This is a genomic window from Streptomyces sp. NPDC093591 (assembly GCF_044764885.1).
Lineage (GTDB): Bacteria > Actinomycetota > Actinomycetes > Streptomycetales > Streptomycetaceae > Streptomyces.
In genome coordinates, this window is sequence record NZ_JBIWIY010000015.1 from 1 (window position 1) to 226887 (window position 226887).

Below are 226887 nucleotides of genomic sequence, written 5' to 3' on the forward strand. Positions count from 1 at the left end.
ACGCCCGGTTACATTCCGAACCCGGAAGCTAAGCCTTACAGCGCCGATGGTACTGCAGGGGGGACCCTGTGGGAGAGTAGGACGCCGCCGAACAAATTTTGAGAAAGCCCCCGGCCGGGGATACCGGCACGGGGGCTTTCTGCATTTCAGGGTCGATTAGGGTCTGGGTATGCGCTATGACCTCGTTATCTTCGACAACGACGGTGTGCTCGTCGACAGCGAGCCCATTTCCAACAGGCTCCTCGCCGGCTATCTCACCGAGCTCGGGCATCCGACCTCGTACGAGGAGTCCCTGCGCGACTACATGGGCTCCGCCATGCACCGCGTACACGATCTGGTGGAGGAGCGGACCGGGCGGCGGTTGCCGGAGGACTTCGACGATGTCTTTCATGGGCGGGTTTTCGCGGCCTTCGAGCGGGAGTTGGAGCAGGTGGCCGGGGCCGTCGGGGTGCTGGAGAAGTTGGCTGCGGATGGGGTGCCGTACTGTGTCGCATCCTCCGGGAGTCATGAGCGGATTCGTGTGGGGCATCGGAAGACCGGGCTGGATCGGTGGTTCGACGGCGGGCGGATTTTCAGTTCGCAGGATGTGGGGCGGGGGAAACCTGCGCCGGATCTTTTTCTGTATGCCGCCGAGCGGATGGGGGTCGTACCGGCTCGGTGTGTGGTGATCGAGGACAGTCCGTTGGGGGTACAGGCGGCTGTTGCTGCCGGGATGGATGTGTACGGCTTCACCGCGATGACGCCGGCCGAGAGGCTGGTTGGGGCTACTCAACTCTTCTCCGACATGGGGGAGTTGGTTGACCTGCTGGCCTGACATTTCCACGACGTGGCAGTGCCGGTCGGGTCGTACTACCTGTTCAAGAACGGGTTCGGTATGGGCACGCTCGCCGCGTTGGGGTGGACAGCGGGGTTAGCAATGTGATCGGGATCGGGTTCCTCGTCAGCGGGGTCCTGGCGGCCGGGCCGATGGTGGCCATGCCAGCCAGGGAGGTACGCGGCGAGGGCACGGACCGGTCGGGCCGTCGGCTCTGTTCCCGTGGCTGTGGGGGGCGTTGCGGGGGGCGAGCAGTGAAGCTGAGAAGAATTCATCTTTGGCTGGATCTACCCACCAGTACGCCTGGGCCCTACGCTCGCCGCCATGACTGATGTGCTGCGGCGCGGTAGGGCCTCGTTGGCGTTCAGCTTCTTCGCTCAGGGTGTTGCCTTTGCGCTGCTCGTGACCCGGATCCCGGCCATCCAGGACCGGTACGGGGTCTCCGACGCGCTGCTGCCCGCTTTCCTCGCCGCAGTCCCGATCCTGGCCGGCGTCGGGAGCGTGACGACCGAGCGGCTGGTGAAGCGGGTACCGCCCAGCCGGCTGCTGAGGTGGTCCCAGCCCGTCGTGCTCCTGGCGCTGCTCGGGGTCGGGGCGGGGCAGCGGATGGTCGAACTGGGACTCGCGCTCGCGGCGTTCGGGCTGGCCGTGGGTGTGCTGGATGCCTCGATGAACATGCTCGGGGTGAGCCTGCAGCGGTCGTACGGGCGCAGCATCATGCTCAGCTTTCATGCGGTGTACAGCCTGGGCGGGATTGTGGGGGCCTCGCTGGCCTGGGTGGGCGCGCACTGGGATCTGGCGCTGGTCGTGTCGTATCTGCCGGTTGTCGTGGTGTTGTTGCCGGCCGCGTTGGTGGGGAGTCGGTGGTACGTCGACGGGGGGTCCGTGGTCGTACGTGTGGAGGGTGAGGGTGAGGCCGCGGGGAGGGCCGTCGCCTTCAAGGCGCTGTTGCCGCTGTGTCTGGTGATGACCTTCGCGTACATCGGGGACTCGACCGTCTCCAACTGGAGTGCGAAGTATCTGCAGGACGTGCTCGGGAGTTCCGAGCAGTTGGCGACCGTGCCGTACAACGTCTACATGGTGACCACGCTGTTGGGGCGGGCCATCGGGGACTTCGGGGTGCGGAAGTTCGGGGCTGTCGCCGTGGTACGGGCGGGGGCGCTGGTGGCGGCCGTGGGGTTCGCGGTGGTGGCCGGGGCGCCCGGGGCATGGGTCGGGATGCTGGGGTTCACGCTGCTCGGGCTCGGGCTGTGTGTGCTGGTGCCGCAGACGTTCGCGGCGGCCGGACGGCACGCTGCTGAGACGGGCGGGCCGGGGGCTTCGGATGCGGCCGTTGCGCGGCTCAATGTGTTCAATTACGTGGGGTTTTTGATCGGTTCGCCCTTGGTGGGGGCGCTGGGTGATGCCTGGAACTATCGCGGGGCCATGCTTGTGCCGATGGTGTTGGTGCTGGTGACGCTTGTGTACGCCCGGTCGTTCGCCGCTCAACCGGACCGATACGGTGACGGGCATGAGCGGCCGCGCACAGCTGATGTGGGACGAGGCAGTAACGGGCTATGACTTCGGTCGGGACCATCCGATGGACCCGGTCCGGCTTGCCCTGACCAGGAGGCTCGTCGATGCCTTCGGGCTGGACAAGGACGTGGACGTCGTATCGGCGCAGCCTGCGGGGGAGTCGACGTTGCGGCTGGTCCATCGGCAGGACTACATCGAGGCCGTGAAGGCTGCCTCGGTGGATCCCGGGGCGGCTGATCAGTCGTACGGGATCGGGACGATGGATGATCCTGCGTTCGTGGGGATGCACGAGGTGTCTGCGCTCATCGCGGGGCAGTCGGTGGGGGCTGCGGAGGCCGTGTGGCGGGGGGAGGCGCTGCATGCGGTGAACTTCGCGGGTGGGTTGCATCACGCGATGCCGGGGGGTGCGTCGGGGTTCTGTATCTACAACGACGCCTCGCTGGCCATTGCCCGGCTGCTGGAGCTGGGGGCCGAGCGGGTCGCGTACATCGATGTGGATGTGCATCACGGGGATGGGGTGCAGGCCGCCTTCTGGGAGGATCCGCGGGTGCTGACGGTCTCGCTGCATGAGCATCCTCGTACGTTGTTCCCGCAGACGGGGTGGCCGGAGGAGACCGGGGGTGGGTCCGCGGAGGGTACGGCCGTGAATGTGGCGTTGCCGGCCGGGACCGGGGACGCGGGGTGGCTGCGGGCGTTCCATGCCGTGGTGCCGGAGGTGATCGCTGACTTTCGGCCGCAGGTGTTGGTGACGCAGCACGGGGCCGATACGCACTTCGAGGATCCGCTGGCGCACCTTGCCGTTTCGCTGGATGCGCAGCGGGCTGTGCAGGTGGCCTGTCATGACCTCGCGCACGAGTACGCCGATGGGAAGTGGGTCGCCCTGGGTGGGGGCGGGTATGCCGTGGTGGAGGTTGTGCCGCGGTCGTGGACGCATCTGGTGGGGATCGTGGCGGGGCGGGCGATTGAGCCCGAGGCGATGATTCCGGAAGGGTGGCGGCAGGAGGTGTTTGCGCGGACTCGGCAGTTGGGGCCCGCGCGGATGACCGATGGGCGGTGGCCTGTGGCTTGGGCTGGTTGGGACGCGGGGTATGACCCTGCGGACCGGCTGGATCAGGCTGTGTTGGCGACTCGGCGGGCTGTGTTTCCGTTGCGGGGGATGTTGGCGTAGGTGGGGGCGGTGGTGTTTCGCCCCCGCCGCCCCTACCCGTCCCATCCTGAAGGGGCTCCGCCCCTTCGACCCCGCCAGGGGGCTGCCGCCCCCTGGACCCCCGCTTCGGCCCTTCGGGCCTCGTCCTCAAACGCCGGACGGGCTGAAATGGCTCGGCGCCAAGATGTGAGGCCCTCTGCGGGTGGGTGGGGGCTAGGGATGGTTTGGGCTCGTCCTCGAACGTCGGGGCGGGCTGGGATGGCTGGGCCTGCGCTGAGAGGTGAAGTCCTCTGTGGGTGGGTGGGGGCTGGGGACGGTGTGGGCTCGTCCTCGGATGTCGGGCGGGTTGGAATGGTCGGGCCGGTGTCGAGAGGTGAAGTTCCCTGAGGGGTGGGGCTAGGGACTGTGGGGCCTCGTCCTGGGCTCATTAGCCCAACTGTGCGGTGTTTTCCCGTTCCCGTGCCCCCGTGCCCTCCCGTGCGTCACCATCGCTCTCGTGCTGAGTAGCGGAGCTCTTCGTGCCCATCTCCTGGCCGCTCGGCTTGCCGGGACCGTGGCTACTTCTCGGGAGGAGAGCCTCAGGAGTTATCGGCTCTTTGCTGCTCGTGATCCTCGTGTGCTCATCGGGCTCGATCCGGAAGGGGCTTGGCGGCAGGGGGATTTGATTGAGCTGATGGCGGAGAAGTGTGGGGTTTCGGCCGATCCAGGGTGTGTCTCCGGCCGTGATGTGATCGATCCGGAGCGGACTTTGACCGCTCTGGATGCCTTCGCCGACCGGGTCGCCGCTGCCGCCCAGCGCAGCGAGGCCGTGCTGCTGGGGACCGGGCATCCGCATCGGCTGCTCGGCTTCTACGCCGGCTTGGCGGACGCGTTGTCGGCGGCGGGATGTGCCGTTCTCAGCCCTGCGCAGGGTCGCTGTGTCGACATAACGACCCGGTTCGGTCTACGCACGTACAACCTTGACTACGTACGAGGAGTCGCGTTGGTGCGGGAAGCCGGCGCTCCGAGCACCGGGCGTGAGCCCGGCGCACACACGCACTCACCGCTCCCGGTTCGTACCGTGCTGGCTGCCGCGGCGGAGGCCGGCGGGCCGTTGCCGGAGCTGGTGATCGGGGACCACGGTTGGGTCTGCGGGGCAGGTCAGCTGGGGTTTGAGGCCATTGGTCTTGCCGATACGAATGACCCCGCGCTCTTTGTGGGGCAGGCCGAGGGGGTTGTGTCCGTCGTCGTTCCGGTTGATGACGGTGTGCGGTCTGATTACTACAGGCCGCTTACCCGCTACGTACTCAATCGAGCGTGTCTGTCACAGTAGGCCGTTGATGGGTGCACCTCTTCCCCACTCGCATCACCCGCCCCTACATTGGGGAGTGAGCACGCAGCGACGAAGAGTCACCGGAAGGGGAAGCCGGTGGCCGTCGAGTGCGGAAGGTTCAGGTGTGTCATGGCTGCAGCTGGCGAGAGGCCTCTGAACGAGGTTCAGTTCCTTACCGTGGCGGAAGTCGCCTCGGTGATGCGAGTGTCGAAGATGACCGTGTACCGGCTGGTGCACAGCGGTCATCTGCCCGCGATCCGGGTGGGGCGGTCGTTCCGCGTCCCCGAGCAAGCGGTTCACGAATACCTCCGTGAGAGTTATGTGGGGGTGGAAACCGCCTGACGGCAGTGGGTGAGGGGGGTCCTCAGGGCTGTTCGGGATCCCCCCTCGTCCTCCTCGATTACGACCTCAGCGCTCGGGCGGGTAGGCTAGCCCCTCGTAGGTCGTGTGGGCCCATGGCGCCCAAACACCGAGTGATGAGAAGTGAGCGAGGGTAGTCGTGGGCTCTGTTATCAAGAAGCGGCGCAAGCGGATGGCCAAGAAGAAGCACCGCAAGCTGCTCAAGCGCACGCGCGTTCAGCGTCGCAACAAGAAGTAAGCGCGGCGCGCCGCGAAAGTGGCGTGCTTTGTGGCCCCCCACCAGATCCGAGATCCGGTGGGGGGCCACACGTGTATCGCGGTCGCTCGCGTGGACCGGCTGTCGAGGTTGCGTGGATCTCTCGTCGGGTGTGGATGTGAGTGTGGGGGTGGGGGTGCGTGCGGGCTCGGGGTGGATGTCGAAGTCGTTGTGCGAAGGGTCGAACGCTGTGCATATGACTGGACAGAGGCGTGAGCCGTCTGGTCGTACGCATGGAATTCTCGTCACTTCATGCATTGGGCGGTCATCACAGCGCAACACCGAACCGCTAAGTTGGCCGCACACGGGGAACTCGGCAGGGGTACGAGTGCTGGAAGGAAGGCGCTGATCTTGGGCAAGGTCGTGCTCGTGACCGGAGTGGCCCGTCAACTGGGGGGCCGGTTCGTACGACGGATCCAGCGTGACCCACAGGTGGACCGGGTGGTCGCCGTGGACGCGGTTCCGCCCGAGCATCATCTGGGCGGTGCCGATTTCATCCAGGCCGACATCCGGCAGCCCACCATCGCGCGGGTGCTGGCCGAGAGCGGCGCCGACACCGTCGTACACATGGACGTGACCGGGACCGCGCTCGGCAGCGGCAGCCGGACCACGGTCAAGGAGACCAACGTCATCGGGACGATGCAGCTGCTCGGCGCCTGCCAGAAGTCCCCCAACGTCAAGCGGCTGGTCGTGAAGTCCAGTACGAACGTGTACGGGTCCGCGCCCCGCGATCCGGCCGTCTTCACCGAGACCACCCCGCCCAAGTCCCTGCCCAGCGGCGGCTTCGCCAAGGACGCGGTCGAGGTGGAGGGCTACGTGCGCGGGTTCGCGCGGCGCAGGCCCGATGTCGCCGTGTGCGTGCTGCGGTTCGCCAACATCCTCGGCCCGAGCGCGGACACGCCGCTCGCCTCGTACTTCTCGCTGCCGGTGCTGCCGACCGTGTTCGGCTACGACCCGCGGCTGCAGTTCGTGCACGAGGACGACGTGATCGAGGTGCTGCGCATCGGCTCGCACGAGCCGGAGCGGGGCACGCTCAACAGCGGCACCTTCAACATCGCCGGCGACGGCGTCCTGCTGCTCTCGCAGTGCTCCCGGCGGCTGGGCCGCCCCACCGTGCCGCTCCTGCTCCCCGCGGTCACCTGGGCGGGCTCCCTGGTGCGTACGCTGGGCATGTCGGACTTCTCGCCCGAGCAGATCCGGCTGCTCACGCACGGCCGGGTGGTGTCGACGGTCCAGATGCGAGAGACGCTCGGATTCAAGCCGAAGTACACGACGGCGGAGACGTTCGCGGACTTCGCGAAGAGCCGCGGTCCCGGACTCCTGCCGCCGGAGGCCCTTGCGGGGGCCGTCGACCGGATCGCCGCGCTGCCCGTCCTGGGCGGCGGCAACCCCCCGACGCAGAGCGCCAACTGAGGAGCGCATCAACGATGGCGGACGCCAAGGTCATTCCGTTCGACGACGACCGGTCCCGCGGGAGCGCCGTGCAGCGGCCGCAGCGGCGCCGGAGTGCGGGGAGCCGGCGCAAGAACGGTGAATCCGCGCTGGTAGGTGAGGTCCAGCCCCTCCCCGGACGGTCCTTCGCGCAGGATGATGTTCCTGTGACACGTGAGGAACAGCCGCCCCCCAGGCCCCAGGACGACGGCGGCCTGGAGCGGCGTATCGCGAGCGGCCTGGGCTTCCTGCGCCGCCGCCTCACCGGGGACTACGAGGTCGACGACTTCGGGTACGACGAGGAGCTCACCGACCAGGTCCTGATGTCCTTGCTGCGCCCGGTGTACGACAACTACTTCCGGGTCGAGGTGAAGGGCGTCGAGAACATCCCGGCCGAGGGCGGCGCGCTGATCGTCGCCAACCACTCCGGGACGCTGCCGCTGGACGGCCTGATGATGCAGGTCGCCGTGCACGACCACCATCCGGCGGGCCGGCACTTGCGGCTCCTCGCGGCCGACCTGGTCTTCATGCTGCCGGTCGTCAACGAACTCGCCCGCAAGCTCGGTCACACCCTCGCCTGCGCCGAGGACGCCGAGCGGCTGCTGGGCCAGGGCGAGCTGGTCGGCGTGATGCCGGAGGGCTTCAAGGGCATCGGCAAGCCCTTCAGTGAGCGCTACAAGCTCCAGCGTTTCGGCCGCGGTGGCTTCGTCTCCACGGCGCTGCGCCAGGGCGCCCCGATCATCCCGTGCTCGATCGTCGGGGCGGAGGAGATCTACCCGATGATCGGCAACGCGAAGACGCTGGCCCGTCTGCTGGGCTTCCCGTACTTCCCGCTGACGCCGACCTTCCCGTGGCTGGGTCCGCTGGGTGCGATTCCTCTGCCGACCAAGTGGACGATTCAGTTCGGCGAGCCGATCCCTACGGATGGGTATCCGCCGGAGGCCGCGGAGGATCCGATGCTGATGTTCAACCTGACCGACCAGGTGAGGGAGCAGATTCAGCACACGCTGTACAAGTTGTTGGTGCAGCGGCGGTCGGTGTTCTTCTGACGGAAGCGTGTCAGAAGCGGGCTGTTCGGAACGATCGATCCCGGACGCCTGGAGTCGGCGGACGGAGTCCGGCGCAGCCGTCCGAAGCCCGCGAAGCGGTGCGAGGGCGGCAATGTAAATGGGCCGCTGGCCCGTCTGCTGGGCTTCCCGTACTTCCCGCTGACGCCGACCTTCCCGTGGCTGGGTCCGCTGGGTGCGATTCCTCTGCCGACCAAGTGGACGATTCAGTTCGGCGAGCCGATCCCTACGGATGGGTATCCGCCGGAGGCCGCGGAGGATCCGATGCTGATGTTCAACCTGACCGACCAGGTGAGGGAGCAGATTCAGCACACGCTGTACAAGTTGTTGGTGCAGCGGCGGTCGGTGTTCTTCTGACGGAGAAGCGTCTGGCGGAGAGCCTTGATACGACAGCGGGGGCGCCCCTTGGGTGAGGGGCGCCCCCGCTGTCGTACGACTCACTGCTCTGCGGGCGCTAGTTCGCGTCCTCGCCTTCGATGCCCAGGCCGGGGAGCAGGCCGGGGAGCAGCGGAGGCAGGGTGACGGCGGGCTCGGTGCTCGGGGTCGAGGTGGACGGTGAGGCGCCGGTGCTGCCGGTGTCCTTCGGCGGGTCGAGCAGGCCTCCGGTGTTTCCGCCGAGCAGGCCCTCGCTCTCGCTGCCGGAGCTCTCGGCCGAATTGCTGGGGCGGCTGGACCGGTTGCCGTCGGAGGAGCCGCTGCCGCCGGCGCTGGGGTGGGCCGATCGGTCGGAGCCGGATGTGCCGGTGGACGTCGATCCGGAACCGCCCCGCCGCTTGCCGTCGCCGTCCTGTGCCGGAGCCGGCGGGAGGAGGGACTCCAGCGGGGCGACCTCTTCGTCTATGGCGTCGAACACCGACGACACCTGGTCACTCACGTCCCCGAGCTGGAGGGGAAGCCGCTCGCGGAGGTGGCCCCAGACCTCGCGGTGGGAGCGCGAGAAGGTGGAGAGGGCCTGGATGGGCCCCAGGGAGCCCGGGTCGCGTTCGTAGGCCTCACGGAGCAGGCGATGCCCCTCCGAGGCGTCGTGGCGCATGCCGGACAGGGCGCGGCGGATCTCGCCGAGCGACTCGTGGTCGAGCCGACCGCCACGGTCGCGCTCCATCAACCTGCGGGCCTCGCTCAGCCGGGTGGAGGCCTGGTCGAGATAAGTTCGCCCGCGCTCGTCGTCGCCGTCGGCCATGACGTTGAGCTTGAAGTCCTCGATGCCGCGCTTGAGGGGATAGAGAGAGTCACCGGGCAGGGCATCGGAACTCGCCGCGGCCACTCCACCGAAGGCTCCCGCCGCGACTCCGACGCTGAGCCCGCCCGCGGCCAGGCCCTTGGTCAGCCTCGAACGTGGCCGCAACTTCCCCAGCGGGGACGCCCGGTGGGCCCCCGGTGCCCGGTTCGAGCGCTGTCCGGGTACGGCTGGGTCCGCCTCGCCTCCCGCTGTGCCCTCCTGCAGCATGGCCTCCATCGCGGCGACGAGCTGGGCCCGCTGCACGACCTTGACCTCGGGGTCGAGTGCGGGCTTGGGCAGCTCGTCGAGACTCGCGGTGACGGCCAACAGGCGTGCCTGCTCGGTCGGTTCCGCAGCAGCCGATGCTGGTGCCGATCCATCTGGCTGCTCGGCCTGCTCGGCCGCCGAGCCCCGGTCGGTCAGCTCCTCCAGGGCCTGGGCGAAGGCGTTCGCCCGCCGGTGCGCCGATACGTTCGCGATCACTGGCGGCACCTCCTCTCGTGATGACGGTCGACTCCCCAGGGGGTCCTGAGGGTTGCACGCCCTGACCGAATCCACACGATCGAGTGATCGAAGTCGGCCAGGGAGTGACCACAGGGAGCCTGCATCCCGCACAACGAGCGGCTTGGCACTTGGGTTACGGACAGCGGATGAACGGACCGCGAAGTCAACAGACTTTCACCGAGGGTGAGTTGAGGGTTGCGGAGAGTGGTGATTTCGGGGCGGGTGAAGGGTTCAGCGGACGTCGTCCGGGAGCAGCCGGGCGAGGGTGCGGACGGCCCGGTACTGGAGGGTCTTGATGGCGCCCTCGTTCTTGCCCATGACGCGGGCCGTCTCGGCGACGGAGAGGCCTTGGAGGAAACGGAGGGTGACGCACTCCTGCTGCTGTGGGTTGAGGCGTCGTACGGCGTCGAGCAGGGCGGCGTTGGAGAGGGACTCGAGGACGGAGTCCTCGGGGGATCGCTCGACCTCGTTGGCGTCGAGCATCTCCCCGGTGGTGACCTCCAGGCGGAACCGGCTGGACTTGAAGTGGTCGGCGACGAGGTTGCGGGCGATGGTGACGAGCCAGGCCCCGAAGTCCCGTCCCTGCCAGGTGAAGGTGCCGATCCTGCGGAGTGCCCGCAGAAAGGTCTCGCTCGTGAGGTCTTCGGCGGTGGCCTTTCCTCCGACTCGGTAGTAGATGTAGCGATAGACGGTGTCGCTGTATTGGTCGTAGAGCCGTCCGAACGCGTCGGCCTCGCCGGCCTGTGCGCGTTCCACGAGATCCATCATTCGAGCGCTGTCGCTGTCTGCGGCAGGCCGACGAGCGGTCGTGGCCGTACCGGCCGAGCGTCCCCGTCTGCCGACGGCGGCGCTGCCGTCGGCGAGCGCGTAGCACGGGCCTACGGGCGCGGTGGTTACGGCGAGGGCGGGGACGGCGTACGCGGTGGGGACGAAGCCGCGCAACAGGTCTTTGACCGTTGCGCGCAGCGTAGCCAGGCCCGAGGCGTCAACCCCGACGTGTGGGTACACGGGACTCCCAGAGGCAGAGCTTCCATCACGTGCAGTGCGGGACCGTTCACCCGTCGTAGCGACGGAGGGGTACCGGTTTGCGTCTGAGGAGAATAACGCTTCGTGCAGGCACTGCTACGCCCAGTTGCTCAAATCACCGATTGCGTCTCTTCTGTAACCGATTGGCGCCCGATCAAGTGCCGGAGAGTGACCGGTTGTTGATCGAGTTCTTCCGTGTTCCGGCTGACTCCGGGGCGTGTTGTGGCCGTGTGCAGCCAAGGGGACTGGACAGGGGGTTGTGGGGGTAGGGGGTGCGGATTGGCTGTTCGGTCCGGGCGTGGCCCAAAAGCGGTCCTCGCCCCCGCCGCCCCTACCCGTCCCATCCTCCAGGGGCGCTGCCCCTTCGACCCCGCCTCCCTGGGGGCCTGCGGCCCCCAGACCCCCGCTTCGGCCCTGAACGGGCCTCGTCCTCAAACGCCGGACGGGCTGGGAGGTCTGGGCCGGCGCCGAGAGGTCACGCCCCTACGGGTGGGTGGGGGCTCGGGGCGGCGTGGCCTCGTCCTCGAACGCCGGACGGGCTGGGATGTCTGGGCCGGCGCCGAGAGGTCACGCCCCTACGGGTGGGTGGGGGCTCGGGGCGGCGCGGCCTCGTCCTCGAACGCCGGACGGGCTGAAGTGCCTGGACCGCCGTTGAGAGGTGGATCCCCGGCGGGTGGGTGGGGCTTAGGGGTGGCGTGGCCTCGTTCTCGAACGTCGGGCGGGCTGGGATGCCTGGATCCGTGATGGAAAGTGATCGGCCTGCATGGAGCGCTCAGCCCCCCGGGGGCCCGTAGTCGCGTACGGCGGGAAGGGGACGTGTCTGGGGGGTGTCCGCCCGCAGCGGTCGGCGTCAATGCGCGGGGACCTTCTGGCCGGCCCTGGGCCGCCGGACCGAAGGCGGACACCTCCCGGCGCGGCTCCGACTCGCAACCCACTACGCAGGCGCTACTGAACCCCCGCCGAGGCCGCACGGGCCGTCGCAGTCCCGCTCGGCGATGCAGAACCCACCCGCAGCAAGCGCTGTGTGAACCTCACCCCGTCCGCACGGGCCGCCGCAGTCCCGCCAGCTGACCCACAACCCACCCGCAGGCGCTGCTCGAACCCCTGCCGAGGCGGCACGGGCCGCCGCAGCCCTGCCCGCCGATGCACAACCCGCCCACAGCAGGGGCTACGTGAACCCCCACCGAGGCCGCACAGACTTCGGCATTCCGCCCGCCGACACACAACTCACCTGCAGCACGCGCTACGTGAACTCCCACCCCGCCCGCGCCGCCGCAGTCCCGCCCGCCGGCGAGCTACCGTCGGCGCCTGTGCAGTGCGATTGCCGCGGCTGTGCCGCCGGCCACCGCGCCCACTCCTGCGGCCGCCGGAATGCCGACCTTCGCTGCCTTTCGGCCCGTCCGGTAGTCGCGTAGGCGCCAGTCCAGCTTGCGGGCGTGTTTGCGGAGCTTGGTGTCGGGGTTGATGGCGTAGGGGTGGCCGACCAGGGAGAGCATCGGGATGTCGTTGTGCGAGTCGCTGTACGCCGCGCAGCGGGAGAGGTCCAGGCCCTCCGCGGCGGCCAGGGCGCGGACTGCCTCCGCCTTCGCGGGGCCGTGGAGGGGTTCGCCCACCAGCTTGCCCGTGTAGACGCCGTCCACTGACTCCGCCACCGTGCCCAGGGCGCCGGTGAGGCCGAGGCGGCGGGCGATCACCTGGGCGATCTCCACGGGGGCCGCCGTCACCAGCCATACCTTCTGGCCCGCGTCCAGGTGTGCCTGGGCGAGGGCGCGGGTGCCGGGCCAGATGCGCTCGGCCATGTACTCGTCGTAGATCTCCTCGCCGATCGACTGGAGCTCGGCGACGCGGTGGCCCTGCACGATCGACAGTGCCGAGTCGCGGGCCTCCTGCATGTGCTCCGGGTCCTCGACCCCGGCCAGCCTGAACCACGCCTGCTGCCAGGCGAACTTGGCGAGGTCGCGCGTCTCGAAGAACTTCCGCTTGTACAGGCCCCGCCCGAAGTGGAAGAGGGCGGCACCTTGCATCACGGTGTTGTCCAGGTCGAAGAACGCGGCGGCCTTCTCGTCGCCGAGTACCGGGAACTCCGGTTCGGTGTCGGAGACCTCCGTCGCTTCCTGCGACGACTTGCGCGCTGCCTCCGCCGAAGCCTCGCCAGCCAACACGCTCCGCGCCGTGGCGGAGCGCCTACGGGGAGTGAGCCATCCAAGAGCGGCCATGACCGTGAGCATAGCCAGTTTGTTCGGTGCTTCCGGAGTCGAGAGGTTTGAAGGTTGTGAACTCTCCGCGACCGCGCAGTTAAACAGCGTGGTGGTGCATCCGTTCGGCCCTCGGGTGTCGGCGCGCGAGAATGGCTGACATGAGTCCCCTCTTTCGTCGTGCCGCGGCCAAGTCCCCCGAGGACCGGCTCGTCACTCTCATCGGAAAGCCCGGGTGTCATCTGTGTGATGACGCACAGATCGTCATAGAGAAAGTGTGTGGCGAGCTGGGGGTTCCTTGGGAGCTGAAGGACATCAATCAGGACCCTCAACTCCACGACCAGTACTGGGAACAGATCCCGGTCGTCCTGGTCGACGGCGCCCAGCACACCTTCTGGCGCGTGGACGAGAATCGCCTCCGCAAAGCACTGACTGAGTAGTCCAACTCGTCCGGGAAGTCGCTTAGGATCGATGGCGACTTGGTCTCGGGGGCGGGGATCGTTGAGGAGAGTGTGCGGTTTTGCCCCCAAGAGCAGAGGAACGGTGGTGCGAATGCGCCGGTTCCATACCCGTGCGCCGGGCGTGCGTGAGCCCGGTCACGTTGGGCGGGCAAATCGGACACCATCTTTGTGCACGCGTTCACAAAGACATAGCCTGCTGTCGACGGGGCGGTCTGGGTACGTGTGACCGCCTACAGCCCCGCTCTACCCGCAGGAGCACCGTGGCAACTGGCCGAACTCACCGACCGGCGACCCGCAGCCGAGGGATTCCCGAGGCCACCGTCGCCCGGCTTCCGCTGTACCTCCGAGCCCTGACGGCGCTGTCGGAGCGCTCGGTGCCCACGGTTTCGTCCGAGGAGCTCGCGGCCGCGGCGGGGGTCAATTCCGCGAAGCTGCGCAAGGACTTCTCATACCTCGGGTCGTACGGGACCAGGGGTGTCGGTTACGACGTCGAGTATCTCGTCTACCAGATCTCCCGTGAGCTGGGGCTCACCCAGGACTGGCCGGTTGTGATCGTCGGTATCGGTAACCTCGGCGCCGCGCTCGCCAACTACGGCGGCTTCGCCTCCCGGGGATTCAGGGTTGCGGCCCTCATCGACGCCGATCCCGCGATGGCCGGAAAGCCCGTCGCCGGGATCCCGGTGCAGCACTCCGACGGCCTCGAGAAGATCATCCAGGACAACGGCGTGTCCATCGGTGTCATCGCCACCCCCGCCGGTGCCGCCCAGCCGGTCTGCGACCGGCTCGTGGCCGCCGGCGTCACCTCCATCCTGAACTTCGCGCCGACCGTGCTGACCGTTCCGGACGGCGTCGACGTCCGCAAGGTCGACCTCTCCATCGAGCTGCAGATCCTCGCCTTCCACGAGCAGCGCAAGGCCGGCGAGGAGGCCCACGCCGACGGTGCCGGACCGGCCGCCGCCACCCGCGAGTCCGACCGATCCACCGACCAGGGGCCCGACGGGGACGTACCCGCCGTGATGCCGGCATGAGTCTCCTCGTCGTGGGGCTGAGCCATCGCAGTGCCCCGGTCAGCGTCCTGGAGCGCGCGGCGCTGAGCGCGGACGCCCAGGTCAAGCTGCTGCAGGACACCGTCGCCGCCGAGCCCGCCACCGAGGCCGCGGTGCTCGCCACCTGCAACCGCATCGAGCTGTACGCCGACGTGGACAAGTTCCACGCCGGAGTCGCCGAGCTGTCCACGCTGCTCGCGCAGCACAGCGGGGTGGGGCTGGACGAGCTCACGCCCTATCTGTACGTGCACTACGAGGACCGGGCCGTCCATCATCTGTTCTCGGTGGCCTGTGGGCTCGACTCCATGGTCGTCGGGGAAGGGCAGATCCTCGGGCAGATCAAGGACTCCCTCGCCAAGGCGCAGGAGCTGCACAGCGCCGGACGGCTGCTGAACGACCTGTTCCAGCAGGCCCTGCGCGTCGGCAAGCGCGCACACTCCGAGACCGGCATCGACCGCGCCGGACAGTCCCTGGTCACCTTCGGCCTGGAGCAGCTGTCCTCCGGTGGGCCCGTCGAGGACTGGGCCCGCGGCAAGAAGGCCCTGGTCATCGGCGCCGGCTCGATGTCCTCCCTGGCCGCGGCCACGCTCGCGCGTGCCGGGGTCGCCGAGATCGTCGTCGCCAACCGGACCTTCGACCGGGCCGAGCGGCTCGCCGAGATCCTGAGTGCGGCCGACGGCACGGACGTGCTGGCCCGCGCGGTACCGATGGATTCGGTGCCGGTCGAGCTGACACGTGCCGACGTCGCCGTCTCCTGCACCGGTGCCACCGGGCTCGTCCTCACGGCCGAGCAGGTCGCGGCGGCGGTCGAGGGCCGTACCGGGCGGGCGGTCGCCTTCGCGGAGGGCGCGGGCGGCGGTCGTACGGTCGGCAAGGCACCGGCTGCCAGGACGAACGCCGACTCCACCGACGTACGACAGACCCCGCTGCCGCCCACCAGCGTAGGCAGCGACGAGGGCTGTCCGCTGGACCTGACCGCCGTGCAGGGAGGCTTCTCCGTGATGGGGGAGGCCGCCGTCGCCGGTATGGACGCGGCCACGCTGGAGCAGCACGCGGCCTGGGCCGCGGGCAGCGCCGTCGACCGGCGTGAGGCCGCCCGGCGCAGCCCCGAGGCCGACGCCGAGCTGATCACCGCGCTCGCCGCGACGGTGGCGACCGTCGGCCGGATCCCCGAGCGCCGCAAGCCCGAGCGCGTCGTCGAGGCGCCCCGCCCCGCGCCGGCCCTCGCCCTGCTCGACCTCGCCATGCCGCGCGACATCGACGCCGCCGTGCACCGGCTGGCCGGGGTGCGGCTGGTGGACATCGAGTCGCTGGCCGAGGCGTCCGCGGACGCTCCGATGGCGGCCGACGTCGACCAGGTCCGCCGTATCGTTTCCGACGAGGTCGCGGCCTTCGGGGCGGCGCAGCGGGCCGCGCACATCACGCCCACCGTCGTCGCGCTGCGCACGATGGCCGCCGATGTCGTGGCGAACGAGATCGCCCGGCTGGAGGGCCGCCTCCCGGGCCTCGACGACAAGCACCGCAGCGAGATCACGCAGACCGTGCGGCGGGTGGTCGACAAGCTGCTGCACGCGCCGACCGTCCGGGTCAAGCAGCTCGCGGCCGAGCCCGGCGGCGCCGGATACGCGGACGCGCTGCGGACCCTGTTCGACCTCGACCAGGAGACGGTGGCCTCCGTCTCGCGGGCCGAGGACAGCACCGACAAGAACCGAGGCCCACGATGACTCAGCAGCCACTACGGCTCGGCACCAGGCGCAGCAAGCTCGCCATGGCCCAGTCCGGGCAGGTCGCGGACGCCGTGCGCCAGGTGACCGGACGGCCCGTCGAACTCGTCGAGATCACCACGTACGGCGATGTCTCCCGCGAGTCCCTCGCGCAGATCGGCGGCACCGGCGTGTTCGTCACCGCCCTGCGCGACGCGCTGCTCAAGGGCGAGGTCGACTTCGCGGTGCACTCCCTGAAGGACCTGCCGACCGCGCAGCCCGAGGAACTGGTCCTGGCGGCCGTTCCCGAGCGGGAGGATCCGCGCGATGTGATCGTCGCGCGGGACGCCCTGAAGTTCACCGACCTGCCGCGCGGGGCGCGCATCGGTACGGGTTCGCCGCGCCGGATGGCGCAGCTGAACGCGTACGCGCGCAGCCATGGCCTGGATATCGAGACGGTTGCGATTCGCGGGAACGTGGATACGCGGATCCGGTTCGTGCGCGATGGTGAGCTGGATGCGGTGGTGCTTGCTGCGGCTGGGCTGCAGCGCATCGGCCGCATCGACGAAGTGACCGACTTCCTGTCGGTCGACACCGTTTTGCCCGCCCCCGGCCAGGGGGCCCTGGCGATCGAGTGCACCGCGGACAACGCGGACCTGATCGCCGCGCTCGGTGAGCTCGACGACCCGTTCACGCGGGTCGCCGTGACCGCCGAGCGATCACTGCTCGCCGCCCTGGAGGCCGGCTGCTCCGCCCCTGTGGGCGCGCTGGCCGACCTGCTGGCCGACGGGCAGATTGTCAAGGAAATGCGCCTGCGCGGCGTCGTCGGCACGACCGACGGCACGCGGATGGTGCAGCTGTCCACCACCGGTCCCGTGCCCGAGACGCACGACCAAGCGCTGGCGCTCGGTCGCGAACTCGCTACCGAGATGCTTGCCCAGGGCGCGGCCGGTCTGATGGGGGAGCGAGCACATTGAGCCCCACCACCCTTCCCGCCGGCCTTGAACACGGGCACGTCACCTTCCTCGGTGCCGGACCCGGGGATCCGGGGCTGCTGACTCTGCGCGCTGTCGAGGCGCTGGCGAACGCGGACGTCCTCGTCGCCGAGCACGAGGTGCTCGACGTCGTACGCCAGCACGCCAGATCCGGTGTCGCCGAAGTGCATACGGATACGGGTCCCGAGTCGGACCCCGTTCCGGGCACAGGCACGCCTCAGCTAGCGATTGTTGACGGCGCGTCAACAACCGCTGCGCTACCCGCGGTGCGGGATGCCGCACATCTTGTCATGGAGGCCGCGCGCAGCGGCAGGCGGGTCGTGCGTGCGGTGTCCGGGGATCCCGGGCTCGACGCGTACGCCGCCGAGGAGATGCTCGCGTGCGCCGCGGCGGGCGTGCCGTTCGAGGTCGTGCCCGGTGTGGCCGCGGCCGTGGGTGTGCCGGCGTATGCCGGGGTGCCCTTGCGGGACGCTCAGGGCGCGGACGTGCGGTTCGTGGACGCGCGGACGGCGTCCGACCGGTGCTGGACCGAGGTCGGGGCGTCGGACGGGACCGTTGTCGTCTCGACGACGCTCGACTCGGTGGGTGCGGCTGCCGGTGAGCTGGTGTCCGCGGGGCGCAAGCCCGATACGCCGATGACGGTGACGGTTGCCGGTACGACCACGCGTCAGCGGACGTGGACCGCCACGCTCGGGACCATCGCGCAGACGCTGAAGCAGGCCAAGGTGCTGCCCTCGCCGGAGGGCGGGCGGCCGGTGATAGCCGTGGTCGGTGAGCGTTCTGCCGCTGCTCAGCGTGATCAGCTGTCGTGGTTCGAGTCCAAGCCGCTCTTCGGGTGGCGGGTCCTGGTTCCGCGTACGAAGGAGCAGGCTGCTTCGCTCTCCGACCAGTTGCGGTCGTACGGGGCCGTGCCGCACGAGGTGCCGACGATCGCCGTCGAGCCGCCGCGGACGCCTCAGCAGATGGAGCGGGCGGTCAAGGGGCTCGTCACCGGGCGGTACGAGTGGATCGCGTTCACGTCGGTCAACGCAGTCAAGGCCGTGCGGGAGAAGTTCGAGGAGTACGGGCTTGATGCTCGGGCGTTCGCCGGGATCAAGGTCGCCGCGGTGGGGGAGCAGACCGCGAAGGCGTTGATCGCCTTTGGTGTGAAGCCGGATCTCGTGCCCAGTGGGGAGCAGTCGGCTGCGGGGCTGCTTGAGGACTGGCCGCCGTATGACCCCGTTTTCGATCCGATCGACCGGGTGTTCCTGCCTCGGGCGGACATCGCGACCGAGACCTTGGTGGCCGGGCTCATCGAGCTGGGCTGGGAGGTCGATGACGTCACGGCCTATCGGACCGTGCGGGCTTCGCCGCCGCCGGCCGAGACGCGGGAGGCGATCAAGGGGGGTGGCTTTGATGCCGTTCTCTTCACGTCGTCGTCCACTGTGCGGAATCTGGTGGGGATCGCCGGGAAGCCGCACAACGTGACGGTGATCGCCTGTATCGGTCCTGCTACCGCGAAGACCGCTGAGGAGCATGGGCTTCGGGTGGATGTGATGGCTCCGGAGCCGTCTGTGCACAAGTTGGCTGAGGCGTTGGCCGACTTTGGGATGCGGCGGCGGGCTGCTGCGGTGGAGGCCGGGGATCCGGTTACTCGGCCGAGTGAGCGGCGGCCGGGGGCTCGGCGTAGGCGGTCCACGACGTAGGTGGGGGGCGGTGGTGTTTCGCCCCCGCCGCCCCTACCCGTCCCACCCCCAGGGGCTCCGCCCCTTCGACCCCGCCAGGGGGCTGCCGCCCCCTGGGCCCCCGCTTCGGCCCTTCGGGCCTCGTCCTCAAACGCCGGACGGGCTGGAATGGCTGGACCGGCGCCGAGAGGTGAAGTCCTCTGCGGGTGGGTGGGATGTCGGGCGGGATGGCATGCCTGGGCCGGTGTTATGTCGTGACCGTGTGGCCGAAGCGGAGCAGGTTGGATGGGTCGTAGGTTGATTTGTCCTGGCGTAGGCGGTTGTAGACCTCGGGGGTCCAGGCTCGGGCGCGGTCGGAGGCGTCGCCTGGGGTGCCGTGGATGTTGACCATCGTGTAGCCCGTGCCGTACGGGGCCATTGCTGTGTGCAGCGCTCGGGTGGCCTGTTCTATGGCCTCGGCTGCCGGTGGTGCGGCCAGGACGCCGACCGTTTCCAGGAGGTAGTTCGCGTCCCGGGCGCAGATGGCGTCGTCCCGGCGGGCGGGGCGGGCGAGGGCGCCTCCCATGTGGCGGATCTCCACCAGGAGGAGGGGGCAGTCGGGGACCTCCGGGCCCACCTGGGTCAGGAAGGCGTCGATGGCGTCCGGGGTGAGGTCGCGTAGCAGGGCGCACGACTCGCGGGCGGGGAGCGGGTCCTGCGGTTCCATGTGGATGCGGTCCAGGGCCGCGTACGGCATCACTTCGATCGTGTCGACCGTTACCGGGGCCGCCGCGCGGATGGGGGCCAGCAGGCGCTCCCCTTCGGCCGGGTCTTCCGGCCAGGCGATCGCGACGCGGGCCCAGAAGCCGCCGCGCAGCGGCTCGGGGATCTCCGGGATGGGGGGCAGGCGCAGGAGGGTGAAGGCGCTGCACATCTCGTCGGGCAGGGTGCGGGTCCAGTCGGTCCAGGTACGCAGCACGGCCTCGGTGTGCTCGCCGGGGCAGTAGACGCCTCCGCCGAGGAGCGTGGGCAGGGGGAGCAGTTCGCAGACCATGGAGGTCACCACGCCTACGTTGCCCTTGCCGCCGCGCAGCGCCCAGAACAGTTCCGGCTCGTGGTCGGGATCGCTCTCGCGGAGTGTGCCGTCGGGCGTGACGACCTGGAAGGAGCGGACCAGGTCGGCCGCGTAGCCGTAGGCCCGGCCCATGACCGGGAGTCCGCCGCCGAGTGTGTAACCGACCGCGCCCGCGTCCGTGGACGTGCCGCAGAGCGCGGCGAGGCCGTGCGGTGCGGCCGCCTCCAGGACGTGCCGCCATTTCGCTCCGGCCCCGATGGTCGCGAGGCGCTCCGCCGGATTGATGCGTACGTCGGTCATGCGGGCCGTGCTGATCAGCAGGCCGTGGTCGATGGGGAAGTTCGCGCCGTGGCCGGTCGACTGGACGGCGACAGGGGTGCCCGTGGCTGACGCCCAGCGCAGCGCCGTCACGACGTCGTCGACGCCCGTCGCGCCCACCACCACGTCGGGGGTGTGCAGCGCGGCCAGGTTGAAGCCGGTGACCTCGTCGGCGTAGCCGTCGTCGCCGGGGCGCAGGACCGGGCCGTGGATCTCGGAGAGGGCGAAGAGGTCGGGGGTGTTGAGGTGGTGGGCGGCAGTCATCGCGTCCTCCGCGGTGGATACGTACGGTACGGAGGGACGGCGGCGGCGAGGCGGGGCGGACGGGCCCGTCGGGGCCGTCGGGGTCCTTGCGTTCGGGGGCTGGCTCGGGAAGGCGTTGGCCTTCCGGGCCCTTTCTTCAGGATGGACCCGTGGGGTGGGGGCCGCATGCGGGCCGCCGTGGCCGTGCAGGATCGCCGCAGCAGTGCAGGATCGCCGCGGCAGTGCAGGACCGTCCGGGCCGTCGTCGGCTGTCCCCGGCCTCCTGGGCGTCTCGGTCGTCCCGGCCGTCTCGGTCGTCTCGGTCGTCTCGGCCGTCTCGGTCGTCTCGGTCGTCTCGGCCGTCTCGGCGGTCCCGGCCGGTCCCGGCGGTCCCCGACCTCCCGGCGTGCCCGGCCTCCCGGCGGTCCTGTAGTCCCCAGCGTCCCGGCAGTCTCCGTCGTCTCGGTGGCCCTGGCGGTCCCGGCGGTCCCCGACCTCCCGGGGGTCTCGGTGGCCTCCCGGCGTCCCCGGCCTCCCGGCGGTCCTGTAGTCCCCAGCGTCCCGGCAGTCTCCGTCGTCTCGGCCGCCCTGGCCGTCCCGGCGGTCCCGGTGGGCCCAGCCTTCCGGCGGTCTCGGTGGCCCTGGCGGTGCCAGGCTTCCCGGGGGTCCCGGGCACCCCGGTGGTTTCCAGCGTCCCGACAGTCTTCGGCCTCCCGGGGGTCCCGGCAGTCCTCAGTGTCCCGGTGGTCCCCGGCCTCCCGGACGTCCCGAGCGTCCCGATCGTTTCCAGCGTCCCGGCGATCCCGGGCCTCCCCAGTGTCCCGGCGCTCCCCAATGTCCCAGCGGTCGCCAATGTCCCGGCAGTCCCCGGCCTCCCGGCAGTCCCCAGCCTCCCGGCAGTCCCCGGCCTCCCGGCAGTCCCCAGCCTCCCGGCAGTCCCCAGCCTCCCGGCAGTCCGCGGCCTCCCGTGTGTCCAGGCGGTCCCGGGCCTCCCGGCCGTCCCGACGTGCCGTCGGCAAAGGTGCTGTCGGGGCGGGCGTAGCGTAGGTGGCATGACGACGTACGGATCTTTTCCCGGCACGCGGCCGCGGCGTCTGCGGACCAGCCCCGTCATGCGGCGCATGGTCGCCGAGACCAGGCTGCACCCCGCCGACTTCATCCTCCCGGCCTTCGTGCGCGAGGGCGTCAGCGAGCCGGTGCCGATCGCCGCCATGCCGGGCGTGGTCCAGCACACGCGGGACAGTCTGAAGAAGGCCGCGGCGGAGGCGGTGGAGGCCGGCGTCTCCGGGATCATGCTCTTCGGGGTGCCTCAGGACGAGAAGAAGGACGCCCTGGGGACGCCCGGTACCGATCCGGACGGGATTCTGCAGGTCGCCATCCGGGATGTGCGGGCCGAGGTGGGGGACGAGTTGCTCGTCATGTCCGACCTGTGCCTCGACGAGACCACAGATCACGGGCATTGCGGGGTGCTGGACGCCGAAGGGCGCGTCGACAACGACGCCACCCTGGAGCGGTACGCCGAGATGGCTCAGGTGCAGGCCGACGCGGGCGCGCATGTCGTGGGGCCCAGCGGGATGATGGACGGGCAGATCGGGGTCGTCCGGGACGCCCTTGACCAGATCGGGCGGGAAGACGTCGCCATCCTCGCGTACACCGCCAAGTACGCCTCAGCCTTCTACGGGCCCTTCCGGGAGGCCGTCGCCTCGTCGCTGGAGGGTGACCGCAAGACGTATCAGCAGGATCCGGCGAATGCGCGGGAGTCGCTGCGCGAGCTCGCCCTCGACCTGGAGGAGGGCGCCGACATGGTGATGGTCAAGCCGGCCGGGCCCTACCTCGACATCCTGGCGCGGGTCGCCGACGCGGTGGACGTGCCGGTCGCGGCCTATCAGATCTCCGGGGAGTACTCGATGGTCGAGGCCGCCGCGGAGAAGGGCTGGATCGACCGGGACCGGGCCATCCTGGAGACGCTGACCGGGATCAAGCGCGCGGGGGCACGGAACATCCTGACGTACTGGGCGGTCGAGGCCGCACGCCGACTGGTCTGACGCCGCTCTCGCGGGCGGCCGCCGGGCTACGGTTCCGGCTCGTTCCGGCATCGGAACGATCAAGGGCTGACATCGGTACGTGCTCGGTTCGGCAACGGCCGGAACTCGGTCCGGGGAACGTCCGGTGGCCGACCCGGGAGGCCGTGGGGATCACGTGGCGCTCTTCGGCTGTTCTGTCCTGAAATCGACGGCCGACGGCCGGGCCGGTTCGGGGAATTGGGTGCTGCCCGGCTCCATGAGCTGCGTGAACAAAGTGAATTGACGAGTTCTCGTCATTATCTCTACGTTCTGCGCCTGGCCTGATCCGTTCCGGAGGGTCCTACGTTCGATCCCTGGGGGGATGCAATGAGCTGGTTCATCGAGGCGCTCAAGAAGTACGCGGTCTTCAGCGGGCGTGCGCGCCGCAAGGAATACTGGATGTACATGCTGTTCAACACCATCCTGTACATCGTGTTCGCCGGCGTCGGCTTCGCCATCGACTTCCCGGCCCTCGCGGGCATCTTCGTGGTCGCGACCCTGCTGCCCAGCCTGGGCGTCAGCATCCGCCGACTGCACGACACGGGCCGCTCCGGCTGGTGGATCCTCATCTCGGTGGTCCCGCTCGTCGGCTTCATCGTCATGCTGGTCTTCACGTGCTCGGACAGCCAGGCGGGCGAGAACCAGTACGGCCCGAACCCGAAGGAGGTCCCGGCGTTCGCGTAATGCCGTACGCCGCGTGACCCGTGCTTCACGGCCTGGAGGCCGCCCGGATGTCGTCCGGGCGGCCTTTCGCCTTTCCGGGGTCCTGGTGGGCGGCGCCCCGTTCGTGGACGCTGGACGGACCCTCGTCGCGCAGGCCCTCGCCGTCCTCGCACGCGGTGAGCGTCAGCGAGGCGATCGCCACCAGCGTGGCGGCCAGCAGCCGGGCGCGGGGGTGACGGGTGGGCGGTGCTGACGTGGACATGGGGTGGCCCTCTCCGTGGGTGGGGGTTGGGGGGTGGGGGTCGGGGGCGGGGTTCAGCCTGCGTGATCATCCGTCCCGGGCGCCACCTTCGGCCGGGAATTTGGGACGCCTGAGTGGTGGGACCCGTGCTGACCTGCGGGGATGGTGCGTCCCGCAGGGTCGGCGTGGGACGCCTGAGGCACGGAGAGTTCGGCGGCGGGCGTCGTCGGCGGCGGTGTGAGGTCCGTATCCCGGAAACCTGCTTGTAGGTGGCATGTAGTTCTCTAGGCTGCCCGGCACGAGCCGTCACCCGTCACCTGCCGTCACTCGCCCCGTGCCCTCGCCGCCGAAGGAGCCGTGTCATGACCGTCATCCAGCCCGCGCCCCACCCCGCCCCAGCCGGCGTGCCGCCGCTCGCCGCGCGGGCCCGGTCGGCCGGTGGCTCGCCCGTGCGGGACATCCTCGCCGTCACCGCCCGCCCCGAGGTCATCAACTTCGCGGGCGGGCTGCCGGCGCCGGAGCTGTTCGACCGGGAGGGCATCGCGGCCGCCTTCCGTGACGTACTCGCCGAGACGCCGGCACAGGCGCTGCAGTACTCCACGACGGAGGGCGAGCCCAGCCTGCGTACCGGGCTCGCCGCCCGCATCTCGGCACGCGGCCTCGCGACCGACGCCGACGACCTGCTCATCACCACCGGCTCCCAGCAGGGCCTGTCCCTCCTGGCCACCGCGCTGCTGGACCCCGGCGACACGGTCCTCGTCGAAGACCCCTGTTATCTGGCGGCACTTCAGGCCTTCGGCTTCGCGGGAGCGCGGGTCGTCGCCGTGCCCGGGGACGCGCACGGGGTGGATCCGGGGGCGCTGGAGGAGCTGGTCGCGCGAGAGCGGCCGAAGCTCTTCTACACCGTGCCCACCTTCCAGAACCCGACCGGCAGAACCCTGCCCGCCGAGCGCAGGGCGGCCGTCGCGGAGGTCGCCGCGCGCCGCGGGCTGTGGATCGTCGAGGACGATCCGTACGGCGAACTCCGCTACGAGGGCGAGCGCGTGCCCTGGATCGCCTCCTGCCCGGGCGCCGAGGACCGTACCGTGCTGCTCGGCTCCTTCTCCAAGGTGATGGCGCCGGGCGTGCGGCTGGGCTGGCTGCGCGCGCCCGCTGCCCTGCGGCGCGCGTGCGTCGTTGCCAAACAGGCCGCCGACCTGCACACCCCGACCGTCAACCAACTCGCCGCCGCCCGCTACCTCACCCGCCTCGACGCACACGTGGCCCGCGTCAGGGACGCCTACCGCGAACGCCGCGACGCCATGCTGGCGGGCCTGCCCGGCGCCCTCCCCAAGGGCTCCACCTGGAACCGTCCCGAAGGCGGCATGTTCCTCTGGGCCCGCCTGCCGGAGTCGTACGACACGACGGCCCTGTTGCCGACAGTGGTGCGGCAGGACGTGGCGTACGTCCCCGGCGCGCCCTTCTACGCCGGTGAGCCCGACCGGTCGACGCTGCGGCTGTGCTTCGTGACGCAGACGCCGGAGGAGATCGGGGAGGGGCTGAGGCGGCTGGGGAAGGGGCTGCGGTCCTAGGGCCAAAGGCTCAGGACAGGTCCGGCTGCGGACCGCAGACGGGCCGGGGCGCCTGTTCCTAAGGTGACGCCATGTCCGACACCATGCGGTTCGAACTCGACGCGTATCTCCGGCGGATCGGCTGGGAGGGGGAGCGGCGGGCCGACACGGCGACGCTGCGGGGAGTGCACCTGGCGCACATGCGGGCCATTCCCTTCGAGAACCTGGACGCCCTGCGGCGTACGGCCCCGTCCCTCGACCCGGCCGATCTGATGGCCAAGCTGGTGCACAGCCGGCGCGGCGGCTACTGCTACGAGCACAACACGCTGTTCGCGTGCGCGCTGGAGGCGCTGGGCTTCACGGTGACACGACTGGCCGCGCGCGTCGTCGTGGGCGCGGACCGCATCGAGAGCCGCCCGCGCACCCACATGGCGCTGCTCGTCGAGGCCCCCGGCGATCCGCAGCCGTATCTCACGGACGTCGGTTTCGGCGCGATCGGCGCACTGCTGGAGCCGGTGCCGCTGACCGCCGGTGTCGAGTTCCGGGACGCGGAGCGCCGGCACCGGCTCGCCCACGCGCCGCACGACGGGCCGCTGCAGCTGTGGCTGCTCCAGGCCCAGGACCAGGTGAAGGGTGACTGGACGGACCAGTACGCGTTCACAGTGGAGCCGTTCGAGAAGCCCGACTTCGAGGTCATCAACTGGCACATCGGGACCAATCCGCGCTCGCCCTTCACCCAGCGCGTCTACGTCCAGCGGGTCACCGCCGAACGGCACCTCCTCCTGAACGGCCGACTCCTGACGGAGACGCGCGCGGACGGGACGGTCGTCGAGCGCGAGGTGACCGAGGAGGCGGAGGCGCGGCGGCTGTTGGACGAGGAATTCGGGATCGACGTGCCGGAGGGGACGCGGCTGCTGCCGCAGTGACGGAGCCCGCTCAGTCCCACCAGAAGTACCAGGCAGGCTGGTTGAGAAGCTGGTGTTCGGCGTACGCGGTGAGCGTCTGGTCGTTGCCCTGCCAGATGTTGTCCGGGCAGAACGCGAAGTGCTCGGCTGCCAGGGCCTGCGCCTCGGCAAGGGTGGTGGGCGGCGCGGCGACGGACACCAGCAGGGTGTCGAGGCCGAGGGACACGACCCGTATGCCGAACCGGTCCTCCCAGGAGCGGAGCACCGCGGACAGCCGGCCGGTGTCGTTCTCGTGGTTCGCCGGACCCGTCCAGCCGATCGCCGTGGGGATGTCGGCGCTGCGGCGGGCCGGGACGAGGGCGAGACGGGGCTCCTCGAGGGGGCCACGGCCGTCGAGGAGGGAGTCCACGATGTCGGAGGCGGCGGACTCGGGGGCCGGGGCCGCGACTTCAGAGCCTGTCGCCGCGTCTTCAGAGGCTTTCACGGCCTCTTCGGGGTCTGTGGCGGCGCCTGTGCGCTCAATGTCGACCAGACCGGGCCAGTCCGCGTCCTCCTCCGCGCACTCGTCCCAGAACTCCTCCAGCACCTCCTCCGGGTCGTGATCGCCGGGGTACGACATCTCCGCGGGCATCAACTCCCACAGCTCCGGCCCGCCATGACCGGCGCCGACGTCGAGGACGACCGGGAGCAGACCTGCCGTCGGTGCCGTCCGCCGCAGCGCGGCCCAGTCGCCGGGAGCCGCCCGGTCGTCCGCCAGCCACAGCAGCGGCTCGTGCCACGGACCGTCGGCGGTCACGTCGACCAGGCCCCCGGGCGGGAGGTGCAGACCGAGGGACGCGAGCCTTGGCAGAGGGTTCGGAAGTGTCGCCATGTCGGTGAACTGTAGGCGGCGGCACTGACAATGAGCCGCGCCCTCAGCCGGTCACATGGGCGTCGAAGCAGTCCCCCTCGCCGCCCGCCGCAGGCCGGAAGCAGGCCCGGACGACGGTTCCGGGGGGAGCCGCCGTCATGGGCGTGTACACGTAGGAGTCCGCGTCGACGGCGTTCTGGACCTCCGCGCTGCGGGCGACACCCGCACGGCCGTCACGACCACCCGCCGTCACGTCGATCCGGTCCCCGACGCGCGTGCCCCACATCCGGGCCCAACTCGCCCCGCACTCCGCGCTGTAACGCAGCTCCATCCAGGCTCCGGAAGCGGTGCGCAGCGAGGCCAGGGTCGCCGGTGCGGTGTCGCACTTCATGTGCATCGGGCTCTTGCCCTCACAGACCGCTCCCCGGCAGCCGGGACCGGTCGCCGACGGGGGCGGGGGCAACGACGAACGCGGTTCGCCGCCCGGGTACGGCAACAGCAGAGCCGCTGTAGCCACGCCCCCGACGACCACGGCACACACCGAGACGAGCACCGCCACGGCCGCCGCACTGCGGTGAACGGCACCGTCGGCGGCGGTGCCGCCGGAGTACGTGGCTTCCTGCGATGACGGTGACGAAGGCGGAAGAGGAGGCGGGGGCGGGGCCGAGGAGCGCGGACCTTCCTTCGCTCGCCCGCTCCACTGCGACTCCACGATCTCCCACAGGGCCAGACAGCGCCCCTGAGGCTCTCCGGCGAGACGGCACAGCTCCTGCACCGCGTCGCGCGGAGGGAGCGTCCGGCCGCCCAGGTAGCGGTCCCAGGACGACTTGCTGAACGCGGTCTTCGCCGCGAGGCCGGCCAGGCTCAGACCGGTGCGTTCCTTCAACTCCCGTAACGCGGCCGCCAGTCGGGCCCGTTCCGGCGACGGCGCCGTCATCGCCGTAGGGCCTTCCAGGTGTGCGGTCCGATGACGCCGTCCACCACCAGCCCCGCCCGCTTCTGCGCCTCCTTGACCGCGCGCTCCGTCACCGGACCGAAGATCCCGTCGATACCGCCCGGCGAGATGCCCGCCCGGCGCAGCAGACACTGCGCCTCCGCCACCTCAGGACCCGCGTGGCCGTCCCCCAGGACGGCGTCCTGGGTGCGGCTGTGGCCCGCGTACCAGCGGCCGTCGATCCGCTCGACACGGCAGGTGTACGCGGGTGCCGACCGCGTGGCCGACGCGGACGCCGACGTGGCGGACACGGTGACGGGAGCCGCCGACCGTTCTGTCTCCTCGTCGTCCAGCCGTACGACGAGGAGGACCGCCGTGGAGACGGCCAGCACCAGCGCCACGGACCCTGCCACCAGCGCGACCCGCAGCGAACGCCGGGGCGACCGGGTGCCGGTGGTCTCGGCGGAGAGGTGCTGCGCCTGCGCTGTCGTCACTTCCGCCGCGGGCGCCTGCGCTTCGGCCGCGTCCGCCCGTCCGTTCCCCCACGCCTCCGCGGCCACCTCGTGCAGCGCCAGCAACCGGGTCGGATCCTCACCGCCGATCCGGGCCAGCGCCTCGACGGCCTCCCGGGGCGGCAGCGACCGGCCACCCAGATACCGTTCCCACGACTTCGGGCTGTACCCCGTCCGCGCCGCCAGCGGCCGCAGGCTCAGCCCGCTGTGATCCTTCAGGCGGCGCAGCCGCACCACCAACTGCCGTACGCGCGGATCCAGTTCCGCGGGCAGCACTGCCCAACGCGACATGTTCCCCCCACTCGCGTTCATGGTCCGGGCCCGCGGTCCGTGGTCAGCGGCCCTCGTGCCCCGTCGCATTCTGCATCAGCATCCACGGCCCGCACCGGCGGCGGGTTCCCGCACCGGTACGGAATCGGCCAACGCCCGCCCCGGGCGTCCCGTCGTGACGTCCCGGTCGACGGTGTCCCCGCAGGTCAGAGGGCGGGACGTCCCGCGACGACGTCACTTACGCGGCAACTGTGGCAACCCTCGCCGTGCGCCCCGCACTGTCGTGTCGTCAGCCGGCGGCACATCAGGTGCCGCCCCACGACCCGAGGGGAAAGCATGCGACCGAACGTGTTGACGAGGACCGTCGTCAGCCTCACCACCGTCGTCGGGCTCGCCGCCGGAACGGTGGCGGCCGCGGGTACCGGCTTCGCGGCGTCCCAGCCGGCCGCCGAGCCGGCGGTGAGCTCCCAGAGCATCACCGTCCAGGCGGTGCAGAACTTTGGCCTGAGCAGCCAGCAGGCCAAGAACGTCCAGTGCTTCCTGAAGCAGGACGACACCGCCAAGTACCGGGACTCCATCGACGGCAAGCTGGGCACGAACAGCTGGAAGGCGTTCCAGCGCTTCTTCAAGAAGTACTGGGACTACAACGACACCATCGACGGCGACCCCGGCCCCAACACGGTCATGTCGCTGCAGCGCATGCTGAAGCACGGCTGGGACTACCGCGACAGGATCGACGGGGACCCGGGGCCGAACACCCGCGCCGCGTTCAAGCGCTTCGCCAACGACATGAGCGTCTTCCACCCCTGCTGAGCCGGACCGGGCGGCCCGGGCGGCCTCAGAGCCGCTCGGGCGTCCGGATGCCCAGCAGGGCCATGCCCTGGTGCAGGGTCCGGGCCGTCACGTCGCACAGGAACAGACGGTTCTCCACCTGCTCGGCCGTCTCGGCCTTCAGCACCGGGCACTTGTCGTAGAACGACGTGTACAGCGACGCCAGCTGGTACAGGTACGCGGCCAGCTTGTGCGGGGCGTACTCCGCGGCCGCCTCGAACACCGTGTCGCCGAACGCGTCCAGGTGCAGACCCAGCGCCCGCTCCGCCGGGGCGAGTTCGAGCTCCGGGTGCGCGCCCGGCTTCGTCTCGCCCGCCTTGCGCAGGATCGACTGGATCCGGGCGTACGCGTACTGCAGGTACACGGACGTGTCGCCGTTCAGCGACACCATCTGGTCCAGGTCGAACTTGTAGTCCCGGTTCGGCGACGTCGACAGGTCCGCGTACTTCACGGCACCGATGCCGACCTGCGCGGCCCGCTCCTGGATCTCGTCCTCCGTGAGGTCCTGCGCCTTCTCCCGTACGACCTCGGCGGCCCGCTGCACCGCCTCGTCCAGCAGGTCCTCCAGCCGTACGGTCTCGCCCTCACGCGTCTTGAACGGCTTGCCGTCCGCGCCCAGCACCGTGCCGTAGCCCATGTTGTGCGCGGTGACGTGCTCGGTCAGCCAGCCGGCCCGGCGGGCCGTCTCGAAGACCATCTTGAAGTGCAGCGACTGGCGCACGTCCACGACGTACAGCAGCGTCGTCGCGTGCAGGTCGAAGACGCGGTTGCGGATCGCGGTCAGGTCGGAGGCCGCGTAGCCGAAGCCGCCGTCGGCCTTCTGCACGATCAGCGGGACCGGCTGGTCGTCCTTGCCGCGGATCTCGTCGAAGAACACCACGAGCGCGCCCTCGGAGCGCACCGCGACGCCCGTCTCCTCCAGGATGCGGGCCGTCTCGGGCATGCCCTCGTTGTACGCGGACTCGCCGACGATCTCCTCGTCGCGGATCTCCATGTCCAGCTTCTCGAAGACCGAGTAGAAGTAGACCTTCGACTCGTCCACGAACTGCTGCCACAGCTCGAGCGTCTCCTTGTCGCCGGACTGCAGGGCGACGACCCGCTTGCGGGCCCGCTCCTTGAAGTCCTCGTCCGCGTCGAAGACGGCACGCGACGCCTTGTACACCCGGTTGAGGTTCGACATGGCCTGCTCGCCGTCGACGTCCTCCGGCGGGGCCAGCTCGCCGGGGTGCTCGAACAGGTACTGGATGAGCATGCCGAACTGGGTGCCCCAGTCACCGATGTGGTGCCGGCCGATCGTCTTCTCGCCGGTGAAGTCGAGCATGCCGCGCAGGGCGTCGCCGATCACCGCCGAGCGGAGGTGGCCGACGTGCATCTCCTTCGCCACGTTCGGCTGGGCGTAGTCGATGATCGTGATGCCCGGCTCCGCCTTCAGCGGCACGCCGAGGCGCTCGCCGTCCGAGTGCCGCGCGGCGAGGTTCTCCGTGATCGCCTTGTCGGCGACGGTGATGTTGAGGAAGCCGGGGCCGGAGACCTCGACGTCCTTGATCACATCGCCGGTGACGATGTTGCCGACGACCTGTGTCGCCAGCTCCCTCGGGTTCGACTTGGCCTTCTTGGCGAGGGCCAGGATCCCGTTGGCCTGGAAGTCGGCCCGGTCGCTACGTCGCAGCAAGGCGTCTCCGACGGTTCCCGGGAGGGCGGCCGTGAGGGCGTCGGAGAGCTGTGCGTTGACCTTGGCGGTGATGGACGTGACCGGGGCCATGGGTATGGGCTGCCGTTCTGGTCGGGGCTGGGTTGACAGTCCTGGCCAGTATCCCACGGGGGCGCAAAGGGGTTTTCCGGCTTCGTGCCCGGCCGCGGGCCGGTGGGGGCTGGTCGCGCCCCGCGGCGGAGCCGCATATCGATACAGCCCCGCGCCCCTGAACAGGCGGCTGCGCCGCCTGTCGGGGCAGTCGTGAAAAGGCGTTTTCGCCGTTGCCGCCCGAGCTGGGAGAATGTAGGCGCCAGCCGTTGACCGTACGGCTGCCCTGGAGAAAGAAGGACGTGCCGATCGTGGCTCAGAGCACCGAGACCACCGACTGGGTCTCCCGTTTCGCGGATGAGGTCATCGAGGAGTCGGAGCGTCGGGCCCCGGGCAAACCGGTCGTCGTCGCATCCGGACTCTCCCCCTCAGGCCCCATCCACCTCGGCAATCTGCGCGAGGTCATGACCCCGCACCTCGTCGCCGACGAGATCCGGCGGCGCGGACACCAGGTCCGGCACCTGATCTCCTGGGACGACTACGACCGCTACCGCAAGGTGCCGGCCGGAATCGCCGGGGTCGACGAGTCGTGGGCCCAGCACATCGGCAAGCCGCTGACCTCCGTCCCGGCCCCGAAGGGCTCGGCGTACCCGAACTGGGCCGAGCACTTCAAGGCGGCGATGGTCGAGGCGCTCGCCGAGCTGGGCGTGGAGTTCGACGGGATCAGCCAGACCGCGCAGTACACCTCGGGCGTGTACCGCGAGCAGATCCTGCACGCCATGAAGCACCGCGGCGACATCGACGCCGTCCTCGCCCAGTACCGCACCAAGCCGAAGGCCGGCGCCAAGAAGTCGCAGAAGCCCGTCGACGAGGCCGAGCTGGAGGCCGCCGAGGGCTCGGGGGCGGCCGGCGAGGACGACGGCAGCTCCGGCTCCGCCGGGTACTTCCCGTACAAGCCCTACTGCGGCAACTGCGAGAAGGACCTCACCACCGTCACCTCGTACATCGACGACACCACCGAGCTGTCGTACACCTGCAACGAGTGCGGCTTCGCCGAGACCGTCCGGCTCAACGAGTTCAACCGCGGCAAGCTGGTCTGGAAGGTCGACTGGCCCATGCGTTGGGCGTACGAGGGTGTCGTCTTCGAGCCCAGCGGCGTCGACCACTCCTCGCCGGGGTCGAGCTTCCAGGTCGGCGGGCAGATCGTCGGCATCTTCGGCGGCAAGCAGCCCATCGGACCCATGTACGCCTTCGTCGGGATCTCCGGCATGGCGAAGATGTCGTCCTCGCGGGGCGGGGTGCCCACTCCCGCCGACGCCCTGAAGATCATGGAGCCGCAGCTCCTGCGCTGGCTCTACGCCCGCCGCAGGCCCAACCAGTCCTTCAAGATCGCCTTCGACCAGGAGATCCAGCGGCTCTACGACGAGTGGGACAAGCTGGACGCGAAGGTCGCCGACGGGTCGGCTCTGCCGGCCGACGTCGCCGCCCACTCGCGTGCGGTGCGCACCGCGGGCGGGGAGCTGCCGCGCACGGCGCGTCCGCTGCCCTACCGGACCCTCGCCTCCGTCGCCGACATCACCGCCGGACACCAGGACCAGGCGCTGCGCATCCTCTCCGAGCTCGACCCGGAGAACCCGCTGGGCGCACTGGACGAGGCCCGCCCCCGGTACGACAAGGCCGAGGCGTGGATCAACACGCAGGTGCCCGCCGACCAGCGGACCATCGTGCGTGACGAGGCCGACGCCGAACTGCTGAAGTCCCTCGACGAGGCGTCCCAGCAGTCGCTGCGGCTGCTCCTCGACGGGCTGGAGTCGCACTGGTCGCTCGACGGGCTGACCCACCTCGTCTACGGCGTGCCCAAGGTCCAGGCCGGGTTCTCCGCGGACGCCACGCCCAAGGAGCTGCCGCCGGAGATCAAGACCGCGCAGAGGTCGTTCTTCGCCCTGCTGTACCACCTGCTGGTCGGGCGGGACACGGGGCCGCGGCTGCCCACGCTGCTGCTGGCGGTGGGGCAGGAGCGGGTACGGCGCCTGCTCGGCGAGTGAGCGAGTAAGCGGTACGCGAAAGGGGCCCTCCGGTGAGGGCCCCTTTCTGCTGCCCATCAGGCGATGTGGTTCTCTTCCAGCTCCGCGTTGTAGAGGTTCGTGAACCGGGTCACCATGCGCTTGGCCTCGTCCGGCAGGAGCGCGGTACCGAACTCCGCCTCGACGTTCTCGCTGAACTCGCGCGGAGTCGGGTAACCGGTGCCGCCTATCGACTTCTTGAAGACCTGGTAGTAGTCCTCCTCCGTCGGATCCGCCGGCTCCGGCGTACCGCCCCCCTCACCGAGCTGACGGGTACGGCCCCGGCTCACCGGGATCGGAAAGGTGCCGGTGTCCTCCGGAGAAGGCTCCTGGGCGGGCGGCTCCTCCTGGAACTGCTCCTGGTACTGCTCGGCCTGGAGCTGCTCCTCGTACCACTGCTCGTACTGTTCCTGAGGGTTGTACGCGGGGTCGTAGCCGCCCTGGTACTCCACGTTGCGGGGCGTGTTGAACCAGTCCTGTACGTACTCCGGCTGCTCCGGGCGCTCCTGGGCGGCAGGCGCCGCCGCCTGCTGCGGCACGGGCGCCGCCACGGCGGCACGGGCGCCCGCGGCCGGCACCGGCTCCGGTGCCACGTCCGCCACAGGCGCCGCGTCCAGCGCCTGCTTCGGCGCCGGCGGCAGCAACGCCGGCTCGATTCCCGCCGCCGCCAGCCCCGCCGGAGCCGTCTCCGCCAACGGAACCCCGTACCGCGCCAGACGCAGCGGCATCAGCGACTCCACGGGCGCCTTCCGCCGCCACGCCCGGCCGAAGCGGGAACGCAGGCGCGCCTGGTACACCAGCCGCTCCTGCTCCAGCTTGATGACCTGCTCGTACGAGCGGAGCTCCCACAGCTTCATACGGCGCCACAGCAGGAACGTCGGCACCGGGGAGAGCAGCCAGCGGGTGAGGCGTACGCCCTCCATGTGCTTGTCGGCCGTGATGTCCGCTATGCGCCCGATCGCGTGGCGGGCCGCCTCCACCGCCACCACGAACAGGATCGGGATCACGCCGTGCATACCGACACCCAGCGGGTCCGGCCAGGCCGCGGCGCCGTTGAAGGCGATCGTCGCCGCCGTCAGCAGCCAGGCCGTCTGACGCAGCAGCGGGAACGGGATGCGGATCCACGTCAGGAGGAGGTCGAGGGCGAGCAGCACACAGATGCCCGCGTCGATGCCGATCGGGAAGACGTAGCTGAAGTTCCCGAAGCCCTTTTGGATGGCCAGCTCGCGGACGGCCGCGTAGGAACCGGCGAAGCCGATGCCGGCGATGATCACGGCGCCGAACACGACCACACCGATGAGAACGCGGTGCATCCGAGTCAGCTGCAGCGGCGCGGCCACTCGTACTCCCCTCCCCTTGCGTGTTGTTGCGCGCAACAGAGTGGCACATCCGTGCGGCGTACGGATTGCCGGTACGGCACGAGCCCGGTCCCTGGAGAGGGCCGGGCTCGTGCAACAGGCGTGGCTGAGCTGCGCGTTGTGACGCGGCGGTGGGCCAGGTGTGACGGTCAGCTCTTCTTCGACGCTGACTTGGACGGGGAGCCGGCCGCCGCCTTCGAGGCACTGGCGGACGGGGATTTCGAGGGAGACTTCGACGCCGACTTCGAAGGGGTGCTGCTCGGCGTGCCCGCACTGCCGCTGTCGCCGCCGTTCGCCTTCGTCACCGAGGCGACGGCCTCCTTGATCGCCTTCTGCGCGAGCTTGTTCAGGGCGTCCGCGCTCGGCGTCTTGTCACCGGCGTAACCGGCACCGTTGTAGTCGAGCGTGACGACCACGTTCTCCACCCGGGCGACAACCGTCTCCTGCTTGAAGGCGCCCTCCTTCTTCTTCAGGTCGTAGCGCACCGCCGTCGCCTCGTCGCCCGCCCCCGCGACCGGCTCCGACTTCACGTTCTTCGCGCCGGACGCCGAACGGGCGTCCTGCACCTGAGTCTCGTAGTACTCGCGCGCCAGCTTCTCGCCCGACCCGCGCGTGACGTCCGAGTCGAAGCGCAGCAGGGAGACGTTGAGCCAGCGGAACTGCGAGCCCTTCACGCCGTTGTTGTCGAGGCTGCTCCAGGAGCAGGAGCCACGCGTCGACGCGTCGTCCGACTTGCCCGCCTTGCCGGACTTGGCCTCCGGAACCAGGTCCTCCAGCGTCTTCTTCGACAGCACCTTGCACGACTGCGGAAGCGACTTGTACACGGCCGCCTGCACCGTCGGCGACGGACTCGCGGACGCGGACGCCGACGACGAGACCTGCGCGCCGTCGTCCGCTCCGGCTCCGTCGTCCGAACCGGAGTCCGAGGAACAACCCGTGGCGATCAGCATCACGGGCACGGCCGCCGCGCAGACAAGGAATCGGTGAAGGCCCTTCACCCGCTTCTCACGCTCGTCACGCCGATCACGCTGGTCTCGCTCTGCTGCTCGCTGCATGGTTCCTTCACTCATGACTGACACTCGTGGTTCCTGCGGTCGGATCGGGTCCGAGGGGCCACGGTACGCGGTGAAGAAGGTGTGTGGTCTCGTTTCGGTTACGTCGCACCCGGGCGTACCGGGGTGCCCCAGGGGCGTCACTCCGCCAGCGCGTCCGCCAGCTGCGCCGCCAGTTTCTGGGCCCTGTCCTGCATTTCCTCACTGTCCGGGACAGTGCCGACGGTCGCCGGCTGCTCCTCGTACTCGATCCTCACGATCACATTGGACGTGCGGAACACCACAGTCACCGTGCGCTGCTGAGCCGTCGAACCGGAGCTGCTGAGCTCGTCGTCGAGGAACGCCTCGTCGCCCAGGTCCTCGAGGACACGGGGCTGGAGCTCGGCGGGAGTCGTCCCGCCGGTGGAACCGGAGGGGGAGGCGGAGGAGGACGGCGAGGCGGTCGCCGACCCGGACGCCGACGTCGAGGGCGAGGAGGAGGGCGAGTCGCTCGGGTCGGCGGCGGACGTGACCTCGCCGCTGACGGTCTCCGAACTCGTCGGCTCGGGAAGGTCCGCCGCCTCCTGGCGGCTCGCGAAGAGCTCCTGCGCCTTGCTGTCGTCGCTGACCGCGCCGTCGTACGACACCACACGCTCGAAGTCGACGAAGAGGTGGTCGGTGGCGTCGGCCGACTCCACCTTCCAACGGCAGCCCACCTTGCGGTCGGTGTCGAACGTCAGCGTCGGCGTGCCCTCGTACGCCTTCTCGCGCTGCTCCTCGTCCGGGAGTTCCCTGATGCCGGGCAGGAGCGAGTCGAGGGTCTCCTCGCCGACCGCGTCGCAGGGGTCGGGCAGGGTGCGGTACCGGCCGGGCTCGGCCGCCGCGGTCGCCGTACCCGAGTCGCCCGGGTTGGAGTCGTCGGTCGTGCCGCCGCTGTCGGAGCTGCCGGTGCAGCCGGCCAGCAACACCGCGAGGAGCGCGGCGACGCCGGATACGTACGCCTTCCGCTGCACGGTCAGGCTCCTCTCAACGGTGGCTGTGTGGTCGGTCCGTTGCCGGTGAGGTCGGTGTCCCCGCTGGTTATTCGCTTGCGGCGCGGGGGCGACCCCTGGAGACAATGTGTATCGCACGCACTGCCGTGGACGCCGGTCCGTTATCCCATTTCGTCGATCCTGGCCCCGGTTTTGCGATTTAAGACTTGTAGTTGTTTCCGGGGGATTGAGGGCGATATGTCGTACGTGGAGATGCCGGGCGCGAAGGTTCCCATCCGCATGTGGGCCGACCCTGCGACGGTCGAGGACGGGGCGCTGCAGCAGCTGCGCAACGTTGCGACGCTGCCGTGGATCAAGGGGCTGGCGGTCATGCCGGACGTCCACTACGGCAAGGGGGCGACGGTCGGGTCCGTCATCGCCATGCAGGGGGCCGTGTGTCCTGCGGCGGTGGGGGTGGACATCGGGTGCGGGATGTCGGCCGTCAAGACGTCCCTCACGGCCAATGATCTGCCGGGGGATCTGTCGCGGTTGCGGTCGAAGATCGAGCAGGCGATTCCGGTGGGGCGGGGGATGCATGACAGTCCCGTGGATCCGGGGCGGCTGCACGGGTTCGGTACGGCCGGGTGGGACGACTTCTGGGGGCGGTTCGACGGGGTTGCGGAAGCGGTCAAATTCCGTCAGGAACGTGCTGGAAAGCAGATGGGAACGCTCGGAAGTGGAAACCACTTTGTCGAAGTGTGCACGGATGAGACAGGTTCCGTCTGGTTGATGCTGCACTCCGGTTCCCGGAACATCGGCAAGGAACTGGCCGAGCACCACATCGGTGTCGCCCAGAAGCTTCCGCACAACCAGGGTCTGGTCGACCGTGACCTCGCCGTCTTCGTGGCGGACACCCCGCAGATGGCCGCCTATCGCAACGACTTGTTCTGGGCGCAGGAGTACGCCAAGTACAACCGCACGATCATGATGGCGCTCCTCAAGGACGTCATCCGCAAGGAGTTCAAGAAGGCGAAGCCGGCCTTCGATCCGGAGATCTCCTGCCACCACAACTACGTGGCGGAGGAGCGGTACGAGGGCATGGACCTGCTCGTGACCCGTAAGGGCGCGATCCGCGCGGGCTCCGGCGATTACGGGATCATCCCGGGCTCCATGGGCACGGGGTCGTACATCGTGAAGGGCCTCGGTAATGAGAAGTCCTTCAACTCGGCCTCGCACGGCGCCGGTCGGCGCATGAGCCGCAACGCGGCCAAGCGGCGCTTCTCGACGAAGGACCTGGAGGAGCAGACACGTGGTGTGGAGTGCCGTAAGGACTCCGGCGTCGTGGACGAGATCCCGGGCGCGTACAAGCCGATCGAGCAGGTCATCGATCAGCAGCGCGACCTTGTCCAGGTCGTGGCGAAGCTGAAGCAGGTTGTCTGTGTGAAGGGCTGACACAAGGGGCCCCCAGCGTGAGCCGGGGGCCTCGCTCATCGGGCCATGGCCGGCCTGGCCTGAACACTTGGCCGGTGCGCAACCGCCGGAGGCACGAAGCCGGCTGCCGGGTGAGTCACTCGGCCTGCCGCTCAAGGAGCCCGCCGCGGAGGGTCGTTGAGAGGGGGCCCGGGTCCAGGGACAGGGCCTTGGAGACGTAGCCCTCCATTCCGCCGTATTCGGTCGTCAGGGAGGACAGGAACAGGCTCATCACCTCCGGCGGCGTCTTGTTGAAGCCCGGCCAGGTCGGGGTGTTGCCGTCGTTGAGGGCTTTCCATTCGGTCAGGAAGGCGGGGGCGGCCAGTTCGGTGAGGGTGAAGTCCTCGATGATCGTGGGCTCCGGTACGCCCAGCAGACCGAGGATCAGTGCCGCCAGCAGGCCCGTGCGGTCCTTGCCCTTCGCGCAGTGGAAGACCAGGGGCGTGTCCGACTCCGCTGCTTTCGCCACCAGCTCCAGCGCGGTGCGGATCTCCTGCGTGCCGTCCTGTGCCACCTCCAGGTAACGCGCCGCCAGGTACGGGCCGGGGGCCACGTCGGAGGTCAGGGTCGCCTGGTTGTACGGGCGGTGCTCGATGCTGAGGTTGTGGTAGGTGAAGGAGGGGTGGTCCGGGATGCGGCCCCTGTGCTCGATCTCCCACGGGTAGCGCAGGTCGATCACGGTGCGGATGCCCAGGGAGAGGAAGCGGGACCAGTCCGGGGTGGCTTCCGTCAGTTTGCCCAGGGAGTCCGTGCGGTAGAGGCGGCCGGGGCGGACCTGGTGGCCATCCGTTGTCATGTAGCCGCCCAGGTCGCGGAAGTTGTGCAGTACGTCGAAGCGTATGTGTCTGTCCACGGGCTGTGACCATAGGCGGTCGCGGCCCGTCGTACCTGGCCTTTCTACTTCGGCGCGTGTGTCACCGCGTAGATCATCACGAACGCCACGATGTGGATGCCGAAGAGGAAGTAGCCGAGCCACCACCACATCTGGCGTTCGTCGTGCGGGCCCTTGCCCTTGGCCTTGCTCTCGCCCTTGTCGCCGTCCGGCACTACTGCTCCCTGTGGACCTTCGTGTTGGACGCCTGGGCGCGCGGGCGGACGACCAGGAGGTCGATGTTGACGTGGCTGGGGCGGGTGACGGCCCAGGTGATGGTGTCGGCCACGTCGTCGGCCGTGAGGGGGTCGGCCACGCCCTGGTAGACCTTCGCCGCCTTTTCCTCGTCGCCGGAGAAGCGGGTCAGGGCGAACTCGTCCGTCTTGACCATGCCGGGCGCGATCTCGATGACGCGGACCGGGCGGCCGACGATCTCCAGGCGGAGGGTCTCGGCGAGGACATGGGCGCCGTGCTTGGCGGCGACGTAGCCCGCGCCGCCCTCGTACGTGCCGTGGCCGGCCGTGGAGGAGACGACGACGATCGTGCCGTCGCCGCTCGCGTCCAGCTTGGGGAGCAGGGCCTGGGTGAGGTTCAGGGTGCCGATGACGTTCGTCTCGTACATCGTGCGCCAGTCGGCCGGGTCGCCGGTGGCCACGGGGTCTGCGCCCAGTGCGCCGCCCGCGTTGTTGACGAGGACGCCGATCGTCTGGAATGCCGTCGCGAACTCGTCGACCGCCGCGCGGTCGGTGACGTCCAGCTGGTACGCCGCCGCCGATCCGCCGGCCGTCGTGATCTCTTCCGCCAGCGCCTCGATGCGGTCCTTGCGGCGGGCGGTCAGGACGACCCGGTAGCCGGCCGCGGCGAGCTGCCGTGCCGTGGCGGCGCCGATTCCGCTGCTCGCACCGGTGACGACGGCGATGCGGGAGGCGGCGGACGGTGCGGCGGTGGCCATGAGCTGCTCCTCTTGCGTGGTCCGGACGGCGTGATCGCACGCCTGTCCGGCCAGGATAGGCGGCCAGGATAGGCGGCCAGGATAGGCGGCCAGGATAGGCGGGCGGGATGGCGGGGCGGGGCGGTGGGTAGGGGCGCGGCCTTGCGCTCCGGTCGGCCTCCACGGCGTCCGCGTGGGACCATGAGAGGGGTGATCCTCCAGGTCAGGAGGCGAATCATGGGACAGGCACGTGAGGTCATGGACCGGCTCACCGCAGCGGTCACCACCCACGCGGACCCCCGGACCATCGGCGAGCTCTACGCGCCGGACGCGGTCGCGTACACCCCCGACGAAGGGGAGATCCGCGGGCGCGACAACATCGCCGAGTACTGGCGTCAGATGACGGACGCGATTCCCGACGGGTCGTACGAGACGGTGCACTCGTACGAGATCGGGAACACGGCCATCGACGAGGGGTACTTCAGCGGCCGGAACACGGGACCGATCCAGCTGCCCTCCGGGGACACGCTGCCCCCGACACAGAAGGAGGTCCGGATCCGCGGGGTGGACCTCGCCACCATCGACGACAGCGGACGGATCGTCGACTACCGGCTGTACTTCGACGAGATGGAGTTCCTGGGGCAGCTGGGGCTGCTGCCCGAAGAGTCCTCGTGAGTGTGCTCCGTCAGCCGCCGTTCCTCGGCGCCCACATGATCACGGCCATGCCGGCGAGGCAGATCAGCGCCCCGGTGACGTCCCAGCGGTCGGGGCGGTAGCCGTCGGCGACCATGCCCCAGGCCAGCGAGCCGGCGACGAAGACACCACCGTACGCGGCGAGGATGCGGCCGAAGTGGGCGTCGGGCTGGAGCGTGGCGACGAAGCCGTACGCGCCGAGGGCCATGACGCCCGCGCCGATCCACAGCAGGCCGCGGTGCTCGCGTACGCCCTGCCAGACCAGCCAGGCGCCGCCGATCTCGAAGAGGGCGGCGACGACGAAGAGGGCGGCGGAGCGAAGGATGAGCATGCGGGCAGCTTGTCATGGGGCTCCGCGGCGGGTGTCGGTTCCGGGTGCCGGGTGTTCGTTGGCTCGTGACGGCTCGCGTCACCTGTTGGACGGCGCCTGCCGGCCGCTCCACGTGGGATACATCCGTCGACCACGGTGGAGTGAGGAGCGGCGGTATGCGGCGGATGCGGGTTGCTGGGGTGTGCGGTGCGGCCGTCGTGGCCGCGGTCGGTGGGGTGGCGCCGTATGCCGTGGCTGTGGATGCCGGGGCGGGGGGCCGTCCTGAGACCCAGCTCGCCTATCACGGTTCCGCCGTCCTGTCCGGCGGCCGGGTCGACGTACGGTTCACGCCGCACAATCACGGGCCGAGCGCCCTGCCGGCCTCGGCGGTACGGCTGCGCTGGTCGGAGCCGTTGGCGGAGCGGCAGGTGCTGCCGGAGGGGTGTGGGCGGGCGGGGGAGCGGATGGTGATGTGCCGGGTCGGGGCGTTGGACGCGGCCAGGGCGGGGAAGCGGATCGGTCTGCGGGTGGCGCTGCGGGGCACGCCGTCGGAGGTGCTGCTGGAGTTCGGCACGGTGCGCCGGGGTGGGGCGCCGGACGGCCACCGCGGGACGGACCGGCAGCGGGTGCTGGTGCTGGACACGGGGGACGCGTACTACTTCTGACGCCCCCTGGTCCCCTGATCCCCTGATCCCCTGAGCCCCTTAACCCCCGGCCCCCGCCTCCGCGACGTACGCCGTGGGCGGCACCCCGACCGTCGCCGTGAAGTCCCGTACGAGATGGGCCTGGTCGGCGTAGCCGAGCTCGGCGGCGAGGGTGGCCCAGTCGACGTCGGTGCGGGTGCCGGCGTGTTCCAGGGCCTCGTGGATGCGGTAGCGCAGGATGACCCTCCCCCAGAGGGGGCACCCCCAGGGGCTGACGCCGACGTAGGCCGAGAACAGCCGTTGCAGCGCCCGTACCGACAGGCCCTGTGCCCGGGCGAAGTCGCCGACGCGGCGGACCGTGCGGTCGGCGCGGATGTGCTGGACGAGGGCCGTGGCGAGGTCGGCCTGGGGGTCCGGGGTGCAGGGGAGGGCGTGGAGGAACGCGTCGAGGGCGGCGACCCGGGCCTGGTCGTCGGCGAGGGTGACGATCGCGTGGGCGGCGTCGCCCGTCGCCTGCGGGAACACCTCCTGGGCGGGCAGCGCGCGGCCCGTCCACCGGGAGACCGGTGCCTCGGGGGTGTACGGCCGGAATCCGCCGGGCCGGAACTTCACCCCGCAGACCCGGCCCCGTCCGGTCAGCTTCCGGGTGTACAGGCCGAGCGCGACCCCCGTGACCTCGCCGTAGGGCGAACCCTCGTCCTCGTCCCACTGGAAGGTGAGGTTGACCGCCGGGTGCGGGACGATGTGGGAGGCGTAGGGCGCGGGCAGGTCCCAGTCGATCAGCCAGTACCACTCGACGTACCGGCGCAGCGGTTCGGCGGGCTCGTGGCGGCGGAAGCGTACGCGGTTCAGCAGGCCGGACGGGTCGACGATCCCGCGGGTGTCGTGGCGGGGTGCCTCCATGGCCGGATCGTACGTCGGGTTTCGGCGGGCGTCGCGTTTCTTCAAGAAGGGCGAGGGGCGGTTTTCCTACGGTCGAGGCATGGACACGAACGAGGCGAAGACATACGGCATCGGTGAGCTGCTGGCCATGGCGCGCGAGCGGGCGGTTCCGGTGGTGCGGGGAATCCCGGACACGGCCCTCGGCGCTCCCACGCCCTGCGCGGAGTACGACGTGAAGGCGCTGGCCAATCACCTCTTCCAAGTGATCGTGCAGTTCCAGCGGCTGGCCGCGAAGGAGGCGTCGCAGTTCGGGGAGAGCACCCCCGACCGGGTGGCCGAGGGGCCGGACTGGCGGGAGCGGCTCGTGGCCGAGGCGGACCGGCTGGTGGCGGCCTGGTCGGAGCCCGGCGCCGAGGAGGGCACCACCGGGGCGATGGAGATGCCCGCGCGGCTGGTCGGCTCGATGGCGCTGCTCGATCTGACCGTGCATGTGTGGGATCTGGCGCGGGCGACGGGCCAGGACTACCCGGGGGCCGACGAAGCGGTCGTGGCGGAGCTGGCCGGCGCGGTGGACGAGCTGGCGCCGACCGCCAGGAAGATGGGGGTCTTCGGGGAGCCGGTGCCGGAGGCGGAGGGTGCGTCGGCGTTCGAGCGGCTGCTGGCGCGGACCGGGCGGGATCCGCGCTGGGAATAGGCCCTTGGCGGGTCGTCGTTCTCCCGGCACGCGGTTATGGTTGAACCGTAAACAACCTGGAGGGTGAGCGACCATGCAGTTCGGGATCTTCAGCGTCGGCGACGTCACGCCGGACCCCACCACGGGCCGTACGCCGACCGAGCGCGACCGCATCAAGGCCATGGTCGCCATCGCGCTGAAGGCCGAGGAGGCAGGGCTCGACGTCTTCGCGACCGGCGAGCACCACAACCCGCCGTTCGTGCCGTCGTCGCCGACGACGATGCTCGGCTACATCGCGGCGCGCACGGAGCGGCTGATCCTCTCCACCGCCACCACCCTGATCACCACCAACGACCCGGTGAAGATCGCCGAGGACTTCGCGATGCTCCAGCACCTGGCCGACGGCCGGGTCGACCTGATGCTGGGCCGCGGCAACACCGGACCGGTCTACCCGTGGTTCGGCCAGGACATCCGGCAGGGCATCAACCTCGCCATCGAGAACTACGCCCTGCTGCACCGGCTGTGGCGCGAGGACGTCGTGAACTGGGAGGGCAAGTTCCGTACGCCGCTGCAGGGCTTCACCTCCACCCCGCGCCCGCTGGACGGCGTACCGCCGTTCGTCTGGCACGGCTCGATCCGCTCGCCGGAGATCGCCGAGCAGGCCGCGTACTACGGCGACGGCTTCTTCCACAACAACATCTTCTGGCCGGCCGACCACACCAAGCGGATGGTCGAGCTGTACCGGACCCGGTACGCCCACCACGGGCACGGCACGCCCGAGCAGGCCATCGTCGGGCTGGGCGGCCACGTCTTCATGCGCCGCAACTCCCAGGACGCGGTACGCGAGTTCCGGCCGTACTTCGACGTCGCGCCGGTGTACGGGCACGGGCCGTCGCTGGAGGACTTCATGGACCAGACCCCGCTGACCGTCGGCACTCCGGAGCAGGTCATCGAGAAGACCCTGACCTTCCGCGAGTACGCGGGCGACTACCAGCGCCAGCTGTTCCTCGTCGACCACGCCGGGCTGCCGCTGAAGACCGTCCTGGAGCAGATCGACATGCTCGGCGAGGAGGTCGTGCCGGTGCTGCGCAAGGAGTTCGCGGCCCGGCGCCCCGCGGGTGTGCCGGATGCGCCGACCCACGCCTCTCTCAGGCGGACGGCGCCATGAAGCCCGTCCGGCGATTGAGGACGAGGCCCGTTCAGGGCCGAAGCGGGGGTCTGGGGGCGGCAGCCCCCAGGGACGGCCCTGTGACGGTGAGAGCCCAGTAAGAAGGGTGACTGCAAACGCCCCATCACGGCCGAACCGCCGGAGGCCTTGGCACACTGAACCCGTGCCCCAGACTGTTCTCCTCGCCGAAGACGACCGCGCCATCCGCAACGCCTTGGAGCGCGCGCTGACCCTGGAGGGTTACCAGGTCACCGCGGTCGCCGACGGGGTCGAGGCGCTCGCGCAGGCCCACAAGACGCCCCCGGACGTGCTGCTCCTCGATGTGATGATGCCCGGCATCGACGGGCTGCAGGTCTGCCGGGTGCTGCGCGCCGAGGGCGACCGCACCCCGATCCTGATGCTGACGGCGCTCGTGGAGACCCAGGACCGGATCGCCGGCCTGGACGCGGGCGCCGACGACTACGTCGTGAAGCCCTTCGACGTCGAGGAGGTCTTCGCCCGGCTGCGCGCCCTGCTGCGCCGCACCAGCGAGGCGAACGGCGCCCTCGTCGACGTACCGAAGCAGGCCCCCGAGACCCCCGAGACGTCGGGCCGGCTGATCGAGGCGGCCGGGCTGCGGATGGACCCGCAGGCGCGGCGGGCGTGGCGGGGGGCGCGGGAGCTGGAGCTGACGCGCACCGAGTTCGAGCTGCTGGAGCTGCTGGTCCGCAACGCCGGCATCGTCCTGGACCACTCCACCATCTACGACCGTATCTGGGGCTACGACTTCGGCCCGGGCTCGAAGAACCTCGCCGTCTACGTCGGCTACCTGCGCCGCAAGCTCGACGAGCCGGGGGCGCCGCAGCTGATCCACACGGTGCGCGGCGTGGGTTACGTGCTGCGGGAGGACTGAGTGGGCCGGGCCCGCCGTCGGCTCGGGCGGCTGCTGACGGGGCGGCGCAGAAGCGGGCTCGGCACCACCTTCGCCGTGTCCTTCGCGGCCGTGACCGCCGTCGTCACCGTCCTGGTCGGGCTGCTGTCGTACACCGCCGCCGCCCGGCTGGTGCGGGTGGACCAGGAGTCGGTGTTCGAGGAGGTCGTGCAGGATCTGCGCGGCGAGGTGCGGGAGCGGCCGATGACACCGGAGGACTTCTCGTCCTCCGCGCCCGGCCACGATCTCGTACGGCCCGCCCGGACCGATGTGCAGGTGCTGGGCCCGGACGGTGCCATCGTCGACCCGGGCCGGCCGGGGTTGCCGGTCACGGCCGCCGACCGGCGGATCGCGGTCGACGGGACGGCCGGCCGGATGGTCCAGTACAAGGACGTCGGCGTCGGCAACGACGTCTACCGCGTCGCGACCGTCGCGCTGGGCGGCGGGCGGGGCGCGGTGCAGGTGGCCCAGGAGTTCAGCGACACGGAGGATCTGCTGCGGGCGCTGCAGCAGCGGACGCTGCTGCTGATGGCGGCGGTGGTCACGCTCGCGGGACTCTTCGGCTGGTGGCTGGCCCGGCGCATCACCCGCCGCTTGGTCGTCCTCACCGCCGCCGCCGAGGATGTCGCCCGCACCCGGCGGCTCGGCATCCAGGTGCCGGTCACGGGATACGACGAGGTCGGCCGCCTGGGCCGCGCCTTCGACCGCATGCTGGGCCGGCTGGCCCAGTCGGAGGAGGACCAGCGGCGACTGGTGCAGGACGCGGGCCACGAACTGCGCACCCCGCTCACCTCCCTGCGCACGAACATCTCCCTGCTGCGCCGCATCGACGAGCTGCCGCCCGCGACCCGTGACGAGCTGGTGGCCGACCTGGGCCAGGAGGCGCGTGAACTGACCGACCTGGTCAACGAGTTGGTCGACCTGGCGGCCGGGCAGTCCGACACCGAACCGGTCCAGCGGGTGGACCTCGCCGACATCGCCGAGGAGGTCGCGGGGCTCGCCCGGCGGCGTACGGGGCGGCGGATCGTGGTCCGCGCGGGCGGCGACACGACGACGGACGGGCGGCCGGGGATGCTCCAGCGCGCGGTGACCAACCTCGTCGAGAACGCGGCGAAGTTCGACCGCGACGGCATCGCACCCATCGAGATCAACGTCGCCGGGCCCGCCCGTCCCGGGACGGTGCGCGTCGAGGTACTCGACCGGGGGCCGGGTATCGCCGAGGACGACCTGATCCGGGTCTTCGACCGCTTCTACCGTGCCGCCGACGCGCGGTCGCTGCCCGGGTCGGGGCTGGGGCTGTCGATCGTGCGGGAGGTGGCGCTGTCGCACGGGGGAGCGCCGTTCGCGTTCCGGCGGGACGGGGGCGGGACGGTGATCGGGTTCACGGTGAGGTCGGGGGCCTGAGAGCTCGGCGGGTTCTGTGGCGTTGCGTATGCGGGTTTGATGTGGCTGGTCGCGCCCACGCGGCGGAGCCGCAGATCGATGCAGCCCCGCGCCCCTTCGGAGTGCCTCCTGAGCCGTGGCAGGGATGCACCCGCATGTTGAGCCCTGCCGACGCCCCCCGGGGTGGTGTGTGCCGTCAGCCGGTCGGGGACTGCGTGCGCCGGGCGTAGGCGCGGGCCGCGCGGGCCCGGTCGCCGCAGCGGGTGCAGCACCAGTGGCGGCGGCCGTGCCGGAGCAGATAGCGGTTGCAGGGCGGGGATCCGCAGGCCGTGAGGCGTTCGGCGTCGGGGGAGGTGAGCAGGTCGGCGGCGTCGGCGGCGAGGGTCGCCAGGGCGTGGTCGACGATCTCGGTGGTGGGGTGCGGGGCCGTGCGGTAGGGGCCGTTCTTCTCGTCCCACTGCAGGAGCGGGGCGGTCGGAACCCTGGTCAGCGCGTCGTTCACGGCGGCGAGGGCGGCGGGGAGGGCGGGCAGCGCCTGGACCCGCGAGGCGAACAGCGCCCGGATCTGCTCCCGCAGCGAGCGCAGCTGTGCGGCGCACATGTCCCGCAGGCCGGCGTCGACCGGAGCGAGGCCACGGTCGGTGAGCCACCGGTTCGCCGCGGCCGGCGTGCCGATGAGGTCGACGAACTGCCCGCCCGGCACCGCGATGACACTGTTGACGAGGGCGAGCGACGGATACTGCTCGGCACCCGGCGCGGGCGGCAGCGGGGGCTCGACGGTCTCGGGCTCCTGGGCGGCGGGCTCCTTGGTCGCGGTCTCCTTCACGGCTCTCACGATACGGCGCGCCGAAGGGGACGTATCGCGCGGACGAGCGGCTGCCCAGGAAGGGCAACCCGCCGATCAGCCGGTCCGGCGACCCTCCCGATCAGCCTGCCGACCCTCCCGGTCAGCCCTTGATCGCGGTCAGGATGAGGGCCTGCAACTGCTCGGCGGTCCGGTCGAGGGGCTGGGTGCTGCGCTTGGCACGGCACATGGCCACGGTCCCCTCGACGGCGGCGACGACGAGCGTCGCGAGTTGTGCGGCCTGCTCGGACTCGGCGCCCTTCTCGCGCAGTGAGGCGGCCAGCAGCTCTTCACCCTGTTCCCGGGCCTGCGTCCGCGGCAGTGACCCCGACCACCGCAGCGGAGGGCCTCAGGCGGGGTACGCGTGTGTCTGGGCCGCCTTGACCGTCGCCCAGACCGTGGCGCCGGGGCGGAGGTCGAGCTCGGCGGCGGCGACCGTGGTGAGGTCGGCGGCCAGGGGGAGCTCGCCGGTGAGGGCGGCGCGGATCTGGTCGCCGTGGGTTTCCAGGCCGGCCACCTCGCAGCGCCAGAGGTTGCGGGCGCTGGAGCCGGTGGGCCGGTCACGGTGGAGGGTGACCGCGCTGGGCGGGAAGGCCACGAAGGCCGGGCCGGTGAGGGCCTCCGTGGTCGTGACCGTGACCTCGGGGCCGCCGTCGACGTGCACCGTGTGCCCTTCGGCCTGCCCCCGGTAGAGGTTGAGGCCGACCAGGTGGGCGATGTAGTCGGTGCGCGGATGGCGGGCGATGTCGGCGGGGGTGCCCTCCTGGACGATGCGGCCGTCCTCGATGACGACGAGGTGGTCGGCCAGGACCATGGCGTCCAGAGGATCGTGTGTGACCAGTACGGCGACCGCCTCGAAGTCGGCCAGGTGGTGGCGGAGTTGGGCGCGTACGTCGAGGCGTGTACGGGCGTCGAGGGCGGCGAGCGGCTCGTCGAGGAGGAGCAGACGGGGGTGGGTGGCCAGGGCGCGGGCGAGGGCCACGCGCTGGGCCTGGCCGCCGGAGAGGCGGCGGGGCTTGGCACCGGCGTGGGCGGCGAGGCCCATGCGCTCCAGCCACTCGGCGGCCTGGGCGCGGGACTCCGCCTTGCCGGCGCCGTGACAGCGCGGCCCGAAGGCCACATTGTCCAGTGCCGTGAGGTGGGGGAAGAGCAGGTAGTCCTGGAAGACCACCCCGACCGGGCGGGACTCCGGCGGCGTACGGTCCAACTCCGCGCCGTCCAGCCGCAGATGACCGTCCGTGAGCGGGACGAGGCCGGCGAGCGCGCGCAGGGCGGTGGTCTTGCCGGCACCGTTGGGGCCGAGGAGCGCGACCACGTCGCCGGGGGCCGCGGTCAGCGCCACGTCGAGGCGGAAGGAGCCGCGCTCGACCACCAGCCGGGCGTCGAGGCCTTCACCGGCGGGAGTGAGTGCGGGCGCGGGTGCCCCGGCGGTGACGGTGCTGTGCGTGCTCTTCTCGGTCTTGTGCGTGCTCTTTTCGGCGTCGGTCATGAGGCGGTCATCCAGCGATCACGCAGTCCCGCCAGGACCGCGATGGACACGGCCAGCAGGACGAGGCTGAGGGCGATCGCGGCCTCCGGGTCGCTCTGCAACGCCAGATACACGGCGAGCGGCATGGTCTGCGTACGCCCGGGGAAGTTGCCGGCGAAGGTGATGGTCGCGCCGAACTCGCCGAGCGCACGGGCCCAGGCCAGTACGGCGCCGGCCGCGACGCCGGGTGCGATCAGCGGCAGCGTGACCCGGCGGAACGCGGTGAAGCGGGAGGCGCCCAAGGTGGTGGCGGCCTCCTCGTAGCGGGGGTCGGCGGCCCGCAGGGTTCCCTCCACGCTGATCACGAGGAACGGCATGGCGACGAACGCCTCCGCGACCACGACCCCGGCGGTGGTGAAGGGCAGGGTGATCCCGAACCAGGAGTCCAGCCACTGTCCGATGACGCCGTTGCGGCCGAGCGCCATCAGCAGGGCCACACCCCCGACCACCGGGGGCAACACCAGGGGCAGGGTGACGAGGGCCCGTACGACCCCCCGCCCGGGGAACTCGACCCGGGCCAGCAGCCAGGCCAGCGGCACCCCGAGCACCAGGCTCACCGCGGTCGCCGCCGTCGCGCAGACCAGCGACAACTGCAGCGCCTGCCACACCTCCGTGCTGGTCAGCAGCTCCGGCATGCTCCGCCACGGGGCCCGGATCAGCAGCGCGACGAGCGGGAGGACGAGGAACGCCAGGCCGATCAGCGCGGGCAGGAGGAGCGGCAGCGGGGCACTCCGGCGAGCCCCTGGTCCCTCCTGGCCCCCACGGAGCCCGCGGACGCGGCGGCGGCGCGGGCCACCGGTCAGGGTGTCCGCGGCGCCGGCCTTGTCCGGGGAGGAGGGAGACGCCGGGACGGGCGGGGAGGACGCGGACGTCATGGCTTGAGGAACCCGGCGGCGTTCAGGACCTTCTGGCCCTCGGCGGACCGCACCAGCGCGATGAACGCCTTGGCGGCCCCGGCGTTCGGCGCGTCCTTGAGCAGGGTGATCGGGTAGTCGTTGATGGCGTCGGCCGACTCGGGGAAGTCCACGCCCTCCACCTTGTCACCGGCCGCCTCCACATCGCTCTTGTAGACGACCGCGGCGTCGGCCTCCTTCAGCACCACCTTGTTGAGGGCGCCCTTGACGTCCTCCTCGTAGGAGACCGGGGTGAGCTTCAGCCCGCTCGCGTCCAGGGCCTTCTGCGCGGCGGCGCCGCACGGCACCGCCTTGTCGCACAGCACGACCTTCAGGCCGGAGTCGGTGAGGTCCTTCAGTGAGGCGACCTTGTCCGGGTTTCCGGGCAGGGTGGCGATCTCCAGCTGGTTGCGCACGAAGGTGGCGGGTGTGCCGGAGGCGTCACCGGCGTCGGTGACGATCTTCATCGTCTTGGGGCTGGCCGAGGCGAACACGTCCGCCGGGGCGCCGCCGGTGATGCTCGCGGCGAGCGCGTCACTGCCGCCGAAGCTGAAGGTCACCTCGGTGCCCGGGTGGGCCTTCTCGAACTCCTTGCCCAGCGTCGTGAAGCTCTCCTTCAGCGAGGCCGCGGCGAAGACGGTCACCGTGCCGGACAGCTTGCCCGAGGCGGCCGCCGACGAGGAGGAGTCGCCCGAGGCGGAACAGGCGCTCAGGGCCAGCAGGGCAGCGGCGCCCGCGCCGGCCACCTGCAACGTCCGACGGCTCCGGCGCACGGAACGGGTCATCACGGGTCCACTCCCTCTGGTCCTGAACGGACGCCTCACGGTGTGCACGACGCAGATGATAATGCCGCAAGTGCGAGGCGGAAGTCCCCTGTCGCATCGCATGAGCCGGGCTCTCTGGAGGCTGGCCTGGCATGTGCGTTCGTACGGGACTGGCGGACTGGCCTTCGGGTAAACGCGCTCGCCCCGGCGACCCGATCCCGTCCGCCCCGCCGGGCACGCTGATGACCGCCAACATCCCGAACACGTCCGCCTGCCCGTGCCCGGATCGACAGCCGGATGCCTTTGACGCTCGCCCGCTCGCCCGCTCGCCTGCTCGGTCGCGCGGGAGCGCTCAGCCGCTCCACGCCCGCTCGCCCGCTCGCCCGCCCGCCTGCTCGCCCGCTCGGCCACGCGCCTGCCCAGCCACGTGCCTGCCCAGCCACGTGCCTGCTCGGCCACTCGGATACTCTCAGCCGCGCCCCGCCCCTCAGCCGCTCGCCCGCGTCGGCAGTGGCCCTCGCGCCGGAACGGCCGCCCCCCTCACCCGGCCCGCTCAGACGCGGTCGATATGCACGTTCGTCGACTTCACCCGGGCGGTGGCCTCCATCCCGACCTCCAGCCCCAGCTCCTCCACGGCCTCCCGCGTGAGCAGCGAGACGAGCCGGTGCGGTCCGGCCTGGATTTCCACCTGCGCCGCCACGTCCCCGAGCTTGACCGCGGTGACGATGCCGGGGAAGGCGTTGCGGACCGAGGTGTAGGAGGACTCCTCCTCACCGCTCCCGGCCTGGGCGAGCTCCACGGAGAAGGCGGCCAGGTCCTTCCCGTCGATGAGCCGCTTCCCACCCTCGTCGCGATGGGTCGCCACCCGCCCCGCGTCCGCCCATCGCCGCGCGGTGTCCGGACTCACGCCGAGCAGCCGCGCCGCCTGGCCGATCGTGTATGACTGCATGGGCGACAAGATAGGTCAGGGCGGGCAGGGGGAGCGCAGGAGCCGGGCCACGCCGGTTGTGCAGACCGCTCACGGCCACACCAGGCAGTAGTACGACTGGTCCGGCGACGTGCCTACGAGCGCGGCGGCGCCGTACCGACCCGAATGGCGACCAACCCCCTGCCACCCCTCCCCGCCGGCCGATACACCGTCCTGTCAGCGGCCAACGCGGGCGCCGGTTACAGCGTGCTGCCGCGCTTCCTGTGCCAGGAGTACCTCGACTCGGGCCGCCTGGCCCTTCTGCGCGACCCGCAGGAGCCACCGCTCAACCTCTTCTTGGTACGGCGTCCCGGCGCGGACTCCAACCCCGACGTCCTGCGTGTCCGTGACCGCCTCCGCCAGGTGGCCCGTACCTGGTAGCCGCACGAACGGGCAGTCCCCGGCGAAACCCAGGTGCCCTGGATGTGCCCCGGCGGGCATCCGCTGAGTCTCCCGGTGGGGCTTGCGGGTGGGCGCGTCGCCAGTCGTAGTCTGTATACAGAAGAGTGTGCGTGAGGATGGACAGGGAGTCTGATGGCCCGGGCGACTGGCAAGAGCGAGGCGGTCTACGAGCGGCTGAAGGGTGACATCGAGTCGCTGCGGATGCGGCCGGGGGCCAAGCTGAGTGAGGTCCAGCTGGGCGAGGAGCTGGGGGCTTCGCGGACGCCGGTGCGAGAGGCGATCCGGCGGCTGGCCCGGGAAGGGCTGGTCGACTTCGTGCCGGGGGAGGTGGCCCGGGTGGCCGCGATCTCCCTGGGCGGCGTGCGCGCCCTGTTCGAGTTCCGGATGCTGCTGGAGCCGCGGGCGGCCGCCTCGGTCGCCACGGCGGGCTCGGCCGACGAGCGGGTGCTGGCGCCCTTCCGTGAACTGCTGGAGCGGCTGGAGGTGTTCGACGAGTCTTTCCGCGCGCTGGACTCCGCCGCGCAGGCGGGCTCGTACCAGGAGTTCTACGGCATCACCGAGGCGTTCGACCAGGCGGTCATCGCGGCCTGCCGCAATCCCTACCTCGCCCGCACGATCCGCGACCTGCGCAGTCAGACCGTGCGCCTGCGTCACCTCTCGCACAGCGGTCCGCGTCGCATGCTGACCTCGCTGGAGGAGCACCGCGCGATGCTGAAGGCGGTCACGCACGGGGACGCCCAGGCGGCGGAGGCGGCCTGCCGGCACCACCTCGCGCAGACCCTGCAGGCGCTCATCGACAGTCTGACCAGCCAGGATCTGACACTCGGTACGGACGTGTCGCTGGACGTCGCAGGCTGAGGCACCCCTTCCCGTCCGGCGGAGGCGCTGGGGCATCCGCGCCTTCCGGCCTGTGGTTTCTCCACGAGCAGTGATGTATACAGGAGTGGATACACCACTGCTCGATGCGAGAGGCTGCCTCATGCCGCATACCGTCGGCGCCGCCGACCTGCTGGGTTTCGCCGCCGCCACTGCCGAGGCACACGGCGTTCCGCCCGCGGACGCCCGTCTGCTCGCGGACACGCTGGTGACCGCGGAGCTGTGGGGACACGCGTCCCACGGCATGCTGCGCCTGCCCTGGTACCTCGACCGCCTCGCGAGCGGGGCCACCACGGCCGTCGTGGACCCGCAAGTCGTCAGCGACAACGGCGCCGTGGTCGTGGTCGACGGCCGCGACGGCCTCGGCCAGGTGCTCACCGACCACGCGGTGGCCCTGGGCGTGGTACGTGCCCGCCGGCACGGCATCAGCGCGGTCGCCGTCCGCAACTCCGGTCACTTCGGGACCGCGGCGTACTTCACGCGCAGGGCCGCCGAGCAGGGCTGCGTGGCACTGCTGGCCACCAACGCCAGCCCGGCCATGGCCCCTTGGGGCGGCAAGGAGAAGCGGGTCGGCACCAATCCGTGGTCGATCGCCGCCCCTGGCGGCCGTTACGGCACGGTCGTGATGGACATCGCGAACACAGCCGTGGCGCGCGGCAAGATCTACCACGCCAAGGAGCGCGGTGAGCCGATTCCCGAGGGCTGGGCGGCCGACGCCGCGGGCGTGCCGACTACCGATCCGCGGCGTGCGATCGAGGGCCTGATCCTGCCGATGGCCGGCCACAAGGGTTACGCCATCTCCTTCATGTTCGACGTGCTGGCGGGCGTGCTGACCGGCAGCGCCTTCGGCTCGGCGGTCGTCGGCCCCTACCGGTCCACCGGCCGCAGCGGCGTCGGCCATCTGCTGATGTGCGTCGACATCCGGTCGATGGCCGACCCGGCCGAGTTCGAGCAGCGGATGGAGACCCTGATCGAGGAGGCCAAGTCCACCCCGACCGCGCCCGGCGCCGACGAGATCTTCGTCCCCGGTGAGCCGGAGATCCGCACCGCCGAGCGGCTGCGCACCGAGGGCATCACGGTCGTCGACGACACCTGGGCCGCCCTCGCACGGATCGCCGACGCCACCGCCGTACCCCTGCCCCCTTCCGTCACTCCCCAGGAGCTGCCCGCATGATCGCCCTGACCGTGTCCCTCCAAGTCGTACCCGGCTGCCGTGAGAACTTCCTCAAGGCCATCGAGGAGAACGCCAAGCGTTCCTTCACCGACGAGCCCGGCTGCCGCTACTTCGACGTCGTCTGCGACCTGGCCGACGACCACCACTTCGTCTTCCACGAGATCTACGACGACGAGGCCGCCGTAGCGGCCCACCGCGCCGCACCCCACTTCAAGGTCTGGCGCGAGGCCGCGGCGAAGTACGTCGTCCCCGGCAGCCAGGTCAACACGCTCTCCCGTCGCCTGTTCCACCACTCCTGAACTCCTGAAGGGGCAGCCTCCATGTGCAACGACCACCCCACCGAGCCGAACCTGCTCATCCACCCCGACAAGGTCGAACGCTTCGACCGCGGCGGCGGTGTGGCCACCATCCCCTACGTCGGCAAGTGGAACTCGGAGAAGGCCGTCATCACGACCGGCCAGACCGTCTTCCAGCCCGGCACCGGCCTGCCCCTGCACAGCCACAACGTCGAGGAATCCGTGCTGATCCTCGAAGGCGAGGCGACCGCGGAGATCGACGGCGAGTTCTTCGACCTGACGCCCGGCCAGGCGACCTGGGTACCGGCCGGCATCCCGCACCGCTTCTTCAACCGCGGCGAGGGCGTGATGCGGATCTACTGGGTCTACGGCGGCCGGGAGGTCACCCGCACCATCACCGCCACCGGCGAGACCTTCGAACACCTCTCGGAGCACGACAAGGGAGGGGCACCCACCGCATGAGCAGCGTCCTGCAGACCGTCGACCCGTCAACCGGCGAGCCGACCGCCACGTACGAAGGCTGGGACGCGGACCGTATCGAGACCGCTGTGGCCCGGGCCCACGCCGCGAGCCGTGCCTGGGCCCTGGTGCCGGTCACCGAGCGGGCCGCGCGCGCCGACCGCCTTGCTCAGACCCTGCGCGAGCACAAGGACCATCTCGCTTCCCTGGCCGTCGCCGAGATGGGAAAGCCGGTCGGCGAGGCCGAGGGCGAGGTCGAGAAGTCGGCCGTCACGGCCGAGTACTACGCCCGGCAGGGCCCCGGCATCCTCGCCCACGAGCGCGTCGAGATCGCCGGGGCACAAGCCTGGGTGGCCTACGAGCCCGCCGGACTCGTCCTGGCCGTGATGCCGTGGAACTTCCCCGTCTGGCAGGTCATGCGCTTCGCCACCCCCTCCCTGGTGGCGGGCAACGGCGTCCTGCTCAAGCACGCCTCCAACGTCACCGGCAGCGCGCTCGCGCTCCAGGACCTCTTCGTGGAAGCCGGTTTCCCCGAGCACCTCGTGACCACACTGGTGATCGCCGACGCCGATGTGCCCGACGTGACGGCGCGGCTCATCGAGGACGACCGCGTCGCGGCCGTCACCCTCACCGGAAGCAACCGGGCGGGCGCGGCGGTGGGGTCGGCGGCCGGGCGGGCGGCGAAGAAGTCCGTTCTGGAACTGGGCGGTTCGGACGCCTTCGTGGTCCTCGACGACGCCGATGTCGACGCGGCCGCTGCGGCCGCGGTGAAGGCGCGCTTCACCAACTCCGGGCAGAGCTGCGTATGCGCGAAGCGGTTCATCGTCGCCGCCTCCCTGGCGGATGCGTTCACCGCCGCGTTCGTGGCCGGTGTCGAAGCCCTGCGCGTCGGCGACCCGCGCGAACGTCGGACGCAGGTCGGCCCGCTCGCCCGCGACGACCTGCGGGCCGCGATCCAGCGACAGGTCGAGGAATCCGTCGCCGCCGGAGCCCGCCTCCTGACCGGCGGCAAGCCCGTGCCCGGCGACGGCTTCTTCTACCAGCCCACCGTCCTGGGCGACACCGGCCCGGGCATGCCCGCCTTCGACGAGGAGACCTTCGGCCCGCTCGCCGCCATCGCCGTCGCCCGGGAGGACGAGGACGCCGTACGGCTCGCGAACGCCACGCCGTACGGGCTCGGCCTGAGCATCTGGACGGCCGACCCGAGCCGTGGCGTCGCCCTCGCCCGCCGTATCACCAGCGGAGCGGCCTTCGTCAACGCGATCGTCGCCTCCGACCCCCGCCTGCCCTTCGGCGGCACCAAGCGCAGCGGCTACGGCCGCGAACTGGCCGCCGCCGGCATCCGCGAGTTCACCAACACCCGCACCTACTGGGTCACCGCCTGACCGGATCACGCCCTGCCGGAACACTCACAGGACCTGTCTGCCACCCCCGGTGACGGCCCCTCCCGGCACATGACAAGGGCGGAGCCCGAAAGTCCCGCCCGATCTGCAAGAAACCCCAGCTCACGGCCACACAAGGCAATAAGGCTGATGCCCCGCCTCATGCAACCGATGCGAGAAGTCCTGCCACTCGTGCAGCGATTGGTGATGAGAGGGCGCTGACCTGGGGTTACGCAAGGAGATGTGCGCTGACCTGGGAAAACTCCTCTCGGTAGTTCTCACGGGTCAACGCAGTTTCCCAGGCTTATGTGCCCTGGATGTGCCCTGCCAGGGCACAGCTCATTCTCCAGGCTCGCCAGTGGGTGCTCCTGGCCGAAGGGCAGCCAGGACGGGATCGGATACCTCCACGCCCGCTGGCCCGAGAGCCTCGTCATGACGCGGAAGGCCAAGGGAGAGTGCGGATCACGCCAACAGTCAAATGACGGCATCGAATACGTTGATCCAGCCATTCATTAGTCTCGGCGGAGTCCAGAACCTTGAGAAGTTTGAGGCAATCCTCCTCGGAATTGCTGTGGGGCTTGGCTGTAATGATGTGGTTATCCACAGCGATGGGGGAGTCACCTATGACCATCACGCCAGCAGCGCGGGTGCTGCCCCCTTTTCCTTGGCCGGGGCGCGAAGTTCGCCGTAGAGCTACGAAGGGGGGCTGTGTCACACGTCCTTCAAACTGGCGTTTTCTGGAAGGGATACCTGTTATCCCTGACGCTGGGAGATCACGAGCGGTGAGGAAAGGGAGTATCGGTCCATTGTGCGGGGAGCGATTATCGACCACCGGACCGACATTAATGTCGAAGCAGTCACCTGCTCGCCGCTCGGCTTCGATCTCAGGCCACCAGCTGGTCCGGCATGCGACAGCAGTACGCCTTTGGCTGCGGCGTGTTCCAGAGATAAGGAAAACGTCAATGTCGGTATAGGGGTCGAATTGCCCGTAAGGGGAAATTTCGCTAGTTGCCATGGTCGCGTCCATACGGTCGCGCCACGCGTCGTAGCGACTACCACTGCGCAATACATCAGGCAAGATGGCAGAAAAGCGACTACCGATCGATATTGCTCTCGCGCCTTCCAGAGCGAAGAACGCGGCTTTTGATGTGGAGCCCTGTGACCAGTCACACGAGCGGTCGGCCAATGTGGCGCCGTAAGGCGGATTCATTAGTAGATGGCCACGAAAACTTCGAGTTCGGCGCAATACTGCGAGGCCATCGTCTACTCGGATATTGCGGAAGGCACGAACCCCCTTATCTACGTCTACGCCAGACGTCGCGGCTGTATCCGGGTGTCTGAGAACAGCTGCGAGGAATAGGCGAGCTTGTGCCGCTTCTACGAAGTCGGGCTCCACGTCGCTACCACGTAGAGCACTACCCCATAGGGTCAGAGTCTGTTGCAACGTGGCTCCGGCGGGTAGCGACTCCGCAGCAGCTAGGAGTAGGTCACCGGCGCCGCAAGCTGGATCCCAATACCTGGTGTGCTCGGTTGGTTGGGCGCCCTCGTTCAGAAGAGTGGTAAAGCGGCGGCGGACGTCACCGCTGGTGAAGAAGGCACCGATATCTCGCCGCTGGCCCAGAGGGATGAGCCGGCGAAGTCGTGCCGATGCCTGACCGTTCAGCGCGGCATGCGCCTCCGACGGATCTTGCATGGCTGGCTCGCTGATGACCTGCTTTGCGAGAGCCAGCAGTTCCCGCGTGTAGGTCGCGTAGCCACCCAGCACCATCTGCGTCCCTCCCCTGCTGGTGGGACGCACAGTTGACGGCCCGTTGCTTGAAGTTGTCCCCCATTCTGCAGGGCAAGAACGTTTCTGGCGAGCCCGATGGCTGGTTGGCCTGCACCAACCGCCGCTGCACTGGTCGGAGCATGGTCGTAGACGTGACATTGGCCCCAAGAACCTGCCGTCCGACACAGAGGTGCTCGTGTTCGGCTCACCTTCCGCAAGGGCCACGGTGGCGGCAACATATGTGCTGGTCAGGCGCCTGGAGCAACATGGCGTGACCCGGCGTTGGATCAGTACGACGGCGACTCCTGGAGCGGGTAGTGCGGTGAACTTCCGTCTGACCTCCCATACTTGACGAACAATCAAAAACGTTGCTGCTAGGCTGTATGGCCTTGTTCGAGCAACCCATGGGACCTTGCAGACCTGCTGCTGAGGGGAGCGGCTGATGGGGCACAGCCTTCGGTTCTCGCCGAGTGTTCTTGCACGTCTCGGTGAAGAACTGGTTCCGCATCCAGACCTCGGCATACTCGAGCTGGCACGAAACTCCTATGACGCGGACGCCGCTCACTGCTGGATCACAATGCGCGACGTTGCCGTCCCTGGCGGCACACTCGTTGTTGAGGACGACGGTGACGGCATGACGGCCAGCGAGATATCTAACGGCTTCTTGCTTGTCGGACGTTCATCCAAACCTGATGCGCCAAAGATCGACGGGCAACGAGAAAAGGTCGGCGAGAAGGGGCTCGGTCGGCTTGCTTCACTGCGCCTTGGCCGTCGAGTTCACGTGGCCACTAGGCCAAGGAACGAGCCAGGCCGAGAATATCACCTGTCGATCGATTGGCAGCGCTACGAAAGTGTGTCATCTGTCGACGAAGTCGAATTGAATATCGTTGCCAGGGAAACAAGCAAGGGGCCAGGCACAACGGTCACGGTCGATGCCCTCCGCAGTAAATTCTCCAAAGAGGACATGACTCGACTGTCACGGAACCTTCTTCTACTGACGGGAGTTTTCCCTGATGCACTCTCCGGCTTTGAGACGATCGTAGATGCACCCGAGTACGACGCTATCGCGGGTACGGTTTCCTCTGGGTACAGGTTTTTCGACGAATACGAGTATAAACTCGTAGCCACTTTGGACGAAGCAGGGAAGGCGCGAGCTCTTCTATACGACTGGCGTGGATCAGTTGTAGCAGAGGGTGATCATGACGAGGTTGCCCTCAAAAGATACGGTCGCGGCAAGAAAGAGGTTGAGCTTCAGTTCCTGGCTCCAGTTGCGACGTTTGAGCTCTGGATGTATCTCCTCAACAATGAATCATTCTCTCGCCGTAACTCGAAAATTACGGTAGCGGATATTCGCCCCTGGCTCAAGGAAGTCGGCGGCGTTCATCTCTATCACCGTGGCGTACGAGTAACCCCTTATGGCGATCCGGGATACGACTGGCTGGACCTAAACTTGCGCCGGGCGGCCAGTCCCGAAGTTCGCCCATCAACAAACAACTCTGTCGGGCGTGTGAGAATTGAGGATGGTCCATATCGCCTAACTCCTAAGACTGACCGAATGGGGTTTCAAGAAGATGCCTACTTTCATCAGTTGCGGGAGTTTGCCAAGCGAGCGGCAGATTGGGCTGCCTATGAGCGTCTGAAGATTAGGGAAAAGAACAGGTCGGAGAGGTCCCCTCGGGCACGAGCGAGGAAGAATAAGGTAGAGAGGGAGTTCCAAGGAGTACTGGAGTCATTGGTCCCGGTTGACCGTCGGCCGCTCATCCTTCGTAAGTGGAAGGAAGTCGTAGAATCCACTGATGCCCTTACGAAGGCTCTAGAAGATGACAGGCTTCTGTACCGTACCCTTGGAACGCTTGGTACGAGTACAGCGGTCTTCGCACATGAGGCCCTCGCTCCTTCCGGTCATCTGATGGCGCTCCTTGGCAGCCTCGGTGACCGGACTCGTTCTTTGCTTTCCGAGGAAGATTTCTCCAGAAGGATCGAGCCTCCTCTAACAGACGCCGTTGACATTGCCGAGAAAATGCAATCCTATACGGAGCTCCCTCTGGCATTGTTGAACAAGAATAAGCGCGAAATGCGCATTGTGGACCTCAATCAAGTCTGTCGTGGCATAACGCGCATGTTTGGTCAGCAACTCTCGAGCCGGCAGATTAAAGTCGATCTGGAACTGTGGGACGAGAAACTACCTCTCAGGACAACGGTTGCGGATCTAGAGTCGCTCTTGGCGAATCTGCTGATCAACTCTGCGCATGCAATGCTGAGGCCGGACGCCCCACCGGAGCGCATGATTCGCATTGCCACGGAGAAAGTCGGAGATCAGGTAGAACTCACAGTATCCGATTCGGGGCCTGGCATCACTAACATCAAGCTGGAAGACATCTGGCTGCCAGGAGAAACGACACGGCCTAATGGTACTGGGATGGGGCTGACGATTGTCCGGGATATCGTATCTGATCTCCGCGGGCAGGTTTCGGCTGCAGCGCAAGGAATTCTAGGCGGTGCAGAGTTCAGGATTGTAGCCCCTGCCTACCTTCCCGATACGGAGCAACCGGGCGATGGAGGTTGATCCGTGTGAGTGCTTTGCTTGAAATTCCCCAGGGTGCTCGGGTAGGGATGATCGACGATGATCCAGCAGCGATGAGGGCTTTGTCCTATCAGCTTCAGGACGCTGATCTCACTCCCGTCGCAATCTCCTTGGCAGGGTCGCCGGATGTCGATGAGGTAATTGCTGCGATCGTGGAAAATGAGTGTGCTGCCGCGATCTGTGACCATCGCTTGAATGGGAGTGGTCATGCGCGTTTTGATGGCGCTCAGCTCGCATGCCAATCCAATCTGTCCAGGCAGATTCCGTGCGTTCTCTTGTCGGCTTGGACATCTGAAGATGAGTCGACTTCTATTCGGCGATGGCGACACGGGATCCCCCGCGTCCTAAATAAGCGAGGGCGGACCACCAAGGACCTCTCTGAGGCGCTGACTATCACAAAGCTCGAGATATCTGGCGATCGCCCATTGGAGCGCAGGGCATTTAGGACCGCTATTGAAGTAGCTAGGGTCAGCTATGAAGCAGAATGCCCGACAGCGTGTGTATACGTGCCAGCGTGGGATCCGGATGCGCAGGTTGTGATTCCGCTGGACCTATTCCCGGATTCCGTGAGGAGTCATCCGCCTCGGGAATTCCTAGGTTCTCAATTCATTGCGGACGTGAACTACTACGCCGCTAATGAAGGGGAGCTCTTCTTTCAGAATATTCGACAGGCTTCTCCTGCGCCCGAAAGCTGGATGCCCGCATGACGGATGGACTGCTGGAGTCTGGAAAGACTCTTGAAGGCGGCAAAATAAATTCATCGTTAGAAGCGGTTATTCTGGATGTTGGGCATGGAAACTGTGCTCTGATTCGGGACGGGCACCGATGCCTCGTTGTCGACGTCGCGAAGGAATCTGAGCTACTTGCAGAAATTGAACGTTCTGGAGTCACTCGTATTGAGCATCTAGTTGTGTCGCATGCCGATGATGATCATGTTCGTGGGGCCTTGAAACTCCTTCCCCGAGATGAAATTTCTATCGGCACGGTCTGGTTCAATCCGGATAGCTCTAAGAACACCCGGACTTGGCGCGCTTTTGTGGCCTTGGCCCATGATCTGTACGAGGCTGGGCGCGTCAATGTTTCGACTTCCATCAACGTTGCTGCACGCGAGCTCTTATCTTTCGGTCGAGTTGACGTAGAAGTCCTCCACCCGGATATTCTTTTTAGCGGGCTCGGAACCAGGGGTGCTAGGCATGGTGGACGAACGTCGAATAGGGCTTCTGATTATGCGGTGCCGAAGATCACGTCGAATGGAATGTCGGTTGTCCTTCGGATACGTCTAGGCGGGCAGCCGGCCCTGCTTCTGCCAGGGGACCTTGATTCCGAAGCGCTCGACCGGGTGCTATTGCGGCAGCAGGAAATATCGGCACCAGTGCTGGTGTTCCCCCATCATGGCGGTCACTGCGGCGGAGCGTCGACTGCAGAATTTGCCAGGTCTCTATGTGGCGCGGTCAAGCCTGAAATGGTGGCGATCTCTTTGGGTAGGGGGCGGTACGGAAATCCGCTCCCCGAAGTGATAGAAGCTATCCGAGATACGCTGCCGCAGGCGCGCATTGCGTGTACGCAAGTTTCCACGCATTGCCAGGCTGCAGATCTTCCAACGTCTTCGTGTGCAGGGAGTGTCTTCATTTCGATGAGTGAAGGCGGTGACTTGGGAATACTTCCTGCATCTTTCACGCATAGTGAGTTCGTAGCTGGGCTCGATAGTCCAATGTGTGGGGTAGGGAAGATCTTCCTGCCAATCCCTCGTTTTAATGGTGATGGCTAGTTTAATGCCGTCTCTGCTCCAGCATGGACTTACGGAGACAGTGCAGCGTGCCGACGCTGATCAGGGCTACCGCGATGCTATGAATGTCTAGTCCGCACGGACTTCGAAGGCGCCTGATAAATTTCCTGAAACTGCACTGCTCAAGCGAAGACGTGAGAGCGGAACTCGTTGCGGACGCGGGTGAGTGGTTCGCGGTCCCGGCTGTAGTAGAGCTTGTTGGTGAGCAGGGCTGCCCAGCGATCCTTCCTGGGGGAGAGCCAGATGCCGGTGCCGGTGAAGCCGTAGTGCACCCAGACGTCATCGGCCTCCGGTGTCGTACCTGGTGCGGGGTGCCAGAACAGGCCCCGGGGCGGCGTCAGCTCTCCGGTGTGGATCTGGAGGGATTCCTTGATCCAGTCCGTGCCGAATCCGGGTGACGCGTTGATCTGGTTTGGGGCGAGGAGGTAGCGCAGGAACGTGGCGAGGTCGTCGAGGACGGAGAAGGCTCCCGCGATGCCGCACACGCCGCCGAGCAGGCGGGCGGAGAAGTCGTGGGCGCGTCCCTTGAGATGGGTTCCCGTGCTGTCGTCGAGTTCGGTCGGTGCGCAGCGGGCCGCCGCTTCGGGACTCAACGGCCCGAAGCAGGTCTGTGTCATGCCCAGCGGGCCCCAGACGCGGTCGGCCGCGAGCGCATCGAGCCGCTGGCCGGAGAGGTGTTCGGCGAGGTAACCGAGGATGAGAGCGGCGCGGTCGGTGTATTCCACGGCCTCACCGGGCGGCCGGTGCAGGGCTTCTCGCAGGACGCCGTCGCGGACGTCCTGCGGGTCGGTGCCGTACAGGTTCTTGAGGTTGGCCCGGAGCGGGACGCCGGCCGTGTGGGTGAGCAGGCGGCGTGCGGTCACCTGCGCCAGTGGATGTCCGCTCACTTCGGGCCACAAGTCACCCAGGGGTGCGTCGGGTTGGAGCTTTCCGTCCTCGACGAGACTGCCGATCGTCGACCACACCGCGAGGATCTTGGTGAGGCTGGCGACGTCGAAGACTGTGTCGTGCCGCATCGGCTCGTCGGGCCGGTCGGGATCAAGGACGCCTGTGCTGCCGCTGGCCTGGGTTCCTCGGCTGTCACCGACGGCCCAGACGGCGCCCGGGTAGATCTTGTCGCGTGCACCGTCGTGGAGGAGTTGGTGGATGCGGTCGGTGTCGAGGTCGAGCGCCATGGTCTCCCGATCGATCGTGGGCCGTGAGATGTCCCGGTGGTCAGCGTAGTGAGGGGGCCGGTATGGGACTGGTTGCGGCGCGGACAGGTCAGATGAGCTGTTTGCCGAGGTCGGCCAGGGCAGCGGCGGTGGCTGTGAGGGGATGGCGAGTGGCGTTGGTGCGGCCAGCGACTTGGAGAGCCGGGAGCAGGCCGGGGGTGGAGCGGAGTCGATTGAGGTCCTGGGCGAGGGTGCCCGGGTTGGTGAAGTCGGTGGCCAGGCCGGTTGCGGCGAGGGTGTCGCTCAGCCCCGGAACGGGCTGGTAGACGACCGGTAGTCCGCAGGCTTGGGCCTCAAGAGCGACCAGGCCCATGGCTTCGAGGGTGGTCGAGGGCATGACGAGGGCGTCGTGGTCGGCGAAGGCTTTCCACAGCTGTGGACGGCTGAGCCAGCCGAGGTAGCGGACGTGGACCTTGAGCAGGCGCAGGAGCGGGGTCAGCCCATGGAACTGGTGACGCGGCGCCGCGATGCTCAGTTCGACGGCTTGGGCTACGGGCATCGCACGCAGGAGCGCCTCGATGCCTTTCTCGGCGGTGAGGCGTCCTGCGTAGAGCAGCCGGAGGTGTCCGGTCGGTCGGCGGGCAGGGCGCGGCGGTGGGGTGGTGAGCAGGTGATCGGGGACACCCCAGGGAATCTTCTCGATCTTCCTACGCTCCATTGTGGGCGCGAGCTGAAGGAGCCGATCCGCCATGGTGCCCGTCGGGACGACGATGGCGTCCGCGAGACGCGCAGTTTCCCGCAGGACACGCATCTGGTCGCGATGGGCCTCGGCGAACAGCAGGTCGGTGCCGTGGACGAGTGCGATCCGGGGGTGTGCGGGTAGGGCGCGGATCAGCGCCGGGGTACCGCCGAAGGCAAGATGCTGGAGGTGGAGGACATCGATGCTGGCCGGGTCGATGCCCTGCGTCAGGGCCCGACGCAACGCGTTGACGTACGCCGTGAAAGGCGGCCCGGAGAGGCATTTGCCGGGCACCGTCAGCAACTCCAGCCCCGAAGGTACGTGGGGTGGAGGCGCCTGCGGGGCGAGCATGAAGGCGCGGGTCGACACCAGCGGGTTCTCGCCGGTGTAGAGGTCGAGAAAGAGTTCGACGCTGCCACCGGCGCTGCCGAAGGGCAGGTCGAGGACGGTCGCTACTTGAGGACTCACGTGGTACCTCCGGCGAGCTCCTCGTAGAGACGCGAGATATCGATGCCTGCGGTCGCGGTGTACTTGAGACCGTGCTGTTGGTAACTGGCTGGAGTGCCGAGGCAGTGCAGGAAGACGAGCTTGCCGAAGGTCATCCGGGGATAGACGCGCACGGGCCGGGCGGCACGGATCTCCAGGGTCCAGTGGATGGCGTGGCCTTGGTGGCCGAGCGGTGCGGAGACATGGACCCAGATGCCGAGCGCGCCGATCGTGCGATTGCCGTTGAGGAACTGGGCATACGTCTCCGACCCGGTCCTCTCGTGGGTGATGCCGAGGTAGAGCACACCGGGGTGCAAGACATATCCGGAGTCCGGGATGGCGGTCTCGGCGTACGGAGTCGGAGAGGCCGCGTCCAGATCGGCGTCGCAGATGCGCAGGGTGTCGCCGAGGCGCCAGTCGTAGGCGTTGGGGGAGAGGCGGGCCGGGTCGTACGGCTCGATCACGATCTCGCCTGCGCTTTGGGCGGCGGCGATCGCGGGTCCGGTGAGGATCACGAGGCCACCGCCCGGAGCTTGGTCACGTCGCGCCAGTAGGCGGAGGGCTGCGGGCCGGTCGCTGCCTGGTACTTGCCTTCGTATGGCGAGATGGGGCCGGCGGAGGCGAAGAACATGATCTGTCCGATCCGCATGCCCGCGTAGACGCGCAGGGGGCGGATCGGTGTGAGCATCAGGGTCCACTGGCCGTGGAAGCCGATGTCCCCGATGGGGGCGGTGATCTCGACGAACAGCCCGAGCCGTCCGACGGAGGACCGGCCGAACAGCAGCGGGACGAAGACGTCGGAGCCGACCTCTTCGAGGGTGTGGCCCAGGTAGAGCTCGCCGGGTTGGAGGACGTATCCGTTCGGTCCGATCGTGAACTCGGTGGTCGGGTTTGGTTGGTGGGCGTCCAGGACGCCTTCGGCGTAGGCGAGCAGGGTAGGGCCGAGGCGGACGTTGTAGCTGTTGGGGTTGACCTGATCGGGGGCGAAAGGCGTGATCCGCAGGCGGCCGTCCTGGGCGGCGGCGGTGATCTCGGGACCGGTGAGGATCACCGTGTGCCTCCTTGAGCGGGCGTGGTGAGGACGTGTTTGAGGGCCTGGCTGAGGAGTAGTCCTGCGGCGTGGGAGCGGCCCGCGAGATAGTTGTCCGCGAGGTAGTCGGTGGTCAGCACCGTGGTGACGCCGTCCGGCAAGGGGTCCGGCAACACGACGAGAGGACCGGCCTGTTCTGTGAGGAAGGCCAACAGGCCGGCCAGGTCCTGCCAGAAGTCCTCTGGGACGCGGGCGTGGACGAGCTGGTTGTCGAAGGGCTCGATGGCGAGCAGATCGCCCAGCGTGAGGATGTCGCCGAGCGGGACGGGCCGCAGCGCGGTGTCGTTGAGGATGACCGCGTCGGCACCGAGCCCGCTCCTCAGGCGGGCGGCCAGGTGGACGAGCAGGCCGCGGCGATCGGGTGTCCGGTGTTGATATGCCCGGGCGATGGGCCCGATAGCCACCGCCAACTCCTTCCTGGCCCGGCCGATCTCCTCGATCGCCTCCGACAGCTCGGCGGCGAGAGCAGCTGGCGTCCGGTCCGGGAAGCTGGTGGAGCCGGCACCCCAGCCCGGCCCGACCGGTGTGGCGACCGCGTACCCGTCGGCGAGTTCCTGTCCTTTGACGATGAGCGTGTCGCCCACGCGCACCGGGCCGTACTGCACGGTGTGGCAGTGCCCGGCGAAGATCACATCCAGGAACGGGCAATCAGCCGCCAGTTTGAGGTCTGCGTCGAATCCGGAGTGGCTGAGCAGGATCCAGCTGTCCACCTCGTGGTGGTGGGCGAGCAACAGCTCGCGCAGCGCCTGGACTGGATCGATGACACGGTGTTCGGCGCGCTGGCCGACGGGAATCGAGTGGAAAGCCTGCTGACCGATCACCGCCGTGATGCCCACGCGTCGGCCGTCGATCTCGACGATCCGCATGCGGCGGAAGAGCGCGTCGCCGGTGTCGGCGTGAACGGCGTTGGCGCAGACGGTGAGCCAGTGGAGATCCGGTTCGAAGTGGTGCGGCCAGCCGTGGTTGCCGGGCACCAGGATGTCGTACAGCTTGAGAAGGATCTTGCGCTCGATGGCGCCGTGGGCGAGGCGGTAGTAGCCGGAGCCTTCGAAGAAGTCGCCGCAGTCCACGATGAGCGAGGTCGGGCGGAGAGCGTGGAGGTGGGCCAGGAACGGGGCGGCGTTGTCGAGGGCGGAGTGGACGTCGGTGGTGGCCACGATCTGTCGCAAGGTGCGGGTGGCGGTCATGGAGTGACCTCGCAGACGTCGGCGCCCAACGTGCGGAGCTTGCCGGGCAGATCGGCGTGGCCACGGCGGAGTTGGTCGAGGCCGCCGACGGTGGTGACGCCTCGCGCGGTGAGGCCGGCGACCATGAGGGCGGAGCCGGTGCGGATGTCGGTTGCCTCCACGCCCGCGCCGGTCAGTTGCTGAGGTCCGGTCAGGCGGCACGCAGTGGGGGAGATCTCCTCGATCTCGGCCCCCAGGCGGGCCAGTTGGGGCAGCAGGTTGCCGTGGCGGCCGGGATTGATCGCGTCGGCGAACAGATGCGTGCCGGGCAGGCCGAGGGCGAGTGCCATCAGGGGCGGTTCGAAGTCAGCGTCCAGTCCGCCGGGGCTGAGGGTGGCGATAGCTCGCAGGGGGCGACTCGTCGGCCGTGCGTCCTGGGCGTGGACGCGGAGGGCGTTGTCCTCTGCGCTGGCCGGGATTCCGAGGCGCCGGAGGGCAGTTACGAGTGGGGTTACGTCCTTGCCGTGCACGCCGTTGACACGAGCCGAACCTCCGGTCGCGGCGATCGCGCAGGCCAGTGTGCCGGCCTCGATCTTGTCGCCGGGCACCTGCCAGACGACGGCGTCCTTCTGGCCGACGGACGGCGGGGAGAGAGCGAGGAGGTGCGCGCTGATCTGGGTCTCCCAGCCCACCGAGCGGAGGGCGTCGAGCACGGACAGGACTTCTGGCGAGAGGTTGGGTTCGCCCAGCCGCAGGGGGCGACCGGTTGTCACGGCGCGCAGCACTGCGGCCACGGTCGCCCCACGGGAGCGGAACGGCAGCACCAGGGACACGGTGCCGGTGCGGGGTGTGACGGCCTCGATGCGGTAGCCGGAGTCGTCCTGTGCGCTCCGGTCGCCGAACGCCTCGTACACCTTGAAGTGCAGATCCATCCCGCGAGCGCCGATCCGGCAGCCACCCGGCCAGGGAAGTCGGGCCTCGCCGTGCCGGGCGAGCAGGGCGGGGACCAGGTAGTACGAGGCGCGAATGTGGGCGGCCTGGGCCAGCTCGGGATGCGTGTGCCGGCTCTCAGTCGACATGAGCACTGCGGTCGTCTGCTCACCGACGGGCCGGGCAACGTGCCAGCCCGCCTGCTCCAACAGGGCCAGCAAGATCTGGACGTCCGTGTTCGCAGGGATGTTGCCCAGCCGCACAGGGCGGCCAAGAGCCCCTGCCGCGGCCAGCAGCGGCAGAGCGGCGTTCTTCGAGCCATCCACGGTGACGGTGCCGGTGAGTGGCGGCCCGGGGCGTACGGCGATCACCTCGGCGGCCCGAGTAGAGGTGCTGGTGGGCACGGTCAACTCCTTTGCAAGGGAAGGGAGACGGTCGTCTCCGTGGCCCGGCGGACGGGCAGGGCGATCTCCGCCCAGCACCGCTTGCCCGTGGGCGTCGGTTCGGCGGCGTACCGGTCGGCAAGAGCGGCGACGAGGAACAGGCCGCGGCCGTTCTCGCTGTGCTCGTCCGGGAGGCCGGGCCGAGGCAGCACCGGACTGGAGTCGCGCACCTCGACGCGCAGGACGGCTGCGAGCAGCTCCACTTCCAGCGAGACATGACCTCTGCCGGCGTACCGGACGGCGTTGGTGACCAGCTCGCTGATCACCAGCTCGGCCGTGTGCACCACCTCGTCGTCCAGATCCACCTCCCAGCCCTGTATCGCCTCCACGGCCTGGTGCCGGACGGAGGCGACCGCGGTGGGGGTAGCAGGTACGGACAGGGTGAGCTGGTGCGCTGCCATGAGCGGCCTCCCGAGGTTGGTGCGGCCACTTCACGCAACCAGCTCGTAGCAGTGGGTGGTTAGTCCAGGTGCCGGCGGTGCATCGGTTATGCAGGAGCTGCATCACGGCGAAGTACGGCTGATCTACGCTCGGTTGAGCAGGCAGGATCGGCGACGGCAGAAGGGGCCGTGGCAGATGGCCGAAGCACACAGGGAAGCGAGACGGATCGGCGAAGTGATCCGTCAGGCACGAGTGTTACAGCGGCGCTCGCAGAAGGACGTCGCCGCCGCGCTCGGCTACCACCAGTCCAAGGTGAGTCGTCTGGAGGGCGGCCGTGGCACGGAGGACATCCGTGTCCTGCGTGCCGTCGCGCAGGAACTCAAGATCCCTGCCCAACAGTTGGGTCTCGCCACTGCTGTTCCCGACGCCTCCGCCACCGATCCCGAAGCAGACGACATGCACCGCCGTACCTTCCTCGCCGCGAGCATCGCCGCGCTCGCGACCCCTGCCGCCTCGGCCGCCGCCCACGACGATCTCGTCCAGGCCCTGCTCCCGGGAATGAGTGCGGCAGGTACCGACGCCCCCTTGGACACGATCGCGCTCCGGGAGCGGGTTGGGACTGCCCGCAAGCTCTTCTACACCTGCGACTACGCGGAGCTGGAGCGCACGCTGCCTGGCCTGATCGCCGACCTCAGACTGGCATCCAGCAGCACGACGGACAGCGATGTGCTGTCCGCGCTGCTGGCCACGACGTACCAGACTTCCACCAGCCTGCTGCTCAAGCAGCATGACCCGGGCAACGCCTGGCTCGCGGTCGGCCGTGCGATGGCCGAGGCCGAACGCTCAGGCGACCCCGTGGTGTTGGCCTCCAGCGTCCGCGTACAGGCCCACGTCCTGGCCCGCGAGAAGCACACCGCCCAGGCCGTCACCCTCGTTCGCCACACGGCCGATCAGCTCACCGGCTCGTACGACCGCCGCTCTCCGAAGGATCTCGCAGCCGTTGGGTTGTTGCTGCTCCGCGGTGTGACCGCAGCAAGCGGCGGTGGCGATCGCGCGGCCACTGAGGAATTCCTCGCCGAGGCCAAAGAGGTGGCCCGGTACGTATCCCTCGACCGGCCCGATGCCTGGGCCAACTTCAGCCCAACCAACGTCGCCCTGCACGAGCTCAGCGCCCTGGTGGCCTTCGGCGACTCCGGCCTCGCACTCCAGGCCGCCCGCCCGCTCATGCGTCGGCACATCCCGGTCCCCGAGCGCCGGGCGGCCCTGTGGGTAGAGACAGCCCGCGCCTACAGCCAGCAGGGCCGTCTCTCCGACGGCTACCAGGCCCTGCGCATCGCCGAGACCTGCGCCGCTCAGGATGTCCGCCGACCCGCCGTCCGCGACCTGGTCGCCGACATGGCCGCCCGCGACCGCCGCCGTACTCTGCCGGAACTGCACCACTTCAGCCGCCAACTGGGAGTCCCTGCGTGAGTGAGCCGAACGACCCGGAGAAGAAGCCCTTCCTGTACGTCGTCGTGTGCGCCTGCGGCATCGCTGGCGACGTCGGCAAACTGATCACCGCTGCGCAGGGGCAGCACTGGGACGTCGGTGTCGTCGCCACCCCGCAGGCACTGGGCTTTCTCGACACTGAGGCGATCGAGGCGCAGACCGGTTACCCCATCCGCTCCGCCTGGCGAACGCCCGGCGAGGCCCGCCCACTGCCGCCCGCCGATGCCATTGCGGTGGCGCCGGCCACCTTCAACACGGTCAACAAGTGGGCGGCAGGGATCTCCGACACCCTGGCACTGGGCATCCTGTGCGAGGCGTACGGCATGGGCATCCCGACCGCCGTCCTGCCGTATCTGAACTCGGCGCAGGCCGCCCACCCCGCCTATTGCCGCAGTCTGGACTGGCTGCGGGAGATGGGTGTGCTGATCGGTTCGTACGAGCCGCATCGTCCGAAGGCCGGGGGCGGGGCGGACCGCTTCCGCTGGGAGGAAGCGGTGGAACTGCTCACCCCCAAGCTGTCCGCCCAAGCCTGATCAGCGCCGTCGTGTCGGATGCGGCGGAGATTGGACGGGTGGGGTGGGGCGCTGCGTGCCGCTGCGCTTCGCTGCTTGGGCTTGTGGACTGGGTGCGTGGCGTTCGCCAAGGCGGCGGATGCGCCAGGTCAGTGCGCGGGCGGGGCTGTGGGCGTCGTCCAGGGTGCGCTGGCCGAGGGCCTGGTCGAGGACGGCGGCTGCGTTGTGTCCTGCTGCTTCTGCATCGGCGAGCACGGTGGTGAGTGAGTCCCAGGCGGGGTCGTTGAGGATGCGCTCGGCGTGTTCGGGGACTGCCTGCTGGAGGTGGTGGGCGTAGCGGCGTTTGGTCTGCGGGCTGGGTGCCCGCCTGGCGAGGCCGGCCAGTACCGGTTTGGCAGCTCGCGCGTACGCGACCTGCAAGTGGAGGAGTGCCTGTTCTGCTGCGGCCTCCTGCTGCGCGTGCTGGCGGGTGCGGTGCCAGTGCATCGCGAACGCCACCGCGGTGAGGGCGACGTCCAGCAGCATCGCCAGCCCGGCTCCGTCCCCGTGCAGTGCGGGATCCTTCCAGATCGCCTGGACGCTGCGGCGCAGGACGCGGGTGCTGTCCAGGTCGGCGGCGATGCGGGAGCGGGTGGCGCGCTCGAAGACGGCCGCGGCCTGTTCGAGTTCGGCCTTCAGTGCCACCGGTGCGGTGACCGGCAGGAGGTCCAGTGCGGCGCCAAGCGCGACCAGCTGTCCTTGGGCGGCGTGGTCGTCGCCGTGGGTGAGGTGGTGGGGAATGCGTTCGGTGGCGGCAGTGGCCTGGTGCCACGGGTTGCCCGGCCGAACGGTGACCGGTTCGGGGCTGGTGGTGGCGAGGCGTCGGCGGATCTGAGGGAGGGAGAGGTCGGGGGCGAGAGCGGAGCCGGAGTAGAAGACCGGCTCGCCCTTGTCGTTGGTGTCGCCGGGCAGGGCGAAGTTACAGCCGAGTGCGTCGCCGGACGGGCCGAGCTTGAGGCGCACGGTCACACCCGATGCCTCCAGCAGGGCGAAGAACTCTGTCTCATCCGTTGCGGCGGCGACGGCTCGGCGGACCCGCTGGCGCAGGACGTCACGGGTGGCAGCCTCCTGGCCCAGGCGTTTGGCCTTGAAGTGTTCCTTGCTGGTGGGGCGTTTGGCGGCAGTGCCGTCGCCCGGCTTCAGTCGCCTCAGCCCGTAGTCGACTTCGATCTGGCGGGCTTCGCGCTGGACGGCGCGCTGGTCGTAGTCGCGCTGGGGGCGGCGGCCGTCCTGGCGTACGAGGGTGGCGGCGATGTGGATGTGGTCGTCGGCGTGGCGGACGGCCACCCAGCGGCACGCCTCCTCGTCCCCCTCAGGGGCGATGCCGGCGGCAGCCACGATCCGGCGGGCGATATCCCCCCACTGGGCGTCGGTGAGGAGCGGGTCTTCGGGTGCGGCACGGACCGGGCAGTGCCACACGGTGTACTTGGGTGCCTTGTTGCCGAGCATCTTCACGGGCTGGTCGAGTTGCGCGGCGAGCTGGGCCTCCACGTCTTTGGGGTCGCGGTGGGGGCTGCGGCCGGGATCGGGGGCGAAGTCGTTCCAGGAGGCCACCAGGTGCGGGTCGATGTGCTCGTTGGCCCGGCCCTTGCCGAAGAGGTAGCCGATCGTGCGGCGCGTGGCGTGAGGCCCTTTGCCGAGGATGATCTTCGGTATCACTGGCTCACCGCCCCTCGGTGATCTGGGCGACGGCGGTGTCCACCTCGGCGATGGATGCTTCGACGCGGTCCAGGAGTCGATGGACGGTGTCGGGGTGGGGCCAGGTGCCGTCCTTGTTGAGGTGCCAGGTGAGCTGGTTGAGGTTGTTGCCGATGCCGCCGAGTTGCCGGTTGGCGGCCATCAGGGCCTTGACCATGGCGCGGTAGTCGGCGACGGCGGCGGTGGGGTCGTCGGCGCGGGCGGCGGCGAGCGCACACTCGGCGACGTAGCCGCCGGGCTGCATGCGGCTCAGGGCTGCGGCTTTCTGGACGAGGGCGAACTCGTCGTCGCTGTAACGGGGGTGGACGCGGCGCTCGCGGAGCTGCTTGTCACGCAGACGGCGACGCGGCGCAGGCTGCTGCGGCACGCTCGACGACGGCTCGCTGCCCCCAGTCCCGGTCGGCTCCCCCGGGCCGGCCGACCCCGGTGCTCCTGCGCCGGATGCCTCTGCGCCCTCCAGGGCGGGGGCCGGGTAAGGACTCCTTACCCGACAACTTGCTGCGCGTGTGACGGGGGTGGCGGCCATCTGCTCTTGGGGCATGGGGTGTTCGGGGCGCGGGTCGCGCATCGGAGTACTCCGGTGGTGAGAGGGGCGGGAGGTGTGTCACGTGCGTCGCATCCGTCCCATGCCTGGTCAGAACAGGTACGGACACTCGGGCAGGTACGGAGATGTCCGTCCCAGTGAGGACATCCGTCCCCGCGCTGACCTGCGCGGGGACGGATGCGACGCATTGATACGGACCCTGGGGGAGGCGGGTCAGCGGGAGCGGTTGGGGCCGGCGGGGCCGCCGGGCGGGCCGATGGGCAGGTGGCCTGCCGAGGCGGCGGGCGGCTTGCCCTGGGCCCGGTGCGCGGGCGTGGCATCGTGCGCGGGGGCGGGCGCCGTCTCGGTGAGGTCGGGGCAGTGCCGGGCCCAGCTGTCCAGGAACCGGTTACGGGCGTACCCCTTGGCCTGCCTGCCCTTGTCGAACCGGTAGTTGGCCGGGCGGATGTCGAAGTCCCGCAGCAGTCTGCCCAGGTGGTAGACGCTGAGTCCCTTGGTGCCGTGTTCCGCCCAGGGGGCTTCGGGGTCCTGGAGCAGGGTGGTGACCAGATCCAGGGATGACAGGGCCTCGGGGTTGCCGTGTGCCTGGAAGATGCGGTGGATGTCGCGCAGCAGCCGCGTCTTCAGGTTGGTCTGCTCGTCCTGGACGGCTTCGTAGCGGGTCATCGCCACGCAGGCCGCACGGGCACGGGCGGGCCAGTGGCCGCCTGCCAGGTCGGCGATGATGACCAGCGGTTCCCAGGTGTCCGCCGCCCGGTCCTCCACCGGCATGGTCGGCGCCATGCGGCCGGCCGTGGCGCGCAGCGGTTCCAGCCAGGCGGCCAGCTTGTCCCGCAGCGCGTTCAGTTCCGGTGTGGCGTAGCGCGAGCGGAACGGGGTCACCTTCTCGCCGGGCTTGCGCTTTTGCATGCGGAGCACGACCGCCCGGTCCGTGATCGTGTCGGGCAGGTCGCCGATCGAGGCCAGCGCGGCCATGGCGAAGGTCGGATACGGGGTCGGCTTGTGCTCAGGACCGGAGATCCGCCAGGCGGGCCGGTTGCGCTGGTGTCCGGCGTTCAGCAAGCCGCGCAGTTCCTCGTTCTCGCCCGCCTTGCTGAAGATGGTGTCGGCCTCGTCCACCAGGATGGTGCGCGGGTTCTTGCCGATGACGCGGAAGAGCACGGCCGTGGACATGTTCACCGTCATGATCGGCTGGTGCACGGTCTCGTGGAGCACGTCCAGCACCCGGGACTTGCCGCAGCCCTTTGTCGGGCCGACGACCGCCAGGCGCGGCGCATGCTGCAGGACGCTCTGGATGTGCGTGGCCGCCACCCACAGGGTGACCGCGGTCAGCGCCTCGTCACTGGGCAGCACAACGTACTTGCCGATCGCCGCCCGCAACTCATCCAGCAGTACTGCACCCTCACCGGAACCTTGTTCCGAGGGGTCTGCCGGTCCCCGTGCGTCGACGGGACCGGTCCCCTCCTGCTGGGCGGTTCCCGCCACGGGTGTGTCGGTCCCCAGCGACCGGCGGGGACCGTGCTCACGGTCCCCATGGCGGTCCCCTGGTGCAACGGCAGCCTCTTGGGGACCGGTCCCCGATTTCCCGCCGCTGGCCTGCGGGTTTGCATCGGATGTCGATTCGGGGACCGGGACGTGTGGGGACCGAGCAGCGGGCACGTCGCGGGGGCGGTCCCCAACAACGGCATCAGCAGACGGCTGGGGACGGTCCCCGTATGCTTCCGCTTCCGCCGGATGTTCGACGGTCCCCGACGCGGGGACTGTGTGTCCTGCTGATCCTGGCGGCGCCAGGGGATGCCCTCGCCGGGGACCGCAGGAGTGGGCCAGCCGGTGGGGGAGGTGTTCGTGGTGCCGGCGGACGTAGAGTCCTCCATAGGCGTTCCTCTCCGGTGAGAGGCAGGACGGGCAAGGTCCCGCCCTCACCAGCTCGTTCGTTCAGGGATGGGTATTCGGCAGGGGAGTCTTCGGCCCTCGGCGTTGGCGCGCCGGGGGCCGCTTCGTCGTCCGCGTCGCGCGCGGGGTCAGGCCGTGAGGTCGTACGACGTCTGGGCGTCCAGCCACGCGTCCACCTCCCGCCAGCGGTAGCGCAGGTGACGCCCGACCTTGTGGACGCTGGGGCCGATGCCCCGGTACTTCCACTGGTAGAGCGTCTTCACCGGCACCCCGAGATAGGCGGCGACCTCCGCAGGGGTGGCAAGGGGGCCACGCTGGGCAGCCGCAGCGGTGGCAGGGGCGTTGGTGCTACGGGGAGGGTTCTTCGGCACAGGGCTCCTTTTCGGTCTTGAACAATGGGCTGGACAACACAGCCATACCACCCGGAGAAAAGTCCAGAGTTGATTCTGAAGCTCCTCACTGCTTCTTTCGGCGTGGCCGGGGAGAGGGAAACAGTAAGGGTGGATCCCCGGTTGCCGAAATCGCTCCGGCCGGGCCCGAAATTTTCTTGCGGCGAAGCAACCGGTCGAGGTGCCGGAATCCGGTACCTCCGCAGCTCAGAGGTAACACTTGGCGGGCAGGGGCGACGTGACTGACCCGCCGGGCATCATGGCTGATGTGTGTTCAAATCACCCAACTCGAAAACGGCGGGGGAGGTAACACGACACCTCGGCCGAAACGTCTCGCGATGTACCGGAATTCGACGAGACGAACGCCACTTCGCCCCCGAACGACTATTGGAGAGTTTAAGAGCTAACTCTTGCCATGCCGCCCGGATGCAAGTTACAGCTATCTGTCATGCCCAACCGACCTGTCGAAATAGGCCCCGCCGGCCTCCACACCGCCCGCGCCATCGAGCACCTACGCCTCGTACGCGGCCTGACCCAGCACCATCTCGCCGCCCACTGCACCGCACTGGGCCGCCCGATGGCCAACACCGCCCTCAGCCGCACCGAACGCGCCCGCCGCCGCTGCGACGTAGACGACCTCGTCACGATCGCCACCGCGCTCGGCGCCCCTCCCGCAGCCCTGCTGCTCCCGTGGCCGACGCACTCCCCGGTGTCCCACGCCACCTCCCACTCCCTCATCCCCACCCAGGAGGCCCTTCTTGGCTGACGTGTACGACCGCTGGCACAAGTCCCACCCCAAGCCCACCGAGGCCGAGTGCGGCGAGCACAAGAGCCGTACGAAGCGGATGGTCCCCACCGCCGACCACGGCATCGGCAAGCGTTGGCAGGTCCGCTACCGCGACCTGGACGACCGCCAGCGCAAGGAGAACTTCCACACGAAGGCCGAGGCGGACAACCGCGCCGCCGAGGTCGACGTCGAGATCCGGCAGGGCTCCTACGTCGTCCCCGCCGAGACGAAGCAGACGCTCGTCGCCTACGCACAGAAGTGGCTCGACGCGAACTCCGTCGGCCCGACGACCGCGCTCCGCTATGAGGCGACGGTCCGCAACCACATCACCGAGCACCTCGGCCGACGCGAGCTGCGATCCCTCAACCAGCCCTCGGTCATCCAGGGTTGGATCCGCACACTCCAGGACGGCGGCCTGGAGGTGTCGACGATCGAGGGCATCTTCGACATCCTCTCCAGCATCCTCGGCGCGGCCGTGGAGGACGGGCTGCTGCCGAAGAACCCGTGCAAGGCGAAGTCGGTCAAGCTCCCGACCGCGACCAAGAAGAAGATCATCCCTTGGTCGTTGGAGCGCGTGCGCGCGGTCATCACCGAACTACCGAAGCGCTTCCAGGCCGGGGGCAAGCTCGCATTCGGCTGCGGTCTGCGGCAGGGCGAGGTGTTCGGCTTCGCCGTCGAGGACATCGACTTCAAGGGCGGCTGGATCCACGTCAACCGCCAGGTGCGGCTGGTCGGTACGAAGCCCGTCTTCGCGCTGCCCAAGGGCAACAGGATCCGGTCAGTGCCCCTGTCGGCTCAGCTCGCCGCAGCCCTCAAGGCGCACATGAAGGAGTTCCCGCCGGTCGACGTCACCCTGCCGTGGACCAAGCCGGACGGCGAGCCGAAAACCTTCCGCCTCCTCTTCGTCGACAAGAAGGGGCGGGCCTACAACCGCAGCGTCTTCAACATGGGCGACTGGAAGCGCGCCCTTGCCGCCGCCGGCGTGATCCCTCCCCGAGAGCGCGGGGCGCGCTACCTCCAGGCGGCTCCGGAAGACGGCATGCACGCCCTCCGGCACGCGTACGCCTCCGTGCTCCTGGACGCGGGGGAGAGCATCAAGGCGCTCTCCGAATACCTCGGCCACTCGGACCCGGGCTTCACGCTGCGGACGTACACGCACCTGCTGCCGTCCAGCGAGACCCGCACCCGCAAGGCGATCGACGACGTCTTCGCAGAAGCCGAGGCAGAAGCCGAGGACGACCGGCCCGGCACCCAGGGCACATCAGTGCCCCCAGCGAAACCCATGTGCCCTCAATGTGCCCTGGCCGCCTGACGGCCTCTCTCCGCACATGACGAGGGCGGGGTCAGAAACCCCGCCCGAAACCCCTGAAACCCCAGGTCACGGCCACACAAGGCAATAAGGCTGATGCCCCGCCTCATGCAACCGATGGCTGAAGTCCTGCCACTCGTGCAGCAGCTGATACACATTGAACGCATCCCGGGGCCCACCCCGGTCCGGCACCGTCGACCAGATGAAAGCGGCCGCGCCCACCGCTTCCTCTCCTATACCCCGCAGCGGGTCCACCACCGTCATCGGAAGCTTGACCACGGCGTAGTCGGGGTGCAGGACGACCAGTTCCAGCGGCGGCACCTTGTGGAGCGGGACGCCTTCGATGCCCGTCAGGACCATCGCGGCCATCGTCTCCGGCTTGATCTTGGTGAACATGCCGTTCATGCCGAGCTCGTCGCCGCCGAGTTCCTCGGGGCGCATCGAGATCGGGACGCGGGCCGCGGTCGCGCCGTCGGGCGCGCCGAAGTACTTGTACGTCACCCCCACCCGACCACCATTCCTGCTCGCCCTCAGCCGATCGCGATCGATGCGTCGGTCGGCCCGCTCTGATTCGTTCGGTACACCCGGCATATCCGGTACTACGTGTCCCTGGCGTGCTTCGTTCGAATCCTCCGCGTCGCGCCGGTGCCTTCCCCGCCGGGCACGTCGAGGACCCAGGTCATCAGTCCCCTCGCCCAGTCCGCCACCGCGATGCATATCTCCACCCGACTGCTTTTCTAGGACGCGTGGCGCCCGCCGCGCAACCCGATCATCGTGTCAGTGACCTCCCCCACGGCCGCCCGCCGAAACGTGCGTTGAAACACCTGTCCGCAGGATCTTTTCAGTCCCCGACCATCACGCCCCGCATGAGCTGTGTGTATCACGTCCAGTCTCGCAGATCGTGGGGAGGGGACGGGGGGTGCTCGGGGGCGGTGGGGCGCGACGGGGGGAGTGGAGGGGGCGGGCAGGGGTGGGGAAAGGGGCCGGAAAGGGGGCGGGGCGACTGGTCGACGGTTCAGTAGCTGCCCACCGCCCCGGCCGCCGGTTCACCAGCGCCCCGCTGCCCCGGCCGCCCCCTGGCCTACCCTGAGGAGGTCACTGGCAACCGGAGTCCGAGATCATCGGAGTAGTCAGAGAAGGTCGGAGTAGTCGCAGGTCATGAGCGAAGCGCCCTCTTCAGGAACGCCCTATCCATACGATGCGCCTGCCTCGCAGGCTCTGTTCGACCGTGCGGCCGCCGTCACGCCGGGCGGCGTGAACTCCCCGGTGCGCGCCTTCCGGGCCGTGGGCGGTACACCCCGGTTCATGGTGTCCGGCACGGGTCCGTACCTGACCGACGCCGACGGGCGCGAGTACGTCGACCTCGTCTGCTCCTGGGGGCCCATGATCCTCGGGCACTCCCACCCGGCCGTCATCGCCGCCGTCCAGGACGCCGTCTCCCGCGGCACCTCCTTCGGCACGCCCGGTGAGGGCGAGGTCGCGCTCGCCGAGGAGATGGTCGAGCGGATCGAACCGCTCGAGCAGGTGCGGCTCGTCTCCAGCGGGACCGAGGCCACCATGTCCGCCATCCGGCTCGCCCGCGGCTTCACCCGGCGCACGAAGGTGATCAAGTTCGCCGGCTGTTACCACGGCCACGTCGACTCGCTGCTCGCCTCCGCCGGCTCCGGTGTCGCCACCTTCGCCCTGCCCGACACCCCCGGTGTCACCGGCGCCCAGGCCGGCGACACGATCGTCCTTCCCTACAACGACCTGGAGGCCGTACAGGAGGCCTTCCACCGGCACCCCGGTGAGATCGCCTGTGTGATCACCGAGGCCTCGCCCGGCAACATGGGCGTCGTCCCGCCGCTCCCCGGGTTCAACCAGGGGCTGAAGGACGCCTGCCGGCGCAACGGCGCCCTCTACATCTCCGACGAGGTCATGACGGGGTTCCGGACCAGCCGCGCCGGGTGGTACGGCATCGACGGGGTCGAGCCCGACCTCATGACCTTCGGCAAGGTCATGGGAGGCGGCTTCCCGGCCGCCGCCTTCGGTGGGCGTGCGGACGTGATGGAGCACCTCGCTCCCGCCGGCCCCGTCTACCAGGCCGGCACCCTCTCCGGGAACCCGGTCGCCACCGCCGCCGGCCTCGCCCAGCTGCGGCTCCTCGACGAGGCCGCCTACGACACCGTCAACGCCGTCTCCGCGCAGATCCAGTCCCTCGTCACCGAGGCCCTCGCCAAGGAAGGCGTCGCGCACCGCCTGCAGACCGCCTCCAACATGTTCTCCGTGTTCTTCACGGACCGGGACGTGCGCAACTACGAGGACGCCAAGCGGCAGGAGTCCTTCCGCTTCACCGCCTTCTTCCACTCGATGCTGGCGCAGGGCGTCTACCTGCCGCCCTCGTCCTTCGAGTCCTGGTTCGTCTCCACGGCACACGACGAGCAGGCCGTGCAGCGGATCGCCGACGCCCTCCCGGCGGCGGCCCGAGCGGCGGCGGAGGCCACGGCGGCATGAGCGACAACCCCATGACCAACGCCCCCACGGCCAACACCGGCGACATCACCGTCGTCCATCTCATGCGGCACGGTGAAGTGGCCAACCCCGACGGGATCCTCTACGGCCGTCTCGCCGGGTATCACCTGTCCGAGCTCGGGCGGCAGATGGCCGACCGGGTCGCCGAGCACCTGGCCTCCCGTGACATCACGTACGTCTGCTCCTCCCCGCTGGAGCGGGCGCAGGAGACCGCGACGCCGATCGCCAAGGCGCACGGGCTGGACCTCGCGACCGACGCGCGGCTCATCGAGGCCGACAACGTCTTCCAGGGCAAGACCTTCGGCGTGGGAGACGGGGCCCTGAAGAGGCCCGAGAACTGGAAGCATCTCGTCAACCCCTTCAAGCCGTCCTGGGGTGAGCCGTACGTCGAGCAGGTCATCCGCATGATGGGCGCGCTCGACGCCGCCAAGGACGCCGCGCGCGGGCACGAGGCCGTGCTGGTCAGCCATCAGCTGCCGATCTGGATCGTGCGGAGCTATGTCGAGAAGCGGCGACTGTGGCACGACCCGCGCAAGCGGCAGTGCACGCTCGCGTCCGTGACGAGCTTCACGTACCAGGGCGACAAGATCGTGTCCGTCGGCTACTCCGAGCCCGCCATCGACCTCGTCCCCGCCCATCTCCGCGCCGGTGCCAAGCCGGTGAAGGGCAAGGACAAGGCTTTCGGCGCGTAGACGCTCCGCTGGAAGCGCCGGGACGCATCCGCGGGCCGTGGGGGCCGGTCACGCCCACGCGGCGGAGCCGCCCATCGATACGGCTCCGCGGCTCTGCAGGGTGCCCAGTACACGTTTGTGACATTTGTTGCGAATCCTCCGTGATTCGGAGGAACCTGCCCGTTCGTCGTGCCCTCTGACTGGGTGACCACCAGCAAAGCACGACGGATGGGGCAGGAATGCGCAACTTCAGCCGAAGGGGAGTCATCGGACTCGGTGCCGGGGCGGCCGCCGGCCTCGGGCTCGCGGGGTGCGGCACGCTCACGTCGTCAGACGGGTCGAACGGCGCCGGAGGTTCCACGGACGGCGCGGACAACAAGCCCGGCACCCAGACCCACCGTGCCCGCCCCATCGGCGACGGCTCCACCTCCTACACCGGCAAGCAGCCGAACCAGCCGGGCAAGCCCGAGCCGCTGGAGCCGGGCCAGAAGCCGCCGCAGTTCGTCGTCTTCTCCTGGGACGGCGCCGGCGAGGTGGGCAACGGCCTCTTCCCGCGCTTCCTCGACCTCGCCAAGGAGCACGGCGCGCACATGACCTTCTTCCTCTCGGGGCTGTATCTGCTCCCCGAGTCGAAGAAGCGGCTCTACGAGCCCCCGAACAACCCGCGCGGCGCGTCCGACATCGGCTACCTCACCGACGAGCACATCAAGGCGACGCTGAAGAACGTCCGCCGCGCCTGGCTCGACGGCCATGAGATAGGCACCCACTTCAACGGCCACTTCTGCGCCGGCACCGGCACCGTCGGCAACTGGACGGCGCAGCAGTGGCGCAGCGAGATCGAGCAGGCGAAGGCTTTCGTGAAGGAGTGGCGGACCAACTCCGGCTGGACCGACCTGCCCTCGCTGCCCTTCGACTACGACAAGGAACTCGTCGGCGGCCGCACGCCCTGCCTCCTCGGCCAGGACAACCTGCTGCCCACCGCCCGCGAACTGGGCTGGCGCTACGACGCCTCGTCGCCGGGCGGCCGCCAGGTGTGGCCGCAGAAGAAGCAGGGGCTGTGGGATCTGCCGTTGCAGCAGATACCTTTCCCCGGACGTTCGTTCGAGGTCCTCTCCATGGACTACAACATGCTCGCCAACCAGTCGGTCAACTCCACGAACGCGCCCAGCTACAACTACCCGGGCTGGCGCAAGCAGTCGGCGCAGGCGTACATCCAGGGCTTCAAGCGGGCATATGAGACAAACCGTGCACCCTTCTTCGTCGGCAACCACTTCGAGCAGTGGAACGGCGGCATCTACATGGACGCCGTCGAGGAAGCCCTGAAGCACATCGCGCGGGAGAAGGAGAAGGGCGAGGACATACGGCTGGTCTCCTTCCGGCAGTTCGTGGACTGGATGGACGTACAGAAGCCGCAGGTGCTCGACCAGCTGCGGACGCTCGACGTCGGGCAGGAGCCCGTCGGTGGCTGGAACACCTTCCTGAAGGGCAGCTCCACAAGCTCCTCGCAGACCACCTCGGAGACGTCCTCGAACGCCGCCTGAAATGCGGGTTTACGCCCGAGAGGGGGGTGCGCAAGATCCCCGGAACGGGCATGCGAAACTTTTCACATGAGTGCCGCCAGCCGTGCCCCCCTGCGCTCGAACCGCAGCCGTGCCGTCCTGCTCACCGCGACAGCCGTGGCCGCCGCGCTGACCCTGTCCGCGTGCAGTTCCGGCGGCACGTCGGGCGGCGGTGGTGACACCAACTTCGTCACCGGCAACAACGGCATCGACACGGTCCCCGAGAGCTCTCGGACGGCGGCCCCCGTGCTGTCCGGCGAGACCATCGACGGCAAGCAGCTCACCACCGCCGACTACAAGGGCAAGATCCTCGTCATCAACGTATGGGGATCGTGGTGCCCGCCCTGCCGGGCCGAGGCGAAGAACTTCCAGACCGTCTACCAGGACCTCAAGGGCCAGGGCGTCGAGTTCGTCGGCATCAACACCCGGGACACCAGCACCACCCCGGCGGTCGCCTTCGAGAAGGAGTTCGGGGTCACCTACCCGAGTCTGTACGACCCCACGGGCAAGCAGATGCTCCGCTTCGAGAAGGGCACGCTCAACCCGCAGCTGATCCCGTCCACCCTCGTCCTCGACCGCCAGGGCAGGATCGCGGTGCGCGCGCTCCAGCCGCTCAGCGAGGACACGCTGCGCAGCATGATCAAGCCCGTCCTCGCGGAGAAGTGACGTGAGCGCGGTATCCACGCTCGCCGAAGCCGCGACGTACAACGGCACGGTGCTCAACGGCGCCCTGCTGCTCGCGCTGCCCATCGCCGTGCTCGGCGGCCTCGTCTCCTTCTTCTCACCCTGCGTCCTGCCGCTCGTCCCCGGTTACCTCTCCTACGTCACCGGAGTCAGCGGCACCGATCTGGCCGATGCCCGGCGTGGGCGGATGGTCGCCGGTGCCTCCCTCTTCGTGCTCGGTTTCACCGCCGTGTTCGTCTCCGGCGGGGCGCTGTTCGGCTACTGGGGCTCGACCCTGCAGGAGAACAAGGACGTCCTGACGAAGGTCCTCGGCGTCCTCATGGTCCTGATGGGCGTCTTCTTCATGGGCCTGATGCCCTGGCTCACCCAGCGGGAGTTCCGCTTCCACACCAAGCCGGCCACCGGGCTGGCCGGCGCCCCGGTGCTGGGCGCCCTCTTCGGCATCGGCTGGGCGCCCTGCATCGGCCCGACCCTGTCCTCCGTGCAGACGCTCGCCTTCAACGAGGCCAGCGCCGGACGCGGCGCCATACTGACCGTCGCCTACTGCCTGGGCCTCGGCATCCCGTTCGTCCTCACTGCCGTAGCCTTCCGCAAGGCGCTCGGCGCCTTCACCTGGGTCAAGCGGCACTATGCCTGGGTGATGCGCATCGGCGGCACCATGATGATCGTGACCGGTGTACTGCTGCTGACCGGCGCGTGGGACCGCATCGTGCAGGAGATGCAGGTCTGGTCCGACGGCTTCACTGTGGGGATCTGATCGATGAGCAACACCAAGACCAGCGCGCCCGACAACACCCCGGGACCGGCCGAGGACCAGGACCTGGGCGCCGCCGGCTCCCAGCTCTCCACCGCCCCCACCGAGGAGATCGCGAGCCTGCCCTCCCTCGGCGTCATCGGCTGGGCCCGCTGGTTCTGGCGGCAGCTCACCTCGATGCGGGTCGCGCTGCTGCTGCTCCTGCTGCTGTCGCTCGGCGCGATCCCCGGCTCGCTCATCCCGCAGACCGGCATCGACGAGACGAAGGTCGCCGAGTTCCGCAAGGCGCACGAGACGCTCGCGCCGATCTACGACAAGCTCGGCCTCTTCCACGTCTACAGCTCGGTGTGGTTCTCCGCGATCTACATCCTGCTGTTCGTCTCCCTCATCGGCTGCATCGTCCCGCGCACCTGGCAGTTCGTCGGCCAGCTGCGCAGCCGTCCGCCGGGCGCGCCCAGGCGCCTGACCCGGCTGCCTGCCTACACCACCTGGCGCACCGAGGCCGAGCCCGAGCAGGTCCGCGAGGCCGCGCTCACCCTGCTGAAGAAGCGCCGCTTCCGCGCGCACCTGGCCGGTGACGCCGTCGCCGCCGAGAAGGGCTATCTGCGCGAGGTCGGCAACCTCGCCTTCCACATCGCCCTGATCGTGATGCTGATCGCCTTCGCCTGGGGCCAGCTGTTCAAGTCCGAGGGCAACAAACTGATCGTCGAGGGCGACGGGTTCTCCAACACCCTCACCCAGTACGACGACTTCAAGTCCGGCAGCCTCTTCAGCCAGGACGACCTCGACCCGTTCAGCTTCACCCTGAAGAACTTCAAGGGCACGTACGAGACGAGCGGCCCCAACCGCGGCACCCCGCGCACCTACGAGGCCGACCTCACCTACAGCGTCGGCGCCTACGGCAAGGACAGGAAGACCACCGTCAAGGTCAACGAGCCGCTGGAGATCGGCGACTCGAAGGTCTACCTCGTCAGCCACGGCTACGCCCCCGTCATCACCGTCCGCAACGGCAAGGGCGACATCGTCTACCAGGACGCGGTCCCCCTCCTCCCGCTCGACGGCAACGTCACCTCCACCGGCGCCATCAAGGTCATGGACGGCTACCGCGACGCCAAGGGCAAGTGGGACCAGCTCGGCTTCCAGGCCTTCTTCCTGCCCACCTACGTCAAGGGCAACGAGCTGGCCTCGCAGTTCCCCGCGCTGCTCAACCCGGTGCTGAACCTGGAGGCCTACCACGGCGACCTCGGTGTCAACTCGGGCCTCCCTCAAAGCGTGTACCAGCTGAACAAGAAGAACCTGAAGGGGTTCAAGGACTCCAAGGGCGCGCAGCTCAGGGAGAACCTGAAGCCCGGCGAGACCATGAAGCTCCCGAACGGCGCCGGCTCGATCACCTTCGAGAAGGAGATCAAGGAGTGGGCCGGCTTCCAGGTCGCCCGCCAGCCCGCCAGCGGCTGGGCGCTCGCCGGTTCCCTCGCCGCGATCTTCGGCCTCGCCGCCTCCCTGTTCATCCAGCGCCGCCGCGTGTGGGTGCGGGCCACCACCGGCACCGACGGCGTCACGGTCGTCGAGATGGCCGGCCTCGGCCGCAGCGAGTCCGCCAAGGTCCCCGAGGAACTCGGCGACCTCGCCGGGATCCTGTACGAGCAGGCACCGGGGGCACCCGACCCCGACGACGACCCCGCAGATTCCGCAGCTTCCCCCGACCCCCAAGTCGCACCCGCCGAAGGGGCTGACAGCAAGTGACTCTCGCCGCCGCGACCGAGTTGGCCGCCGCCACCAACGAAAACCTCGCGAACATCAGCAACACGCTGATCTACTCGTCGATGGCCGTCTACACCCTGGCCTTCTTCGCGTACATCGCCGAATGGCTCCTCGGCAGCCGCAGCAAGGTCGGCCGCACGGCCGCCGCGCTCACCCCGGCGAAGGCCAAGAACGCCGACGCGCCCGCCGTCACCGTGAAGCAGGGGGGCTCCACCGCCGTACTGGAGCGGCCGAAGGTCGTCGTGCGGGCCACGGCCGGTCAGCGGGACGTGCCGGACGGGCCCGGGGCGCACGGCGGGGACGCGCAGGGCGACCTCTACGGGCGTATCGCCATCTCCCTCACCGTCCTCGCCTTCCTGGTCGAGTTCGGCGGTGTGCTCACGCGGGCTCTGTCGGTGCAGCGGGCGCCGTGGGGCAACATGTACGAGTTCAACATCACCTTCTCCACGGTCGCCGTCGGTGTGTACCTCTCGCTGCTCGCGCTGAAGAAGAACGTGCGCTGGCTCGGGCTGTTCCTGATCACCACGGTCCTCCTCGATCTCGGCCTCGCCGTCACTGTCTTGTACACCGCCAGCGACCAGTTGGTTCCCGCCCTTCACTCGTACTGGCTGTACATCCACGTCTCCACGGCGATCTTCTGCGGCGCGGTGTTCTACGTCGGCGCGGTCTCCACGCTGCTCTACCTCTTCAAGGACAGCTACGAGAACAAGCTGGCCGACGGCGGCACCCCCGGCCGCTTCGCGAACTCCGTCCTCGACCGGCTGCCGTCCTCGGCGTCCCTCGACAAGTTCTCCTACCGCGTCAACGCCGCCGTCTTCCCGCTGTGGACGTTCACGATCATCGCGGGCGCCATCTGGGCGGGCGACGCCTGGGGCCGCTACTGGGGCTGGGACCCCAAGGAGACCTGGTCCTTCATCACCTGGGTCGCCTACGCCTGCTACCTGCACGCCCGCGCCACGGCCGGCTGGAAGGGCCGCAAGGCCGCCTACCTGGCCCTCATCGCCTTCGGCTGCTGGCTGTTCAACTACTACGGCGTGAACATCTTCGTCTCCGGCAAGCACTCGTACGCCGGGGTGTAACTCCCGTAGAGGCCCCTTACCTTGAAGGCCGGTTGCTGTGACTCAGGTCACGGGAACCGGCCTTCGCCGTACGGACAGACAGAGAGACGTGGATACGAATCTGCGGAGACGCATCCGCGCGGGGGACCACAACGCTTTCGGTGAGCTCTTCGACGCGTACGCACGCTCCGTCTACAACCATGCCTACCGGCTCACGGGCGAGTGGTCGACGGCCGAGGACGTCGTCTCGCTGACCTTCCTGGAGGCGTGGCGGCTGCGCGAGAGGCTCGACGAGGAGGGCGGCTCGCCGCGCCCCTGGCTGCTCGGCATCGCCACCAACGTCACCCGCAACACCCGCCGCGCCACCCGAAGACACGCCGCCGCCCTGGCCCGGCTGCCGCGCGAGGAGACGGTGCGCGACTTCGCCGACGAGGTCGCCGAGCGCCTCGACGACTCGGCGCAACTGGCCGTCGTACGCACCGCCCTGGGCAGGCTGCGGCGGGCCGAGCGTGAGGTGCTGGCGCTGTGCGTGTGGTCCGGGCTGGACTACCAGGCGGCGGCGACGGCGCTGGGGGTGCCGGTGGGGACCGTACGGTCGCGGCTGTCGCGGGCGCGGACAAAACTCGCGAAACATATGGAACTCCCCCAACGTCGCGGACAGATGAGAGGAGACCGCACCACCGCGGTCGGGCCCCTGAGGGAGGGAAACCGATGAACCAGCTCCCGGAGCTTCCGGACAGAGACCTTCCGCCGGGCCGTCACCGACTCCTCAAGGAGCATCTGATGACCGAGATCCGGCAGGAACCGTCCGAGGTACCCGTGCGCCGGCGCTTTGTGCGCACCGCCCTCGTGGTGGGCGCCGTGGCGGCCGTCACCGCGGTGGCCCTCACGTTCACCGTCCCGTCCGGGCAGGCGGAGCGGGCCGCGACACCGGACAGGCCGACGGCGACGAAGGAGGCCGTGAAGCCCGGCGCCGGGAACGAGGCCGCCCAGCTGCTGGAGGGCATCGCGCTCGCCGCCGAGCACGCGGAAGCGCCGGCCGGCATCCGGGACGACCAGTTCGTGTACATCAAGAGCAAGGTCGCCTGGACCACGCAGACCAACGACGAGCCCGCGAAGCTCCAGGCGATCCACGAGCGCGAGGTGTGGAAGTCTGTGGACGGCAGCCGCAAGGGCCTGCTGGACGAGCCCTACCAGGGCTTCGACAACGAGCCCCTGGACGCCGAGACCCCCGGCATCGCGTCCAACACCAACTACCGCCACCTCCAGACCCTGCCGACCGACCCCGACAAGATGTACAAGTGGCTGAACAGCGTCAGTGAGGGCAGCAACAGCAAGGACGAGGCCAACTTCGTCCTCGTCGGCGATCTCGCCCGCGAATCCCTGATGCCGCCCGCGCAGGCCGCGGCCCTGTACCGTGCGGCCGCCAAGATCTCCGGGGTCTTCGTGATCGACGACACCGTGGACGCGGCCGGCCGGCACGGCGTGGCGGTCGCCAGGGTGGACCGCGGGCAGCGCTTCGAGCTGATCTTCGACAGGAAGACCAAGGAATTCCTCGGCGAGCGGACCGTGGCCGTCGAGGATCTCCCGTTCGGTTTCAAGAAGGGCGAGGTCACCGCCCGCACCGCCATCCTGGACCGTACGGTCGTCGACAAGGCAGGTCAGCGGCCGTAAGGGTCGCGCATCGTGCCCGGCGGAGTCAGGCTGGTGTCATGACCGGTTCCATCGAACAGGGCACCAGCCAGACCCACGGGAACACGCACATCCTGCACTTCCTGGTACGGCTGCCCGGGCCCATGGAGACGGTCTGGTCGGCGTTCAGCACCCCGGACGGCCTCGCGGCCTGGTTCACCTCCGCCGACGTCCTGGAGCCCCACCTCGGCGGCGCGGTCACCCTGCGTGACCTGGGCAGCGGGCGGGTCACCGCCTGGGACGTGGACCGGGTCGCCGAGTACACGGTCGAGGGCGGCGGCCGGATCCGCTTCCACCTGGAACGGGACGGTGACGCGGGCGCCGCCCTGCGCTTCACCCATGAGTTCCAGGGGGAGACGGAGTCGGAGCAGCGTTGGCGGGCCCGGTTCGAGAGGCTGATCGACGTACTCGAATCGAGCCCCTGACCGGCTGCGACGCCGACGGCAGGCACGACGTCGACAGGATGATGTCCCGCAGCCGCTCCACATACAGCCGCATGTTCTTGTACGCGATGTCGGTGTCCGGGTAGCGGCACGTGAACCACAGGCCCTCGTGCAGCCGGTTGAACCACACGTACACCTTGTCGCCGTACGCCACCCTGCCCAGCCCGTACGCCTTCAGATCGGTCCACCGCGAGGAGCCGGCGACGCCCCGGGCATCGAGGAACGAGACGACCGAGTACAGGTCGGGCGATGTCGGGCGGAAGTCCGAGCCGAGCAGGTCCAGGACCCGGGCGAGCGGGATGCGGGCCAGCGGCCGGTTGGTCCGCAACCCGGCGCGCACCGCTTTCAGAGCGCTGTCGAAGTCGGGCGTCGCCGCCACGGGAATCTCGATCGGCGCGGCGCCGACGAACCAGCCCACGGAGCCCGACCACTCGGCCTTGTCCCGGGTGTGGAACGGCACGACCGTGCGGTAGACGGGCTCGCCGCCGAGGTCGTGCACGACGAGGCCGGTCGCGGCCAGAACGCCGACCAGGCTTCCGCCGTAGGGACGGCAGTACGCCTCGAACGCCGCGGCGGCGTCGGCGTCCACGATCATCTCGCGCATCAGCTTCTGCGGGTGCAGGCCGGTGGGGTCGATGCCGAGCTCGACGGGGAAGTTCGGCAGCTGTCCGTCGCAGCGGTGGATGAACTCCCGCCAGCGGGCGACGATCGCGTGGTCGTCGGCGATCCGGTCGGCCTTCTCCCTCTCGATCCCGCAGAAGTCGACGTAACTGCCGACCGGCGGCTCCTGCACGGAGCGGCCCTCGACGGCCGCCGCGTAGAGGTCGTGGATCTCGGCGGGGATGCGCATGATCGAGTAGCCGTCGACGTTGCTGTGGTCGAACGCCATGTACACGCTGGTGCAGTCGTCCCGGACGACCGCCGCGTAGACGAAGTTCGGCCAGCGCAGCGCGTACGCCGCCGCGTCGAAGCGGTCCTGGAGGTGCTGGACCAGTTCCGTCGCGTCGGGGAAGTCGCCGACCACTTCGCGCCGGAGCGACACGTTCTCGGCGTCGACGGTGAACCGGTGCATCTCGCCGTCGGTCCAGCGAAAGCCGCTGCGCAGCGTCTCGTGCCTGAGCGTCCAGCTGTGCAGCGCGTCCTGCAGTGCGTCGAGATCGACCTGTCCCGGGATGTCGAACGCCGTACCGAGCCAGGTCGGCAGGAACAGGCCGTCCGCACGCACGGAGTGGACCGTCCTGAGGTGCGCCTCCTGGACGTACGCCGGCGGCCGGGAGTCCTCCGGCAGGCCTGTCGCCGTCGCCACCGTCGCCGGACTGAGCGTCCATTCGACGAGCCGTCCGGGCCGGACCTCGCAGCGCTGGATGTCAGTCATTCGCACAGGCGGCTCCATTCGAGGCAGGACACACACCCAAACGGGTGGTATCCCGCCCAACGAGGCAACCCTTACTCAGAAACGGTTCGCGGTGGTCAGCCGACCGTGCCCAGCCGACGGTGCTCAGTTGACGTCAATCAGTCGACATTGCGCAGCCGACGCCGATCAGGCGACGCTGATCGAGTCCAGCTTCTCCCGCAGATACACATGCGAGTCGACCGGTTCGTACGCCACCCGCCCCACCGGAGCCGGCACGGACTCCACGAGGGTGCCCGGGGTGCACTCCCCGAAGTAGACGAGGGACATCAGCTCCTCGCCCGGCGCGTCCGCGGGCGGCGGCAGCACCCGGTGCCGCCCCGAACGCCACCGGTCGCCGGTCCAACGGGCCATCAGGTCACCGATGTTGATGGTGAACGCCTCCGGGTCGTACGGCGCGTCCTCCCATCCGCCCTCGTCCGTGTAGACCTGCAGCCCGCCCTTGCCCGCCTGCCGGTCGAGGATCGTCACCGTCCCGAAGTCGGTGTGCGGCCCGATCCGGAACTGGCCCGGCACCGGCTCCCCGATGACCTCCGTCCCCGGATACCAGTTGATGTTGAAGCCGTACGTCGGATGGTCCATGTGCCGTGAGAAGAAGTCGGGTTCGAGGCCGAGGGCCTCGCCGAGCAGGGAGAGGAGCTGCCTCTCCAGCTCGCCCATGCGCCGCAGGTACTCCTCGCACAGCGACCTGAGTTCGGGCACCTGTGCCGGCCACACGTTGGGCGCGTACCACTCGGCGTTGACGACGGGGTCCTCGAAGGGCTCGTGGGTCGCGAAGGTCAGCGACTCCTTGAGATCCGGCGGGGTCTCGGTGCCCTCCGCGTACCCGTTGGCCTCCGCGCCCGGCCCGAGCCAGCCGCGCCCGCCGACCTTCGCCTCGTAGGGCTGCTTCACCTCGGCGGGGAGCACGAAGAAGGTACGGGCCGCCGCCCGGATCCGCGCGCGCAGCGCCGGGTCGACGCCGTGGCCGGTGACCAGGAGGAAACCGGCGCTCTGGAGGGCCTCGTCGACGGTACGGGCGATCGTCCCGCGCGTCTCGGGATCACCTTCGCGCCAGGGTTCCAGGTCGATCGTGGGGATGCGGGGCATGCGTGCCCGGGGCATGCCGGTCGTGCGGGGCTCACTCACCGATGTCCTCGTTCCACAGTGCGGGATGGTCCTTGATGAAGTCGCGCATGATCCCGACGCACTCGGGATCGTCGAGGAGCACGATCTCGACCCCGTGCTCGGCCAGCCAGTCGTGCCCGCCGTGAAAGGTGACCGCCTCCCCGATCACCACCCGGGAGATCCCGAACTGCCGGACCAGGCCGGAGCAGTACCAGCACGGCGAGAGCGTGGTCACCATGGTCGTTCCGCGGTACGACCGCTGCCGGCCCGCCGCGCGGAAGGCCGCCGTCTCCGCGTGCATGGACGGGTCGCCGTCCTGGACCCGCCGATTGTGCCCGCGCCCGAGCGGCGTCCCGTCGGCCCCGTACAGCGCGGCGCCGATCGGGATGCCGCCCTCGCCGAGCCCGGCGCGGGCCTCGGCGACGGCGGTGGCGAGCCAGGTACGGGCGGTCGCCTGGTCCAAGAGCTCCATGTCCCTCACTCTCCTGTGGACGACACGCGAGGGCAACGTGCGGAACCCACCCACACCTCGCGCCCGACGAGCCTCAGCGGCGGAGCGTCACCCGGCTCTCCCCGTTGAAGGGGGCGAAGCACGTCACCGTGTCCGGCGTGCGCAGGGTGTCGTCCTCGGCGAAGAGCCGCCGTACCCCCTCGAAGGGCACGTCGTCGCAGGCGACGCGGGAGGCACGGTCGTACCGCCCACGAGCCGTGTCCGGCAGGGGCTGGCCCGGGGCGCCCTCCTCCTCGCCCCACACGTCCCACAGCAGCGTCTCCACCTTGTTGAGCGCCGCGAGGTCGAGCCGCACGTTGCCCGCGACGAACCGCTCCCCCCAGAACGGCCCCTCCTGCGGCGGATGCAGCCCGAACGTCCTGTGGTCGGCCCCCTCCTCGCGGATGGCCCGCCACGCCCTGCCCGCGACCAGGAAACGGTCGCGCGGCACGTCCATCGGGTCGAAGTCCACATCCCAGTCGCCCGTGATCGCCGGGTCGGCGAGCTGGGCGTCGGCGAGGAGCCACGCTCCCCGCTCGTCGTCCCAGTACTCGGTGACGACGTGGTCGAAGTGGAAGCCGTCGGAGCCGCTCTGGTCGAAGTAGTCGGCGAAGCCGGACCGGATGCGGGCCGGGACGCCCATGTGGCGGAGGAAGGAGCAGTGCAGCAACGCGAAGTCCCGGCAGACGCCGACGAACCGGTCGCCGACCTCGCGCCGCCGGTCGAGCTGGGCGTCGTCGCGGGCGATGACGATCCGCAGGATGTCGTCGACGTAGCGGGTCTCGGCGTCGTCGTGGAGCCGGTCGGTCGCGATGGTGTGGCCGAAGAGCTCGCCTTCTACGCGATGGATCAGCAAGTCACGTACGACACGGGCGAGTCGGACCGGGTCGGACGGCAGGTCGGCGTACCGGGGCGCGAGGTCCCCGGGATCGGAGAACGGGCTCTGCGCGGTGTAGAAGGCGGCGGCCTCCGGCGCGAGGGCGTGGCTCGGGACCGGGGGTGGGGTCGTGGACACGGCTGTACTCCCGAGATGCATCGACCACGTGTTCGATTACGGGCCGGTGCATCTCACCGTGTCAAAATTCGCGCCGAACTGTCCAGAGCCGCTTGGGGATCGAGGTGCCCTACTGGCCACCGAGCAGCCCGAGGACCCTGTTGACCGCCTCCAGGACCGGCTGGCCCACCGCGCCCACCGTCGCGGCGATGCCGGCGATGGCCATCAGGGCGCGGTGCCGCTCCTGCGGTGCCGCCTCGGTGTCGGCGCTGATGACGGGTAGGGAGTCGTCGATGGTTTGGGCGCTCGCGGCCGGGACCCTGGTGCGCAGTTCCTCGACCAGCCGCAGCAGTTCCTGGACCGCCGCCAGCATCTCGGCGGACGCCGCCGACGCGTCGCCGGAGACCACCTGCTTCTTGTCGATGCCGATGTTGTTCCGGCCGCCGTGCATGGTCACGCTGTCGCCGAAGTAGTAGTTGTCGCCGCTCACGCGTGCGCCACCCCCACGTTGCCCGTGCCGCCGTACATGTTGACGTTGTCTCCGAAGTAGTAGTTACGGGGATTGACCATGAGCCGGTCGACCCTGACCTGGAACTCCACCTCGGGGTTCTCGATCGCGCCCACGATCGAGCCGACGAGCTGGTCCAGTTGGCGCGGGTCGGCGCTCGTGACCATGGCGATGGACGGGCCGGCGGTCTCGACGGCCAGCACGTACTGCGAGGGCGCCGACAGGACGCCCACCAGCTCCACGAGGCTGAAGACCAGCGCGGCCAGCGCGCCCAGCCAGACGAACGTGAGGATCGTGCCGCCCGCGCCCTCGCTCGCGATGCTCGTGAGGCCGCCGAGGATCGTCAGGGCGAACGCCACCGACAGGATGATCCCCAGGCGCTTCAGGAAGAGCAGTGTGGCTTCCTTGCGCCTGGGCGTGAGCGTGTACGTGTACACCCGCGTGACGTTCTCCAGCGGATACGCGGCCCCGTCGACCCACAGCAGCCGCTTGCCGACCCGCAGGTCGACCGCGGTCACCGTCCGCGGCGGGACGGCGGGTGGCGGCGGTATGTCGTGGTGTCCGGGTGGTTCGGTTCTCTCCATGGGTCCCCCTGAGGTCTCACTGTCCGATGGTCATTAATTACTCAAGGTGGTCCCGGGTGCAAGCGAGTATCCCTGGTCAACTGTGAGGCTGTTGTGGAGAGTTGAGGACTGAACCCCCGGGCCTCCACCGACGTCACAGTGCTGACGGAAACGGGCGGAGGGGGACGATGAAGGAATCAAGGTACGCCGTGCTCGTGCCGCTGGCCGTCGTCGTGGCGGTCGGCGCGCTTCAGGGCTGCGGGGGCACCGAGAGCGCGGGATCCGGCCGCCGGGCCGAGCCCAGGAACGAGACCTCGACCGGCAGGACGTCCACGTGTACCGGTACCCGGCCCGTCGGCAGCCTCCCCGGGAGGCCGGACTCCACCCCGCTGGACCGGGTGCTCGACCATGTACGGGAGAAGATCCAGCCGCGTCACTCCGACGTCTTCACCGGCTTCTCGGTCGACGCGGACAGCAACGCCGCGAACGTGTACCGCATGCCCTCCCGGGCCCTCGACGACGACATCTGCGGTGCCGCCGAGGAGGGGGTGACCGTGCGGCTGCACGACACCGGCATCAACCGGCGGGACCTGAACGCCCTGTCCGCCCGGATCAGCGCCGACATGCACCGCTGGGACGGCACCTTCCAACTGCGCGAGGTCGGCGCCGACTCGGCAGGTTACGTGTACGTGGGCGTCGACGACCCCGCGAAGGCCGAGGCCGCCCTGGAGAAGGCCTTCGGCGCGGACAGCATGAAGCACGTCAAGATCGAGCACGTGGAGCAGGCGCACACGCTGCCCGGGTGAGGTGCGCGGGCGTCGAGCGCGAGGAACCGCCGACCCCCCGTCAGGGCTCGTCGCGCTTCGGCCCGTCGTCCTTCTTCCCGTCCCGCTTGTCGTCGTCCTCATCCAGGGACTTCAGGAACTCGGGGTTGTCGTCCGGGGCCACCCACTGCTGCCGCCGGCGCTGGTCCCGTACGCCGGACCAGCCCTCGGCGGCCGGGCTGCGCTTCTTGCCCGCGATCAGCCAGGAGATCGAGCCGACGAGCGGGAACAGCAGGACGAGGATCGCCCACAGCGGCTTGGGCATGTGGCGGATGTCGTCCTCCTTCGTGCTGATGCAGTCGATGAACGCGTACACGCTCAGCGCCAGTGGCACGAGGAACATCAGCACCCGGAGCATGGGTCCTCTCCAGCGAAACGGTCGTCGGGACCGGGGGCACCGCCCCCGGGTTCAGGGCCAGGGTAGCCGCTCGGGGATACTTGACCCCATGGCTTACGACGATCTTCGTTCCCTGCTCAGGGCACTGGAACGCGAAGGCGACCTCAAGCGCGTCAAGGCTGAGGTCGATCCGTATCTGGAGGTCGGGGAGATCGTCGACCGGGTCCAGAAGTCCGGCGGTCCCGCGCTGCTCTTCGAGAACGTGAAGGGCTCGTCGATGCCCCTCGCGATGAACGTCTTCGGGACCGACCGCCGACTGCTGAAGGCCCTCGGCCTGAAGTCGTACGGCGACATCTCCGAGAAGATCGGCGGACTGCTCAAGCCCGAGCTGCCGCACGGGTTCGTCGGCGTCCGCGAGGCCTTCGGGAAGCTCGGCGCCATGGCGCACGTCCCGCCGAAGAAGGTCAAGTCGGACAACGCGCCGGTGCAGGAGGTCGTGCTGCACGGCGACGAGGTGGACCTGGAGCGTCTGCCGGCCCTGTTCACCTGGCCCAAGGACGGCGGCTCCTTCTTCAACCTGGGGCTCACCCACACCAAGGACCCGGAGTCCGGCGTACGGAACCTGGGCCTGTACCGCCTCCAGCGCCACGACAAGCGCACCATCGGCATGCACTGGCAGATCCACAAGGACAGCCGGAACCACTACCAGGTCGCGGCGAGGAGGGGGGAGCGGCTGCCGGTCGCCATCGCCTTCGGATGCCCGCCCGCCGTGACGTACGCCTCCACCGCGCCGCTCCCCGGTGACATCGACGAGTACCTGTTCGCGGGGTTCGTCGCGGGCAAGCGGATCGAGATGGTGGACTGCAAGACGGTGCCGTTGCAGGTGCCGGCGCAGGCGGAGGTCGTGCTGGAGGGCTGGCTGGAGCCCGGCGAGATGCTGCCCGAGGGCCCGTTCGGCGACCACACCGGCTTCTACACGCCGCAGGAGCCCTTCCCCGCCCTGAAGATCGACTGCGTGACGATGCGGCGGCGGCCGCTGCTCCAGTCGATCGTCGTGGGCCGGCCCCCGACGGAGGACGGCCCCCTGGGCCGGGCGACGGAACGCTTCTTCCTGCCCCTGCTGAAGATCATCGTCCCGGACATCGTGGACTACCACCTCCCCGAGGCAGGCGGCTTCCACAACTGCGCGATCGTCTCGATCGACAAGAAGTACCCCAAGCACGCGCAGAAGACGATGCACGCGATCTGGGGCGCCCACATGATGTCCCTGACCAAGCTGATCGTGGTCGTCGACTCCGACTGCGACGTGCACGACCTGCACGAGGTCGCCTGGCGGGCCCTCGGCAACACCGACTACGCCCGTGACCTCACCGTCGTCGAAGGCCCCGTCGACCACCTCGACCACGCCTCCTACCAGCAGTTCTGGGGCGGCAAGGCGGGAATCGACGCGACGAAGAAGTGGCCCGAGGAGGGCTACACGCGCGACGGCGGGTGGCCCGACATGGTGGAGTCCGACCCGGAGACGGCGGCGAAGGTCGACCGCCGGTGGAAGGAGTACGGGCTGTGAGCAGCGCCTCCGCAGCGATTCCGCAGCCAGGACGCACGAAGGCGTTCCTCCGCCTCGTCATGATCGAGCACTCGGTGTTCGCGCTGCCCTTCGCGTACATCGCCGCGCTCACCGCGATGTTCCAGCTGGACAAGAACATCCACTGGGGCCGGCTGCTCCTGGTGACGATCTGCATGGTCGGCCTGCGCACCTTCGCGATGGCCGTGAACCGGATCATCGACCGCGAGATCGACGCGCGGAACCCGCGCACCGCCCACCGCGAGCTGGTGACCGGCGCGATGTCGGTGCGGCACGCCTGGACGGGCGCCCTCATCGCCCTGGTGATCTTCCTGGGCTCGGCGGCCCTGCTGAACCCCCTGTGCCTGGCGCTGGCCCCCATCGCGGTGATCCCGATGGTGGTCTACCCCTATGGCAAACGGTTCACGAACTTCCCCCAGGCCATCCTGGGTCTCGCCCAGGCGATGGGCCCGGTCGGCGGCTGGCTGGCCGTCACCGGCTCCTGGTCCTGGGACGCGGTGATCCTCGGCCTGGCGGTGGGCATCTGGATCGGCGGCTTCGACCTGATCTACGCCTGCCAGGACGTCGACACCGACCGCGAGACCGGCGTCATGTCGGTCCCGGCCCGCTTCGGCATCCCGGCGGCGATCTGGGGCGCGCGGGTCTGCCATGCGCTCACGACGGCCCTGCTCGTCTGGTACGCCCTCGCCACGGACGCGGGCGCCTTCTTCTGGCTGGGCCTGCTGATCGTGGCCGGCGCGTTCGTGTACGAGCACTCGATCGTGCGGCCGCATGATCTGTCCCGCGTGAACCGGGCGTTCTTCAGCGTCAATGGGTTCATCGGGATCGCCCTGTTCGTGTGTGCGCTGTTTGATCTCTTGGTTCGAGGTCTGACGGTCTGAATACGGTGCGGGCCATGAAACGCCTGCACACGCAGCTCGCCCGGTTCGAGGACGCGTTCCCCGGCTTCCGTACCGAGATCGTCGAGGGTGCCGTGGTCGCGAGCCCCGTCACACCGCATCACGGGAGCACGATCCAACGGGTGTGGAGCGTCCTCGAACCGCAGCTCGGCCAGGGGTGGGGTGTGACGAGCGATGTCGTCTTCCCCTTCGACGAGGAGAACGAGTTCTGCCCGGACTTGGCCGTCATTCCGGCGCCGGAGGTGGCCAGGAACGAGATCGCGTACTCACCTGACCTCATCGAGTTGGTCATCGAGGTCGTCTCTCGGGGCAGCATCCGCCGCGACCACGAGATCAAGCCTCGCTGGTACGCCTCACGAGGCATCGCCAACTACCTCGTCCTCGACCCCCTCAAGGGCCATGCCGTGACGGTGTGGAACCCCGGCCCCGACGGCTACCGAGGCCGCGACACCCTCCCCTACGGCCCCGACCTCACCGTCGACTCCCCGCTCGGCAAGCTGACCGTCCCCACCGCCGGTCTCCCCGGCGACCCTAAAGCGCGCCCCCGGCCCTGAGCGCCGGCCCGGCTGCCCGGCGCCGCAGCACGAACGCCGCCGCCACCCCCGCCACCAGCCCCACCAGATGCCCCTGCCAGCTGACGCCGGACTGCGTCGGGGCGAGGCCCGCCAGGATGGAGCCGCCCCAGACCGCGGCCACCAGCAGGCCGACCAGGACGCCGAGCGGGCGGCGCTCCACGAGGCCGGTGACGAGCAGGAAGCCGAAGAGGCCGAAGATCAGGCCGGAGGCGCCCGCGGTGTTGGTGCCGGACGGGGATATCAGCCACACACCGAGACCGTCGGCGACGACGATCAGGGCGCAGACGGCGGCGAACCGGCGTAGGCCGCCGAGGGCGGCGAGGAACCCGAGGACCAGCAGCGGCACGCTGTTCGCGGCGACGTGGGCGAAGCCGAAGTGGATGAAGGAGGCCGGGACGACGTCCACCAGCTCGGACGGGGTGCGCGGGACGATGCCGAAGCCGTCCAGGGCGTGCCCGCTGAGCACGTCGGCCACTTCCAGCAGCCACAGCAGCGCGACCCAGCCCAGCATCAGCTTGGCCGCGGTCCTGGCGCGATCACCCCGCGACCACGCGCGCTCCGCACCCCACGTACCTGCCGCACCCGACGTACCCGCCATGGCAACCCCACCGCCCAACTCGTCCCCCCATGGAACGCCTGGCCCCCCTTGGTCGGTTCCCACCCCGCGACGCCGGATAGGCTCGGTGTCGTGAACCCAGTCAAGCCAGGAGAGACGGCGCGAACGCCTTGGATCGTAGGGGTGTCCGGCGCTTCCGGCACCCCATACGCCGCCGCGGTGCTGCGCGCGCTCCTCGCCGCGGGGGAGAGCGTCGACCTGGTCGTCAGCCGGGCGTCGCGGCTCACGCTGCTCGACGAGACGGGCATCTCGTTCCGGGACGCCCACTGGGAGGCCGACCTGCGGGAATGGCTGTCCCGCGGGGCCGACGGCAAGCCCGGGACCTTTCAGGTCGACATCGCCGGCGTACGGCACTGGAGCGCGGGGGACCTCGCGGCCGGGCCGTCGTCCGGGTCGTACCCCGTCAAGGGCATGCTGATCGTGCCCGCATCGACGGCCTGCGTCGCGGGAGTCGCACTCGGGCTGTCCAAGGACCTCCTCCAGCGGGCGGCGAGCGTCACGCTCAAGGAACGCCGCAAGCTGGTCGTGGCCGTACGCGAAACCCCGTTGAACGGCCAGACCCTCCGGCATCTCGTCGCGCTGGACGACGCCGGCGCGAGCGTCGTACCGGCGTCTCCGGGCTTCTACGCGGGCGCGACCCACATCCAGGACCTCGTGGACTTCGTCGCCGGACGCGTGCTGGACGCGGCGGGCGTCGAGCACGGCCTGTACCGCCGGTGGACCGGCGAGCTGGGGAACGGCACCTAGAGCAAGTCGCGCAAGTGGCAGTACCTCTCATCACTTCTGGAACTCTTCAGCGGAAGGCTTCGAATCGCATGGACGCGGTGGACAGGCAGCTCATCCAGGCCCTGAGGGAGAACGGCCGGGCCTCCTACGCGGAGCTGGGACGCCTCGTCGGCCTGTCGGGACCCAGCGTCACCGACCGCATCAACCGGCTGGAGGCGGCCGGCGTCATCACCGGCTACCGCGCCACCGTCGACTCCGCGTCGCTCGGCCTCGGCGTCACCGCCCTGATCGGCATCTCGCTCTCCGACGCCACCGACCACGAGGACGTGGCCGACCGTCTGCGGGACCTGGGTGAGATCGAGGACTGCTGGTTCATCGCGGGCGACGACTCGTACATGCTCAAGGTGCGCGCGGCCGACGTGGACGGGCTGGAGAAGATCATCCGGCGGCTCAGCGGCACCGAGGGCGTGTCCCGGACCCGGACGACGATCGTGCTCTCCACGAAGTGGGAGAACCGCGTGGGTGAGCTGCCCGAAGAGGCGTAGGCCCCGCGGGCGGTATGGGGCACCTCCCGCCCGAAGGGTGCGGGAGTACGGTTTACGAAGTCTGTCTGAGAGAGGTGTACGCATGGACGTCGGGCTCAAGCGCGAGCTGGAGGAGAAGGTCCGCTCCGGCGAGCGGCTGTCCCGCGAGGACGGCATCGCGCTGTACGAGTCGGACGACCTGGCGTGGCTCGGCGGCCTCGCGCACGAGGTGCGCACGCGCAAGAACGGCGACGTCGTCCACTTCAACGTCAACCGTCACCTCAACATGACCAACGTCTGTACGGCGTCCTGCGCGTACTGCTCCTTCCAGCGCAAGCCGGGCGAGAAGGACGCGTACACGATGCGCATCGAGGAGGCCGTGAAGCTGGCCAAGTCGATGGAGGCGGAGAACCTCACGGAACTCCACATCGTCAACGGGCTGCACCCGAACCTCCCGTGGCGCTACTACCCGCGCTCCCTGCGCGAGCTGAAGGCCGCCCTCCCGAACGTCTCCCTGAAGGCCTTCACGGCCACGGAGATCCACCACTTCGAGACGATCAGCGGTCTGTCGGCCTCCGAGATCCTCGACGAGCTCATCGACGCGGGCCTGGAGTCCCTCACCGGCGGCGGCGCGGAGATCTTCGACTGGGAGGTCCGCCAGCACATCGTGGACCACCGCACCCACTGGGAGGACTGGTCCCGCATCCACCGCCTGGCGCACGAGAAGGGTCTGAAGACCCCGTGCACCATGCTGTACGGCCACATCGAGGAGCCCCGCCACCGCGTCGACCACGTCCTGCGCCTGCGCGAGCTCCAGGACGAGACGAACGGCTTCCAGGTCTTCATCCCGCTGCGCTACCAGCACGACTTCGTCGACATGAAGGACGGCAAGGTACGCAACCGCCTCCAGGCCAGGACCCAGATGGCGACCGGCGCCGAGGCCCTGAAGACCTTCGCGGTGTCGCGGCTGCTCTTCGACAACGTCCCGCACGTCAAGGTCTTCTGGGTCATGCACGGCGTCCAGACCGCGCAGCTCGCCCTCCAGCACGGCGCCGACGACATGGACGGCTCGGTCGTCGAGTACAAGATCACGCACGACGCCGACAACTACGGCACCCCGAACAAGCTGACCCGCGAGGACCTGCTGGACCTGATCCGGGACGCGGGGTTCCGGCCGGTGGAGCGGAACACGCGGTACGAGGTCATTCGGGAGTACGAGGGTCCGGATCCGGCTCGGCGGGAGTCGCCGCAGCCGATGCGGGTGTGATTCCGGGAGGCGGGGCCGTGGTACTCGTCCGCCATGGTGAGCACGAAGGCACCCGAGGACGCCTACACCGCGGAACCTTTCGTCCCTGACCGTGGCGGTCTGGCCGCCCTTCGCCGTGCGGCCGCCGACTGCCGTGGCTGCCCCCTGCACCGCGCCGCCACGCAGACCGTGTTCGGCGCCGGGACGGCACACGCGCGCGTGATGCTCGTCGGCGAACAACCCGGCGACCAGGAGGACCGCCAGGGCAAGCCGTTCGTCGGCCCCGCCGGCCGTCTCCTGGACCGCGCGCTGGAAGAGGCCGGCATCGACCCTGCCGAGGCTTACGTCACCAACGCCGTCAAGCACTTCAAGTTCACTCAGGCCGAACCCCGCAAGCGCCGTATCCACAAGGCGCCGACGCTGCGCGAGATGACCGCGTGCGGGCCTTGGCTGGCGGCCGAGCTGGCCGTCGTGGAGCCCGAGCTGATCGTGCTCCTGGGCGCGAGCGCGGGCAAGGCGCTGCTCGGGTCGTCGTTCCGGGTCGGGGAGGCGCGTGGGGCGCTGCTGGAGCGGGAGATTCACGGGCGGCAGGAGAAGCTGGTGGCGACGGTGCATCCGTCGTCGGTGCTGCGGGCCCAGGACGACGCGGACCGCAAGGCGGCGTACGAGGGGCTGGTCTCGGATCTGCAGGTGGCGGCACGAGCGCTGTCGTAATGGTTACGATGGCGCGGTGTCCCTTACCTTCACTCTCGATCCCGCCGTCACCCCCGACCTGCGCGACGGCATCCTCGACCTGTGGACCGACGTCTCCAACGCGGGCGGAGCGGTCGGCTTCGTGCCGCCTGTGACGCGGGAGACGATCCGGCCGGAGGTGGTGCGGTACCTCGTCCAGATGGCGGAGGGGCGCACCCGGCTGCTGGTCGGGCACGACGACGCGGGCGAGGTGGCCGCGACGGCCTTCCTCACCTTCAACACACACCGGCTGATGACGCACTGGGCATGGCTGTACACGGTGATGGTGCACCCCCGGCACCAGGGCAAGGGCTACGGCCGCGACCTGCTGGCAGCCGCCGAGCGGGCCGCCCGCGGCATCGACGGCATCGAGGCGATACGGCTCACCTGCCGCGGCGGCCTCGGCCTGGAACGCTTCTACGGCTCCTGCGGCTACAAGGAGGTCGGCCGGGTGCCGGGCGCCATCCGCGTCGAGCCGGGCGACGACCGCGACGACGTGATCATGCTGCTGCCGCTCACCTGACCCGCTTCCGGCCCCTGTTGCCCCCTGACCCCCCTGCAAGATCGGCGGTCCAGCGTGCTTCACTGGACAGCGGCCCTGTTTGGAACCGGAAGAGTGGATTGAGATGCTCCGCTACACACTGATGCGCCTCGGAATCTTCGTGGGCTGCCTCGTGGTCGTCTGGGGTCTCGTCTACTCCGGCCTCGCCCCGCGCGGCCTCGGCGACTCCAACGGCATGTGGATCATCCTGCTCGCCCTGGTGATCTCGGCCCCCATCAGCTTCGTCGTCCTGCGCAAGGAGCGGGACCGCGCCTCCGTGCGGATCGTCCAGAAGGTCGACCGTGTGAAGGCCAACCTGGAGGCCAACCGCAGCCAGGAGGACGACGCGGTCGACGAGGCGGCTCGGGCTCAGGGTCAGGCCTCTTCCCAGGCCTCCTAGGACCGCCCCGCCGTTCCCGCCGTACGTCCTTGCCCCGGCCCGGCAGTGATACCGATGGGTAACTGCTCGGATCGCCCCCTTACCTTTGGCCGGATCATGATGTGGGATGACTGGAACCACATCGGGCCGACCGGTGTATCAGCAAGAGGACCCGCATCCAACGGGCAACGGAACACAAGGGGGAACCGTGGCACGAGCGCGCGCCAAGCAGGGCGCACGACGCGTGGCCGAGGCCGTCGCATCCGGCACCGATCCGCGGACGGCCGCGCAGGAGGAACTGCAGCGGCAGATCGGCGGACGCGGCACACGGGCGGACGGCGGCGAGGGGTACGACGCGCAGGGCCAGGGCATAGACCCGGCCGACTTCCCGGCCGCCCGGGAACAGGGCGGCTCCACCGCCACCGTCATGCGGCAGAAGACCGTGCCGCTGGACGAGGCCGGGGAGGCGCTCGGCCGTAGCGAGCAGGTGCGCGAGGGCGCCGAGATGGTGCACGCCATCTGCCCGATGGTGATCCCCAAGGGCCGCTCGATCTTCTCCATGCTGCCGGTGCTGACGCTGTTCGTGCTGAGCGTGGTGGGCGCGGCCATCGTGGGGGCGTCCGGTGCCGACGTGCTGACCAACCCGCTGTTCGGCGTGCACTCCTGGCTCATCTCCCTGCTCGCCGTCGCCTTCGTGTGGTGGCGGCAGGGCATGGTCATGGTGCCGGACGGCTGCCAGGCGCTGATCACCCGGTTCGGCAAGCTGGAGAAGATCGTCGGACCCGGCCGGGTCGTGCTGCTGAGCCCGTGGAAGCGGGTGTCGTACATCGTCAACACCACGATCGAGTACCCGTTCAACGCCCCGGTGCGCGAGGCGCCGACGAAGGGTGGCGTGAAGGCGTCGATCGACCTGTTCATCCAGTTCCGGATCAGCGACCCCACCGAGTTCGTCTACACGCTGGGCGCGGTGCGCGGCTTCGAGGAGAAGCTGAGCAACGCGGTGAGCGAGACGATCCGCAGCCTCATCTACGAGCAGGAGGCCGCCGGTATCTACGACATGGTCGGCGAGGACACCGGCCGTCTGCTGGAGCAGCTCAACCAGCAGTTCCGCCCGGCCGTGGAGCTGACCAACGCCAACATCACCCACGCCGAACCCTCCGACCAGCGCTACCGCATGGACCTGGCGGCGCCCGAGATGGTGCGGGTGGCCAAGGAGGCGTACACGCACGAGTACGCGCTCCAGCTCCGCAAGGAGCAGGACGAGGGCGACCTCACCCGGGAACTCGCCTCCAGCCTGGAGACGCTCTCCGCGATCCAGGCCGACATCGCCCAGTACCAGGCACAGATGGACACCGCCGTCGAGCGCGAGACCAACCGCGCCGAGGCACTCGCCCGGCAGCGCTACGTCCAGGCCGAGTCGGAGGCGAAGGCGAACGCGGCCCTCCTGGAGGCGCAGGCCCTCGACATCCGCGCGGTGACCGCGGCCGAGGCGCCGGAGATCCTGGAGTACCGCTACCAGCAGCAGGTGCTGGACACGCTGGAGCAGGTCGCCGACCACCTGCCGCGGCTGGTGCGCATCGGCGGCACGGCGGACGCGGGCATCGACTTCCTGGAGCTGGCCCGCGAGTTGATCGGGGAACGCGGCACGGAACTGTTCACCGCGGAGGACACGGCCGCCGTACGGGCGCGTCTCGCAGAGGTGTCCGAGCGGATCGCCGCGCGCGAGGCGGAGATCGGCGCGCTGCTGGCCGCCGACCGGCCCACGGTGCCGCAGGCGCCCGACCAGCCCGACCAGCCCGAATCGAGCAACAGCTCCGACGTCTCCGAGGAGGCCGCCCAGTGAGCACCGTCCGTTCCAACCGCCGGTCGGTCATCTCCGAGAAGGTCGCCCCCTGGAGCGACATCGCGCGGCTGCTGCGCGGCGGCGAGGCCGACACCCTGATCCCGGTCATCATCCCCCGCCACCGGCGCCGCCTGTGGTGGATGCTGCCGCTGTGGCTCGGCGTCTACGCCCTGCTCATGGGCGTGATGCTGACGCTGGGGGAGGCGGACTCCGAGTCGGCCGCCGGGGACCTCGCCTACGGCACCCTCGCCACCCTCTCCTACATCGGCGGCGTCGTGCTGCTGCTGATCGGCGCGCTGTGGTGGTGGCGCTCCTCGATCGTCGAGATCGAGCAGGGCACCAACGGCGTGCTGACCCGCTACGGCGCCGTCGTCCGCACCCTGGACGCCGGCCGCCACTACCTGTGGCACCCGTGGTCGCGGGTGGACTTCGTCGTCGACGTGGCCACCGAGATCCCGTACTCCGCGCCGGTGATGGCCTGCCCGACGCAGGAGAACGTGCCGCTGCGCTCCATCGAGTTCTTCCTGAAGTTCCGCATCAACGACGCCGTACTGTTCGTCCGCACCATCGGCGCGGGCAACTTCGACCTGGTGCTCTCCAGCGCCGTACAGGACGCGATCCGGCAGCGGGCGCGCAAGATGCGCACCGAGCGCGCCTACGACCTGCGCGGCTCGGACGTGGCCGACATGCAGGAACTGCTCAACCGCCAGCTGTCCGGCTACGGCGTGCGCATCACCGGTTCCAACATCCCGGACGTCCAGCTGCCGACGCAGTACCAGCAGCACCTCGCCACCCGGGAGCGGGTCGCCAAGGAGCGCACCGCCTACGAGCAGGAGTGGGGCCTGATCCGCAAGCGCCGGATCGATCAGCTGGGCATGGACATCGAGCGTGCCAAGAAGGTGCGGGACGCCCGGATCGTCGAGGTCAGGGCCGCGCTGAACCGGGCCCGCGAAGAGGTCGCCCAGTTGCTCGAACAGCAGGAGACCAACGCCCAGCGCGTGCGGTTCGAGATCGAGACGCGGGGCCGCAGCGGCCTGATCGCCGCCGAGAACGAGGCCCGCGCCCAGCGTGCCCTCGCCACGGCCTACCGCGACAACCGCGCCGTCCTGCAGTACGAACTCGCCCGTCGCCGCCTGGAGGTGGGCGCGAGGCTCGCCGGGAAGGCCCCGCAGCCGGTGGTCGTACGGACCGACGGCACGAGCGCCGACACCTCGGCCCTGTCCACCCTGCTCACCGCGCAGCTGCTGCCCCGGCTGACGGCTCAGCCGCCGGTCGACGCGCGGCATTGGGCCCATCAGCTGGCGCGCTTCGAGGACGACGGGAGTGGTGAGGAGTAGGACAGCGTGGTCGCGGGCCGGGTGGGATCTCCCTTCCGGCCCGTAGGCTGACGGGCATGGGTGCCGTGAAGACCAAGCGGATGCCGCGGGCCGTCCGTGAGCAGCAGATGCTGGACGCCGCTGTGCGGACCTTCGGCCAGCGGGGGTACATGGCCGCGTCGATGGACGAGATCGCCGAACTCGCGGGCGTCTCCAAGCCGTTGGTGTACCTGTACCTCAACTCGAAGGAAGACCTCTTCACCGCCTGCATACGGCGGGAGGCGGCCGCGCTCACCGAGGCAGTCCGTGCCGGTGTCCGGCGTGACGCGCCCGCCGACCGCCAACTCTGGGAAGGCCTGGGCGCGTTCTTCACGCACACCGCGCAGAACCCGGACGGCTGGTCCGTCCTGCACCTGCAGGCCCGCACTCATGGCGAGCCCTTCGCGGCCGAGGTCGCCGCGATGCGCGCGGAGATCGTCGCGTTCGTCACGCAGCTGATCCTCGCGGCGGCCCGGGAGGCCCATCGCGACCCCGACCTCCCCGAGAGCGAGATCGCCGGTCTCGCCGAAGCCCTGGTCGGTGCCGCCGAGTCGCTCGCGGCCTGGGCCAACGCCACGCCGGGCGTGACGGCGAGACAGGCGGCGGCCACCTTGATGAACTTCGCGTGGGCGGGACTCGGCAACCTCATGGCGGGCCGGCCATGGACGTCGCCGGACGCCCCGCACGAGGCGAGCGGGTAGGCCCGCACGAGGTGAGCGGGTAGTGGGCCTTCACGACGTGAGCGGACAGACCTCGCCGGCCAGGTGGACGCGATCCCCACCGCCGCCGTCCCGCAGCTCGAACCGCCCGCCCTCCGCCGCGTACGTCACCGAACCCGGCAGCAGCACCGGTGCCTTGAACTCCGCCCGGACCAGCACCGCCTCCGGTGTGCCATGGGCGGCGAGGCAGCGGGCCACCGTCCACATGCCGTGCGCGATGGCCCGGGGGAAGCCGAACAGGCGGGCGGTGAACGGGTGGAGGTGGATGGGGTTCCGGTCGCCGGAGGCGGCACCGTAGCGGCGTCCGACGTCGGCGGCGAGCCGCCACTCGGCGACGGCGGGCAGGGGTTTGTGCTCGTCCTGTACGTCCTTCACCGAGGCTGCCGCCTGACGGCCGTCAGTGCGGTGCCGGGCCAGATAGGTGCTCCGGGACTCCCACACGACCTGCCCGCCCGACCGCACCGAAGTGACCACGCCCGCCTCCGTCCCCCGCCGGTGGGGCGCCAACCCGTCGACGTACACGGCGAGTTCGTACTCCCCGGTGGCCGTCAGCGCCGTGTGCCGGGTGATCTCGATCGACGTATGGACGAGTCCCAGCAGCGGCAGCGGAAAGTCCCGGCCGCTCATCAGCCGCATGGCCAGCGGGAAGCCCAGCACATGCGGATACGTCACCGGCAGTGAGTCGTCGCCGGTCGGGAAGCCGCACACCCGCTCGTACGCGGCGAGCCGCGTCAGATCGATGCGCACACCGGGCAGTTCGAGCCGGGTGCGCGGGTAGTCGGCGTCCGGGCGGGGCCGCTTGAAGGGGGACAGGAGGGCGCCCCGCGCGAGGAGGGGGCCGAGGGCCGGGGAGCTGGTCAGAGTGGTCTGCATCAGGCCCCCAGCAGGCTCTGGCCGCAGACCCGGACGACCTGCCCGTTGACCGAGCCTGACGCCGGATCGGCCAGCCAGGCGGTCGTCTCGGCGACATCGGCCGGCAGTCCTCCTTGCGCGAGGGAGTTCATACGCCGGCCCGCCTCACGGATGAACAGGGGGATCGCGGCGGTCATCTTCGTCTCGATGAAGCCGGGCGCCACCGCGTTGACCGTCACCCCGTGCTCGGCGAGCGCGCGCGGCGCGAGGGAGCGGACCAGGCCGACGATGCCCGCCTTGCTCGCCCCGTAGTTGGTCTGTCCGGCGTTCCCCGCCAGCCCGGCGATCGACGCCGTCGCCACGATCCGGCCGCCCCGCCTGAGCGTCCCGCTCGCCAGCAGCGCGTCCGTCGTGCGCAGCACGCTCGCGAGATTGACGTCCAGCACCGAACTCCAGCGCTCGGCGGGCATGTTGACCAGCCGGCGGTCGCGCGTGATGCCGGCGTTGTGGACCAGGACGTCCAGCCCGTCGGGCAGCGCGGCCGCGATGCGCTCGCCCGCGTCGGGGGCGGTGATGTCGAGCGCGAGGGCGGTGCCGCCGAGCCGTTCGGCCACCCGCCGGGCGTCCGGTTCGGCCTGCGGTACGTCGAGTACGACGACCCGGGCGCCGTCCCTGGCCAGCGTCTCGGCGACCGCCTCGCCGATGCCGCGCGCGCCGCCGGTGACCAGGGCGGTGCGGCCGGTGAGGGGACGGTCGGGGTCGGCGGGCGGCGCGCTCGCGTCGTAGGCACCGACCTCGATCACCTGGCCACTGACGTACGCCGACTTGGGGGAGAGGAGGAACCGCAGGGTCGACTCGGCGGCACGCGCGTCCGTCAGCCGTACGAGATTCACCGTCCGGCCCCGCCCGATCTCCTTGCCGAGCGAGCGTGTGAAGCCCTCCAGGGCCTGCTGGGCGGCCGCCTGGTGATGGTCGGCGGGGTCGAGGGGTGCCCCGAGCACCACGACCCGGCCGCTCTCGGCGACCGACCGTACGACGGGGTGCAGGGCCGCGTGCACCTCGGCGAGCGTGTCGACGTCCCGTACGCCGGACGCGTCGAGCAGGACGGCCGTCGGCTTCTCGACGGAGGTCGTCAGGCCGAGGCCCGCACCGGCGAGGTCGAGGTCCGACTTGCCCGCGGTGAGGAGGAGCCCGTCGGCCTCCAGCGCGGGCCGCTCAGGTGACCAGCGTTTCAGCGCGGCGGGCTGCGGCAACCCGAGGCGGCGGGTGAGGAAGCGGCCGGGTGCGGTGCCCGTGAAGCTCAGATAGCGGTCGGCCATGTCAGTCCACTCCCAGTGCGCTCCGTACTGACTCCGGAGTAAGGTTACCCGAGGTAAGGCGTGGTAGACGTGAGGAGTGGGTGGAGATGAGCCCCGTGAAACCACCGGCGGTCCGGCGCGTCGCGATCATCGGCGGCACCCGCATCCCGTTCGCCCGCTCCGACGGCCCGTACGCCACCGCCTCCAACCAGGACATGCTCACGGCCGTGGTCGACGGCCTGACCGAGCGGTACGGGCTCGGCGATCCGGGCGCGGTGGGCGAGGTGGTCGCCGGGGCCGTCCTCAAGCACAGCAGGGACTTCAACCTCGCCCGCGAGACCGTCCTCGGCTCGAAGCTGGATGCGCGCACCCCCGCGTACGACATCCAGCAGGCCTGCGGCACCGGCCTGCAGGCCGTCATCGCCGCCGCCAACAAGATCGCGCTCGGCCAGACCGAGTCGGCGATCGCGGGCGGCGCGGACACGGCCAGCGACGCGCCCCTCGGCGTCAACGACGCGCTGCGCCGCATCCTGCTGGCGGCCCGGCGGGCCAAGTCCCCGGGCGGGCGGCTCAAGGCGCTGGCCGGCGTTCGGCCGTCCCACCTGATCCCCGACATCCCGCGCAACGCCGAGCCCCGCACACATCTCTCCATGGGCGAGCACGCCGCCGTCACCGCCCGCGCCCGGGGCATCTCCCGCGAGGCCCAGGACGAGCTGGCGGCGGCGAGTCACCAGCGGCTGGCGGCGGCGTACGAACGCGGCTTCTTCCAGGACCTGGTCGTGCCGTTCCGGGGGCTGGACCGGGACCAGAACCTGCGGCCCGGTTCGACACCGGAGAAACTCGCCGCGCTGAAACCGGTGTTCGGCCTCGACCGGCCCGGTCCGACCATGACGGCGGGCAATTCGACGCCGCTCACGGACGGGGCTGCGGTGGTGCTGCTGGCGAGCGAGGAGTGGGCGCGGGCGCGGGGGCTGGAGCCCCTGGCGTATCTCACCGCGTACGAGACGGCGGCCGTGGACTTCGTGCGGGGCGATGTCGCGGGCGGCGAGGACGGGCTGCTGATGGCCCCGGCGTACGCGGTCCCCCGCATGCTGGAGCGGGCCGAACTCACCCTCGCCGACTTCGACTTCGTGGAGATCCACGAGGCCTTCGCCTCCCAGGTGCTGGCCGCGCTGGCGGCGTGGGAGAAGCGCGGGCTCGCCCCCGTGGACCGTGCCCGGCTGAACGTGGCGGGTTCGTCCCTGGCCACCGGTCACCCCTTCGCCGCGACCGGTGCGCGGATCGTGGCGACGCTGGCCAAGTTGCTTGCGGAGAAGGGCGGTTCGGGTCGCGGGCTGATCTCGGTCTGCGCGGCGGGAGGGCAGGGTGTGACGGCTGTCCTGGAGCGAAGGTAAGGGAAAGGTGAGACGAAGCTGAGAGGCCCTCACATAACCCCCGACGTTGCACATTCCCGGCCCGGGACCACCCCCGAACCCGCACAACCCCCACACGCGGGCCCCGTACGATCGCCTGCCTAACCAGCGGTAACCCTTTCCGCAGGCCTCGGCAGGTGAACGCCACGGTGCGCGAGGCACGTACGTCATGCAGCCAGCAGTTTCGTCGCTGCACGCCCGCCGCAGGAGCCGCCCGTGTCCACCCCGCTTCCCTCCTTCGCCCCCTCGGCCGCTTTCGACGACGCTCCCGGACCCACCCTGGTGCAGCCCGAGACGCGGCGGCTGGACGGCGTCGTGCGGGAGGCGTACGTACCGCCGTTCGCGCCGCCGGTGACCCACGGGTCGCTGGCGGACCTGCCCTTCGACAACGCGGCCGCGGTCCCCGACGCGGTGGTCCTCAGCCGCAAGGACGGGAACGGGCAGTGGGCGGACGTGACGGCGGCCGAGTTCGCCGAGCAGGTGGAGGCGGTGGCCAGGGGGCTCGTCGCCGAGGGCCTGATGCCCGGGGACCGGATCGCCGTCATGGCGCGGACGCGGTACGAGTGGACGCTCCTCGACTTCGGAGCGTGGGCGGCCGGCCTGGTGACGGTTCCCGTCTACCCCACGTCCTCCGTCTTCCAGACCCGCTGGATCCTCCAGGACTCGGGTGCGGTGGCCCTGATCACCGAGACCGCCGCCCAGGCGGCCGCCCTCGGCCCCGAACTGGACCGCGTGCCCGATCTGCGCCACATGTGGGTGATGGAGAAGGGGCACGTGGAGCGGCTGGCGGAGCTGGGCCGGCAGCAGCCGGACGGCGAAGTGGGCGTGCGGCGCGGAATGCTGGTGCCGGACACGCTGGCGACGCTCGTCTACACCTCGGGCACGACGGGCCGGCCCAAGGGCTGCGCGCTGACCCACGGCAACTTCTTCGCCGAGGTGGACAACGCGATCGAACTCCTCTACCCGATCTTCAAGACGAGGACGAGCGAGGAGGCGTCGGTGTTGCTGTTCCTGCCGATGTCGCACGTCTTCGGACGCATGGTGGCGGTGGCCTGCGTCCGGGCCAGGGTCCGCCTGGGCCACGCCCCGAGCCTCAAGGCGGAGGACCTGCTGCCGGACCTGGCGGCCTTCCGCCCGACCTGTCTGCTGACGATCCCCTACATGCTGGAGAAGGTCTTCAACAGCGCCCGCGCCAAGGCCGAGACGGGCGGCCGCGCCTCGTCCTTCGATCGCGCGGCGTCGGTGGCCGAGCGCTACGGGGAGGCGATGGAGGCCCGGCACGCGGGCACGGGCGGCGGCCCGAGCGCGACGCTCAAAACGGCCCGCGCCTTCTACGACCCCCTCGTGTACCGCCGTATCCGCAACGCCATGGGCGGCCGCGTGAAGTACGCGATCTGCGGCGGCTCACCGCTCGGCCGCCGTCTGGCCGCCTTCTACGCCGGTGCGGGCATCGAGATCTACGAGGGCTACGGACTGACGGAGACCACGGGCGCCTCGACGGTGACGCCGCCCCTCAAGCCCCGCCTGGGCACGGTGGGCTGGCCCCTGCCCGGCACCCGGATCCGTATCGCCGCCGACGGCGAGATACTCATCTCCGGCGACCAGGTGCTGCGCGGCTACTGGGACCCGGCGGCGGGCGGCGTGGTCCCGGCCGCGGCGGACGGCTGGCTGGCCACGGGGGACATCGGCGCCCTGGACGACGAGGGCTATCTCACGATCACCGGCCGCAAGAAGGAACTGCTGATCACGGCCGGCGGCAAGAGCGTGGCCCCCGCGCCCCTGGAGAACTGGCTGCGCTCGCACCCCCTCATCTCCCAGTGCATCGTCCTGGGCGACCGCCGCCCTTACGTCTCCGCCCTGATCACCCTGGACATGGACGGCGTCACCCACTGGCGCCGGATGAACGGCAAGCACCCGGTCCCCGCCGAACTCCTCGTCGGCGACGACGAGTTGCGGGCGATCCTGCAGCGCGCCGTGGACGAGGCCAACAAACTGGTCTCCCGCCCGGAGTCCATCCGCCGCTTCGCGATCCTGCCGACCGACTTCACGGAGATGGACGGCCATCTGACACCGTCGATGAAGCTGCGGCGGGAGGCGGTCCTGCGCGACTTCGCGGCGGAGGTGGAGGGGTTGTACGCCACCTAGTCGGGCGTACTCCGCACTCCTCAACCCGCATGTGAGGCAGGTCACTTCACCGGTTGGAACTCGACGGCTCGTGTGAGCGAACAGTGGGAGACCACGACACGGCTTTCGAGGGATACGACATGAACCACAGAGGTGAGAGGTGACCGTCCTGCCGGGCACGGGCGCCGCCTTCGCCAGGGCAGGGGGCACGATCGACGGCTCCGACGGCTCGGTCATCGAACGGTCCTGGGAGACGCCCGACACGTTCGCCGTGATCTTCGACCGCTACGCCGACGACATCCACCGCTACATCGCACGACGTCTGGGCTCCGACACAGCCGACGACCTGATGGCGGAGACGTTCGTGATCGCCTTTCAGCGGCGTCGCCGCTACGACCTGTCGCACGCGCACGCCCGGCCCTGGCTGTACGGCATCGCCACCAACCTGATCGGCCGGCACCGCAGAGAGGAGGCCCGCCGGCTGCGGGCACTGTCCCGCGTGGCGGCGCTGCCTCCGGGCCGGCAGGACAGCGGCCCCGAGCAGACGGTCACCGAGAAGCTCGGCGCCGGGGGGAGCCACGGGGCGTTGGCCGGCGCGCTCGCCGAACTGCCCGCCCGGTACCGGGACGTGCTGTTCGTCATCGCCTGGGGAGACCTCGACTACGAGGAGGCGGCGCAGGCCCTGGGCGTACCCGTCGGCACGGTGCGCTCCCGTCTGCACAGAGCCCGCACCAGGCTGCGGCGGGCCCTGGGCGGACCGGACCGCACCCCCTCGACCGCACCTCAGAAGGAGACCGACCATGGATGAACTGACGAGGGTGCGTGCATGGGAAGCCGCCCCGGACGGGCTTTCCGACCAGGCCCGCGCCGCCGCCCGAGCCCGCCTGCGGACCGCCATCGACGAGGAGTCCCGCGGCATCGCGTTCCGGGGCCGTGCGCTGAGCCGACGCCTCATGTTCCGTGCCTCGCTCGCCGGGCTGAGCGCGGCGGCCGTGGGCGTCACCGTCGTCGTGGCACGCGGCGACGAGGACGACAGCACGCCTCGTCTGCGCACGGTCAGCGCGACGGAGGTGCTGCGCAGGGCCGCCGAGCGGACCCGCGCCCAGGGCGGCGATCTGCCCGTGCCGCGCGATGACCAGTACTTCTACACCAAGACCTACATCACGCGGACGCCGCTGAAGGGCGGCAGGACCAGAACGTGGACCGACGAGAGCTGGATGTCGGTGGACGGCTCCAAGCCCTCCCTGCGGGAGGAGTACGGAAAGGTCCACCACGATCCTCCGCTCGGCGAGCACGAGGTGCGGTGGCCTCCCACCGTCTACTCCAAGCTCCAGAAGCTGCCGACGGACCCCGACAGGCTCCTGGACCAGTTCAGGTTCGGCCAGAAGGTGTCACCCGAGGCCGACAGGCATGCGTTCATGGAGGGCTGCATGCTGATGATGGGCCCCCGTGTGATGCCCCCCGGCCTGCAGGCCGCCGCCTTCGAGGCGCTGTCGAAGCTGCCCCGGATCCGCCTGGACTACGACGACGTGGACGTCGACGGCCGCAGCGCGGTCGGTGTCTCGTACCCCGAGCTGGACTGGACCTTCCTCTTCGACCGCCGGACGTACGACTACTTGGGTCTGCGCACCAAGGGGAGCGTTCCGAAGAAGGTGGGCAAGGACGACTGGGTGCAGAGCGGCTGGTACTGGGAGACCAGGACCCTGCAGGACATCCAGGTGGTCGACCGCATCGGACAGCACGGCTGAGCCCGCTCGCCGTGCGGCCCGCCTGCGGGCTCCGGCTCAGCCCGAGTGGTTCGCGGTCTTCAGCGCCCGCTCCAGCAGCCGGTCGGCCAGGTCCGTGAAGGCGCCGCTCAGGGACTTGTCCGTCGTGCGCTGGGCGTAGGACTGGAAGACCAGGGCGGCTGTGGCCTGGATGGCGGGGGAGACGCGCTGCGGGTCGGCGAGGATCTGCTGCCGCAGCCGCACGGGCATGGGCCACTTCTTCGGCCAGGGCACCTTCGGCGGCTCGGGGCAGATGTCGTCCCCGACCTCCCGCAGGACCTCGGCGGGCTTGCGCCCCGCCAGACTGGCGGCGATGGTCGCCTCCGCCACCGAGGCCGACATGTCCCGCACGGCGTGCAGCAGGCCGTTACGGGGCGGCAGCGGCTGCGGATTGAGGCGCACCTCGTCACCGGCCCCCGAACGCAGGCCGATGCCGAGGCCGATGCCCTCGTCGTGGATGGGGTGGGGCGGGACGTCCCCGTCGATGAGTTCCCACAGCCGGGGGTCGAAATGGGCCAGCATCTCCATGACCTCGACGGTCAGCGCCGCACGGGAGGCGGTTGCCATGGTGGCTCCCTTCTCTGGGTCCCGGCTCTCCGGGACTCGGTGACAGCGCGAGACCGTACGGCGTGCTGGTACGGCCGTTCGGGCATTCACCCTTACGAGGGCGCGGTGAGCCGGCCCGGGAGGAGCCGGCATTGGCGGTGGTGAACGGTAAACGGTTGCCGTCTCGTTACGACAACTGCTTGACGTGACATGGCATCTCCGCGTTGGCTACCGCCACCCGGGTAGAAACGCCGCTCATCGGCTCGGAAGGCACCAGTAGTGAACGCTCGTACCCCCCACACCGCGCCCGTACGCCGTATAGGCACCGTCATCGCCGCGTCCCTCTCGGCCCTTTCGCTCACCGCCTGCGGTGTCATCGACGGTCTCGGGGGCGGTGACAGCTCCGCGTCTCCCGAGAAGGGCGACGACATCACGGTGGGTCTCCTCCTGCCGGACAAGGAGACGGCCCGCTTCGAGAAGTTCGACTACCCCCTCATCAAGAAGGAGGTCGGCGTCCTCACCGACGGCAAGGGCAAGGTCGCCTACGCCAACGCCGAGGCGAGCCCGGACAAGCAGAGCGAGCAGTTCCAGCAGATGATCGACGACCGGGTGGACGTGATCCTGGTGGACGCGCTGGACGCGAAGGCCATCGCGTCGGACGTGCAGAAGGCCAAGGACGCGGGCATTCCCGTCATCGCCTACGACCGGCTCGCCGAGGGACCGATCGACGCGTACGTCTCGCACGACAACGAGCTCGTCGGCGAGGTGCAGGGCCGCTCGCTGATCCAGGAACTCGGCTCGAAGGCCGCCGCCGACAAGGTCGTCATGATGAACGGCGACCCCGAGGACCCGAACACGGCGCGGTTCAAGCAGGGAGCCCTCGACGAGCTCGAGGGCGAGGTGAACATCGTCAAGCAGTACGACACCGACAAGTGGTCGCCGGAGGTCGCCAAGGCGAACATGGAGAAGGCGATCAAGGCCGTCGGGCTGGCCGACATCGCCGCCGTCTACGCGGCGAGCGACGGCCTGGCGGGCCCCGTCATCGAAGCGCTGAAGGAGGCGGGCGCCACCAAGATCCCGCCGGTGACCGGGCAGGACGCGAATCTGGACGCGGTGCAGCGGATCGTCGCGGGCGAGCAGTTCATGACCGTGTACAAGCCGTTCGCGGAGGAGGCGACCAACGCCGCGCAGATGGCCGTGTTCAAGGTCCAGGGCAAGGACATCGAGTTCGACGCGCTGACCCAGGACTCGGTCGACAGCCCGACACAGGAGAACATCCCGGCCCAGCTGGTGCCGGTGGTCGCCGTCACGAAGGACAACATCAAGGACACGGTGGTCCGGGACGGCGTCTACACCGTCAAGCAGATCTGCACCACTGAGTACGCGGCGGACTGCGCGGCGATCGGCCTGAACTAGGGCCTGTCCGGCGGATCATGCCGGCGTCGCGGGGCCTGGCACGCCCATCTGCGGCGTTGTCGTCGGTTGCCGACGCTCCGCGTCGGCGCCCTCCTCCGCCTTGCAGCTGGACGCACCAGGCCCCGCTCACCTGCGCTGATGAGGTGCCCTTCCTTGAAGCCGGCCTGATCCGCCGGACAGGCCCTAGCCGTTGCCCCGGCGGTAGCCCTCCACCAGGTCCGCGAACGCCCGGGCCGGCGGGCTGAGCGCGTCCCAGCGGCGTACGGCCCAGCCGACGGGCAGGGGCCGCAGGGCGGGCAGGGGGATGAGACGCAGAGCGCGGCTGTCGTCACCGTGGCTGTCGCCGGGCACGGGCAGTCCGGGCAGTGCGGGCACCACCGCCCGCCCGACCCCCAGCTCGGCCAGCAGCAGTGCCGTGTCCCAGTCGGCGACACTCGTGTCATGCGCGAGCCGGACGCCCAACTCCGCGCAGGCGGCCTCCAGATGAGCTGCCGAGGCGGAGTTCGGCGGCAGCCGGATCAGCCGTACGTCCCGAAGGTCGGCGCCGACATCGACGTGACGCCGCTCGGCGAGCGGATCGCCGGCCCGTACCGCCAGCACCCACGGCAGCTCCACCACCGGCCGCTGCTCGATGCCGCGCACCGGCGGTCCCAGGGTGATCCAGGCCAGGTCGAGCGTGCCGTCGGCCAGCGCGTCGAAGCTGCCGCGCCCCGAACTCACCGTACGGAACTCCAGGTTGACCTTGGGGTGCAGCCGCCGGTACGCGACGACCGCCTCCGACATGAAGTGCCGTACGGTCGTCGCCCCCGTCGCCACCCGCACGTACCCGCTCTCCCCGTCGACGAGGTCCCGCAGCTGCCGTACCGCCAGATCCAGCCCGGAGATGCCCTCGGCGGCGGCCGCCTCCAGCACCCGCCCCGCCTGCGTCGGCACGACCCCCCGGGGCTGCCGCTCCAGCAGCGCGACCCCGGTCTCCCGCTCCAGCCGCTTGACGTGCTGACTCACCGCGGACTGGGTGCATCCCAGCTCCCGGGCCACCGAACTGAGGCTCCCGGCCCGGCACACGGCCACGAACACGCGCAGATCATCGAGGGTCATGACCCCCAAGTTAATGCTTGGGTACAGCGACAAATCCCAAGGATTGACTGGACTTTGCCCGATGTACGACGATCCTGAACGGGCCCGGGCGGCAACCCGCTCCACACCCTCGCCGGAGTCCGGACCGGTGCGGGGGAGGGAGCGGGTGCCGACCCAAGACGACCGCAAGCGCCGAAAGGACAGCACGTGTCGACTCCCGCCGATCGAGCCGAGTCCTTGCTGGAGGATCTCGGCGCCGCGACCATCCCGCACCCCGGAGGCACCCTCCTCGCGCACCTGAACCGAGTGCACACCCGCCTCGCCACCTGGAACGCCCGGCCGGCCCTCCGGCTCGCCGGTCTGTGCCACGCGTTCTACGGCACCGACGGGTTCCCGAAGGCCCTGCTGAGCCTCGACCGCCGGGGCGAGCTGGTGGAAGTGATCGGTGCGGAGGCGGAGTCGATCGTGTACTTCTACGGCGCCTGCGACCGCGAGTCCACGTATCCGGCCCTCACGGACCGGCGCTCCGGCCTCCGTGATCGCTTCACCGGCCGCTCCCGTCGAGCGGACGTGCGTCTGCGCCGCGACTTCGCCGAGCTCACCGCCGCCAACGAGCTCGACCTCGCCGACCATGATCCGAGGTTCCGGGAACAGTACGGCGCTGACCTGTTCGCCTTGTTCAGCCGCTTCCGACCGTTGTTGAGCCGGTCGGCCTGGCAGGACTGCCTGACCCTTGACTTCACGGGACGGTCGCGCCACATTCGCATTTCTGACACAACGTCAGAGCTGGTCGATGGGCTGGGTCCAGGCGGGAGCGGCAATCATGACCACTGACGCGCACCCCTCACGAAGACGCGTGCTCTCCGTGGGCACCGCCGCGGCGGCCTTCGGCGTCGTGGGTGCGTCCCAACCGAGCGTCCACGCCGCCGACTTACCCCTCCTCGGCACCTACGACGTCGTCGTCATCGGCTCCGGAGCCGCCGGCATGACCGCCGCCCTGACCGCCGCCAAGCAGGGCCTGAGCTGTGTGGTGCTGGAAAAGGCGCCCACCTTCGGCGGGTCCGCCGCCCGGTCCGGGGCCGGGATCTGGATTCCCAACAACGCGGTGATCCTGGCGGCCGGCGTCCCGGACACCCCCGCGAAGGCCGCGGCCTACCTCGCCGCCGTGGTCGGCGCGGACGTCCCCGTCGAGCGGCAGCGGGCCTTCCTCGCCCACGGTCCGGCGATGCTCTCCTTCGTCATGGCCGGCAGTCCGCTCCGGTTCCGCTGGATGGAGGGGTACAGCGACTACTACCCCGAGCTGCCGGGCGGCCTCCCCAACGGCCGCTCCGTCGAGCCCGACCAGCTCGACGGCAACCTGCTCGGCGCCGAACTCGCCCGGCTGAACCCGCCGTACATGGACGTGCCCGCCGGCATGGTCGTCTTCAGCGCCGACTACAAGTGGCTGGCCCTGGCCGCGGTGAACGCCAAGGGGGCGGCCGTGGCGGCGGAGTGTCTCGCGCGCGGTACGGCTGCCGCCCTGCGCGGGGAGAAGCCGCTGACCATGGGGCAGTCGCTGGCGGCAGGCCTGCGCCTCGGGCTGCGGTCGGCCGGAGTGCCGGTGTGGCTCGGCACACCGCTCACCGACCTGTACGTCGAGAGCGGCGCCGTGGCCGGAGCGGTCGTCACCCGGGACGGCGCCCCCGCCCTGGTCCGCGCCCGCCGGGGTGTGATCGTCGGCTCGGGCGGCTTCGAGCACAACGCGGCGATGCGCGAGCGCTACCAGCGCGCGCCCATCGGCACGGACTGGACGGTGGGCGCGAAGGAGAACACCGGCGACGGCATCCAGGCGGGCGCACGGCTCGGCGCCGCCCTCGGCCTCATGGATGACGCCTGGTGGGGCCCGGCGATCCCGCTCCCCGGCCAGCCGTACTTCTGCCTCGCCGAACGCACCCTTCCCGGCGGCCTGTTGATCAATGCGGCCGGTGCCCGGTTCGTCAACGAGGCCGCTCCTTACAGCGATGTCGTCCACACCATGTACGACGTCCACGACACGAGCCCCGCCATCCCGTCCTGGCTGATCGTCGACCAGAACTACCGCAACCGGTACCTCTTCAAGGACGTCCTGCCGGCCCTGCCCCTCCCCGCCGCTTGGTACGACTCGGGTGCCGCGCACAAGGCCTGGACCCTGGACGCGCTCGCCACCTCGATCGGCGTCCCGGCGACGGCCCTGCGGACGACGGTGGACCGCTTCAACTCCCAGGCGCTGCGCGGCGAGGACCCCGACTTCCACCGGGGTGACAGCGCCTACGACCACTACTACACGGACCCGTCGGTCCTCCCCGACTCCTGCCTGGCGCCGCTCTGGCTGCCGCCCTACTACGCCTTCCGGATCGTCCCGGGCGACCTGGGCACGAAGGGCGGCCTCCTCACGGACGCCCGCGCCCGCGTCCTGCGCGAGGACGGCTCGGTGATCCGGGGCCTGTACGCCGCCGGCAACGCGAGCGCGGCGGTCATGGGCCACAGTTACGCGGGCGCGGGCTCGACGATCGGTCCGGCGATGACGTTCGGGTACATCGCGGCGAGGGACATCGCCGGGAACCTCTAGGCGGGGGTCGGACGGCGGTCAGGCGCGGGGCACGCGGGCTTGCGGGCGATCAGGAACGCCTGCGGGGAGACCTCGTCGAGCGCCGGGTCCGGTTCGCGCACCGTCCGGGACACGAGGGCGAAGCCGGCCGCCGTCAGCAGGTCGGCGATGTGTTCCGGGCGGCGGCGCCGGAAGGTGAGCGAGACCGGATGGCCGAAGGGCCGGTCGTGGTGCCGGTGTTCGTCGCCGGCCTGGAAGGCGACCAGCAGGGGCGCGCCGGGGGCCAGCACGCGGTGGAACTCGGCGAAGAGGGCCGGGAGCTGGTCCAGGGGAGTGTGGATGGACGAGTAGAAGGACAGCGCACCGGCCAGTGCGCCGTCCGGGATGTCCAGCTCCAGCATCGAACCCTGCTCGAAGCGCAGCCCCGGGTTCTCGCGCCGGGCGATCGCGAGCATCGACTCCGACAGGTCGAGCCCGAACACGTTCAGACCCAGGGAAGCGAGGCGGGCGGTCGTCCGACCGGGACCGCACCCCAGGTCGGCCACCGGGCCGTCCCCCTCGACGAGTTCGGCGAAGACGGCCAGCACGGCCCGTTCCAGGGGCCTGTTCACGAGCTCGTCGCGGAAGAGCTCCGCGTAGTCCTCGGCGATGGCGTCGTAGAAGGTGCGGGTGGTGGTCAGGAAGTCGGAGTCGGTCATGGCCGGGGACCCTATCGAAGGCGGCCGTCCACTCGGCCCCGTCCTGCTCCTCACCCGTCGGGATCCGGCCGACAGCGCATGCGAGGCCGACGGCCGTACCCGGTCCGCTCCCGTCGGGGGCTGCTCAGGCCACCCCGACCGCCCGCAGCACCGCCGTGACCCCGGCCGCCCCCAGCACCACCACCGGGAACGGCGCCCGCCGCCACGCCAGTACGCCACCGGCCAGCACCCCGGCGGGCCGTGCCCACCCCGCGAAGCCGCCGCCCTCGGTCAGCGCCCCCGTGGCCAGCAGGGCCACCAGCAGGACGATCGCGCCCGCCGACAGCAACTCCTGGACCCGCGGCGAGAGCTCGACGCGCCCGTGGAGCACCGGTCCGGCCAGCCGGAAGGCGTACGTCCCGACCGCCAGCGTCAGGATCATGGCCACCGTCGCGCTCATGCCGTACGCCTCCCGCCGCCGCGTCCGTGGACGGCGAGCCCCGCCAGCGCCACCAGGACCGGCACCCCCGCCGGGACGGCCGGCGTCACCGCCAGCGCCAGCCCCGCGCCGAGCAGCGCGGACCGCCGGACGGCCGGACCCTCGCGCAGGGCGGGCAGCACCAGGGCGACGAGGACGGCGGGGAAGGCGGCGTCCAGGCCGTAGGTGCCGGTGTCGCCCAGCGCGCCGCCGGCCAGGCCTCCGGCCAGGACGCCGAGGTTCCACACGGCGAACAGGCCGAGCCCGGAGATCCAGAAGGCGGCCCGCCGCCGTGCCGGATCCGGCTGGGCGAGGGCGAAGGCCACCGTCTCGTCGGTCACGAGGTGGGCGCCCAGGAAGCGGGCGAGGCGGCCCCGGCCGATGACGTCCGCCACAGCCAGGCTGAAAGCCGCCGTACGTGTGTTGAGCAGCAGCCCCGTGGCCGCCGCCGCGAACGGCCCGCCCCCGGCCAGCAGCACACCGACCGCACTGAACTGCGCCGACCCCGCGTACACCACCAGCGACATCAGCACCGGAACCCACACCGGCAGCCCGCCGGCCACCGAGATCGCGCCGAAGGAGACGCCGACGACCCCGCTCGCGAGCCAGACGAGTGCGCTGTCGCGCACCAGAGGTGCCATCAGGGGGGTCGCCAGAGGTCTCAGCGGCCTCAGCAGAGGTGCCATCATGGGTGTTCGGAGTAGCGAACGCATGTTTTCCAGAATGAACAAGCGGCCGCTGTTCGTCAAGGCGAACGAACGTACCGGCAGAGCGAACGACGGGAAGTGAACCGCATGAGCGAGCCCCTCACCTGGATCGCCGCCGCCCTGCGGCGCGAGCGCACCCGGGCCGGGCTGTCACTGTCCGAGCTGGCCAAACGGGCCGGGATCGCGAAGTCCACGCTGTCCCAGCTGGAGGCGGGCAGCGGGAACCCCAGCGTGGAGACGCTGTGGGCGCTGGGGGTGGCGCTGGGGGTGCCCTTCAGCGCACTGGTGGAGCCGCCGACTCCGGCGGTCCAGGTGATCCGGGCGGGCGAGGGCCCCACGGTCGCGTCCGAGCGGGCGGACTACGTGGCCACGCTGCTCTCCGCCAGCCCGCCCGGCGCCCGGCGCGACATCTACCACCTGCGCGCGGAACCGGGCCCGGCCCGGGAGTCGGAGCCGCACATCCCGGGGTCCGTGGAGCATCTGATCGTCAGCACGGGGCGGGTGAAGGCGGGGCCGCGGGGCGAAGAGGCCGACCTGGGGCCCGGCGACTACATGTCGTATCGCGGGGATGTCCCGCACTCGTACGAGGCGCTGACGCCCGGGACGACGTTCGTGCTGGTCATGCAGCACGTATGAGGCGGCATGAATGAGGCCGCGGGATGAGGCGGCGGGAATAAGGCAGGAGCCCCTGCGCCGGATGGCGAGGGGCTCCTTGGGTACTGCTCTCAGACGTCTTCAGAGGGGCATCCCTCGGATCAGACGGGGGTGACGTTCTCCGCCTGCGGACCCTTCGGGCCCTGCGTCACGTCGAAGGAGACCTGCTGGTTCTCCTCCAGCGAACGGAAGCCGCTCGCGTTGATGGCGGAGTAGTGAACGAAGACGTCGGGGCCGCCGCCTTCCTGGGCGATGAAGCCAAAGCCCTTTTCGGCGTTGAACCACTTCACGGTTCCGGTAGCCATAAGCCCTCCTTGGGCCCAAAGGGTTGCCCTGCTCCAGAACCCTGCAAGTGTGAAAACAAGATGCCGCACAACTGCATACGTCTGAAAACGACGAGAGCCCGCGGTCACATGCTCCGCAGGCTCTGTACTGCAAGGGAAACCAAACTGCAACTTGCGGCGAGCCTAGCACGCGGGCAGCCGAAAGCAATAGAGGTCAAGATCACGTCACTCGGACGTTTGAAGGGCGCGTGTCGGGGTTGACGGGGCGGGTGAGTCACCTGGGCGCGACCCTGAAGCCTGCACGGTACCTCATAGGGTCTAGCCTCGCGATGTGGACAATTCTCGCACCCGGCCACGCGTAGGCCACATCCAGTTCCTCAACTGCCTGCCCCTGTACTGGGGGCTCGCGAGAACGGGCACGCTCCTCGACTTCGAGCTGACCAAGGACACCCCGGAGAAGCTCAGCGAGCAGCTGGTGCGGGGAGACCTCGACATCGGGCCGATCACCCTCGTCGAGTTCCTGCGCAACGCCGACGACCTGGTCGCCTTCCCCGACATCGCGGTCGGCTGCGACGGCCCGGTGATGTCCTGCGTGATCGTCTCGCAGGTCCCGCTGGACGAGCTGGACGGCGCCCGCGTCGCCCTCGGCTCCACCTCGCGCACGTCGGTCCGCCTGGCCCAGCTCCTGCTCGCCGAGCGCTACGGCGTACGGCCCGACTACTACACGTGCCCGCCCGACCTCAGCCTGATGATGCAGGAGGCGGAGGCGGCCGTACTCATCGGGGACGCGGCGCTGCGGGCCAACCTCCTCGACGGCCCGCGCTACGGCCTTCAGGTGCACGACCTCGGCGCGCTCTGGAAGGAGTGGACCGGCCTGCCCTTCGTCTTCGCGGTCTGGGCGGCGCGCCGGGACTACCTGGAGCGCGAGCCGGTCATCACCCGCAAGGTCCACGAGGCCTTCCTGGCCTCCCGCAACCTCTCTCTGGACGAGGTCGGCAAGGTCGCCGAGCAGGCGGCCCGCTGGGAGGCCTTCGACGAGCGGATCCTGGAGCGGTACTTCACGACCCTCGACTTCCGCTTCGGCGGCCCGCAGCTGGCGGCGGTCGCGGAGTTCGCCCGGCGGGTGGGGCCGACCACGGGATTCCCGGCGGACGTGAAGGTGGATCTGCTTCAGCCGTAGAGGTCTGCTTCGGCCGCAGCGGGTGGGGCGCGCCGGTTCCGCACTAACCTGCTGGGGAGTCCTACGGGGGAGGGGTGGACGCCATGCAGCCGCTCGGAGTCGACGAGCCGTCCGTCGTCGGGCCGTACCGGCTGCTGGGCCGGCTCGGTTCCGGCGGGATGGGGCGGGTGTACCTGGGCCGAAGCGCGGGCGGCCGGACGGTCGCCGTGAAGATCGTTCACCCGCACTTCGCCCTCGACGAGGAGTTCCGGGCGCGCTTTCGCCGGGAGGTGGCGGCGGCGCGCCGGGTGGGCGGTGCCTGGACGGCGCCCGTGCTGGACGCGGATCCCGAGGCCGCCGTGCCGTGGGTGGCCACGGCGTATGCGGCGGGCCCGTCGCTGGCTACGGCGGTGACGGAGTCGGGCGGTCCGATGCCGTCGCACACCGTACGCGCGCTGGGCGCCGGACTGGCCGAGGCGCTGGCGGCGGTGCACGAGCTGGGGCTGGTACACCGGGACGTGAAGCCGTCGAACGTGCTGCTGACGCTGGACGGCCCCCTCCTGATCGACTTCGGCATCGCGCGGGCCACGGACGGTACGGCGTCCCTGACATCGACCGGCGTCTCCGTCGGCTCGCCCGGCTACATGTCGCCCGAGCAGATCCTGGGCAAGGGGATCACCGGGGCCGCCGACGTCTTCTCGCTGGGCGCGGTGCTGGCGTACGCGGCCACCGGGGAGCCGCCGTTTCGCGGGGACTCGTCGGCGGCGCTGCTGTACAAGGTCGTGCACGAGGAGCCCGAACTCGACGCCCTGGCCGGTGAGTTGCGGGAACTGGTGGAGGCCTGCCTGGCCAAGGAGCCGGGTGCGCGGCCCACGCCGGGCGAGGTGGCGCGGCGACTGGCTCCGGACGGGGCGGCGCGGCTGGTGTCGGGCGGGTGGCTGCCGGGGGCGCTGGTCGAGCAGGTCAGTCGCAGCGCCGTACGGCTGCTGAACCTGGAGACGGGACAGGACGTCCTGTCGGGGCCGGTCGGATTCGGCCGGCAGCCGGCAGGCGGGGAGTTCGGGCCGCCGCCGGTGATGCCGGGGGCGGCTGCGTCGGGGGCGGTGTCCGTGCCGGTGGCTGCGGCTGACGCACCCGTCGTCGTCCCCGAACCGCGCGACGCCCCGCCTTCCCACGACACCGCCCCGCCGCTCCCGGACACCGCCCCGCCGTCCGGCCACGGTCCCGGCAAGTACTCCCTCTCCGTCGCGGCGGACTCGACGCCGGGGGAGGGAGGCCGCGGGCGGCGGGTGAGCTGCACCGTGGCGCTCGCGGTGGCGGGGGCGCTGGCCGCGGTGACCGTGGGGTCGGTGTTCGTGTTCGAGCTGCTGCCGGGCGGGGATCAGGACACCGACACGGGTTCCGGCGCCGTCTCGTCCCAGTCGCCGGGCGCGGGCGCCGACACCTCGTTCGAGGGTTCCGTGCCCGCCCGCTACCTCGGCACCTGGGAGGGCCGGGCCACCGCCCTGGACGGTGCGCTCCCGGCGGGCACGTACCGGCTCACCGTGCGCAAGGCCGACGTGGGCGAGGAGTTGGGCACCCTCCGGCAGACGGACGTGCTCGGCCTCGTCTGCGCCGACGTACTGACCCTGAAGAAGGTGACGGCGAAGGAGCTCGTCGTGACGGCCGTGGGCAGGAAGACCAACCACGGCGGCTGCAACCCGGCACCGCACACCGTCCGGATCACGCCGGCGGGCGAGGACCTGGTGTACCGCTCGGAGAGCGACGCGGAGGGGAAGCCCGAGGCTCGGTTGTCGAAGGCCGACTAGCGGCGGGGCCCTTCAACTGCCCGGTCTACGCCCGCCGTGGCTCCGGAATCCGGCGCCGCAGCACCCGGCCGACGATCCCCAGCAGGCCGGCCGCCAGCCCGAAGGCCAGCCCGGCCGCCGGCACGCCCAGCAACAGGCCCGGCCAGAAGTCGGTGCCGAAGAGCGGCGGCAGTTCGTCCTCGGTGACGGGGTCCGTCACCGGGTACGTGTCGCCGGGGGAGTTGGGTTCGTCCGTGCGCGGGGTCTTGTCGAGGATGGTCATCAGGGCGTTGAGGCGTTCCCCGAGGAAGTGGTCCTCGGCCTCGTCCGCCTTGTCGTCGCCGTAGGTGAGGGATTCCGGCAGGTCGTAGAGGAGGCTGTAACCGTCCAGCCGCAGGCCGTGGTTGAAGACATTGATGTAGCCGCTCGCCGGGTCGGCGACGACGTACACCCCGTCCTCGCCCAGCTTGTCGTGGATCGCCGCGGCGAACGCCTCCTCGTCGCCGCCCGACTCGTCCTCCGTCAGCTGCGGGACGAGCGCGACGAAGACCGGGCCGCCGTCCTGCGAGCGTGCGAACGCGCGGATGCGCTCGTGGAGGCGGGCCGACTGCGCGGAGTCCAGCACCCGCGGGGTCTCCGGGTCCGCGTACACCGGGTCCTGCGCCAGGCCCTCCGCCACCCGGTCGAGGCGGGCGTTGAGTTCGATCGCCCTGGGCCTGGGAGACCAGCTCGACCTGGTCTCGTCGAAGACGAGAGGGGCGGTCACGGCGATCGCGACGGCGCAGGCGAGGGCCAGGAACGGCAGGGTCCAGCGCAGGACACGGCTCGCCTTGACCTCCTTCCGCCGGGCGTCTGCCTTGGTCCCGGCGGCCTTCGGGAGGCGGAGCCACCAGCGTCGTACGTACGGAACGAGCAGCAGGATCAGCAGCGGTACGCCGGTGAGCAGGACCCCGGTGAGGGACGACTGGTCGCTGCGGTCGGACGGCCCGATGTACAGGCCCGCGGGCTCCTCGCCGGCGTCGTACTTCGCCCGCGCCGCCTCCGCCCGGGCCGCGGCGGCCTTCTCGTCGCCCTGCGCGACGACCTCGGCGAAACGCTCGAAGCGGCGCAACGGGCCCGCGTCGTAGGGGACTTCGTAGAGGGCGACCGTCCAGGCGTCGTCCGCCGGGACATCGACCCCGTGCGCCACGGCATCCGCCACCTGCGACTCGTCGATGAGCACGTACAGCCCGTCCCGGCCGAGTCGCTCGTGGACCGCGTCGAGCAGGCCCGGGTCCGTGGCGCTGAGGCCCGGGAGGACGATGACGTACGTCGGTACGCCGGTGCGCTCGGCCACCTCGGCGAAGGCGCGGGCCGTGGACTGCGGGACCTCGCGGGGGAGTTGGTCGGTGACGTAGACCGGGTTCTTGCGCAGGTGGTCCGCGAGATGGGCGGCCTGGGCGGTGCTGTCGGTCGCCGCCCGGGCCGGAGTGGTGGCGGTTGCGAACAGGGCGGCCAGGGCGCAGAGGAGGAGAAGGACGCGCCGGGTTCCGCCCAGGCCGTTTCCGCGTATGCCGTATGCCCTGCCCGTACGCACTGCTGCCGTCCCCCGTGTCGCGCCCAACTGCTGTACCCCGGCACTCTACTGAGCGCGGCTTCGCTGGTGCGAAACGGATCAAGGAGGGGTCCGGTATGCCTTGAAAGCCTGTTGGGAGGCCTGTTGGCAGGCCTGTCGGGAGGCGTGTATGGGGCTGATACGGTGCCACGTTCATGAGCACAGCGAGTTGTAGTACGGCCGGATGAGTACCGCGCTGCTGGTCCTCATCGCCGCGCTCTGGGGCGCGGGGGCGGGGGCGTTGCTGCCGAAGGCCGCCTATCGGTTCTCCGTCCCGGAGGGGGAGGGGTGGCGGGAGGCGTGTCCGGGTGGGCACGCGATCGGCGGACGGTTCGGCGGGTGGCTCGGGCGGGCCCGGTGCGGGCAGTGCGGGACCGGCATGCCGCCGTACGGCCCCGGCGCCCCGATGCTCGCCGCCGTCACCGCTCTCGTCTGCGCCGCCCTCGCCGCCGCCACGGACACCCGGCCCGAGCTGGGCGTCTGGCTGTTGCTGGCGCCCATCGGCGTACTGCTCACGGTCGTCGACTTCCGGGTACGGCGGCTGCCCAACCCCTTGACCCTCACGCTGGCCGTCGCCGCGCTCGCCCTGCTCGGCCTGGTCGCCCTCGTCCCCGAGCACGCCGGTGACTGGCCCACCGCCCTGTGGGCCACGCTCGCGCTCGGCGCCGGCTACTACGTGCTGTACATGATCAACCCCGGCGGCATGGGCTTCGGCGATGTGAAGCTGGCGCTGGGGGCGGGGGCGGTGCTGGGGTGGTACGGCTGGTCGACCGTCATGCTCGGCACGTTCGCCGGGTTCCTGTTCGGGGCGCTGTACGGCTGGGGGCTGGTCCTCCTGCGCAGGGCCGGGCGCAGGACGGCGATCCCGTTCGGGCCGTTCCTGATCGGCGGGGCGTTCGTGGGGCTGCTGATCGGGGCGTATTCGGCGTGACCGCGGGCAGGGCGCGACCTGATCGCCGACGTGCGGGCGCGGCCTGAGGTCGGCCGCCCAAAACGCCTGGCGTAGGCTGGTTCGGTCCGTCCAACCCCTTGACGAAAGGGACGTCCCGGTGACCGAGAAGGCCGACCTCACGTCGTTCGATGTCACAGCCGTCCTCGACCGTGCCGCAGCGGGCGGACGCATCAGCCCGGAGGAAGCGCTCGTCCTCTACCGCGACGCCCCGCTGCACGCGCTGGGCGCCGCCGCCGACGCCGTACGCCGCCGCAGGTACGCGGGCACCGAGCACATCGCGACGTACATCATCGAGCGCAACATCAACTACACGAACGTGTGCGTCACGGCGTGCAAGTTCTGCGCCTTCTACGCCGCCCCCAAGGACAAGGCCAAGGGCTGGACCCGCGACCTGGACGACATCCTGCGGCGCTGCGCGGAGACCGTCGAGCTCGGCGGCACGCAGATCATGTTCCAGGGCGGTCACCACCCGGACTACGGCGTCGAGTACTACGAGAAGCACTTCGCCGCCATCAAGAAGGAGTTCCCGCAGCTCGTCATCCACAGCCTGGGGGCGAGCGAGGTCGAGCACATGGCCCGGATCTCCGGTGTGTCGGTCGAGGAGGCCATCACCCGGATCCACGAGGCCGGCCTCGACTCCTTCGCGGGCGCCGGAGCGGAACTCCTGCCCGCCCGTCCCCGCAAGGCCATCGCCCCGCTGAAGGAGAGCGGTGAGCGCTGGCTGGAGATCATGGAGATCGCGCACGGCCTGGGCGTCGAGTCGACGTCGACGATGCTGATGGGCACCGGCGAGACCAATGCCGAGCGCATCGAGCACCTGCGGATGATCCGTGACGTCCAGGACCGCACGGGTGGCTTCCGGGCCTTCATCCCGTACACCTACCAGCCCGAGAACAACCACCTGAAGGGCCGTACGCAGGCCACGATCTTCGAGTACCTGCGGATGATCGCCATCGCGCGGCTGTTCATGGACAACGTCCAGCACATCCAGGGCTCCTGGCTGACCACCGGCAAGGAGATCGGCCAGCTGTCGCTGCACTACGGCGCCGACGACCTCGGCTCGATCATGCTGGAGGAGAACGTCGTCTCCTCGGCCGGCGCCAAGCACCGCTCCAACCGGCTGGAGATCATCGACCTGATCCGCAAGGCGGGGCGGGTGCCGGCGCAGCGGACCACGACGTACGAGCACATCGTGGTGCACGACGACCCGGCGAACGACCCCGTCGACGAGCGGGTCGCCTCCCACATCTCGTCGACCGCGATCGAGGGCGGCACGGCCCACCCCGAGCTGAAGCTCCTGGCCTCCAACTGACGTACCCGTGCTGACGATTCACGCCGACTCCAGGGGCCATGCGCTCGTCGTCCAGGGCGACTGGATCGCCGACGCCGGGCCGCTGGAGGAGCTCGTCGCCGCCCATCCGCGGGCGCGGGTGCGGCAGTGGCCCGGCATTCTGACCCCCGGGCTGATCAATATCCACGGCAACGAGCTGCTGGAGGAGGCGTACCACCCCGATCCGCGCGAGGCCGACGAACTGGGCACCGAGCCGCTGACCGGGGACGCGTTGGCGGCGCTGGACATGGACGACGCGCGGTGGGGCGCGAGTGCCCGGCGCGGGGTGCAGCGGATGCTGGCGTACGGCACGGTCCGCGCCGCCTGCGAGGAACTGCGCAACCGCGCCGTGCGGGACGCCGTGCGGCGCACCGGTCTGGCGGTCATGGGCCGCATCGGGCGCCCCGACGGCGTTCCGTCCCTCGACCCGTACGCCTCAGGATGGCCGGTGCAGTTCCCGCCCCCGCGCGAGCGCGGCTCCGCCGCCCGGTTCGCCGTTTTCGACGTACGGGACGAGGCGGAGCTCGCGGAACGCGGTGCGGGGACGTGCGTGGCGACGGTGGTGGACGGGCGGTTGGTTTACCGCCGACGGTGAGTACACGCCGTCAGGGGGCGCGGGGCCGTATCAATAAAGCTCATCCCGAAAACGCCTCCGCGAACGCCCCGTCCTCCTGATCCACCCCACTGCAATTCGTCAGGGCGTCATCCGAAGAGGACCCGTCGTCACACTGCCGGTCCCGAAACGTCGCCCACATGGAAACCCACCCGATCCCCTTCTCCTCGGCGAACTCCCGTACCTGCGCCGCATCGTCAAGCGTGAATGTCTCGTTGTCGACGTCGTTCACGCCGAGCATCGAAGTGAGCGCCATGGCCCGCCACGCGGTGGCGTCCGACGTGCCGAAGATCTCCTTGAGCTGCGTGTGCGCGGCCTCGGCGGACGTGAGGGCGTAGTCGCCCATGTCGCCGGTGTACGACTCGCCGTAGTTCATCGTCATGATGTTGACCGTGGAGACCTGGACGTCGTGCTCGTTGGCGGACTCCAGCAGCGCCAGGCTGTCGTCGTCGAGCCCGGAGGGCATCACCGGCAGCGTGAAGGAGACCTCCAGATCGCCGCGCTCCTTCTGCAGCAGCGCGATCGCCTCCGAACGCAGGTCCACCGAGCCGGAGTCGGTCAGCTCGTCGCCCTCGATGTCGAAGTCGGCCTGTGAGGAACCGGCCGCGTCCAGTGCCTTCCCGTAGGCCTCCGCCAGTTCGGACGCGCTGTCGCAAGTCGCCGCCAGCTCCTTGCCGGAGGCGCCGCCGAAGGAGACACGGACGGTGGCGCCGTCCTGGGTGAGCTGCGATATGCGGGACTTCGTGACCGAGTCGGCGAGTGCGGTCGTGCCGTTCCACTTGGGGGTGCAGCCACTGCCGTCCGAGATCACGAAGGCCAGGATGTACGTCGCCGGTGAGCCGACGGAGTCGTTGTCGGAGGCCTCGGTGGAGCTGACGTAGGGGGCGTACGACGTGCTCGACGAGGCCGTTGCGGAGGGTGACGCGGAGGCCGATTCGCCGGTCTGCCGCTGGGTCGGCGGCGCCGCGTCCGCCGTGTCGTCGGCGCCCGCGGAGCACCCTGTGATGGCCAGTGCAAACATGCAGGTGAGCCCGGCCGTCGCCGTCAGGAAACTCCGCATTGGGTAGGTACCCGCTTTCGTGATTTCGGTCTCTGATCGAGAGATCTCATACGGCCCCCGGGCGGAAATGTCTCACACTCCGCCGAGGTCTGGGCCTTCAACTCCTTTCACAGAGCTGTGAGGTGCGCAGGTGTTCATGGAAACTCTCAGGAAGCGGACAGGTTAAGGCGTTTCTCATGGGCCTCTCACATGAAGTGCAGAGCCGTGGGCACATAAAGGTTCCCTAATATCCGGGGAATGCATTCCGAGCCTGCCATCGAAAACCGCGCCGCTGAGCCCGCTGTGCGCGGTCGCCGCCGCAAACGCGGCAACGACGGGTCCGCCGAGGGGCCCGTGTTCGTTGACAACTCCGGACGCCGCTCCAAGCTGCTGCGTCGCATCGGCCTCCTGGTCGGCGTCGCCTGCCTCGGGTACGCGGTCGTGCTGGGCATGGCCTTCATGGGGGTCGGCACCTCCCTGACGCCGTCCGAACTGCTGCCCTTCGGGGGCGGCGGCCCGGCCGGTGCTCCGAACTCGGGCCCCGGCGGCGCCCAGCCGCAGGGCGGCATCGGCACCCCGCCCGCGAAGCCCACCGGGACGCCGCCGACGGGCACCACGACCGGCGAGCCGCCCACTTCCGCCCCGACCGCCTCCGCCTCCGCTTCCGCGGCCGCCGCCAACTGACCGGGACGCACCCACCCTCATGACTACGACGACTCCCTCACGCGGCCGCCGTCGCGCCCCCACCCGAATCCAGCGGGCGGCGGGCAAGGCCGCGGCGCTGCAGAAACCGCGCGTGATCCTCGCCGGACTGCTCCTGCTCGCGCTGACCAGCGTCATGCTGCTCGACGGCTATCTGCGCGCCGAGGTCGGCGGCGACCAGCGTGTGCGCACCGGGGCCAGCTCCAGCAAGGTCCCCGACAAGGTCCTCGACGGCGGGCCGATCCTCACCTTCCGGGGCGGTCAGGCCACCACCGTCTCCGTCCCGGACAAGACGATCGCCCTCACCTTCGACGACGGACCGAACCCGACCTGGACGCCGCAAGTCCTCGAGATCCTGAAGAAGTACGACGTACCCGCCACGTTCTTCGTGGTCGGCTCGATGGTCTCGCGCTACCCGGGGATCGTCGAGGACATGGTCGAGCAGGGCAACGAGGTGGGCATCCACACCTTCACCCACGTCGACCTCTCCTACCAGAGCGACGCCCGCGTCAACCGCGAGATGCAGCAGACGCAGCTCGCGCTGGCGGGCGCGGCCGGCATCACGACCACGCTGTTCCGGGCGCCGTACTCCTCGGAGACGGACGCCATCGACAACTACAGCTGGCCCGTCTACAAGAAGCTCGGCGAGAGCGGCTACACCAGCGTCTTCGTCGACACCGACAGCGACGACTGGAAGCGGCCGGGCGTCTCGAAGATCGTCAAGTGGGCCACGCCGGAGGACGGCGAGGGCGCGTCCGTGCTCTTCCACGACGCGGGCGGCGAGCGGTCGCAGACGATCAAGGCGCTGCCGACGTACATCGAGAAGATGAAGGCGAAGGGCTACACCTTCACCACGATCAGCGGCGCCGTACAGAAGGACGAGTCGGCGAACGGTCAGCAGGCGGGAACCGGTCAGCAGGCGGCGGGTGATCAGCAGGCGGCGGCCGGTACGGCGGGTTCCGGCCGGCAGCCGGGCGGTGCGCCGACCGGACAGACGCAGCAGGGCCCGAACGGGCAGACGGGCGTGGGCATCTCGAACCTCCAGGCCGCTCACCGCGAGGCCACCGGCGCGACCCTCTACGAGGGCAAGGCCCTGATCGGGGCCGTGGCCGTCGCCGAATGGGCGGTTCCGGTGCTGTCGGTCGGCCTCATGATCGTCGGCGTCGCCGTGCTGGGCCGCTTCGGCATGATGCTGCTCCTCGCCCGCCGCCACTACCGGCAGCGCAACAAACGCCGGTTCAGCTGGGGACCAACCGTCCACCAACCGGTGAGCGTGATCGTCCCGGCGTACAACGAGAAGGAGTGCATCGCCAACACCCTCGCGTCGCTGGCGAAGAGCACGCATCCGATCGAGATCATCGTCGTGGACGACGGTTCGTCGGACGGCACCTCCGAGATCGCGCGCAACGCGGCCCGCGAACTCGGCATGACCAACGTCCGCGTCATCCGCCAGGAGAACGCGGGCAAGCCGGCGGCGCTGAACAACGGTGTCCGCAGCGCCAGTTACGACATCGTCGTGATGATGGACGGCGACACGGTCTTCGAGCCGGACACCGTACGGCAGCTGGTGCAGCCCTTCGCCGACCCCGAGGTGGGCGCGGTGGCCGGCAACGCCAAGGTCGGCAACCGCAACACCGTCATCGGTGCCTGGCAGCACATCGAGTACGTGATGGGCTTCAACCTCGACCGCCGTATGTACGACCTGCTGCGCTGCATGCCGACCATCCCGGGCGCGATCGGCGCCTTCCGCCGCGAGGCGGTCCTCGAGGTCGGCGGTATGAGCGAGGACACGCTCGCCGAGGACACCGACATCACCATCGCCATGCACCGTGCGGGCCGGCGGGTCGTCTACCAGGAGCATGCGCGCGCGTGGACGGAGGCGCCGGGTTCGCTCAAGCAGCTGTGGTCGCAGCGCTACCGCTGGTCGTACGGCACCATGCAGGCGCTGTGGAAGCACCGCAAGTCCCTGACGGACAAGGGGCCTTCGGGCCGCTTCGGCCGGGTCGGCATGCCGCTGGTCGTCATCTTCCAGATCGTCACGCCGGTCTTCGCGCCGCTGATCGACGTGTTCACCGTCTATTCGATGATCTTCGTCGACTTCACGGCGGCGCTGCTGGCCTGGCTGGCGGTGCTCGGGGTGCAGCTGCTGTGTGCCGCGTACGCCTTCCGCCTGGACGGCGAGAAGTACCGCTACCTGCTCATGATGCCGCTCCAGCAACTGGCCTACCGCCAGATGATGTACCTCGTCCTCATCCACTCCTGCATCACCGCCCTGACCGGCGGCCGCCTGCGCTGGCAGAAGCTGAAGCGCACGGGCGAGGTCGGGACACCGGCGGGGGTCAGCTGATGAGCTGGGGACAGGAGCAGCCGGGGTATCCACAGGCGTACCCGCGAGGCAACAGCTACGGCAGCGGCAGCGACAACAGCTACGGCAGCGGCTACGGATACGGGCAGCAGTCGCAGGCGCCGTACGGCCATGACGGCTACGGCCGACCGCAGCAATACGTCCAGGAGCAGTCGTATCCGCAGCAGTACGTGGACTACGGGCAGGATGCCGGCATCGAGGGGACGGCGCCGCTGCCCGTGGAGGACCCGGAACCGGATCCGCAGCCGGATCCCCGGGCCCGGAACCCCGCTGCCGAGGTGGAGGAGGAGAAGCCTCCGCCTCGGCCCGCGGGCCGCGACCGCTACTTCGACACCCTCCGCGCGGTCGCCCTCATCCGCGTCGTCACCTACCACACCTTCGGCTGGGCCTGGGCGGGCATGGTCTTCCCCTCGATGGGGATCATGTTCGCCCTGGCCGGCACCCTCATGGCCAAGTCCCTGGAACGCCCCGCGGTCCAGGTGGTGCGCGGCCGGATGCGCCGGCTCCTGCCGCCCTTCTGGTTCTGGGGCTTCTTCGTCGTCGTGGCGATGCTGATCCACGACTGGATGCCGGGCTGGCAGATCGTCTACTGGATCGTGCCGCTGGGCGACCCGCCGGGCAACGCCTGGGGCCAGCAGGCCTGGGAGATCCTCTGGTACCTGCGGACGTACCTCTGGTTCGTCCTGCTCTCCTCCCTGCTGCTGCGCGTGTTCCGCCTGGCCCCGGTGACGGTGCTGCTGCTCTCGCTGAGCCCGATCCTCGTCCTCCACTTCGCGTGGGAGCCCCCGGACAACCGCTTCGGCAGCGCGCTCACCGACCTGGCCACGTTCCTCTTCTGCTGGATCCTCGGCTTCGCGCACCGCGACGGCGTCCTGCGCCGGCTCAAGCCGTTCGCCGTCGCCGCCCTCTCCCTCGCGGCGATCGGGTACGGCGGCTGGTACGCCTTCACCCACCAGGCCGAAACCGGCTCCTACGACCTGGACGACATCCCCCTCGCCCAGGCCTTCTGGTCGGCGGGCTATGTGACGCTGCTGATGTACGCCAAGGAGTACTTCCGGATCGACTTCGCCTGGCTGACCCGCTTCCGCCGCGCCGACCGCCTCGTCACGGTCTTCAACGCCCGCGCGGTCACGATCTACCTCTGGCACGAGATCGCCCTGATCCTCGCCGTGCCGCTGATCGACCAGTTCTGGAACGTGCCCGCCTTCGAGAAGTACCTGCCGCTGGAGAGCCAGTGGTTCATGTTCGGCATCGGCTGGATCCTGATCACGGTGTTCGTCGTGTTGTGCGGCTGGGTTGAGGACGTGGCCGGGAAGAAGAAACCCAAGCTCGTTCCGTGAGGCCCCGGCTGCTTGCGTGAGGGGCCTCGGCCGCTTCCATGCGGGCGGCTGCAAGAATGGGCACGTGACCCGCGCTTCCCTGAACAAGCAGCCGCACGAAGTCGCCTCGATGTTCGACGACGTGGCGGAACGGTACGACCTGACCAACGACGTGCTGTCGCTCGGCCAGGACCGTGTGTGGCGCAAGGAGGTGGCGAAGGCGGTCGACGCCCGCCCCGCGCAGAAGGTCCTCGACCTGGCGGCCGGCACGGCCACCTCGTCCCTGCCCTTCGCGCAGACGGGCGCGTACGTCGTCCCCTGCGACTTCTCCCTCGGCATGCTCCAGGTCGGCAAGAAGAAGCACCCGTGGCTGCCGCTCACGGCGGGGGACGCGACGAAGCTGCCGTTCAGGGACGACACCTTCGACGCGGTCACCATCTCCTTCGGGCTGCGCAACGTCCAGGACTTCGACGCCGCCCTGCGTGAGATGTACCGGGTGACGCGGCCTGGCGGCCGGGTCGTGATCTGCGAGTTCTCGCACCCGACCTGGGCGCCCTTCCGCACCGTCTACACCGAGTACCTGATGCGCGCCCTGCCCCCGGTCGCCCGCGCGGTGTCCTCGAACCCCGACGCGTACGTCTACCTCGCCGAGTCCATCCGAGCCTGGCCCGACCAGCCGGCCCTCGCCGAACACCTGCGCAAGGCGGGCTGGTCGAAGGTGGCCTGGCGGAACCTGACGGGCGGAGTGGTGGCCCTCCACCGGGGCTTCAAGCAGAGCTGAGCGGCAGGCGTCAAGCTGAACTGAGCGGCAGGCTGCAAGCTGGGCGGCAGCCTCAAGCGGAGCTGACGACGGGGTACGGGTCCCCGGGCTCGTCGAGTTCCCGCTCCAGCCCACCCTTCGGCGGCCACGGGGTGCGTGGCTCGCGTACGCCTCCGCCGCCCTCGCCCTCGCCGAAGTCGAACCAGACGTAGACCAGCGAGTCCCGCGGCACCTCGGCGCCGGGCTGGGGGTACTGGCGTACGACGTAGTCGACGACGGTGAGGTGGAAGTCCGGCCGGTCCGGTGCGTTGAGGAGCAGGCCGTGCGACTTCGCTGCCTCGCGCGCGTCCATGGCCATCAGTCCGACGAACCTCGGTACGCGCACCTCGGGCTTTTTGGGTGTTATACGCACAGATGTCACCCCCAGCGGTACTGGCAGGGTAACCGCGCAGGCACGCCGCCCGGAAGCGTCAAGTACCTTTCTGTAGCAGTCGATTACTCAGGGTCACCAGTGGTCCGCGAAGGGCCACGCACCCGGCGTCACAGATCGAGCCGGTAGCAGTGCCCCTGCTGCCGCGCATCCGGTGTGGTGAACACTTCGTCTAGCCGCATCTCCAGCCGCCGCGTCACCGCGATCGACCGCTCGTTGCGGGCGTCGACCATCGCCACCACGCTCGGCACCCCGGCCGCCCGCACCCGCTCCAGCGTCAGCCGCGCGGCCGCCGTGACATACCCCTTGCCCCAGTGCTCCCGGCCGAGCCGCCAGCCGATCTCGATCTCCCCCGTGGGACCCCAGGGCCGCTCCCACGGCTGGGCTCCGGTGAAGCCGACGACCTGCTCGTTCTCGTCGAGCATGGTCCACAGGCAGAACCCGAGCACGGCGTCGTGCCGACGCTGACGGGCGGTGAGCTCCTCGTAGACGGACAGCTCCGCGGCCCGGCCGCCGTGGAACTCCATGACATCGGGGTGGGCGAAGACCCGGTGCCAGGCGACGGCGTCCTCGTCGGTGGGGACACGGAGCCGTACGACAGGGAGAGCTCGGTTCACGGAGGCAGCCCTTCAGCCGGGTGATCAATGCTGCTGAATAGACTGCCCATGTCCAGTGCCGGTCGGCACACAGATTTCGAACTCGGGGAGATCCCGCCGTGACCGACGTGACCGAGCCACTCTCCTCACCCGTCTCCTCGCCCCTCACCGAGAACACCGCCGATGTGATCGTCGTGGGCGCGGGACCGGCCGGCTCCACGACGGCCTACCACCTGGCCAAGTCCGGCCTCGACGTCCTCCTGCTGGAGAAGACCGAGTTCCCGAGGGAGAAGGTCTGCGGTGACGGCCTGACCCCGCGCGCGGTCAAACAGCTCGTGGCGATGGGCATCGACATCTCCGAGGAGGCCGGCTGGCTGCGCAACAAGGGCCTCAGGATCATTGGCGGCGGCGTACGCCTCCAGCTCGACTGGCCCGACCTCGCCTCCTTCCCCGACTACGGCCTCGTCCGCAAGCGCGACGACTTCGACGAGCAACTCGCCCGCCAGGCCCAGAAGGCAGGCGCCCGCCTCTACGAGCGCTGCAACGTCGGCGCCCCGATCATCGACGACCGCACCGGCCGCATCACCGGCGTCCACGCCAAGCTCGGCGAGGAGAAGCGCGAGGTCACCTTCCACGCGCCCCTGGTGGTCGCCGCCGACGGCAACTCCACGCGGCTGTCCCTGGCGATGGGTCTGCACCGCCGCGAGGACCGCCCGATGGGCGTCGCCGTACGGACGTACTTCGAAAGCCCCCGCCACGAGGACGACTACCTGGAGTCCTGGCTGGAACTGTGGGACCGCCGCGGGCCGGGAGAGGACCGCCTCCTGCCCGGCTACGGCTGGATCTTCGGCATGGGCGACGGCACGTCGAACGTCGGCCTGGGCGTGCTCAACACCTCCGACTCCTTCAAGGAGCTCGACTGGCGCGAGGTCCTCAAGGCCTGGTGCGCCTCCATGCCGGAGGACTGGGGCTACACCCCGGACAACATGACCGGACCGATCCGCGGCGCCGCCCTCCCCATGGCCTTCAACCGCCAACCGCACTACACCAAAGGCCTGCTGCTGGTCGGCGACGCCGGCGGCCTGGTGAACCCCTTCAACGGCGAGGGCATCGCCTACGCCATGGAGTCCGGCCAGATCGCCGCCGACGTCATCGTCCAGGCCCACGCCCGCTCGACCCCCGCCGGGCGTGAACTCGCCCTCCAGCGCTACCCGCGCGTCCTGAAGGACACCTACGGCGGCTACTACACGCTGGGCCGCGCCTTCGTGAAGCTCATCGGCAACCCGAAGGTCATGAAGATCGCGGCCCAGCGCGGCCTGACCCACCCGCTCCTGATGAAGTTCACCCTGAAGCTCCTGGCGAACCTCACCGACCCGACGGGCGGCGACGCGATGGACCGGATCATCAACGGGCTGAGCAAGGTGGCACCGAAGGCCTGACCCAGCGGCGACTAGCCGTTGAGGGCCTCGACGTTGGCGGCCCGGCGTGCGAAGACCTCCTCGCGCCGGTCCGCCACCTGCCGCAGCGCGTCCTTGCGTTCGCGCTTGGAGAGCCGGTCCAGATAGACGTGCCCGCCCACATGGTCGGTCTCATGGGCGAGGCAGCGGGCGAAGTACCCCGTGCCCTCGATCACCAGCGGCTCGCCGTCCTTGTCGTACCCGCGCACCACGGCCCGGTCCGGGCGCGGGACGTCCATCACCGCGCCCGGCACGGAGAGGCACCCCTCGCTGTCGTCGAGCAGCCTGCGCCCGGCCGGGTCGAGGGGCTCCAGCACCGGGTTCACGATGTGCCCGACATGCCGGACCCCGTCGTCGTCCGGGCAGTCGTACACGAACAGCCGCAGATTCACGCCGACCTGGTTCGCTGCCAGTCCCGCCCCGTCGGCGATGTACATCGTCAGGAACATGTCGTCGATGAGCGCGGCGAGATCGGGCCCGAACTCGGTGACATCCCGGCATGGCTTGTGCAGCACCTCTTCACCCACCTCGGTGATCCTGCGCACCGACCCACGCCGGGCCTCGGGCGCGAGCGGCGGATACGACTCGACGGGCCTGCCTTGCACGAAAACGCTGGGCATCGCTGTCTCTCCTTCGTGTCTGTGTGCTGTTGCGTGGTGTGAGGATGCTGTGGTCGGCCGAGAAACGGGCTTCCGACCTCGGCAGACCCTCCCTACCCTCACGGATTCATGACAACAGAACACACGCAGGAGCCCCAGGAGAAGACAGGTCACTCGCGATCCGGCCACACCCGCAGACGCTTTCTGGCCGGTGCCGGAGGAGCCGCCGGCGCCCTCGCCTTATGGCCGGCGGGAAGCGCGAAGGCGGCTTCGGGCAAGAGCGTCGCCATCCTCGGCGGCGGAGTGTCCGGCCTGAGCGCCGCCCACGAACTCGCCGAACGCGGCTACGCGGTCACCGTCTACGAGTACTACGACACCCTCGGCGGCAAGGCCCGCTCGATGCCCGTCCCCGGCACGGCGGCCGACGGCCGCGCGGACCTCCCCGCCGAGCACGGCTTCCGCTTCTTCCCCGGCTTCTACCGGAACCTGCCGGACACCATGCGCCGCATCTCCGTCCCCGGCAACGCGAACGGCGTCCACGACAACCTCCGCAGCGGCACCGAGGCCCTGTTCGCCCGCTCCGGCGGCCGGCCCGACCTGCACTTCCCGCTCCGCCGCGCCACCACCCCGCCCCGCCCCGGCGACCTCACCCTCAGCTGGATCCGCGACCAGATCCTCTCGGTGCTGGACCTCGGCACGCGCCTCCCGGCCCACGAGGTGGCCTACTTCGCCGACCGCCTCCTCGTCCACCTCACCAGCTGCGACGCCCGCCGTGAGGAGGTGTGGGAGAAGGTCGCCTGGTGGGACTTCATCCGCGCCGAGGAGATGAGCGAGGAGTACCGGACGGTCCTCGGCATCGGCCAGACCCGCAATCTGGTCGCCACCCGCGCGGAGGTGGCCTCCACCCGAACCGTCGGCCGCGTCATCATCGAGGCCCTGCTCCTGTGGGGCCTGCTCGGCCGCGGCATGGACGGCGACGCCGACATCGACCGCATCCTGAACGCCCCCACCAGCGAGGCCTGGATCGACCCCTGGGAGGCCCACCTGCGCTCCCTCGGCGTCCGGTTCGTCCTCGGCACCCAGGCCCACGAGGTCCTCTACGACCGCGGCCGGGTGACCGGCGTCCGCGTCTCGGCCCGCGACGGCGCCGACGAACGAACGGTCACCGCCGACCACTACATCTCCGCGCTGCCGGTCGAGCACGCGCGCGTGACGTGGGGTCCCGCCCTGCGCGCGGCCGACCCGCAGCTCGTGAAGTGCGACGCGCTGCAGACGGACTGGATGACCGGCGTGATGTTCTACCTGCGCACGCCGACACCGGTCGTGCACGGCCACATCAACTGCCTCGACTCACCTTGGTCGGTGACCGGCATCGGCCAGGCCCAGTTCTGGGACGGACGGGACTTCGCGCGCGACTACGGCGACGGCCGGGCCCACGACTGCCTCTCCGCGATCATCTCGGAATGGGACAAGCCCGGCATCCTGTACGGCAAGACGGCCAAGGAGTGCACGAAGGAGGAGGTTGTCGCCGAACTCTGGGCCCAGCTGAAGGACGGCCTGAACGACGCCGGTAAGACCACGCTCCGGGACGAGGACCGCCTCGGCTGGTTCATGGACCCGGCGGTGACGGGCCTGGGCGGCCCGGACCCGCAGAACCGCGAACAGCTCCTCATCCACCCCACGGGCACGCTCTACAACCGCCCCACGGCCCGCACGAAGGTCCCGAACTTCTTCCTCGCGGGCGACTACGTTCGCACGGACGTCGACCTGGCGACGATGGAAGGCGCCAACGAATCCGCGCGCTTGGCCGTCAACGCCCTCCTGGAAGCGGACGATTCGGACGCCGAGCGCTGCCGGATCTGGGAGCTGTACCGGCCCCCGGAGCTGGAGCCGCTGAAGCGCGTCGACGAGGTGCGCTACAAGCTGGGCCTGCCCAATACCTTCGACCTCGGCTGAGGCGTAACGGCTTCCGGCTGAGACGTAAGGGCCGCTGCCCCCGAGCGGCTGCGGCCCTTACGGTGATCCCTGCGACTCAGAGGACGCGCACCGCACCCGACGCCGGGTACCCGGACAGGTCCTGGATGACGACGCCCTTGGAGGGGTTGGCCGCGTCCAGGTACTGGCCGTTCCCGATGTAGACGCCCACGTGGTACGCCGAGCCCTTGCCGCCCCAGTACAGGATGTCGCCGACCTGGATCTGCGACAGCGGGATGTCGGTGCCGGCCATCGACTGGTCCTGCGAGACCCGCGGCAGGTCGACGCCGACCTGCTTGAACGCGGCCTGGACCAGGCTGGAGCAGTCCCACGCGTTGGGGCCGGTGGCACCCATGACGTACGCGTCGCCGACCTGCGCCCGGAGGAAGGAGATGACGGTCGCGACGCTGCCGCTGGCGGGAGCGGCCACGTCCGTGCTCGTGCTCGCGGAAGCGGACAGGGTGGCCCGCTCGGCGCTGCGCGAGGCGGCGGCCTCTGCGGCGGCCCGGCGGGCCTCCTCGGCCTTCTTCTTCGCCTCGGCCTTCTTCTTGGCCTCCGCGAGGTCCTTCTTGGCTTCCTTGGCCGCCGCGGCGGCGGCCGCGTCACGCTCGGCGTCGAGCTCGTAGTTCGCCGCCGCCAGCTGAGTGGCGTCCGCGGACTGGGCGAGCTGGTCCGCCAGGTCACCCGTGAGGGTGGGCAGTTCGATGGTCTGCGTGACCGGCTCGGCGGCGTTCGCCGCGGACGCAGCACCTGCCGCTGCCATGCTGAGGACGCCACCGGCAACTCCGGCACGCATCGCGATGGTCGTCGATGCGCCGCGGCGGGGCTTCCGGTGGCTACGTATGTGAGCGGTGTGGGACATGAGAACAACCGGTATCAGGGGCTCCTCCATACCTTCAAGAAACGTGGGCTGCGCCACAGTTACTCAATCACCGCCCCAATTTCCCGGCGTGCCGCCCTTTATTGACGCCGTAACGGACATTGCGGACCCCCTCGATCCCGCCCGTGATCACGGACTTTCATCATTAAGTCCGAATTGCCCATCGCTTACCACTTGTTGGAACCGGTGGCCAAGCCCGGTTCTCAGGGTCTCGTCTCGGTGTGGCAGAGGTCACGCAACGGTTACGGCGATGTGCGCGTCCCGTGCCCGGATCCCGCCCCTCGACGCTCGTGAACGCGTGCACGCGTCCACATCCCGCTCCGGAGCTCCCTCTCATGTGTGAATGCGCCACTATCAAGGCCATCTGTCCAGCGCCAATTTGCATGCAAGGGAACTCTCTTGATATTGAGACGCCCCTTCCGAGCTGCATCAACGAGCGGAAATGTCACCTCTGGTGATCACCTGAACGCTTCTCGTGTGAAGATCACCGCTCATCCTGCTTCATGATCCTTCGTCAGGTGGTGGAGATCACAAAGCTTGTGCAATACCCCGTGTCGCAGATCACAGAGCGGCGGGCATAAGATGCGAGGCAGTTGGGCTTGTGACCTGCTTCACATGTTCTCGATCTTCGCCGGGACGAGCGGGGTTCGTGGGACTGGTGAGGCAGCCGTGGGCCCAGTGCAACCGCCAGCAGTCAGTGCCGACTGAGAGGAGCGAGGAGCGGTGAACGCGTATGCGCCCATCCTCGTACTGGGAGCCCTCGGGGCAGGCTTTGCGATCTTCTCCGTGGTCATGGCCACGCTGATCGGTCCGAAGCGATACAACCGGGCCAAGCTCGAGGCCTACGAGTGCGGTATCGAGCCGACCCCCACGCCGGCCGGCGGCGGGCGCTTCCCCATCAAGTACTACCTGACGGCGATGCTCTTCATCATTTTCGATATCGAGATCGTCTTCCTCTACCCCTGGGCCGTCACCTTCGACGCCCTGGGGATTTTCGGGCTCGTGGAGATGCTGCTCTTCGTGCTCACCGTCTTCGTCGCGTACGCGTACGTATGGCGGCGCGGCGGCCTGGAATGGGACTGAGGGGCCTTAAGACATGGGACTCGAAGAAAAGCTGCCGAGCGGATTCCTGCTGACCACCGTCGAGCAGGCCGCGGGCTGGGTGCGCAAGGCGTCCGTCTTCCCGGCCACCTTCGGCCTCGCCTGCTGCGCCATCGAGATGATGACCACCGGCGCCGGCCGCTACGACCTGGCGCGCTTCGGCATGGAGGTCTTCCGCGGCTCGCCGCGCCAGGCCGACCTGATGATCGTCGCCGGACGGGTCAGCCAGAAGATGGCGCCGGTGCTCAGGCAGGTCTACGACCAGATGCCGAACCCCAAGTGGGTGATCTCCATGGGGGTCTGCGCCTCCTCGGGCGGCATGTTCAACAACTACGCGATCGTCCAGGGCGTCGACCACATCGTCCCGGTCGACATCTATCTCCCCGGCTGCCCGCCGCGGCCGGAGATGCTGATGGACGCCATCCTCAAGCTGCACCAGAAGATCCAGACCTCCAAGCTCGGCGTGAACGCCGAGGAGGCTGCCCGGGAAGCGGAGGAAGCGGCGCTCAAGGCCCTGCCCACGATCGAGATGAAGGGGCTGCTGCGGTGAGCGACGCCAACGGCACCAACGGGGCGAACGGGTCGAACGGGGTCAACCCCGAGAAGGACCTCAGCGCCTCCAACCTCCCGGGCCAGCGCGGCCAGGGCGGCGAGGAGATCCGCGTCCAGCGCGGCATGTTCGGCGCCAACAACGGTGGCGACACCTCCGGCTACGGGGGCCTGGTCCGCTCGGTCCGGCTCCCGGGCCCCGCGAGCCGCCCCTACGGAGGCTGGTTCGACGAGGTCGCCGACGAACTCGAGGGCGCGCTGGAGGAACAGGGACTCCTCCCTGACAACGCGATCGAGAAGACGGTCGTCGACCGCGGCGAACTCACCTTCCACGTCGAACGCGAGCACCTGGTCCGCGTCGCCCGCACCCTGCGCGACGACCCGGCCCTGCGCTTCGAACTCTGCACGGGTGTCAGCGGCGTCCACTACCTCAGCGACAAGGGCCGCGAGCTGCACGCCGTCTACCACCTGCGCTCGATCACCCACAACCGGCTGATCCGCCTCGAAGTCAGCGCCCCCGACAGCGACCCGCACATCCCGTCGCTCGTCTCCGTGTATCCGACGAACGACTGGCACGAGCGCGAGACGTACGACTTCTTCGGCATCGTCTTCGACGGTCACCCGGCCCTGACGCGGATCATGATGCCGGACGACTGGCAGGGCCACCCGCAGCGCAAGGACTACCCCCTCGGCGGCATCCCCGTCGAGTACAAGGGCGCCCAGATCCCGGCTCCGGACCAGCGGAGGTCGTACTCGTGAGCACGCAGTCAGCATCCGCCCGTGAGACCACGGAAGGCACCGTCTATACGGTGACCGGTGGCGACTGGGACGAGGTCGTCCAGGCCGCGGCCCGCGCCGACGACGAGCGCATCGTCCTCAACATGGGCCCCCAGCACCCCTCCACCCACGGAGTGCTCCGCCTGATCCTGGAGATCGACGGCGAGACGGTCACCGAGGCCCGCTGTGGCATCGGCTACCTCCACACCGGCATCGAGAAGAACCTCGAGTACCGGACCTGGACGCAGGGCACCACGTTCGTGACGCGCATGGATTACCTGACGTCCTTCTTCAACGAGACCGCCTACTGTCTCGCCGTCGAGAAACTCCTCGGCATCGAGGACCAGATCACCGAGCGCGCCAAGATCATCCGGGTGCTCCTGATGGAGCTGAACCGGCTCTCCTCCCACCTGGTGTGCATCGCCACCGGCGGCATGGAACTCGGCGCCACCACGATCATGATCTACGGATTCCGTGATCGTGAAATGATTCTCGACATCTACGAGCTCATCACGGGCCTGCGGATGAACCACGCGTACATCCGCCCCGGCGGACTCGCCCAGGACCTGCCGCCCGGCGCGGTGGACCAGATCCGCGAGTTCGTTAAGAAGATGAAGAAGAACCTCCCGGAGTACGACAAGCTCGCCACCGGGAACCCCATCTTCAAGGCCCGCATGCAGGACATCGGCTATCTCGACCTGGCCGGCTGCATGGCCCTCGGCGCCACCGGCCCGATCCTGCGCTCCACCGGTCTGCCGCACGACCTGCGCAAGGCGCAGCCGTACTGCGACTACGAGACGTACGACTTCGAGATCCCGACCGCCGACACCTGCGACTCCTACGGGCGCTTCCTGATCCGCCTGGAAGAGATGCGTCAGTCGCTCGGGATCGTCGAGCAGTGCCTGGACCGGCTGCAGCCCGGACCGGTCATGGTCGCCGACAAGAAGATCGCCTGGCCCGCCCAGCTCGCCCTGGGACCGGACGGGCTCGGCAACTCCCTCGACCACATCAAGAAGATCATGGGCACCTCCATGGAGGCCCTGATCCACCACTTCAAGCTGGTCACCGAGGGCTTCCGCGTCCCGCCGGGACAGGCGTACGCGGCCGTCGAGTCGCCCAAGGGCGAACTCGGAGTGCACGCCGTCTCCGACGGCGGCACCCGCCCCTTCCGGGTCCACTTCCGCGACCCGTCCTTCACCAACCTGCAAGCCATGGCGGCGATGTGCGAGGGCGGCCAGGTCGCCGACGTCATCGTCGCCGTCGCGTCCATCGACCCCGTGATGGGAGGCGTCGACCGGTGACCACCTCTTCTTCGGAGCGGGGCGTCAGCCTGAGCATGCCCGAACTGCCCGCGCCCGCATACCCGGACGACGTTCGAGAACGGCTCGAGAGGGACGCGCGCGACGTCATCGCCCGCTACCCGGACTCCCGGTCCGCCCTCCTGCCGTTGCTGCACCTCGTGCAGTCGGAGGAGGGCCATGTCACGCGCACCGGGATGCAGTTCTGCGCGGACATGCTGCACCTGACCACGGCCGAGGTCACCGCGGTCGCCACCTTCTACACCATGTACCGGCGCAAGCCGAGCGGTGACTATCAGGTGGGCGTCTGCACCAACACCCTGTGCGCGGTGATGGGCGGTGACGCGATCTTCGAGGAGCTCCAGGAGCACCTGGGTGTCGGCAACGGTGAGACGACCGACGACGGCAAGGTCACCCTGGAGCACATCGAGTGCAACGCCGCCTGCGACTTCGCGCCGGTCGTGATGGTCAACTGGGAGTTCTTCGACAACCAGACCCCGGGGAGCGCCAAGCGCCTCGTCGACGACCTGCGCGCGGGGCGGACCGTCGAGCCGACGCGCGGGGCGCGGCTGTGCACCTTCAAGGAAACCGCGCGGATCCTGGCCGGCTTCCCCGACGAGCGGCCCGGGGCCGTCGAGGCAAGCGGCAGTGCGGGACCGGCCTCGCTGGTGGGCCTCCGCCTGGCCAAGGGGGAGACCGCACCCGCGCGCGTGGTCCATCCGCGGGACGGCGGCCCGCATGACGAGCCGCAGGACAGTGCGGTGCACGAGCCGTCCCCGACCGAGCACCTCAGTTCGCATGACGCGCCGCAGGACACATCGGCATCCGACCCAGCCCACCCGGCAGGGCCTACCGCCGAGGAGGGGGAGTGATGACCTTGGCACCCGAGCTGAAAGACACCAGCCCCGAGAAGCTGCTCGCACCCGTGCTGTCGGCCTTCTGGGACGAGGACAGGTCCTGGACGCTGGACGTCTACCGAAGGCACGAAGGATACGAGGGGCTTCGCAAGGCGCTCGCCATGTCGCCGGACGACCTGATCGCGTACGTCAAGGACTCCGGTCTGCGCGGGCGCGGCGGCGCGGGATTCCCGACGGGAATGAAATGGCAGTTCATTCCCCAGGGTGATGGAAAACCGCACTATCTAGTTGTCAACGCCGACGAATCGGAGCCCGGAACCTGCAAGGACATTCCGCTCCTCTTCGCGAACCCGCATAGCCTCATCGAGGGCATTGTCATCGCGTGTTATGCCATCAGGTCTTCGCATGCCTTCATCTATCTGCGTGGTGAAGTCGTCCCCGTTCTGCGGCGGTTGCACGAGGCCGTGCGCGAGGCCTACGCGGCGGGCTACCTCGGCGAGAACATCCTGGGCAGTGGCCTCGACCTCGAACTCACCGTGCACGCCGGCGCCGGCGCGTACATCTGCGGTGAGGAGACCGCACTGCTCGACTCGCTCGAAGGCCGCCGTGGTCAACCACGGCTTCGTCCCCCCTTCCCTGCGGTGGCAGGTCTCTACGCCTGCCCGACTGTTGTGAACAACGTCGAGTCGATCGCGTCGGTTCCCGCGATTCTGCATCGGGGCAAAGACTGGTTCCGGTCGATGGGCAGCGAGAAGTCCCCGGGCTTCACGCTCTACTCGCTCAGCGGCCATGTCGCGAGCCCCGGCCAGTACGAGGCCCCGCTCGGCATCACACTCCGCCAGCTCCTCGAAATGAGCGGCGGGATGCGCCCCGGCCACCGCCTCAAGTTCTGGACACCGGGCGGTTCCTCGACGCCGATGTTCACCGACGAGCACCTCGACGTCCCTCTTGACTACGAAGGAGTGGGCGCCGCGGGTTCCATGCTCGGCACGAAGGCGCTCCAGTGCTTCGACGAGACGACCTGCGTCGTACGGGCCGTCACCCGCTGGACCGAGTTCTACGCCCACGAGTCCTGTGGCAAGTGCACGCCCTGCCGCGAAGGCACGTACTGGCTCGTGCAGTTGCTGCGCGACATCGAGGCCGGCAAGGGCGTGATGAGTGACCTCGACAAGCTGAACGACATCGCCGACAACATCAACGGCAAGTCCTTCTGCGCCCTCGGCGACGGTGCCGCCTCGCCGATCTTCTCCTCGCTGAAGTACTTCCGCGAGGAGTACGAGCAGCACATCACGGGCCGCGGCTGCCCCTTCGACCCGGCCAAGTCGACGGCCTGGGCCGACCACCGCACGGAGGTGAACGCATGACCGTGACCACGAGCGCTCCCTCCGGGGGCGGAGAGGCGGCGGTCCCGCCGGAAGATCTCGTCTCGCTGACCATCGACGGCGTCGAGATCAGCGTGCCCAAGGGCACCCTGGTCATCCGGGCCGCCGAGCAGCTCGGCATCGAGATCCCCCGCTTCTGCGACCACCCGCTCCTCGACCCGGCCGGCGCCTGCCGCCAGTGCATCGTCGAGGTCGAGGGCCAGCGCAAGCCGATGGCGTCCTGCACGATCACGTGCACCGACGGCATGGTCGTGAAGACGCACCTCACCTCGCCGGTCGCCGAGAAGGCCCAGAAGGGTGTGATGGAGCTCCTGCTCATCAACCACCCGCTGGACTGCCCGGTCTGCGACAAGGGCGGCGAGTGCCCGCTGCAGAACCAGGCCATGTCGCACGGCCACGCCGAGTCCCGCTTCGAGGGACGGAAGCGGACGTACGAGAAGCCCGTACCGATCTCCACGCAGGTTCTGCTCGACCGCGAGCGGTGCGTGCTGTGCGCCCGCTGCACCCGCTTCTCCAACCAGGTCGCAGGCGACCCGATGATCGAGCTGGTCGAGCGGGGCGCGCTCCAGCAGGTCGGCACCGGTGAGGGCGACCCCTTCGAGTCGTACTTCTCCGGCAACACCATCCAGATCTGCCCGGTCGGCGCGCTCACCTCGGCGGCGTACCGGTTCCGCTCCCGCCCCTTCGACCTCGTCTCCTCGCCGTCGGTGTGCGAGCACTGCTCCGGCGGCTGCGCGACGCGGACGGATCACCGGCGCGGCAAGGTGATGCGGCGGCTCGCGGCCAACGACCCCGAGGTCAACGAGGAGTGGATCTGCGACAAGGGGCGGTTCGCGTTCCGCTACGCCCAGCAGCGCGACCGGCTTCAGACGCCGCTCGTGCGCAACGCCGAGGGCGACCTCGAACCGGCCTCCTGGCCGGAGGCGCTGCAGATCGCGGCCCAGGGACTGCTCGCCTCGCGCGGCCGGACCGGTGTCCTGACCGGCGGCCGGCTCACCATCGAGGACGTCTACGCGTACAGCAAGTTCGCGCGCGTGGCGCTCGACACCAACGACATCGACTTCCGCGCGCGCGTGCACAGCGGCGAGGAGGCCGACTTCCTCGCCTCGCGGGTCGCCGGTCACGGCCGTGACCTCGACGGTACGGGCGTCACGTACACCCTCCTGGAGAAGGCACCGGCCGTCCTGCTGGCCGGGTTCGAGGCCGAGGAGGAGGCGCCCGGCATCTTCCTGCGGCTGCGCAAGGCCTGGCGCAAGCACGGCCAGAAGGTCTTTTCGCTCGCCACGCACGCGACGCGCGGTCTGGAGAAGGCCGGCGGCACGCTGCTGCCCGCCGCTCCCGGCACCGAGACCGAATGGCTGGACGCGCTCGCGAGCGGGGTCGGCCTGGAAGGGGACGGGGCGAGGGCGGCCGAGGCGCTGCGCACCGAGGGCGCGGTGATCCTCGTCGGTGAGCGGCTGGCCGCTGTGGCAGGTGGGCTCACCGCCGCCGGGCGGGCCGCGGCCGCGACCGGCGCCCAGCTGGTGTGGATCCCGCGCCGGGCGGGGGAGCGCGGTGCCGTCGAGGCCGGTGCGCTGCCGTCGCTGCTGCCGGGCGGGCGTCCCGCGACCGACCCGCGCGCGCGTGAGGAGGTCGCCGCAGTCTGGGGTGTGGCCGATCTCCCGCACCGTTACGGCCGCGACACCGGCCAGATCGTCGAGGCCGCCGCGACGGGCGAACTCCAGGCCCTGCTGGTCGCGGGCGTCGAGGTCGCCGACCTGCCCGATCCGGCACGCGCGCGTGAGGCGCTCGCCGAGGTCGGCTTCGTGGTGTCGCTGGAGCTGCGGCCCGGCGAGGTGACCGAGCTCGCCGATGTCGTGCTGCCCGTCGCCGCGGTCGCCGAGAAGGCGGGCACCTTCCTCAACTGGGAGGGCCGAGTGCGCTTCTTCGAGGCCGCGCTCAAGCCCGACCACATGACCCGCCGCCTGGCTCCGACCGACGCGCGCGTGCTGCAGATGCTGGCCGACGCCATGGACGTACACCTGGGCCTGCCCGATCTGCGCACCACGCGCGTGGAGATCGACCGGCTCGGCGCCTGGGACGGCCCGCGGGCCACCGACCCCCTGGAGATCGCGGCCCAGTTGCCGCGACCGGCCGCCGGTGAGGCCGTCCTGGCCGGGCACCGGCTGCTGCTCGACCAGGGCCTCCTCCAGGCGGGCGACGAAGCGCTCGCCGGCACCCGGCACGCCGCCCACGCGCGCGTGTCGGCCGCCACGGCCGCCGAGGTCGGCGTCAAGAACGGCGACATGCTCGCCGTGACCGGAACGGCAGGAGTCGTCGAACTCCCGCTGCAGATCACGGAGATGCCCGACAGGGTGGTGTGGCTCCCGCTGAACTCCGTGGGCAGTGGCGTCGCCTCCGACACCGGGGCGCTGCCCGGCTCACTCGTCCGCATCGGCCCGGCGACCCTCGCGTCCGAGGCCCCTCAGGAGGTGGAGGCATGAGCCCTTTCCTCGCTGCTGAAGACCTCTCGATGTTCGGCCGCGACCCCTGGTGGCTGGTCGTCATCAAGGCGGTGTTCTGCTTCGCCTTCCTGATGGTGACCGTGCTGTTCTCCATCGTCTGGGAGCGCAAGGTCGTCGCCTGGATGCAGCTGCGCATCGGCCCCAACCGGCACGGCCCCTGGGGCATGCTGCAGTCGCTCGCCGACGGCATCAAGCTGATGCTCAAGGAAGACGTCATCGTCAAACGCGCGGACAAGGTGGTCTACGTCCTCGCGCCGATCGTCGCGGCCATCCCGGCCTTCATGGCGATCGCGGTGATCCCCTTCGGGCCGGCAGGCAACGAGATCTCGATCTTCGGTCACCGCACCACCATGCAGCTCACCGACCTGCCGATCGCGATGCTCTACATCCTCGCCGTCGCCTCGGTCGGCATCTACGGCATCGTGCTGGCCGGTTGGAGTTCCGGATCGACGTATCCGCTGCTCGGTGGCCTGCGGTCCTGCGCCCAGATGATCTCGTACGAGATCGCCATGGGTGCCGCCTTCGCCTCGGTGTTCCTCTACTCCGGGTCGATGTCGACCTCGGCGATCGTCGAGGCGCAGCAGGACCGCTGGTACATCGTCCTGCTGCCGGTCTCCTTCCTGATCTACATCGTGACGATGGTCGGCGAGACCAACCGCGCTCCGTTCGACATGCCGGAGTCCGAGGGTGACCTGGTCGGCGGCTTCAACACCGAGTACTCGTCGATCAAGTTCGCGATGTTCATGCTCGCCGAGTACGTGAACATGGTGACGGTCTCGGCCGTGTCCGTGACGCTCTTCCTGGGCGGCTGGCGGGCGCCGTATCCGGTCAGCACCTTCTGGGAGGGCGCGAACCACGGCTGGTGGCCGCTGCTCTGGTTCGTGATCAAGGTCCAGCTGCTGCTGTTCTTCTTCATCTGGCTGCGGGGCACGCTGCCTCGCGTCCGCTACGACCAGCTGATGAAGCTCGGCTGGAAGGTCCTCATCCCGGTCTCCGTCGTCTGGCTGATGCTCGTCGCGACCGTGCGGACGCTCCGGAACGAGAACTACGACTTCGCCGACATCGCCCTCTACGTCGGCGGCGGCGTCCTCGCGCTGCTGCTCCTCTCCTTCGTCGCGGACATGTTCCGCGAGCGGACGAAGGCAGGCGCGCAGCCCGTCGAGGAACCCGCCGGCTTCGACGCGATGGCGGGCGGATTCCCCGTACCGCCACTGCCCGGACAGGAGCTTCCGCCGGTGCCGCGGCGCCGCCCGCGCCGTGAGCGGGAGCTGATTGTCAGTGGTGGGCCCGATACTCAGAGTGACGGATCTCTGGATGGAAAGGAGGCGTCCGATGGCTGAGGAGCCCAAGGAGACCAACCCCGGTTTCATGAACCCCGTCGCAGGCTTCGGCGTGACCTTCAAGGCCATGTTCAAGAAGCGGCTGACCGAGCAGTACCCGGAGCAGCAGAAGACCACCGCTCCCCGCTTCCACGGACGGCACCAGCTCAACCGCCATCCGGACGGCCTGGAGAAATGCGTCGGCTGCGAGCTGTGCGCCTGGGCCTGCCCCGCCGATGCCATTTATGTGGAGGGCGCCGACAACACCGACGAGGAGCGCTACTCGCCGGGCGAGCGGTACGGCCGCGTGTACCAGATCAACTACGCCCGCTGCATCCTGTGCGGTCTGTGCATCGAGGCGTGCCCCACGCGCGCGTTGACGATGACCAACGAGTTCGAGCTCGCCGACTCCAGCCGCGCCAACCTCATCTACACCAAGGAGCAGCTGCTCGCCGGTCTCGAGGACGGCATGGTCGACACCCCGCACGCCATCTACCCGGGGACCGACGAGCAGGACTACTACCGGGGTCTGGTGACGGAGGCCGCGCCCGGTACCGAGCGCCAAGTGGCCCTCTCCAAGGGGGAGGTCCCACAGGAGGCCGCCACGACCTTCGGTGAGGACGAACCGGCGTCCGAGAAGGTGATCGGCCGATGACCGAGCAGCTCGCCGCCTACTCCACCTCCACCGGAGAGGCCTTCCAGTTCTGGGTCCTCGGCACCGTCGCCGTCATCGGCGCCCTGGGCACCGTCTTCATGAAGAGGGCCGTGCACAGCGCCCTCTGCCTCGCCGGAACCATGATCATCCTTGCGGTGTTCTACCTCGCCAACGGCGCCTACTTCCTGGGCGTCGTGCAGATCATCGTCTACACCGGCGCGATCATGATGCTGTTCCTGTTCGTGGTGATGCTGGTCGGCGTCACGGCCGCGGACTCCCTGAAGGAGACCATCAAGGGCCAGCGCTGGCTGGCCCTTCTCTGCGGCCTGGGCTTCGGCATCCTGCTGGTCGGGGGCATCGGCAACGCCTCGATCACGGAGTTCAACGGCCTCGCCCAGGCGAACGCGAACGGCAATGTGGAGGGCCTCGCGGTCCTCCTCTTCACCAAGTACGTGTTCGCCTTCGAGATCACCGGTGCCCTCCTGATCACGGCCGCCATCGGCGCCATGGTGCTCACCCACCGCGAGCGCACCGAGCGCGCCAAGACGCAGCGCGAGCTGTCCGAACAGCGCGTCCGCGAAGGCAAGCACGTCCCGCCGCTGCCGGCGCCCGGCGTGTACGCCCGGCACAACGCGGTCGACATCGCGGGCCTGCTGCCCGACGGCACCCCCTCCGACCTCACGGTCAGCAAGACGCTGCGCGAGCGCGGCCAGATCCGTGACGTGTCCACCGAGGCGCTCAACGACCTCAAGGCCCTGGAACAGCGCGCGGAGGAGCGGCTGGAGCGGACCGCGATCGAGCCGTCGGCCTTCAAGCGGCCCGAGGAGGCGTCCAAGTGAACCCCGTCAACTACCTCTACCTGGCCGCCCTGTTGTTCACGATCGGCGCGACCGGCGTGCTGATCAGGCGCAACGCGATCGTCGTCTTCATGTGCATCGAGCTCATGCTCAACGCCTGCAACCTCACGCTCGTCGCCTTCTCCCGGATGCACGGCAATCTCGACGGCCAGATCATCGCCTTCTTCACGATGGTCGTCGCCGCCGCGGAGGTCGTGGTCGGGCTCGCGATCATCGTGTCGCTGTTCCGTTCCCGCCACTCGGCCTCGGTCGACGACGCCAGCCTGATGAAGCTCTAAGGGGTCGGAAGAAATCGTGGAGAACCTGATTGCGCTGCTGGTCGCGGCGCCATTGCTCGGAGCGGCCGTACTGCTGTGCGGCGGCCGGCGTCTCGACGCCGTCGGCCAGTGGATCGGCACGCTCCTGTCGTTCGTCTCCTTCGTCTTCGGCGTGATCCTCTTCGCCGACCTGCTGGGCAAGGACGCCGAACACCGCACCCTCACCCAGCACCTGTTCAGCTGGGTCCCGGTCGAGGGCTTCCAGGCCGACATCGCCTTCCGCCTCGACCAGCTGTCGATGACGTTCGTGCTGCTGATCACCGGCGTCGGCTCGCTGATCCACCTGTACTCGGTCGGGTACATGGAGCACGACGAGCGGCGCCGCCGCTTCTTCGGCTATCTGAACCTGTTCCTCGCGGCGATGCTGCTGCTCGTCCTCGCCGACAACTACCTCCTGCTGTACGTCGGTTGGGAGGGCGTCGGTCTCGCCTCCTATCTGCTGATCGGCTTCTGGCAGCACAAGCCCAGCGCCGCCACGGCCGCGAAGAAGGCCTTCCTGGTCAACCGCGTCGGCGACATGGGCCTGTCGATCGCGATCATGCTGATGTTCCTCTGGTTCGGCACCTTCGCCTTCGGCCCGGTGCTCGGCAGCCATGAGGAGGCCGGGCTGGTCGGCGGCGCGACCGAGGGCCAGCTCACCGCCATCGGCCTGATGCTGCTGCTCGCCGCCTGCGGCAAGTCCGCCCAGGTGCCGCTGCAGTCCTGGCTCGGGGACGCGATGGAGGGCCCGACCCCGGTCTCGGCCCTCATCCACGCCGCGACGATGGTGACTGCGGGCGTCTACCTGATCGTCCGCTCCGGCGCCATCTTCAACGCCGCGCCGGACGCGCAGCTGGTGGTCACCATCGTCGGTGCCGTCACGCTCCTGTTCGGTGCGATCGTCGGTTGCGCGAAGGACGACATCAAGAAGGCGCTGGCCGGCTCGACCATGTCGCAGATCGGCTACATGATCCTGGCCGCGGGCCTCGGACCCATCGGCTACGTCTTCGCGATCATGCACCTGGTCACGCACGGCTTCTTCAAGGCCGGGCTGTTCCTCGGCGCCGGCTCGGTCATGCATGGCATGAACGACGAGGTCGACATGCGCAAGTACGGCGGCCTGCGCAAGTACATGCCGGTCACCTTCGTCACTTTCGGCCTCGGCTACCTCGCCATCATCGGCTTCCCCGGTCTGTCCGGCTTCTTCTCCAAGGACAAGATCATCGAGGCGGCCTTCGCCAAGGGCGGTGCCGAGGGCTGGATCCTGGGCGGTTGCGCGCTGCTGGGCGCGGCCATCACGGCGTACTACATGACGCGCGTGATGCTGATGACGTTCTTCGGCGAGGAGCGCTGGCGCCACGCCCCGACCCCGTCCCCGACCGAGCCCAGCGTGGAGCCCGCCGCCGAGACGCACGGCGAGCACGCCGAACCGCACCCGCACGAGTCGCCCAAGGTCATGACGATCCCGATGATCGTGCTGGCCGTCGGGTCCGTGGCCGGCGGCGCGTTCTTCAGCATCGGCGACCGCTTCATCCACTGGCTTGAGCCCGTCACCGGGCACGCCCACGGCCACCCGCCGATCGGCGCGGCAGCGGTCACCGGCGCGACCGTGGCATGCATGGTCATCGGTGTCGCCCTCGCCTACGCCCAGTACGGCCGCCGCCCGGTCCCGGCCGTCGCCCCGCGCGGCTCGCTGCTCACCCGGGCCGCCCGGCGCGACCTGCTCCAGGACGACTTCAACCACGTCGTGCTCGTGCGCGGCGGCGAGCACCTCACGCGCTCCCTGGTGTACGTCGACCACACCCTGGTCGACGGCGTCGTCAACGGCACGGCGGCCTCGATGGGCGGCCTGTCCGGACGGATGCGCAGGCTGCAGAACGGCTTCGCGCGGTCGTACGCGGTCTCGATGTTCGGCGGTGCGGCGATCCTCATCGCCGCGACCCTGCTGATGAGGGCGGTCTGATACCGATGTCCTTTCCTCTGCTGACAGCTACGGCGGTGCTCCCGGCGATCGGGGCGATCGCCACGGCCGCCGTACCGGCCGCCCGGCGCACCGCCGCCAAGTGGCTGGCGCTGCTCTTCTCGCTCGCCACGCTCGCCCTCGCGATCACCGTCCTGGTCCGCTTCGACCCGGACGGCGACCGCTACCAGCTCACCGAATCCCACGCCTGGATCGCCGACTTCGGCGTCCGCTACGAACTCGGCGTGGACGGCATCGCGGTGGCGCTCATCGCGCTGACGGCGCTGCTGATCCCGTTCATCATCCTCGCGGGCTGGCACGACGCCGACCCGCTGGAGACCGGCAGCAGCCGGTGGCGGCCGACGCAGGGCTTCTTCGCCCTGATCCTGGCCGTCGAGGCGATGGTGATCCTCTCCTTCGAGGCCACCGACGTCTTCCTCTTCTACATCTTCTTCGAGGCCATGCTCATCCCGATGTACTTCCTCATCGGCGGCTTCGGAGACCGTGCCCACGAGCACGGCGAGAAGGTGGCGGCGACGCAGCGGTCGTACGCGGCCGTGAAGTTCCTGCTCTACAACCTGGTCGGCGGTCTGATCATGCTGGCCGCGGTGATCGGCCTCTATGTCGTCGCCGGGAACTTCAGCCTCCAGGAGATCGCCGAGGCCCGCGCCAACGGCACGCTCGACATGGCGACGAACACCGAACGCTGGCTGTTCCTCGGCTTCTTCTTCGCCTTCGCGGTGAAGGCGCCGCTGTGGCCGCTGCACACCTGGCTGCCCAACGCGATGCAGGAGGCCACCACACCGGTCGCCGTCCTCATCACCGCGGTCGTCGACAAGGTGGGCACCTTCGCGATGCTCCGTTTCTGCCTCCAGCTGTTCCCGGAGGCGAGCAAGTGGGCGACGCCCGCCATTCTCGTGCTGGCACTGATCAGCATCATCTACGGGGCGCTGCTCGCGGTCGGCCAGCGGGACATGAAGCGCCTGATCGCGTACGCGTCGATCTCGCACTTCGGCTTCATCATCATGGGCATCTTCGCGATGACCAGCCAGGGCCAGTCCGGCGCGACGCTCTACATGGTCAACCACGGCATCTCCACGGCCGCGTTGATGCTGGTGGCCGGATTCCTGATCTCGCGGCGCGGCTCGCGGCTCATCGCCGATTACGGCGGAGTGCAGAAGGTCGCCCCGGTGCTCGCCGGCACCTTCCTGATCGGCGGACTGGCGACGCTGTCGCTGCCGGGACTGGCACCCTTCGTGAGTGAATTCCTGGTCCTGGTCGGCACGTTCACCCGCTACCCGGTGATCGGCATCATCGCCACCTTCGGCATCGTGCTCGCCGCGCTCTACACCCTCGTCCTCTACCAGAGGACCATGACGGGCCCGGTGAAGCCGGAGATCTCCGCCATGCCCGACCTCAAGGTGCGCGAGCTCGTGGTCGTCGCCCCGCTGGTCGTACTACTGATCTTCCTGGGCGTCTACCCGAAGCCCCTCACGGACGTCGTCAACCCGGCGGTCAAGCAGACCATGTCCGACGTACAGAAGAAGGACCCCCAGCCCGAGGTGGAGGCGGCCAAGTGAGCGCATCAGCCGTCCACAGCCTGTGGACAACCGCGGCCGACCCGATCTCGAAGATCGACGCGCCGAAGATCGAGTACGGACAACTGTCGCCCATCCTGATCGTCGTCGGCGCGGCGATCATCGGGGTGCTGATCGAGGCGGTCGTCCCGCGCAAGGCGCGTTACTACACGCAGGTGTTCGTCTGCGTCGTGGCACTCGTCGCGGCCTTCGCCGCGGTCGTGGCGCTGGCGGCCGGCGGGTACGCCACGACCAAGGCGGGCATCGCCGCGATGGGCGCGATCGCCGTCGACGGACCGGCCCTCTTCCTGCAGGGCACGATTCTGCTGGCGGGCCTGGTCGGCCTGTTCACCTTCGCCGAGCGGCGACTCGATCCGGCGGCGCACGGCAGCCGGGTCGACTCCTTCGCCGCGCAGGCCGCGTCCGTGCCGGGCAGCGACAGCGAGAAGGCCGCCGTGAAGGCCGGGTTCACCACCACCGAGGTGTTCCCGCTGCTGATGTTCGCCGTCGCCGGCATGCTGATCTTCCCGGCGGCCAACGACCTGCTGACCCTCTTCATCGCCCTGGAAGTCTTCTCGCTCCCGCTGTACCTGATGTGCGCGCTGGCTCGCCGCAAGCGGCTCATGTCGCAGGAGGCCGCGGTCAAGTACTTCCTGCTGGGTGCCTTCGCGTCCGCGTTCACCCTGTTCGGCATCGCGCTGCTGTACGGCTACTCGGGCTCCGTCTCGTACGCGGCGATCGCGCAGGTCGTCGACGGTACGGTGCCGGACGTCACCCCGGCGCTCGCGGACACGATGGGCAACGACGCGCTGCTGCTCGTCGGCGCCGCGATGATCGTCATGGGCCTGCTGTTCAAGGTGGGCGCGGTGCCGTTCCACATGTGGACGCCGGACGTGTACCAGGGTGCGCCGACGCCGGTGACCGGGTTCATGGCGGCGGCGACGAAGGTGGCGGCGTTCGGTGCGCTGCTGCGTCTGCTGTACGTCGTCCTGCCCGGCCTGCGCTGGGACTGGCGGCCGGTCATGTGGGGCGTGGCGATCATCACCATGCTGGGCGGTGCGATCGTCGCGATTACGCAGACCGACATCAAGCGGCTGCTGGCGTACTCGTCGATCGCGCACGCGGGCTTCATCCTCGCGGGTGTCATCGCGACCACGCCGTCCGGTGTGTCGTCCGTCCTCTTCTACCTGGCCGCGTACTCGTTCGTGACGATCGGTGCGTTCGCGGTGGTGACTCTGGTGCGCGATGCCGGCGGCGAGGCGACGCACCTGTCCAAGTGGGCGGGTCTGGGCCGCCGTTCGCCGCTGGTCGCGGCCGTGTTCGCGGTGTTCCTGCTGGCCTTCGCGGGCATTCCGCTGACCTCCGGCTTCGCCGGGAAGTTCGCCGTGTTCAAGGCGGCGGCGGAGGGTGGGGCCGGCCCGCTGGTCGTGGTCGGTGTGATCTCGTCCGCGATCGCCGCGTTCTTCTACATCCGCGTCATCGTGCTGATGTTCTTCAGCGAGCCGAAGCCGGAGGGACCGACGGTCGCGGTGCCGTCGCCGCTGACGATGACGGCGATCGGGGTCGGTGTGGCGGTCACTCTGGTGCTGGGTGTGGCGCCGCAGTACTTCCTGGATCTGGCGAGTACGGCGGGGGTGTTCGTGCGCTGACGAGGCGCTCGCTGTTGCTCGTACAGCAGCGGCCCGGCTCCCTTCGGGGTGTCGGGCCGCTGTGATGTGTGTGGACCTACTGTTCCTTGTCGCGGCGCGTCTTGATCTGGGTCAGGTCCAGGTCGACGGGGAACGGAACGTCCACCTTCATCCGCTCGCGGAAGATTCCCACGCTGGTGTACGTACCGGTCGTGGGCTCCAGCTCGAAGGCGTGGACTGCCGCGCGGCCCTTCTCGTTCTCCACCCTCCAGTAGTGGGGGATCTTCGCGCGGGCGTACTTCAGGGGCTTGGTCTCGCGGTCCCGGGACACGGAGTCGGCCGAGACGACTTCGATGGCCAAGAGGACCGCTTCCGCCGGGAACCGCGTCTGCTCCGAGTCCTCCACGACGTCCTCGCGCACGACGATCACATCCGGCTCGGGCCGGTTCTGGCGGTCGATGTCGATCGTGAACTCGCGGATGACCTCGAACTCCGCCGGGGCCAGGGACTGGAGCTGCCACTTGAAGAAGTCGACAGCGCGTTCGTGAAAGAGGGTCTGCGGACTCACGAAGACCAGGCTCCCGTCGATCAGTTCCGTGTGCGGAGGAAGATTCGGGAGGCGGTCCAGGTCGTCGGCGGTCCAGCCGCCTTCCGGCGGGGTCGGCCAAGTGGGCGTGGACGCCTTCGGTGCGACGCTCATCAGTGCTCCCATGGGACGGAGTCTCGCCGGTGCACTCAGACTATCCGCCGGAAACGGGCAGGTCTCCCGCGAACGTGTGAACGACGGTCGTGTCCTTGACGCAGGGCGTGCGGAGCGACCTGTGGATAACTCCGGGCCTGTCGGTGGTGGCCCCTATCGTGGATGCAGTGGTCGAGGGACGACGTGCGGGGGACATGGCGATGGGTGCGACGGGTGGGATCAGTGAGATGCCAAGGGTGACCGAGGCGGCACAGGCGAGCGGTAGCGAGGCGCTGGCCGCGCTGCACCGGGTTTTCGGGTACGACGCGTTCCGGGGCGAGCAGGAAGCGGTCATCGAGCATGTGGTGGCCGGCGGCGACGCCGTCGTGCTCATGCCGACCGGTGGCGGCAAGTCGCTGTGCTACCAGATTCCCTCCCTGGTCAGACCGGGTACCGGCATCGTCGTCTCCCCGCTCATCGCGTTGATGCAGGACCAGGTGGACGCGCTGCGGGCGCTCGGTGTGCGGGCCGGGTTCATGAACTCCACGCAGGACTTCGACGAGCGGCGGGTGGTGGAGGCGGAGTTCCTGGCGGGCGAGCTGGATCTGCTCTACCTCGCGCCGGAGCGGCTGCGGCTCGACTCGACGCTGGACCTGCTCTCCCGCGGCAAGATCGCGGTGTTCGCGATCGACGAGGCGCACTGCGTGTCCCAATGGGGTCACGACTTCCGCCCCGACTATCTGGCCCTCTCCCTGCTCGGCGAGCGCTGGCCGGACGTGCCGCGGATCGCTCTCACGGCGACGGCCACGCATGCGACGCATCAGGAGATCACCCAGCGGCTGAACATGCCGACGGCCCGGCACTTCGTGGCGAGCTTCGACCGGCCCAATATCCAGTACCGGATCGTGCCGAAGGCGGACCCCAAGAAGCAGCTCCTGGGCTTCCTGCGTGAGGAGCACGCGGGCGACGCGGGCATCGTCTACTGCCTGTCGCGCAAGTCGGTGGAGGCGACGGCCGAGTTCCTCAGCCGCAACGGCATCGAGGCGGTTCCCTACCACGCCGGCCTGGACGCGGGCACGCGCGCGGCGCACCAGTCCCGGTTCCTGCGGGAGGAAGGCCTGGTCGTGGTGGCGACCATCGCCTTCGGGATGGGCATCGACAAGCCGGACGTGCGGTTCGTCGCCCACCTCGACCTGCCCAAGTCGGTCGAGGGCTACTACCAGGAGACCGGCCGCGCCGGCCGCGACGGACTCCCCTCCACGGCCTGGATGGCCTACGGCCTCAACGACGTCATACAGCAGCGCAAGCTGATCCAGATGGGCGAGGGCGACGAGGCGTTCCGGCGCCGGGCAGCCTCGCACCTGGACGCGATGCTGGCACTGTGCGAGACGGCTCAGTGCCGGCGCGGTCAGCTGCTCGCCTACTTCGGTCAGGACCCGGATCCGGTGGGCTGCGGCAACTGCGACACCTGCCTGACACCGCCGGAGACCTGGGACGGCACCGTCGCGGCGCAGAAGGTGCTGTCGACGGTGGTGCGGCTGCAGCGGGAGCGGGGGCAGAAGTTCGGGGCGCTGCAGATCGTCGACATCCTGCTGGGTAAGCGCACCGGCAAGGTCATCCAGTTCGATCACGACCAGCTGTCCGTGTTCGGCATCGGCGAGGAGCTGGGCGAGGGCGAGTGGCGGGGCGTAATCCGGCAGCTGCTGGCCCAGGGGCTGCTCGCGGTCGAGGGGGAGTACGGGACGCTCGTGCTGACGGAGGCCAGTGGGTCGGTACTGCGGCGGGAGCGGGAGGTGCCGCTGCGCAAGGAGCCGAAGAAGCCGGTGACCTCGCGGTCGGCGTCGGGGTCGGGTTCCGCGGGTTCCGGGCGTGGCGAGCGCAAGGCGAAGGCCGCGGTGGCCGAACTGCCGGAGGAGCTGGTGCCGGCCTTCGAGGCGTTGCGTGCGTGGCGTGCCGAGCAGGCTCGGGAGCAGGGCGTTCCGGCGTATGTGATCTTCCATGACGCGACGTTGCGGGAGATCGTGACCGTGTGGCCCGCGTCCGTGCGGGAGCTGGGCGGCGTCAGCGGCGTGGGGGAGAAGAAGCTGGCGACCTACGGCGAGGGGGTGCTCGAGGTGTTGGGCTCGATGCGGGGAGAGCCTGGTGTGGGGGCATCGGCCGAGGCCGATCCAGGGGCTCCGGGGGCAGGCCACGGGGCCGGTCTCGGGACGGACGACTGGCCCGAGATGGAGGCGGAGCCGGAGGACTGGGCCTAGAGGCCGGCAGAGCGGCTCGGCGCCGGGCGCGGGCCCGGCACTGAGGCCGGACGCGGGGCGCCGTGCAGGGACGCCAGCCCTGGCACGACGGTCAGGTCAGCGCCGTCAGCCCTGGAGCGAAGGTGATCAGCAGCGGGAGCAGCGGCACCAGGGCTGCCAGCGTCGTCGTGAGGGCCCGGTGGCGGCGGCCCAGGCGCGGCGGCGGCTGGAGGAGGCGGTTGACGCGTTCGCCCAGGAGACGGTGGGTGGACGCGCAGGAGAGAACGCCCCGGTGCTGGTTGAGTTCGATCAGGGCCAGCGCCGTCGTCAGGTGACCGCAGCGGCGGGACGCCGTGTCGTCGGCGGCCAGTTCGACCAGGCGGTGGGTCTGGTCGCAGAAGTGGGCGAACAACGGGATTCGGGGGAAACCGGTGGCAAGCGCGGTGGAGAGGTGCAGCAGCCAGTCGTGGCGGGCCTGGGCGTGGCCACGCTCATGGGTGAGGACGGCGTCGAGCTGGTGGTCGGTCAGACGGCGCAGGGCCCCCGTGGTGACGATCAGCTGGGGCGGGCTGCCCGGCATCCACCAGGCGTCGGGGTACTCGTCCTCCAGCACCAGGAGCGGGCCGCGCGCCGAGCCGAGTCCGGCGGGCAGGTCGGGGGCGCGTTCGCGAAGGTGGGCCCTGGCCTGGCCGCGTCGCCGACGCGCCTCGACGAGTTCGCGGGCCAGCATCGCGGTCGTCCAGGCGGCCCCGCAGGCCAGCAGCACACTGAGGGTGGCCGCCCAGGCGGGCGCGGTCGAGAGGTCGTACGCCTCGGTCACCGACGGCGGCGCCGGAGCGAAGAGCTGGGCGCGCACCGTGCCGAAGAATGCGGCCGTGCCCAGGGCCAGGGCCGTCAGGCAGCACAGCAGGACGGTGGCGACCAGGCACTGCCACACCCAGAGCGCGACCACGGGTTCCTGTTCCGGCCAGGCGGCCCGGGTCAGCGCTCGGGGGACGGGTACGGCGGCCGTCAGGGCGACGATGCTCAACAGGAGCAGGCAGACGGTCATGCCAAGGGCTCCGGATCCTGGTCAGGGAAGGTGCGGGGGCGGCTGTACGGGGCGGTGGGCGAGGAACACACCCTCCGCCGCCAGCCAGTATGACGGCGACGGCCGTCGGAGTCAGCGGGTAAGAGCCGCCGAACTCGCCTGCGGGCACCGCGCGGACGCCGATATCGACGCCATCCGGCAGCCTGGCATCGCCGTGCGTCACAGCCTACGCGCGCAGCGCCTCCCGGACCGCCGCCATCACCTCCGTGTCATCCGCTCCCAGTGCGCGCGCCTGATCCGCGAACTGCCGTGCCAGTGCGGCCAGTTCACCATGGTCCGGGCGGCGGAGGCCCGCGGGGAGCGGGGCGACGCGGGTGCCCGCGCCGCGCCGGGTGCGGATCAGGGACGCTGCCTCCAGTTCGCGGTACGCCCGTGCCACGGTGCCCGTGGCCAGCCCCAGGTCGGCGGCCAACTGCCGTACCGTCGGCAGGCGTTCGCCCTCCGAAAGGCGGCCGGTGGAGATCAGAGCGGCGAGCTGGGCGCGGATCTGTTCGTACGGCGGGACCGGGCTGGTCGTGTCGACGCGCAGGCCTGCCCCGCTCATCGGCGGCCGGTTCCGTCGGCGCCGGCCCGACGGCCCCGCCATGCCGTCGCGCGCGGCGAGATGATCGTGAACAGGCACCACGGCGCCATGAGGAGGGCCAGCAGGCCCAGCGGCCACAGCACCACTTTCGCGGCGGTCCCCGCGGCACCGTCGCAGGCCGTGCTCATCAGCGCGCCCGATGCCGTCGACGCCGCGCCCAGCAGGGAGGACGAGACCACCAGGCCCCAGGCGGCGACGATCGCCAATGTCCGGTCGCGGCGGGACTGTTCGTCGCCTGGGCGGGTCGCGATGCGCCGCAGGGACCAGCCGCAGGCGGCCGTGGACAGGGCGAGGGAGGCCAGGATGGGAAGGCCGTAGTAGAGGCCGGGCCATGGGGAGTGCGACTCGGTCACGCCCCGGCACGTCACCGTGAGCGCGCGCCCGGCACGGCCCAGGTCGTCCGGCGACGCCACCGCGGCCGCGGCCGCCAGCAGGACGACCAGTGCGGCCGCGAGGCCGAGCAGCAGGAGGGTCATCCGGGGCGGTACGTAGTCGCGGACCCGGCGTGGAGTGAGGCCCGCCGTGCGTACCGCGCCCCGGCGCGGCGCGGTCAGGGCGTCGCCCAGCAGCACTCCGGCCACCGCGCACAGGCCGAAGGCGAGGATGGCGTAGAGGGTGCCCTCCCCGTTGTTCAGGGGCAGCAGCCAGCGGGCGGCCGGCACTCCGACGGCCAGGCCTGCCCAGCGGGCGTAGCGGTCGACGGGTGCGCGGGATGCGGGCGCCGACGTGGAAGGGCGCGAACCGAGTTCGAGCATGACAGACACAGACCCCCGTGGAGACGGCATGAACGCAGACATGGCGCCGACATGTGCACCGGCATATGGGCAGCCGTGTACGCGGACATTTGCGCAGACTTGTACTTACCGCTTGTATCAAGCGGTAAGTACAAGATGCGGCCTCGGTCAACTGCTTGGTACAACTCGCCCGGTGACCTCCCCCAGCCCCACCCGAACCCCACCCGGCCCCGGCGCCCAGGCGGACAGTGTCACCACGTCGCCGTCCTCCAGGAACGTCCGCTTGCCGTCCGGGAGTTCGAGGGTGTCGCGCCCGTTCCACGTCAGCTCCAGCAGTGACCCGCGCTCGCGCTCCGTCGGGCCGCTCACCGTGCCCGAGCCGTACAGGTCGCCGGTGCGCAGCGAGGCGCCGTTCACGGTCATGTGGGCGAGTTGCTGGGCGGCCGTCCAGTACATGGTGGAGAAGGGGGGTTCGGAGACCACGTGGCCGTTGATCGAAACGGAGATCCGAAGGTCGTAGCCGCCGGGTTCCGTCTCGGAGTCGGAGTCGTCCAGGTACGGCAGCAGCGGGTGGGTCCGCTCCGGAGGCGCCACCCGTGCCTCGTCGAGCGCGTCCAGCGGGGTGATCCACGCCGACACCGAGGTGGCGAAGGACTTGCCGAGGAACGGGCCGAGGGGGACGTACTCCCAGGCCTGGAGGTCGCGTGCCGACCAGTCGTTCAACAGGCAGAGGCCGAAGACGTGTTCCCGGTAGTCGCCGAGCGCCACCGGCTTGCCCATCTGAGACGGCATGCCGACCACGAAGCCGACCTCGGCCTCGATGTCCAGGCGGACCGACGGGCCGAAGACCGGGGCCGGATCGGCGGCGGCCTTGCGCTGGCCGGACGGTCGTACGACATCCGTGCCGGACACCACCACGGTGCCCGAACGGCCGTGGTAACCGATCGGCAGGTGCTTCCAGTTGGGAGTCAGGGAGTCCGCCGCGTCGGGGCGGAAGATCTGGCCGACGTTCCGGGCGTGGTTCTCGGAGGCGTAGAAGTCGACGTAGTCCGCGACCTCGAAGGGGAGGTGCAGGGTCACTGAGGACAGTGGGTGGAGGAGGTCCGCGATGGCCTCCTGGTGCGCCGGGACCGTCACCCACGCCGTCAGTGCGCGCCGGACGTCCGACCAGGTCGTGCGGCCCGCCGCGAGCAGTGGGTTCAGGGAGTCCTGGGCGAGCAGCGGGGCGTAGGGGGAGCCGAGCGCGTACGCCGCCTTGCCCGCGTCGAGGACGTGGTCGCCGAGCCGGACGCCGATCCGGCGTGCGGAGTCCGAGCCGGGGAGGGAGAAGACGCCGTACGGAAGGTTGTGCGTGCCGAAGGGGTCGCCCTCGGGGAGATCGAAGGGGGGCATGGGGTGCTGCCTCACTCTCATACGCTCCGTATGCCATTGCCATGTGGTCGGGCACACGTTACGGGTGAGTCGGCTGTCTTGGGCAGTGCGGAGCTCGCGTCGCCGAGTTCGACGAATTTCCTGGTCGGCGCGGTCGGGCGACGTCTGTTCCACCGCATCGACATCACCGTCGAGGAGCTCGCGAGCACCACGTGGGGGTGAAATCGCAAAAGCGGGAGGGCAGTTGCGGGCGCGGAAGCGAACGCGGAAACAGCAGTGGAACCGGAACTGATGTCAACACATGTGAACACAGCAGCCGTCCGGTTCGCATCGAGTCGATGGGGCGTCCTGTCCGTATTCTCTGATCATGGCCCCACCCATCGCATATTCACTCATTGCCACTGACCTGGACGGGACGCTGCTGCGCGGCGACGACACGCTCTCGGACCGGTCCCTCGACGCGCTCGCGCTGGTGGCGGCGGCCGGTGCCCAGCACCTCGTCGTGACGGGGCGGCCCGCGCCCCGAGTGCGGCCGCTCCTCGATGTCCTGGGCAGCACGGGGCTCGCGGTGTGCGGACAGGGCGCGCAGTTGTACGACGCCGGCGCGGACCGTCTGCTCTGGTCCATCACCTTGGACCGGGAGTTGGCGGAGACCGCGCTCGGCAAGATCGAGGCCGAGGTCGGGGAGGTGTACGCGGCCGTCGACCAGGACGGCGTCGACGGGCTCACGCTCATCGAACCCGGGTACCTGATGCCTCATCCCACCCTGCCCGCCGTACGCGTCCGGCACCGCGACGACCTGTGGTGCGAGCCGATCAGCAAGGTGCTGCTGCGGCATCCCACCTTGTCCGACGACGAGTTGGCGGCGACGGCGCGCGCGGTGGTCGGTTCCCTGGCCACGGTCACCATGTCGGGGCCCGGCACCGTCGAACTCCAGCCATGCGGCGTCACCAAGGCGACCGGTCTGGCGCTCGCCGCCGAGCACCTCGGCCTCGGCGCGCACCAGACCATCGCCTTCGGTGACATGCCCAACGACATCCCGATGTTCCACTGGGCCGCCCGCGGTGTCGCGATGGCCAACGCGCACCCCGAACTCAAGGCGGTCGCCGACGAGATCACCCTCTCGAACGAGGACGACGGCATCGCCGTCGTCCTCGAGAGGCTCTTCACGGGGATCCTGGCCGACTTCGCCCAGTAGTGCCCGTTTTTAGATCTGTCGGTAGTGAATTCGCCTGGTAAGGGCCGTCAGTAGGGGCCGTTCACGTTGTCGATCGAGCCGTACCGCGCGGCCGCGTAGTTGCACGCGGCCGTGATGTTCGCGACCGGGTCGAAGGGGTCGTAGACCGTCCCCGGGACGTGGTAGGCCGCGAAGGTGGGGTCGATGACCTGGAGGAGACCCTTGGACGGGGTGCCGGCCGCGGCGTTGGAGTCCCAGTTGTTGATGGCGGCCGGGTTGCCCGACGACTCACGCATGACATTGCGGTAAATCCCGTCGTATGAACCGGGAATTCCGTTTTGCGCCATGATGTCCAGTGCGTTGCGGATCCAGCCGTCGAGGTTGTCCGGGTACGACTTCACGGAGGCCGGGGTGGCGTGGGCGACGGCGGACTTCTTGGCCGGTGCGGACGTCTTCTCGGCCCTCGTGCTCGCCGCGGCGGCCTTCGTCGCCCGGACCTTCAGGTCGAGGCCCGGGTGGATCAGCCGGGGGTTGTCGCCGACGGCCTTGCGGTTGTCCTTGTAGAGCTGTCGCCAGCCGCCCTGCGCGTCGTACCGGTCCGCGATGCCGTAGAGCGTGTCGCCCTTCTTCGTGGTGTACGTGATGGACTTGGCCTTCGCCGCGGACGGCGTGGACTGCGGTGCCGCCTGCGCGACGGCGGGGGCCTGGGCCGGCTGTGCGGCGTCGGCGGTGGTCGCGCTCAGGAGCGGGAGAGCGAGGGCCGCGGTACCGGTTCCGGCTGCGACGACGTGGCGGGTGAGCGGGTTGGTTCTGGGGCGGCGGTGCTTGCCTCGGGCCATGGCGCTGTTCCTCTCCGACGCCTGCGAGGTGAGCTGTCGGGTTCGGGCGGGAGATGCCCGGCCGCGCCGCCGTGCGGCAGCGCGAACTTCACCCCGAGCCGGTCCGGTGCGCCATCAAGGCGGCCGGTCCGGCGACTTACCTGGGTCCCCCGCTCCTGCCGTGCGTGAGTGAGTGGGTGGGTGGCTCGGGCGGCGGCAGGATTCGGCGTCCGCCCGACTGAGCGGGAACGTATGCGAGAGCACATGACCGGAACAAGTGTCATGGTCACCTGTCATGCCTGTTGACCATGGCCTGGTGTGTATGGGGTGCTTGATCCTTTGCGGTTGCCAAGCCTCAACTTGCGCTTGATGCAAGGAAGGAAGGGGGTGTGTCCGGTCGGGCGTGCGACCGGGTGCGAGTGACCCAATTCACTGGCGTCCACAAGAACGGCAAATCGGGCAATGGCTCCAACTCGCCGTTAACCGGCTGTCCGTTGAGTCCGTTTCTCCCATGTCCAGTGGAAAAGCGCCTCTTCGCCCTCCCGGCAGACCACCTCGTTGAAGGTGACGAAACACTCCCGGTCACAGCTGATCTCCGAGCGCGCCCGCACCGTCACGTCCCACGCCGTCTCCGGGCGGTGCAGCCGGATCGACCAGTCCGAGCGGGTGCGGGCCGACAACGGGTCCGACTCGTCGATGGTGTACGTCTCCAGCGCGTCCTCGGTGAACTCCAGACCCTCGGGGTACACGCGACCCTCGGGGTGCACGCGCGTGCCGCCGTACCGGGGGGCGACCTCCAGGCGCCACTCGCCCCTGGCGACGTCCCGGGTCCGGCGGGCGGGCGACGAAGGCGAGCATGGTCGACGCCCACGCGTGCATGTCGACGGCGAGGACGGAACCTCCGAGGTAGTGCACGTCGTTGTCATAGCGATCGTCCGTCGAGCAGACCGTGACGATCGCCTTGAGCGGCTCGGGCGCGAGGGCCGCGATCTGGAGGGAGTTGAAGCCGCCGCAGGAGATGCCGAACATACCGACCCTGCCGTGGCACCAGGGCTGGGCCGCCAGCCAGTTGACCACCTCGACCCCGTCGGCGAGCTCCGTCGCCGGGTACTCGTCCGTCGGCATGCCTCGCTGTTGCCGTGCCCCGGATGTCCACGCGCACGGAGGCGTAGCCGTGGCCGGCGTACCAGGGGTGGCGTTGGTGGTCACGGGGTGCGGTCCAGTCGGTCAGGCGGTACGGCAGGTATTCGAGGAGCGCCGGTACGGGCTCGTCCGTCAGCGGGCGCCACACGCGCGCGTACAGCAGAGTCCCGTCCTGGAGCGGGATCCAGATGTCCTCATGAGTCGCCTCGTGGGGGAAGGGCGTACGGATGTGCATGAGCGGGATCCCCGTCTGGTCGGTGCGCCGGGTGCGTCGTGTCCGGTCGGTGCGTGGGGTGTGCCGTGTCCGGTCGGCGCTCGGGCCGCGTCGTGCCCGGTCCGGGCATGGGGTGCCTCGCTTCCGGTCAGTGCACCGGGTGCATCGTGCGGCGCAGCCAGGGTGCCGCGGCCGTCACGGCCAGCCCGGCGGCCACCGTGATCGCGCCGTCGACGCCGAAGCAGGCGGGCTGGGAGACGTCGTCGTAGAGCTTGACCGTCTGGGCCTGGATGCCGTTCGCGAGGGCCAGGGACAGGAACCAGAGGGACATGGTCTGGCCGCCGAAGGCGGCCGGGGCGAGTTTGCTCGAGGCCGACGTGCCGGAGGTCTCCAGGAGGATGTCGCCGAGGCCGGGCAGCAGGTACGAACCGACGGTCCACCAGACGGACATGAGGTGGTCGCCGGAGGAGTGGCCGGGCGGCCCCGAGGTCGGCAGCGCCATCAGCAGGAAGCACAGGCCGCCGAGTACGGCCCCGACCGCGATCTTGTTGGAGGCGTGCGGCTGTCTGTGCCCCATCCGGACCCACAGCGCGGCGACGAGCGGCGCGAGGGCGACCTCGAAGGCGCCCAGGGCGGAGGCGGACCAGCCGGCCGGGAAGCCGAAGCCGAGGATCGACGTCTCGGCGTCCGTCGAGGCCGGCAGCATCATCGTCGAGTACGCCTGGAAGAGAATGAAGTTGAAGACCGTCGAGGCGAGGAAGAGGACGACGTACGGGCGGAGGCGACCGCGTTCCTCGGGGGGCACGCGCGGGCCGACGAACATCACCGCCAAGTGGACGGCCGGGGCGATCACCGAGACGAGGGTGAGCAGGTCGACGAAGCGGTCCATGGTGAGCGGGCCGGCGGCGGCGAGGAGGACGGCGACCGCGGCGGTGGCGACGAGGCCTGTGGCGATCAGGCGGATCGCGCGGCGCATGGCCTGCGGGGGCAGCGCGAACTCGGCGGTGTGCTTGCGTCCGGCCAGGTGGCGCCGGCCGACGACGTACTGGGTCAGGCCGAACGGCATGCCGATCGCGGCCGCCGAGAAACCCCGGTGCCGGCCCCCGTGGTCGCCGAGCCAGCCGGTGATCAGCGGGCCCGCGAAGGCGCCGATGTCGATCGCCGTGTAGGAGAGGGCGAAGCCGGCGTCCCGGCGGTCGCCATCGGTGCGGTACCGCTTGCCGACCATGGTGGCGACGTTGGGCTTGAGCAGACCCGTGCCCGCGCTGATCAGGCCGAGGCCGGCCCAGGTCATGCCCGCGGTCGGCACCGCCATGGCGTAGTGGCCGCAGGCGATGAGGATGCCGCCCCACAGCACCGCGCGGTACGAGCCGAGGACGCGGTCGGCGAGCCGGCTGCCGGCGACGGAGACCAGATAGACGAGGGTGCCGTAGGCGGGGGAGGCGGGGGAGGCGGGGGAGGCGGGGGAGGCGGGGGAGGCGGGGGAGGCGGCGGAGACGGAGGCGGCGGATCCGGGCGACATGCCCAGACCGCCGTGGGCGACCGTGTCGGCGAAGTACAGCACGAGGATGGCCTGCATGCCGAGGAACGAGAGGCGCTCCCAGACCTCCAGGCCGGAGAGCGTGAGCAGGCCTCTGGGCCGGCCGAAGAAGGCGTGGTCGGAGCGGGGCGGGGGGCTGCCCTCGGGCTCGATGTCGACTTCGGTTCGGGACGCAGGCCGCTACTTCCCTATAAGTCGATGGATATCCGGCCTTATCACGCGATCAAAAACATACCGGTCGTGATCCAATACCGCCCATGGTGGACGGGTGGGCGGCATCGGTGATCGAAACGTGACCGGATACGCTGACTTGAGTGATGGCAGCGACCTATCGACAAACCGTGTAACCGCCAGAAGACACCAGCAGACAGGAGACCCCTCGTGACCGTCGTCGGGCCGTTCGGGCTGAGCGTGCGGGACCAGGCTCTGGAAGCCGATGTCCAGGCCGGATTGGCGGCTGTCGAGGAGGGATTGCTCGAAGCCACCAAGAGTGAGGTCCCCTTTATCACCGAGGCCGCCCAGCATCTGGTGCGGGCGGGTGGAAAGCGGTTCCGGCCGTTGCTCGTGATGCTCACTGCCCAGTTCGGGGACCCCTATGCGCCGGGGGTCGTGCCCTCGGCGGTGGTGGTGGAGCTGACCCATCTGGCGACGCTGTACCACGACGACGTGATGGACGAGGCGGCGGTACGGCGGGGCGTCGAGAGCGCGAACACCCGCTGGGGGAACTCGGTCGCCGTCCTGACCGGGGACTTCCTGTTCGCTCGCGCCTCGCACATCCTGGCCGACCTCGGGCCCGAGGCGGTGCGGGTGCAGGCCGAGGCGTTCGAGCGGCTGGTCACCGGGCAGATCCTGGAGACCGCGGGGCCGCAGGACGGGCGGGATCCCGTGGAGCACTACCTCGATGTGCTGAGCGGGAAGACCGGGTCGCTGGTGGCGGTGTCGTGCCGGTTCGGGGCGATGATGTCGGGCGCCGACGAGACCGTGGTCGATGTGCTGACCCAGTACGGGGAGCGGCTGGGGGTTGCCTTCCAGCTGGCGGACGACGTGCTGGACATCGCCAGTGACTCCCATGAGTCCGGGAAGACGCCGGGAACGGATCTCCGGGAGGGGATTCCTACGCTGCCGGTGCTGCGGTTGCGGGAGCGGGCCGAGCGGCTGGGGCTGGCGGAGGACATCGCGCTGTGCGAGTTGCTGGACTCCGATCTGAGCGACGACGCGCGGCTCGCGGAGGCATTGGCTCAGCTTCGGGCGCATCCGGCGTTGGAGCAGGCTCGGCGGGACACGGTGCGGTATGCGGAGGATGCGCGGGCCGCGTTGGCGCCGTTGCCGGACATTGATGCCAAGGCCGCGTTGATGGAGTTGTGCGACGCGGTGGTGCATCGGGCCGGGTAGGTTTTCGCCCCCGCCGCCCCTCCCGTCCCATCCTGAAGGGGCTCCGCCCCCTCGACCCCGGCCAGGGGGCTCGGCCCCTGGACCCCCATCGGCCTGAACGGCCCCGTCCTCAAACGCCGGACGGGCTGGAATGCCTGGGGCCCACGGGAGATCGCCTCCCCTCTGTAAGAGCCTGATCGTCACCGTGGATGGCCCCGCCCTCCTCAATGCCCCGCAGGCCGAGCCGAGTTCCGGGAGCGGGGCTTCGGCCGGCGGGAGCTCAGGGCCGTCCTCGGCGACCGTGTCCCCCCAACTCCGGTGCGCCCCGGTGCAACCACGTCTTCCCCGTCCGACCCCTACGGGTCGGGGGAGGTGCCGCCTCTCTGTGTCATACCGCAGGTGTACGCGGAGTTGGCTCCGAAGACTGACGAATCTTGCCGGCCGATTTGGTCAGATGGACACCACGGAAATCACCACTCCTCACCGATTCGGGTGAGAATGGCGGCTCAGGGGTGGACGAGTGCGGGGTCGAGAGACTCACGGGCGAGGAAACGAGACGGACAGCCGCCGCCGACGACGGAGGTAAGGCACACATGGCACCGTACGCATCGGACGACAGTACGACCGCCGGGGAGGTCGACGACCTGCGCGCCGGACGGCGCAAGGCCGCGCGGTACGTCGTCCCGGTCGCGGTCGTGGGAGTCGCGGCGGCGACCATCGGGCTCGTCCCGGCGATCGCCGACTCCGGCGACCCGGACCTGCCGGAGATCACCGCGCAGCAACTCATCGAGAAGATCGCCCAGTCGGACGTACAGCAGCTGTCCGGCACTTTCAAGATCACCACCGATCTGGGGCTGCCCGACCTCGGCGGACTGGAGTCGAGCCTCGCGTCCGGCGCCATGGGCTCGGGCTCGGGCGACGGATCGTCCGCCGACCCATCCGCCAAGCTCACCGAGCTGGCGTCCGGCACGCACACCCTGCGCGTCGCCCTCGACGGCGAGGACAAGCAGAAGCTCTCCCTGCTGGAGAACGCCTCCGAGTACAGCCTCATCCACAACGGCAAGGACATCTGGGGCTACGACAGCAAGTCGAACGAGGTCTTCCACGGCACCGCCGATGTGCCGCAGGCAGGGCAGGGCCAGGGGAAGGACAAGGGGAAGGGCGAGCAGGGCAAGCTCGAAGAGATGCCCGCCACCCCCAAGGACCTCACCGAGGAAGCCCTGAAGGCGGTGGACGACACCACCTCCGTCACCGTCGACGGCACCGCGCAGGTCGCCGGCCGGGACGCGTACCGGCTGCTCATCAAGCCGAAGCAGTCCGGGACCACCGTCGGTGCGATCACCGTGGCCGTGGACGCCAAGACCGGAATGCCGCTGAAGTTCACGCTGACCCCGTCGAGCGGCGGCGCGGCAGTGATCGACGCGGGCTTCACCAAGGTCAGCTTCGCCAAGCCGGCCGCCTCCACCTTCGACTTCACCCCGCCCAAGGGGGCGAAGGTCACCGAGCAGGGCGAGCTGGAAGAGGCCGCTCCGAAGCACGGCGGCACCAAGTCCGAGGACGAGTTCCGCAAGGAGCTCGAGAAGGAGTTCGGTGGCTCGAAGTCCGAGGGCAAGTCGGGTGAGCCGGGCAAGGCGGCCGAGGGCGGTCCCGAGGTCATAGGCGAGGGCTGGAACTCCGTGGCCGTCTTCGACACCGGCGGCGAGGGGATCCCCTCCGGCGCCGAGGCCGGCGGCGACATGGGCGGCTTCCTCGACTCCCTGGGCGACAAGGTCACCGGGAAGTTCGGCTCGGGGACGGTCTTCAAGACCCGCCTGATCAACGCGCTGATCACGGACGACGGCAAGGTCTACGTGGGCGCTGTCGACAAGGATGCGCTCGTGAAGGCGGCGGACTCGGCGAAGTAGGCCGCAAGCAACCGCCGTACGGGCACGTACGCGTTCGTACGCACGTACACACATGCGTGCCCGTATGCGCACCACGAGTCGAGGAGCCTGAGGAGCCCTATGGAGGGACTGCCCGCCGCGGAAGCCGACGGGATGGATCAGGGCGGCCGAACCAACCGGGCCAACCGGGTCGAGCAGGCCGGTCAGGGCGAGCAGGCCGGCCAAGGCGGTCGGGCCGAGCCGGTCGCTCCGGCCGAGCGGGGCGACCGGGTCGAGCGGGCCGCCCCGGCCGACCAGGTGGACCAGGCCGCCCAGGCCGACGACGTCGGTACGGTGATCACCACCCGTGCGCTCACCAAGCGCTACCGCGGCGGGCAGCTCGCCGTGGACGGCCTCGATCTGACCGTCCCCGCGGGCAGTGTCTTCGGGTTCCTCGGTCCGAACGGCTCCGGCAAGACCACCACCATCCGCATGCTGATGGGGCTCATCGAGCCCACCTCCGGTACCGCGCGCGTGCTCGGGCAGCCCATGCCGCGGTCCGCGCGCGCCGTACTGCCGCACGTCGGCGCGCTCATCGAGGGGCCCGCCCTGTACGGCTTCCTCTCCGGCCGCGACAACCTCCTCCGCTACGACGCCGCCGACCCGACCGCCGATCCGCGCACTCGGCGCGCACGCGTCGCGGCCGCGCTGGACCGGGTGGGCCTGACGGCCGCCGCGGGCAAGAAGGCCAAGGCGTACTCGCTCGGCATGAAGCAGCGGCTGGGGCTCGCGGCCGCGCTGCTCCAGCCGCGCAGGCTGCTCGTTCTCGACGAGCCGACCAACGGCCTCGACCCACAGGGGATGCGCGAAATTCGTTCCCTGATAAGGGAGTTGGCGTCCGACGGCACGACCGTCTTCCTCTCCTCCCACCTCCTCGACGAGATCGAGCAGGTCTGTACGCACGCGGCGGTGATGGCGCAGGGCCGGCTGATCACCCAGGGCGCGGTGGCGGAGCTGGCGGCCGGGATGCGCGGTCGGCTCGTCGTGACCACGCCCGACACCGGGGACGCGGCCCGGGTGCTGAAGGAGCAGGGAGCCGCGGACGTCGTCATCGTCGACGACCGGGTGACCGCCGAACCTCCGGATGGTGATCTCGCCGACGTCAACGCGGCGTTGGTGACCGCCGGTGTGCGGGTGCGTGGCTTCGGTGTCGAACGGGCCTCGCTGGAGGACGCGTTCGTGGCACTCACGGGGGAGGGGTTCGATGTCGCAGGCTGAAGCCGTCCGGCAGAGCGGTGAGATCGCGGGCGCCCGAAAGGCCAGTCCCCTGTGGACCTTCGGTCTCCTGCGCAGCGAACTGCTGACCACCTTCCGGCGCTGGCGCACCCTCGCCCTGCTCGCCGTCCTGGCCGCCGTGCCGATCCTGGTCGGGGTCGCCGTGAAGATCGAGACGAGCGACGGCGGGCCCGGCGGCCCCGGCGGGGGTGGCGGCGGCCCGGCGTTCATCTCGCAGATCACCAACAACGGCCTGTTCCTGGTCTTCACCGCACTGGCCGCGACGCTCCCGTTCTTCCTGCCGATGGCGATCGGCGTCATCGCGGGCGACGCGATAGCGGGCGAGGCCAACGCCGGCACCCTGCGCTATCTCCTCGTCGCCCCCGCCGGACGCTCGCGCCTGCTCCTCACCAAGTACGCGACCACGATGGCCTTCTGCCTGGTGGCCACCCTCGTGGTCGCGGTCTCGGCGCTCGCGGTCGGGGCGTTGCTCTTCCCGCTCGGCGACCTGACGACCATCTCCGGCACCCGCATCAGCTTCGCCGAGGGCCTGGGCCGCGCCCTGCTGATCGCCCTGGTCGTCGCCGCGTCGCTCATAGGCGTGGCGGCCCTCGGCCTGTTCGTGTCGACGCTGACCAGCAGCGGCATCGCGGCGATGGCGACGACCGTCGGTCTGCTGATCACCGTCCAGATCCTCGACCAGATACCCCAGCTGCACGCGATCCAGCCGTACTTCTTCTCGCACTACTGGCTGTCCTTCGCCGACCTCATGCGCGACCCCGTCTACTGGGACGACCTGGTCAAGAACCTCGGCGTCCAGGCCCTGTACGCCGGGGTGTTCGGCTCGGCGGCATGGGCGCGGTTCACGGCGAAGGACATCACGGCCTGAGCGACGCCGGCGACGCTCAGTCGGCCTCGTACGGGAAGCGGGCGAGCGGGGCCTCCTGTGCGAAGAACGTCTTGGCGCGCGCCAGTGCCTCCGTGTCGTTCAGCACGTCGCCGCGCTTGCTCCCGTTGCCGAACAGGACGCCGCCGAAGCGCATCCCCAAGTACGCGGCCGAGTTGTTGAGCGTGCCGACGAGCGGGTCGGCCACCTCGGTCTCCTGGTGCGCGAGCGCGGTGACGCCCCACAGGGTGCGCCCGGCCAGCGTCGCCTTGAAGTCGATGCCGGGGGTGCGCAGCCAGCCCGACCAGTAGTCCAGGTAGCGCTTGGTGAGACCGGACACCGAGTACCAGTACAGCGGCGAGGCGATCACGATGTCGGTGGCGGCGAGCGTGGCGTCGAGCAGCAGCCCCGGAGTGCTCCCGGTGGCAGGGCGCACATGGTCGCTGTCGCGCCGAAGGTCCACGAAGTCCGGCAGCGGGTGCTCGGCGAGACTGATCCACTGCTGCTCGACGCTCTCAGGAAGCTGCTCGGCGGCCGCGCGGGCCAGGAGCTCGGTGTTGCCCTCACTGCGGCTGCTGCCCAGGACGAACAGGAAACGGCGGGTCATGGGATCCCCCAGATGGTCGGCGTACGGCAATTACTCGCACATGCATTATATGTATACGCAAGTATCTGTCCAGGGCCCACCGTCTCAGTCGTACGCCTCCGCCCTCCGCGCCACTTCCAGCAGCAGCCCCTCCTGCCCGTGCGCCGCCACCACCTGCAGCCCGACCGGACACCCGTCGGGCCCGAACCCCGCCGGGACGCTGATCGCCGGATGCCCGCTCAGGTTGAACGCCCAGGTGAGCGCGGTGGAGTACCGCTCGCCGGGGCCTTCGTGGCCGTGCGGCGGGGTCGGGGCGGTCGGCGTCAACAGCAGCCGGACGCCGGAGAAGAGGGCGGCCAGGCGTCGGTTGTTCGCGGCTCGGATGCGGTGGGCCGGCGAGGGGTCGGCGCCCGGGGTTCGCAGGGCGAGCCATGCCGGGGCCGGGTCGTCGAGGCGGAGCCCAGTCCGTGGGCGTACGAGTCGTATCGCCCCCGCCTCGGCGAGCCGTACGGCCGCGGAGTGGGCGACGGCGACGACGTCCGGGTCGGGGGAGGCGAAGCCGAGGTCGGGGGACCACGCGGCGGTCGGGGCGTCGTACGCGCCGGGCACCGCGTCCGTCCCGTCGCCCGGCGCCGCTGCCCGTTCTGCCCTCGACATGACGGCCCAGTACGCCGCCACATCCTCCGCGGACCGCGCCAGCGCGCCCGGCGCCATGAGCCCCGTACGGTCGGCGGACGGCAACCGCCCGTTGCCGGCCTTCAGCCCGACGACCCCGCACCACGCCGCCGGAATCCTGACCGACCCGGCGCCGTCGCTCCCGGTCGCCAGCGGAACCAGCCCTGCCGCCACCGCCGCCGCGGAACCGGCGGAGGAGCCGCCCGGCGTGCGGTCGTAACGCCAGGGGTTGACCGTACGGCCGTACCGGCCAAGTCCCCAGGTCTGCCAGGGAGTTCCCGGCCCCGGCACCGATGTCGCCCCCACCGCCACGCACCCCGCCGCGAGCAGCGGACCCGCCGCACGCACTCCATGCCGCCCCTTGACCCCGATCGGCACGCCGGCCAAGGGCAGCCGCTCACCTGCGGCGACTCGTGCGTCCACCTCCCGGGCCCGCTGGAGCGCCTCGCCGCCCCACACCTCGATGAAGGCGCACAGGACGGGATCGGCCCGCTCGATCCGCTCGAGCGCCGACGCGACGACATCGACGGCACGCAGGGTTCGCGAGCGTACGGCCGAGGCGATGTCCACGACGGACGGAGCGGGAGCCTCGGGCCCGGGATCAGGGGCGGAGCCGGGACCAGGGTCGGAGCTGGGACCAGGGTCGGAGCCGGTCGCGGGAGTCATGGGGTGATTGTCAGTCAGGTCGCACTCAGCGGAAGCGACCGGTCAGCGCCCCGTCAGCGACCGGTCAGCCGTGCCAACGCCTCGGTCTCCCGAGGCGGCTGTCCGCTCAGGTGGCCGAGCCGCCACGCGGGCACCCACGGCACCCGGTACACGTCGATGACCGATTCGATCATCTTGACGCGCTCGGCGAGCGGCCGCGGAAGCCGTCCCGGGGCGTCCGCGACGAGAACGACGGCATCGAGATCGAGCCCGTGCGGGGCCTCCCCGCGCCGGAAGACATCGAGGGCGTTGAGGGCGGCGGCCAGCCCGGCCGCATGTGTACGGGCGACCAGCAGCACCGACGGCGGATCGGCGGGCCCGGGCCAGGCGCGCCCGCAGTCGTGACCGCCGTACACCGCGGCGAGCGTGGAGACACCGGCCCCGCCGTGCGTGCCGATCCAGGAGAAGCGGCGGGGCGTGGTGGCGGAAGGGGAGGGCGGCGGCGGTTCTTCCGGCAGGGCCACGGGCCCGCGGATCCAGATCTCCGGCCCCGGTTCCGGCCGCCCCTGCTGCACGTGCATGTCAGTCCGCATGCCCGCACTCCTCCCTCGTCACGCCACTGATCTTCGCGTCAGGCATGAGAACGCTGTGACGTGGCACAAGCTCCTGGAACGAGTCTGTGACGCCCCGGTGACGTCCGCGCCGCGCGCGGCCGGAGAGACTCGACAGTACGTATACGACGTGTATGACGTGTATGACGTGTACGACCGGACCGGACCTTGACGCCGGGGAAGCGGAGCCCGACGGCGGGAGGGAGCACCATGGATCCCGAACGTGCCGTCCGCGCACTCCCCGGCGCATGCGAGTGAGGGAAGCGATGTCTCTACTGAGCCGCGCGAAGAAGCGGGAACAGAAACGCGCCGCGGCCACGGCGGCCCCCGCGGCAGCGCCGATCGACGTGCGCGTCCCCGCCGTCGGTCCGGGCGCCGGCGGCGCGTCGATCGGCGGCATCCCCGTCACCGCGGCCCCGGGCGAGGAGATCCAGCAGGCCGTCCTCACCCACCTCCAGCGCATCGCCCTCGCTGCCGGACACGCCGTGCACGCCACGGTGCACGACGAGCGCATCGGCTACGTCGTCCCGCTGCGGGTGGACGCGGACGGCTCCAGCCACCTCACCGCCGAGCCCGTACGGACGGCTTCGCCGGGGGATGCCGTACCACTGACTGCGGAGCCGCCCGCGCCGTCCACACCACCCGCCCCGGACGCGACACCGCACCGGGACAAACCCACGCATGTCCTACGCCCCCTGCCAAGCGCTGTGCAGGATGACGCCTCGCCCACATTCCGGTTGTGCGCGCTGCCCGAGCCGGTGAGGGACGCCGTGCCCGGCGTGGTCGCGCCGCCGCTGGGGGAGTTCGGCCCACCGCCCCTGATGGACGCGAGGCCACTGCCGGGCGGCGTACCGCAAAGCGGCCCGCCCCAGGGCGTCGTACGGGAAACCGCCCCACCGCGGACCGCCGTACCGCAAGCCGACGAACCCGTCCCCCTCTTCGTCTCCGACCCCGACCCCGAGCCCGCCCCACCCCGCGGCTTCGACGCCGTCGCCGAAGCCGTCCTAGGGGCAGGGGCACCCACCACCGACGCCTCACCCTTCGCGGAACCGTTGGCGCGGATCAACGAGGCCGTGGCGTCCGGGCGGACGGCGGAGGCGGCGGACCTCGCGGAGCGGACCGTGGCGGAGGCGTCCGCGGTGCTGGGGCCGGCGCATGCCGAGGTGCTCCGGATGCGCGAACTCGCCGCGTACGCCGCCTACCTGGCCGGCGACCCGGTGCACGCGTTCGGACTCTCCCTGGCCGTGGCCCGGGCCCACCACCGCAACACCCGCGACGCGGAGGCGGCGTACAGCAGTCTTCAGGGCGCGGCCACGGCCTGGCGGGCCGTGCGGGATCCGGCGCAGGGGCTCGACCTGGGCCGGGACCTGCTCGGCCTGTGGGCCGAGCTCATGGCCGAGGGCGGTCCGGCCGCCGAGGACGTCGAGGAGCTGGAGTCGGCCCGCGCCCGCATGGACCGCCTCACCGCCCGAGCCGCCAAGCCAGCCGAACCGCCCGCCAGTTGAGGAGGTCGTGCGTTACTCCGACAGCTCCCACACCGCGTGCGCGACGGCATCGCTGTTCCGGTTGAGCGCGGTGTCGTTGATGTTGGACGTGGTGTCGCAGGACGAGTGGTAGCAGCGGTCGAAGGCCTGCCCCGACGTACCGCCCCACTTGGCCGCCTGCGCCGCGGTCTTCGCACGGCTCGCCCCCGTGAACAGCCCGCCCACCGGCACGCCCGCGCTCTTGAACGGCGCGTGGTCGGAGCGGCCGTCGCCCTCGGTCTCGATCTCGGTCGGGACGCCCAGGCCGGCGTAGTAGTCCTTGAAGGTCTTCTCGATCGCGGGGTCGTCGTCGTAGACGAAGTAGCCGGGGTTCGGCGAGCCGATCATGTCGAAGTTCAGATAGCCGCTGATCTTCGCTCGGTTGGCGGAGGAGAGGTTGTTGACGTAGTAGCGGGAGCCGACGAGGCCCAGCTCCTCCGCGCCCCACCAGGCGAACCGCAGATGCTTGGTGGGCTGGTAGCCGGCGCGTGACACGGCGAGCGCGGTCTCCAGGACCGCCGCCGAGCCGGAGCCGTTGTCGTTGATGCCGGCGCCGGAGGAGACGCTGTCGAGGTGCGAGCCGGCCATGACGACCTGGTTGGTGTCGCCGCCGGGCCAGTCGGCGATCAGGTTGTAGCCGGTACGGCCGGAGGACGTGAACTGCTGGATGGCCGTGGTGTATCCGGCGGCGTCCAGCTTGGCCTTCACGTAGTCGAGGGAGGCCTTGTAGCCGGAGCGGCCGTGGGCGCGGTTGCCGCCGTTGGCGGTGGCGATGGACTGCAGCTGGGTGAGGTGGGCCTTGACGTTCGCGACGGGTATGTCGGGTGCGGCGGCGGCCTCGACGTCGGCCTCGGTCGCCGCGTCGGCTATGGATCCGCTGGTCAGGAGCGTGGCGGTCGCGACTGCGGCGGCCGCCGACGCGCGCCAGGAGACGGGGAGCTTCATGTGGGGGGCTCCGAATTCCAGGGGGACCCCCGTGGGGTGGCCACAGGGGACCCACAGTGAATGGGGTGCCTGGATGGTGGGGGTGAGCCTGACTCTCCGTCAAGAGCGGTATCCGGACGTGGAGTTCGGATAGGGAAAACCCTGCGTTCCGCTCACTGCACGCAGAACTCGTTCCCCTCCGGATCCGTCATCACCACCCACTCCCCGCCCGGCTCCTTCACCTGCCGCAGCACGCTCGCCCCGAGTGCCTCCAGCCGTTCGACCTCACGCTCGCGCTCCCCGGCCGGCGCGTGCAGATCGAGATGGAGCCGGTTCTTGACGGTCTTCGCCTCCGGCACACGCTGGAACAGCAGCCGCCGCCCCCGCCCGGTTCCGCTCTCCGGGTCGTACGGGTCGTCCGGATGCCGTACGGCCACCAGATCCCGGAAGGCCAGGCGGGCGTGGAACTCGACGACGGCCTCCCGCGGCACCGCGCCGAGCTCCAGCAGCCGCTCGATGAGGGCGTTGTTGTCCTCGACCTCGTAGTGCAGGGCGGCGGCCCAGAAGTCGGCCTGCGACTGGGGGTTGGCGGAGTCGACGACGAGCTTCCAGTGGAGCGGGGCGGGGGAGGACGCGGGGGTGGGCGTGGATTCGGGTGCCTGAGTCATGCGACCACTCAACGGGGTGCGTGAGCGGGGTGGCAACGGGAATCGCCGGTCATGTGCCCGTGATACCGGCGATACAGGTGATGTCTCCATGCCGGCCCGGGCATTCCAGCCCGTCCGGCGTTCGAGGACGAGGCACGTTCAGGGCCGAAGCGGGGGTCCGGGGGCGGCAGCCCCCGGATCAGGCGTCCACCGCGGCGGACTTCGGCGTTTCGAGCGACGGTGCGCTGAACTCGGCCGACCGGCTCCTGCGCGCGGAGCGCCACGCATCCGCCGTGAGCAACGTCAACGCCAGCCACACCAGCGCGAACCCGGCCCACCGCTCGGCCGGCATCGCCTCGTGGAAGTACAGGATGCCGAGCAGGAACTGGAACACCGGCGCCAGGTACTGCAGCAGCCCCAGCGTCGACAACGGCACCCGTATCGCGGCCGCGCCGAAGCAGACGAGCGGCAACGCGGTCACGATGCCGGTGGCCGCGAGCAGCGCCGCATGGCCGGGCCCCTCCGACGTGAACGTCGACTCCCCGCGCACCGTCAGCCACGCCAGATACCCCACGGCGGGCAGGAACTGGATCGCGGTCTCCGCGGCCAGCGACTCGACCCCGCCGAGATTGACCTTCTTCTTCACCAACCCGTACGTGGCGAAGGAGAAGGCGAGGACCAGAGAGATCCACGGGGGCCGCCCATACCCGATGGTCAGCACGACCACGGCCGCGAAGCCGACCCCGACCGCCGCCCACTGCACCGGCCGCAGCCGCTCCTTCAGCAGCAGCACGCCGATCGCGATGGTGACCAGCGGATTGATGAAGTACCCGAGCGACGCCTCGACGACATGGCCCGTGTTCACGGACCAGATGTACAGGCCCCAGTTGACGGTGATCACACCGGCGGCCACGGCGACGAGCGCCAGCCGCCGCGGTTGCCGTATCAGCTCACCCGCCCAGGCCCAGCGCCGTACGAAGACCAGCGCGATCGCCACGAAGACGAGGGACCAGGCCATCCGGTGGGCGAGGATCTCGACCGCCCCGGCAGGCTTCAGCAGGGGCCAGAAGAGGGGAACGAGCCCCCACATCCCGTACGCCGCGAAGCCGTTCAGCACCCCTATGTGCCGCTCACCGCCCGACTTCCCCGTCACGGCCCCTCCTTCATGCCCTCACCCGGCCGTGCTGTTACGACGGCTCGCACGAAGGTAACGCCGAAAGCCCCCGCGTGTCATGCCCGTATCGCTATACGGTCATGACACGCGGGGGGTGGAGCACTCGACGCGCGCCCAGCGGGGTACTCAAGGCGCACGGAGCGGAGCGCCCAAGGCGCTCTCGGCGGAGGTCAGCCCTTGACCGCGGCCGCGATCGCGTCGGCGATCGGAGTGGTCGGACGGCCGGCCAGGCGGGACAGGTCCCCGCTGTCGACGACCAGCTCACCCTTCTCGATGCTGGTGTCCACGCCGGCCAGGATCGCAGGGAGCGGCTCGGGCAGCCCGGCGCCGGCCAGGATGCCGACGAGGTCCTCGGCGGAGACGGCGTTGTTGGCGATCTCCTTGCCGCTCTGCCGGCTCAGCTCGGCGGCGTACTCGGCGAAGCTCCACGCGACGTCGCCGCCCAGCTCGTACGTCTTGTTCTCGTGCCCCTCGCCGGTCAGTACGGCCACGGCGGCGGCCGCGTAGTCGGCGCGGGCGGCGGAGGAGACGCGGCCCTCGCCGGCGGCGTGGGTGACGGCGTTGTACTGAAGGACCGGGTCGAGGTTCTCGGTGTAGTTCTCGTGGTACCAGCCGTTGCGCAGCAGCACGTACGGCAGGCCGGACGCCAGGAGCGCCTTCTCGGTGCCGCGGTGGTCGTCGGCGAGCGCGGCCGTGAGGCTGCCGGGGGCGCTGGTGTAGGCGAGGAGCGCGACGCCGGCGGTCTTGGCGGCGTTGATGACGACCTGGTGCTGGCCGACGCGGTCGTTGCCGACCTCGCTGCCGGATATGAGCAGGACCTTGTCGCCGGCCGAGAACAGCGCCTCGAAGGTGTCGGGGGTGTTGTAGTCGGCGACCGCGATCTTCACGCCGCGCTCGGCCAGGTCGGCGGCCTTCTCGGGGCTGCGGACGACGGCGGTGACCTGGTCGGCCGGAACCTTCTCCAGTAGCTGCTCCACGACGTGGCGGCCCAGGTTTCCGGTGGCTCCGGTGACGACGATGCTCATGATCAGAACTCCTTGTGGGGTGCGTTGGCACTAACCCTAGGAGGTGCGCTAACTATGCGAAAGTACCCACTTTGAAGTAAGGTACTGGCATGGCAGTAAGTAATGGCGAAGAGATGTGCCCCCACCGCCTGGTCCTGGAGCACGTCACCAGCCGCTGGGGCGTCCTCGTGCTGATCGAACTCCTGGAACGCCCCTCCCGCTTCAGCGAACTGCGCCGCGCGATCGGCCGGGTCAGCGAGAAGATGCTCACCCAGACCCTCCAGACCCTGGAACGCGACGGCCTGGTCCACCGCGACGCGAAGCCGGTGATCCCCCCGAGGGTCGACTACTCCCTGACCGACCTGGGCCGTGAGGCGGCGCAGCAGGTACGGGGGCTGGCGCTGTGGACCAATGAGCGGATGGGCGAGGTGCACAAGGCACGCGAGGCGTACGACGCGCGCAAGGCCGAGTCCCGTACCTGAAGGTGAGGGCCCGGTGCCGTACGGCACCGGGCCCTCAACCGCGTTCCGGACGCGCCGGTCAGCCCACCACTGTCCAGGTGTCCCCACCCGCCAGCAGCGCGGCCAGATCCCCCTTGCCGTTCTGCTCGATCGCCGTGTCCAGCTGGTCGGCCATCTGGGTGTCGTAGACCGGCCGCTCCACCGAGCGGAACACGCCGATCGGTGTGTGGTGCAGGGTGTCCGGGTCGGCCAGGCGGGACAGGGCGAAGGCCGTGGTCGGGGACGCGGAGTGGGCGTCGTGGACCAGGATCTGCGACTCGTTCTCCGGCGTCACCGTCACCACCTGCAGGTCACCGGTCTGCGCGTCGCGCACGACGCCCCGTGAGCCGTCGGCGCCGAAGCGGATCGGCTGCCCGTGTTCCAGGCGGATCACCGCCTCCTCGGCCTGCCGCTTGTCCTTGAGGACCTCGAAGGCGCCGTCGTTGAAGATGTTGCAGTTCTGGTAGATCTCGATCAGCGCCGTCCCCTGGTGGGCGGACGCCTCGCGCAGGACCTGGGTGAGGTGCTTGCGGTCGGAGTCGATCGTGCGCGCCACGAAGGACGCCTCCGCGCCGATCGCCAGCGAGACCGGGTTGAAGGGCGCGTCCAGCGAGCCCATCGGTGTCGACTTGGTGATCTTGCCGACCTCGGAGGTGGGGGAGTACTGGCCCTTCGTCAGGCCGTAGATCCGGTTGTTGAACAGGAGGATCTTGAGGTTGACGTTGCGTCGCAGGGCGTGGATCAGGTGGTTGCCGCCGATCGACAGCGCGTCACCGTCACCGGTCACCACCCACACGCTCAGGTCGCGCCGCGAGGTGGCCAGGCCCGTCGCGATCGCGGGGGCGCGGCCGTGGATGGAGTGCATGCCGTACGTGTTCATGTAGTACGGGAAGCGGGACGAGCAGCCGATGCCCGAGACGAAGACGATGTTCTCCTTGGCCAGACCCAGCTCCGGCATGAAGCCCTGGACGGCCGCGAGGATCGCGTAGTCACCGCAACCGGGGCACCAGCGCACTTCCTGATCGGACTTGAAGTCCTTCATGGACTGGCGTGCCTCGGCCTTGGGGACGAGCGAGAGCGCCTCGATCGTGCCCGTGCCTTCCGTGGACGTCTCAGCCATCGATGGCCTCCTTGAGCGCCTTGGCGAGCTGTTCCGCCTTGAACGGCATGCCGTTGACCTGGTTGTACGAGTGCGCGTCCACCAGGTACTTCGCCCGGATCAGGGTGGCGAGCTGGCCGAGGTTCATCTCGGGGATCACCACCTTCTCGTAGCGTCCGAGTACCACGCCCAGGTTGCGCGGGAACGGATTCAGGTGACGCAGATGCGCCTGCGCGATCGACTCGCCGGCCGTACGCAGGCGGCGGACCGCCGCGGTGATCGGGCCGTACGTCGACCCCCAGCCCAGCACCAGCGTCTTCGCCTCGTGCGGGTCGTCGACCTCGAGGTCCGGCACTTCGATGCCGTCGATCTTGGCCTGGCGGGTGCGGACCATGAAGTCGTGGTTGGCCGGGGCGTAGGAGATGTTGCCCGTGCCGTCCTCCTTCTCGATGCCGCCGATCCGGTGCTCCAGGCCCGGCGTGCCCGGGATCGCCCACGGCCGGGCGAGGGTCTGCGGGTCGCGCTTGTACGGCCAGAAGACCTCGCTGCCGTCCTCCAGGGTGTGGTTCGGCCCCTGCGCGAACTGGACGGTCAGGTCCGGCAGCTCGTCCACCTCCGGGATGCGCCAGGGCTCGGAGCCGTTGGCCAGGTAGCCGTCGGAGAGCAGCATCACCGGAGTGCGGTACGTCAACGCGATCCGCGCCGCCTCCAGGGCCGCGTCGAAGCAGTCGGCCGGCGTGCGCGGGGCGACGATCGGCACCGGGGCCTCGCCGTTGCGGCCGAACATCGCCTGGAGCAGGTCCGCCTGCTCGGTCTTGGTCGGCAGGCCGGTCGAGGGCCCGCCGCGCTGGATGTCGATCACCAGCAGCGGCAGCTCCAGCGAGACGGCCAGCCCGATGGTCTCGGACTTCAGGGCCACACCCGGGCCGGAGGTCGTGGTCACCGCGAGCGAGCCGCCGAAGGCCGCCCCCAGTGCCGCGCCGATGCCGGCGATCTCGTCCTCGGCCTGGAAGGTCCGCACGCCGAAGTTCTTGTGCCGGCTCAGCTCGTGCAGGATGTCCGAGGCCGGGGTGATCGGGTACGAGCCCAGGAACAGCGGCAGGTCCGCCTGTCGGGACGCGGCGACCAGTCCGTAGGACAGGGCGAGGTTCCCGGAGATGTTCCGGTAGGTACCGACCGGGAAGGCCGTCGTCGCCGGGGCGATCTCGTAGGAGACGGCGAAGTCCTCGGTCGTCTCGCCGAAGTTCCAGCCCGCGCGGAAGGCGGCGATGTTGGCGGCCGCGATGTCGGGTTTCTTGGCGAACTTCGACTTCAGGAACTTCTCGGTGCCCTCGGTCGGCCGGTGGTACATCCACGACAGCAGGCCCAGCGCGAACATGTTCTTGCTGCGCTCGGCCTCCTTGCGGGTGAGGTCGAACTCCTTCAGCGCCTCCACCGTCAGCGTCGTCAGCGGCACCGGATGGAGGCTGTAGCCGTCCAGCGACCCGTCCTCCAGTGGTGAGGCGTCGTAGCCCACCTTCTGCATCGCCCGTCTGGTGAACTCGTCCGTGTTGACGATGATCTCCGCGCCGCGTGGCAGATCGCCGATGTTGGCCTTCAGGGCCGCCGGGTTCATCGCGACCAGCACGTTCGGTGCGTCGCCCGGGGTCAGGATGTCGTGGTCGGCGAAGTGCAGCTGGAAGGAGGAAACGCCCGGCAGGGTCCCTGCGGGGGCGCGGATCTCCGCCGGGAAGTTCGGCAGTGTCGACAGGTCGTTGCCGAAGGACGCCGTTTCGGAGGTGAAGCGGTCGCCGGTGAGCTGCATACCGTCGCCCGAGTCCCCCGCGAAACGAATGATCACCCGGTCCAGCCGGCGGACGTCCTTCGTCCCTGCCGGTTTGCGCTGCTCTCCCACGACGGCTTCGTCGGCCTGCTCCGCTGGGCTACTGACCTGGCTGGTCACTGAACTTGACCTCCCTTGATGCGGGTGTCCGGGCATGGCCTTCCCGCAAGCCTTCCCAGGATCAACCCTACGTCCGCAAAGGTCGCCCTCCCCGGGCCATTCGCATGACGGACATCGATTTGAGACGGTTCGCCACCCTGACTTGCCATGATTTACACGCCCCCCGACGTTTCCCCCTGAAGACGCTCCCTGTTCTCTGTTCGGTTGCCGCGTTCGCTCCTGCTCCGTTGGGGCCGCGGGAGTGATCGCCCGCGGCGGTCATCGGCAGTGGGCCCCCGCAGGGTCACCCACATGGGTCACCCCCGTGGTCGCCCCCAGTGGTCACCTCCAGGGGCCACCCCCAGCAGGCACCGGCGGTCGCCGACGGCGGTCACCCGGAGCGGTCACCCACTTGACTGACACGGTGTCAGGCCGTCAGGAGTTCAGATAGGTGAGAACCGCGAGGACGCGCCGGTGATCCCCGTCGCTCGGGGACAGCCCGAGCTTGAGGAAGATGTTGCTGACGTGCTTCTCGACGGCGCCGTCGCTCACCACCAGCTGGCGGGCGATCGCGGAGTTTGTCCGCCCCTCGGCCATCAGCCCCAGGACCTCCCGCTCCCGCGGGGTGAGCCCCGCGAGCACGTCCTGCTTGCGGCTGCGGCCCAGCAACTGGGCGACGACCTCCGGATCGAGGGCCGTACCCCCCTGGGCCACCCGCACGACCGCGTCCACGAACTCCCGGACCTCCGCCACCCGGTCCTTGAGCAGATAGCCGACTCCACGGCTGGAACCGGCCAGCAGCTCCGTGGCGTACCGCTCCTCCACGTACTGCGACAGCACGAGTACCCCAAGCCCGGGGTGCGCCTTCCGCAGCTGCACGGCCGCCCGCACCCCTTCGTCGGTGTGCGTCGGCGGCATCCGCACGTCCGCGACCACCACGTCCGGCAGCTCGCCCTGTCCGTCCAGCTCCGTGATGGTCTTGATCAGCGCCTCGCCGTCGCCCACCCCCGCCACGACCTCGTGCCCACGGTCGGTCAACAGCCGGGTCAGCCCCTCCCTGAGCAGCACCGAGTCCTCGGCGATGACCACCCGCACCCTGTCCTCCACGATCCTTGGCCCCCCGAGCCTTGGCATACGGCCGAGCGTGCCCCGGCCCTGTCGTCCCTCGCGACCTCAGTATCCCGCGATCGACTCTCCGCCACCGGGCCTGTGGAAAACCCGCTCGACCGCGTTCGAATCACGCGGGCACGAAGGGGGCGCCTGCGAGGCGCACGCTCGTGAATTGCTCAGGGGGCGCTTGCGAAAAATTACTCAAGGGAGCGCTTGCGAACAATGCGAACAAACGGAAATCCGGCCCCGAACCAAACGGAGCCGGATCCCCACCTCAGCGGGCCGTACGGCACACGCGAACCACGCCGAACGGCACACGCGAACTACACGGTCCGCCAGGGAAGCTCCGCCGTCACCCGGGTAGGCCCACCGACCGGCGAATCGACCACCAGAATCCCGTCCACCGCGTCCAGCCGCTCGGCCAGCCCCGCCAGCCCCGAGCCGCCGGAGGCGCTCGCGCCGCCGATGCCGTTGTCCACGACCTGCAGCATCAGCCGGTTCTCCACCCGCCACACATCCACCGCCGCCCACGTGGCCCGCGCATGCTTGCTGATGTTCTGCAGCAGCTCCGACACCGTGAAGTAGGCGATCCCCTCGATCGCCGGCACCGGCCGCTCCTCGAGGTCGACCTGAACCTCCACCGGCACCGTGCACCGCGAGGCCACCGCCGACAGGGCCGCGTCCAGCCCCCGGTCGGTCAGGACCGCCGGATGGATCCCGCGCGCCAGATCGCGCAGCTCCTGAAGTGCCGTCTTCACCTCGCCATGGGCCTCGTCCACCATCCGCGCGGCGGCGTGCGGATCCTCCGTCAGCTTCTCCTTCGCGAGGCCCAGATCCATGGCCAGGGCCACCAGACGAGCCTGGGCGCCGTCGTGCAGATCGCGCTCGATGCGCCGCAGGTCGGCAGCGGCCGTATCGACCACGACGCCTCGGTCCGACTCCAGCTCCACCACGCGCGTGGCCAGCCGCGACGGCCCGAGCAGGCCGTGCACCAGCAGCCGGTCCACCATCGTCAGCGCCCGCACGATCCAGGGCGTGGCCAGCGTGAACAGCAGGCCCACCAGCGCGGTGACCGTGATCTCGAAGGGGTTGTCGAGGTAGATGTGGTGGGTCTCGTCGCCGTACAGCTGAAGGCCGTCCTGACCGGCCCACACCGGGAAGACCCAGAACCACAGCGGATACGTCAGCAGCGCCCAGCCGTACGCCCACACGTTGAGGGCGACGACGAAGGAGAACACCGCCCACGGGAAGTGCAGCAACGCGTACAGCACGCTCCGCCACGACGTCCCGCTCTTCAGTACGGCGCCCATCCACGCCATGAAGCCGCTCCGGCGCATCCGCAGCGGCTCCGGGTCGGCCACGTCCAGGTCCAGCAGAGCACGCGCGCGTGCCCGCTCCAGCGCCCCGAAGCCACGGCAGCCGGCCAGACCCGCCGCCAGCACCGGGATGCCGAGGAACGTCACCAGCAGGCCCGCGCCCAGCGACACCATCGTGATGGCGTACACGAACAGCACGATGCTGATCGGCAGGCTCAGCAGCACATACCCGAACTCGCGCCAGCTGCGCGCCTCGAACGGTGCCCGCAGACCGGCCGGCAACCGGTGCCGTCGCTCGCCGCCGTGCTCGGGAAGGCCGCTCTCGGCGTAACCGAGCCCGTGCCCGTAGCCCTGTCCGTACTCCGTGGCCATCGGCGTCGTCCGTTCTCCTCGTCCCGTCAGCCCCGCCGCCGGGGCTGTGCCGTCGTATCTCCACCCTGCTCGACCGCAGGTCCGGGGACCATGGAGGCCGTCGGCGTCTCGAACGGGGGGTTTTCCCTACCCCGGCCCGGCGCTCAGCCCTGCCCGGAGGCGCGGTCACGCCAGGGCAGCTCCGCCGTCACGGTCGTCGGACCGCCTTGCGGCGACTCGATGACGAACAGTCCGTCCACGGCCTCCAGCCGGTCGGCGAGCCCGCGCATGCCCGTGCCGCCGTCGAGGCGCGCGCCCCCGCGACCGTCGTCCCACACCTGGATGAGCAGCCGGTCGTCCGCCCGCCACACATCGACCGACGCCGACTTCGCCCCGCTGTGCTTGCTGATGTTCTGCAGCAGCTCGGAGACGGTGAAGTAGGCGATGCCCTCAATGGCCGCCACCGGTCTGGACAGCAGGTCGACGGTCACCTTCACCGGCACCGTGCAGCGGGAGGCGACGGCCGACAGGGCGGCGTCCAGGCCGCGGTCGGTCAGCACGGCCGGATGGATGCCCCGGGCGAGATCCCGCAGCTCCTGCAGCGCCAGCTTCACCTCGCCGTGCGCCTCCGCGACCATCGTGGCTGCCGCATCCGGATCCTCCAGCAGCTTCTCCTTGGCCAGGCCCAGCCCCATGGCGAGGTTGACCAGCCGGGCCTGCGCACCGTCGTGCAGGTCGCGCTCGATGCGCCGCAGATCGGCCGCCGCGGTATCCACGACGACCCCCCGGTCCGACTCCAGCTCGGCGATACGGCGCTCCAGCTCGTCGGAGGGCGACAACAGGCCGCGCACCATCGCGCGGTCCGCGTTCGCCAGACCCCGCGCGATGAACGGCAGCACCGGCCACAGCACGAACAGCGAGGTCAGCGTGATGGTGAAGGTGAGGATGCCCCAGGGCAGGCGGATGAAGTCGTACAGGATCGTGCGCCAGCCCACCGGGTCCTTCAGCGCCAGCCACAGCTGCGGGAAGAACCCGTCCTTGCCGCCGCGCAACGGCAGCGGACTCGGCTCGTCCACCCGCACCCCGAGCAGCGCACGCGCGCGTGCCCGCTCCAGCTTGCCCAGTTGCCGCGCGCCCATGAGCCCGGCCGCGAGAATCGGGAACCCGATCACCGTGAGGGTCAGGAAGGCACCGGTGAACAGCACCGTCACGACGTAGGTGAAGCCGAGCAGCGACAACGGAAGGTTCGCCAGGAGGTGCGCGATCTCCTTCCAGGTGTGCCGGCCGTAGGCGAAACGGGCGGGCGGCAGCGGTGGTTGCTCGCTGTCGGACCACCCGGAGGCGTCCCGCGAAGGGCTGGGGCGTTCGGTCATATGGGCTAGCGTGCCGCGCCGCGCGCCGCCGCGCCATGAGGCGGACCGCCCTCGCCTACGGGGGAAATCCCCACCCCGCGATCCGGCGGGGCATCGGGCCGCGTGACCGGTCCGCGCCGGGCCGTCGCATCTCGAGGGGATCTCAAGGCGTGACGGGCTGCTTACGGTGTCTTTAGCAGGGCCTAGACTCCCGTGCGTACAGATCGTCGAACAGCGGTGTTCACGAGATCACAAGCAGCAGGACACTGGTGTCAGGGACTGGTTCCAGGGACTGGTTCGGGTTCTGGTTCCGGGACCGGTCCTGGGTATCGGTCACGAGGTCAGGGAGCGAGGGGCGGACGTGTCGGAACAGACCGTCGTCGTCGCGGCGGATGCGCATTACGTCGTCGTCTCGGCGGACTACTTCCAGTCCTACTCGGTCGTCGGACTGCTGGCCGTCGTCGGCGTGCTGTTCGTCGCCGTCGCCTTCGGCGCCGGCCGCCTGCTGCGCCCCGTGGTCCCCACGCCCGAGAAGCTCCTGACGTACGAGTGCGGCGTCGACCCCGTCGGCGAGGGCTGGGCCCACACCCAGGTCCGCTACTACGTGTATGCCTTCCTCTACGTGATCTTCGCCATCGACTCGATCTTCCTGTTCCCCTGGGCCACGGTCTTCGCCGATCCCGGCTACGGCGCGACCACGCTCGTCGAGATGTTCATCTTCCTCGGCTTCCTGGCCGTGGGCCTGCTCTACGCATACAAGAAGGGCGTCCTGGCATGGACGTGACGCCAGACACCGAGAGGCAGCCGGTTCTGCTGCCGGAGCCGAAACGGCTGGGCGCGCTCGCCCGCCTCGCCCCGGAGCCGATGAAGGTGATCCTCAACTGGGGACGCCGCTACTCGCTCTGGGTATTCAACTTCGGCCTCGCCTGCTGCGCGATCGAGTTCATCGCCGCGTCGATGGCCCGCCACGACTTCATCCGCCTCGGCGTGATCCCGTTCGCGCCCGGCCCGCGCCAGGCCGACCTGATGGTCGTCTCCGGCACGGTCACGGACAAGATGGCCCCGGCCGTGAAGCGCCTGTACGAACAGATGCCCGAGCCGAAGTACGTCATCTCCTTCGGCGCCTGCTCCAACTGCGGCGGCCCGTACTGGGACTCCTACTCCGTCACCAAGGGCGTCGACCAGATCATCCCGGTGGACGTGTACGTCCCCGGCTGCCCGCCGCGCCCCGAGGCGCTGCTCCAGGGGATCCTGAAGCTCCAGGAGAAGATCGCGCGGGAGTCGCTGGGAGAGCGGTACGCGGGTGCGGCGGGGCGTCCGTCGACGGCCGCGCTGCAGAGTGGGCTGGTGAAGGCGCCTGCCGCGCCCGGGGCCGGTGGTGTCGGCGGGAGCGCTGACGTCGGCGCGGGGGAGGCCGACCGATGACGACCATCGGCTGGCTGCCCGCCCCCGTCGAGGACGTGTTCGGCCCCGAGGCCACGGCCGAGGAGTCGTACGACGTCCTGACGGTCGACGTGCCGCCGACGTCCTGGATCGCGGCGCTGGAGGCGGCCCGCGACGAACTGGGCTGCACCTACTTCGACTGGCTGAGCGCGGTCGACGAACCGGGCACGGGCTTCCGCGTCGCGGCCCACGTCGCCGCCCTGTCTCCGGTGCGACGCCTGCTGGTCCGTACGACGGTCCCGCACGAGGCACCCACGCTGCCCTCCGCGGTCGGCGTGTACGCGGGCGCGGCCTGGCACGAACGCGAGACGCACGAGATGTTCGGCGTGGCCTTCACCGACCACCCTGCCCTGGACCACCTCCTCCTCCCGGACAACTTCGAGGGCCACCCCCTCCGCAAGGACTTCGTCCTGGCGGCCCGTGTCGCCAAGGCCTGGCCCGGCGCCAAGGAACCGGGGGAGCCTGCGGCCGGTGCGGCACACGGCGGCCCCAAGCGCCGCCAGATGCTGCCCCCCGGCGTCCCCGACCCGAACGAATGGGGCCCCCTGAAGGGCCAGCTCCCCCCTGCCCCGGCCCGCCCGGCCAGGGGCGCGGGACGCGCGGCGGGGGAACGTCCGGCGCGGGCGGCCGCAGAACGTCCGGTACGGCGCGCGCGTACGGCCGCGGAGGGCTCGGCCAGCCAGGCGGAGACGCCGGCGGCTGGGGCAACGGCGGCGGGAACTCCGGCTGGTGGAACTCCAGCGGCGGGTGCGGCGCGGCGTGCTCGTACGGCGGCGGAAGGGTCGGCGAGTCAGCAGGGGGCGGATGCGGCGACCGGGGCACCTTCCGCTGGTCCGGTGAGGCGCGCGCGTACGGCGGCGGAGGGCTCGGCCAGCCAGGCCCCTGCCGGAGCGGAGCCCTCGGCGGAGACGGGCGCGTCTTCGGCGGCCGACGACACGTCCCCGACGCCGTCCGGTACTCCGGCAGCGCCGCGGCGTGCGCGCAGCGCCAGCGAAGGCTCGGCATCGCAGCGCCCGGGAACAGACACCGCTCCCACCGGCCCCCGCCGATCGCGCAGCGCTTCCCAGGGCTCTGCCAGCCAGCGGGCAACGTCCGAACCGACGGCTTCCGACGAGGCGGCGTCCGACACAGCGGCGCCCGACACAGCGGCGCCCGATGCGGCGTCGGCGAAGGCGGCCGACGAAGCCGCTATGCCCCCGACCCCATCGGCCACCTCCAGGCCCCCAGCGGCCCCCCGCAGCCCCGACGCCCCGTGGCACCACGCCCGCCCGGCCTTCCACGAGCCGGAACCCAGGCGACGAGCCGAGCCCGAGCCGCCCACAGAGGCCGCGTCGGCGCCGGAACAGTCCGAGGCCGGCGAAGCCACCAACGCAGAGCACGCGCCGAAAGCCGATCGGGCCGTCGGTCCTGACCAGGCCCCGGCCCCGGCCCCGGAGTCCGGCCAGGAGGCCACCGAAGCTCAGCAAGCCACCGGTGCCGCTTCCACCCCGAAGCCAGGCGTCTCCGACTCCGCAGCCACCCCTGAAGCCCCGGCGCGCGGACCGGAAGCCCCGGACGCCCACGAGGCTCCCGAACGCTCCGACGACTCCGAAGCCCCCACCACCGACCGGACCGACTCCACCGACGACCGGACAGACCCCACCGCCGATCGGACCGACCCCGCAGGAGGCCCGCAGTGAACGACGCGCTCGACGTCACCCTGCGACTCCTGATCGTCTTCGTCGTCTTCCTCACCTTCCCCTTGATCATCGGTCAGACCGAGCACAAGGTGATGGCCCACATGCAAGGGCGCCTCGGCCCGATGTACGCCGGCGGCTTCCACGGCTGGGCCCAGCTCGTCGCCGACGGCGTGAAGTTCGCGCAGAAGGAGGACGTCGTCCCGGCGGGCGCGGACCGCCGCATCTTCCAGCTCGCCCCCGCAGTGGCCCTCCTCCCGTACCTGCTCGTCCTCCTCGCCATCCCGATCGGCCCGGGCGAGGGCGCGGTCGGTGAGGTCATCGACGCGGGCATCTTCTTCGTCCTGGCGGTCATGGGCGTGGGCGTCCTCGGCTCCCTCATGGCCGGCTGGGCCTCCGCCAACAAGTTCTCACTCCTCGGCGGCCTGCGCACCGCCGCCCAGCTCCTCGCCTACGAACTCCCGATGCTGCTGACCGCCGCCTCCGTCGCGATGGCGGCCGGAACCGTCTCCCTCCCCGGCATCCTCGACGCCTTCGAGTGGTGGTGGCTGCCCTGGCAGATCGTCGGCGCGATCGTCTTCTTCGTCGCCGGACTGGCCGAACTGCAGCGCCCGCCGTTCGACATGCCCGTCGCCGACTCGGAGATCATCTTCGGCGCCTACACCGAGTACACCGGCCTGCGCTTCGCCCTCTTCCTCCTCGCCGAGTACGCCGGAATCGTGGTCCTGTGCGGCCTGACCACTGTCCTCTTCCTGGGCGGCTGGCACGGCCCCTGGGGCGCCGACGGCCTCGGCTGGGTCTGGACCCTGCTCAAGACGGCCGTCCTCGCCTTCATCGTGATCTGGCTCCGCGTCACCTATCCCCGCCTGCGCGAGGACCAGCTCCAGAAGCTCTCCTGGACCCTCCTCGTCCCCCTCTCCCTCGCCCAGATCGCCCTCACCGGCGTCGTCAAGGTGGTGATCCAGTAACCATGTCCCGCCCGTCACCCGGCCACCACCCCTCATCGACGCCCTCCGGGCGACCTCGCCTGTCGATCCCCGGCTCCGGGCTCGCCAAAGGCCTTGCCGTCACCCTCCGCACGATGACGAGGAAGTCCGTCACCGCGCAGTACCCGGACACCCAGCCCGACCTCGCGCCCCGCACCCGCGGCGTGATCGGCCTCTTCGAGGAGAACTGCACGGTCTGCATGCTGTGCGCCCGCGAGTGCCCGGACTGGTGCATCTACATCGACTCCCACAAGGAGACGGTCCCGGCGACGACCCCTGGCGCCCGCGAACGCAGCCGCAACGTCCTCGACCGCTTCGCCATCGACTTCTCCCTGTGCATGTACTGCGGCATCTGCATCGAGGTCTGTCCTTTCGACGCTCTGTTCTGGTCCCCGGAGTTCGAGTACGCCGAGACCGACATCCGCGACCTCACCCACGAGCGCGACAAGCTCCGCGAGTGGATGTGGACCGTCCCGGCCCCGCCCGCCCTGGACCCCGGTGCCGAGGAACCCAAGGAGATCGCCGCCGCCCGCAAGACCGCCGAGAAGCTGGCCGCGGCCCAGCAGCAGGACGCGGCCACAACGCCCGCCACTCCCGCCGCGCCCACCACCTCCACCGCGACCGAGCCGCACGCGCACGAGCAGGCCCGCGCCGCCGAGCAGCCCACCCGGCCGGCGGGAGAGTCCAAGCAGCAGACGGACCAGCCGAAGCAGGAGGGGCAGGAATGACCCTCGCCGCGACCGCCGGCCTCCTCGCAGCAGGCCCCACCACCAGAGCAGCCACCGAAGCCCACGGCTTTCTCTCCCCGACCGGCGTCGAGATCGCCTTCCTCCTCGTCGGCCTGGTCACCTTCGGCGCCGCGCTGGTCACCGTCACCACCCGGCAGCTGGTGCACGCAGCCCTGTGGCTGGTGGTCACCCTCGGCGGCCTCGCCGTGGAGTACCTCCTGCTCACGGCCGAGTTCATCGCCTGGGTGCAGGTCCTCATCTACGTCGGTTCCGTCGTCGTTCTCCTCCTGTTCGGTCTGATGCTCACCAGGGCCCCTATCGGCCGCTCCCCGGACGCCGATTCCGGCAACCGCTGGGCCGCACTCACTGTGGCCCTCGCCTCCGCGGCCACCCTGATCTGGGTCGTCGTCGACGCCTTCCGCACCACCTGGATCGACCTCGACGGCCCCGCCGCCGGCTCCACCAGGGCCACCGGCGAGAGCCTCTTCCAGAACTGGGTCCTCCCCTTCGAAGGCCTCTCCGTCCTCCTCCTCGCCGCCCTGGTCGGCGCCATCGTCCTGTCCCGCCAGGCGAAGGAGACCGCCGCGGACGGGCGCGGAACCAGCGCCCGGGCGGGCAACCGCACCGTGGCGGGCGCGCCCTCGGCGACCGGCGCCCCCGCTCCCGCCGCCACCGAGCCCGGCGCCCAGAGCGAGAAGGAGACGCGCTGATGCACCTCGCCTATCCCGCCGTACTCTCCGCCCTCCTCTTCTGCACCGGCCTGTACGGCGTCCTCGCCCGCCGCAACGCGATCCTGGTCCTGATGTCCGTCGAGCTGATGCTCAACGCCGTCAACCTCAACCTGGTCGCCTTCGACGTCTGGCTCAGCAAGGCCGCCGAGGAGACCCTGCACTCCGGCCAGGCACTGACCCTGTTCACCATCACCATCGCCGCCGCCGAGATCGGCATCGGCCTGGCGATCGTCCTCGCCGTCTACCGCAACCGCGGCACCTCGGACATCGACAAGCTCCGCGACAGCGCCGAGAGCCACGACACCGACGGCCCCGACCGCGACGCCTCCACGGCCCCGCAGGCCGAGAAGGCTGAGGCCACCGCGTGACCACGACCACCCTCGCCGTCCTCGTCCCCCTCCTTCCGTTCCTCGGCGCCGCAGCCGGCCTGCTTCTGGGCCGAACGGCACCCGGCTTCGTCCGCCCGCTCGCCGTCCTGCCGACGCTCGCGTCCCTCGCGCTCGCCGCGGTGGTCGCCGTGCGCCAGGGCGGCGACCAGGCGATCAACGCCGCCACCGAACTCACGCCCACCGGCTCGGTCCCGATCGAACTCGCCCTGCACATCGACGGCTTCGCCGCCCTCGTCGCCGTACTCGTGGGCGTCGTCGCCACCTGCGTGCAGATCTACTCGACCGGCTACCTCCGCGAGGACCCGCGCTACCCCTCGTACGCCGCGCTCGTCTCCCTGTTCACCTCCGCGATGCTGCTCGTCGTCTACTCCGGCGACCTGATGGTGCTGCTGGTCGGCTGGGAGATCATGGGCATCTGCTCGTACTTCCTGGTCGGCCACTACTGGGAGACCCCGGAGGCCCGCGCCGCCTCCATCAAGGCCTTCCTGGTGACCAAGCTCGGTGACGTCCCCTTCCTCATCGGCCTGTTCGCGCTGGCCACCGACGCCGGGTCGTTCCGCATCACGAAGGTGCTCGGCACCGTCGCGAGCGGCGGGCTCGACCACCCGACGCTGATCGCCCTGCTGCTCCTCGCGGGCGTGGCCGGCAAGTCGGCGCAGTTCCCGCTGCACACGTGGCTCCCCGACGCGATGGCGGGTCCGACGCCCGTCTCGGCGCTGATCCACGCCGCGACGATGGTCGCCGCCGGTGTCTACTTCATCGCCCGTCTCCTCCCGGTCTTCGAGGCCTCCCAGGCCGCGATGATCGTCCTCGCCGTGATGGCCGCGGCCACGATGATCGGCTCGGGCCTCGCCGCGCTCGCCCAGGACGACATCAAGCGCGTCCTCGCCTACTCGACGATCGGCCAGCTCGGCTACATGACCGGCGCCCTCGCCGTCGCCGACCGCGGCGCCGCCGTCTTCCACCTCCTGTCGCACGGTGCCTTCAAGGCGCTGCTCTTCCTCGCGGCCGGCGTGATCATCCACGCCGCCGGCACCAACTCGCTGGCTGCCATGTCCCGCATGAGCCACCTGCGCGACCGCATCCCCGACGCCTACTGGACGATGACCGTGGCGCTCCTCGCGCTCGCCGCGATCCCGCCGTTCAGCGGCTTCTTCTCCAAGGAGTCCGTCCTCGGTGCCGCCGAGCACGTCGCCACCGGCCACACCGAGCACGCTCCCGGCTCCGCAGGCTGGATCGTCATCGTCGCCGGCCTGCTCACGGCCCTGCTCACCGCCGCCTACGCGATGCGCCTGTGGCTGCTCGCCTTCTGCGGCCGGGGCGCCGAAGCCCCCGACCACGGCAGGCAGCCGCTGACGATGACCGTGGTGCTGTGGGTGCTCGCAGCCCCGTCCCTCGCCGTCGGCGCGCTCGCCTACCGCGCGCTCCCCGACTGGTTCGACGGCCGCGACCTCGCCCCGACCCTCACCACCTCCGTCCTCGGCACCGGCGTGGCCCTCGTCGGCGGCATCGTCACCTACGCGGCCTGGCGGCACACCACGGCCGTGGCTGCGCGGATCCCGCTGGGCGCGGTCGCGGCCCACCCCGAGGGCGACGCCGCCCAGGTCGAGGCCGAGGCCATCGCCAGCCACGCCCCCGTGTACGGGGGAGTGGCCTATGCGCCCGACCCCGCCGACCCGGGGCGGCTGCTGCTCGGCCCGCTGCACCGCCACGCGGCCGTCGGCTTCCACCTCGACGCCGTGTACCGGGCGTTGTTCGTCCGCCCGGTCCAGGGCGGCGCGAGTCTGGTCCGGTTCCTCGACCGCGAGGTCGTCGACACCTACGTCCGTGGGGCGGGTGCTCTACCCCGCTGGCTCGGCATCGCCGTACGGCGCGCCCAGACCGGCAATGTGCAGACCTATGTGAGCGCGCTGCTCGCCGGCACCGTCGTTCTCGCGGTCGCCGCCGTCCTCGTCGCCACGGGAGCGTGAGCAGGCGTGATCGATATCAACGAGTCCGTGATGCAGTTCCTTCTGGCGTTCGTCGTCGTCGGCCCGCTCCTCGGCGCGGCCGCCGCTCTCCTGCCGGCCCCGCCCGGGCTGAAGGGGAAGTCGCCCGGGCAGGCCGTGCTCCGGCACGGCGTGACCGTCACCGGCGCGGTCCTCATCGCCGCGATCGTCCTCGCGCTCGGCTTCGACCACGACCAGCCGTCGAAAATGCAGGCCAGCACGGACATCAGCTGGATCCCCGCACTCGACGTGCGCATCCACCTCGGCATCGACGGCATCTCCCTCCCCCTTCTGGTCCTGACCGCGCTGCTGACCTTCCTCTGCGCGCTCTACTCCTACTTCAAGATGCCCGCGGGCCCGACCCCGAAGGCCTTTGTCGCACTGCTGCTCGTCCTGGAGTCCGGCACCCTCGCCACCTTCGCCGTCCTCGACCTGCTGCTCTTCTTCCTCGCCTTCGAGATGGTCCTGATCCCGATGTACTTCCTCATCGCCCGCTGGGGCGGCGAGGGCCGGACCGAGGCAGCTTGGAAGTTCATCCTCTTCACGCTGCTCGGCTCCGTGGTCATGCTGCTCGGCCTGCTCCTGATCGGAATCAAGGCGGGCACATTCGACATGGTGGCACTCGCCACTGACAACGGCCGGTCGCTGACCGCATCCGTGCAGGTCATCGCCGTTTTGGCGATTGGGATCGGGCTCGCGGTCAAGACGCCGATGTGGCCGCTGCACAGCTGGCTGCCCGACGCCCACACCGCCGCGCCGACCGTCGGCTCCGTGCTGCTGGCCGGCGTCCTGCTGAAGATGGGTACGTACGGGTTCGTCCGGATCCTCCTGCCGATCGCCCCCGACGGCTTCGCCGACTTCGCGCCGTACCTCGCCGCCTTCGCCGTCGTCGGGATCATCTACGGATCCCTGGCCTGCCTCGCCCTCGCCAAGCGGGGCGCGAAGGGCGACCTCAAGCGCCTCATCGCCTACTCCTCCGTGGGTCACATGGGCTTCGTCCTGCTCGGCATCGCCACGATGACCCCGACCGGCGTGAACGGCGCCCTGTTCGCCAACATCGCCCACGGCCTCATCACCGGCCTGCTCTTCTTCCTGGTCGGCGCGCTGAAGGACCGCACGGGCACCACCGACCTCGACGCCCTCGCCGAGCAGACCGGTGCCGCCCTCTACGGCAAGGCACCGCGCCTCGGCGGGTTGCTCGCGTTCGCCGCGGTCGCCTCCCTCGGCCTGCCGGGCCTCGCCGGGTTCTGGGGCGAGATGCTCGCCCTGTTCGGCGCCTTCGAGCCCGCCGCCGAGCTCAGCCGCCCGGCCTTCCTCACCTTCATGGCGATCGGCGCGTTCGGCACCCTGCTCACGGCCGCGTACCTGCTCGTCGTGGTCCGCCGCGTCTGCATGGGCGCCGCACCGCAGGAAGGCCCGAAGCTCGCCGACGTCCAGACGTACGAGTTCGCGGCCTGGACGCCGCTCGTCGCCCTCACCGTCGTCGCCGGCCTGTGGCCCAAGGCCCTCCTGGGCCTGACCGACCCGGCCGTGCAGCAGCTCCTCGCAGGAGGCACCCGATGAGCTCCCTGGCCCAGCCCGTGGCCGCGTCGCTGGTCCAGTCCGTCGACTGGCTCGCCATCGCGCCGCCCACCATCGCGGCCGTCGTCGGACTCGTGGTCCTCGTCGCCGACCTGTTCGTCGCGGAGAACAAGAAGGCCCTGCTCGGCTGGACGTCCGTGGTCGGCCTGGCAGCCTCCGCGCTCCTGCTGCTGCCCCTCCTGGACGGCGACCGCTCCACCTTCTGCCTCATCGGCGACCCCGGAGTCTGCAGCTACACGGTCGACCGCTTCACCCTCGTCATCCAGTTCCTGGTCCTGGGCGGCGCCCTCCTCGCGGCCCTCCTCTCGGTCACCGCCCTCAAGGACGCCGACAAGGGACTCCCCGAAGGGGAGTTCTGGTTCCTGCTGCTTTCCTCCGCCGCCGGAGCCGCCCTGCTGCCGGCCTCCCGAGACCTGGCGACCCTCATCGTCGCCCTCGAGGTCGCCTCTCTCCCCGCCTTCGCGCTGGTCGGCCTCCGCCACGGCGACCGCAAGTCCTCCGAAGCGGCCCTGAAGTTCTTCCTGTCCTCGGTCACCGCGACCGCGGTCAGCCTCATGGGCATCAGCTTCGTGTACGCCTCCACGGGCACCCTCTACCTCACCCAGATCGCCGACCGCATCCAGAACGTCGACGGACAGCTCCAGACCCTCACCCAGACCGGAGTCGTCCTCACTCTGGTCGGCTTCGCCTTCAAGACGGCCGCCGTGCCCTTCCACTTCTGGGTGCCGGACACCTATGTGGGTGCGCCCCTGCCGGTCGCCGCCTACCTGTCGGTCGTCGGCAAGGCGGTCGGCTTCACCGGCCTGATCCTCGTCACGGTCGTCGCTCTCCCGTCGTACGCCGACGTCTGGGGCCCGGCCCTCGCGGCGCTCGCCGCCCTCACCATGACCGTCGGCAACGTCGGTGCCCTGCGTCAGCAGGCCACGCGCGCGTACAGCGCGATTCGCCTGCTCGCCTGGTCCTCCGTCGGCCAGGCCGGCTACCTCCTGGTGCCGATCGCGGCCGCCGCGTACTCCGGTGACGGCGAGCGGTCCATCGGGTCCACCGTCGCCTACGCCCTCATGTACGCCGCCGTGAACCTCGGTGCCTTCGCCGTGGCCGCACTCGTCGGCCGTACGAAGACCCTCAACCGCCTCAGCGACTACCGCGGCCTGTACGCACGCAACCCCCTGTCCGCCCTGATCCTGGCCTTCTTCCTGCTCTGCCTCGCCGGACTCCCGCCCGGCATCATCGGCCTCTTCGCCAAGGTCACCGTCTTCTCCGCAGCTGTCGACGCGGGTCTCGGCTGGCTGGCCGTCGTCATGGCTGTCAACGTCGTGATCGCTCTCTTCTATTACCTGCAGTGGACGGCCCTGCTGTTCCGCGCCCCCGAGGGCGAGCCCGTCAAGCACCTCGTCCCCGCACCAGTGACAGCCACGCTGGCCCTCACCGGAGTCGTGGGCATCGCCCTGTCCGGAGCCCCCCAGCTGATCCTGCGCTTCGCCGACACCGGGCTCTTCTGAGCCTCTGGCACATTCCGTACGCCTGCGTGGGGCACTCGCCTTCCACACGCGCGTGGCGATTGCCGGCGCCTTCACCCGGACGGCCCACGCCCGCCGCCGCAGGGACCAGGGAACCCGTGGCCCTCGCCTGGCGTTGACCAGTACGGAAGGGTCCACTGGACGTGACACCACGGCACCAGTGGCATCGGAGATCGACCAGCAAAGGGTTCCCCTGCCGCACCACTTGGAGGGCGTACCGTGCACCGCCGGCACAACGGGCTCAGGACCGCAGTCCTCCTCGGGGGACTGTCCGCACTCATCATCGTCATCGGCAGTTTCTTCGGCCGCATGGGGCTCGTCGTCGCGGTCCTGATCGCCCTGGGCACGAACGCGTACGCGTACTGGAACAGCGACAAGCTGGCGCTGCGCGCGATGCGCGCCCGCCCCGTCAGCGAGTTCGAGGCCCCGGGGCTGTACCGCATGGTCCGCGAGCTCTCCACCCAGGCCCGCCAGCCCATGCCCCGCCTCTACATCTCCCCGACGGAGGCGCCGAACGCGTTCGCGACGGGCCGCAACCCGCGCAACGCCGCCGTGTGCTGCACCGACGGCATCCTGCGCCTCCTTGACGAGCGTGAACTGCGCGGCGTCATCGGCCACGAGCTCAGCCACGTCTACAACCGCGACATCCTGATCTCGTCGGTCGCCGGCGCGCTCGCCTCGGTGATCATGTTCCTGGTCAACTTCGCCTGGCTGATCCCCATCGGCCGTTCCGATGACGACGACGGCCCAGGGCTCCTCGGCATGCTGTTGATCATGATTCTGGGCCCGCTCGCCGCCTCGCTCATCCAACTGGCCATCAGCCGCTCAAGGGAGTACGAGGCCGACGCGTCCGGCGCCCGGCTCACCGGCGACCCACTCGCCCTCGCCAGCGCCCTGCGCAAGCTCGAGCACGGCACGAAACAGCTGCCGCTGCCCCCCGAGCCCCGCATCGAGACCGCCAGTCACATGATGATCGCGAACCCCTTCCGTCCGGGTCAGGGGTTCTCCAAGATGTTCTCCACCCACCCGCCGATGGCGGACCGTATCGCCCGGCTCGAAAAGATGGCAGGCCCCCCACAGTGAAGACCATCCTCAATGTCATCTGGCTCGTCCTGAGCGGCTTCTGGCTGTTCCTCGGCTACATGCTCGCGGGCCTCCTGCTCTGCATCACCATCATCGGCATCCCGTTCGGCATCGCGGCCTTCCGTATCGGCGTCTACGCACTGTGGCCCTTCGGGTACACCACGGTCGAGCGCCGCGATGCAGGAGCCCCCTCCTGCATAGGCAACGTCCTGTGGCTGGTCCTCGCGGGCTGGTGGCTGGCCATCGGCCACATCGTCACCGGCATCGTCCTGTGCGTCACGATCATCGGCATCCCGTTCGGCATCGCCAACTTCAAGCTGATCCCGGTGTCGCTGTTCCCGCTGGGCCGCGAAATCGTGTCGACCGACCAGCCGTTCGCCTCACGCTGGTAGAGCAGCGGGTGGGCGGGGTGACCGCCGGATTATCCACAACCCGGCGGTTGTCCACAGGCCCGACCGATTGTCAGTGGCGGCTTGCATCATGAACGCATGACCGAGATCGAGCAGTTGCTGACGAGGGTCGCGGACAAGGCCCGCAACACCCGCCCGTGGGGCTGGCCTTCACTCCCCGACCCCGTGGACTCGACGACTCTGGCCCGAGCCGAGGCTGCTCTGGGCTTCCGCCTGCCCTCGCTGCTCGCCGACCTCTACCTGGGCATAGGAGACGGCGGATTCGGCCCCGAGTACGGCCTGTTGCCTCTGCTCGACAACCCTCCGGCCGGCGAGCCCGCAGCCGTCACGCAGTACCTCGCCAACCGCGAGAGCGCCCGCAAGGATCCCGACTGGCCCTGGCCCGACGGAGTTCTGCCGATATCCCACTGGGGCTGCGCGATGTACGCGTGCGTGGACTGCCGCAGCCCTCAGGCCACCGTCCTGCTCTTCGAACCGAATGCCGACGACGCCGACCAGGCGTGGTACGTGGACGCCCCGAGCCTCACGGACTGGCTGCGCGCCTGGGTCGACGGCACGGGCTGGTACGTGGAGACGAACGAGGGGCTGGAAATGACCCCTTGGGCAGACTTCCGCATACGGGCAGCGGCGACACAGGCGTCCTGAGGGAGCACGAACCGGCGGTCGTCGAGCGGACAGGCGCCCGGTCGAGTGGATCGACAGTCGTGGGTGAGCTGAGGAACCGAGGGCATCGAGTGCATTGAGGGGTCGAGTGCACCGAGGGATCGAGTGTGTCGAGTCCGTCCAGTGAGCCGCTGGCCTGATCGGCGCCAAGTGGACCGCTGGCTTCTCATGGTCCGCGACGGCCACCGAGCGGACCGATCATGCCGCGCGGTTGGGCATCCGCCACCCGTTTCCGCAAGCCCGACAGCACCAGCAGCACCGACCTGCCCCCACCCAACCAACACAGACGCATACGTCGGCACACACGCCTAGTTCGGCCTACCTCCCCGGGCACCCGACCGCTGCCCCGCCACCCACCGCCGTACGCCATACGCAACCACGCCCACCGCCAGCACACCCGCACCGGCAACAACCGAGACCCCCGGCAGGGAGAAGGCCAGCACCGCGCACCCGAGAAGCCCCACCACCGGCACGATGCGTGCAGTCGGCGCCGAGTCGAGAGTCCAGGCCGAGGCGTTGGCCACCGCGTAGTACGCCAGCACACCGAAGGAGGAGAACCCGATCGCGCCCCGTACATCCACCGTGGCGGCCAGGACAGCGACCACCGCCCCCACGGCCAGTTCGGCGCGGTGCGGCACCTGGAAGCGCGGATGCACGGCTGCCAGGGCGCCGGGCAGATGCCGGTCGCGGGCCATGGCCAGCGTCGTCCGCGAGACGCCCAGGATCAGGGCGAGCAGCGAGCCCAACGCGGCGACGGCCGCGCCCACCCGCACCACGGGCACGAGCCCCGGTACCCCGGCTGCCCGCACCGCGTCGGCCAACGGCGCGCCCGCTTTCCCCAGACCATCCGATCCCAGCACGGAAAGGACAGCCACCGCCACACACGCGTACACCGCCAGCGCGATGCCCAGGGCCAGCGGAATCGCCCGGGGGATAGTGCGCGCGGGATCCCGCACCTCTTCACCAAGGGTCGCGATCCGTGCGTACCCGGCGAACGCGAAGAACAACAGCCCCGCCGCCTGCAGCACCCCGCCCACACCGCCCGAAGCCCCGACGTCCAGGCGCCCGGCATCGGACTCCCCGGACCCCAGACACACGACGACCACACAAGCGAGGACAGCCAGCACCACTGCAACGATCGCCCGGGTCAGCCAGGCGGACTTCTGGACGCCGCCGTAGTTCACCGCGGTCAGCGCCACCACGGCCGCGACCGCCACCGCATGGGCCTGCCCGGGCCAGACGTACGCGCCCACAGTGAGCGCCATCGCCGCACAGGAGGCCGTCTTACCGACCACGAACGACCAGCCCGCGAGATAGCCCCAGAACTCACCGAGCCGCTCGCGTCCGTAGACATACGTGCCGCCCGACGCCGGATACAGGGAGGCCAGTCGTGCCGAGGACGTGGCATTGCAGTAGGCCACCACGGCCGCGATCGCGAGTCCGAGCAGCAGCCCGGAGCCGGCCGCGCCCGCCGCGGGCCCGAGTGCGGCGAAGATGCCGGCCCCCACCATCGAGCCGAGCCCGATGACCACGGCGTCCCCGACCCCCAGGGTGCGCCGCAGCTCGGAGGAGTCGGAGCTGGACCGTGTCATGGCCGGAACCCTACTGATCGCTGCAACCGGGAGATGCAACCGTGACGTCTTCTCCACCAACAACACAGGAACAAGCGCGCCCGAAATCACAGTTCCGGGAAAGTGCAGGCACAGCGCGGAAGGGCAGGTTCACGGCATGACGATCATCAGCTGGATCATTCTGGGGCTGTTGGCCGGGGCCATCGCCAAGTTCCTGCTGCCGGGCCGCGACCCCGGCGGCTTCATCGGCACCACCGTCATCGGCATCGCGGGCGCGTTCATCGGTGGCTGGATATCGGCCCGCTGGCTGGACCACCCGATCACCAAGGACTTCTACGACGGCACGACCTGGGCCGCCGCGATCGGCGGCTCCCTCGTGCTCCTGGTGGCCTACCGCATCCTGTTCGGACATTCGCGCAACTGAGCGAGGCGAGGACTCCCCGGACCGCAGCCAACAGGCGAGAAGGGTGGGCACCGCGGGGTGCCCACCCTTCCTCGTACGACGTCGCGGCCGGGGCCGTAGCCGGTGCCGGCTCGGATCAGCAGATCACCGGTAGTTCACGAACTGCAGCGCGAAGTCGAAGTCCTTGCCCTTCAGGAGGGCGATCACGGCCTGCAGGTCGTCACGGCTCTTGGAGCTGACGCGCAGCTCGTCACCCTGCACCTGGGCCTTGACTCCCTTCGGGCCCTCATCGCGAATGATCTTCGCCACCTTCTTCGCGTTCTCCTGGGAGATGCCCTCCTCGATCGACGCGAAGATCTTGTACTCCTTGCCCGAGAGCTGGGGCTCGCCCGCGTCCAGGGCCTTCAGTGAGATCCCGCGCTTGATCAGCTTGGACTGGAAGACGTCGAGGACAGCCTTTACCCGGTCCTCGGAGTTCGCCTCCATCAGGATCTTTTCACCGGACCACGAGATCGAGGCACCCACGCCCTTGAAGTCGTAGCGCTGCGAGATCTCCTTGGCGGCCTGGTTGAGGGCGTTGTCGACCTCCTGCCGCTCGACCTTCGAGACGATGTCGAAACTGGAGTCGGCCATGTCCTGTGGCTCCTTGTATCGGGGTGCGTATGGGATGCGTATCGGCGGGCGTGGGGGCGGCCGCCGAGCCCGAGGCAGGCCCCGGACCGCATCCGGACAAGCCTAGCCACCCCTCGTCCCCCGGGCGGCGATCAATCGGGTGGCGAACCACCCCTCCCCATCGGGTATTGTTTACGTCGTTGCCAGGGAGCACCGCCGAAAAGCGGTTCGAACGGCAGCAAACCCGGCGGTGTGCCCGAGCGGCCAAAGGGAGCAGACTGTAAATCTGCCGGCTCAGCCTTCCCAGGTTCGAATCCTGGCGCCGCCACACTGGGAAACCCCTCCGATCTGCGGAAACGTAGAGCGGAGGGGTTTTCGCGTTCCAGAACACGCTCGGGGCACACTGACTGCATGGCCATGCGTCGCAGAAGTTGCCCCGAGTGCCGCCGTGAGATCGCCGTCGTGGCCGGTCGGTTCGCGCGCCACGATCCGCCCGGCGCACGGGAGAGCGGGGAACTCGTGTCGTGCCCCGGCTCTCGTCGGCAAGCGCAACTCGGGGCTGCCCAACCCGCATTGGACGGGTATGTCGTACCTGAGTTCCCCGGGCAGCTGCCGCTGTTCTGAGAGCCTCTCCTCGGCTCCTCGGCTCCTCGGCTCCTCGGCTCCTCGGCCCTCCGGCTCCTCGGCCCTCCGGCTCCTCGGCTCCTCGGCCCTCCGGCTCCTCGGCCCTCCGGCTCCTCGGCCCTCCGGCTCCTCGGCCCTCCGGCTCCTCGGCCCTCCGGCTCCTCGGCCCTCCGGCTCCTCGGCCTCCCCGCTCCCGGCCCTCACTGAGCCTCGCTCCAGGCCCGCCCCGCCCCCTAGGTGCCCGCCCGCACATCCATCCGTGCCACCAGCCCGTCCGCGTCGAACCGGTACGCGTGCTCGACCGTCTCCTGCGCCCACCGATCGCCCGACGCGTCGCGCATCCCGGGCCGTACGGTCGCCACCACGGCCGCGCCGTCCTCGGCCGGGCGCAGACCCTCCAGCCGTACGAGGGGATGCCCGGCGGCGAACTGCCGGGCCCAGTACGCGCGTACCGCCTCGCGGCCGTGCAGCCGGACTCCGTCCAGGACGTTCGGCCAGTCCACGTCGGGCGCGAGGCACCGTTGCATGAAGGCCTCTCGCTCGTCTGTCGAGAAGACCTCGTACATGCGCCGCAACAGCGCTTCCCGCGCGTCCGGAATACCCTCCGAGCCCAACTTCAGTTCCCCGCCACCGACTTCACCGCCACCGACACGGGGGCCGACCCGCTGATCAGTTCCAGCGTGAGGCCGGCCGTCGCCGGGGTGTCGAGCAACTCCGCGAGCGCGGCGGCCACGTCGTCGCGCGGGATCGGGCCGCGTCCGGTGTGGGCCTCCAGGCGTACCAGGCCGGTTCCGGCGTCGTTCGTCAGCATGCCGGGGCGCAGGATCGTCCAGTCCAGGGCGTCCAGGCCGCGGACGTACTCGTCGGCCTCGCCCTTGGCGCGCAGGTACACGTCGAAGACCTCGTCGCCCTCGTGCTTCGGGTCGGCGCCCATCGACGACACCACCACGAAGCGCCGTACGCCCGCCCTGACCGCCGCGTCCGCGAACAGGACCGCCGCGCCCTTGTCGACCGTGTCCTTGCGGGCCGCCCCGCTGCCCGAGCCCGCGCCGGCGGCGAACACCGCCGCGTCCGCGCCTCGCAGATGTTCCGCGACCTCCTCGACCGAGGCCGACTCCAGGTCCAGCAGGATGGATTCGGCACCGGCTTCCCGCAGGTCGTCGCTCTGTTCGGCCTTGCGGATGATCCCCGCGACCTCGTCCCCACGCGCGGCGAGCAGCTGCTCCAGCCGCAGCGCGATCTGACCATGACCACCAGCGATGACAATGCGCATGTTTCCGACCGTACGCCCGGACGGCCGCATCCGCCGCACGACTTCAGCCACGCCTCACGCGTCCACAGGCGCACGCTTCACGCACAGACGCAGGGGGCACGAGCCGCCGACGCACCCCTGCGCGCGCCCACCCGCTCCCTGGCTCCTCCTGCGCAAGCGCACGCACCCACATGCCCTCACGACACTTCCCCCCGCCCCTGCCGCGGCAGCCCCAACTCCGCCGCCACGGCCGAGTTGCAGTACTCCCGCACCGCGCTCGTGCGCGCCACCACGCGCCCCCGGTGCACCACGATGCGGCTGTACGCCAGCGACAGCGCCCCCGCCAGTCGGTCCCCGCGCACCGCCAGCAACTCGGCCGGGAAGCCCGCCTCCACCCGCACCTCGGGCAGGCCCAGCACCGCACGCGCCGACGCGCTCACGGCGTCGTACGCGTCCTCGGGGCGCAGTCCGTGGCGCGAGGACAGCAGGTAGGCGGCCTCCAGCGGGTCGCCTCGGCCCACCGGGTTCGACACGTCCCGCAGGGCGCCGCTCCCGGCGGCGAGGCGTACGCCGGCCGCGCGCAGCAGTCGTACGGGCGCGGTGGCCCGCCGTTCCACGCCCCCGCAGCCGCCCTGCGGCAGGCACACCACCGTCACCCCGGCCGCCGCGAGCTGGTCCGCGATGCGGGAGGCGGCCTGGGCCGGCAGGCGCCCCAGGCCGCCGCACGGGCCGAGCGTCACGCCGGGGCGCAGTCCGCCGGCCATCGCGGCGAGGCGGGCCAGCCGGGCCGGGTCGGCGGCGTCCGTGTGCAGGTCGACGGGGCAGCCGTGCTCGGAGGCGACCTCCAGGACCGCCTCCACGTAACCCGTCGGATCCGGGTCCAGATCGGGGCAGCCGCCCACCACGTTCGCGCCCATCTTCAGCGCGTCCCGCAGCATCGCGAGCCCCTCGGCCCCGGCCGCCCCGGTCAGCAGCCGCGGCATCGCCACCGTCGTCAACTCGGTGAGCCCGCGCAGCGAACGCCGTGCCTGCAACACGGCGGCCAGGGCCCCGAGCCCCTGAACGTCGCCCACACGCACGTGTGCCCGCAGCGCGGTCGCCCCGTGCCCGAGCTGGAGCAGGGCGGCCTCGGTGGCGCGGCGCTGGACGTCCTGGGGGTCGTAGGAGACCGGTCCGCCCTCGTCGGCGGAGAGCGCGGTGTCGCCGTGGGCGTGCGGTTCGGCCGGGGCCGGCATGAGCAGATAGCCGCCGAGGTCCACACGAGCGCCGCCCGCGCGCGTGTCGCCCGCCGCCAGGCTCCCGGCCGTGCCGACCGCCTCGATGCGCCCGCCGCCCAGCCGCACGTCCACCGTCCGGCCGTCGGTGAGCCGTGCCCCGCACAGCAGCAGAGCACCCGGGTCGGTCGGGCCGGACGAACCCGACGAGGACGACGAGTGGGGCGGCTGGGGCTGACTGTCGGGCATCGCGTTCCAGAGGCTCGGGGCTGCGCGTCGGGGGCTGCGGGAACGGTGCTGGGGAACTGCGCCGGGCACGCAAGATCACGCAGAGTGAGTCGAGCCTAGGGTGGCGATCCGGCCACGGCGTGCAGGAGCGCAATAGTCGTACCGGTGTGGTCCGCCGAACGGAGCCGTGTGCGCGGTACCGCAGTGGTCTGCGAGGCGTCTGCGCGCACCGCGGATCGGCCGTGGACAGGGCCCGGGAAACGGATTTGGGTGAACGGCAGCCGAGCGTGTAATGTCTTCATCGCTCGCCCCAATAGCTCAGTCGGCAGAGCGTCTCCATGGTAAGGAGAAGGTCAACGGTTCGATTCCGTTTTGGGGCTCTGGTGTGAGAGGTTCCCGCCGCAAGGCGGGGCCCGATCTCATCAAAGCGGTGTAGCTCAGTCGGTAGAGCAAGCGGCTCATAATCGCTGTGTCACCGGTTCAAGTCCGGTCACCGCTACTGACAGTAGCCGATTGCGGGGTCGGTCCTTCGATCGGCTACTCTTTCTTGCGTTGAATTAGTCCACCCGTTCGTCTTAGGAGCACTCACGTGGCTGCCACCGACGTCCGCCCGAAGATCACGCTGGCCTGCGTGGAGTGCAAGGAGCGGAACTACATCACCAAGAAGAACCGGCGTAACAACCCGGATCGTCTTGAGATGAAGAAGCACTGCCCGCGTTGCAACGCGCACACCGCGCACCGCGAAACGCGATAAATCAGGCTCGTACACGAGGCCGCCCCCATCAGTTGGGGGGCGGCCTCGCGTCGTTTCCACGCCGGTTACCGGCCGGTTCCGGCCGAGCCCGGCGGATCGGCCAGGCGAACCAGCAGGTCAACCGCAGCAGACAGCAGGAGGTACCGAGCCATGGCGCTCGACCAGTCCTTCGTGGGGCGGAGCTACCCGCCCACCGAGCCCTATGAGGTGGGACGGGAGAAGATCCGTGAGTTCGCGGAGGCGGTGGGGGACACCAACCCGGTGTACCTGGACCCGGAAGCCGCCAAGGCGCTCGGCCACTCCGATGTGATCGCCCCGCCGACCTTCGTCTTCGCGATCAGCTTCAAGGCCGCGGGACAGGTCATCGCCGACCCCCAGCTGGGCCTGGACTACAGCCGGGTGGTGCACGGCGACCAGAAGTTCGCCTACACCCGGCCGGTGCGCGCCGGCGACCGACTGACCGTGACCTCGACCATCGAGGCCGTCAAGTCCATGGCGGGCAACGAGATCGTGGACATCCGCGGTGAGGTCCACGACGAGGCGGGGGAACATGTCGTGACCGCCTGGACGAAGCTCGTCGCCCGTGGGGCGGACGCCGAAGAAGGGCAGGGCTGAGTCGGATGACGGCGAAGATTACGTACGGCGACGTCGAGGTCGGCACCGAACTGCCCGCCCAGACCTTCCCCGTGACCCGCGCCACGCTCGTCCAGTACGCGGGTGCCTCCGGTGACTTCAACCCGATCCACTGGAACGAGAGGTTCGCCAAGGAGGTCGGACTGCCCGACGTCATCGCCCACGGCATGTTCACCATGGCCGAGGCGATCCGCGTGGTCACCGACTGGACCGGCGACCCGGCCGCGGTCGTCGAGTACGGCGTCCGCTTCACCAAGCCCGTCGTCGTACCGAACGACGACCAGGGCGCCACGATCGAGGTCAGCGGCAAGGTCGCGGCCAAGCTCGACGACAACAAGGTCCGCGTGGACCTGACCGTGCGGAGCGCCGGTCAGAAGGTGCTCGGGATGTCGCGGGCGGTCGTGCGGCTGGCGTGAAAACGTCGACGTGAACGGCACGCGCGTGCCGTGAGGTAAGGGGCGCTCTCCATTGGGGGGCGCCCCTTACCTGTTGCGTCGATCCTCGCCCGTTGCGTCGATCCGCGCCTGTTGCGTCGGCACCCGTTGTGTCGGCCTCGCCCCTTGACCTAGTTAGTGATTGAGTACTAACTTACTTCTCATGGTCAGGATGAGTGCAGAAGAGAGGCGCGAGAGCGTCATCCGCGCGGCGACGACCGAGTTCGCCCGCGGTGGCTACTACGGCACGTCGACCGAGGCGATCGCCAGGCGGGTCGGTGTCTCGCAGCCGTATCTCTTCCGGCTCTTCCCGGGCAAAAAGGCGATCTTCCTGGCGGCGGCCGAGCGCTGCGTGGAGGACACCATCCGGATGTTCGCGGAAGCCTCCGAGGGGCTGGAGGGTGAAGAGGCCCTGCATGCCATGGGTGACGTGTATCGGAAGGTCGTCTCGGAGCAGCCTGAGCGGCTGATGATGCAGATGCAGATGTACCTCGCCGTGGCGGCCGCCGAGCAGGAGGGTGACCACGAGTTCGGCGAGGTCGTGCGCACCGGCTGGATGCGGCTTTGGGACACCGTCCACCTGCCGCTGGGCGCGGACGTCAATGAGACGACGACCTTCATGGCGTACGGCATGCTCATCAACTGCCTGGTGGCCATGGGCTTCCCTCCCGAGCATCGCGTCTGGGCGGGGATGACCCCGCCGGGGCAGGGCGGGAGTCCTTCGTAGGGGATGGGTGACAGGGCTCACCCGGGCCCCTTCATGAGGTCGAAAGTTAGTGACCAATAACTATCTCAAGCGCTGGGGGAGCGATGTCACAGCAGACCGAACAGAACACCCGGACAGCACGCCGGGGCGGAGCCGTCTGGGCCCTTGTCATCACGAGCGTCGCCGGGTTCATGGCGGCCCTCGACAATCTCGTCGTCACCACCGCACTGCCCTCCATCCGTGAGGACCTGGGCGGATCGCTGCCCGACCTGGAGTGGACGGTCAGCGCCTACACGCTCACCTTCGCCGTGCTGCTGATGTTCGGCGCGGCGCTCGGCGACCGCTTCGGCCGGCGTCGGCTCTTCCTCGTGGGCATCACGATCTTCACCGGCGCGTCCGCCGCCGCGGCCCTCGCGCCAGGTGTCGACTCCCTGATCGCCGCCCGCGCGGTCCAGGGCGCCGGGGCGGCCATCATGATGCCGCTGACACTGACCCTGCTGACGGCGGCCGTCCCCGCGGCCAAGCGAGGGATGGCGTACGGCATCTGGGGGGCCGTCAACGGGCTCGCGATCGCGTCCGGGCCGCTCGTCGGCGGGAGCCTCACCGAGCACATCTCCTGGCAGTGGATCTTCTGGCTGAACGTTCCGCTCGGCCTCGCCCTGCTGCCGCTCGCCCGCCTGCGCCTCGCCGAGTCGTACGGCACCGGCGCCGCGCTCGACCTCCCCGGCACGCTGCTCGCCAGCGGCGGTCTGTTCGGGATCGTGTACGGCCTGGTCCGCGGCCCCGCCGACGGCTGGACCGGCTCCCTGGTCCTGACCGGCCTGTTCGCCGGTGGCACGCTGCTCGTCGGGTTCGTGCTCTACAGCACCCGCGCCAAGAACCCGATGCTGCCGATGCGGCTGTTCCGCTCCCGGGCCTTCTCCGGGATCAACGCCGCGAGCACGCTGATGTTCCTCGGCATGTTCGGGTCGATCTTCCTGCTCAGCCAGTACATGCAGGGCGTGCTCGGCTACTCGCCCACCGAGGCGGGGCTGCGGATGCTGCCGTGGACCGGTATGCCGATGCTCGTCGCGCCGATCGCCGGGATCCTCGCCGACCGCGTCGGCGGCCGGCCCGTCGTCGCCACGGGCCTGTTCTTCCAGGCCGCCGGGCTCGCCTACATGGCGTCCGTGGTCACCGTCGACGTCTCCTACGCCGCCCAGCTGCCGGGTCTGATCATCAGCGGTGTCGGCATGGCCCTGTTCTTCGCCCCGGCCGCCCACCTGGTCATGTCCAGCGTCCGTGCCTCGGAACAGGGCATCGCCTCTGGCGCCAACAACGCGCTGCGCGAGGTCGGCGGTGCGCTCGGCATCGCCGTCATGGCGTCGATCTTCTCCGCGCAGGGCGGCTACGAGAACGGCCAGACCTTCGTCGACGGCCTGCGGCCCGCCCTGGTCACCGGTGCCGCGGTGGTGGCCCTCGCCGGGGTCGCGGCCCTGCTGATACCGGCCCGGCGGCGCGATGGCGGGGACGGGGCCGGGAAGCCGGCCGAGCAGGCGCCGGAGCCGGTGCTGGAGACGGCCACCCACTGACCACGACACACCGGACCCTGAGGAGCAGTCATGCCCACCCTTCCCTGGACCGTGCCGAACCCCGCGCCGCCCCATACCGAGGTGCACGTCTTCGCCTCCCGCTTCGAGACCCGCACCCTCTGGGGAGCGCTCCGCTTCCTCGCCCGTACGCCGGGCGTGTGGCGGCAGGTGAGCCGCGCGCCCGGCGCGTACGGGGCCTCCCTGAAGGCCGAGCCGTTCATGCGGACCTTCTGGACGCTGTCCGCCTGGGAGTCGCCCGCGGCGCTCAAGGACTTCGCCCGCTCGGGCGCCCACGCCCCGACGTCGCGGGGTCTGTCCGCACAGATGCGGGACGCGAAGTTCGCCACCTGGCAGGCGTCGAGTGACGAACTCCCGCTCGGCTGGACAGAGGCGTTCCGGCGACTGACCTGAACGGCACGCGCGCGTGGCGTGCGCCTGCGCCCCGGCACCGCGCACGGGTGCCGGGGCTGTCAGTGCCGTCTCGTAGTCTTGGGCCCGTGCAGGAACTCCACGACGCCCCCCTCGCCCCCCTCACCACCTTCCGGCTGGGCGGCCCCGCCACCCGCCTGGTCACCGCCACGACCGACGCCGAGGTGATCGACGTCGTGCGCGAAGCCGATGCCAGTGGCACCCCGCTGCTGCTCGTCGGCGGCGGATCGAACCTGGTCATCGGGGACAAGGGCTTCGCCGGCACCGCGCTGGTCATCGCCACCAAGGGCGTCGAGCTGGACGGCACCACGCTCGAACTGGCCGCCGGCGAGGTGTGGACCGACGCCGTCGCCCACACCGTCGAAGCCGGGCTCGCCGGGATCGAGTGCCTCGCCGGAATCCCCGGCTCCGCGGGCGCCACGCCGATCCAGAACGTCGGCGCCTACGGCCAGGAGGTCTCCTCGACGATCACCGAGGTGATCGCGTACGACCGCCGCGCGGGCGAGACCGTCGTCATCCCGAACGCCGAGTGCGACTTCTCCTACCGCCACAGCCGCTTCAAGGCCCACCCCGAGCGCTACGTCGTCCTGCGCGTCCGCTTCCGGCTGGAGGAGGCCAACGGGCTCTCCGCCCCCATCAAGTACGCCGAGACGGCCCGCGCCCTCGGCGTCGAAGCCGGCGACCGCGTGCCGCTGGCCGCCGCGCGCGAGACGGTGCTGAAACTGCGTAGCGGCAAGGGCATGGTCCTGGACCCCGAGGACCACGACACCTGGTCGGCCGGATCCTTCTTCACCAACCCGATCCTCACCGACGAGCAGTTCGCCGCGTTCCACGCGCGCGTGCGCGAACGCCTCGGCGACGGGGTGGAACCGCCCGCGTACCCGGCGGGGGAGGGGCACACCAAGACCTCCGCGGCCTGGCTCATCGACAAGGCGGGGTTCACCAAGGGGTACGGCACCGGCCCGGCCCGCATCTCCACCAAGCACACCCTCGCCCTGACCAACCGGGGCGAAGCGACCACCGAGGACCTCCTCGCCCTCGCCCGCGAGGTCGTGGCCGGCGTCCGCGAGGCCTTCGGCATCACGCTGGTCAACGAGCCGGTGACGGTCGGCGTGAGCCTGTAGCCCAGCTCTCGGCAGGCCGTGACGGCCGTACGACCGTCCGCTCCATGGCTAGGCGAGCCAGTCGTCCACCCCCGCCAGCAGCTTCGCCTTCACCTCCTCCGGCGCCGCGGAAGCCCGCACCGACTGCCGGGCCAGTTCCGCCAGTTCCTCGTCCGTGAAGGCGTGGTGGTGGCGGGCGATGTCGTACTGCGCGGCGAGGCGGGAACCGAAGAGCAGGGGGTCGTCGGCGCCGAGGGCCAGCGGGACGCCGGCCTCGTACAGCGTCCGCAGCGGAACGTCCTCCGGCTTCTCGTAGACGCCCAGGGCGACGTTCGACGCGGGGCACACCTCGCAGGTCACGCCCCGGTCGGCGAGGCGCTTCAGCAGCCGCGGGTCCTCGGCCGCCCGCACTCCGTGGCCGATCCGGTTCGCGCCCAGGTCGTCCAGGCAGTCACGGACCGAGGATGGGCCTGTCAGCTCGCCGCCGTGCGGGGCCGAGAGCAGGCCGCCCTCGCGGGCGATGTGGAAGGCGCGGTCGAAGTCCCTCGCCATACCCCGGCGCTCGTCGTTCGACAGCCCGAATCCGACCACGCCCTGGTCGGCGTACCGCACCGCGAGCCGCGCCAGCGTGCGGGCGTCCAGGGGGTGCTTCATACGGTTCGCGGCGACGAGGACGCGCATCCCCACACCCGTGTCCCGCGACGCCGTCTCCACCGCGTCCAGGATGATCTCCAGCGCCGAGATCAGACCGCCCAGCCGGGGCGCGTACGACGTGGGGTCCACCTGGATCTCCAGCCAGCCGGAGCCGTCCTTCAGATCCTCCTCCGCGGCCTCCCTGACCAGGCGTTGGATGTCCTCCGGCTGCCGCAGGCACGAGCGCGCCGCATCGTACAGGCGTTGGAAGCGGAACCAGCCCCGCTCGTCCGTCGCCCGCAGCTTCGGCGGCTCCCCGCTGGTCAGCGCGTCGGTCAGCGCCTCGGGCAGGCGCACACCGTACTTGTCGGCCAGTTCCAGCAGGGTCGCCGGCCGCATTGAGCCGGTGAAGTGCAGGTGCAGATGGGCTTTCGGCAGCTCAGAGACATCACGTACACGCTCCATCCCAGGATCCTGCCGCACGTGTCCGCCGTCCCGGTAGCGCTTTCCCCGAACGTGGTCTTGCTCGCACGCGCGGACGACGAAGCGGGCCGCTCCCCGAGGGGAACGGCCCGCCACCACCTCCTCACGTGAGGAGGTGGTCAGTCCCTGGCCTCCGCCAGCAGCTTCTGGATCCGGCTCACGCCCTCGACGAGGTCCTCGTCACCGAGCGCGTACGACAGCCGCAGATAGCCCGGCGTGCCGAAGGCCTCGCCCGGCACCACCGCGACCTCGGCCTCCTCCAGGATGAGCGCGGCCAGCTCGACCGAGTCCTGCGGGCGCTTGCCGCGGATCTCCTTGCCGATGAGGGCCTTCACCGAGGGGTACGCGTAGAAGGCGCCCTCGGGCTCCGGGCAGACCACGCCGTCGATCTCGTTGAGCATCCGCACGATCGTCTTGCGGCGGCGGTCGAAGGCCTCGCGCATCTTCGCGACCGCGTCCAGGTCACCGGAGACGGCGGCGAGCGCGGCGACCTGGGCGACGTTCGAGACGTTCGACGTCGCGTGCGACTGGAGGTTGGTCGCGGCCTTCACGACGTCCTTCGGGCCGATGATCCAGCCGACCCGCCAGCCCGTCATGGCGTACGTCTTGGCGACACCGTTGACCACGACGCACTTGTCGCGCAGCTCCGGCAGGACCGCGGGCAGCGACACGGAAACCGCGTCGCCGTAGACCAGGTGCTCGTAGATCTCGTCCGTCATCACCCACAGGCCGTGCTCGACGGCCCAGCGGCCGATCGCCTCGGTCTCGGCCTCGCTGTAGACGGCGCCGGTCGGGTTGGACGGCGACACGAAGAGGACGACCTTCGTCTTCTCCGTACGGGCCGCCTCCAACTGCTCGACCGAGACGCGGTAGCCGGTCGTCTCGTCGGCGACGACCTCGACCGGGACACCGCCCGCGAGACGGATGGACTCCGGGTAGGTCGTCCAGTACGGGGCCGGCACGATGACCTCGTCGCCCGGGTCGAGGATCGCGGCGAAGGCCTCGTAGATGGCCTGCTTGCCGCCGTTGGTGACGAGGATCTGGGAGACGTCGGGCTCGTAGCCGGAGTCGCGCAGCGTCTTCGCGGCGATCGCGGCCTTCAGCTCCGGCAGACCGCCGGCCGGGGTGTAGCGGTGGAACTTCGGGTTCTTGCACGCCTCGATGGCGGCCTCGACGATGTAGTCCGGCGTCGGGAAGTCGGGCTCACCGGCGCCGAAGCCGATCACCGGACGCCCGGCGGCCTTGAGGGCCTTGGCCTTGGCGTCCACGGCGAGGGTGGCGGACTCGGAGATCGCGCCGACTCGGGCGGAGACCCGGCGCTCGGTGGGAGGGGTTGCAGCGCTCATGGGGCCCATCGTTTCAGACAGGAAACGTGCCCGGCACGGGGGTTTCACGGACTGAACATCAGCTGAACAACCGTCCGGATCCGGCGTGCGGCCTGGGCGATCTTGCACTGTCGCACGGCCGAACTCCAGGCGATCTTCCGCCACCCAAGCCCCCAGCGGCCACTTTCTGTTCGACGAGGCGCCCGGGACCACGTACACTCTCACCTCGTTGGCCTTCAGCAGCCCGCGGTCGCAAGGTGCACACCGAGCACCCGGTCGGATGCGGTACGTTGGGGGACACCACAAAGGGTCGTAGCTCAATTGGTAGAGCACCGGTCTCCAAAACCGGCGGTTGGGGGTTCAAGTCCCTCCGGCCCTGCTACACACTCCTTCGCCAGGATGTGTGCGCATGTACGTACAGCAATGCACCGCCGTGCGGCTCAGACCGGGCGCGGCACGGCCACGACCCGGAATCAGGTGAGGACGAGTGACGGACGCCGTGGGCTCCATCGACATGCCTGATGCCCAGGACGAGGCGCCGGAGTCCAAGAAGAAGACCCGGAAGGGCGGCAAGCGGGCCAAGAAGGGTCCGCTGAAGCGCCTCGCGCTCTTCTACCGTCAGATCATCGCGGAGCTCCGCAAGGTCGTCTGGCCGACGCGGAACCAGCTGACGACGTACACCACTGTGGTGATCATCTTCGTCGTCCTCATGATCGGCCTGGTGACCGTGATTGACTATGGGCTCGACAACGCCGCCAAGTACGTCTTCGGCTGAGCCAAGAGCGAAGGGCGCCGCGGTTACCGGCGCCCCTTTTCGTATGTTCCACCCCTATGTATCCAGGAAGAAGCAGCCACCGTGTCTGACCAGAACCTGAACGACGCCATCGAGCCGCACGGGCAGGACGTCGAGTCCGTGGAAGACGAGCTCGACATCGTCGAGGGCGCTGACGAGGACCTGGACGAGGTCGAGGCTGCCGACGCCGAGGCGGGCGAGCCCGCCGAGGAAGCCGCGCTGAGCGTCGAGGACGAGTCCGGCGGTGACGTCGAGGCTGTCGAGGACGAGGAAGAGGGCGCCGAGGAGGAGCCCGCCGAGCCCGTCGACCCCGTCGCCGCCCTGCGCGAGGAGCTCCGCACCCTGCCCGGCGAGTGGTACGTCATCCACACCTACGCCGGTTACGAGAACCGCGTGAAGACCAACCTGGAGCAGCGCGCCGTCTCGCTGAACGTCGAGGACTACATCTTCCAGGCCGAGGTGCCGCAGGAAGAGGTCGTCCAGATCAAGAACGGCGACCGCAAGACGATCAAGCAGAACAAGCTGCCGGGTTACGTCCTGGTCCGCATGGACCTGACCAACGAGTCCTGGGGCGTCGTCCGCAACACGCCCGGTGTCACCGGCTTCGTGGGCAACGCCTACGACCCGTACCCGCTGACCCTGGACGAGATCGTCAAGATGCTCGCCCCGGAGGCCGAGGAGAAGGCCGCCCGCGAGGCCGCCGAGGCCGAGGGCAAGCCCGCTCCGCAGCGCAAGGTCGAGGTCCAGGTGCTGGACTTCGAGGTCGGCGACTCGGTCACCGTCACCGACGGCCCGTTCGCCACGCTGCAGGCCACGATCAACGAGATCAACGCCGACTCGAAGAAGGTCAAGGGTCTCGTGGAGATCTTCGGCCGCGAGACGCCGGTCGAGCTGTCCTTCGACCAGATCCAGAAGAACTAGCAGTACAGCAGCCTTCGCAAAGGGCCTTCGATCAGCGGTTTTCGCTGGTCGGAGGCCCTTTTGTCGTGCGCGTCGGCACCCGTGCGGGCCGCGCATCCAAAAAATGTGTGCTGCGCCACAACCATCCGGTGAGCCCGCCGGTCTGACTTGATGACCGAAACGCGCGGACAGTGTTCTTCGTCGCGATCTATGACTCTTAGTGGCTGTTTGCCCAGAGTTGGTCGCTGCCCGCGTCGGCATTCGGCACCTGTCGAGTCAGTCACCATGAAGTAGGGGGAACTTCCTCATGCGTGCTCGAACCATCCTGGTCGCGGCGGCCGCGTCCGCCTGCGTCCTGCTGCCGACGACCTCCGCGGTCGCCGGCACGGGCCCGGCCCCATCGCCGAACAAGCAGAACCCGACCGCGCGCTCGACCGCCCCGTCCGAGGCGGGCAACCCGCTGAGCGTCAAGGCGCAGGCGGCCGGCGTCTGCTCGGACGCCTATCAGATCGGCGCCACCGCCTATATCAACCGGGGCGGCGCGCACGTGGCCTCGGTGAAGCAGTTCTACTCGCCCAAGTGCAACGCGAACTACGGCTATGTCTGGGTGTGGCAGAGCTTCCGCGACAAGGTCAAGGACTACGACGTCAGCACCGGCGTCTACAGCTACGCCCGTGACGAGGTCGTGGGCCAGGACTGGTGGAACGCCACCAACAGCCAGGAGTTCTGGTCCCTGCCCGCCGACACGGTGAAGGAGTGCACCGCGGCCATCGGCACGCTGCGCGCTCCCGGTGATCCGGTGCCGGGTCAGGCCACCACGGCCAAGCGCTGCTGACCCCCCGTCCCTGACCCCGGCCGACGCGCGGCGGCCGGGGTCGGCCCCTGTTCGGGGTCGCGCACGGCCGGGCGCCTGAGCTGCCGGTTTTGGCCCTGACGCGTTACCCGTTATCGTTGTGCGGTATGCCTCCATCCGGATGATCCGGACGTTCACCGTTCCAGGTGGCCAGCGGTACGGATGGCGGCGGAAAACTCTCACTAAGGACCCGGAGAGAGCATGCCTCCCAAGAAGAAGAAGGTCACGGGGCTCATCAAGCTCCAGATCCAGGCCGGTGCCGCCAACCCGGCTCCGCCGGTCGGCCCCGCGCTGGGCCAGCACGGCGTCAACATCATGGAGTTCTGCAAGGCCTACAACGCCGCGACCGAGTCGCAGCGCGGTTGGGTCATCCCGGTGGAGATCACGGTCTACGAGGACCGTTCCTTCACCTTCATCACCAAGACTCCGCCGGCCGCCAAGATGATCCTCAAGGCCGCGGGCGTCGAGAAGGGCTCCGGCGAGCCGCACAAGACCAAGGTCGCCAAGATCACCGAGGCGCAGGTCCGCGAGATCGCCACCACCAAGATGCCCGACCTCAACGCCAACGACCTGGACGCCGCCGCGAAGATCATCGCCGGCACCGCCCGTTCCATGGGCATCACGGTCGAGGGCTGATCCCAACCCCCAAGCAGAAGTGGCGGGGCCTGCTCGGCCCGGACCACAACTCCTAGAAGCAACAGGAGCAGTAGTGAGCAAGCGCAGCAAGACTCTCCGCGCTGCGGACGCCAAGATCGACCGGGAGAAGCTCTACGCCCCGCTCGAGGCCGTCCGTCTCGCCAAGGAGACGTCCACGACCAAGTTCGACGGCACCGTCGAGGTCGCCTTCCGTCTGGGTGTCGACCCGCGTAAGGCCGACCAGATGGTCCGTGGCACCGTGAACCTTCCGCACGGCACCGGTAAGACCGCCCGGGTCCTGGTCTTCGCGACCGGTGACCGTGCCGAGGCCGCGCGTGCCGCGGGCGCCGACATCGTCGGTGCCGACGAGCTGATCGACGAGGTCTCGAAGGGCCGCCTGGACTTCGACGCCGTCGTTGCCACCCCGGACCTCATGGGCAAGGTCGGCCGCCTCGGCCGCGTGCTCGGTCCGCGTGGTCTGATGCCGAACCCGAAGACCGGCACCGTCACCCCCGACGTGGCCAAGGCCGTCACCGACATCAAGGGCGGCAAGATCGAGTTCCGCGTCGACAAGCACTCGAACCTGCACTTCATCATCGGCAAGGTGTCGTTCGACGACAGCAAGCTGGTGGAGAACTACGGCGCCGCGCTGGAGGAGATCCTCCGTCTGAAGCCGTCCGCCGCCAAGGGGCGCTACATCAAGAAGGCCGCGATCAGCACCACGATCGGCCCCGGCATCCCGGTCGACCCGAACCGCACCCGCAACCTCCTCGTCGAGGAGGACCCGGCCGCGGTCTGAGCCAACGGCTCACCAGGCTCACAGACGGGCCCCGCACCCTTCCCGGGTGCGGGGCCCGTCCCCGTTCTCCGGCCCGTTTGTCAGTGCCCTGGGTTAACGTGCATTCACGGGATGGGCACAGGGGGGGACGAATGACGAGCACGAGGGCGGGCCGGTCGGTCTTCTGGGTCGCGCTGCTGACCGCGCTGACGGCCCTGGCCGCCTGCACGTCCTCCGACGGAGCCGACGGGAGGAAGGACCGCGCCACCCCTGATCGCGCCGTGACCGCAGCCCTGCGCACCGTCGAACGGTCCACCGACGCCGCCGAGTCCGCCCGCGTCGACTCCACGACGACCATGGGCTCGACGCTGTCCATGAGCGCCGACGGCACCCTCGCCTGGGGCGACGGCCTCACCGGCACCCTGACGATCACGTACACGGGCGGCACGACGGCCGAGACCATGCGCCGACTGGGCACCACGTCGATGGAGGCCCGCTATCTCCCCGACGCCTACTACGCGCGCATGGGTGACACATTCGCCGAGAAGGCCGACGGCAAGCACTGGATCAAGTACGGCTACGACGACCTGAAGCGCTACGCCGGCACTGCCGGAGCGGATCTCGCGGACCAGATGCGCGGCACCGCGCCGCATACGTCGGTGAAGCTGCTCCTGTCTTCCACGGACGTACGGAAAGTCGGCGAGGAGAAGGTGAGAGGCGAGCACACCACGCACTACTCCGGGACGGTGCGGGGCGAGGGCGCCACCACGCAGAGCTTCGACATATGGGTCGACGAGCGGAACCTGCTGGTCAAGAAGGTCGAGAAAGGCCGGACGGCCACGGGACGGCTGACCCAGACCGCCTACTACAGCGACTACGGCGTGAAGGCAGCGGTCGAGAAGCCTCCGGCGGGGGACACCGCGGACTTCAAGGAGTTGCTGAAGGACCCTGAGGGCCACTGAACGGCAGGGAATTCACAAGACCGTTCAGGGTTCCTGGGCTACGCTCCCGATCTTGCTGTGCGCTGACCACGCACCAGCCATGCGTTCCTTGGGGGGATCAATGAGCCTTGCCGTACGTGCCTTCGTGCCGCCTCGGGTGGTGGGTGCGGGCCTCGCGGCGCTGCTGCTCGCCGGCTGCGGGACAGGGGCCGGCACGGAGCGGTCCGCGGCCTCAGCGGCCGCCGACGCCGTCGCGCGGGCCGTGGAGAGGTCCGAGGACGTCACATCCCTGCACTACCGCGTGACCGGCCGGTTTCCGCAGCGGGGGCGGATAGCGGACGAGGCGGCTGTCGGTACGAAACCGGTGGCGGCGCGGCTCAGGACGGCCAACCTGAGCGGCGACGAGAAGGGCGAGTCCGAACTGCTTCTCGTCGGCGGGGTGCTGTACGGCAGCGCGAGCGACGACATGGTCGAGGAAATGGGCGGCCGCCACTGGATCAGCTACGGCCCGAAGGCCGAGTTCACCACGCACGGCGGCCTGCGCATGGACGTCGGCGGCCTGCGCGACCAAGTGAGCCGCAACCCGGCGCGGGAAGCGGCCTTCCTGGCCGCCGCCGAGGACGTGAAGCGGATCGGCTCCGAGAAGGCCGACGGCGCCGACACCACGCACTACGCGGCCACGGCCACCGTCGACGAGCTCCGCGCCTCCCTCCGGAAGATCGACGACAAGGCCACCCGGCAGAGCCGTGAGAACAGCCTTGACCAGTACGAGAAGCTGGGCGTGGACGAGCTCACCCTGGACGTGTGGGTCGACGGCACCGACCGCGTCAGGCGGCTCCGCACCCAGGGCTTCGGCCGCCACGGTCAGCTCGACCTGACCTATACGTTCCTCGATTACGGCAAGCCGGTGACGGTCCGGGCACCCCGCGCCGACGACACGGTGGACCTGCGCAAGCCGCTGAAGAAGAGCGGGAGCTGAGGGCCGTAGGGGCCGATTTGCTTGACGGCGACCGAGTCCCGTACTCTCCTAAAGAAGCCCAAGACCGCTGGTCGTTGCCGTGCACTCGCAAGAGGGTGCGGTGGCCGAAGGATCCGCTGAACTGCGGACGACCCGCGCAGGTGACAGTGGAAGAGCTCCCGGAGTACGTACGTCTCGTATGTACGCCCGGTCGAGTCCGCCCCGTGCGCCTGCGCCGGGGCGTTTCGTTTTCCCCAGTCCTCCTTCGGGTCCGCGCGGTCAGAATCACCCGGAAGGAGGCCGAGGCTCATGGCGAGGCCCGACAAGGCTGCCGCAGTGGCCGAGTTGACGGAGCAGTTCCGCAACTCCAACGCTGCCGTGCTGACCGAGTACCGCGGTCTCACCGTGGCGCAGCTCAAGACGCTGCGTCGTTCGCTCGGTGAGAACGCCCAGTACGCCGTGGTGAAGAACACGCTGACCAAGATTGCGGCCAACGAGGCCGGGATCACGACGCTGGACGACCTGTTCAACGGTCCGACGGCTGTCGCCTTCGTCACCGGTGACCCGGTGGAGTCGGCGAAGGGTCTCCGTGACTTCGCCAAGGACAACCCGAATCTCGTCATCAAGGGCGGTGTCCTTGAGGGTAAGGCGCTCAGCGCCGACGAGATCAAGAAGCTTGCGGACCTCGAGTCCCGCGAGGTTCTGCTCAGCAAGCTGGCCGGTGCCTTCAAGGCGAAGCAGTCCCAGGCTGCCTCCGTCTTCCAGGCGCTGCCGTCGAAGCTCGTCCGCACGGTGGACGCGCTCCGCGCCAAGCAGGCCGAGCAGGGCGGTGCCGAGTAATTCGGCTCGCACACTGGCCGCCGCAGCCTGACCGCGGAGGCCACAGCGGGCCGACGTACGCCCGCCTCACCCAGTACATCCGGCACCTGCCGATTTAGTGGAAGGACCGCCATCATGGCGAAGCTCAGCCAGGAAGACCTGCTCGCGCAGTTCGAGGAGATGACCCTCATCGAGCTCTCCGAGTTCGTGAAGGCCTTCGAGGACAAGTTCGACGTCACCGCCGCCGCTGCCGCGCCGGTCGTCGTCGCCGGTGGTGCCGCTGGTGGCGCCGCCGCCGAGGCCGCCGAGGAGAAGGACGAGTTCGATGTCGTCCTCACCGGCGCCGGCGACAAGAAGATCCAGGTCATCAAGGTCGTGCGTGAGCTGACCTCCCTCGGCCTGAAGGAGGCCAAGGACCTGGTCGACGGTGCGCCGAAGCCGGTTCTGGAGAAGGTCAACAAGGAGGCCGCGGACAAGGCCAAGGAGTCCCTCGAGGGCGCCGGCGCCTCCGTCGAGGTCAAGTAAGACCTTCCCGGTCTTGCGGGTCGAGTACGACCTCCGCGCTTGCTGAAAACGGCCTCCTGAGGCTGTAACGCAGTCGCACCGAAGAGCGATCATCCATTCGGGTGGTCGCTCTTCGGCGTTCCTGGGGGCGCGGCCACGGTTACCTTGCGCCCGCTTCGGCGGGGGGTATGGTGATCTTCGTCGTGTCTCCGGGAGCCCCTGGGTTCGGGCGTGGGGGCCTTGACGAACCGCACGCAGCGCGCAATTCTCAGGACGCGTCGTCACAAGGATCCGAATCCGAGGCATGGATCGGCGACGAAGAGGGCAGTATCAACGTGCATTGAGGGCGAGCATGCCGAGGGCGTTGAGAACAACGAGGGTCGCGAAAAACCCGCACTGGACATCAGTGTGCCAAGTGGCTACACTGACCCTTTGCGCTGCCTGTTAGCTGTCCCCTGCCCGTCACCAGGGGCATGCCCTCGCTGAAGCACCGATGACCGGACCGTCCCTGACCTGGCCATTCTTTGGTCGGAGATGGAAACGCCTGTCTCTGTGCCCCGGTGAGGGGCCGGTACGCGCGTAGTGAGTCCGAGCCCTCGGAAGGACCCCCTCTTGGCCGCCTCGCGCACTGCCTCGACCGCGAATACGAACAACGGCGCCAGCACCGCCCCGCTGCGCATCTCTTTTGCAAAGATCAAGGAGCCCCTCGAGGTTCCGAACCTGCTCGCGCTGCAGACCGAGAGCTTCGACTGGCTGCTCGGCAACACCGCCTGGCAGAGTCGGGTCGAGGCGGCTCTGGAGTCCGGTCAGGATGTCCCCACCAAGTCCGGCCTCGAGGAGATCTTCGAGGAGATCTCCCCGATCGAGGACTTCTCCGGGTCGATGTCGCTGACGTTCCGCGACCACCGCTTCGAGCCCCCGAAGAACAGCATCGACGAGTGCAAGGAGCGCGACTTCACGTACGCCGCTCCGCTCTTCGTCACGGCCGAGTTCACGAACAACGAGACCGGCGAGATCAAGTCCCAGACGGTCTTCATGGGCGACTTCCCGCTCATGACGAACAAGGGCACGTTCGTCATCAACGGCACCGAGCGTGTCGTGGTGTCGCAGCTGGTCCGTTCGCCCGGTGTCTACTTCGACTCCTCCATCGACAAGACGTCCGACAAGGACATCTTCTCCGCCAAGATCATCCCGTCCCGGGGTGCCTGGCTGGAGATGGAGATCGACAAGCGCGACATGGTCGGTGTCCGCATCGACCGCAAGCGCAAGCAGTCCGTCACCGTCCTGCTCAAGGCGCTCGGCTGGACGACCGAGCAGATCCTCGAGGAGTTCGGCGAGTACGAGTCGATGCGCGCCACCCTGGAGAAGGACCACACCCAGGGCCAGGACGACGCGCTGCTCGACATCTACCGCAAGCTGCGTCCGGGCGAGCCCCCCACGCGTGAGGCCGCGCAGACGCTCCTTGAGAACCTCTACTTCAACCCGAAGCGCTACGACCTCGCCAAGGTCGGCCGCTACAAGGTCAACAAGAAGCTGGGTGCGGACGCTCCGCTGGACGCGGGCATCCTGACCGTCGAGGACATCATCTCGACGATCAAGTACCTGGTGAAGCTGCACGCGGGCGAGACCGAGACGGTCGGCGACAGCGGTCAGAGCATCGTCGTCGAGACCGACGACATCGACCACTTCGGCAACCGTCGTCTGCGCAGCGTCGGCGAGCTCATCCAGAACCAGGTCCGCACCGGTCTGGCTCGTATGGAGCGCGTCGTCCGTGAGCGCATGACGACCCAGGACGTCGAGGCGATCACGCCGCAGACC

At 69.8% G+C, this 226887-nt stretch carries 219 protein-coding genes, 4 tRNA genes, 1 rRNA gene, 2 pseudogenes and 1 riboswitch (1 of these 227 only partly in view); of the genes and pseudogenes, 142 read left to right on the plus strand and 84 right to left on the minus strand.

The window, feature by feature from the left end:
* The 10 genes and pseudogenes from rrf to ACIREI_RS29005 all read left to right on the plus strand — a co-directional run.
* Window positions 1-93: ribosomal RNA gene (gene rrf / locus ACIREI_RS28960) — 5S ribosomal RNA — on the plus strand; the annotation flags it as partial.
* 76 nt (window positions 94-169) lie between these two features.
* Window positions 170-814: an HAD family hydrolase gene (locus ACIREI_RS28965; RefSeq protein ID WP_403338782.1), complete on the plus strand. Its 645-nt coding sequence runs from the start codon at window positions 170-172 to the stop codon at window positions 812-814.
* 324 nt (window positions 815-1138) lie between these two features.
* Window positions 1139-2374 (plus strand): MFS transporter, encoded by a 1236-nt coding sequence (locus ACIREI_RS28970; protein ID WP_403338785.1) that lies wholly within the window; start codon window positions 1139-1141, stop codon window positions 2372-2374.
* Window positions 2325-3497 (plus strand): acetoin utilization protein AcuC, encoded by a 1173-nt coding sequence (locus ACIREI_RS28975; protein ID WP_403338788.1) that lies wholly within the window; start codon window positions 2325-2327, stop codon window positions 3495-3497. The genes ACIREI_RS28970 and ACIREI_RS28975 overlap by 50 nt, the downstream gene beginning before the upstream one ends.
* 475 nt (window positions 3498-3972) lie before the next feature.
* A complete protein-coding gene (locus tag ACIREI_RS28980) occupies window positions 3973-4788 on the plus strand; it encodes a phosphatase (protein WP_403338790.1) in 816 nt (271 codons plus the stop codon).
* 129 nt (window positions 4789-4917) lie between these two features.
* Complete coding sequence (locus ACIREI_RS28985; protein ID WP_004984898.1) at window positions 4918-5130, plus strand: helix-turn-helix domain-containing protein; 213 nt, start codon at window positions 4918-4920, stop codon at window positions 5128-5130.
* A gap of 157 nt (window positions 5131-5287) precedes the next feature.
* Window positions 5288-5386, plus strand: a complete 99-nt coding sequence (locus ACIREI_RS28990) for a 30S ribosomal protein bS22 (RefSeq protein WP_003948845.1) — start codon at window positions 5288-5290, stop codon at window positions 5384-5386.
* Window positions 5387-5755: 369 nt separating this feature from the next.
* Window positions 5756-6817, plus strand: a complete 1062-nt coding sequence (locus tag ACIREI_RS28995) for an NAD-dependent epimerase/dehydratase family protein (RefSeq protein ID WP_403338792.1) — start codon at window positions 5756-5758, stop codon at window positions 6815-6817.
* A gap of 14 nt (window positions 6818-6831) precedes the next feature.
* Window positions 6832-7884, plus strand: a complete 1053-nt coding sequence (locus ACIREI_RS29000) for a lysophospholipid acyltransferase family protein (RefSeq protein WP_403338794.1) — start codon at window positions 6832-6834, stop codon at window positions 7882-7884.
* 126 nt (window positions 7885-8010) lie between these two features.
* Window positions 8011-8259: pseudogene (locus ACIREI_RS29005) on the plus strand (glycerol acyltransferase); the annotation flags it as partial.
* Between the two features lie 97 nt (window positions 8260-8356).
* Here ACIREI_RS29005 and ACIREI_RS29010 read toward each other — a convergent pair.
* The 3 genes from ACIREI_RS29010 to ACIREI_RS29020 form a co-directional block, all read right to left on the minus strand.
* Window positions 8357-9604 (minus strand): DUF5667 domain-containing protein, encoded by a 1248-nt coding sequence (locus ACIREI_RS29010; RefSeq protein ID WP_403338797.1) that lies wholly within the window; start codon window positions 9602-9604, stop codon window positions 8357-8359.
* Window positions 9605-9856: 252 nt separating this feature from the next.
* A complete protein-coding gene (locus ACIREI_RS29015; protein ID WP_403338800.1) occupies window positions 9857-10633 on the minus strand; it encodes an ECF subfamily RNA polymerase sigma factor, BldN family in 777 nt (258 codons plus the stop codon).
* A gap of 1313 nt (window positions 10634-11946) precedes the next feature.
* Window positions 11947-12867, minus strand: a complete 921-nt coding sequence (locus ACIREI_RS29020) for an HAD family hydrolase (RefSeq protein ID WP_403338802.1) — start codon at window positions 12865-12867, stop codon at window positions 11947-11949.
* 131 nt (window positions 12868-12998) lie between these two features.
* Between ACIREI_RS29020 and ACIREI_RS29025 the strand changes: the two genes are divergently transcribed.
* From ACIREI_RS29025 to ACIREI_RS29045, 5 genes are all read left to right on the plus strand, one after another.
* Window positions 12999-13286: a glutaredoxin family protein gene (locus ACIREI_RS29025; protein WP_403338805.1), complete on the plus strand. Its 288-nt coding sequence runs from the start codon at window positions 12999-13001 to the stop codon at window positions 13284-13286.
* 281 nt (window positions 13287-13567) lie between these two features.
* Window positions 13568-14335 carry a redox-sensing transcriptional repressor Rex gene (locus tag ACIREI_RS29030; protein WP_403338808.1) on the plus strand — a complete coding sequence of 256 codons (768 nt, stop codon included), beginning with the start codon at window positions 13568-13570 and terminating at the stop codon, window positions 14333-14335.
* Window positions 14332-16077, plus strand: coding sequence for a glutamyl-tRNA reductase (locus ACIREI_RS29035; protein WP_403338811.1), 1746 nt, complete (start codon window positions 14332-14334; stop codon window positions 16075-16077). The genes ACIREI_RS29030 and ACIREI_RS29035 overlap by 4 nt, the downstream gene beginning before the upstream one ends.
* Window positions 16074-17033 carry a hydroxymethylbilane synthase gene (gene hemC / locus ACIREI_RS29040; protein ID WP_403338813.1) on the plus strand — a complete coding sequence of 320 codons (960 nt, stop codon included), beginning with the start codon at window positions 16074-16076 and terminating at the stop codon, window positions 17031-17033. The genes ACIREI_RS29035 and hemC overlap by 4 nt, the downstream gene beginning before the upstream one ends.
* Complete coding sequence (locus ACIREI_RS29045; protein WP_403338816.1) at window positions 17030-18736, plus strand: uroporphyrinogen-III synthase; 1707 nt, start codon at window positions 17030-17032, stop codon at window positions 18734-18736. Before hemC ends, ACIREI_RS29045 begins: the two co-directional genes overlap by 4 nt.
* Window positions 18737-18962: 226 nt before the next feature.
* Here ACIREI_RS29045 and ACIREI_RS29050 read toward each other — a convergent pair whose 3' ends face one another.
* Complete coding sequence (locus ACIREI_RS29050) at window positions 18963-20351, minus strand: FAD-binding oxidoreductase (RefSeq protein ID WP_403338819.1); 1389 nt, start codon at window positions 20349-20351, stop codon at window positions 18963-18965.
* A 202-nt stretch (window positions 20352-20553) separates the two neighbouring features.
* Here ACIREI_RS29050 and ACIREI_RS29055 point away from each other — a divergent pair, with 202 nt between their 5' ends.
* From ACIREI_RS29055 to ACIREI_RS29065, 3 genes are all read left to right on the plus strand, one after another.
* Complete coding sequence (locus ACIREI_RS29055; protein WP_403338822.1) at window positions 20554-20763, plus strand: hypothetical protein; 210 nt, start codon at window positions 20554-20556, stop codon at window positions 20761-20763.
* A 619-nt stretch (window positions 20764-21382) separates the two neighbouring features.
* Complete coding sequence (gene hemB, locus ACIREI_RS29060) at window positions 21383-22375, plus strand: porphobilinogen synthase (RefSeq protein WP_403338825.1); 993 nt, start codon at window positions 21383-21385, stop codon at window positions 22373-22375.
* Between the two features lie 345 nt (window positions 22376-22720).
* The gene (locus ACIREI_RS29065) at window positions 22721-23077 is read left to right on the plus strand and encodes a DUF805 domain-containing protein (RefSeq protein ID WP_403338828.1); all 357 of its coding nucleotides are present in this window, start codon (window positions 22721-22723) and stop codon (window positions 23075-23077) included.
* 25 nt (window positions 23078-23102) lie between these two features.
* On the opposite strand, the gene ACIREI_RS29070 is transcribed toward ACIREI_RS29065, so the two are convergent.
* Window positions 23103-23318, minus strand: a complete 216-nt coding sequence (locus ACIREI_RS29070) for a hypothetical protein (protein WP_403338831.1) — start codon at window positions 23316-23318, stop codon at window positions 23103-23105.
* A 341-nt stretch (window positions 23319-23659) separates the two neighbouring features.
* Here ACIREI_RS29070 and ACIREI_RS29075 point away from each other — a divergent pair, with 341 nt between their 5' ends.
* Complete coding sequence (locus ACIREI_RS29075; RefSeq protein ID WP_403338834.1) at window positions 23660-24868, plus strand: PLP-dependent aminotransferase family protein; 1209 nt, start codon at window positions 23660-23662, stop codon at window positions 24866-24868.
* A 71-nt stretch (window positions 24869-24939) separates the two neighbouring features.
* Window positions 24940-25773, plus strand: coding sequence for an arylamine N-acetyltransferase (locus tag ACIREI_RS29080; protein WP_403338836.1), 834 nt, complete (start codon window positions 24940-24942; stop codon window positions 25771-25773).
* A gap of 10 nt (window positions 25774-25783) precedes the next feature.
* Here the strand turns inward: ACIREI_RS29080 and ACIREI_RS29085 are convergent, their stop codons facing one another.
* From ACIREI_RS29085 to ACIREI_RS29095, 3 genes are read right to left on the minus strand one after another with little or no spacing between them, the layout of a single operon-like run.
* On the minus strand, window positions 25784-26623 hold the full coding sequence (locus tag ACIREI_RS29085; protein ID WP_403338839.1) for a DUF4253 domain-containing protein: 840 nt from the start codon (window positions 26621-26623) through the stop codon (window positions 25784-25786).
* 43 nt (window positions 26624-26666) lie between these two features.
* Complete coding sequence (locus tag ACIREI_RS29090) at window positions 26667-27539, minus strand: DUF2690 domain-containing protein (protein WP_403338841.1); 873 nt, start codon at window positions 27537-27539, stop codon at window positions 26667-26669.
* Window positions 27536-28339: a peptidoglycan-binding protein gene (locus ACIREI_RS29095; RefSeq protein WP_403338844.1), complete on the minus strand. Its 804-nt coding sequence runs from the start codon at window positions 28337-28339 to the stop codon at window positions 27536-27538. Before ACIREI_RS29095 ends, ACIREI_RS29090 begins: the two co-directional genes overlap by 4 nt.
* Window positions 28340-28654: 315 nt before the next feature.
* On the opposite strand from ACIREI_RS29095, the gene ACIREI_RS29100 reads away from it, so the two are divergent.
* A complete protein-coding gene (locus ACIREI_RS29100; RefSeq protein WP_403338846.1) occupies window positions 28655-29131 on the plus strand; it encodes a peptidoglycan-binding protein in 477 nt (158 codons plus the stop codon).
* 25 nt (window positions 29132-29156) lie between these two features.
* Here the strand turns inward: ACIREI_RS29100 and argS are convergent, their stop codons facing one another.
* The gene (gene argS, locus ACIREI_RS29105; protein ID WP_403338849.1) at window positions 29157-30911 is read right to left on the minus strand and encodes an arginine--tRNA ligase; all 1755 of its coding nucleotides are present in this window, start codon (window positions 30909-30911) and stop codon (window positions 29157-29159) included.
* Window positions 30912-31192: 281 nt separating this feature from the next.
* On the opposite strand from argS, the gene lysS reads away from it, so the two are divergent.
* A complete protein-coding gene (gene lysS, locus ACIREI_RS29110; protein WP_403338851.1) occupies window positions 31193-32935 on the plus strand; it encodes a lysine--tRNA ligase in 1743 nt (580 codons plus the stop codon).
* A 56-nt stretch (window positions 32936-32991) separates the two neighbouring features.
* Here lysS and ACIREI_RS29115 read toward each other — a convergent pair whose 3' ends face one another.
* From ACIREI_RS29115 to ACIREI_RS29125, 3 genes are all read right to left on the minus strand, one after another.
* Window positions 32992-34266, minus strand: a complete 1275-nt coding sequence (locus tag ACIREI_RS29115; RefSeq protein ID WP_403339410.1) for a DUF2637 domain-containing protein — start codon at window positions 34264-34266, stop codon at window positions 32992-32994.
* 194 nt (window positions 34267-34460) lie between these two features.
* Entirely contained in the window at window positions 34461-35366 is a 906-nt protein-coding gene (locus tag ACIREI_RS29120; RefSeq protein ID WP_403338854.1) for a DUF3558 family protein, read from the minus strand.
* A gap of 137 nt (window positions 35367-35503) precedes the next feature.
* Window positions 35504-36355: a DUF3558 domain-containing protein gene (locus tag ACIREI_RS29125; protein WP_403338857.1), complete on the minus strand. Its 852-nt coding sequence runs from the start codon at window positions 36353-36355 to the stop codon at window positions 35504-35506.
* A gap of 216 nt (window positions 36356-36571) precedes the next feature.
* Here ACIREI_RS29125 and ACIREI_RS29130 point away from each other — a divergent pair, with 216 nt between their 5' ends.
* The gene (locus tag ACIREI_RS29130; RefSeq protein WP_403338860.1) at window positions 36572-37765 is read left to right on the plus strand and encodes an RtcB family protein; all 1194 of its coding nucleotides are present in this window, start codon (window positions 36572-36574) and stop codon (window positions 37763-37765) included.
* A 115-nt stretch (window positions 37766-37880) separates the two neighbouring features.
* Here ACIREI_RS29130 and ACIREI_RS29135 read toward each other — a convergent pair whose 3' ends face one another.
* From ACIREI_RS29135 to ACIREI_RS29145, 3 genes are read right to left on the minus strand one after another with little or no spacing between them, the layout of a single operon-like run.
* A complete protein-coding gene (locus ACIREI_RS29135) occupies window positions 37881-38636 on the minus strand; it encodes a tyrosine-protein phosphatase (RefSeq protein ID WP_403338863.1) in 756 nt (251 codons plus the stop codon).
* Between the two features lie 44 nt (window positions 38637-38680).
* The gene (locus ACIREI_RS29140) at window positions 38681-38830 is read right to left on the minus strand and encodes a hypothetical protein (protein WP_403338866.1); all 150 of its coding nucleotides are present in this window, start codon (window positions 38828-38830) and stop codon (window positions 38681-38683) included.
* Window positions 38830-39606 carry an SDR family NAD(P)-dependent oxidoreductase gene (locus ACIREI_RS29145; RefSeq protein ID WP_403338868.1) on the minus strand — a complete coding sequence of 259 codons (777 nt, stop codon included), beginning with the start codon at window positions 39604-39606 and terminating at the stop codon, window positions 38830-38832. Before ACIREI_RS29145 ends, ACIREI_RS29140 begins: the two co-directional genes overlap by 1 nt.
* A gap of 216 nt (window positions 39607-39822) precedes the next feature.
* Between ACIREI_RS29145 and ACIREI_RS29150 the strand changes: the two genes are divergently transcribed.
* Window positions 39823-40260: an ester cyclase gene (locus ACIREI_RS29150; protein WP_403338871.1), complete on the plus strand. Its 438-nt coding sequence runs from the start codon at window positions 39823-39825 to the stop codon at window positions 40258-40260.
* A gap of 10 nt (window positions 40261-40270) precedes the next feature.
* On the opposite strand, the gene ACIREI_RS29155 is transcribed toward ACIREI_RS29150, so the two are convergent.
* Window positions 40271-40609: a YnfA family protein gene (locus tag ACIREI_RS29155; protein WP_403338874.1), complete on the minus strand. Its 339-nt coding sequence runs from the start codon at window positions 40607-40609 to the stop codon at window positions 40271-40273.
* Between the two features lie 155 nt (window positions 40610-40764).
* Between ACIREI_RS29155 and ACIREI_RS29160 the strand changes: the two genes are divergently transcribed.
* Window positions 40765-41253, plus strand: a complete 489-nt coding sequence (locus ACIREI_RS29160) for a hypothetical protein (protein WP_403338877.1) — start codon at window positions 40765-40767, stop codon at window positions 41251-41253.
* Window positions 41254-41292: 39 nt separating this feature from the next.
* On the opposite strand, the gene ACIREI_RS29165 is transcribed toward ACIREI_RS29160, so the two are convergent.
* Complete coding sequence (locus ACIREI_RS29165) at window positions 41293-42135, minus strand: DUF6597 domain-containing transcriptional factor (protein WP_403338879.1); 843 nt, start codon at window positions 42133-42135, stop codon at window positions 41293-41295.
* 79 nt (window positions 42136-42214) lie between these two features.
* Here ACIREI_RS29165 and ACIREI_RS29170 point away from each other — a divergent pair, with 79 nt between their 5' ends.
* The 4 genes from ACIREI_RS29170 to ACIREI_RS29185 all read left to right on the plus strand — a co-directional run bounded on the left by ACIREI_RS29170 (window position 42215) and on the right by ACIREI_RS29185 (window position 46269).
* The gene (locus tag ACIREI_RS29170; RefSeq protein ID WP_403338882.1) at window positions 42215-42808 is read left to right on the plus strand and encodes a TIGR03086 family metal-binding protein; all 594 of its coding nucleotides are present in this window, start codon (window positions 42215-42217) and stop codon (window positions 42806-42808) included.
* 73 nt (window positions 42809-42881) lie between these two features.
* Window positions 42882-43955, plus strand: coding sequence for an LLM class flavin-dependent oxidoreductase (locus ACIREI_RS29175; protein WP_403338885.1), 1074 nt, complete (start codon window positions 42882-42884; stop codon window positions 43953-43955).
* Window positions 43956-44118: 163 nt separating this feature from the next.
* A complete protein-coding gene (locus ACIREI_RS29180) occupies window positions 44119-44847 on the plus strand; it encodes a response regulator transcription factor (protein ID WP_403338888.1) in 729 nt (242 codons plus the stop codon).
* Window positions 44848-46269 carry an ATP-binding protein gene (locus ACIREI_RS29185; RefSeq protein ID WP_403338891.1) on the plus strand — a complete coding sequence of 474 codons (1422 nt, stop codon included), beginning with the start codon at window positions 44848-44850 and terminating at the stop codon, window positions 46267-46269.
* A 175-nt stretch (window positions 46270-46444) separates the two neighbouring features.
* On the opposite strand, the gene ACIREI_RS29190 is transcribed toward ACIREI_RS29185, so the two are convergent.
* From ACIREI_RS29190 to ACIREI_RS29215, 6 genes are all read right to left on the minus strand, one after another.
* Window positions 46445-47014 (minus strand): ABATE domain-containing protein, encoded by a 570-nt coding sequence (locus ACIREI_RS29190; protein ID WP_403339413.1) that lies wholly within the window; start codon window positions 47012-47014, stop codon window positions 46445-46447.
* 181 nt (window positions 47015-47195) lie between these two features.
* Window positions 47196-47432 carry a hypothetical protein gene (locus tag ACIREI_RS29195; protein ID WP_403339416.1) on the minus strand — a complete coding sequence of 79 codons (237 nt, stop codon included), beginning with the start codon at window positions 47430-47432 and terminating at the stop codon, window positions 47196-47198.
* Window positions 47433-47441: 9 nt separating this feature from the next.
* Window positions 47442-48581, minus strand: coding sequence for an ABC transporter ATP-binding protein (locus ACIREI_RS29200; RefSeq protein ID WP_403338894.1), 1140 nt, complete (start codon window positions 48579-48581; stop codon window positions 47442-47444).
* On the minus strand, window positions 48578-49495 hold the full coding sequence (modB, locus tag ACIREI_RS29205; RefSeq protein ID WP_403338897.1) for a molybdate ABC transporter permease subunit: 918 nt from the start codon (window positions 49493-49495) through the stop codon (window positions 48578-48580). The genes ACIREI_RS29200 and modB overlap by 4 nt, the downstream gene beginning before the upstream one ends.
* Entirely contained in the window at window positions 49492-50298 is an 807-nt protein-coding gene (gene modA / locus ACIREI_RS29210; RefSeq protein ID WP_403338900.1) for a molybdate ABC transporter substrate-binding protein, read from the minus strand. The genes modB and modA overlap by 4 nt, the downstream gene beginning before the upstream one ends.
* A 532-nt stretch (window positions 50299-50830) precedes the next feature.
* On the minus strand, window positions 50831-51226 hold the full coding sequence (locus ACIREI_RS29215) for a molybdopterin-binding protein (RefSeq protein WP_403338903.1): 396 nt from the start codon (window positions 51224-51226) through the stop codon (window positions 50831-50833).
* Between the two features lie 144 nt (window positions 51227-51370).
* On the opposite strand from ACIREI_RS29215, the gene ACIREI_RS29220 reads away from it, so the two are divergent.
* The 8 genes from ACIREI_RS29220 (at window position 51371) to ACIREI_RS29255 (ending at window position 61953) form a co-directional block, all read left to right on the plus strand.
* Entirely contained in the window at window positions 51371-51625 is a 255-nt protein-coding gene (locus tag ACIREI_RS29220) for a LysR substrate-binding domain-containing protein (protein ID WP_403338905.1), read from the plus strand.
* Between the two features lie 153 nt (window positions 51626-51778).
* Window positions 51779-52504 (plus strand): GntR family transcriptional regulator, encoded by a 726-nt coding sequence (locus tag ACIREI_RS29225; protein WP_403338908.1) that lies wholly within the window; start codon window positions 51779-51781, stop codon window positions 52502-52504.
* A gap of 121 nt (window positions 52505-52625) precedes the next feature.
* On the plus strand, window positions 52626-53696 hold the full coding sequence (locus ACIREI_RS29230; protein WP_403338910.1) for an Ldh family oxidoreductase: 1071 nt from the start codon (window positions 52626-52628) through the stop codon (window positions 53694-53696).
* Window positions 53693-53995 (plus strand): putative quinol monooxygenase, encoded by a 303-nt coding sequence (locus tag ACIREI_RS29235; RefSeq protein WP_403338912.1) that lies wholly within the window; start codon window positions 53693-53695, stop codon window positions 53993-53995. Before ACIREI_RS29230 ends, ACIREI_RS29235 begins: the two co-directional genes overlap by 4 nt.
* Window positions 53996-54016: 21 nt before the next feature.
* Window positions 54017-54454, plus strand: coding sequence for a cupin domain-containing protein (locus ACIREI_RS29240; RefSeq protein WP_403338915.1), 438 nt, complete (start codon window positions 54017-54019; stop codon window positions 54452-54454).
* Window positions 54451-55836, plus strand: coding sequence for an aldehyde dehydrogenase family protein (locus tag ACIREI_RS29245; RefSeq protein WP_403338918.1), 1386 nt, complete (start codon window positions 54451-54453; stop codon window positions 55834-55836). Before ACIREI_RS29240 ends, ACIREI_RS29245 begins: the two co-directional genes overlap by 4 nt.
* Window positions 55837-58043: 2207 nt before the next feature.
* Entirely contained in the window at window positions 58044-60167 is a 2124-nt protein-coding gene (locus tag ACIREI_RS29250; protein WP_403338920.1) for an ATP-binding protein, read from the plus strand.
* A gap of 721 nt (window positions 60168-60888) precedes the next feature.
* On the plus strand, window positions 60889-61953 hold the full coding sequence (locus ACIREI_RS29255; protein WP_403338923.1) for a ComEC/Rec2 family competence protein: 1065 nt from the start codon (window positions 60889-60891) through the stop codon (window positions 61951-61953).
* 140 nt (window positions 61954-62093) lie between these two features.
* Here the strand turns inward: ACIREI_RS29255 and ACIREI_RS29260 are convergent, their stop codons facing one another.
* The 7 genes from ACIREI_RS29260 to ACIREI_RS29290 all read right to left on the minus strand — a co-directional run bounded on the left by ACIREI_RS29260 (window position 62094) and on the right by ACIREI_RS29290 (window position 68380).
* Entirely contained in the window at window positions 62094-63146 is a 1053-nt protein-coding gene (locus ACIREI_RS29260; protein ID WP_403338926.1) for a serine hydrolase domain-containing protein, read from the minus strand.
* Window positions 63147-63234: 88 nt separating this feature from the next.
* Window positions 63235-64332: a glycosyltransferase family 4 protein gene (locus tag ACIREI_RS29265; RefSeq protein WP_403338929.1), complete on the minus strand. Its 1098-nt coding sequence runs from the start codon at window positions 64330-64332 to the stop codon at window positions 63235-63237.
* Window positions 64329-64865 carry a dCTP deaminase domain-containing protein gene (locus ACIREI_RS29270; protein ID WP_403338931.1) on the minus strand — a complete coding sequence of 179 codons (537 nt, stop codon included), beginning with the start codon at window positions 64863-64865 and terminating at the stop codon, window positions 64329-64331. The genes ACIREI_RS29265 and ACIREI_RS29270 overlap by 4 nt, the downstream gene beginning before the upstream one ends.
* Window positions 64862-65401, minus strand: coding sequence for a dCTP deaminase (gene dcd, locus ACIREI_RS29275; protein WP_403338934.1), 540 nt, complete (start codon window positions 65399-65401; stop codon window positions 64862-64864). The genes ACIREI_RS29270 and dcd overlap by 4 nt, the downstream gene beginning before the upstream one ends.
* A complete protein-coding gene (locus tag ACIREI_RS29280; protein WP_403338935.1) occupies window positions 65398-66627 on the minus strand; it encodes a metallophosphoesterase in 1230 nt (409 codons plus the stop codon). The genes dcd and ACIREI_RS29280 overlap by 4 nt, the downstream gene beginning before the upstream one ends.
* Window positions 66624-67907: a UDP-N-acetylglucosamine 1-carboxyvinyltransferase gene (locus ACIREI_RS29285; RefSeq protein ID WP_403339419.1), complete on the minus strand. Its 1284-nt coding sequence runs from the start codon at window positions 67905-67907 to the stop codon at window positions 66624-66626. The genes ACIREI_RS29280 and ACIREI_RS29285 overlap by 4 nt, the downstream gene beginning before the upstream one ends.
* A 35-nt stretch (window positions 67908-67942) precedes the next feature.
* Entirely contained in the window at window positions 67943-68380 is a 438-nt protein-coding gene (locus ACIREI_RS29290) for an ATP-binding protein (protein WP_403338938.1), read from the minus strand.
* 175 nt (window positions 68381-68555) lie between these two features.
* On the opposite strand from ACIREI_RS29290, the gene ACIREI_RS29295 reads away from it, so the two are divergent.
* Both ACIREI_RS29295 and ACIREI_RS29300 read left to right on the plus strand, forming a co-directional pair.
* A complete protein-coding gene (locus tag ACIREI_RS29295; RefSeq protein ID WP_403338941.1) occupies window positions 68556-69830 on the plus strand; it encodes a helix-turn-helix domain-containing protein in 1275 nt (424 codons plus the stop codon).
* Window positions 69827-70381, plus strand: coding sequence for a flavoprotein (locus tag ACIREI_RS29300; RefSeq protein WP_403338944.1), 555 nt, complete (start codon window positions 69827-69829; stop codon window positions 70379-70381). Before ACIREI_RS29295 ends, ACIREI_RS29300 begins: the two co-directional genes overlap by 4 nt.
* On the opposite strand, the gene ACIREI_RS29305 is transcribed toward ACIREI_RS29300, so the two are convergent.
* The 4 genes from ACIREI_RS29305 to ACIREI_RS29320 form a co-directional block, all read right to left on the minus strand.
* Window positions 70382-72058, minus strand: a complete 1677-nt coding sequence (locus tag ACIREI_RS29305; RefSeq protein ID WP_403338947.1) for a mobilization protein — start codon at window positions 72056-72058, stop codon at window positions 70382-70384.
* A 4-nt stretch (window positions 72059-72062) separates the two neighbouring features.
* Complete coding sequence (locus ACIREI_RS29310; RefSeq protein WP_403338950.1) at window positions 72063-72464, minus strand: MobC family plasmid mobilization relaxosome protein; 402 nt, start codon at window positions 72462-72464, stop codon at window positions 72063-72065.
* 390 nt (window positions 72465-72854) lie between these two features.
* Entirely contained in the window at window positions 72855-74021 is a 1167-nt protein-coding gene (locus ACIREI_RS29315) for a DUF3631 domain-containing protein (RefSeq protein WP_403339421.1), read from the minus strand.
* A 641-nt stretch (window positions 74022-74662) separates the two neighbouring features.
* Entirely contained in the window at window positions 74663-74905 is a 243-nt protein-coding gene (locus ACIREI_RS29320) for an AlpA family transcriptional regulator (RefSeq protein ID WP_189425142.1), read from the minus strand.
* A 466-nt stretch (window positions 74906-75371) separates the two neighbouring features.
* Here ACIREI_RS29320 and ACIREI_RS29325 point away from each other — a divergent pair, with 466 nt between their 5' ends.
* Both ACIREI_RS29325 and ACIREI_RS29330 read left to right on the plus strand, forming a co-directional pair.
* The gene (locus tag ACIREI_RS29325) at window positions 75372-75689 is read left to right on the plus strand and encodes a helix-turn-helix domain-containing protein (RefSeq protein WP_403338953.1); all 318 of its coding nucleotides are present in this window, start codon (window positions 75372-75374) and stop codon (window positions 75687-75689) included.
* Window position 75690: 1 nt separating this feature from the next.
* Window positions 75691-77022, plus strand: a complete 1332-nt coding sequence (locus ACIREI_RS29330) for a tyrosine-type recombinase/integrase (RefSeq protein ID WP_403339423.1) — start codon at window positions 75691-75693, stop codon at window positions 77020-77022.
* Between the two features lie 66 nt (window positions 77023-77088).
* Here ACIREI_RS29330 and ACIREI_RS29335 read toward each other — a convergent pair whose 3' ends face one another.
* A complete protein-coding gene (locus ACIREI_RS29335; protein WP_003974483.1) occupies window positions 77089-77526 on the minus strand; it encodes a hypothetical protein in 438 nt (145 codons plus the stop codon).
* A 651-nt stretch (window positions 77527-78177) separates the two neighbouring features.
* Here ACIREI_RS29335 and hemL point away from each other — a divergent pair.
* The 10 genes from hemL (at window position 78178) to ACIREI_RS29385 (ending at window position 88134) form a co-directional block, all read left to right on the plus strand.
* Window positions 78178-79512, plus strand: coding sequence for a glutamate-1-semialdehyde 2,1-aminomutase (gene hemL / locus ACIREI_RS29340; protein ID WP_403338956.1), 1335 nt, complete (start codon window positions 78178-78180; stop codon window positions 79510-79512).
* Window positions 79509-80222: a histidine phosphatase family protein gene (locus ACIREI_RS29345; RefSeq protein ID WP_403338959.1), complete on the plus strand. Its 714-nt coding sequence runs from the start codon at window positions 79509-79511 to the stop codon at window positions 80220-80222. The genes hemL and ACIREI_RS29345 overlap by 4 nt, the downstream gene beginning before the upstream one ends.
* A 218-nt stretch (window positions 80223-80440) precedes the next feature.
* Window positions 80441-81742 carry a hypothetical protein gene (locus ACIREI_RS29350; protein ID WP_403338962.1) on the plus strand — a complete coding sequence of 434 codons (1302 nt, stop codon included), beginning with the start codon at window positions 80441-80443 and terminating at the stop codon, window positions 81740-81742.
* A gap of 66 nt (window positions 81743-81808) precedes the next feature.
* Entirely contained in the window at window positions 81809-82426 is a 618-nt protein-coding gene (locus tag ACIREI_RS29355; RefSeq protein ID WP_403338965.1) for a TlpA family protein disulfide reductase, read from the plus strand.
* A gap of 1 nt (window position 82427) precedes the next feature.
* Window positions 82428-83201 (plus strand): cytochrome c biogenesis CcdA family protein, encoded by a 774-nt coding sequence (locus tag ACIREI_RS29360; RefSeq protein WP_403338968.1) that lies wholly within the window; start codon window positions 82428-82430, stop codon window positions 83199-83201.
* Window positions 83202-83204: 3 nt separating this feature from the next.
* A complete protein-coding gene (locus ACIREI_RS29365; protein WP_403338971.1) occupies window positions 83205-84941 on the plus strand; it encodes a cytochrome c biogenesis protein ResB in 1737 nt (578 codons plus the stop codon).
* Window positions 84938-86038: a c-type cytochrome biogenesis protein CcsB gene (gene ccsB, locus ACIREI_RS29370; protein ID WP_403338973.1), complete on the plus strand. Its 1101-nt coding sequence runs from the start codon at window positions 84938-84940 to the stop codon at window positions 86036-86038. The genes ACIREI_RS29365 and ccsB overlap by 4 nt, the downstream gene beginning before the upstream one ends.
* An 88-nt stretch (window positions 86039-86126) precedes the next feature.
* Window positions 86127-86732 carry an RNA polymerase sigma factor gene (locus tag ACIREI_RS29375; protein ID WP_403338976.1) on the plus strand — a complete coding sequence of 202 codons (606 nt, stop codon included), beginning with the start codon at window positions 86127-86129 and terminating at the stop codon, window positions 86730-86732.
* Window positions 86733-86800: 68 nt separating this feature from the next.
* A complete protein-coding gene (locus tag ACIREI_RS29380; RefSeq protein ID WP_403338978.1) occupies window positions 86801-87691 on the plus strand; it encodes a CU044_5270 family protein in 891 nt (296 codons plus the stop codon).
* 38 nt (window positions 87692-87729) lie between these two features.
* Window positions 87730-88134 (plus strand): SRPBCC domain-containing protein, encoded by a 405-nt coding sequence (locus ACIREI_RS29385; RefSeq protein ID WP_403338981.1) that lies wholly within the window; start codon window positions 87730-87732, stop codon window positions 88132-88134.
* Here the strand turns inward: ACIREI_RS29385 and ACIREI_RS29390 are convergent.
* The 6 genes from ACIREI_RS29390 to ACIREI_RS29415 all read right to left on the minus strand — a co-directional run bounded on the left by ACIREI_RS29390 (window position 88043) and on the right by ACIREI_RS29415 (window position 93246).
* Window positions 88043-89533, minus strand: a complete 1491-nt coding sequence (locus ACIREI_RS29390) for a condensation domain-containing protein (protein ID WP_403338983.1) — start codon at window positions 89531-89533, stop codon at window positions 88043-88045. The two genes, ACIREI_RS29385 and ACIREI_RS29390, sit on opposite strands and share 92 nt — an antisense overlap.
* 159 nt (window positions 89534-89692) lie before the next feature.
* A complete protein-coding gene (locus ACIREI_RS29395) occupies window positions 89693-90667 on the minus strand; it encodes an isopenicillin N synthase family dioxygenase (protein ID WP_403339426.1) in 975 nt (324 codons plus the stop codon).
* 16 nt (window positions 90668-90683) lie between these two features.
* A complete protein-coding gene (locus tag ACIREI_RS29400) occupies window positions 90684-91142 on the minus strand; it encodes a nucleoside deaminase (protein ID WP_301997874.1) in 459 nt (152 codons plus the stop codon).
* Between the two features lie 73 nt (window positions 91143-91215).
* Complete coding sequence (locus ACIREI_RS29405; protein ID WP_403338986.1) at window positions 91216-92175, minus strand: transglutaminase family protein; 960 nt, start codon at window positions 92173-92175, stop codon at window positions 91216-91218.
* A 109-nt stretch (window positions 92176-92284) separates the two neighbouring features.
* A complete protein-coding gene (locus tag ACIREI_RS29410; protein ID WP_403338989.1) occupies window positions 92285-92644 on the minus strand; it encodes a hypothetical protein in 360 nt (119 codons plus the stop codon).
* Window positions 92641-93246: a DUF6232 family protein gene (locus ACIREI_RS29415; RefSeq protein ID WP_403338992.1), complete on the minus strand. Its 606-nt coding sequence runs from the start codon at window positions 93244-93246 to the stop codon at window positions 92641-92643. Before ACIREI_RS29415 ends, ACIREI_RS29410 begins: the two co-directional genes overlap by 4 nt.
* Window positions 93247-93413: 167 nt before the next feature.
* On the opposite strand from ACIREI_RS29415, the gene ACIREI_RS29420 reads away from it, so the two are divergent.
* Window positions 93414-94031, plus strand: a complete 618-nt coding sequence (locus tag ACIREI_RS29420) for a hypothetical protein (RefSeq protein WP_403338994.1) — start codon at window positions 93414-93416, stop codon at window positions 94029-94031.
* Window positions 94032-94071: 40 nt separating this feature from the next.
* On the opposite strand, the gene ACIREI_RS29425 is transcribed toward ACIREI_RS29420, so the two are convergent.
* Window positions 94072-94407, minus strand: a complete 336-nt coding sequence (locus ACIREI_RS29425) for a PLD nuclease N-terminal domain-containing protein (protein WP_403338997.1) — start codon at window positions 94405-94407, stop codon at window positions 94072-94074.
* 88 nt (window positions 94408-94495) lie between these two features.
* Between ACIREI_RS29425 and ACIREI_RS29430 the strand changes: the two genes are divergently transcribed.
* The 3 genes from ACIREI_RS29430 to ACIREI_RS29440 are packed head-to-tail and all read left to right on the plus strand — an operon-like array spanning window position 94496 to window position 97424.
* Window positions 94496-95953, plus strand: a complete 1458-nt coding sequence (locus ACIREI_RS29430; protein WP_403339000.1) for a menaquinone biosynthesis decarboxylase — start codon at window positions 94496-94498, stop codon at window positions 95951-95953.
* Window positions 95950-96852 carry a menaquinone biosynthesis prenyltransferase MqnP gene (gene mqnP, locus ACIREI_RS29435; RefSeq protein ID WP_403339003.1) on the plus strand — a complete coding sequence of 301 codons (903 nt, stop codon included), beginning with the start codon at window positions 95950-95952 and terminating at the stop codon, window positions 96850-96852. Before ACIREI_RS29430 ends, mqnP begins: the two co-directional genes overlap by 4 nt.
* 14 nt (window positions 96853-96866) lie before the next feature.
* Window positions 96867-97424 carry a Uma2 family endonuclease gene (locus ACIREI_RS29440; protein ID WP_403339006.1) on the plus strand — a complete coding sequence of 186 codons (558 nt, stop codon included), beginning with the start codon at window positions 96867-96869 and terminating at the stop codon, window positions 97422-97424.
* On the opposite strand, the gene ACIREI_RS29445 is transcribed toward ACIREI_RS29440, so the two are convergent.
* Entirely contained in the window at window positions 97402-98043 is a 642-nt protein-coding gene (locus tag ACIREI_RS29445) for a rhomboid family intramembrane serine protease (protein WP_403339009.1), read from the minus strand. The genes ACIREI_RS29440 and ACIREI_RS29445 overlap by 23 nt on opposite strands.
* Window positions 98044-98133: 90 nt before the next feature.
* Between ACIREI_RS29445 and ACIREI_RS29450 the strand changes: the two genes are divergently transcribed.
* The 9 genes from ACIREI_RS29450 (at window position 98134) to ACIREI_RS29490 (ending at window position 106108) form a co-directional block, all read left to right on the plus strand.
* A complete protein-coding gene (locus ACIREI_RS29450) occupies window positions 98134-98808 on the plus strand; it encodes a UbiX family flavin prenyltransferase (protein ID WP_403339012.1) in 675 nt (224 codons plus the stop codon).
* Window positions 98809-98876: 68 nt separating this feature from the next.
* Window positions 98877-99332, plus strand: a complete 456-nt coding sequence (locus ACIREI_RS29455) for an Lrp/AsnC family transcriptional regulator (RefSeq protein ID WP_403339015.1) — start codon at window positions 98877-98879, stop codon at window positions 99330-99332.
* 82 nt (window positions 99333-99414) lie between these two features.
* Complete coding sequence (gene mqnE, locus ACIREI_RS29460; protein WP_403339018.1) at window positions 99415-100578, plus strand: aminofutalosine synthase MqnE; 1164 nt, start codon at window positions 99415-99417, stop codon at window positions 100576-100578.
* Between the two features lie 33 nt (window positions 100579-100611).
* Window positions 100612-101271 (plus strand): UdgX family uracil-DNA binding protein, encoded by a 660-nt coding sequence (locus ACIREI_RS29465; RefSeq protein WP_403339021.1) that lies wholly within the window; start codon window positions 100612-100614, stop codon window positions 101269-101271.
* Window positions 101272-101287: 16 nt separating this feature from the next.
* On the plus strand, window positions 101288-101812 hold the full coding sequence (locus ACIREI_RS29470; protein ID WP_403339024.1) for a GNAT family N-acetyltransferase: 525 nt from the start codon (window positions 101288-101290) through the stop codon (window positions 101810-101812).
* Window positions 101813-101915: 103 nt separating this feature from the next.
* On the plus strand, window positions 101916-102230 hold the full coding sequence (locus ACIREI_RS29475) for a DUF4229 domain-containing protein (protein WP_403339027.1): 315 nt from the start codon (window positions 101916-101918) through the stop codon (window positions 102228-102230).
* Between the two features lie 187 nt (window positions 102231-102417).
* Window positions 102418-104052 carry an SPFH domain-containing protein gene (locus tag ACIREI_RS29480; protein WP_403339030.1) on the plus strand — a complete coding sequence of 545 codons (1635 nt, stop codon included), beginning with the start codon at window positions 102418-102420 and terminating at the stop codon, window positions 104050-104052.
* Window positions 104049-105389 carry an SPFH domain-containing protein gene (locus ACIREI_RS29485; RefSeq protein ID WP_403339033.1) on the plus strand — a complete coding sequence of 447 codons (1341 nt, stop codon included), beginning with the start codon at window positions 104049-104051 and terminating at the stop codon, window positions 105387-105389. Before ACIREI_RS29480 ends, ACIREI_RS29485 begins: the two co-directional genes overlap by 4 nt.
* Window positions 105390-105445: 56 nt before the next feature.
* Window positions 105446-106108, plus strand: a complete 663-nt coding sequence (locus ACIREI_RS29490; protein WP_403339036.1) for a TetR/AcrR family transcriptional regulator — start codon at window positions 105446-105448, stop codon at window positions 106106-106108.
* 30 nt (window positions 106109-106138) lie between these two features.
* On the opposite strand, the gene ACIREI_RS29495 is transcribed toward ACIREI_RS29490, so the two are convergent.
* Both ACIREI_RS29495 and ACIREI_RS29500 read right to left on the minus strand, forming a co-directional pair.
* Window positions 106139-106999 carry a MaoC family dehydratase gene (locus tag ACIREI_RS29495; protein ID WP_403339039.1) on the minus strand — a complete coding sequence of 287 codons (861 nt, stop codon included), beginning with the start codon at window positions 106997-106999 and terminating at the stop codon, window positions 106139-106141.
* A complete protein-coding gene (locus ACIREI_RS29500; RefSeq protein WP_403339041.1) occupies window positions 106999-108297 on the minus strand; it encodes a 3-oxoacyl-ACP reductase in 1299 nt (432 codons plus the stop codon). Before ACIREI_RS29500 ends, ACIREI_RS29495 begins: the two co-directional genes overlap by 1 nt.
* An 86-nt stretch (window positions 108298-108383) precedes the next feature.
* Between ACIREI_RS29500 and ACIREI_RS29505 the strand changes: the two genes are divergently transcribed.
* From ACIREI_RS29505 to ACIREI_RS29520, 4 genes are all read left to right on the plus strand, one after another.
* The gene (locus ACIREI_RS29505; RefSeq protein WP_403339044.1) at window positions 108384-109670 is read left to right on the plus strand and encodes an acetyl-CoA C-acetyltransferase; all 1287 of its coding nucleotides are present in this window, start codon (window positions 108384-108386) and stop codon (window positions 109668-109670) included.
* A gap of 234 nt (window positions 109671-109904) precedes the next feature.
* A complete protein-coding gene (locus tag ACIREI_RS29510; RefSeq protein ID WP_403339046.1) occupies window positions 109905-111833 on the plus strand; it encodes an AMP-dependent synthetase/ligase in 1929 nt (642 codons plus the stop codon).
* 139 nt (window positions 111834-111972) lie between these two features.
* On the plus strand, window positions 111973-112620 hold the full coding sequence (locus ACIREI_RS29515) for an RNA polymerase sigma factor (RefSeq protein ID WP_403339049.1): 648 nt from the start codon (window positions 111973-111975) through the stop codon (window positions 112618-112620).
* The gene (locus ACIREI_RS29520; protein WP_403339052.1) at window positions 112613-113560 is read left to right on the plus strand and encodes a CU044_5270 family protein; all 948 of its coding nucleotides are present in this window, start codon (window positions 112613-112615) and stop codon (window positions 113558-113560) included. Before ACIREI_RS29515 ends, ACIREI_RS29520 begins: the two co-directional genes overlap by 8 nt.
* 36 nt (window positions 113561-113596) lie before the next feature.
* Here ACIREI_RS29520 and ACIREI_RS29525 read toward each other — a convergent pair whose 3' ends face one another.
* Window positions 113597-114145 (minus strand): hypothetical protein, encoded by a 549-nt coding sequence (locus ACIREI_RS29525; protein ID WP_403339054.1) that lies wholly within the window; start codon window positions 114143-114145, stop codon window positions 113597-113599.
* Between the two features lie 258 nt (window positions 114146-114403).
* Between ACIREI_RS29525 and ACIREI_RS29530 the strand changes: the two genes are divergently transcribed.
* Window positions 114404-115540, plus strand: a complete 1137-nt coding sequence (locus ACIREI_RS29530; RefSeq protein ID WP_403339057.1) for a sugar ABC transporter substrate-binding protein — start codon at window positions 114404-114406, stop codon at window positions 115538-115540.
* Between the two features lie 183 nt (window positions 115541-115723).
* Here the strand turns inward: ACIREI_RS29530 and ACIREI_RS29535 are convergent, their stop codons facing one another.
* Complete coding sequence (locus ACIREI_RS29535; protein WP_403339059.1) at window positions 115724-116638, minus strand: LysR family transcriptional regulator; 915 nt, start codon at window positions 116636-116638, stop codon at window positions 115724-115726.
* Window positions 116639-116824: 186 nt separating this feature from the next.
* Between ACIREI_RS29535 and ACIREI_RS29540 the strand changes: the two genes are divergently transcribed.
* Window positions 116825-117451 carry a DUF6817 domain-containing protein gene (locus ACIREI_RS29540; RefSeq protein WP_403339062.1) on the plus strand — a complete coding sequence of 209 codons (627 nt, stop codon included), beginning with the start codon at window positions 116825-116827 and terminating at the stop codon, window positions 117449-117451.
* Complete coding sequence (gene kstD, locus ACIREI_RS29545) at window positions 117441-119204, plus strand: 3-oxosteroid 1-dehydrogenase (RefSeq protein ID WP_403339064.1); 1764 nt, start codon at window positions 117441-117443, stop codon at window positions 119202-119204. Before ACIREI_RS29540 ends, kstD begins: the two co-directional genes overlap by 11 nt.
* Here the strand turns inward: kstD and ACIREI_RS29550 are convergent.
* From ACIREI_RS29550 to ACIREI_RS29560, 3 genes are all read right to left on the minus strand, one after another.
* Window positions 119201-119881, minus strand: a complete 681-nt coding sequence (locus ACIREI_RS29550; protein ID WP_403339067.1) for a class I SAM-dependent DNA methyltransferase — start codon at window positions 119879-119881, stop codon at window positions 119201-119203. The two genes, kstD and ACIREI_RS29550, sit on opposite strands and share 4 nt — an antisense overlap.
* A gap of 124 nt (window positions 119882-120005) precedes the next feature.
* Window positions 120006-120320: an AzlD domain-containing protein gene (locus tag ACIREI_RS29555; RefSeq protein WP_403339070.1), complete on the minus strand. Its 315-nt coding sequence runs from the start codon at window positions 120318-120320 to the stop codon at window positions 120006-120008.
* Window positions 120317-121024, minus strand: a complete 708-nt coding sequence (locus tag ACIREI_RS29560) for an AzlC family ABC transporter permease (RefSeq protein ID WP_403339429.1) — start codon at window positions 121022-121024, stop codon at window positions 120317-120319. The genes ACIREI_RS29555 and ACIREI_RS29560 overlap by 4 nt, the downstream gene beginning before the upstream one ends.
* A 108-nt stretch (window positions 121025-121132) precedes the next feature.
* Here ACIREI_RS29560 and ACIREI_RS29565 point away from each other — a divergent pair, with 108 nt between their 5' ends.
* The gene (locus tag ACIREI_RS29565; RefSeq protein WP_403339073.1) at window positions 121133-121681 is read left to right on the plus strand and encodes a helix-turn-helix domain-containing protein; all 549 of its coding nucleotides are present in this window, start codon (window positions 121133-121135) and stop codon (window positions 121679-121681) included.
* A 119-nt stretch (window positions 121682-121800) separates the two neighbouring features.
* Here the strand turns inward: ACIREI_RS29565 and ACIREI_RS29570 are convergent, their stop codons facing one another.
* On the minus strand, window positions 121801-122004 hold the full coding sequence (locus ACIREI_RS29570) for a cold-shock protein (protein WP_003992177.1): 204 nt from the start codon (window positions 122002-122004) through the stop codon (window positions 121801-121803).
* A gap of 310 nt (window positions 122005-122314) precedes the next feature.
* Between ACIREI_RS29570 and ACIREI_RS29575 the strand changes: the two genes are divergently transcribed.
* Both ACIREI_RS29575 and ACIREI_RS29580 read left to right on the plus strand, forming a co-directional pair.
* Window positions 122315-123163, plus strand: coding sequence for a menaquinone biosynthetic enzyme MqnA/MqnD family protein (locus tag ACIREI_RS29575; RefSeq protein WP_403339075.1), 849 nt, complete (start codon window positions 122315-122317; stop codon window positions 123161-123163).
* A gap of 83 nt (window positions 123164-123246) precedes the next feature.
* A complete protein-coding gene (locus ACIREI_RS29580; protein ID WP_403339078.1) occupies window positions 123247-124950 on the plus strand; it encodes a serine/threonine-protein kinase in 1704 nt (567 codons plus the stop codon).
* Window positions 124951-124975: 25 nt separating this feature from the next.
* Here the strand turns inward: ACIREI_RS29580 and ACIREI_RS29585 are convergent, their stop codons facing one another.
* Entirely contained in the window at window positions 124976-126505 is a 1530-nt protein-coding gene (locus ACIREI_RS29585) for a hypothetical protein (protein ID WP_403339081.1), read from the minus strand.
* Between the two features lie 202 nt (window positions 126506-126707).
* On the opposite strand from ACIREI_RS29585, the gene ACIREI_RS29590 reads away from it, so the two are divergent.
* From ACIREI_RS29590 to ACIREI_RS29600, 3 genes are all read left to right on the plus strand, one after another.
* Window positions 126708-127454: a prepilin peptidase gene (locus tag ACIREI_RS29590; RefSeq protein WP_403339084.1), complete on the plus strand. Its 747-nt coding sequence runs from the start codon at window positions 126708-126710 to the stop codon at window positions 127452-127454.
* Window positions 127455-127572: 118 nt separating this feature from the next.
* Complete coding sequence (mqnC, locus tag ACIREI_RS29595) at window positions 127573-128787, plus strand: cyclic dehypoxanthinyl futalosine synthase (protein ID WP_403339087.1); 1215 nt, start codon at window positions 127573-127575, stop codon at window positions 128785-128787.
* Between the two features lie 7 nt (window positions 128788-128794).
* Window positions 128795-129400 carry an imidazolonepropionase-like domain-containing protein gene (locus ACIREI_RS29600; protein WP_403339090.1) on the plus strand — a complete coding sequence of 202 codons (606 nt, stop codon included), beginning with the start codon at window positions 128795-128797 and terminating at the stop codon, window positions 129398-129400.
* Window positions 129401-129440: 40 nt separating this feature from the next.
* On the opposite strand, the gene ACIREI_RS29605 is transcribed toward ACIREI_RS29600, so the two are convergent.
* Complete coding sequence (locus ACIREI_RS29605; RefSeq protein WP_403339092.1) at window positions 129441-130478, minus strand: chitinase; 1038 nt, start codon at window positions 130476-130478, stop codon at window positions 129441-129443.
* 237 nt (window positions 130479-130715) lie between these two features.
* Here ACIREI_RS29605 and ACIREI_RS29610 point away from each other — a divergent pair, with 237 nt between their 5' ends.
* The 4 genes from ACIREI_RS29610 to ACIREI_RS29625 all read left to right on the plus strand — a co-directional run bounded on the left by ACIREI_RS29610 (window position 130716) and on the right by ACIREI_RS29625 (window position 135624).
* A complete protein-coding gene (locus ACIREI_RS29610) occupies window positions 130716-131141 on the plus strand; it encodes a hypothetical protein (protein WP_403339094.1) in 426 nt (141 codons plus the stop codon).
* Window positions 131142-131160: 19 nt separating this feature from the next.
* Window positions 131161-133506 carry a bifunctional polysaccharide deacetylase/glycosyltransferase family 2 protein gene (locus tag ACIREI_RS29615; RefSeq protein WP_403339097.1) on the plus strand — a complete coding sequence of 782 codons (2346 nt, stop codon included), beginning with the start codon at window positions 131161-131163 and terminating at the stop codon, window positions 133504-133506.
* Window positions 133506-134864: an acyltransferase gene (locus tag ACIREI_RS29620; protein ID WP_403339100.1), complete on the plus strand. Its 1359-nt coding sequence runs from the start codon at window positions 133506-133508 to the stop codon at window positions 134862-134864. The genes ACIREI_RS29615 and ACIREI_RS29620 overlap by 1 nt, the downstream gene beginning before the upstream one ends.
* A 64-nt stretch (window positions 134865-134928) precedes the next feature.
* The gene (locus ACIREI_RS29625; protein ID WP_403339102.1) at window positions 134929-135624 is read left to right on the plus strand and encodes a demethylmenaquinone methyltransferase; all 696 of its coding nucleotides are present in this window, start codon (window positions 134929-134931) and stop codon (window positions 135622-135624) included.
* A 52-nt stretch (window positions 135625-135676) separates the two neighbouring features.
* On the opposite strand, the gene ACIREI_RS29630 is transcribed toward ACIREI_RS29625, so the two are convergent.
* Both ACIREI_RS29630 and ACIREI_RS29635 read right to left on the minus strand, forming a co-directional pair.
* Window positions 135677-135988: a PASTA domain-containing protein gene (locus ACIREI_RS29630; protein ID WP_403339104.1), complete on the minus strand. Its 312-nt coding sequence runs from the start codon at window positions 135986-135988 to the stop codon at window positions 135677-135679.
* A 155-nt stretch (window positions 135989-136143) separates the two neighbouring features.
* Window positions 136144-136650, minus strand: a complete 507-nt coding sequence (locus ACIREI_RS29635; protein WP_403339107.1) for a GNAT family N-acetyltransferase — start codon at window positions 136648-136650, stop codon at window positions 136144-136146.
* A 98-nt stretch (window positions 136651-136748) separates the two neighbouring features.
* Here ACIREI_RS29635 and ACIREI_RS29640 point away from each other — a divergent pair, with 98 nt between their 5' ends.
* Window positions 136749-138068, plus strand: coding sequence for a geranylgeranyl reductase family protein (locus tag ACIREI_RS29640; protein WP_403339110.1), 1320 nt, complete (start codon window positions 136749-136751; stop codon window positions 138066-138068).
* An 11-nt stretch (window positions 138069-138079) separates the two neighbouring features.
* Here ACIREI_RS29640 and def read toward each other — a convergent pair whose 3' ends face one another.
* On the minus strand, window positions 138080-138706 hold the full coding sequence (def, locus tag ACIREI_RS29645; protein ID WP_403339113.1) for a peptide deformylase: 627 nt from the start codon (window positions 138704-138706) through the stop codon (window positions 138080-138082).
* A 108-nt stretch (window positions 138707-138814) separates the two neighbouring features.
* Between def and ACIREI_RS29650 the strand changes: the two genes are divergently transcribed.
* On the plus strand, window positions 138815-140641 hold the full coding sequence (locus ACIREI_RS29650) for an FAD-dependent oxidoreductase (protein WP_403339116.1): 1827 nt from the start codon (window positions 138815-138817) through the stop codon (window positions 140639-140641).
* Window positions 140642-140717: 76 nt separating this feature from the next.
* On the opposite strand, the gene ACIREI_RS29655 is transcribed toward ACIREI_RS29650, so the two are convergent.
* Window positions 140718-141551: a C40 family peptidase gene (locus ACIREI_RS29655; RefSeq protein WP_403339119.1), complete on the minus strand. Its 834-nt coding sequence runs from the start codon at window positions 141549-141551 to the stop codon at window positions 140718-140720.
* 711 nt (window positions 141552-142262) lie between these two features.
* Here ACIREI_RS29655 and ACIREI_RS29660 point away from each other — a divergent pair.
* From ACIREI_RS29660 to nuoN, 14 genes are read left to right on the plus strand one after another with little or no spacing between them, the layout of a single operon-like run.
* The gene (locus ACIREI_RS29660; RefSeq protein WP_003974383.1) at window positions 142263-142622 is read left to right on the plus strand and encodes an NADH-quinone oxidoreductase subunit A; all 360 of its coding nucleotides are present in this window, start codon (window positions 142263-142265) and stop codon (window positions 142620-142622) included.
* Window positions 142623-142635: 13 nt separating this feature from the next.
* Window positions 142636-143190, plus strand: coding sequence for an NADH-quinone oxidoreductase subunit B family protein (locus ACIREI_RS29665; RefSeq protein ID WP_003998928.1), 555 nt, complete (start codon window positions 142636-142638; stop codon window positions 143188-143190).
* Complete coding sequence (locus tag ACIREI_RS29670) at window positions 143187-143948, plus strand: NADH-quinone oxidoreductase subunit C (RefSeq protein WP_403339123.1); 762 nt, start codon at window positions 143187-143189, stop codon at window positions 143946-143948. The genes ACIREI_RS29665 and ACIREI_RS29670 overlap by 4 nt, the downstream gene beginning before the upstream one ends.
* Window positions 143945-145267, plus strand: a complete 1323-nt coding sequence (locus ACIREI_RS29675) for an NADH-quinone oxidoreductase subunit D (RefSeq protein WP_356572273.1) — start codon at window positions 143945-143947, stop codon at window positions 145265-145267. Before ACIREI_RS29670 ends, ACIREI_RS29675 begins: the two co-directional genes overlap by 4 nt.
* The gene (gene nuoE, locus ACIREI_RS29680; RefSeq protein ID WP_403339126.1) at window positions 145264-146136 is read left to right on the plus strand and encodes an NADH-quinone oxidoreductase subunit NuoE; all 873 of its coding nucleotides are present in this window, start codon (window positions 145264-145266) and stop codon (window positions 146134-146136) included. Before ACIREI_RS29675 ends, nuoE begins: the two co-directional genes overlap by 4 nt.
* Window positions 146136-147485, plus strand: a complete 1350-nt coding sequence (nuoF, locus tag ACIREI_RS29685) for an NADH-quinone oxidoreductase subunit NuoF (protein WP_403339129.1) — start codon at window positions 146136-146138, stop codon at window positions 147483-147485. Before nuoE ends, nuoF begins: the two co-directional genes overlap by 1 nt.
* Window positions 147482-149986, plus strand: coding sequence for an NADH-quinone oxidoreductase subunit G (locus ACIREI_RS29690; RefSeq protein WP_403339132.1), 2505 nt, complete (start codon window positions 147482-147484; stop codon window positions 149984-149986). Before nuoF ends, ACIREI_RS29690 begins: the two co-directional genes overlap by 4 nt.
* Entirely contained in the window at window positions 149983-151347 is a 1365-nt protein-coding gene (gene nuoH / locus ACIREI_RS29695) for an NADH-quinone oxidoreductase subunit NuoH (RefSeq protein WP_403339135.1), read from the plus strand. The genes ACIREI_RS29690 and nuoH overlap by 4 nt, the downstream gene beginning before the upstream one ends.
* A complete protein-coding gene (nuoI, locus tag ACIREI_RS29700) occupies window positions 151340-151981 on the plus strand; it encodes an NADH-quinone oxidoreductase subunit NuoI (RefSeq protein ID WP_403339138.1) in 642 nt (213 codons plus the stop codon). The genes nuoH and nuoI overlap by 8 nt, the downstream gene beginning before the upstream one ends.
* Entirely contained in the window at window positions 151978-152820 is an 843-nt protein-coding gene (locus ACIREI_RS29705; protein ID WP_403339140.1) for an NADH-quinone oxidoreductase subunit J, read from the plus strand. The genes nuoI and ACIREI_RS29705 overlap by 4 nt, the downstream gene beginning before the upstream one ends.
* Window positions 152817-153116, plus strand: a complete 300-nt coding sequence (gene nuoK, locus ACIREI_RS29710) for an NADH-quinone oxidoreductase subunit NuoK (protein WP_003998919.1) — start codon at window positions 152817-152819, stop codon at window positions 153114-153116. Before ACIREI_RS29705 ends, nuoK (ACIREI_RS29710) begins: the two co-directional genes overlap by 4 nt.
* Window positions 153117-153132: 16 nt before the next feature.
* On the plus strand, window positions 153133-155097 hold the full coding sequence (gene nuoL / locus ACIREI_RS29715) for an NADH-quinone oxidoreductase subunit L (protein WP_403339143.1): 1965 nt from the start codon (window positions 153133-153135) through the stop codon (window positions 155095-155097).
* Between the two features lie 5 nt (window positions 155098-155102).
* Complete coding sequence (locus ACIREI_RS29720; protein WP_403339146.1) at window positions 155103-156674, plus strand: NADH-quinone oxidoreductase subunit M; 1572 nt, start codon at window positions 155103-155105, stop codon at window positions 156672-156674.
* Window positions 156671-158320, plus strand: a complete 1650-nt coding sequence (nuoN, locus tag ACIREI_RS29725) for an NADH-quinone oxidoreductase subunit NuoN (protein ID WP_403339149.1) — start codon at window positions 156671-156673, stop codon at window positions 158318-158320. Before ACIREI_RS29720 ends, nuoN begins: the two co-directional genes overlap by 4 nt.
* A 76-nt stretch (window positions 158321-158396) precedes the next feature.
* Here the strand turns inward: nuoN and ACIREI_RS29730 are convergent, their stop codons facing one another.
* A complete protein-coding gene (locus ACIREI_RS29730) occupies window positions 158397-158999 on the minus strand; it encodes a Uma2 family endonuclease (protein ID WP_403339151.1) in 603 nt (200 codons plus the stop codon).
* A gap of 200 nt (window positions 159000-159199) precedes the next feature.
* Between ACIREI_RS29730 and recQ the strand changes: the two genes are divergently transcribed.
* Window positions 159200-161233, plus strand: a complete 2034-nt coding sequence (recQ, locus tag ACIREI_RS29735; protein ID WP_403339431.1) for a DNA helicase RecQ — start codon at window positions 159200-159202, stop codon at window positions 161231-161233.
* A gap of 91 nt (window positions 161234-161324) precedes the next feature.
* On the opposite strand, the gene ACIREI_RS29740 is transcribed toward recQ, so the two are convergent.
* From ACIREI_RS29740 to fahA, 4 genes are all read right to left on the minus strand, one after another.
* Entirely contained in the window at window positions 161325-162263 is a 939-nt protein-coding gene (locus ACIREI_RS29740; RefSeq protein WP_403339154.1) for a M56 family metallopeptidase, read from the minus strand.
* Between the two features lie 205 nt (window positions 162264-162468).
* Window positions 162469-162846: a GntR family transcriptional regulator gene (locus ACIREI_RS29745; protein WP_403339157.1), complete on the minus strand. Its 378-nt coding sequence runs from the start codon at window positions 162844-162846 to the stop codon at window positions 162469-162471.
* Window positions 162843-163640 carry a hypothetical protein gene (locus tag ACIREI_RS29750; protein WP_403339160.1) on the minus strand — a complete coding sequence of 266 codons (798 nt, stop codon included), beginning with the start codon at window positions 163638-163640 and terminating at the stop codon, window positions 162843-162845. Before ACIREI_RS29750 ends, ACIREI_RS29745 begins: the two co-directional genes overlap by 4 nt.
* A 147-nt stretch (window positions 163641-163787) precedes the next feature.
* Window positions 163788-165011, minus strand: coding sequence for a fumarylacetoacetase (gene fahA / locus ACIREI_RS29755; RefSeq protein ID WP_403339163.1), 1224 nt, complete (start codon window positions 165009-165011; stop codon window positions 163788-163790).
* 78 nt (window positions 165012-165089) lie between these two features.
* On the opposite strand from fahA, the gene ACIREI_RS29760 reads away from it, so the two are divergent.
* A complete protein-coding gene (locus ACIREI_RS29760; protein ID WP_403339166.1) occupies window positions 165090-165212 on the plus strand; it encodes a hypothetical protein in 123 nt (40 codons plus the stop codon).
* 145 nt (window positions 165213-165357) lie between these two features.
* Window positions 165358-166188, plus strand: coding sequence for an HAD family hydrolase (locus ACIREI_RS29765; RefSeq protein WP_403339169.1), 831 nt, complete (start codon window positions 165358-165360; stop codon window positions 166186-166188).
* A gap of 47 nt (window positions 166189-166235) precedes the next feature.
* On the opposite strand, the gene ACIREI_RS29770 is transcribed toward ACIREI_RS29765, so the two are convergent.
* The 3 genes and pseudogenes from ACIREI_RS29770 to ACIREI_RS29780 all read right to left on the minus strand — a co-directional run bounded on the left by ACIREI_RS29770 (window position 166236) and on the right by ACIREI_RS29780 (window position 170035).
* Complete coding sequence (locus ACIREI_RS29770) at window positions 166236-167006, minus strand: transglycosylase SLT domain-containing protein (protein WP_403339172.1); 771 nt, start codon at window positions 167004-167006, stop codon at window positions 166236-166238.
* A 5-nt stretch (window positions 167007-167011) separates the two neighbouring features.
* Window positions 167012-167187: riboswitch (cyclic di-AMP (ydaO/yuaA leader) on the minus strand.
* A 277-nt stretch (window positions 167188-167464) separates the two neighbouring features.
* Window positions 167465-168363: pseudogene (locus ACIREI_RS29775) on the minus strand (CocE/NonD family hydrolase).
* Between the two features lie 127 nt (window positions 168364-168490).
* A complete protein-coding gene (locus ACIREI_RS29780; protein WP_403339433.1) occupies window positions 168491-170035 on the minus strand; it encodes a peptide MFS transporter in 1545 nt (514 codons plus the stop codon).
* 228 nt (window positions 170036-170263) lie between these two features.
* On the opposite strand from ACIREI_RS29780, the gene ACIREI_RS29785 reads away from it, so the two are divergent.
* From ACIREI_RS29785 to ACIREI_RS29800, 4 genes are all read left to right on the plus strand, one after another.
* Window positions 170264-171274, plus strand: a complete 1011-nt coding sequence (locus ACIREI_RS29785) for a polyprenyl synthetase family protein (protein WP_403339175.1) — start codon at window positions 170264-170266, stop codon at window positions 171272-171274.
* Window positions 171275-171846: 572 nt separating this feature from the next.
* Window positions 171847-173157: an outer membrane lipoprotein carrier protein LolA gene (locus tag ACIREI_RS29790; RefSeq protein WP_403339178.1), complete on the plus strand. Its 1311-nt coding sequence runs from the start codon at window positions 171847-171849 to the stop codon at window positions 173155-173157.
* Window positions 173158-173256: 99 nt separating this feature from the next.
* On the plus strand, window positions 173257-174393 hold the full coding sequence (locus tag ACIREI_RS29795; RefSeq protein ID WP_403339181.1) for an ABC transporter ATP-binding protein: 1137 nt from the start codon (window positions 173257-173259) through the stop codon (window positions 174391-174393).
* On the plus strand, window positions 174380-175279 hold the full coding sequence (locus ACIREI_RS29800) for an ABC transporter permease (protein WP_403339183.1): 900 nt from the start codon (window positions 174380-174382) through the stop codon (window positions 175277-175279). The genes ACIREI_RS29795 and ACIREI_RS29800 overlap by 14 nt, the downstream gene beginning before the upstream one ends.
* A 16-nt stretch (window positions 175280-175295) precedes the next feature.
* On the opposite strand, the gene ACIREI_RS29805 is transcribed toward ACIREI_RS29800, so the two are convergent.
* The 3 genes from ACIREI_RS29805 to ACIREI_RS29815 all read right to left on the minus strand — a co-directional run bounded on the left by ACIREI_RS29805 (window position 175296) and on the right by ACIREI_RS29815 (window position 177775).
* Window positions 175296-175883 (minus strand): flavodoxin family protein, encoded by a 588-nt coding sequence (locus ACIREI_RS29805; protein ID WP_403339186.1) that lies wholly within the window; start codon window positions 175881-175883, stop codon window positions 175296-175298.
* Between the two features lie 84 nt (window positions 175884-175967).
* Window positions 175968-177203, minus strand: coding sequence for an amidase (locus ACIREI_RS29810; RefSeq protein WP_403339189.1), 1236 nt, complete (start codon window positions 177201-177203; stop codon window positions 175968-175970).
* Window positions 177204-177256: 53 nt separating this feature from the next.
* Complete coding sequence (locus ACIREI_RS29815) at window positions 177257-177775, minus strand: DUF6668 family protein (RefSeq protein ID WP_403339191.1); 519 nt, start codon at window positions 177773-177775, stop codon at window positions 177257-177259.
* A gap of 284 nt (window positions 177776-178059) precedes the next feature.
* Here ACIREI_RS29815 and ACIREI_RS29820 point away from each other — a divergent pair, with 284 nt between their 5' ends.
* Window positions 178060-179298 (plus strand): tetratricopeptide repeat protein, encoded by a 1239-nt coding sequence (locus ACIREI_RS29820; protein WP_403339194.1) that lies wholly within the window; start codon window positions 178060-178062, stop codon window positions 179296-179298.
* A 12-nt stretch (window positions 179299-179310) separates the two neighbouring features.
* Here the strand turns inward: ACIREI_RS29820 and ACIREI_RS29825 are convergent, their stop codons facing one another.
* The 4 genes from ACIREI_RS29825 to ACIREI_RS29840 all read right to left on the minus strand — a co-directional run bounded on the left by ACIREI_RS29825 (window position 179311) and on the right by ACIREI_RS29840 (window position 183086).
* Window positions 179311-180261, minus strand: coding sequence for a M28 family metallopeptidase (locus tag ACIREI_RS29825; protein WP_403339197.1), 951 nt, complete (start codon window positions 180259-180261; stop codon window positions 179311-179313).
* 152 nt (window positions 180262-180413) lie between these two features.
* Complete coding sequence (locus ACIREI_RS29830) at window positions 180414-180908, minus strand: VOC family protein (RefSeq protein WP_403339200.1); 495 nt, start codon at window positions 180906-180908, stop codon at window positions 180414-180416.
* A gap of 178 nt (window positions 180909-181086) precedes the next feature.
* On the minus strand, window positions 181087-182040 hold the full coding sequence (gene rarD, locus ACIREI_RS29835; RefSeq protein WP_403339203.1) for an EamA family transporter RarD: 954 nt from the start codon (window positions 182038-182040) through the stop codon (window positions 181087-181089).
* A 191-nt stretch (window positions 182041-182231) separates the two neighbouring features.
* Window positions 182232-183086, minus strand: a complete 855-nt coding sequence (locus ACIREI_RS29840; RefSeq protein WP_403339206.1) for an SDR family oxidoreductase — start codon at window positions 183084-183086, stop codon at window positions 182232-182234.
* A gap of 89 nt (window positions 183087-183175) precedes the next feature.
* Here ACIREI_RS29840 and ACIREI_RS29845 point away from each other — a divergent pair, with 89 nt between their 5' ends.
* On the plus strand, window positions 183176-183547 hold the full coding sequence (locus ACIREI_RS29845) for a winged helix-turn-helix transcriptional regulator (RefSeq protein ID WP_403339209.1): 372 nt from the start codon (window positions 183176-183178) through the stop codon (window positions 183545-183547).
* Window positions 183548-183605: 58 nt separating this feature from the next.
* Here ACIREI_RS29845 and ACIREI_RS29850 read toward each other — a convergent pair whose 3' ends face one another.
* From ACIREI_RS29850 to ACIREI_RS29870, 5 genes are all read right to left on the minus strand, one after another.
* A complete protein-coding gene (locus ACIREI_RS29850; protein ID WP_403339212.1) occupies window positions 183606-184685 on the minus strand; it encodes a 2-oxoacid:ferredoxin oxidoreductase subunit beta in 1080 nt (359 codons plus the stop codon).
* A complete protein-coding gene (locus ACIREI_RS29855) occupies window positions 184678-186606 on the minus strand; it encodes a 2-oxoacid:acceptor oxidoreductase subunit alpha (RefSeq protein WP_403339215.1) in 1929 nt (642 codons plus the stop codon). Before ACIREI_RS29855 ends, ACIREI_RS29850 begins: the two co-directional genes overlap by 8 nt.
* A gap of 414 nt (window positions 186607-187020) precedes the next feature.
* Window positions 187021-187719 carry a LuxR C-terminal-related transcriptional regulator gene (locus ACIREI_RS29860; RefSeq protein ID WP_403339218.1) on the minus strand — a complete coding sequence of 233 codons (699 nt, stop codon included), beginning with the start codon at window positions 187717-187719 and terminating at the stop codon, window positions 187021-187023.
* Between the two features lie 299 nt (window positions 187720-188018).
* Window positions 188019-189383, minus strand: a complete 1365-nt coding sequence (locus ACIREI_RS29865) for a sensor histidine kinase (RefSeq protein ID WP_403339220.1) — start codon at window positions 189381-189383, stop codon at window positions 188019-188021.
* A 143-nt stretch (window positions 189384-189526) separates the two neighbouring features.
* Window positions 189527-190735 carry a sensor histidine kinase gene (locus ACIREI_RS29870; RefSeq protein ID WP_403339223.1) on the minus strand — a complete coding sequence of 403 codons (1209 nt, stop codon included), beginning with the start codon at window positions 190733-190735 and terminating at the stop codon, window positions 189527-189529.
* A gap of 340 nt (window positions 190736-191075) precedes the next feature.
* Between ACIREI_RS29870 and ACIREI_RS29875 the strand changes: the two genes are divergently transcribed.
* The 13 genes from ACIREI_RS29875 (at window position 191076) to ACIREI_RS29935 (ending at window position 203894) form a co-directional block, all read left to right on the plus strand.
* Entirely contained in the window at window positions 191076-191498 is a 423-nt protein-coding gene (locus ACIREI_RS29875) for an NADH-quinone oxidoreductase subunit A (RefSeq protein WP_274242131.1), read from the plus strand.
* The gene (locus ACIREI_RS29880; RefSeq protein ID WP_403339226.1) at window positions 191489-192139 is read left to right on the plus strand and encodes an NADH-quinone oxidoreductase subunit B; all 651 of its coding nucleotides are present in this window, start codon (window positions 191489-191491) and stop codon (window positions 192137-192139) included. The genes ACIREI_RS29875 and ACIREI_RS29880 overlap by 10 nt, the downstream gene beginning before the upstream one ends.
* Window positions 192136-193836, plus strand: coding sequence for an NADH-quinone oxidoreductase subunit C (locus ACIREI_RS29885; RefSeq protein WP_403339229.1), 1701 nt, complete (start codon window positions 192136-192138; stop codon window positions 193834-193836). The genes ACIREI_RS29880 and ACIREI_RS29885 overlap by 4 nt, the downstream gene beginning before the upstream one ends.
* Complete coding sequence (locus ACIREI_RS29890) at window positions 193833-194801, plus strand: complex I subunit 1 family protein (RefSeq protein WP_031477932.1); 969 nt, start codon at window positions 193833-193835, stop codon at window positions 194799-194801. The genes ACIREI_RS29885 and ACIREI_RS29890 overlap by 4 nt, the downstream gene beginning before the upstream one ends.
* A 113-nt stretch (window positions 194802-194914) precedes the next feature.
* Complete coding sequence (locus tag ACIREI_RS29895) at window positions 194915-195547, plus strand: 4Fe-4S binding protein (protein ID WP_403339232.1); 633 nt, start codon at window positions 194915-194917, stop codon at window positions 195545-195547.
* Window positions 195544-196257 carry an NADH-quinone oxidoreductase subunit J gene (locus ACIREI_RS29900; protein WP_403339235.1) on the plus strand — a complete coding sequence of 238 codons (714 nt, stop codon included), beginning with the start codon at window positions 195544-195546 and terminating at the stop codon, window positions 196255-196257. The genes ACIREI_RS29895 and ACIREI_RS29900 overlap by 4 nt, the downstream gene beginning before the upstream one ends.
* Complete coding sequence (nuoK, locus tag ACIREI_RS29905) at window positions 196257-196646, plus strand: NADH-quinone oxidoreductase subunit NuoK (protein WP_403339238.1); 390 nt, start codon at window positions 196257-196259, stop codon at window positions 196644-196646. Before ACIREI_RS29900 ends, nuoK (ACIREI_RS29905) begins: the two co-directional genes overlap by 1 nt.
* Window positions 196643-198637, plus strand: coding sequence for an NADH-quinone oxidoreductase subunit L (locus tag ACIREI_RS29910; RefSeq protein ID WP_403339241.1), 1995 nt, complete (start codon window positions 196643-196645; stop codon window positions 198635-198637). The genes nuoK (ACIREI_RS29905) and ACIREI_RS29910 overlap by 4 nt, the downstream gene beginning before the upstream one ends.
* 6 nt (window positions 198638-198643) lie before the next feature.
* On the plus strand, window positions 198644-200218 hold the full coding sequence (locus tag ACIREI_RS29915; RefSeq protein ID WP_403339243.1) for a NuoM family protein: 1575 nt from the start codon (window positions 198644-198646) through the stop codon (window positions 200216-200218).
* Window positions 200215-201738, plus strand: a complete 1524-nt coding sequence (locus tag ACIREI_RS29920; RefSeq protein WP_403339246.1) for an NADH-quinone oxidoreductase subunit N — start codon at window positions 200215-200217, stop codon at window positions 201736-201738. Before ACIREI_RS29915 ends, ACIREI_RS29920 begins: the two co-directional genes overlap by 4 nt.
* A 237-nt stretch (window positions 201739-201975) precedes the next feature.
* Window positions 201976-202839 (plus strand): zinc metalloprotease HtpX, encoded by an 864-nt coding sequence (gene htpX / locus ACIREI_RS29925; RefSeq protein ID WP_403339249.1) that lies wholly within the window; start codon window positions 201976-201978, stop codon window positions 202837-202839.
* The gene (locus ACIREI_RS29930) at window positions 202836-203231 is read left to right on the plus strand and encodes a YccF domain-containing protein (RefSeq protein WP_403339252.1); all 396 of its coding nucleotides are present in this window, start codon (window positions 202836-202838) and stop codon (window positions 203229-203231) included. The genes htpX and ACIREI_RS29930 overlap by 4 nt, the downstream gene beginning before the upstream one ends.
* Before the next feature lie 96 nt (window positions 203232-203327).
* Complete coding sequence (locus ACIREI_RS29935) at window positions 203328-203894, plus strand: SMI1/KNR4 family protein (RefSeq protein ID WP_403339254.1); 567 nt, start codon at window positions 203328-203330, stop codon at window positions 203892-203894.
* A gap of 326 nt (window positions 203895-204220) precedes the next feature.
* Here the strand turns inward: ACIREI_RS29935 and ACIREI_RS29940 are convergent, their stop codons facing one another.
* Window positions 204221-205504 carry an APC family permease gene (locus ACIREI_RS29940; RefSeq protein ID WP_403339257.1) on the minus strand — a complete coding sequence of 428 codons (1284 nt, stop codon included), beginning with the start codon at window positions 205502-205504 and terminating at the stop codon, window positions 204221-204223.
* A gap of 136 nt (window positions 205505-205640) precedes the next feature.
* On the opposite strand from ACIREI_RS29940, the gene ACIREI_RS29945 reads away from it, so the two are divergent.
* A complete protein-coding gene (locus ACIREI_RS29945) occupies window positions 205641-205907 on the plus strand; it encodes a GlsB/YeaQ/YmgE family stress response membrane protein (protein WP_403339260.1) in 267 nt (88 codons plus the stop codon).
* Between the two features lie 123 nt (window positions 205908-206030).
* On the opposite strand, the gene ACIREI_RS29950 is transcribed toward ACIREI_RS29945, so the two are convergent.
* Complete coding sequence (locus ACIREI_RS29950; RefSeq protein ID WP_030174428.1) at window positions 206031-206519, minus strand: YajQ family cyclic di-GMP-binding protein; 489 nt, start codon at window positions 206517-206519, stop codon at window positions 206031-206033.
* Between the two features lie 225 nt (window positions 206520-206744).
* On the opposite strand from ACIREI_RS29950, the gene ACIREI_RS29955 reads away from it, so the two are divergent.
* Together ACIREI_RS29955 and ACIREI_RS29960 are read left to right on the plus strand one after the other, a co-directional pair.
* A tRNA-Tyr gene (locus ACIREI_RS29955) sits at window positions 206745-206826 on the plus strand.
* Between the two features lie 83 nt (window positions 206827-206909).
* Window positions 206910-207122, plus strand: coding sequence for a hypothetical protein (locus ACIREI_RS29960; RefSeq protein WP_079052337.1), 213 nt, complete (start codon window positions 206910-206912; stop codon window positions 207120-207122).
* Window positions 207123-207355: 233 nt separating this feature from the next.
* Here ACIREI_RS29960 and ACIREI_RS29965 read toward each other — a convergent pair whose 3' ends face one another.
* From ACIREI_RS29965 to ACIREI_RS29975, 3 genes are all read right to left on the minus strand, one after another.
* Window positions 207356-207736: a nuclear transport factor 2 family protein gene (locus ACIREI_RS29965; RefSeq protein WP_403339263.1), complete on the minus strand. Its 381-nt coding sequence runs from the start codon at window positions 207734-207736 to the stop codon at window positions 207356-207358.
* Window positions 207737-207738: 2 nt separating this feature from the next.
* Window positions 207739-208395, minus strand: a complete 657-nt coding sequence (locus tag ACIREI_RS29970; protein WP_403339266.1) for an SDR family oxidoreductase — start codon at window positions 208393-208395, stop codon at window positions 207739-207741.
* Between the two features lie 176 nt (window positions 208396-208571).
* Complete coding sequence (locus ACIREI_RS29975) at window positions 208572-209837, minus strand: hydrolase (RefSeq protein ID WP_403339269.1); 1266 nt, start codon at window positions 209835-209837, stop codon at window positions 208572-208574.
* A gap of 286 nt (window positions 209838-210123) precedes the next feature.
* Here ACIREI_RS29975 and ACIREI_RS29980 point away from each other — a divergent pair.
* The 9 genes from ACIREI_RS29980 to ACIREI_RS30020 all read left to right on the plus strand — a co-directional run bounded on the left by ACIREI_RS29980 (window position 210124) and on the right by ACIREI_RS30020 (window position 215467).
* Window positions 210124-210196: transfer RNA gene (locus ACIREI_RS29980), tRNA-Thr, on the plus strand.
* Between the two features lie 46 nt (window positions 210197-210242).
* Window positions 210243-210315 (plus strand) — tRNA-Met (locus tag ACIREI_RS29985).
* Between the two features lie 90 nt (window positions 210316-210405).
* The gene (rpmG, locus tag ACIREI_RS29990) at window positions 210406-210570 is read left to right on the plus strand and encodes a 50S ribosomal protein L33 (RefSeq protein ID WP_003948671.1); all 165 of its coding nucleotides are present in this window, start codon (window positions 210406-210408) and stop codon (window positions 210568-210570) included.
* Window positions 210571-210720: 150 nt separating this feature from the next.
* On the plus strand, window positions 210721-211185 hold the full coding sequence (locus ACIREI_RS29995; RefSeq protein ID WP_403339272.1) for a MaoC family dehydratase N-terminal domain-containing protein: 465 nt from the start codon (window positions 210721-210723) through the stop codon (window positions 211183-211185).
* Between the two features lie 5 nt (window positions 211186-211190).
* The gene (locus ACIREI_RS30000) at window positions 211191-211619 is read left to right on the plus strand and encodes a MaoC family dehydratase (RefSeq protein ID WP_403339275.1); all 429 of its coding nucleotides are present in this window, start codon (window positions 211191-211193) and stop codon (window positions 211617-211619) included.
* 181 nt (window positions 211620-211800) lie between these two features.
* A complete protein-coding gene (locus ACIREI_RS30005; RefSeq protein WP_403339278.1) occupies window positions 211801-212364 on the plus strand; it encodes a TetR/AcrR family transcriptional regulator in 564 nt (187 codons plus the stop codon).
* 83 nt (window positions 212365-212447) lie between these two features.
* The gene (locus ACIREI_RS30010) at window positions 212448-213914 is read left to right on the plus strand and encodes an MFS transporter (RefSeq protein WP_403339281.1); all 1467 of its coding nucleotides are present in this window, start codon (window positions 212448-212450) and stop codon (window positions 213912-213914) included.
* A gap of 30 nt (window positions 213915-213944) precedes the next feature.
* Window positions 213945-214325: a DUF3291 domain-containing protein gene (locus ACIREI_RS30015; protein WP_403339284.1), complete on the plus strand. Its 381-nt coding sequence runs from the start codon at window positions 213945-213947 to the stop codon at window positions 214323-214325.
* Between the two features lie 86 nt (window positions 214326-214411).
* Window positions 214412-215467 carry a UDP-N-acetylmuramate dehydrogenase gene (locus ACIREI_RS30020; RefSeq protein ID WP_403339287.1) on the plus strand — a complete coding sequence of 352 codons (1056 nt, stop codon included), beginning with the start codon at window positions 214412-214414 and terminating at the stop codon, window positions 215465-215467.
* Window positions 215468-215515: 48 nt separating this feature from the next.
* Here ACIREI_RS30020 and ACIREI_RS30025 read toward each other — a convergent pair whose 3' ends face one another.
* Together ACIREI_RS30025 and ACIREI_RS30030 are read right to left on the minus strand one after the other, a co-directional pair.
* Window positions 215516-216544, minus strand: coding sequence for an adenosine deaminase (locus tag ACIREI_RS30025; RefSeq protein ID WP_403339290.1), 1029 nt, complete (start codon window positions 216542-216544; stop codon window positions 215516-215518).
* A 137-nt stretch (window positions 216545-216681) separates the two neighbouring features.
* Window positions 216682-217908, minus strand: coding sequence for a pyridoxal phosphate-dependent aminotransferase (locus ACIREI_RS30030; protein WP_403339293.1), 1227 nt, complete (start codon window positions 217906-217908; stop codon window positions 216682-216684).
* A gap of 285 nt (window positions 217909-218193) precedes the next feature.
* Here ACIREI_RS30030 and ACIREI_RS30035 point away from each other — a divergent pair.
* The 11 genes from ACIREI_RS30035 to rpoB form a co-directional block, all read left to right on the plus strand.
* Window positions 218194-218266: transfer RNA gene (locus ACIREI_RS30035), tRNA-Trp, on the plus strand.
* Between the two features lie 108 nt (window positions 218267-218374).
* A complete protein-coding gene (gene secE / locus ACIREI_RS30040) occupies window positions 218375-218662 on the plus strand; it encodes a preprotein translocase subunit SecE (protein ID WP_398820187.1) in 288 nt (95 codons plus the stop codon).
* Between the two features lie 81 nt (window positions 218663-218743).
* On the plus strand, window positions 218744-219601 hold the full coding sequence (gene nusG / locus ACIREI_RS30045; RefSeq protein ID WP_403339297.1) for a transcription termination/antitermination protein NusG: 858 nt from the start codon (window positions 218744-218746) through the stop codon (window positions 219599-219601).
* Window positions 219602-219887: 286 nt separating this feature from the next.
* Window positions 219888-220415 carry a hypothetical protein gene (locus ACIREI_RS30050; RefSeq protein WP_403339300.1) on the plus strand — a complete coding sequence of 176 codons (528 nt, stop codon included), beginning with the start codon at window positions 219888-219890 and terminating at the stop codon, window positions 220413-220415.
* A gap of 219 nt (window positions 220416-220634) precedes the next feature.
* Window positions 220635-221069: a 50S ribosomal protein L11 gene (rplK, locus tag ACIREI_RS30055; RefSeq protein WP_028805116.1), complete on the plus strand. Its 435-nt coding sequence runs from the start codon at window positions 220635-220637 to the stop codon at window positions 221067-221069.
* A 73-nt stretch (window positions 221070-221142) separates the two neighbouring features.
* Window positions 221143-221868, plus strand: a complete 726-nt coding sequence (gene rplA / locus ACIREI_RS30060) for a 50S ribosomal protein L1 (protein ID WP_048585309.1) — start codon at window positions 221143-221145, stop codon at window positions 221866-221868.
* Window positions 221869-221999: 131 nt separating this feature from the next.
* Window positions 222000-222809, plus strand: coding sequence for a hypothetical protein (locus ACIREI_RS30065; RefSeq protein WP_403339305.1), 810 nt, complete (start codon window positions 222000-222002; stop codon window positions 222807-222809).
* A gap of 100 nt (window positions 222810-222909) precedes the next feature.
* On the plus strand, window positions 222910-223767 hold the full coding sequence (locus ACIREI_RS30070) for a hypothetical protein (protein WP_403339307.1): 858 nt from the start codon (window positions 222910-222912) through the stop codon (window positions 223765-223767).
* A gap of 288 nt (window positions 223768-224055) precedes the next feature.
* Window positions 224056-224586, plus strand: a complete 531-nt coding sequence (rplJ, locus tag ACIREI_RS30075) for a 50S ribosomal protein L10 (RefSeq protein WP_030046352.1) — start codon at window positions 224056-224058, stop codon at window positions 224584-224586.
* A gap of 114 nt (window positions 224587-224700) precedes the next feature.
* Window positions 224701-225090 carry a 50S ribosomal protein L7/L12 gene (gene rplL / locus ACIREI_RS30080; RefSeq protein ID WP_403339310.1) on the plus strand — a complete coding sequence of 130 codons (390 nt, stop codon included), beginning with the start codon at window positions 224701-224703 and terminating at the stop codon, window positions 225088-225090.
* A 591-nt stretch (window positions 225091-225681) separates the two neighbouring features.
* Window positions 225682-226887: the start of a DNA-directed RNA polymerase subunit beta gene (gene rpoB, locus ACIREI_RS30085; protein WP_403339312.1), read on the plus strand. 2280 nt of this gene lie beyond the right edge of the window; 1206 of the gene's 3486 nt are visible here — the first part of the coding sequence; the start codon lies at window positions 225682-225684; its stop codon lies off the right edge, out of view.

Bases quoted from the DNA above. Each gene is read 5' to 3' on its own strand.
- ACIREI_RS28965 (WP_403338782.1), top strand. From the start codon at position 170: ATGCGCTATGACCTCGTTATCTTCGACAACGACGGTGTGCTCGTCGAC.
- ACIREI_RS28970 (WP_403338785.1), top strand. From the start codon at position 1,139: ATGACTGATGTGCTGCGGCGCGGTAGGGCCTCGTTGGCGTTCAGCTTC.
- ACIREI_RS28975 (WP_403338788.1), top strand. From the start codon at position 2,325: ATGAGCGGCCGCGCACAGCTGATGTGGGACGAGGCAGTAACGGGCTAT.
- ACIREI_RS28985 (WP_004984898.1), top strand. From the start codon at position 4,918: ATGGCTGCAGCTGGCGAGAGGCCTCTGAACGAGGTTCAGTTCCTTACC.
- ACIREI_RS29000 (WP_403338794.1), top strand. From the start codon at position 6,832: ATGGCGGACGCCAAGGTCATTCCGTTCGACGACGACCGGTCCCGCGGG.
- ACIREI_RS29020 (WP_403338802.1), bottom strand. From the start codon at position 12,867: ATGGCCGCTCTTGGATGGCTCACTCCCCGTAGGCGCTCCGCCACGGCG.
- ACIREI_RS29025 (WP_403338805.1), top strand. From the start codon at position 12,999: ATGGCTGACATGAGTCCCCTCTTTCGTCGTGCCGCGGCCAAGTCCCCC.
- ACIREI_RS29035 (WP_403338811.1), top strand. From the start codon at position 14,332: ATGAGTCTCCTCGTCGTGGGGCTGAGCCATCGCAGTGCCCCGGTCAGC.
- hemC (WP_403338813.1), top strand. From the start codon at position 16,074: ATGACTCAGCAGCCACTACGGCTCGGCACCAGGCGCAGCAAGCTCGCC.
- ACIREI_RS29050 (WP_403338819.1), bottom strand. From the start codon at position 20,351: ATGACTGCCGCCCACCACCTCAACACCCCCGACCTCTTCGCCCTCTCC.
- hemB (WP_403338825.1), top strand. From the start codon at position 21,383: ATGACGACGTACGGATCTTTTCCCGGCACGCGGCCGCGGCGTCTGCGG.
- ACIREI_RS29065 (WP_403338828.1), top strand. From the start codon at position 22,721: ATGAGCTGGTTCATCGAGGCGCTCAAGAAGTACGCGGTCTTCAGCGGG.
- ACIREI_RS29070 (WP_403338831.1), bottom strand. From the start codon at position 23,318: ATGTCCACGTCAGCACCGCCCACCCGTCACCCCCGCGCCCGGCTGCTG.
- ACIREI_RS29075 (WP_403338834.1), top strand. From the start codon at position 23,660: ATGACCGTCATCCAGCCCGCGCCCCACCCCGCCCCAGCCGGCGTGCCG.
- ACIREI_RS29080 (WP_403338836.1), top strand. From the start codon at position 24,940: ATGTCCGACACCATGCGGTTCGAACTCGACGCGTATCTCCGGCGGATC.
- ACIREI_RS29085 (WP_403338839.1), bottom strand. From the start codon at position 26,623: ATGGCGACACTTCCGAACCCTCTGCCAAGGCTCGCGTCCCTCGGTCTG.
- ACIREI_RS29090 (WP_403338841.1), bottom strand. From the start codon at position 27,539: ATGACGGCGCCGTCGCCGGAACGGGCCCGACTGGCGGCCGCGTTACGG.
- ACIREI_RS29095 (WP_403338844.1), bottom strand. From the start codon at position 28,339: ATGTCGCGTTGGGCAGTGCTGCCCGCGGAACTGGATCCGCGCGTACGG.
- ACIREI_RS29100 (WP_403338846.1), top strand. From the start codon at position 28,655: ATGCGACCGAACGTGTTGACGAGGACCGTCGTCAGCCTCACCACCGTC.
- argS (WP_403338849.1), bottom strand. From the start codon at position 30,911: ATGGCCCCGGTCACGTCCATCACCGCCAAGGTCAACGCACAGCTCTCC.
- ACIREI_RS29115 (WP_403339410.1), bottom strand. From the start codon at position 34,266: ATGCACCGCGTTCTCATCGGTGTGGTCGTGTTCGGCGCCGTGATCATC.
- ACIREI_RS29120 (WP_403338854.1), bottom strand. From the start codon at position 35,366: ATGCAGCGAGCAGCAGAGCGAGACCAGCGTGATCGGCGTGACGAGCGT.
- ACIREI_RS29130 (WP_403338860.1), top strand. From the start codon at position 36,572: ATGTCGTACGTGGAGATGCCGGGCGCGAAGGTTCCCATCCGCATGTGG.
- ACIREI_RS29145 (WP_403338868.1), bottom strand. From the start codon at position 39,606: ATGGCCACCGCCGCACCGTCCGCCGCCTCCCGCATCGCCGTCGTCACC.
- ACIREI_RS29150 (WP_403338871.1), top strand. From the start codon at position 39,823: ATGGGACAGGCACGTGAGGTCATGGACCGGCTCACCGCAGCGGTCACC.
- ACIREI_RS29155 (WP_403338874.1), bottom strand. From the start codon at position 40,609: ATGCTCATCCTTCGCTCCGCCGCCCTCTTCGTCGTCGCCGCCCTCTTC.
- ACIREI_RS29160 (WP_403338877.1), top strand. From the start codon at position 40,765: ATGCGGCGGATGCGGGTTGCTGGGGTGTGCGGTGCGGCCGTCGTGGCC.
- ACIREI_RS29165 (WP_403338879.1), bottom strand. From the start codon at position 42,135: ATGGAGGCACCCCGCCACGACACCCGCGGGATCGTCGACCCGTCCGGC.
- ACIREI_RS29170 (WP_403338882.1), top strand. From the start codon at position 42,215: ATGGACACGAACGAGGCGAAGACATACGGCATCGGTGAGCTGCTGGCC.
- ACIREI_RS29175 (WP_403338885.1), top strand. From the start codon at position 42,882: ATGCAGTTCGGGATCTTCAGCGTCGGCGACGTCACGCCGGACCCCACC.
- ACIREI_RS29200 (WP_403338894.1), bottom strand. From the start codon at position 48,581: ATGACCGACGCCGAAAAGAGCACGCACAAGACCGAGAAGAGCACGCAC.
- modB (WP_403338897.1), bottom strand. From the start codon at position 49,495: ATGACGTCCGCGTCCTCCCCGCCCGTCCCGGCGTCTCCCTCCTCCCCG.
- modA (WP_403338900.1), bottom strand. From the start codon at position 50,298: ATGACCCGTTCCGTGCGCCGGAGCCGTCGGACGTTGCAGGTGGCCGGC.
- ACIREI_RS29215 (WP_403338903.1), bottom strand. From the start codon at position 51,226: ATGCAGTCATACACGATCGGCCAGGCGGCGCGGCTGCTCGGCGTGAGT.
- ACIREI_RS29220 (WP_403338905.1), top strand. From the start codon at position 51,371: ATGGCGACCAACCCCCTGCCACCCCTCCCCGCCGGCCGATACACCGTC.
- ACIREI_RS29225 (WP_403338908.1), top strand. From the start codon at position 51,779: ATGGCCCGGGCGACTGGCAAGAGCGAGGCGGTCTACGAGCGGCTGAAG.
- ACIREI_RS29230 (WP_403338910.1), top strand. From the start codon at position 52,626: ATGCCGCATACCGTCGGCGCCGCCGACCTGCTGGGTTTCGCCGCCGCC.
- ACIREI_RS29235 (WP_403338912.1), top strand. From the start codon at position 53,693: ATGATCGCCCTGACCGTGTCCCTCCAAGTCGTACCCGGCTGCCGTGAG.
- ACIREI_RS29240 (WP_403338915.1), top strand. From the start codon at position 54,017: ATGTGCAACGACCACCCCACCGAGCCGAACCTGCTCATCCACCCCGAC.
- ACIREI_RS29245 (WP_403338918.1), top strand. From the start codon at position 54,451: ATGAGCAGCGTCCTGCAGACCGTCGACCCGTCAACCGGCGAGCCGACC.
- ACIREI_RS29250 (WP_403338920.1), top strand. From the start codon at position 58,044: ATGGGGCACAGCCTTCGGTTCTCGCCGAGTGTTCTTGCACGTCTCGGT.
- ACIREI_RS29255 (WP_403338923.1), top strand. From the start codon at position 60,889: ATGACGGATGGACTGCTGGAGTCTGGAAAGACTCTTGAAGGCGGCAAA.
- ACIREI_RS29260 (WP_403338926.1), bottom strand. From the start codon at position 63,146: ATGGCGCTCGACCTCGACACCGACCGCATCCACCAACTCCTCCACGAC.
- ACIREI_RS29280 (WP_403338935.1), bottom strand. From the start codon at position 66,627: ATGACCGCCACCCGCACCTTGCGACAGATCGTGGCCACCACCGACGTC.
- ACIREI_RS29290 (WP_403338938.1), bottom strand. From the start codon at position 68,380: ATGGCAGCGCACCAGCTCACCCTGTCCGTACCTGCTACCCCCACCGCG.
- ACIREI_RS29295 (WP_403338941.1), top strand. From the start codon at position 68,556: ATGGCCGAAGCACACAGGGAAGCGAGACGGATCGGCGAAGTGATCCGT.
- ACIREI_RS29325 (WP_403338953.1), top strand. From the start codon at position 75,372: ATGCCCAACCGACCTGTCGAAATAGGCCCCGCCGGCCTCCACACCGCC.
- hemL (WP_403338956.1), top strand. From the start codon at position 78,178: ATGAGCGAAGCGCCCTCTTCAGGAACGCCCTATCCATACGATGCGCCT.
- ACIREI_RS29345 (WP_403338959.1), top strand. From the start codon at position 79,509: ATGAGCGACAACCCCATGACCAACGCCCCCACGGCCAACACCGGCGAC.
- ACIREI_RS29350 (WP_403338962.1), top strand. From the start codon at position 80,441: ATGCGCAACTTCAGCCGAAGGGGAGTCATCGGACTCGGTGCCGGGGCG.
- ACIREI_RS29355 (WP_403338965.1), top strand. From the start codon at position 81,809: ATGAGTGCCGCCAGCCGTGCCCCCCTGCGCTCGAACCGCAGCCGTGCC.
- ACIREI_RS29365 (WP_403338971.1), top strand. From the start codon at position 83,205: ATGAGCAACACCAAGACCAGCGCGCCCGACAACACCCCGGGACCGGCC.
- ACIREI_RS29380 (WP_403338978.1), top strand. From the start codon at position 86,801: ATGACCGAGATCCGGCAGGAACCGTCCGAGGTACCCGTGCGCCGGCGC.
- ACIREI_RS29385 (WP_403338981.1), top strand. From the start codon at position 87,730: ATGACCGGTTCCATCGAACAGGGCACCAGCCAGACCCACGGGAACACG.
- ACIREI_RS29395 (WP_403339426.1), bottom strand. From the start codon at position 90,667: ATGCCCCGGGCACGCATGCCCCGCATCCCCACGATCGACCTGGAACCC.
- ACIREI_RS29400 (WP_301997874.1), bottom strand. From the start codon at position 91,142: ATGGAGCTCTTGGACCAGGCGACCGCCCGTACCTGGCTCGCCACCGCC.
- ACIREI_RS29415 (WP_403338992.1), bottom strand. From the start codon at position 93,246: ATGGAGAGAACCGAACCACCCGGACACCACGACATACCGCCGCCACCC.
- ACIREI_RS29420 (WP_403338994.1), top strand. From the start codon at position 93,414: ATGAAGGAATCAAGGTACGCCGTGCTCGTGCCGCTGGCCGTCGTCGTG.
- ACIREI_RS29425 (WP_403338997.1), bottom strand. From the start codon at position 94,407: ATGCTCCGGGTGCTGATGTTCCTCGTGCCACTGGCGCTGAGCGTGTAC.
- ACIREI_RS29430 (WP_403339000.1), top strand. From the start codon at position 94,496: ATGGCTTACGACGATCTTCGTTCCCTGCTCAGGGCACTGGAACGCGAA.
- ACIREI_RS29440 (WP_403339006.1), top strand. From the start codon at position 96,867: ATGAAACGCCTGCACACGCAGCTCGCCCGGTTCGAGGACGCGTTCCCC.
- ACIREI_RS29445 (WP_403339009.1), bottom strand. From the start codon at position 98,043: ATGGCGGGTACGTCGGGTGCGGCAGGTACGTGGGGTGCGGAGCGCGCG.
- ACIREI_RS29455 (WP_403339015.1), top strand. From the start codon at position 98,877: ATGGACGCGGTGGACAGGCAGCTCATCCAGGCCCTGAGGGAGAACGGC.
- mqnE (WP_403339018.1), top strand. From the start codon at position 99,415: ATGGACGTCGGGCTCAAGCGCGAGCTGGAGGAGAAGGTCCGCTCCGGC.
- ACIREI_RS29465 (WP_403339021.1), top strand. From the start codon at position 100,612: ATGGTGAGCACGAAGGCACCCGAGGACGCCTACACCGCGGAACCTTTC.
- ACIREI_RS29475 (WP_403339027.1), top strand. From the start codon at position 101,916: ATGCTCCGCTACACACTGATGCGCCTCGGAATCTTCGTGGGCTGCCTC.
- ACIREI_RS29490 (WP_403339036.1), top strand. From the start codon at position 105,446: ATGGGTGCCGTGAAGACCAAGCGGATGCCGCGGGCCGTCCGTGAGCAG.
- ACIREI_RS29495 (WP_403339039.1), bottom strand. From the start codon at position 106,999: ATGCAGACCACTCTGACCAGCTCCCCGGCCCTCGGCCCCCTCCTCGCG.
- ACIREI_RS29500 (WP_403339041.1), bottom strand. From the start codon at position 108,297: ATGGCCGACCGCTATCTGAGCTTCACGGGCACCGCACCCGGCCGCTTC.
- ACIREI_RS29505 (WP_403339044.1), top strand. From the start codon at position 108,384: ATGAGCCCCGTGAAACCACCGGCGGTCCGGCGCGTCGCGATCATCGGC.
- ACIREI_RS29520 (WP_403339052.1), top strand. From the start codon at position 112,613: ATGGATGAACTGACGAGGGTGCGTGCATGGGAAGCCGCCCCGGACGGG.
- ACIREI_RS29525 (WP_403339054.1), bottom strand. From the start codon at position 114,145: ATGGCAACCGCCTCCCGTGCGGCGCTGACCGTCGAGGTCATGGAGATG.
- ACIREI_RS29535 (WP_403339059.1), bottom strand. From the start codon at position 116,638: ATGACCCTCGATGATCTGCGCGTGTTCGTGGCCGTGTGCCGGGCCGGG.
- kstD (WP_403339064.1), top strand. From the start codon at position 117,441: ATGACCACTGACGCGCACCCCTCACGAAGACGCGTGCTCTCCGTGGGC.
- ACIREI_RS29550 (WP_403339067.1), bottom strand. From the start codon at position 119,881: ATGACCGACTCCGACTTCCTGACCACCACCCGCACCTTCTACGACGCC.
- ACIREI_RS29555 (WP_403339070.1), bottom strand. From the start codon at position 120,320: ATGAGCGCGACGGTGGCCATGATCCTGACGCTGGCGGTCGGGACGTAC.
- ACIREI_RS29560 (WP_403339429.1), bottom strand. From the start codon at position 121,024: ATGGCACCTCTGCTGAGGCCGCTGAGACCTCTGGCGACCCCCCTGATG.
- ACIREI_RS29565 (WP_403339073.1), top strand. From the start codon at position 121,133: ATGAGCGAGCCCCTCACCTGGATCGCCGCCGCCCTGCGGCGCGAGCGC.
- ACIREI_RS29570 (WP_003992177.1), bottom strand. From the start codon at position 122,004: ATGGCTACCGGAACCGTGAAGTGGTTCAACGCCGAAAAGGGCTTTGGC.
- ACIREI_RS29580 (WP_403339078.1), top strand. From the start codon at position 123,247: ATGCAGCCGCTCGGAGTCGACGAGCCGTCCGTCGTCGGGCCGTACCGG.
- ACIREI_RS29590 (WP_403339084.1), top strand. From the start codon at position 126,708: ATGAGTACCGCGCTGCTGGTCCTCATCGCCGCGCTCTGGGGCGCGGGG.
- ACIREI_RS29605 (WP_403339092.1), bottom strand. From the start codon at position 130,478: ATGCGGAGTTTCCTGACGGCGACGGCCGGGCTCACCTGCATGTTTGCA.
- ACIREI_RS29610 (WP_403339094.1), top strand. From the start codon at position 130,716: ATGCATTCCGAGCCTGCCATCGAAAACCGCGCCGCTGAGCCCGCTGTG.
- ACIREI_RS29615 (WP_403339097.1), top strand. From the start codon at position 131,161: ATGACTACGACGACTCCCTCACGCGGCCGCCGTCGCGCCCCCACCCGA.
- ACIREI_RS29620 (WP_403339100.1), top strand. From the start codon at position 133,506: ATGAGCTGGGGACAGGAGCAGCCGGGGTATCCACAGGCGTACCCGCGA.
- def (WP_403339113.1), bottom strand. From the start codon at position 138,706: ATGCCCAGCGTTTTCGTGCAAGGCAGGCCCGTCGAGTCGTATCCGCCG.
- ACIREI_RS29650 (WP_403339116.1), top strand. From the start codon at position 138,815: ATGACAACAGAACACACGCAGGAGCCCCAGGAGAAGACAGGTCACTCG.
- ACIREI_RS29655 (WP_403339119.1), bottom strand. From the start codon at position 141,551: ATGGAGGAGCCCCTGATACCGGTTGTTCTCATGTCCCACACCGCTCAC.
- ACIREI_RS29665 (WP_003998928.1), top strand. From the start codon at position 142,636: ATGGGACTCGAAGAAAAGCTGCCGAGCGGATTCCTGCTGACCACCGTC.
- nuoF (WP_403339129.1), top strand. From the start codon at position 146,136: ATGACCTTGGCACCCGAGCTGAAAGACACCAGCCCCGAGAAGCTGCTC.
- ACIREI_RS29690 (WP_403339132.1), top strand. From the start codon at position 147,482: ATGACCGTGACCACGAGCGCTCCCTCCGGGGGCGGAGAGGCGGCGGTC.
- nuoH (WP_403339135.1), top strand. From the start codon at position 149,983: ATGAGCCCTTTCCTCGCTGCTGAAGACCTCTCGATGTTCGGCCGCGAC.
- nuoI (WP_403339138.1), top strand. From the start codon at position 151,340: ATGGCTGAGGAGCCCAAGGAGACCAACCCCGGTTTCATGAACCCCGTC.
- ACIREI_RS29705 (WP_403339140.1), top strand. From the start codon at position 151,978: ATGACCGAGCAGCTCGCCGCCTACTCCACCTCCACCGGAGAGGCCTTC.
- ACIREI_RS29720 (WP_403339146.1), top strand. From the start codon at position 155,103: ATGTCCTTTCCTCTGCTGACAGCTACGGCGGTGCTCCCGGCGATCGGG.
- ACIREI_RS29730 (WP_403339151.1), bottom strand. From the start codon at position 158,999: ATGAGCGTCGCACCGAAGGCGTCCACGCCCACTTGGCCGACCCCGCCG.
- recQ (WP_403339431.1), top strand. From the start codon at position 159,200: ATGGGTGCGACGGGTGGGATCAGTGAGATGCCAAGGGTGACCGAGGCG.
- ACIREI_RS29740 (WP_403339154.1), bottom strand. From the start codon at position 162,263: ATGACCGTCTGCCTGCTCCTGTTGAGCATCGTCGCCCTGACGGCCGCC.
- ACIREI_RS29745 (WP_403339157.1), bottom strand. From the start codon at position 162,846: ATGAGCGGGGCAGGCCTGCGCGTCGACACGACCAGCCCGGTCCCGCCG.
- ACIREI_RS29750 (WP_403339160.1), bottom strand. From the start codon at position 163,640: ATGCTCGAACTCGGTTCGCGCCCTTCCACGTCGGCGCCCGCATCCCGC.
- fahA (WP_403339163.1), bottom strand. From the start codon at position 165,011: ATGCCCCCCTTCGATCTCCCCGAGGGCGACCCCTTCGGCACGCACAAC.
- ACIREI_RS29765 (WP_403339169.1), top strand. From the start codon at position 165,358: ATGGCCCCACCCATCGCATATTCACTCATTGCCACTGACCTGGACGGG.
- ACIREI_RS29770 (WP_403339172.1), bottom strand. From the start codon at position 167,006: ATGGCCCGAGGCAAGCACCGCCGCCCCAGAACCAACCCGCTCACCCGC.
- ACIREI_RS29790 (WP_403339178.1), top strand. From the start codon at position 171,847: ATGGCACCGTACGCATCGGACGACAGTACGACCGCCGGGGAGGTCGAC.
- ACIREI_RS29795 (WP_403339181.1), top strand. From the start codon at position 173,257: ATGGAGGGACTGCCCGCCGCGGAAGCCGACGGGATGGATCAGGGCGGC.
- ACIREI_RS29800 (WP_403339183.1), top strand. From the start codon at position 174,380: ATGTCGCAGGCTGAAGCCGTCCGGCAGAGCGGTGAGATCGCGGGCGCC.
- ACIREI_RS29805 (WP_403339186.1), bottom strand. From the start codon at position 175,883: ATGACCCGCCGTTTCCTGTTCGTCCTGGGCAGCAGCCGCAGTGAGGGC.
- ACIREI_RS29810 (WP_403339189.1), bottom strand. From the start codon at position 177,203: ATGACTCCCGCGACCGGCTCCGACCCTGGTCCCAGCTCCGACCCTGGT.
- ACIREI_RS29815 (WP_403339191.1), bottom strand. From the start codon at position 177,775: ATGCGGACTGACATGCACGTGCAGCAGGGGCGGCCGGAACCGGGGCCG.
- ACIREI_RS29820 (WP_403339194.1), top strand. From the start codon at position 178,060: ATGTCTCTACTGAGCCGCGCGAAGAAGCGGGAACAGAAACGCGCCGCG.
- ACIREI_RS29825 (WP_403339197.1), bottom strand. From the start codon at position 180,261: ATGAAGCTCCCCGTCTCCTGGCGCGCGTCGGCGGCCGCCGCAGTCGCG.
- ACIREI_RS29830 (WP_403339200.1), bottom strand. From the start codon at position 180,908: ATGACTCAGGCACCCGAATCCACGCCCACCCCCGCGTCCTCCCCCGCC.
- ACIREI_RS29840 (WP_403339206.1), bottom strand. From the start codon at position 183,086: ATGAGCATCGTCGTCACCGGAGCCACCGGAAACCTGGGCCGCCACGTC.
- ACIREI_RS29845 (WP_403339209.1), top strand. From the start codon at position 183,176: ATGGCAGTAAGTAATGGCGAAGAGATGTGCCCCCACCGCCTGGTCCTG.
- ACIREI_RS29850 (WP_403339212.1), bottom strand. From the start codon at position 184,685: ATGGCTGAGACGTCCACGGAAGGCACGGGCACGATCGAGGCGCTCTCG.
- ACIREI_RS29860 (WP_403339218.1), bottom strand. From the start codon at position 187,719: ATGCCAAGGCTCGGGGGGCCAAGGATCGTGGAGGACAGGGTGCGGGTG.
- ACIREI_RS29865 (WP_403339220.1), bottom strand. From the start codon at position 189,383: ATGGCCACGGAGTACGGACAGGGCTACGGGCACGGGCTCGGTTACGCC.
- ACIREI_RS29870 (WP_403339223.1), bottom strand. From the start codon at position 190,735: ATGACCGAACGCCCCAGCCCTTCGCGGGACGCCTCCGGGTGGTCCGAC.
- ACIREI_RS29880 (WP_403339226.1), top strand. From the start codon at position 191,489: ATGGACGTGACGCCAGACACCGAGAGGCAGCCGGTTCTGCTGCCGGAG.
- ACIREI_RS29885 (WP_403339229.1), top strand. From the start codon at position 192,136: ATGACGACCATCGGCTGGCTGCCCGCCCCCGTCGAGGACGTGTTCGGC.
- ACIREI_RS29895 (WP_403339232.1), top strand. From the start codon at position 194,915: ATGACGAGGAAGTCCGTCACCGCGCAGTACCCGGACACCCAGCCCGAC.
- ACIREI_RS29900 (WP_403339235.1), top strand. From the start codon at position 195,544: ATGACCCTCGCCGCGACCGCCGGCCTCCTCGCAGCAGGCCCCACCACC.
- nuoK (WP_403339238.1), top strand. From the start codon at position 196,257: ATGCACCTCGCCTATCCCGCCGTACTCTCCGCCCTCCTCTTCTGCACC.
- ACIREI_RS29920 (WP_403339246.1), top strand. From the start codon at position 200,215: ATGAGCTCCCTGGCCCAGCCCGTGGCCGCGTCGCTGGTCCAGTCCGTC.
- ACIREI_RS29935 (WP_403339254.1), top strand. From the start codon at position 203,328: ATGACCGAGATCGAGCAGTTGCTGACGAGGGTCGCGGACAAGGCCCGC.
- ACIREI_RS29940 (WP_403339257.1), bottom strand. From the start codon at position 205,504: ATGACACGGTCCAGCTCCGACTCCTCCGAGCTGCGGCGCACCCTGGGG.
- ACIREI_RS29945 (WP_403339260.1), top strand. From the start codon at position 205,641: ATGACGATCATCAGCTGGATCATTCTGGGGCTGTTGGCCGGGGCCATC.
- ACIREI_RS29950 (WP_030174428.1), bottom strand. From the start codon at position 206,519: ATGGCCGACTCCAGTTTCGACATCGTCTCGAAGGTCGAGCGGCAGGAG.
- ACIREI_RS29960 (WP_079052337.1), top strand. From the start codon at position 206,910: ATGGCCATGCGTCGCAGAAGTTGCCCCGAGTGCCGCCGTGAGATCGCC.
- ACIREI_RS29970 (WP_403339266.1), bottom strand. From the start codon at position 208,395: ATGCGCATTGTCATCGCTGGTGGTCATGGTCAGATCGCGCTGCGGCTG.
- ACIREI_RS29975 (WP_403339269.1), bottom strand. From the start codon at position 209,837: ATGCCCGACAGTCAGCCCCAGCCGCCCCACTCGTCGTCCTCGTCGGGT.
- ACIREI_RS29995 (WP_403339272.1), top strand. From the start codon at position 210,721: ATGGCGCTCGACCAGTCCTTCGTGGGGCGGAGCTACCCGCCCACCGAG.
- ACIREI_RS30000 (WP_403339275.1), top strand. From the start codon at position 211,191: ATGACGGCGAAGATTACGTACGGCGACGTCGAGGTCGGCACCGAACTG.
- ACIREI_RS30005 (WP_403339278.1), top strand. From the start codon at position 211,801: ATGGTCAGGATGAGTGCAGAAGAGAGGCGCGAGAGCGTCATCCGCGCG.
- ACIREI_RS30010 (WP_403339281.1), top strand. From the start codon at position 212,448: ATGTCACAGCAGACCGAACAGAACACCCGGACAGCACGCCGGGGCGGA.
- ACIREI_RS30015 (WP_403339284.1), top strand. From the start codon at position 213,945: ATGCCCACCCTTCCCTGGACCGTGCCGAACCCCGCGCCGCCCCATACC.
- ACIREI_RS30025 (WP_403339290.1), bottom strand. From the start codon at position 216,544: ATGGAGCGTGTACGTGATGTCTCTGAGCTGCCGAAAGCCCATCTGCAC.
- ACIREI_RS30030 (WP_403339293.1), bottom strand. From the start codon at position 217,908: ATGAGCGCTGCAACCCCTCCCACCGAGCGCCGGGTCTCCGCCCGAGTC.
- ACIREI_RS30050 (WP_403339300.1), top strand. From the start codon at position 219,888: ATGCGTGCTCGAACCATCCTGGTCGCGGCGGCCGCGTCCGCCTGCGTC.
- rplK (WP_028805116.1), top strand. From the start codon at position 220,635: ATGCCTCCCAAGAAGAAGAAGGTCACGGGGCTCATCAAGCTCCAGATC.
- ACIREI_RS30065 (WP_403339305.1), top strand. From the start codon at position 222,000: ATGACGAGCACGAGGGCGGGCCGGTCGGTCTTCTGGGTCGCGCTGCTG.
- ACIREI_RS30070 (WP_403339307.1), top strand. From the start codon at position 222,910: ATGAGCCTTGCCGTACGTGCCTTCGTGCCGCCTCGGGTGGTGGGTGCG.
- rplJ (WP_030046352.1), top strand. From the start codon at position 224,056: ATGGCGAGGCCCGACAAGGCTGCCGCAGTGGCCGAGTTGACGGAGCAG.
- rplL (WP_403339310.1), top strand. From the start codon at position 224,701: ATGGCGAAGCTCAGCCAGGAAGACCTGCTCGCGCAGTTCGAGGAGATG.